Below are 230,686 nucleotides of genomic sequence, written 5' to 3'. Positions count from 1 at the left end.
CGAGCTTGCGCCCGCCAAACAGAACAAGGCGCTTAAAGAACTGAGCAAGCGCGCTATCGACACCAACTTGCGCAGAGCCTCACGCATCGCCAAGGCGATCTCTCGACAACAGTCACTCCCCGCCTGGCTTGGCATGGCGCCGATCGATGAGCAGCAGTTACACATCGAACTGCTCGAGCAATACCGCAATAGCGTTACCGATGACAAAGACTACCTGCACGGCATACAGACGCTGTCGGACTACACCCATCATCGATTGAAGTCGTTGCTTGCCAGCCGTTTCCCCAAGGAATCACTCGCCCCCGACGAAATCGAAATCACCCCCAATCTGGCCTTGGTCGGTCCGGCCCGGACCCTGACTGAGTTCGCCCTGAATCACATCAATATTGCCCAGGGCACCGGGTTCACGGTCACCTCGACGACCACCAAAACGCTGCCAGAGGGTCTGAATCGAGACGCCGTCCAACAGCTATTGCAGGCGCTGAAGATTGACAGCGACTTTGCAAAGATGGTGTCCGATAAGTTGACCGGCACTGACAGTGACGTTCGCAAGCGGCGCTTTGCTGAGCAGTTACCCTGGCAGTTGCTACAACACGCCCATGCCTTGAAGTTGCAGCAGCGTCTTTCCACCCGTGCGTTCGACCTGATCAGCCAGGTGCTTGATATGCCCGATGCCACCGCTCGGGCGACCGTGGAAGGTGCGCACGCTGTCGTCCGTCCACTTGAGTTGATCAAGACAGCCGGATCCGCCGCCGTCAAAACCCTGGGCCTGTATCTGATCAGTCCCGGTGCCGGTAAACAGGGGCCGCACATTCTTTATGCGCCTTATTTCCCAGGTCCGGTTTTCAGCGAATTCGAGAACGAGGCCAGTGTTGTTGCCGCGATCAATAACCCGGGGGCGCTCCAGGATCTTGTTATTCGACGACTCCCCGACACACAACAGTCGAGCTTCAGTCATCTGCTCAAGAGCACGATCGGCCAAGTCAGCGAAATCACCCTCGCCTCGTCGCCCATTGACGGCAACCTGCTGGGGCGTTTGTACAGCGACAATGCCAGTCTTATGGAGCGGATGCTCGGCAGTCGATCCAAGGCGACTGCCCAGTCCGATTGGGAGGCCGTCAAACACCTGTTCAGCTCCGGCATCAAACTGGCTTCCGGGCTGTTGCCGGGCAAACTCGCCTACCTGCAATTTTTATGGCATAGCTTCAAGGACTTCGAAGCCTCCGCCGAAGCGTTGCAGGACCACCATTGGAAACGGGCCATGCAGGAATTCATTGCCGGCGCGGCGCAGATGGTCTCACTGGGGCGATTGTCGCTGGAGGGCGAACTCGTGACATCGCAGGCAACGACCACAACAGAGCCGGTCGCAACCCCCGTGACGCAACCGAAATGGTCTGAGTTAAAACCGACGGCGCCGTTACGCACATCATTGCAATCCTTTGAAGCACCGACCGTCAATTTGAAAGATCTGACCAGGAATGCAAACGATGGCACCTACCTCGATCCGGTCAGTCAACAGCGTTACGCGCCTGTCGCCGGCAAGGTATATCGCGTCGCCAGACCCGGTGCGGCATGGCAGATCCTCAACGCCGAACAGGATGGCCCTACGCTCGCCACCACATCGACACAGCAAATGGTCATCGACCCCGATGTGCATACCGTGCACTTCGGAAAAGCCCTGTCAAAAATGCGTAATGAGTACATCACCAGCCATGAAGCCAACCGGGTATTGAACATCGAAGCACGCGGCATGGAAAACATCCGCGCCAACCACCCGCAAAAGGCGCGCATGATTGTGCAGGCCATCGATATGGCGCGCTATTACGCCTTCAACAGCCTGCACAATCTGGCGCAGCAAAGAAAGCTTACCCCCGGGACGCGACTGGATGGCTTGTTCAGGCGTTTTTTTGATGTCAGCAGCGTCGACGCAGCCCTGCTCGACAAAATCAAGCAGTCCATCCTGCCCATCTGCACGGCGCTGGTGGACCCGGATGAAGACTTGATGAACACCGAGCGATTTGTGGTCGGATCGAACAAGTACCAGCAAGCCAACATCATCGCCTTCGTCGTTGCGGGCGATTTAAAGAAGAATGTGCATTTCACCGAGAGGTTCTTTGATCAGCAGCTCGAGTGTTACGAGCCTTGTCTGACAGAACCCTTTGATATCGAAGGCCACAGCCAGGCAGCCACGCTGATCCATGAGTTTTCTCACCTTTTCTCAAAAACCGTGGATATAGCGTCCCTGGAGGCCAGGCGCCCCTTCAGTGACCTGGTCTCACCCATCACCGGTTACGGTCGGGCAATGAAGCAAAGTCAGGTGGATTTTCAGCGCGAAGCTTTGTCCCTGCAGACGCCAAGGGAAGAACTGTTCGCGCGCTGGGACAACGAATTGCAGTCATGGCTGAGCCTGGATTTGATTCCGGGGTCGACGCACGTTGGCAAAGAAATCCTCAAGGTCACCGGCACCAAGACCATGGAAGCCGCCCGCAATGCGTTTCTCAACCCGCAGAACGCTGAAAAACGCATTGACGTCATTTTGCGCAATGCCGACTCGATTGCTTTTCTGATCTGCGAGATGGGCCGGCAACTGGACCCGGTGCCGGTGGCATCCACTTCATCGGCCTGAGTTTCCACGAAACATGCGCAGATCCGTTGATCTGCGCATGAACGTTTTTTCACGCCGGCAATGAATACATCTCGGCAATGCGCTGTTTACGGTCTGTTCCGATAAAAATAAATACACGTTGATGGGTAATTGCCATGACCGATGTTCTCTCTGCGTTCCGCCAAAGGTTAGAATGCGGGAAATCAGGATGAGTCAATGACCGATAATTCTCTCTCGCAAGCCGAATATGATGCTATCACCGACGCCGCCGCGCAGTGGTGCATGCGTCTGCACGCCGAAGACTGCACCGCGCAGGAGCGTCTGGCGTTCGAGCAGTGGCGGGATGCGCACCCGCTTCATGCGTTCGAGTACGAGGCCATGCTGGAAATCTGGGATGTCGCCGGCGATCTGCCTCGACCGGAGAGCGTGGTCGTGCCGATGGTGGCGGTTAAAGCGCAGACACCGTGGCGCGCTTTCGGCATGGCCGCCGCTGTTTGTGCACTGGCACTGCCGCTGGCGGCCTACAGCGGCTGGAATCTGGGATGGCTGCCCAACTCGTACCAACACTTCGAAGCGACCAACAACGTACGCCAGGTCATTCTCAATGACGGCAGCACAGTCGAACTGAACCTGGGCAGCGAGCTGGTCTACAGCAATTACAAGGATCATCGCCAGGTCACCCTGAAAAAAGGCGAGGCGTTTTTCAGCGTCAGCCACGACAGCAGGCACCCTTTCGTCGTCAAGGCGGCCGAAGGCAAGATCCGCGTCACCGGGACCAAATTCAACGTCTGGATGTATGAAGATCAGGTGAAAGTGAACCTGATCGAAGGCTCGGTGCTGGTCAGCAGCGATGATGGTTTGCCGGGGGACGGCTTGCGACTCGGCCCGTCGATGCAGGCGAGCTATCGTCATGGCGACTACATTCCACAGATCAGTCAGACCTACGAAAACGACAATTCGCTGGCCTGGCTCAACGGCAAACTGGTACTCGATGACCTGGCGCTGAACGATGCGCTGCCATTGATCAACCGCTACCTGGAAACCCCGTTGATGGTTGCCGACCAGAGCACTGGGGCGATCCGCATCGGTGGCATTTACAACATCAAGGAACTCAACACCCTGGTAGCGACCCTGCCCAAGGTGCTGCCGGTCTACCTGACTCGCAACAAAGAGGGCAACCCGGTCCTCAACTCGATCCCACAACAACCACCGAAAAGCTAAAAGGCCGCGACCCTTGCGGGGCGCGGCCTTCTTTTATTGCTGCAGCAAAGCCTGCTTTGGTTATTGGGCAGCCACCTTCCCGGCTTTTTCATCCGGCTCACGAATTGTCCGGGCCTGATACTGCGGGTCAGCCTTGATCTGTTGCTCGGTGAACGGCAGCACACTCAGTTGCTTCCTGGAAAATGCCTCGGTCTGGTCCCGGGAATATTTCGACGCTGGGTCACTGGACAGCGAAAACGCCAGCAATCCCCTGGCCTGCGGTCCCTTCTCATCGAACGTCACCACTTGCAGATAGCTGGTGCCACTGACGACTTCACGCTTGCCATCGCTTCGGGGCACACTCTGGATCGCGTTATAGACACCCAGTGAACCCGGTCCACCGTGAATCGGGGTTTGCTGGCCACCGCTGCTGACGACCTGAATATCGCCCCAGCGACTGTCCTGCTTCAGACCGGTCGCGTTGACCTGTTCGACCGAGGCCAACATCGCCTGGCGCAGCGCTTGCGCCACTTGTGGACGATCGATCGCCAGCCCGCGTGGTGTGTGTTGCGGATCCTTGGCATCGAACGCTACCCGCCAGACATCCGGTGCCTGCTCAAGAGGCTCCATGACATTCTGAAAATGCACAAAGCCCAGGCCGCTGTCGAGATTCGCCTTGCGATCCCAAGCCTTGAAACTGGCGCACAGCGGCGCCAGCGTTTTCGCATCGGCCCCCAGGTCGGTGGCGCAGAATTGCAGGAGGTCGGGCATGACTTGCGCCGCCTGATAGACCTGATCATCCATTACCATGTGCTGCAGATCCGCCGCGTCGAGAGTGCCCGCCTTGGTCAGCGTGCTCAGTCGGTCCAGGGCGAATCGCGAACGCAGGCCCAATGGTTGGCTGTCCTGGCTGATCAGCGGCGAGAATCCGGTCAAGGGTTGCGCGGGGTTGGCCATCCATGCCGAATCATTGGAATGCTGAACAAAGTCCTTGCGCAACAGTTGCGGCAGTTTACCCGCCGCATAAATGCCCTTTTGCGCGGCCTGCGGGTCGATGTCCCAGGCGCAAGCGCTGTTGGCCCCATCGAGAACGATCATTTGCAGGCCGATGCGCGGATCGCTGCACTGCGCCAGCTTCTCGGTGCTGACGTTCGGCACCACCGACAGGTTCATGTACAGCGTTTGCCCCTTGTCGTCCGCCGCCAGCGTGTTGACCCAGGGGATGCCCTGGATCTTGTGGACACTGTCCTGAAACGCTTCAAGACTGTCGGCGCGGTTCATCGCGTACCACTGCGCCAACACCCGATCGTTTTCCAGGTTGGCGTCACGCAGACTGTAGGCAAACTGGTTGTCCCAGTCCAGTTTGCCGGGCCACTGCACGATCGGACCGAACTGCGAGCTGTACACCTCATGGGAAATGGCCTTGACCGTACCATCGGACTGTTTCACGTCGACCATAAGCGTTTGCTTGTGCATCGGCAGCGACTTGCCGTCGACGATATAGCGCGTCGAATCCTTTGGATCGAGTTGCAGGCGATACAAGGTGAAATGCCTGGATGAGTCCACGGTGTGGGTCCAGGCCAAGTGCTGGTTGAAGCCGATATTGATCAACGGCAGCCCAGGCAATGCGGCGCCCATCACGTCCAGTTTGCCGGGAATGGTCAGGTGCATCTGATAAAAACGCATGCCGCCGACCCACGGAAAATGAGGGTTGGCCAACAACATGCCGCGGCCATTAAAGGAGCGATCGCTGCCCACCGCCACCGCATTACTGCCGCGATCGAGGGCGAAACGCTGGATGCGCGAAGCGGCCAGTTGATAGGACGCTTGATGACCGGCATTACCGGCATTACCGGCATTACCGGCAACGGCGGCCGGAGGCGTCGCACCCGCCAGCGCTTCGGCAAACTGCCCGACACCGCCTTCGACCAACAAACGGCGGGTCAACTTGACCAGATCCGTGGTGGCGATATCACGCACCCAGTCGCCCTGACATTGCCCCGGCAGTCCCTGCTCCCGACGCTCCGTCAGGGAACGGTTGTAGCCGGCCACATAACCTTCCATCAGTTCGCGCACGTCCGGGGTTTGAGCCTGCCAGAATCCATCGACGGCCTCTGGGGTGTTCAACCAATTGTAAAACAGGTCGCTGACCAGGTTTTCACGTTCTTCCACCGTGAACTGGTCCGGGCCGAAATAACGCGACCGTTGACCGTTCACCGTGGCGATCTCATTGGCCAACAAACACAGGTTATCCTGAGCATAGGCATAGCCGATGCCGTAACCGAGCCCGCGCTCGTCCTGCGCACGAATGTGCGGGACGCCGAAACTGGTCCGGCGGATCTCGGCACTCGCCTGCTCGGGCTGACTGCGCGCATTCGCCGCAAGACTCAGCCCGACACACAAACCCGCCAGGCTCAACCTGGTTAACTGGCTGGAAATAATCACACTCGCTCCTGATCGAAAAACGATGGTCACCGTTCTGCGTACTGACACGCAGGCCGCGCATCCTTTTAAGGACGAAGCAAAATACAAATATTTAGGCGATTGAACCGCCATTTACAGGCGTCTGACAGACCGGTGACGTAATGACGACGAAATTTCTACATCTAAGTCTTCATGATTCGGGTCGCTCATACGTCTTGTTATGTAAGAGCGCCCATTTTTCCTGATCAGGCTCTGAAAAGGAGTTTTGCAATGTACAACTCGCATCTGCCAACGGACGGTAGCAACGCGCCAAAGGGATCTTCCATTGGGGTCGGTGTTTTCGACCAGCGTACCGAGCGCCATGGCAACGAGCGGATTCGCTTCCTGCTCAAAAGCTTTGGCTTGCGAACCAGTCTGATTCGCCTGAAAGTCATCGACGCCCTTCTGACAGCTGCCGAAAGCGAGCGCAGCCTCGGCGTGCGCGGCGTGCACAGTCATCTGCTGGAGCTGGATATTCCCTTGTCCTTTCTGAGCGTGCGCGAAGTGTTGAAACGTCTGTGCAGCGAAGGCGTGATTGTCCTCAACCCGGACAAAAGCTACAGCCTCGACCCTCGGGCCGCTGCCGCGCTGCACAACGATTGATCAAGCCTGGCCCGGGGCCTCGCGGCTCAGGGCTTGACCTTGCGGCGCATCACGCCATTGATGACCACCACGACCACCGCCACGCCAATGGCGATGTACTGGAACAGTTTTTCGCTGATGACGCCGGTGTTCTGCAAATACGACAGGCCAAACATGATCGCCAGCACCACCAGGGAGATCAGAATCGAATATTTCAAACGTTGCGACTGGGTCATTTGCAGTTCCTGAATCTGAATAAATGTATCCACTTTGTATCCGAATGCATGCCAAGCCCTTACCGTTTTCCGGGGATGGGGCGCTGCAAACGGGGTCTCATGTTACAGCCGCTGAAGCGTTTTGGCTTCACTGCGGCGTTAACCATGAGGAGTTACAAATGTTGCGTCGAATCACACTGCTGATTCCCCTGCTGGCCCTGTTGTCCCTGAGCGGCTGCATCGTATTCCCCCACGGCGGCGGACACCATGGCCATCACTACGATGATCGTGGCGGCCCCGGTGACTACCCGCATCGTTAGCCCCACCGCGATCCCCCTGTGGGAGCCGGCTCCTACAGTCCTGTGTAAGACCTCTGTGTCGCGAAGCCTGGTCTTTGTAGGAGCCGGCTTGCTGGCGATAGCGCACTTGAGAACGCCATCGGCGGCAAGCCACGCGCGTGCATCTTTTGTATAACCTGGTAACAATCTCCCCTCTCATCGCCAGGGAAACCGGTCAGAATGCGTTTTTCGCACTCAATCCGAGACCCTTGCCAACATGCGAACCCCTCTGCGTCTGGCTGCCTTGAGCGCCCTGTTCATTTCCTCCCTGGCCCAGGCCGCCGATTTGATCCCGATCGAAGTTCATCGTGACGCCAATTGCGGCTGCTGCAAAAAGTGGATCACCCACCTGGAAGCCAACGGCTTCAAGGTCGAGGACCATGTCGAAGCCAATATGAGTGAGTTCAAGCAACAACATGGCGTCCCTCCGCGCCTGGCGTCCTGCCACACCGGTTTGATCAACGGCAAATTCGTCGAAGGTCATGTACCGGCCGATCAGGTCCTGGCCCTGAGCAAACGCGACGATCTGCTGGGCGTCGCCGCTCCCGGCATGCCCATGGGTTCGCCCGGCATGGAGATGGACGGCATGAGCGATGCCTACCAAGTGATCGGCCTGAAAAAGGACGGTACGGAGATGGTCGTGGCGGATTACCCGGCCCATTGATTTTCGGCGCCTACATCGGTTTGTTCCTGGCGGCCTTCGGCGCCGCTACCCTGCTGCCATTGCAGTCCGAAGCGCTGCTGGTGGGCTTGCTGCTCAGCGGCAAGTATTGGCTGTGGGCATTGCTGGCGGTGGCGACACTGGGCAATGTCCTTGGCTCGCTGGTGAACTGGTGGCTGGGCCGCGCCATTGAGCACTACCGTGACCGGCGCTGGTTCCCGGTCAGCCCTGCGCATCTGGAAAAAGCCCGTCATCATTATCAGCGCTATGGTCACTGGTCACTGCTGTTCAGCTGGGTTCCGATCATCGGCGACCCGCTGACCCTGGTCGCCGGCGTGATGCGTGAGCCCCTGGGGCGTTTCCTGCTGATCGTGACCCTGGCCAAGGGTGCCCGTTATGGCGTTGTGGCGCTGGCCACCTTGGGCTGGATGGGTTGAACCAACCGGGACGGCGATTGCCTTGTTAATGTCGCCCTAATCATCCCGATCCAGCATCGACGGATTTACAAAGGAGTTACCCATGCCCCTGACCCGCTCACTCTGGCTTCCCGGCCTGCTGCTCACCGCATCACTGCCGGCCCTTGCAGCTGAAAGCCCGGCCTACGGCCCCGAGTTGCAAGGCTTTGAATACCCTTACACAGTCAAGCACTTCGCCTTCGAGTCCCAGGGCAAATCCCTGCAAATGGGCTATATGGACGTCGCCGCCCATGGCAAGGCCAATGGCCGCAGCGTGGTGCTGATGCACGGCAAGAATTTTTGCGGGGCAACCTGGGAAACGTCGATCAAGGCATTGAGCGACGCCGGTTACCGGGTCATCGCGCCGGACCAGATCGGTTTCTGTACGTCCAGCAAGCCTGACCACTATCAGTACACATTCCAGCAACTGGCGAGCAACACCCAGCAATTGCTCAAGGCCCTCGGCATTCAAAAAGCCTCCCTGCTCGGCCACTCTACCGGCGGCATGCTCGCCACCCGTTACGCGCTGCAATATCCCGATCAGGTTGAACAACTGGCCCTGGTCAACCCCATCGGCCTGGAAGACTGGAAAGCCATCGGCGTGCCCTACCGCAGCGTCGATCAGTGGTACGAGCGTGAACTGAAGGTCAACGCCAAGGGCATTCATGACTACCAACGCAGCACTTACTACGACGGCCGCTGGAAGCCGGAGTTTGACCGCTGGGTGGACATGTACGCCGGCCTGGCCAAAGGCCCGGGCAAGACGCAGGTCGCATGGAACTCGGCACTGATCTACGACATGATCTTCACCCAGCCGGTGTATTACGAATTCAAGAACCTGAAAGTGCCGACCCTGTTGTTGATCGGTACGGCAGACAGCACGGCGATCAACAAAGACCTCGCCTCTCCCGAGGTGAAGGCGAAGATCGGCCGATATGACGTACTCGGCAAGCAGGTGGCCAAGCTCATTCCCCAGTCGACACTGGTGGAATTCCCGGGCCTGGGCCACGCCCCGCAGATGGAAGAACCGGCGAAATTCCACAAGGCCTTGCTCGACTGGCTGAACAAAACCAACCCCGTGCGTTAAAGAGGTAAGGCTGATGGCGGTGCAGATTGCAGTGATCGACGATTGGCAGGACGTAGCGCGCAACGTGGTTGACTGGTCGGAACTGGAAGACGTCGGCCAGGTGAGTTTCATCCACGACTACCCTGCCGATCACGACACCCTGGCCCAGCGCCTGGAAGCGTTCGAAGTGATTTGCGTGATGCGTGAACGTACGCGATTCGACGAAGACCTGCTGCGACGCCTGCCCCGACTGAAGCTGCTGGTGACCGGCGGCATGCGCAACGCCGCCCTCGACTTCAAGGCTGCGGCGGCGCTGGGCATCCAGGTGTGCGGCACCGACAGCTACAAGCATGCTGCGCCGGAATTGACCTGGGCATTGATCATGGCCGCCACCCGCAACCTCGTGACCGAAGCCAATGCCCTGCGCGCCGGCCAATGGCAACAGGGTCTGGGGGGCGATTTGCATGGCAAGACCCTGGCGATCCTCGGCCTGGGCAGCATCGGCCAGCGAGTGGCGCAGTTCGGCCAGGTGTTCGGCATGCGCGTGATCGCCTGGAGTGAAAACCTCACCGCAGAGCGGGCGACGCAGGTTGGCGTGAGTTACGTCAGCAAGCAGGAACTGTTCGAACAGGCCGACGTGCTGTCGGTACATCTGGTGCTCAGCGACCGCTCCCGAGGCCTGGTGGATGCCAGGGCTTTAAGCTGGATGAAACCCACTGCACTGCTGGTCAACACCGCACGCGGACCGATTGTCGATGAAGCGGCGCTGATCAAGGCCTTGCAGAAACGGCAACTGGCGGGGGCGGCGCTGGATGTGTTCGATGTCGAGCCGTTGCCGCCCCATCATCCGTTCCGCACCCTGGAGAACGTGCTGGCGACGCCGCATGTCGGGTACGTCAGCCAGCAGAATTACCAGCTGTTCTTTTCCCAGATGATCGAAGACATCAAAGCCTGGACCGCCGGCCAGCCAATCCGGTTGCTCAATTGATACCGGGTCATCGTTCATCGCGAGCAAGCTTGCTCCTGCAGGAATCGTTGCGATTCAAGAAACCTGTGGGAGCGAGCCTGCTCGCGATGAGACGCTGACAGCCACCACGCCAGCCAAACCAGCGCACCACAATAGTGCACCACTGCTGTTCACCCACGCACATCGTTGTGACAGTCCTGCTTCATTTCTTACCAATTTCTCAAAAAAACATGCCCTTCGTCGGTGCGATTGCCCTCCAATCCGGCACGTCCGTACCTCTTCGAACCGATTGTCGAACAATTTTGCCATCTGGCCTTTCCCGCTCTAAGTTCTGGCCTAGACTCATTTTCGCAGGGCAAAACCGGTCGGTCACAAAGTGGAAAAAAAGTCGAAACTTTTGCCACCGGTGCTCGGTCGACTGAACAGTAGGTGCGTTGCGACTGGTGCAATCCTTGCAATGGCTAATCCACCCATTCTGCTTCAGCGCATTGGGCAGCGCTTGCTCACTGTTGCGCAGCGTTTTAGTGCCCGGCCACAGGAATTGGCCACCCAACCGTTTGCCAGACGTGAGAATTAGATCAACAACACGGGAGATTCATATGATCAGTGCGGCTTTAGATGTACAGGGAGAACGTGCTCATCAGCATGTCGGCGAATCAAGCACCGTGAGTGGTCCCGCCGCCCAATCGATCAGTGTTTCCGGTAGCAAGACTCTGGCCCCCGTGGCCAGCCAGAATCCGAACAAGAAAAAAGTATTGTTCGTCACTTCTGAAATTGCCGATCTGGTGAAAACCGGTGGCCTGGGCGACGTTTCTGCCGCGCTGCCCCGGGCCATGGCGCACTTGCACGATGTGCGGGTGCTGATCCCCGGTTACCCGCAGGTGCTGCACAGCGAAAACCCGATTCACATCATCGGCGAGCTCGGTGGGCATGCCGCATTGCCGCCGTGCAAGATCGGGCGCATGGACATGCCCGACGGTCTGGTCATTTACGTGTTGATCTGCCCTGAGCTCTACGAGCGTGAAGGGTCGCCCTACGGCGCCAACAATGGCCGCGACTGGCCGGACAACCACATTCGTTTCGCCCGCCTGGGCCTGGCAGCGGCCGACATCGCCGCCAACCTCGCACAAATTCACTGGTGCCCGGACCTGGTGCACGCCCACGACTGGCCCGCAGGCCTTGCGCCCGCTTACATGCACTGGCGCGGGCAACGCACCCCGACGCTGTTCACCATCCATAACCTCGCGTACCAAGGTGTGACCAGCCTGGGCTCCTGCCCGGAACTGGGTATTCCCCATCACGCGCTGCAACAGGAAGGCATGGAGTTCTACGGCAAGATGTCGTTCCTCAAGGCCGGCATGGCCTACTCGAGCCACATCACCACCGTCAGCGCGACTTACGCCCAGGAAATCACCACACCGGATTTCGGCTGCGGTCTCGACGGCTTTCTTGCCGCCAAGACCCAGCAAGGATTGCTCAGTGGCATCCCCAATGGCATCGACGAAAGCTGGGACGCGGCCACTGACGCGCATCTGCTATGCCCCTTCAGCATCGGCGACTGGGATGGCAAGGCCGCCAACGCCGCCCATGTGCGCGAGCTGTTTGGCCTCGAAGACTCCGAGGGCCCGCTGTTCGCCGTGGTCTCGCGTCTGGTTTACCAGAAAGGCCTGGACCTCACCGAAGCGGTGTCCGAATACATCGTCAAATCCGGTGGCCAGATCGCGATCATCGGTCGTGGCGAGCCGGAAGAAGAACAAGCGATGCGCGAGCTGGCCCTGCGGTTCCCGGGGCAGATCGGCGTGCGCATCGGCTTTAACGAAACCGATGCCCGACGCATGTTCGCCGGCAGCGATTTCCTGTTGATGCCCTCGCGTTATGAACCCTGCGGCTTGAGCCAGATGTACGCCCAGCGCTTCGGTTCCCTGCCGGTGGCGCGCAATACCGGGGGCCTGGCCGACACCATTGAAAACGGCGTGACCGGTTTCCTGTTCGATGAATCCACGGTGGAAAGTTATCAGGAAGCCCTGAGCCGTGCGTTCAAAGTCTTCGCCTTCCCGGGCTTGTTGCATGCCATGCGCTGCCGGGCGATGGCTGCGCCATTCAATTGGTGCAAAGCCGTCGAACCCTATGCCGAACTCTATGAACAACTGGTTGCCAAGGCCTTGGGGAAATCGCACAAACAATAAGAGGTTTTGAAAATGCCGTTACGGACCCTTGAGACCTGGCCCCACGGCGCAATCAAGCTGGACGCAGAACAGACGCGATTTGCGTTGTGGGCGCCAGATGCGTTTTACGTCAGTGTCGAGTTGGAAAATGGACAGTCCTTGCCGTTGCTGCCTCAGGCCGACGGCTGGTTCGTGATCAACACTCGCTGCCCTGCAGGGACACGTTATCGGTTTAACATCGATGGCGAAATGGAGGTGCCCGACCCGGCCTCCCGTGCCCAGGCCGGCGACATCGACCAACACAGCCTGGTGGTCGACCCGCTTGCCTATCAGTGGCAACACAGCACCTGGCTGGGGCGACCGTGGTGCGAAGCGGTGATCTACGAGTTGCACGTTGGCGTCCTCGGTGGCTTTCAAGCGGTCGAGCAGCAACTGGCTCGTCTGGTCGAGCTGGGCGTGACCGCGATCGAGCTGATGCCCATCGCGCAGTTTCCCGGTGAACGCAATTGGGGTTATGACGGCGTGCTGCCGTATGCGCCCCAGGCTTCATACGGCACACCTGAACAACTCAAGCACCTGATCGACACGGCCCACGGCCTTGGCCTGGCGGTGATTCTCGACGTGGTCTACAACCATTTCGGGCCGGACGGCAACTACCTGCATCGCTACGCCAAAAGCTTCTTCCGCGAAGACAAGCACACGCCGTGGGGCGCGGCCATTGATTTTCGTCGGCGCGAGGTGCGGGACTTTTTCATCGAAAACGCCTTGATGTGGCTGCTGGAGTACCGCTTCGACGGTCTGCGCCTGGACGCCGTGCATGCCATCGAGGACCCGGATTTCCTCCAGGAACTGGCGCAACGGGTGCGTCAGCAGACCGATCCGTTACGGCATGTCTGGCTGATGGTGGAAAACGAACACAATCAGGCCAGTTTGCTCGAGCAAGGGTACGACGCGCAGTGGAACGATGACGGCCACAACGCGCTGCACGTTTTGCTGACCGGCGAAACCGACGCCTACTACGCTGACTATGGGCAAAACCCCACCGAGCAATTGGCCCGCTGTTTGAGCCAGGGCTTTGTGTTTCAGGGCCATATCAACCGCCATGGCGAGGCTCGCGGAGAACCCAGCGGGCATCTGCCGCCCAGCGCCTTTGTGCTGTTTTTGCAGAACCATGACCAAATCGGCAACCGCGCCTTCGGCGAGCGCCTGCATCAATTGGCCCACCCTGACGCTTTGAAGGCGGCAACGGTGTTGTTGCTGCTGTCGCCAATGATCCCGCTGATGTTCATGGGTGACGAGTTCGCGGCCGAGCAGCCGTTTCTGTTTTTCACCAGCCATCACGGTGAGCTGGCAAGGCTGGTGCGTGAAGGACGACGTAACGAGTTTGCCGCGTTCAGCGCCTTTACTGATCCGCATAAGCGCGAGCAAATTCCCGACCCGAATGCGCCGCCGACGTTCGAAGCGTCCCGGCCGACGCTGTCAGCCAGCGAGCCATCGCAGATCCACGAGCTCTATCGCCACCTGTTGCAGCTGCGCCACCAGCACATCATTCCGCGCTTACCCGGTGCCCATGCGCTGGACGCCAGCGTACTGGCTCCCGGCGCGGTGAGCGCGAGCTGGCGTTTGGGCGATGGCAGCCATCTGCGCATCGACCTGAACCTGGGCCACAAACCGCTGCAGCACAAGCCGCCCACCGACGCGAACTGGCTGTTCGAACATCCTTCAGGGTCAGCCCGGCGACTGCAACAAGGCACCCTGCCCCCGTATTGCGCGCTTGTCAGCCTCACCGCCGCAACCCCTTTGCTACCCCTTGATGGAGAGCGCCAATGAGTGATGCGCAACTTGAAATCCTTGCAAGCCGCGCCGGCCTGGCAGTCGACTGGATCGACGCCAATGGCCGCCCGCAAAAAGTCGCACCCTCAGTATTGCGCAACGTCCTCACCGGCCTGGGCCACCCGGCCGGCAGTGCCCAGGAAATCGACGCCAGCCTGCAAGAACTGCAACGGGTACAGGATACCCGGCACCTGCCACCCCTGATGACCGTGGACGTCGGTACCGGGCTCGACCTGGCCCGCTACTTCGAGCCGCAGACACCCTGCGAGATCCACCTTGAAGACGGCTCACGACTGAATCTGAAACTCGATGCCGAGGCAATTCTGCCGGGCCTGATCCCGGTGGGGTATCAGCATGTCAGCATCGACGGCCAAACCTTTACCCTGGCCGTGGCCCCGGAACGCTGCTACAGCGTCGGCGATGCGGTCGACAGCCCGATCCCCCGCACCTGGGGCCTGAGCGTTCAACTGTATGCCTTGCGGCGTGCCGGCGACGGCGGATTCGGTGATACCCAGGCGCTGGAAGATCTCGCGCGGGTAGCCGGCGAGCGCGGTGCCGAAGCACTGGCGATCAGCCCGCTGCACGCGATGTTCAGCAACGATACTCAGCGTTACAGCCCTTATTCGCCGTCCAGTCGTTTGTTTCTCAATAGCCTGTACTGCGCGCCGGGTGCCATTCTCGGTGAGCGGGCCATGCGCGCCGCCATTGATGCCACCGGCCTTGGTGACCCACTCAAGCACCTTGAAGAACTGCCACTGATCGACTGGCCCACCGCCGCCGAGGCCAAACACAGACTATTGCAGGCGCTGTACGAGGGCTTCGTGCAAGGCGAACACCCATTGCACGCCGATTTCAGCAGTTTTCGCCACGCCGGTGGCGAAGCCCTGGAAAACCACTGCCGCTTCGAAGCCATCCAGGAAGCGCGGGCCGCCAAGGGTGAAAGCCTCGATTGGCGTGAGTGGCCGGAACAATGGCGCAACCCGCGCAGCGCCGCGCTGGCTGAATTCGCCGAAGAGAATGCCGGGCGCATTGGTTTCTTCGCTTTCTGCCAGTGGTTGATCACCCGCTGCCTGGAGCGCGCGCAAGCCGCCGCCCGCAGCAGTGGCATGGGCATTGGCCTGATCGCCGATCTGGCGGTGGGTGCCGATGGCGGTGGCAGCCAGGCCTGGAGCCGCCAGGATGAATTGCTTGCTGCGCTGACAGTCGGCGCGCCACCGGACATTCTCAATCGCACCGGTCAAGGTTGGGGAATCTCGGCGTTTTCACCGGAAGGTCTGGTGCGCCACGGCTTCCGTGCCTTCATCGAGATGCTCCGGGCCAATTTCGCCCATGCCGGTGGCCTGCGGATCGACCACATCATGGGCCTGCAACGTTTATGGGTGATCCCCAACGGCGCATCACCCGCCGACGGCGCCTACCTTTATTACCCGGTCGACGATTTGCTGCGCTTGCTGACGCTGGAATCCCATCGGCACCAGGCCATCGTCCTCGGCGAAGACCTTGGCACCGTGCCGGATGGCCTGCGGGAAAAACTCATCGCCCGCTCGATACTGGGCATGCGGGTGTTGCTGTTCGAGCAGGACAACACCCACTTCAAGTCGATTCTCGAATGGCCGGACAACGCCTTGGCGACCACCAGTACCCACGACCTGCCGACCCTCAATGGCTGGTGGCACGGTCGCGACATCGACTGGAATGCCCGCCTTGGCATGGTCGATGCCAACGGCGAAATCGAGTGGCGCCAACATCGCGAACGCGAGCGCGAAGGCCTGCGCCGGACCTTGAGCCAGGATCCGCAGAACTTTCGCGAAGAGTCCCACGAGACCGATCAGGTGCTCGACGCCAGCGTGCGTTTCCTCGGCCACACCCGCGCGCCGCTGGTCTTGTTGCCGCTTGAGGATGCACTGGGAATCGAACAGCAGGCCAACCTGCCCGGCACCATCGATGCCCACCCGAACTGGTCGCGACGCCTGCCCGGTTACAGCGAAGCGCTGCTCGATAACGAAGACGCCGCCCGGCGTCTGGAACTGCTCGCCTGCGCGCGACTCCAGGCGGCCGAGCGTGACCAATGAATGCAGTGACAATGCGGCCTTTACGGGCAACCCTGCGGCTGCAATTCCATAAAGGCTTCACCCTGGACGATGCGGTGCCACTGGTGCCGTACTTCGCCCGCCTCGGGATCAGCCATGTCTACGCCTCGCCCCTGCTGAGTGCCCGCGCCGGCTCGATGCACGGCTATGACGTGGTAGACCCGACCACGGTCAATCCGGAGTTGGGCGGCGAACCGGCACTGCGGCGTCTGGTCAGCGCGTTGCGCGGGCAAAACATGGGGCTGATTCTCGACATCGTTTCCAACCACATGGCGGTTGGCGGCAACGATAATCCCTGGTGGCTGGACTTGCTGGAATGGGGACGGCTGAGCCCGTACGGCGAGTTCTTCGATATCCAGTGGCACTCGCCCGATCCGTTGATGGAAGGTCAGTTGCTGTTGCCATTTCTTGGCAGCGACTACGGCGTCGCCCTGCAGGACGGCACCTTGAAGCTGCGCTTCGATGAGCGCGGTGCGTTTTATGTCGAGCATTACGATCATCACTTCCCCATTTGCCCCAGCCATTACGGTGAACTGCTCAAGGCCGAAGACGAGCCGCTCAAATTACTGGCCAATCGTTTCAGCACCCTGAGCTATCAAACTGACGCCCACAGCCTGGCGATTGCGTTGAAAGACGAGTTGCGCGAACTGGCCAGCCATCCCGCGATTCTGCAAGGCATCGAGCACAATCTGAAAGCCTACGACTCGCAGACCTGCGAAGGTTTCCAGCGACTGCACGACCTGCTGGAACGCCAAAGCTATCGCCTCGCGAGTTGGCGCACCGCCGCCGATGACATCAATTGGCGGCGCTTTTTCGATGTCAACGAACTGGGTGGATTGCGGGTCGAGCGTCCAGCGGTATTCGAGGCGACCCACGCGAAAATTTTCCAGCTGGTGGCTGAGGGGCTGGTCGACGGCTTGCGCATCGACCATATCGACGGTCTGGCGGGCCCGCGGGGCTACTGCCGCAAACTGCGGCGGCGGGTCGACAGCCTGGCGCCGGGCCGGCACTTGCCGATCTACGTCGAAAAAATCCTTGGCGAAGGCGAAACCCTGCACCGCGACTGGTCGGTGGATGGCACCACCGGCTACGAATTCATGAACCAGTTGTCACTGCTGCAACACGACCCCGACGGCGAGACCACCCTGGGGGAAGTCTGGCAGCGCTACAGCGAACGCCCGGCCGATTTCCGCCAGGAAACGCTACTGGCGCGCCAGCAGATCCTCAACGGCTCGCTCGCCGGGGATTTCGAAAGCGTGGCCCAGGCTTTGTTGCAAGTGGCCCGGGACGACCTGATGACCCGCGATTTGACGCTCGGGGCGATCCGGCGAGCGTTGCAGGAATTGATCGTGCATTTCTCGGTGTACCGCACTTACATCAGTGCACTTGGACGCTCGGCCCAGGACGAGGTGTTTTTCCAGCAGGCCATGGACGGCGCCCGCCAGACACTGGGCGAGGCCGACTGGCCGGTGCTCGACTGCCTGGCCAATTGGCTCGGTGGCGAGGCGTGGCGCAAGCGCCCTGCCGGACGCCTGCGCAAGCGCCTCAAGCATGCCTGCGTGCGCTTTCAACAGCTGACGTCTCCCGCCGCCGCGAAAGCCGTGGAAGACACCGCGTTCTATCGCTCGGCGGTGTTGCTGTCGCGAAATGACGTGGGCTTCAGCACCGAACAATTCAGTGCGCCGGTATCTGATTTCCATGAGGCGAACCGCAAGCGCCTGGAATTGTTTCCCGACAACCTGCTCGCCACCGCGACCCACGATCACAAGCGCGGCGAAGATACCCGCGCGCGCCTGGCCGTCCTGAGTGAGCGCAGTAAGTGGTACGTCGAACAGATCGGTCTTTGGCACGCCCTCGCCCGCCCGCTGCGCGACGATGACCAGATGCCATCTGCCGGTGATGAGTTGTTTCTCTATCAAGCGCTCCTTGGCAGTTGGCCGCTGGACTTGCACCCCGACGACCCACAGGCGCTTGAAGCCTACGCCCGACGCATCAGTCAATGGCAACGCAAAGCCCTGCGCGAAGCCAAGTTGCAGAGCAGCTGGAGCGCGCCCAACGATGTCTACGAACAAGCCACCGAACGCTTCACCCAGCGCCTGCTGCTGAGTCCCGAAGGTGACCTGTTGCGCACCGCCCTCGCCAAGGTAGCCCGGACGATTGCCGTACCCGGCGCCCTGAATGGCTTGGCGCAAACTTTGCTGCGCATGACCGTGCCGGGTGTGCCGGATCTTTATCAGGGCAACGAGTTCTGGGACTTCTCGCTGGTCGATCCGGACAACCGCCGCCCGGTGGATTACGCCAGTCGCCAACAGGCCTTGCAGCAGCCGTTCAATCTGCCTGATCTGTTGGCGAACTGGCGCGACGGGCGCATCAAGCAAGCCTTGATTGCGCGGACTTTAAACCTGCGTGCCGAGCACGCCGAGCTGTTTCGACACGGCACTTACCAGGCGCTCGACATCATCGGCAGCCAGGCCCATCGGGTGCTTGGGTTTGTTCGCGAATGGGAGGGTAAACGCGCCATCGTCATCGTGCCGATCCGTTGCGCGCCGCTGCTGGAAAACAGTGCCGTGCCACACGTGGACGCGCCGCAGTGGGGCGATACCCGGATCAATTTGCCCTCCACCACTGCAGACGAAAATCTGAAGGGACTTTTTTCCAGCGCCACAGTCACAAAACACAAGGAGCTGTTAATCAGCGACGCGCTGGGGGATTTCCCGGTCAATCTCATTATCCAAACTATCGACACTTGAGTTCAGTTCAGGAGCATTGCGATGAGTACCGACGATAAACGCATCCGCGAGTTTGCCTATCAGATCTGGGAGTCGGAAGGAAAACCCGAAGGCCAGGAATCTCGCCACTGGGAGATGGCGCGCAAGCTGGCCGAGGCCGAAGCCCTGGCGCCGAAAAAACCGCCGAAGGCGCCGGCCAGCAAACCTGCCGTCAGCAAAACCGCCAATGGCAAGGCAGGCGAGGTCAAGGTGGCAGCGGCGAAGGCGAAAGCCAAACCGGCCGCGGCGTCTTCCGTCGTTCCTCCCGGTGAAAAAGCCGCCGCGAAAAAGCCCCGCGCGGCACGAAAACCGCCAGCGGTCTGATTTTCAGCTGTAGTCCTGAATGAGTAAGTGGCGGGTCAGCTCGCCACTGCGGGCGCGCTCATCCCCGCAAAACACCTGTGGGAACGAGCCTGCTCGCTGCCACACGTTCCGTATCCGTTTTTGTCCATTGCAGGAGCATCTATGACCCGTCCAAAAAAAGACACGCCAGCCCCCCATGCCGAGCCCTCGCGAATCCGTGAAGGTCTGCCCTTTCCGCTGGGTGCGACCTGGGATGGTCTAGGGGTCAACTTTGCCTTGTTCTCTGCCAACGCCACCAAGGTCGAACTGTGCATTTTCGATGATGCGGGCGAAGTGGAACTGGAACGCATTGAACTGCCGGAATACACCGACGAGATCTACCACGGCTACCTGCCTGACGCGCATCCGGGGCTGATTTATGGCTACCGCGTCTACGGTCCGTATGACCCGGCCAACGGACATCGCTTCAACCACAACAAGCTGCTGATCGACCCTTATGCCAAGCAATTGGTCGGCCAGTTGAAATGGTCCGAAGCGTTGTTCGGCTACACCATCGGTCATCCCGACGCCGACCTCAGTTTCGATGAACGTGACAGCGCGCCTTACGTGCCCAAGTGCAAAGTCATCGACCCTGCGCACACCTGGGGCCATGACCATCGCGTTAGCGTGCCGTGGGACAAGACCATCATCTATGAGACCCACGTGCGCGGCATCAGCATGCGCCACCCTTCCGTACCGGAAAACGTACGCGGTACCTTCGCCGGCCTGATGGTCGACGACGTGCTGGAACACATTCGTAAACTCGGCGTGTCGACCGTGGAGTTGCTGCCGATCCACGCCTTCGTCAACGACCAGCATCTGCTGCACAAAGGCATGACCAATTACTGGGGCTACAACAGCATCGCCTTCTTTGCCCCCGACCCGCGTTACCTGGCCAGCGGCAAGATCGCCGAATTCAAAGAGATGGTCGCGCACCTGCACGAAGCCAATCTGGAAGTGATCCTCGACGTGGTCTACAACCACACCGCCGAGGGCAACGAGCAAGGCCCGACCCTGTCCATGCGCGGCATCGACAACGCCTCGTATTACCGCTTGATGCCCGATGACAAACGCTTCTACATCAACGATTCCGGCACCGGCAACACCCTTGACCTGAGCCACCCGTGCGTGCTGCAAATGGTCACCGACTCCCTGCGCTACTGGGCCTCGGAAATGCACGTCGACGGTTTCCGCTTCGACCTGGCGACCATTCTCGGGCGCTACCACGACGGTTTCGACGAGCGCCACAGCTTCCTCGTGGCCTGCCGGCAGGACCCGGTATTGCGCCAGGTCAAGATGATTGCCGAGCCATGGGACTGCGGGCCTGGCGGTTATCAGGTCGGCAACTTCCCGCCGGGCTGGGTCGAGTGGAACGACAAGTTTCGCGACACCGTGCGCGCATTCTGGAAAGGCGACGATGGGCAACTGGCTGACTTTGCCAGCCGCATGACCGCTTCCGGCGAGATGTTCAATCAGCGTGGCCGGCGGCCGTATTCCTCGGTGAACTTCATCACCGCCCACGACGGTTTCACCCTCAACGATCTGGTGTCGTACAACGACAAACACAACGAAGCCAACGACGAAAACAATCAGGACGGCAGCAATAACAACCTGTCCTGGAACCACGGCGTCGAAGGCCCGACCGACGACCCGGAAATCAACGAATTGCGGCATCGGCAAATGCGTAACTTCTTTGCCACGCTGCTGTTGGCCCAGGGCACGCCGATGCTGGTGGCCGGCGACGAGTTCGCCCGTACCCAGGATGGCAACAACAATGCCTATTGTCAGGACAGCGAAATCGGCTGGGTCAACTGGGACCTCAGCGAAGACGGCAAGGCGCTGCTCAAGTTCGTCAAACGCCTGATCAAATTGCGCCTGGCCTACCCGATCCTGCGTCGTGGACGCTTTCTGGTCGGCAATTACAACGAAGACATCGGCGTCAAGGACGTTACCTGGCTGGCGCCGGACGGCAGCGAAATGACCACCGAGCACTGGCACGATGCGCATAATCGTTGCATGGGCATGCTGCTGGATGGCCGTGCACAGGAAACCGGCATTCGCCGCAAGGGCGCCGACGCGACCCTGCTGCTGGTGGTCAATGCCCATCACGACATCGTCAACTTCCTGTTGCCGGAAGTGCCTGATGGCGGGTTCTGGACCTGCATGATCGACACCAACCAGCCATCGATCCGCGGCCAGGAGCGTTTCGAGTTCGGTCACGAGTATTCGGTCACCGGCCGCTCGCTGCTGCTGTTCGAGTTGCAACGTGAGGAAGAGGAGTAAAAACATTCGCGGTGTACCGGCCAGCTAAAAACTTGCCGTTGGGAACCTCGGACGCGACGAATAACGTTCCATGAGCAATACTCGATGCGCGGCATTCCAGGGTTGGGAATGCCGCGCATCGTTATCAACCTGCCCTCACGGGTCTTGTCAGCATCGGGCACGACTGAAGGCGTAACGACACAAGGACGTAGCCTCATGAAACCTGTTTCCCTCAGCGAAAGCAGCCTGCCAGCGCAGATCTGGAACAGTGCCCTGCAACTGGACAACATCCCGGTCATCAGCACGCAATCCCTGGTCCCGCCCGGTGCCCGCGCCGTGGTGATCGCCCCGCATCCCGGCGATGAAGTGGTGACCTGCGGCGGATTGTTGCAACTGCTGAGCACGATGGGCCATCCCCTGCAATTGATTTCGATCACCGACGGCAGCGCCAGTCATCCGGGCTCGCAGCAGTGGTCAGAAAAGCGCCTGAGTGTGTTTCGTTCCCAGGAGAGCGTCGAAGCCCTGCGTCGGCTTGGGTTGCCGATGCACAGCCTGAAATGGATTCGCGGCGGCTTCACCGACAACGTCCTGGCTGAGCACGAACTGGAGCTGACCCGATTCATCGCCCGTTACCTGCGCCCCGGCGACGTGGTATTCAGTACCTGGGCTGCGGACGGTCTCAGCGACCATGATGCCGTGGGCCGTGCCAGCGCCAACGCAGCCACCATCGCCGGGGCGACATTCAACGAAGTGCCGGTCTGGGCGTGGCACTGGCCAGCGCGGGATCGCGAACTGATCCCCTGGCATCGCGCGCGCAAGCTGCGCCTGGACACCTGGACAGTCGCCCGTAAAAGCCATGCCACCCATGCATACGCCAGTCAGCTGGACGGCGAACCCGCCATCGGCATCGCCCCGCTGTTGCCCCGAGTACTGCTGGAGCGAATGCGTTTGCCCTATGAAATCGTGTTTGTCTGAATTGAGCGAATCCTGAATGCTGGATCCTGCTCGCTCCGGCAATTGAACGGAGCCGATCACGCGATCGCCCAAACTGAACTGCCTGGCGGCGCATCAGTCGCATACATAAGCCATCCGCATTCAGAGGAGTGAACGTGACCACCCATTCCAAGTCACAGACGGCCGAGTCGGTGCCACTGGCCAATCCCCCGGCCATTCATCGCTTGCGTGTGCTGACGGTCAATACCCACAAGGGCTTCACCGCCCTGAACCGGCGTTTCATCCTCCCGGAGTTGCGAGAAGCGGTGCGCAGTACGTCGGCGGACCTGGTGTTTCTGCAGGAGGTCGTCGGCGAGCATGATGGCCATTCGTCCCGCTACAACAACTGGCCGCAGACCTCGCAATACGAGTTTCTGGCGGACAGCATGTGGAGCGATTTCGCCTACGGACGCAACGCGGTCTACCCCGACGGCCACCACGGCAACGCCCTGCTGTCGAAGTACCCGATTCGCGAATACCGCAACCTCGACGTGTCCATTACCGGCCCGGAGCGTCGCGGCTTGCTGCACTGCGTGCTCGATGTGCCGGGGCACGCCGAAGTCCACGCCATCTGCGTGCATCTCAGTCTTCTGGAAAGCCATCGTCAGTTGCAGCTGCAGTTGCTTTGCCAATTGCTCGAATCCCTGCCTGACGACGCACCCGTGATCATCGCCGGCGATTTCAACGACTGGCAACTGCAAGGCAACGCCGCCCTCGCCCGCCGCGACTATCTGCACGAAGCCTTCGAACGCCACCACGGTCGCCCTGCCAAAACCTACCCGGCGCGCTTTCCATTGCTGCGGCTGGATCGTATCTATCTGCGCAATGCCAGCAGCCACGATCCAAAAATACTCGGCAGCAAGCCCTGGACCCACCTGTCGGATCACTTGCCGCTGGCAGTAGAAGTCCATCTATAGGCACGCGAACCTGCGTCCTCGCTCGGTCAAATGTTCAGGCGACCTGTCATTTGTGTCAGTAGCGGTGTCCGAAAACTGCTGTTACGGTCGTGATGTCCGTACCGATTCTGTTACGAACAGGAAAAACACCGTAGCCACCGTTGCCGAAGTTTCCCGAAAAAGGGAAATCACTTTGCTGATGCTGTCTCGCAACCTGCGCTGCCGAAGGTGCTGATGCCCTGTCACTGTTGACAACAGGCCAGTCAGCCACTGATCAACGTGCGAGGGACTTGCATGACATTTGCTACCGAGCGGCCCAAATACCGTTACAGCGCTTGCGCGTTCTCCTTTCTGCTTGTCATCGGTTGGCCTCATACCGCCCAGGCGGCGTGTACCTTCACCCCTACCGCCGGCAACGATACCCACCTGTGTGACAGTGGCACCGGCGGCCCCCTGAGCGATCTGGCCGGCGATAACACCCTGAACCTACCGGCCAACGGCACTGGCACGATCAATGGCAACGTGACGTTCGGCGCCGGCATCGACACCATCAACATGGATTCCGGGCAGATCGTCGGCATCGTCAATCTGGGCGACGGCGCGGATGTCTTCAACATCAGCGCCGGGCAAGTCACCGAAGCCGTCAACCAAGGCAATGGCATCGACAATTTCACCATGACCGGCGGCACGATCCAGTCCCTGGCCCAGGGTGACAACCGCGATTTCTTCCTGATGACCGGCGGTACGATTGTCGGCGCCTTCGAGGACGGTGATACCGCCAGGATGACCGCAGGCACCATCGGCCGGGTCGACATGAAGCTCGACAACAACCTGTTCGATATGTCTGGCGGGGAGATCATCGGCAACTTGGTCACCGGGTTCGGCACCGACACCATCATCGTTTCCGGCGGCAGGGTTGGCGGCAACGTCAGCGTCAGCGGCGGCAACGACAGCATTACCGTGACCGGCGGGGAGATCGTTGGCGAAATCCGCGCCAGTGCCGGCAATGACACATTTCTATGGGACGGTGGCGGCATCATCCGCTCGGCGATCCTGATGGGCGATGACAACGACAGCGCTATTGTGCGCAACCTGAGTGAGTCCACACTCGCCCTGACCCCGAGCATCGACGGTGGCCCTGGCACCGATCAGTTAACCTTTGATCACACCGCATCCGCCGGCGCCGCCCGTTACATCAACTGGGAAACTGTCAGCCTGAGCAATGGCTCCCGGTTCGACGTCGACGGTAACGTCGTGCTCGGCGACAGCATCACCGGCAGCGGCGAGTTCAACGTCGACGGCAGCAGCGTCATAACGTCCACCCAAGGCAGCATCACGCCGTTCACCGCTGGCCAGCATGCCACCTTGAACAACGCCGGGACCATCGACCTCGGCAGCGGCAATACCCGCACCAGCGACACCCTGACCGTGCAAGGCAATTACGCAGGCAATGGCGGCCAGTTGTGGGTGCAAAGTGTACTGGGCGGCGACAACTCGCCCAGCGACAAACTGGTGGTCAACGACGGCACCTTGACCGGCTCCACTGCCATCACCGTCAGCAACCTCGGTGGCGCAGGTGCGCAAACCCTGCAAAACGGTATCCAAGTGGTCCAGGCCCAAGGCACTGCGGTGAGCAGCAATGACGCCTTCACCCTGAAGGCGCCAGTGTCGGCCGGTGCTTTCGATTACGTCCTGTACAAGGGTGGCGTAACGCCTGGCAGCGAGAACAGTTGGTACTTGAGTTCATCCGTGGCGGCAGCGCCATTGGTCGAAGTGCCCAACCCTGATCCAGCCTTGCCGCCGATTCTGGTGCCGCTGGTGGCGGCGCCAGTGGCAGCGGCCGGCAGCCCCGCGTTGCCGACACCCGCACCCGGCGCCGCACCCATTCCCCTTTATCGTCCGGAAGTGCCGACGTGGTCGGCATTGCCACCCGCAGCGGCACAGCTGGCCTTGAATGCACTCGGCACCTTCCACGATCGTCAGGGCGACCAACGCCTGCTGACCGAGACCGGTGCTTTTGGGGCGGGTTGGGGTCGGGTCTATGGCAAGAACTTCGAGCAGACCTGGGCAGGCACCGTCACGCCGAAACTCGACGGCTCGCTGAACGGTTTCCAGGTCGGCAATGACCTGTTCGGTTCGCAATTGTCTGGCGGGCAAACCCAGCGTACGGGTTTCTTCGTCGGCCACAGCCGCTTGAAGGGTGATGTCGACGGATTCAACCAGGGCTTCGAAGACAAACGCGCTGGCAAGGTCGAACTCGAAGGCGACAGCCTCGGTGCCTATTGGACGTTGACCGATCCGGGCAATGCCTACATCGACGCCGTCGCGATGTACACCTGGCTCAACGGTGACAGCCATTCCGAACGCGGCCTGAAAATCGACAACGACGGGCACGCCGTGACCCTGTCTGTGGAGGCCGGTTATCCGTTCGCGGTGGCGAACGATTGGTTGGTCGAACCCCAGGCGCAAATCATCCATCAACGGATCGAACTCGACAGCCAGCACGACGGCATCTCCGATGTGGAGTTCGATTCCGATCCCGCCTGGATCGGCCGAGTCGGTGCTCGCCTCAAAGGTCGCTATGACGTCAGCGGACTGCCACTGGAACCCTATCTGCGGGCGAATCTGTGGCACACCTTTTCGGGCACCGATACGGTCACTTTTGCCGGTACCACCGATATCGACACCGAACAGCAGTCATCCTGGCTCGATGTGGGCATCGGCGCGAACCTGTCCCTCGCGCCCAGCGTCAGCGCGTATGCCAATGTCGATTACAGCAGCAATATCGACAGCAATCAGCAACGGGGTGTCGTCGCTAATCTGGGTGTCAGGGTGCGCTGGTAAACACCGAGCAAAGGCTCTAGTACGTGACTTTTTTGACGATTTTTCCATTTAACAAGTACTTAGAGAGGCGCCGTAAATCAGTCACTTACAATCCGTAAAATACCACTACCACTTATCGGCCATTTTCTTGACGCAGTGGTGGGGGTCCACTTGACTTCACGTTACTACCCCCGGAAACACAATCAGGGGCAAGCCCCCAAGACACCCGCGTATACGGGCGGCCCCCGGCTTGCCCCCTTTCATTCGGTCGCCCCTCATTCGGGGTAGGAGAGACGCCAAGGCGAGTACGGTATGCGATAGCAAGGTAGGGCCCCATGAAAACTTCACTCACCCAACAAGAGATAAAAATCACTTTTTGCACTGTCTCGAGCTCGCTCTTGCTGTGCTCCTCCATGGAAGTACAGGCCCAACCGGCCGAGGACGAATCGACGCCCTGGTATCGCCAGGACATCCCGGTCCTCACCTTGCCCGCGCCCACCAGCAAATATCCCGGCCGCAACAGCCCGGTCGCCGACAGGCGAAGTAGCCAATTGACCACCGAAGATGTCACCCCCACCGCCTGGGACCAGTTCTACGGACAAGCTTCCCGCCAGGCGCAAACTGATGCGCTGGCGCAAGGGTTTACGATCCCCGGATCGGGCGAAATGAAAAGCCCGGCCATCCTCACCCTGCAGAGCGGCAGCGGCCATACCCAGCGGGTCGGCCTGATCGGTGGTGTCAGCCAGTACCAAGGCAACGCCAATGGCTTGCTGACCAACCGCGCACTGGCCGACACGCATAGCGAGACCCTCAACCTGCAAGGCCAAAGCCTCGGCGCTTACTACAGCCTGACCGGACCACAAGGCTGGCACGTCGACTTGTCGGCCAGTGGTGGCCGAGTCAATGGCTTCAGCCGCAACGAAAAAGGGGCACGCCAAGCCGCCGAAGGCAGCGCGGTGACCTTGTCGGTCGAAGGCGGTTTTCCAATTGGCATCAGTAAAAACTGGGTAGTGGAACCACAAGCGCAGTTGATCAATCAGCGAATCACCCTGGACACCCCGTATGCGGGCTCGGGCAATGCGTCTTCCAGCGATTTGACGTCCTGGAGCGGCCGGGTCGGTGCCAAATTGAAAGGTAGCTACGACATCAACGGCCTGCCCGTCGAGCCCTATGTGCGGACCAACTTGTGGCACACCGTATACACCGGCAATACCGTGACCCTCGATGAGGTCGACAAGATCAGCAGCAGTCGCAAATCATCGACGGTTGAACTGGGCCTGGGCCTGGTGGCACGGGTGACCCCGGCAGTGAGCCTGTATGTCAGCGCCGACTACAGCAGTGATGTGGATGACAATGATTTGAACGGGATCATTGGCAGTCTCGGTGTGCGGATGCGGTGGTGAGGACCAGACCTCAAGAGCGGTATTGACTGGGCTGACGCCATCGCGGGCAAGCCCGCTCCCACAGGTACAACGGTGATCCCTGTGGGAGCGGGCTTGCCCGCGATAGAAGCGACGCGGTCCAGGATCAGCCCTGCGGACTCAACATCAACACCGCCAACGGCGGCAGATTCAGCACCAGCGACAACGCCTGTCCATGGCTCGGCACTTCCTCGGTTGAGGTACCACCGCTGTTGCCATAGTTGGAGCCGGCGTAGGTCGCCGAGTCACTGTTGAGCAACTCGGCCCAGCGCCCGGCAAACGGTACGCCAATGCGGTAAGCCTCACGGGGCACCGGGGTGAAGTTGGCCACCACCAACACCGGTTTGCCGTCCTTGCTCCAGCGCAACCAGGCGTAGACGCTGTTGATCGCGTCATCGCCGATCAACCACTGGAAGCCTTGCGGCACATCGTCCTGCTCATGCAGCGCCGGTACTTCGCGGTACAGGCGATTGAGGTCGCCGACCAGTTTCTGCACGCCTTTGTGTTCGGAATACTGCAGCAAGTACCAGTCCAGTTGCTGGTCGTGGTTCCACTCGCGCCACTGGCCGAATTCGCAGCCCATGAACAGCAGTTTCTTGCCCGGGTGCGCCCACATGAAACTCAGGTAGGCCCGCAGGTTGGCGAATTTCTGCCAGCGATCGCCCGGCATCTTGTCGATCAGCGAATGCTTGCCATGCACCACTTCGTCATGGGAAATCGGCAGGATGAAACGCTCGGACCAGGCGTACACAAGGCCGAAACTCAGTTCGTTATGGTGATGGGCGCGGTACACCGGATCTTGCTGGATGTAATGCAGCGAATCGTGCATCCAGCCCATGTTCCATTTGTAGGCGAAGCCCAGCCCGCCCTGTTGTGTGCTCTGGCTGACACCCGGCCACGCCGTGGACTCTTCGGCAATCACCAGCGCCCCCGGGGTTTCCAGCGCCACGACGTCGTTGAGATGGCGCAGGAAGTCGATGGACTCGAGGTTTTCCCGACCGCCATGACGGTTCGGCACCCACTCGCCGGCCTTGCGCGAATAATCGCGGTAGAGCATCGACGCCACCGCATCGACCCGCAGGCCATCGACATGAAAATGCTTGAGCCAGTGCAGCGCCGACGCCAGCATGTAGCCGTGGACTTCGGTACGCCCGAGGTTGTAGATCAGCGTGTCCCAATCCTGGTGAAAGCCTTCCTGCGGGTTGCCGTACTCGTACAGCGCGGTGCCGTCGAACTGCGCCAGGCCGTGGGTGTCGGTGGGAAAATGTGCCGGCACCCAATCGAGGATCACACCGATTTCCGCCTGGTGGCAGGCGTTGACGAACGCTGCAAACTCATCGCCCGAGCCGTAGCGGGCACTGGTGGCGAATTGCGACAGCAACTGGTAACCCCACGAACCACCGAACGGGTGCTCCATGATCGGCATCAGTTCGATGTGGGTGAAGCCGAGTTCTTTGACATACGGGATCAACCGCTCGGCCAGCTCGGGCCAGGTGTACTGGCGGGCCACTTCGCCCAGATCGTCCAGTTCGCATTGCCAGGAACCGGCGTGCAACTCGTAGATCGACAACGGCGCACTTGGGCGGTGACGCTCGCCACGGGACTGCATCCAGTCCTGGTCCTGCCAGTCGACTTTCAATGGCGAGGCGACTTTCGAAGCCGTGTCCGGCGGCAGGCTGGTGGCCAGCGCCATCGGGTCGGCCTTGAGCGGCAGAATCCCGTCCTTGCCGAGGATTTCGTATTTGTAGGCCTCCCCCGCTTGCAGGCGCGGAATAAACAGCTCCCAGACCCCGGTGGGATGACGCAGGCGCATCGGATGGCGGCGACCATCCCAGACGTTGAAATCACCGACCACAGACACTCGCCTGGCATTTGGTGCCCAGACCGCGAAGCGCACGCCCTCAACCCCGTCCACGGTTTTCAACTGCGCACCCAGGGCACTGCTCAAGTCACGGTGATTGCCCTCGGCGAACAGGTACAAATCCATCTCACCGAGCAACGCGCCAAAGCTGTAAGGGTCTTCGGCGGTTTGCTCGCCGCCGGCCCAGCGCGTACGCAGCAGGTAGGGTTGCGCCCGATCGAAGTGGCCGACGAACAACCCGGGGGTCTGTGTCGCCTCAAGCGGACCAAGCTCCTCCCCGGATTCTTTGGCCACCACATGCACGCTTAAAGCGTCCGGCAAATAGGCCCGAATGAACTGCCCGCCGGCGCCATCGCCATGGGGGCCGAGAATTGAAAAGGGGTCGTGGTGCTCGGCGCGCACCAGCGCATCAATGTCCCGCGCCTTGGGCAACAGTGCTTCTTTGTGATAATGACCCTGTTCCTTGTTCGAGAAACTCATGACTACTCTCCACCAAGATCGGAAAAGGGTTTAAGCCCACTCAATAATCCATATAAACCGTGCAATGGCACGGGCAGCCAGCCGGGGCGGTTTTCCGCCTCATAAGCCACTTCGTACGCTGCCTTCTCCAGTCCGAACAACGCCAGCGCAGCGTCCTCGCCTTCTGGATCTTGCCACGCATGACCAAGCGTAGCTGCCGCCAGCCGATAAGCGTCGACAAATGCCTGCCTGGCTTCACTCAAATAGCGATCCGCTACTCGCTCGCGAGCCGCCTGGGCCTGAGCCGTGTTGTCGACGTTGTGCACGTTGATCGTCATGGCCGCGGCGTAATCGAAGGAACGCAGGACGCCGCTGACATCCTTGTACGGGCTGTGCTTGCCCCGTCGTTCGTGCAACGGTCGTGCGGGTTCGCCTTCGAAATCGATCAGGTACGCATCGCCCTTGATCACCAGCACCTGGCCGAGGTGCAAGTCGCCATGCACGCGAATTCGCAGGCCACCGGCCGTCTTTTTGGCCAACGCCTGCACATGGGCGAGGATGGCTTTTTTGTTGTCCAGTAATCGGCTGACCAGTGTTTTGTCTGCGGGGTTCAGTTCGTTTTGATGTTGCTTGAGCAACTTCAGGGCGTGCTCGATTTGCGCCGCGACGTCCTTGGCCGAGGCCAACGCTTCCTTCGCCGTGGTGACGTGCGGTTCGAAGTCCGGGTTGGCGCTCGGTGCCGCCAGCACCTGATGCATTTCCCCCAGTCGCTGACCGAGCATGCCGGCGAAGTCTTTGAGCTCGCCGAGGGCGTTGTAATGCTGCTCCTGCTCGGACATGGCATCTGCCAACTCGTCGCGCAAGGCCCGTTCGAGGTTGTTCTGCGTCCATTCCCAGGCGTCGCCCTGATTGCTCAAGTAGCCTTGGGCGATCATCAGCAGGTTGTCTTCGCCTGCGGCGTCGCGGCGCACCACTGCACCCAATAACGGCGAAATGTTGCTGAAACCGGCAGCCGTCAGGTACGCGCTCATTTCCAGTTCCGGGTGCACGCCCGACGCCACTTTGCGGATCAGCTTCAATACCAGGCTGTTGCCGACCACCACCGAGCTGTTGGATTGCTCCGCCGACAGATAACGCACCTCCGACTCGGCCGTCAGGCCCAGCTTGGCCAGCTCAGCGGTAGGTTCGAAACGAATTTCGCCACCGTCCGAGGGCAATACGGTGTTGTTATCCATGCCTTGCAAAACGGCGCGGATGAAGTTTTCCAGGCTGAACGCATCGGTGATCAGACCGACCTGAGGCCCACGGCGTACCCGGGACAGCGCCAGTTGCTGGGGCAATGCCGCACCGAACTGGTCTTCAGCGATGAAGCCGAACGGCAATTGATAGCGACTGGTCTGGCCGCCGCTGGTGACTTCGATCTCACTCAACAACACCGGATGCTGGGCATCGCCAAACCGCACACCATAGGCCAGCTCGACCTGATCGATAGCCGCGTCCTTGCCGGCGAACCAGCGACGGTTCTGCAGCCAGGTCGGCAAAATGTTCTGTTCCAACGTGTTGCGTGACGGCGCTTCGAGCAGTTCCTCCATGCGTTTTTTCAGCACCAGCGTGGTGAAGTCCGGCAGGCTTTGCGCCGGTTCCACGTGCCAGCTCGGCATCTGGTTCTCGGCGGCGAGGCCGAACCAATAGAAGCCGTAAGGCGCCAGGGTCAGCAGGAAATTCAACTGGCCGATCGGCGGGAAGGCATTCCCGCCCAGCATCTCCACCGGCACCATGCCGACGTACGCCGACAGGTCCAGCTCTACCGCCTGGGCACTTCGGGAAACGTTGGCCACGCACAAAATGATCTCGTGCTTGCCGTCAGGCCCTGTGTATTCGCGGGTGTAGGCCAGTACCCGGCGGTTGGTGGGCGAAAGCATTTTCAGCGTGCCACGGCCAAACGCCTTGGATTGCTTGCGCACGGCGAGCATGCGCCGGGTCCAGTTCAACAACGAATGCGGGTCGCCGGCCTGGGTTTCGACGTTGACCGACAGATAGCCGTATTGCGGGTCCATGATCGGCGGCAATACCAGGCTGGCCGGATCGGCGCGGGAGAACCCGCCGTTACGGTCGATCGACCATTGCATCGGCGTGCGCACGCCATCACGGTCGCCAAGGTAGATGTTGTCGCCCATGCCGATTTCATCGCCGTAATACAGGGTCGGCGTGCCGGGCATCGACAGCAGTAGACTGTTGAGCAGCTCAACGCGGCGGCGGTCGCGCTCCATCAACGGCGCCAGTCGACGGCGAATCCCCAGGTTGATCCGCGCCCGACGGTCGGCGGCGTAGTAATTCCACAGGTAATCGCGCTCCTTGTCGGTGACCATTTCCAGCGTCAGCTCATCGTGGTTGCGCAGGAAAATCGCCCATTGGCAGTTCGCCGGAATTTCCGGGGTCTGGCGCAGAATATCGGTGATCGGAAAACGGTCTTCCTGGGCCAGCGCCATGTACATGCGCGGCATCAGCGGGAAGTGAAACGCCATGTGGCATTCGTCGCCGTTGAGGCCTTTCTTGTCGGTGTCGCCGAAATACAGCTGAGTGTCTTCCGGCCATTGGTTGGCCTCGGCCAGCAGCATGCGGTCCGGGTAATTGGCATCGATCTCGGCGCGAATCTGCTTCAGGACGTCGTGGGTTTCGGGCAGGTTTTCGTTGTTGGTGCCGTCTCGCTCGATCAGGTAGGGGATCGCATCCAGGCGCAAACCGTCGATGCCCATGTCCAGCCAGTAACGCATCACCGACAGCACCGCTTTCATCACTTGCGGGTTATCGAAGTTCAGGTCCGGCTGGTGCGAGTAGAAACGGTGCCAGAAGTACTGGCCGGCCACCGGGTCCCAGGTCCAGTTGGATTTTTCGGTGTCGAGAAAGATGATGCGCGTGCCGTCGTACTTTTGATCATCGTCGGACCACACGTAGAAATCCCGCGCCGCCGAGCCTTTCTTGGCCTTGCGCGCGCGCTGGAACCAGGCGTGCTGGTCGGAAGTGTGGTTGATGACCAGTTCGGTAATCACCCGCAGGCCACGCTTGTGCGCCTCGGCGATGAAGCGCTTGGCATCGGCCATGGTCCCGTAGTCACTGTGGACGCCACGGTATTCGGCAATGTCGTAGCCATCGTCGCGGCGTGGCGAGGGGTAGAATGGCAAGAGCCAGATGGTATTGACGCCGAGTTCGGCGATGTAGTCGAGTTTGGCGATCAGGCCGGGAAAGTCGCCGATTCCGTCGTTGTTGGAGTCGAAATATGATTTGACGTGAACTTGGTAGATCACCGCGTCCTTGTACCAGAGCGGGTCTTTGATGAAGGTGGCTGCCTTGGGTTTCTTCGCCATTTGAAACTCCTGTTGAATTCAAAGTAAGCCCCGTTGGAATGGGTGCTTTTGTGGCGAGGGAGCTTGCTCCCGCTCGGCTGCGTAGCAGTCGCAAAAAACAGTTAATCGCATGAGCCTGAAAAAAATGGGGCCGCTTCGCGACCCAGCGGGAGCAAGCTCCCTCGCCACAGGGTTGGTGGTGAACTCAAGAAGCGGTAATCCGCCAGATCCCGAACGGCTGATACGCCGGGTCAATGCGCATGAATTGATATTTGCCGTACCAGGTCCAGCGATGGCCGTTCATCAAATCTTCGCCCTGGGTGCTGGCGTCGTCGGACAAGCCCATTTCCCATAGCGGCAATTCGAAGTTCGCCTCCTGGACGTTGTGCGGATCCAGGTTGACCGCCACCAGAATGAAATTGCTGCCATCGGCGCTGCGCTTGCCGAAATACAGAATGTTGTCGTTCCAGGCGTTGTAGACCTTCAATCCCAGATGCGTCTGCAGCGCCGGGTTCTGCCGGCGGATGCGGTTGAGCTGGGCGATTTCGGCAATGATGTTGCCCGGTGCACTGAAGTCCCGTGGACGGATCTCGTACTTCTCGGAGTCGAGGTATTCCTCCTTGCCCGGCACTGCTGCCGACTCACACAGCTCAAAACCGGAATACATGCCCCACAGGCCTGAGCCCATGGTTGCCAGTACCGCGCGAATGAGAAAACCGGGACGCCCGGACTCGTGCAGGAATGCCGGGTTGATGTCCGGCGTATTGACGAAGAAATTCGGCCGGTAGCATTCGCGCCACGGCGATTCATTGAGCTCGGTGAAGTACGTTGCCAGTTCGGTCTTGCTGTTGCGCCAGGTGAAATAGGTATAGCTCTGGGAATAACCCACCTTGCCCAGCCGCGCCATCATCGCCGGCGTGGTAAAGGCTTCGGCCAGAAAGATCACCTCGGGGTACAAGGCCCGCACATCGGCAATCAGCCATTGCCAGAAAGGCAGCGGCTTGGTGTGCGGGTTGTCCACGCGAAAAATCTTCACCCCCTCCTCGACCCAGCCGACGACGATGTCGCGCAACTCCACCCAGAGACTGGGGATCGCTTCAACGGCATAGAAATCGACGTTGACGATGTCCTGGTATTTCTTCGGCGGGTTCTCCGCGTATTTGATCGTGCCGTCGGGGCGCCAGTTGAACCAGCCCGGATGCTGTTTGAGCCACGGGTGGTCCTGGGAACACTGGATGGCGAAGTCGAGGGCGATTTCCAGCCCATACTCCGCCGCTGCGGCTACCAGTCGACGGAAGTCTTCGCGGGTGCCCAGCTGCGAGTGAATCGCTTCGTGCCCGCCCTCCTCGCTGCCAATGGCATAGGGGCTGCCCGGATCGTCCGGTCCTGCGGTCAGTGAATTGTTCGGCCCTTTGCGAAAGCTGCGACCGATCGGATGGATCGGCGGAAAGTACAGCACGTCAAAGCCCATGTCCTGAATCATCGGCAGGCGTGAGTGCACGTCATTGAAGGTGCCGTGGCGCTTCGGATCGTCGGTGATCGAGCGCGGGAACAGCTCATACCAACTGGCGAACCGGGCGAGTTCGCGCTCAACGTCGATGGGAAACTCGGCACTATGGCTCAAGTAGGCACGGTGGTCGGCCTGAGCCATCAACTCGGCGCTACGCTGGTGCAGGAACAACGCGACCTGCTCGGTTTCGAGCAGGCCCGACAACTCATGGTGCAACGCCGCCAACTGTTCGCTCAGTTGGCCTTCGCTACGTTCGGCGGCTTGCTGAACGTGCAGACGCCCTTCCTGCAACTCCAGGCTGACCGGCACGGCGGCGACGTGTTTTTTCTCGAGTTCATAGCGGAAACTGGCGAACTGATCGATCCAGGCTTCGATGCAAAACACATAGCGGCCCTGATCCGGTACCTGAAAGCGGCCCTGCCAGCCGTTGTTGCCCACATCGGTCATGACTTCGCTGCGCCAGGTTTCATCACCTTCAGCCCGCCAGCGCACGCGCACTGCCAGCTTGTCGTGACCGTCGGCAAACACTTTGCTGGTGACCACGACGTCCTGCCCCACCACGGCCTTGACCGCAAACTGGCCACCGTCGAGGGTCGGCATGGTGTTTTCAATGGCAATGCGCGGCAGCAACAGCGCTTGCGACAGTGGCATGTGCGGGTTGTAGCTCAGTTCAGTCGGTTTTTCAGCCGTCATCGAGCATCTCTCCTTACGCCCCATGGACGCTCTTGTGTCTGGATGTCTTCCCGTCGGGCCAGCCGCCCGGCAATGAACTCACTTAGGTTCCGAGCGACTGCCACCGCGAAAAGTTCATAGGCAATTGGCCGGAATCAATTCCCTCGCCCAGTGGTCAATCAACTTAAGCACGACTCACGCCATGTGCCACTGGAGGCAGGACGATGAACAATCCATTCCCCGCTGAGACGCCCGATCCGAACATCGACAACCCGGTGATCCCGCCGAGCGATCCGCAACCGGTGCCCGAACAAGAACCACCCGGGACCAACCCGCCGCCAAGGGAAGAACCGCCAACGACCATGCCACCGGTGATTGTTACGCCTGAATGAAGACAGTTGATCGTGGCTCTGAAGAGCCGCTTCAGGGCGGCTCCTACGGTTGCTGGTCTTTTTCGAAGAGCTTCACCACGCGGGGCATCACACCCAATACCAGTAACGCCAGCAAGGTGCTGAGCACCGCTGTCGCCTCGCGCCCCAACCCCGACGTTAGGCCAATCGCGGCGGTCATCCACAAACCCGCTGCGGTGGTCAGGCCTTTGACGTGGCCTTCATCGCCCTCTTCGTTTTTCAGAATGGTGCCGGCACAGAGAAAGCCGATCCCGGCGATCACGCCCTGGATGACGCGACTCATGGCGTCCGCCTGCGAGCCGGACATTTGTGGCACCAGCACGAACAGCGCCGCGCCAATCGCCACCAGCATATGGGTGCGAACGCCCGCCGCCTTGCCCTTGTGCTCACGCTCGAAACCAAGTATCCCGCCGAGTACCGCCGCCGTCAGCAGACGCACGGTCACGCGGGTCAGCTGCGAAGCGTCGCCGATGCCGGCGAACTCCGATTGCAGGGTCACCCATACTTCATGCCACCAGGCGTTCATTGGCGCTGTCCTTGTGAAGGTCCATGAAAGATGGACCGCAGCGACCATTAATCGGTTGCACCGAACGATGGCAGTTTCCGGGGCCCTAACCTTTCAGGCACCCGCTGAAAAAGGATCACGCCATGACCGTGCGCATCGAAAACGAAACCTGCTTTTTCACCACCGAACATGGCGAGGAAATTCGCCTGTGTCCGGACGTCACGATTGTCACTGACGGGGCCAAAGCCATGTCGGCGGTGGACCTCAACGGCCAGCGCATTTACATCACCGAAGCTGAAGCCGACGCATTGACCGTGGCAGGGGCCATTGATGGGCGCCGACACTTGAAGGCCACCGACAGTGATTCGGTGATTTGACTGATTTAGATCAACCACCCGCAAGTGCCTGAGACCGGCGTTTACGGGCCGCTGCGACAGATGCTTCAACTTGTCGCAGCAAGGCTCGCAGCCGCCATCTGATCTGCTTTTTATTGCAATACCTGAGTCTGTTATGCAAACAGATCGACGCTCATAGTGCTCACGCCTGATGGAGGCTGATGAGCGAAAGACCATGAGCGAAAGAATCCCCGTCCGAACCGTAGACAGCGCACCCACCGTCCAGACCTATGAGCCTTCGCGTGCGAAGACGAAGGCCGCGTCCAGCGACAACCTGATCCATACCCGCAGCTTCACCGGCCTGTTCCGCACCCTGCGCATGAGCGGCGCGGGTTTTCTGTTCCTGTTGTTTTTCGGCACCGTGTGGCTGAACTGGGACGGCCGGCAAGCGGTGCTCTGGGATCTTTCCGAAAGTAAATTCCACATCTTCGGCGCAACGTTCTGGCCGCAGGATTTCATCCTGCTCTCGGCGCTGCTGATCATCGCCGCGTTCGGCCTGTTTGCGATCACCGTGTTCGCCGGCCGGGTCTGGTGCGGTTACACCTGCCCGCAAAGCTCCTGGACGTGGATCTTCATGTGGTGCGAGAAAATCACCGAGGGCGAGCGCAACCAGCGCATCAAACTGCAAGCAGCGCCTTGGGACCTGAACAAATTGATGCGCCGCTCGGCCAAGCACACGTTATGGCTGGCCATCAGTCTGCTCACCGGTTTGACCTTCGTCGGCTATTTCACGCCGATCCGGCCGCTGGCCGAAGAATTGCTGACCTTGCAAATGAGCGGTGTCAGCCTGTTCTGGGTGTTGTTCTTTACCGGCGCGACTTACATCAACGCCGGCTGGCTGCGCGAAGCGGTGTGCATGCACATGTGCCCGTATGCGCGGTTCCAGAGTGTGATGTTCGACAAAGACACCCTGACCATTTCCTACGACGTCGCCCGTGGCGAGAACCGTGGCCCGCGTAAACGTGAAGTCAAACCGGCCGAGGCCGGCCTGGGTGATTGCATCGACTGCCAGCTTTGCGTGCAGGTCTGCCCGACCGGCATCGACATCCGCGACGGTTTGCAGATGGAATGCATTGGTTGCGCGGCGTGCATTGATGCCTGTGACTCGATCATGGACAAAATGGGCTATGAGCGAGGTTTGATCAGCTACACCTCCGAGCGCCAGTTGCAGGGTGGCAAGACGCACCTGCTGCGACCGCGACTGATCGGTTACACCGCCGTGCTGCTGGTGATGATCGCTGCGCTGGTGGTGGCGCTCATCGAGCGGCCGATGGTGTCGCTGGACGTCAGCAAGGACCGCGGCCTGTTCCGCGAGAACAGTCAGGGGCAGATCGAAAACATCTACAGTCTGAAAATCATCAACAAGACTCAACAGCGTCAGGACTATCACCTGAGCCTCGTCGGCGCAGACGGCTTTCAGTTGCAAGGCAAGACCGACCTGAGCCTGGCCCCCGGCGAGATTGTCGACGTGCCGGTGTCGGTGGCGATGACTACTGAACGGCCGAGCAGCAGCTCGCAGAGCATCAGCTTCAAGGTGGTCGACAGTGATGACCCCGGCATCTACAGCGTGGCAAAAAGCCGGTTTGTTGCCCCGATGAACCGTTGAGCCTTTAAGATGCAGTCCTTTGTGGCGAGGGAGCTTGCTCCCGCTGGGGGGCGAAGCGCCCCTGAAAAATTGGCGACTGCTGCGCAGCCGGGCGGGAGCAAGCTCCCTCGCCACAGTTAATCGATTCGATTGCGGGCTAACGATGAAACGCTACGAAAAATTCGCCGACGACATCGCTGAACTGATCCGCTCCGGCGTCCTGGGTCCCGGCCAGCGCGTTCCCTCGGTGCGCTACGCCAGCCAGACGTACGGCGTCAGCCCGTCCACGGTGTTTCAGGCCTATTACCTGCTTGAACGTCGTGGCCTGATTCGCGCCCGGCCGCGTTCCGGCTATTTCGTCAATGCCCATGCGCCGCGCCCGTTTTCCGAGCCGGTGATCAGCAGCCAGGTCAACGAGTCCACCGAAGTCGACGTCAGCGAACTGGTGTTCTCGGTCCTCGACTCGATTAAAGACCCCAACACCGTGCCCTTCGGCTCAGCGTTCCCCAGCCCGACCCTGTTTCCGCTGCAACGTCTGTCGCGTTCGCTGGCCAGTGCCAGCCGCGATATGGACCCGCGCATGGTGGTCACCGACATGTCACCGGGCAATCCACAGCTTCGGCGGCAGATAGCCCTGCGTTACATGGTCGGCGGACTGATGTTGCCCATGGAAGAATTGCTGATCACCAACGGAGCCCTCGAAGCGCTGAACCTGTGCCTGCAAGCGGTGACTCAACCCGGCGACCTGGTGGCCATCGAAGCCCCGGCGTTCTACGCCTGCCTGCAAATCCTGGAACGGCTGAAGCTCAAAGCCGTGGAAATCCCGGTGCATCCGCGCGACGGCATCGACCTCGGGGTGTTGGCGCAAACCCTGGAACGCCACCCGATCAAGGCCTGCTGGTGCATGACCAGCTTCCAGAACCCCATGGGCGCGACCATGCCCGAAGCGAAGAAACAGCAATTGGTGGAACTGCTGCGCAGCCATCAAGTGCCGCTGATCGAGGACGATGTCTACGCCGAGTTGTATTACGGGCAGCAGGCGCCGAAACCGGCCAAAGCGTTTGATACCGAAGGGCTGGTGATGCACTGCGGTTCCTTCGCCAAAAGCCTCGCCCCCGGTTACCGGATCGGTTGGGTCGCGGCCGGACGGTACGCGCAAAAGATCGAACGGCTGAAACTCATGACGTCGCTATGTGCATCGATGCCGGCCCAGGCCGCTATCGCCGACTATCTGCAACACGGTGGCTACGACCGGCATCTGCGCAAACTGCGTCATTCGCTGGAAGATCAGCAGAGCGCCATGCTCTCGGCCATCGCCCGCTATTTTCCGGCGCAGACCCGCGTCAGCCAACCGGCCGGTGGTTACTTTTTGTGGTTGGAACTGCCAGCGCAGATGGATTCATTGAAGTTGTTCCAGATGGCGTTGGCGCAGGGGATCAGCATCGCGCCGGGGCCGATTTTTTCACCGGCCCGGCGCTTCAGGAATTGCATTCGTTTGAATTACGGCAGCCCTTGGACCGAGGACTCGGAAAAGGCAATGGAAACGTTGGGGCGCATCGTCCGGTCGTTCTGAAAGGCTGCGTACTTTTAATGCCCGGCGCTAGCGCCCGCCACCGAGGTCAACAAAAGTCCCCGTCGCATACGACGCCTTGTCCGACAGCAACCAGACAATGGCCTCGGCCACTTCATCCGGCCGCCCGCCACGAGCCATGGGAATCGCCGATTCCAGCTTGCTGACGCGGTCCGGATCGCCGCTCAGGGCATGAAAATCGGTGTAGATGAAGCCGGGCCGCACCGCGTTGACGCGAATCCCTTCACCGGCCACTTCCTTCGACAGGCCGATGGTGAAGGTGTCGAGCGCGCCCTTGGATGCCGCGTAGTCGACGTATTCATTGGGCGAGCCCAGGCGGGCCGCGACCGAGGATACATTGACGATGCTGCCGCCCTGCCCGCCGTGTTTGGGGGACATGCGCAGGATGGCGTGCTTGGCGCACAGCACCGGGGCCAGGACGTTGGTCTTGAGGATTTTCAGGATGCGGAATTCGGACATTTCGTCGACCCGGGACTTTTGCCCCACGGTGCCGGCGTTGTTCACCAGCGCCGTGACCCGGCCGAGTTCGGCGTCCACTCGATTGAACAACGCAATCACTTCGTCTTCGATGCTGACATCGGCGCGAACGGCAATGGCTTGGGCGCCGAGGGCTCGAACCTGCTCCAGCACGCTTTGCGCGGCTTGCTCATCGGCCAGGTAGTTGATGCAGATCCGATAACCTTGTTCGGCGGCCAACAGGGCGGTGGCGGCACCGATACCGCGACTGCCACCAGTGATGACGATGACTTTATCCATGCAAGCTTTCCCCAATTCAAGCGTAAGCGTCGAGGGGAAGAATAACTGTCCTTGGCGGTTTTTGCATGGACCTGTGCCACCGGTCAGGCGGTTTCCAGTTGTTCGGCGCGGTGGATTTCCAGCATGAAGCGTTCTGCCGGTAACGGATGGCCGAGCAGATAGCCTTGCAGCGAATCACAACCGAGCTGGGTCAGGAAGTCCTGCTGCACACCGGTTTCCACACCTTCGGCGACGATGCGCAAGCCCAACGCCTGACCGAGGGCGACAATCGCCGAGACGATCGCCGCGTCATCGCTGTCGCGCTCCAGATCACGCACAAACCCGCGGTCGATCTTCAGCTCGTTGGCCGGCAGTCGCTTGAGGTACATCAGGCTCGAATAGCCGGTACCAAAGTCGTCGATGGACAGGTCGACGCCCATGTCCGACAGCTCCTGCAATACCGTCATGCTCGCGTCGGCATCGCTCATGGCGGTGGTTTCGGTGATTTCCAGGGTCAGGCTGTTGGCCGGTAAATGGTGCGTGGCCAACGCCTTGGCAACGCTTTGCACCAGCCCGGCATGGCAGAACTGCAACGCGGAAAGGTTCACCGCGATACGCCAGTCGGTGTAACCCAGCACGTACCATTCGCGCATCTGGCGGCAGGCTTCGTTGAGCACCCATTCGCCAATAGGAATGATCAGCCCGGTTTTCTCCGCGAGCTCGATGAACTTGTCCGGCAGCAACATGCCCTGGGTCGGGTGCTCCCAGCGCAACAGCGCTTCGGCACCGACGGGACGGCCGTTGTTGGCATCGAACTTGGGTTGGTAATGCAGACTGAATTGTTGATGTTCCACGGCATTACGCAGGTCTTGCAACAGTTGCAGCTGCTTGCGCGCGTTGCTGTTCATCGATGCGTCGAAAAAGCTGTAACCGTTTTTGCCCGCGCCCTTGGCGTGGTACATCGCCGCGTCGGCATTCATCAGCAATTCATGGGCGCTCTGGCCATTGCCCGGATACAGGGCGATGCCCACGCTGGCGGAGATCTGCAAGTCATGTTCAGCGACGCGGAAAGCCCGGGCGATCAGGCTGACCTGCCGTGCCGCCAGCCCCATCGCGTCATTGGGTTCACTCAGTTGCACCAGCAATACAAACTCATCGCCACCGATCCGCGCCAGCGTGTCCTGGTTGCGCAAGTCTTCGCGCAAGCGCAGGCTGACTTCACGCAACAACTGGTCACCCATATGGTGGCCGAACGCATCGTTGACCGGTTTGAAGCCGTCCAGATCGATGAACATCAGGGCAAAACACCCCCCCTCGCCGTCCACCCGCGACATGGCCTGATCGATACGGTCGGCCAGCAGCACCCGGTTCGGCAGACCGGTCAGGGTGTCGTGCAAAGCCAGTTGGGTCAGCTCACGATTGGCCTCGGTCAAGGACTTCGCCAGGCCGGCGGTGCGGGCTTCCAGGCGTGCATCGAGGATCGAGGTCAGCAAGGCGATGCTCAGCACCGCCAGGGTGGTGATCAGTACGAGGTTGTCCAGACCATTGCCGTTCAGGCCACTGGTGGCCGCGCCACAGAAGCTGCCATCGGCAAATTGCGCCGCCGCCATGCCGGTGTAATGCATGCCGACGATGGCGATCCCCATGATCACCGACGCCCCGCCACGAATCAGCCGCACGTAAGGCGTGTGCTGACGCAAGTTGAAGGCGATCCACAACGCCGCACCGGACGCACCGACCGCGATGAACAGCGAGGTACTGAACAGCGTCGGGTCGTAGTCGATTCCCGGCTGCATGCGCATGGCGGCCATGCCGGTGTAGTGCATGGCACTGATCCCGGCTCCCATGACCAACGCACCGAAGCCCAGTTGCCACAGCGGTAATTGCGGCTGACTGACCAGCCACAGGGCGAAGCCGCTGGAAAGAATGCCGATCAGCAGCGAGAGCAAGGTAATGGCGATGTCGTAGCCCAGATCGATGGGCAACTTGAAGGCGAGCATGCCGATGAAGTGCATCGACCAGATGCCCACGCCCATGGCAAACGCGCCACCCGCAGTCCATAGATGCACGGCACGCCCCCTGGCCGTGGCAATACGGCCGGTCAGGTCGAGGGCGGTGTAAGAGGCGAGGATCGCCACACACAACGAGATGATGACCAGCGTGGGGGAATAGCTACCGATGAGCATGGAGAATTCTCAGAATCACCGCCGTATCGCTTCCATTCTCGGGGGCGCAAAACTGGCGATTGTACTGATTCCAAATGAGAACGCACTCACAAAATGAGCAAAACGCCATCAAGGCGATGAAACGCTTGTTTGATTTATCGAAGACGCTCTAAAACGGTGGGTTCGGCCCCCTTACGGATCCTGCAACTGACCGTCCCAACCACCGCCCAGCGCGGCAATCAACTGCACGCTGGCGATCAAGCGGCTCTGCATCAAATCCAGGGTGCTGCGCTCATTGCTCAATGCCGCCGCTTGAACCACCACGACGTCGAGATACGCGATGACACCGGCCTTGTACTGATTCTGGGTCAAGCGCAGCGACTCGCGCGCGGCATCGAGCGCCTGTTGCCGCACCACGGCCTCGTCCTGCAATACCTTGAGCTGCACCAGGTAGTTTTCCACCTCGCGAAAGCCATCGAGCACGGTCTGGCGGTACTTGGCCACGGTCTCGTCGTAGGCCGCTTCACTGCGGTCCACTTCGGCCGAGCGTTGCCCGCCATCGAACAAGGTCATGGCCAGTTGCGGCCCCACCGACCAGAATCGGTTCGGTACGCTGAACAGGTCTTTGGATGTGCTACTGCTGTACCCGCCGTTCAAGCTCAGGGTCAGGTCCGGGTAGTACGCGGCCTTGGCCACGCCGATGTTGGCATTGGCGGCGATTACCGAGCGCTCCGCCGAAGCAATGTCCGGTCGCCGTTCCAGCAATTGCGAAGGCAGGCTCAACGGCACCTCGGGCAATACCGGAATGTTCCTGGTCTCTGCCAGGCTGAACTCCGCCGGCGGCAAGCCGATCAGCACGGCAATGGCGTTTTCGAACTGGGCGCGCTGCCAGATCAGGTCGACCATGTCCGCTTCGGTACCCTTGAGCTGCGTCTGCGCCTGGGCCACCGCGTCCTTGCCGGACACACCGGCACGGTATTGGTTTTCGGTCATTTTCAGGGAACGTCGATACGCCTCGACCGTCGCCTCCAACAGCCGCTTTTGCTCATCGATCACCCGCAATTGCAGGTAGTTCTGCACCAATTCCGACTGCTGGCTCAAGCGCATCGCCGCCAGATCGGCAAAACTGGCCTGGGCATTCGCGGTGTCGGCTTCAAGACCCCGGCGCAGTTTGCCCCAGACGTCCGCTTCCCAACTGACTCCGGCCTGAGCCGTGTAGGTGTCACGAATACCGCTGGACGAACTGGTCAGGCTGGAACTGCTGCTGCCTGTGCCCTGGCTGGAGCGGTTTTTGCCCAGGGTCAGGTCCACCGTGGGGAAAAACACGCCCCGGGCACTGCGCACCAGCGCCTGGGCCTGACGGTACTGGGCTTCGGACTGGGCGACGGTCTGGTTGGCACTGTTGAGCTTCTCGATCAGGCCATTGAGTTGCTGATCGCCGTACAGCTCCCACCACGCACCGCGGGCCAGGGAGTCGCTTGGACTGGCCTGACGCCAACCCGCCGCTTCCTTGTACTGCGCAGGTTCCGCCGTTTGCGGGCGCTGGTAATCCGGGCCGATGGCGCAGGCGCTGAGCAGAGCTGCGCACAGCGACAGGCTCAACAACCGCGAGCCTCGGGCAGTGATCAGCGGTGTAGCCAGGTTGAACAGCGAACGGTCAGTCATAGCGGAGTTTCCAAAGCAGCATCGGTACGCACCCCGCGCCAGCGGTTGAAGCGATGGCGCAGTTTGTCGAGATAGAGGTAAACCACCGGGGTGGTGTAAAGGGTCAGCACCTGGCTGAAGATCAGCCCGCCAATGATGGTCAGGCCCAGCGGCTGGCGCATTTCTGCCCCTTCGGCGCGACTCAACAGCAACGGCAACGCGCCAAGGATCGCCGCCAGGGTCGTCATCAGGATCGGCCGCAAACGTTGCAAACAGGCGTTGCGAATCGACTCCAGTGGCGCCATGCCCTGATGACGCTCCAGTTGCAGTGCGAGGTCGATCATCAGAATCGCGTTTTTCTTCACCACGCCGATCAGCAGGAACAGCCCCAACAGCGAAATCAGGCTGAACTCGCCCCCCAGCGCGTAGATCGACAACAACGCGCCGACCCCCGCCGATGGCAACGTGGACAGAATCGTCAGCGGGTGGATATAGCTTTCATACAGCACGCCCAGTACCAGATACACCGCCATCAGCGCACCCAGGATCATCCACGGCTGGCTCTTCTGGGTGGCGGCAAAGGCATCGGCGGTACCGGCCATTTTCGCGATGACGTCTTCCGGCAGGCCCACCGAGGCAATGGCCCGCTCGATGGCGGCACTGCCCTGCTCCACGGTCACGCCTTCGGCCATGTCGAAGGAGATGCTTTCCGAGGCGAACTGGCCCTCGTGGCTGACCCGATCGTCTTCCAGGCTGTTTTCGTAATGGGCGATGGTCGATAGCGGGATCCGTGCGCCATCGGCGGTAATCACTTGAACCTGCTTGAGGGTGATCGGGTCCTGGGCGTATTTCGGATTGACCTCCATCACCACCTGATACTGGTTGAGGCTGTCGTAGATGGTCGAAATCTGCCGCTGGCTGTAGGCGTTGTTCAGCACCGCGGTGACCATGTCCATGTCCACACCCAGGCGCTTGGCCTGGTCGCGGTCAACGATCAACGTCACTTGCTGCGCACCCCGGCCTTCGCGGGCGTCAATTGCAGTCAGTTCCGGCAACGCCTTGAGCGCGGTGACGACTTTCGGATACCACTCGCGCAGTGAGCCGAGGTCGCCACTTTGCAGAATGTAGGAAAACTGTGACGTCGTTTGCTCGCGGCCGCCGCCGAACTGCAGGTCCTGGTCAGCCATCAGCATCAGTTGCGCACCGGCGACCTTGGGCATTTCCTTGCGCAGGCGTTCAATGACCTTTTGCGCGGAAATACCGCGGTCCTTGATCGGTTTGAGGCGCACCAGCATGAAGGCGTTGTTGGTGCCGTTGGTGCCGCCGATGAAGCCGGCCACGCTTTCAACCGCTTCGTCCTTGAGCACAGCGCGGCGGAAAATTTCCATTTTCGGCTGCATCACGGTGAACGAAAGTCCATCGTCACCGCGCACGAAACCGATCAGCTGGCCGGTATCCTGCTGCGGAAGAAACGTTTTGGGAACAACAACATACAGCGCAATATTCACACCGATTGTCACCAACAGGCTGAGCAACGTCAGGCGCTTGTGGCGCAGTACCCAATCAAGACTCGTCGCGTATTTACCGACCATCCACTCGTTGGTCCGCTGGCTCCAGCGTTGCAGGCGGTTTTCCTGGCCCGGCGTATGCGGCTTCAACCAGCGCGCGCAGAGCATCGGGGTCAAGGTCAGGGAAACGATCAGCGACACCACGATGGACGCTGCCAACGTGATGGAAAACTCGCGGAACAGGCTTTCGATGATCCCGCCCATGAACAGGATCGACAGGAACACCGCCACCAGCGACACGTTCATCGACAGCAAGGTAAAGCCGACTTCCTGCGCGCCCAGATACGCCGCTTTCATGGGGCGCATGCCCGCGTCGATGTGCCGGGAGATGTTCTCCAGCACCACGATGGCATCGTCCACCACCAACCCGGTGGCCAGAATCAGCGCCATCAGCGACAGGTTGTTCAGGGAAAACCCGTACAGGTACATCACCGCAAAAGTGCCGACCAGCGACACCGGCACCGCCAGTGTCGGAATCAGCGAGGCGCGGAAGTTACCGAGGAACAGGAACACCACCATAATCACCAGGGCCACGGCGATCAGCAGGGTCATTTCCGCTTCGTGCAAGGTGGCCTTGATCACCGGCGAACGGTCCATGGCCAGGTTCAGTTTGACGCTGGCCGGCAGCACCGCTTGCAGCGCCGGCAATTGGGCCTTGATCTCGTTGACCGTCTCGATGATGTTGGCACCGGCCTGACGGTTGATCACCAGCAGCACCGCCGCGTCATTGTTGAAGAACCCGCTGTTGTAACGGTCCTCGACACCGTCGCTGACCTTGGCCACATCCTTCAGGCGCAGGGCCGCGCCGTCCGCGTAGTGGATGATCAGCGATTCGTAATCCTTGGCTTTCTCCAGCTGGTCGTTGGCCTGCACCTGCCAGAGGCGCTGGCCATCTTCCACCGAGCCCTTGGGCCGGCGCACGTTGGCATTGGCGATGGTTTTGCGCACGTCGTCCAGGGCCACGCCGTACTGGTTCAGCGCCTGGGGTTCGAGTTCGATCCGCACTGCCGGCAGAGAGCTGCCGCCGATCTGCACTTCGCCGACACCCTGCACCTGGGACAGGCTCTGGGACAGGATGGTCGAAGCCAGGTCATACAACTGGCCCTTTTCAAGAACGTCCGAGGTCAGCGACAGCACCATGATCGGTGCCTGGGACGGGTTGACCTTCTTGTACGTCGGCATGCTGCGCATACCGCTGGGCAACAGGTTACGCGAAGCGTTGATCGCCGCTTGCACCTCCCGCGCCGCGCCATTGATGTCGCGGTCCAGGTCGAACTGCAGGATCACCCGCGTCGAGCCCTGGCTGGAGCGACTGCTCATGGTGTTGACCCCGGCGATGGCGCCGAAGGAGCGCTCCAGCGGCGTGGCCACGGTCGACGCCATCACCTCCGGACTGGCACCGGGCAGGCTGGCCTGCACCACAATCACCGGGAAGTCCATTTGCGGCAACGGCGACACCGGCAGCAAGCCAAAGCTCACACCGCCCAGCAGCATGATCGCCAGGCTGAGCAACATGGTTGCGACCGGGCGTTTGATGAAAGGACCGGAGAGGTTCATGGCTGCTCTACCGCTTCCACCGGCTCAGGCTTGCGGCCCCAGCGCCGACCGAGACGGTCGAAATACAGGTAGATCACCGGGGTGGTGAACAGCGTCAGCACCTGGCTCAGCAACAGTCCGCCCACCATGACCAGGCCCAGCGGCTGGCGCAGTTCCGCGCCGGAACCGGTGGCCAGCATCAACGGCACGGCACCGAACAGCGCCGCCAGTGTGGTCATCAGGATCGGCCGGAAACGCAGCAGCGCCGCCTGATAAATCGCCGTTTGCGGGTCCATGCCCTGATTGCGCTCGGCATCGAGGGCGAAGTCGATCATCATGATCGCGTTCTTCTTGACGATACCAATCAGCAGAATGATGCCGATGATCGCGATCATCCCCAGGTCATTGCCGCTCAGGATCAGCGCCAGCAAGGCGCCGACCGCCGCCGAGGGCAAGGTCGAGAGAATGGTGATCGGGTGGATGTAGCTCTCATAGAGCACGCCCAACACGATGTACATGGTCACCACCGCCGCCAGGATCAGCAGCAGAGTGCTCGACAGCGAAGCCTGGAACGCCTCGGCCGCGCCCTGGAACTGGGTCTGCACACCAATCGGCATGCCGATGTCCTTTTGCACCTGCTCGATGATCTCCACCGCATGCCCCAGCGCCACGCCGGGCGCGAGGTTGAACGACATCATCACCGCGGGGAACTGACCGATGTGGGTAATCGCCAGTTGCGCCTGGCGCTCCTCGATACGCGCCAGGCTGGACAAGCGCACCTGCCCGCCATCGGTGGTCTTGACGTGGATCTGGTCCAGCGCCTGCGGGCCGATTTTCTCGCCGGATTGCGATTGCAGCACCACGCGATACTGGCTGGCCTGGGTGTAGATCGTGGAAATCTGCCGCTGACCAAAAGCGTCATACAGCGCGTCGGTGATGTTCGACACCGACACCCCGAGCCGCGACGCCGCATCACGGTCGATCACCAGATAGACCTGCAATCCCTTGTCCTGCAAATCGCTGGCGACGTCGGTCAGTTCTGGCTGTTGTGCCAGAGCCTCGACCAGACGCCCGCTCCACAGGCTGAGCAATTCGGAGTCCGGAGACGACATGCTGAACTGGTACTGCGTGCGGCTGACCCGGTCCTCGATGGTCAGGTCTTGTACCGGCTGCATGAACAGACGGATACCGACCAGCTTGTCGAGTTCAGGCTGCAACCGCGCGATCACCTCGGTCGCGCTCAGGTCTCGGTCGCCATGGGCCTTGAGGTTGATCAGCAAGCGGCCGCTGTTGAGTGTCGAGTTGTCACCATCGACACCAATGTAGGACGACAGGCTCTCGACCGCCGGATCGGCGAGGATGACCTTGGCCAGTTCTTGCTGACGCTCACTCATTGCCGCAAAGGAAATGGACTGCGGCGCCTCGGAAATGCCCTGGATCACTCCGGTGTCCTGCACCGAGAAAAAGCCCTTGGGCACCACCATGTACAAGAACACCGTCAATGCCAATGTGCCGATCGCCACCATCAGCGTCAGCGGCTGGTGCTTGAGCACCCACTGCAACTGGCGTCCGTACGCTGCGATCATCCAGTCGATCACGGCGCCGCTGGCCCGGTAGAAACGGCCCTGCTCCTCTTCCTTGGGCTCGCGCTTGAGCAGTCGCGCGCACATCATCGGCGTCAGGGTCAGGGACACCACCAGCGAAATCAGGATCGCCACCGCCAGGGTAATGGCAAATTCACGGAACAGGCGCCCTACCACATCGGCCATGAACAACAGCGGAATCAGTACGGCGATCAGCGACAGGGTCAGGGAAATCAGGGTGAAACCGATCTGCTTGGCACCCTTGAGCGCCGCATTCAGCGGGCTGTCGCCCTCTTCGATAAACCGGGAAATGTTCTCCAGCATGACGATTGCGTCGTCCACCACAAAACCGGTGGCGATGGTCAGGGCCATCAGGGTCAGGTTATTGACCGAGAACCCCGCCAGATACATCACGCCGAAGGTGCCGATCAGCGACAGCGGCACGGCCACCGACGGAATGATCGTCGCGCTGGCCCGACGCAGGAACAGGAACGTGACCATGACCACCAGCGCAATGGCGATCAGCAGCTCGTGTTGCACGTCCTTGACCGAGGCGCGAATGGTCTGGGTGCGGTCTGTGAGTACCACCACATCGAGGCCGGCCGGAAGGTTGTCGGTGATGCTCGGCAGCAAGGCCTTGATCCGGTCGACCACTTCGATGACGTTGGCACCGGGCTGACGCTGGATGTTCAACAGCACGGCCTGGTTTTCGTTGGCCCACGCGGCCAGGCGCTCGTTTTCGGCGCCGTCGACGATTTCTGCCACATCCTTGAGGCGCAGCGGCGCGCCGTTGGCGTAGGCCAGGATCAGGTTGGCGTAATCCTTGGGCGAGGTCAGCTGATCGTTGGCATCGAGCATCGACACCCGGGTCGGGCCGTCGAAGTTACCTTTGGGCTGGTTAACGTTGGAAGCCGCAATCAACGTACGCACGTCCGACAGGTTCAGACCGTTGGCCGCCAGTGCCTCGGGATTGACCTTGATCCGCACGGCCTGACGCTGGCCACCGGCAATGCTGACCATGCCGACGCCGCTGATCTGGGCAATCTTTTGTGCCATGCGGGTGTCGACCAGGTCATTGAGCTTGGGCAGCAGCATGGTCTTTGAAGTGATGGCCAGGGTCAGTACCGGCGTGTCGGCCGGGTTGACCTTGTTGTACACCGGCGGTGCCGGCAGGTCCGTGGGCAGCAGATTGGTGGCCGCATTGATTGCCGCCTGCACCTGCTGCTCGGCCACGTCCATGTTGATATCGAGGCTGAAGCGCAGGGTCAGCACCGACGCCCCGCCGGAACTGGTGGAAGCCATTTGCGTCAGCCCGGGCATTTGCCCGAATTGTCGTTCAAGCGGTGCGGTCACGGCGCTGGTCATGACATCCGGGCTGGCGCCGGGATACAGCGTCATGACGCGAATGGTCGGGTAATCGACCTGAGGCAAGGCCGACACGGGTAGCAACCGATAAGCGATCACGCCAGCCAGGATAATGGCCAGCATGCTCAAGGTCGTCGCTACCGGACGAAGGATGAACAGCCGCGAGAGATTCATGCGCCGCCCTTTTTCGCCTTGTCGGCGGGTGCCGGTTCAGGGGTGGCCGCGGATTTGCCCTGTAGATGGCCAGCCGGGTTGGTCGGCACTTGCTGGGGATCGTTGACCACTTCCACGTCGCTGCCATCTTTCAAACGGTCAGTGCCTTCCAGCACGACACGATCACCGGCGGCCAGGCCTTCGGTGACCACGGTGTTTTCACCGTCGCTGGCACCGATTTTCAGTTGGCGGATCTTGACCTTCTTGTCGCCGTCCAGGGCGTAGACGAACGTGCCGTTGGTGCCGAACTGAATCGCGGCGGACGGTGCGAGTACTACGCCTTTGAGTGTGTCGGCCAGCAGGCGCACATTGACGAACTGGTTGGGAAACAGTGCCTGGTCGCGGTTGTCGTAACGGGCCTTGAACTTCAGGGTGCCGGTGGTGACATCAATCTGGTTGTCCAGGCTCTGCAGCACGCCCGTGGCCTGCAGTTTGGTATCGCTGCGGTCCCAGGCTTCTGCCGGCAGCCTGGCCCCGCTGCGATAGCGTGCCAGCACGACGTCCAGGCTGTTTTCCGGCAAGGTGAAGGCCACGCTGATCGGTTGCGTCTGGGTAATGATCGCCAGCGCGGTGGTGTCGTTGGCGGCCACCAGGTTACCGACGTCGAGTTGGCGCAGGCCGACACGTCCGGCAATAGGCGCGCGGATGCGGGTGAATTCGAGATTGAGCTTGGCGTCGTTGACCTCCGCCTGATTGGTCTTGACCGTGCCCTGGTACTGACCGACCAGTGCTTCGGCGGTGTCCAGGGTCTGCTTTGCGATGCTGTCTTCGCGGTACAGGCCGCGATAGCGCTCGACGTCGGCCTGGGCGTTCTTCAGTTGCGCCTGATTCTGCAGCAACGTGCCTTGGGCCTGGAGCAAGGCGTTCTGGTACGGACGCGGATCGATCTCTGCCAGCAGATCGCCCGCCTTGACCATCTGCCCTTCCTCGAAATGGATCTTGACCAGTTCACCGCCCACGCGGCTGCGCACATTGATGGTATTGAGCGCGGTGACCGTGCCCAGCGCCTTGTAATACAGCGGGAAGTCTCCGGTGACCGCCGGCGCCACACGCACCGGAACCGGCCCGGAAGCGCCACCGAAACCCGGACGCATACCGCCCGACCGGCCCGTCTGCCCGGCCACGGCTTTGTGCCCCGCACCCTCTTTGGGCGCAGCACTGCCGGGCCAGAATTTCCAGCACAGGCCAGCGATGACCAGCAGGACTAGCAGGCCGAACAGCCAGCGACGAGGACTACGGGAAGCGGAGGATTGCATTGAGTGATCAACCATTGGGCGCGTGGGCTTGTTTTACATGAGGCTGAAAGATAAGCACTGGCGGGTCTTAAGCAAAGCGCCTTTACCGGCAATTTACCTTCGGCTTACGTAACAGGAGATTTATCCAAGACACTGAAACACAAATGAAAACGGCCTGGACAGGGCCAGGCCGTTAACAATTGTAATGATGCTATTTATTTCAGAACAGCAAGGGCCGCTTCGTAATTCGGCTCTTCAGCGATTTCCTTGACCAGCTCGCTGTGCAGCACGTTGTCGTTCTCGTCCAGTACCACCACGGCACGGGCAGTCAGGCCTTTCAGTGGGCCATCAGCAATGGCTACGCCGTAGTTCTCGATGAACTCGGCACCGCGCAGGGTCGACAGGTTCTGGACGTTTTCCAGGCCTTCGGCGCCGCAGAAACGCGCCTGGGCGAACGGCAGGTCAGCGGAAATGCACAACACCACGGTGTTGCTGATGTCGTTGGCCTGGGCGTTGAACTTGCGCACGGAGGTGGCGCAGGTCGGGGTGTCAACGCTTGGGAAGATGTTCAGCACTTTGCGCTTGCCGGCAAAGTCTTTCAGGGTGACGTCGGACAGATTGCCGGCAACCAGGGAAAAGGCTGGCGCCTTGGAACCGGCTTGAGGCAGTTGGCCGTTGACTTGAACCGGATTGCCTTTAAGAGTGACTTGAGCCATGAACGGAGTCCTTCTGAACGTTGTGGTGGAGAATTTTGACGAGGCCGAAGTTAACCACGAAATTGTCCGTCGACCTACCCCGGAAACAAATCTTGCGAACACCGCCAACCCCTGTAGGAGCGAGCCTGCTCGCGATAGCGACTAATCGGTCACCGCGTTGGAAAATGTACTACAGCTTTCGCGAGCAGGTTCGCCTACAGCGACTCCATCTGACCTACGATTCTGTTGAGCATTAAAAATCGTAGCCGTGCTGTCGATTCAGGCTGGCGTCATTCGACTAGAGCCGAATCCCACAATCCAGCGGAGATAAACCATGCGTTTCATGATCATTATAAAAGCCAGCCCGGACTCCGAAGCCGGCATCATGCCCAGCACCGAACTGCTGACCGCCATGGGCAATTACAACGAAGAACTGGCCAAGGCCGGCATCCTGCTCGCCGGGGAAGGCTTGCAGCCAAGCAGCAAAGGCGCCCGTGTGCGCTTCGCCGGCGATAAACGCACCGTCACCGACGGCCCCTTCGCCGAAACCAAGGAACTGATCGCCGGTTTCTGGCTGTGGCAAGTGAAGTCCAAAGAAGAAGCCATCGAATGGGTCAAGCGTTGCCCCAACCCGATGCCGGGCACCGAGGCCGAGATTGAAATCCGACAGGTGTTCGAAATGGAAGACTTCGGTGAAGAGCTGACACCGGAGTTGCGCGAGCAGGAAGAGCGGGCGTTTGGCAAGGGAAGAAGCCTTGACTGACCACTCAAAGACAACTGTGGCGAGGGAGCTTGCTGCTGCTTGATTGCGCAGCAGTTGTCAATCAAGTCATTGCAGTGTCCCTGATACAGGCCAGTGGCAGGTATCAGGGCCGCTTCGCAGCCCAGCGGGAGCAAGCTCCCTCGCCACAAAAAACATCGCCACCCGGCTACCCCTCGGAACGCCAGACCGATCGGTATATGCAGGGTTCGTAGAGCACCACCCTGCTGGGAATTCAGCAATCAATCATGCTGGAAGAGCTGGCTGTCAATCGGGTGCTGGACAGTCGCCTTTACCCAAGCCTCATCAAGCACTTGGAGCTCAAGCTTCAAACCGGATACTCATGGCGACTTCTGAACATGACGTATAGCGGCTCAATACCGGAGTCTGCCGGGAACACGACGATGTAATCGTCGAACGATGGGCCTTCAGCTTCCGGCGTAATCGACTCAAGTGTCGGCACTGGTGACGAATAAACAAAACCCAGCCGACGAGGTTCGACTACCGCTGGAGAAATACTCGCATCCTGTAGACCCGGAGCCGTCCAATGAATAGTGAGAGGCCCGGCGTCATCGACCGTTAAAACAAACGAATGCGGGAGCAGTCCACGCCGCGCAGCCCTGACCCGGACCCTGTCTGCCAAAGGGCTCTTTGGCGTCGAGGTGAGGTAGACCTGCGACAGCGTCTGGACTTCACGCAACCCTTTGAACATTGTGCCGGGTTTGGCCGGAACCACTGCGCTATACAACCTGAAAGGCACTTCGATCTCAGCCCTGGTTGCCGCGAGGGTGTGCCAATCCCGTCCTTCGAGCGGAACAAGTTCGATCAATGGAACGCTTACGCCATAAACCTGGGTGTCTGCACGACTGGAAAACTCGAATTGCAGCACAGCAGCACGTTCACGTCGGCCTGATGATTCGCCGGAATTATTTCTCCAGGTGAATTCCGCAACAGCCGAGCGAATGGCGTTTTTCAGGTCAACTTGTTGCGATGCAAACAACGGCGCCGCCCCATTCTCCAGCAAGACATCACAGCGTCTGGCAAGAAAGTCCGTTGACGCTGTGACGATGTGTGCGGCTTGAGCCGGACCTGCGCCCTCCAGCGTGCGTGCACGGATCAATTGCTCCTGCAGACTCTTCAGCAGTACTTCGGCTTCATCATGCAACACACGATGGCGCTGGTTGATGGCTACGAGACTTGCAGTGTAACGGTCCGAGGTTTCGTTTATCTGGTGAGCAATACTTTGCCATTGCGCTTGCTCCGACCGCGCAAAAGACAGGTTACTTTGCGCACTGGCTCTGGCGAACTCTATTCGCATCTTATGAAACTCAAACCTGTTCACGGCCATTAATGCTGCATGTTGAGCCTGTTCCAAAACGCTGATGCTGGATTCCTGCGCAGGGATTGGTTGAAGGACGATCTGCGATTGCTGAATAGCCTGCGCATAAATGTCAAATGCCGCTTGAATCGCTTGCTCCGATGCGGACACATCTGCGGCTATTGCCTGCACCTGCGCAAGGTTTCGGGCAACGGGACTCGTCGGTACCGAAGGGCGCCGCGCGGGTGGAACCGCTTCGGGTTTGAACGCTGCGACACCCTGTTTCTGATGCCAGGTCTGCACGTGATGGACAACCAGATAAGCGTCATTCCATTCAAACCGGTCGTCCGGATAGAAGAGCAAGTCAGCGCCTTTTGGATGCCCGGCTATCCGGTCGAAATGATTGATCAGCCGGTCATGCTCTTGCTTGGGTAGATCAACGGCCCATATTTTGTCGACCAGTGTCTGAAATTCCGATGCGGTGTATTCCTTGAGTGATGCTTTAAGTTCCATCCTTGGTAATTCCTTGCTTTTCTTAAGCGAGTTGCCGAAGACGATGGCACCTGCTCGATTACAAGCAAACACCATCGGTTATTGGAAAGAGTTAGTTATTCTGGCTTGAAGCCGGGCTTGTTATTGGCGGCGCGCCATTCTTTGACTTCCTTCAGGATACCTTCCGGACTGTCCTCCTGGCCCTCCTTTGGATAGAAGATGACGTCTGAACGGCCTGGGTGTTCAGTGATCAATTCAAAGTGCGCAAGCAGTCGATCAAGATATACCTCTAGATCTCTACCACTTAATCCTTCTGGATAATCATCAAACCTCCTCAGAAAGTCTAGAAACTCGGCCTCGGTATAATCCTCTAACTTCGCTTTAAAAATCATGACTTCTTCTCTCCTTATGTAGCTGTATGTGACGACTGGGCGTCATGATTGAAATATTGTCAATTCCATACACATCGCCCCCTGCCGCAACCTCAACATCGTGGTGAAGCTCAAATGCTTTACGCCCGCCAACTTGGTCTAAAACCCAAGAGTACGGAGACATGCCCTCGCGCATTCTGCGCAGGTTGCTTCCAGAGAATTGCTGTCGCAAACTTTTATCCGCCGCCACCGCCTTCCAAAACGCCTCCCTGAATCGATGGAAATTGGCAAATTCCTTCCCTCTTAATTGATCTGCAATGTGCGAAGGAATCGGCGCCCCGCCCACTCGCGCAGCCTCACCTAACCATACCCCTGAAACCACCTGCCCAATCCCGGTCGCAACACCCGGATCATCCCGTCGATCACGAAACAGTGCATCCGGCGAAGGCAGTTCCATATCCCCCGGATACCCGGGAATACTCGCACCAATCTGCCCTTCATCAATAGCCGGAAACGTCTCGTTTGGTGGTAGGACGGGGATGGCCGGGCTGCCGGGATAAATCAACGGATCGGTCGGTGTGATCGGCGATGTCGTCGAACCAACCTGTTCACTACCCGGCGGCACCAAGGGCGTCCATGTGCTGGCAGGCGGAATCGGCCACGGTACAACCGCGGGTACGACCCCGATCCAACCCTCGGCACTGTTCGGCACCTTGATACTGATTTGGTCGAGGTCGAAGGGGTCGGACCAGAATTGCGACCGTTCCTGATATCGCAGTTCGAACTCCCGGCTTTCACCGACCCACGTGCTTTTCGGCGCATAGGGAGCGAAACCTCGTTCGATGCGTTTTTTGTTCAGCTCATCGAACGACGATACAAGCTGGCGATGCTCTCCAAGCGTTTGCCAAAGTGCTTCGTCGAAGGCTCCGAACGAATTGAACTCCCGCCCCCGGAACTGCTCCCCGATTTGCGCCGGGACGGCAGCACCCACAGGCTGAGCTGCAGTGCTCCACCAGTCTTGCGTGGCCTGCTGACCGGAGCCGGTGACGACTCCCGCCCCCATGGGTGGAACGCCGAAAGACAGATAGATCGGCTCCAGACCAGGCACGCAGACGATGCAGTCCTGAATGCGCCAATCCACACCGTCCGGTATCTCTTGAATCTGTGGTTGGGTAACGGCCAAGGGAGTCTGGCTGAAGACCTGCGCTTGAGGCGCAGTGCCTGGCATGAACTCCACATATCTGGCTGGGGAGCCGGGAATTTCAGCGATGTATGCACCGGTTAACGGGTCCAGCGATGCATTTACCACGGGTACCCAGGAATCAATATCGCCTCCGGTCCTGGCGGCAATGATTGCAGTGCCCTCGTCTATGGCTAATGGCTTGAGCCGATACTCCGCTTGCGCCGAACCGCCTGCGTCGGCGATTATTTGCAACTCCACACTGTCATGAAGCTCGAGCGCGTGCGCCGGAACGGCAACAGCATGGGACAAGCGACTTCGCTGCTCGGGGGTTAACTCTCCGTTACCCAGTTCGGAGGGATAGGCCATTCCTGCGACGAATATCGCCAATTGACCCACAGTGAGCGTACCCGCTACTTCGGCCAACAAAACCACCGATCGGGATACAGCGATTGCCAGTGCATCCCCCGCGCCGGCAACCCACGTCCTGCCGGCGACGGCAAGCGCTGACATACCGGTCATCGACTGCCTGACCGGAAAACGACAGGTATTGGCCTGCTTCACTCGCTCTATGCGCGTATCTGCATCGGCCTGCCGCTTGAAACGAACACGCGCATCGCGTTGCTCAGCGTACTGGCGCTGCCTTTCCCATTCAGCAAGCCTTACAACCCACTCGGCGTGTTCACTGGTCAGCGCACTGTATTTATCGTTTAGAACATTGATCTGTGCCGACAACAGTCTGGCTTCGTGGGCTGCGCTATAAGCGCTTTCCCAAATCTGGTGACCGCTTGCAAGCGCATCGCCGAACTGTTCCAGACGAGCCATGTAATCGGTTGCTGTTCGCAAGAGCGGATCATGTCCATCGAACGAGTGTGCAATCCTGTTTTTTTCATTGAGTTGTGCAGTCTTTCGGGCTCTCAGCCCGTCAATTTCGCTTTTGGTTTTATTGATGGAATAAAGCTGCCAGGGCTCACCCGAAACACCAACGTCTGGTGGTTTACGTACCGCCGAAACTTCATGTTCAAGTGACTGCGTGAGCTGTTCGGACCTGACGGCGAAGGTTCGGTCGCACTCAGTCTTAAAGGCACCTTGACGCTGTGCCAACCCGGCGAGCAATTGCTGCCGCGTCTGGATACGGGCCATTTCCAAATCTTGCCGAGCTTTTGCCGCGGCTTGCGCCTTGTCCCTTTCCTCTTTTTCCTTACGCTCCCGATTGGCCTGTTTCCTGAGGGCTATGGTCTTTGCACTAGGGCCACCGAAATTGCCCGAAGCACCGACGCGATTACCTCCGCCACCACCATGTCCTCCACCCGAACCACCGCCAGAAGCTGGTGGCCCGGACTTGATCACTACGTCGCCTGTTGATCCATCATTTAACGTGCTTGGTGCCATACAGTCTCTCCTTGTCTGTAGGGCACAGCATGTCGATTGGATGAAGCTCAGGTGCGGTACATATTTATAGACGTGAGATTTTTAGCGCACAAAACAACGAGGTTTTGCACACAAACCCAAGTAATTAATCGCTTCGGCTGGATAAACGGAGGTTAACTGCTAGCGTCAACCAGACGTGTCCTACAGCCTTGATAGCAAAGAGATTACGTCGTAACGGCCAGCAAGTGCCGAGTTAAGCAATGAGCCACCAGGGAACCGGGGAATCATGTCGAACACATTGGGGAAGCGCGCCTTTCTACTGATGACGTTGCTTGTGCCTTGGAGTTTCGCGAGCGCGGATGACGCCGAGACGGCCAACAAAAGCAACAACCCATTGAACATTGCACCGGGGATGAGTCTGCAGGACTACTGCACCCTGAAATTCTACGATTCCAATATCCATACCGATGACCTGTTGGTGTGCGGCACGCTGCCGATTGCGCCGAACGATTTCATTGGTGTCCCACAGTTGATCGGGCCCACCTTCGAAAAATAAGGGCTTTTCCATGCACATTGCCATTCGCACTACCGGTTTGTGTTTGATGACAATATTCGGCAGTAGCCCCCTTGTGCTGGCAGCAGAAGGGGGCGTTGGCCGGCCAATCACCGGGCAACAAGTGTTTTCCAATGCCGGGATCGTGCCGCCGGAACCGGGCTGGGTGATGTCCCTGACCAGCATCTGGTATGACGGTGATCTAAAGGGCAACTCACAGATACCGATAGGCGGCGCCATCAGTAGCGATCTGGACATGAAAGTCTCCTACACCATGGCCAACTTCACCCATGTCTGGGACACCGGCAAAGGTCGCTGGAACTACGCCTCGGCCATCGGCGTGCCGGTGCAACACACCGATGTCAGCGCGAGCATCACGGGTCCCCGTGGCCGCACCCTGGGCACCGAGGACAAGGCCACACAGTTCGCCGACATGCTGGTGACGCCGATTGCCGCCGGGTATCACTTCGACGAGGTCAACCACATCTCGTTCTCGCTGCCGATCTACGTGCCCAGTGGCGCCTACAACGTCGACCGTCTGGCCAACGCCGGGCAGAACACTTACACCTTTATGCCCACCGTCGCCTTCACTCATCTCGACGGCAAAGGCGGTGAGTTCACCCTTGACACCGGGCTGGAGTTCTACACGGAGAACGATGAGACGGATTACCAGAACGGCGACATCTTCACCCTCGATTTGCTATGGACCCGCGGTTTCGGAAATGGCTGGGCGGCCGGCATGGCGGCAGGTTACATCCAGCAGATCAATGATGACTCCGGGGCGGGCGCAACCAGCGGCTTTCGCGGGCGTTCAGTCGGTGCCGGCCCGGCGATCGGCTGGACCGGCAAGTTCGCCGATGCCCAGGCCAACTTCAGTCTGCGCTGGGTGCCGGAGTTCGACACCAAGAACCGGCCTGAAGGCAACGGCGTCGCCGCCAACATGACCCTGGCGTTTTTCTAGGAGCAACCATGACCTCAAGGACAAGAACGCCACCGTCGAAATCGATACCTGTGCTCGCTGCCACAGGGGGGCCGGTGTTTAGCTGCGATCGCGGGGTATCAGGCTCTGCAGTTGTTGCGCAAGGAAATTGGCATCGAACGCGAAAGTGTCCGGGTCTTTCAGGCCATTGGTCTTGCGCCACTGCCAACAGGTGGCGGGCGGCAGGCACACCAGCGACACGCTGCCAACCCGCGCTGCGGTAAAGCCCATCACCGCCACGGAAATCTGCCCGCCAACGCCCATCACATCCGGCACAAATTCCACCGGTTTGCCGGCAATGACAATGGACAGCTTTTCAGTCTTGAACGGCGATGTCTCGACCGGCAAGCTCGGCCCTGACACGACATACGGTTCGCGGCTAACCTCCAACAAATGCGGTGTCTGCACCGGCTCCAGCCACTGCTGGATCTGGTCGAAAAGTTCACCGATGCGCTTCGCCCATTCGGCCGATTGCGATTCGAACAACTGCTTCTTGTGCGCTTCGCTTTCTGCGTAGTGACGAAGCATCTCGCCCAGTTGCTGTACGTCGTCCATTGCGCTGTTCCTATGATTGAAGCCGTGTTGCGGACCTTGAGCATGGCAGATGCGCGTTGCCGACGTACGACTAAAAGCGTGAACGGTGCAGGCATTCGTCCCGGGGCGAGTGTGTCAACCGGTCTTGGGGCGCCGCAGACGCGCCATGCTCAAGGTATCGACCCAGGCACCGTCGCGCACCGCGTAGTCGCGCAGCAGCCCTTCGGTTTCGAAACCGAACTTGCGATACAGCCCGATGGCGGCTTCGTTGTCGGCAAATACCGAAAGCTCGACCCGGTGCAGGTTCATCCAGTTGTCGGCGATATCCAAGGCTGCCGACAGCAGTTTCGAACCGACGCCCTTCCCCTGCCAGGCGCGCGCGACGCCCATGCCAAAGCTGCCTGCATGGCTACGACGAATACGTGAGAACTGTTCCAGGGTAATACTGCCGATCACGGCGCCTTGATGCAGCGCCACCAGTTGCATCACCCGCTCGTTGTCCAACACCAGTCGTTTGCGCCAGATATCACTGGAAGGAAACGGCAACTGCAGCGTTTGACGGGCAACCACGGGCTCGCGGTAAAGCGCAGTAATGCCTTCGATATGAGACTCGTTGAGGCGTTCGAGGGTAATGACAGGTTCGGTGGTGGGCATGGGTGAATCATCCTTGAGGCAGACATGGCCACTCACTCTATAACGCAAACCTCGAGAATGGCGAGCACCCCTGTAGGAGCGAGCTTGCTCGCGAAGCGATGTAACAGTCGACGACGATGTTGACTGACCAGGCGCTATCGCGAGCAGGCTCGCTCCTACCTGTGGAACGGGTCAGTCCTGGAACCAATCCCGTCGTTCTTCGAAAGTGCTGAGGATCAATTCGACCAGCCTCTGTACCTGCGCCTCGTCCTGGGACTGGTCATTCACCGCCAGCCATACCTGGCGTTGCATCGGCTGGTTGAACAACCCCGGTAACGCGATCAGGCCACGGTCATAACGGCTCATGTAGCCGGGCAGCAGGCCGATGCAGGCGCTGCAGCGGATCATCTCCAGCATCAGTTCATAGGAATGCAACCGCACCACCCCCGCCAGACGCTGTTCCACCAGCGCATTCCACGGACGCAAGCTGTCCACCTGCCGTTCATGCTGCCATTGCACCAGCAGGAAATCGGCGAGGTCATCGAGCTTTTCCGGGCGGGCCGTCACCCGCGAATAGCGTTTGGCGATGTGCGGCTGGTAGTCCAGGCACGCCAGGCGGTGCGGTTGTGTGGTGGCAAACGTTGGGCCTGGCGTCGGTGACTCGGTGCCGAGCCACAGCACCACGTCAGCGCTCATCGCTTGTAATGAGAGATCGCTGTCCAGCGAGATGATCTCCAGGCGCACGCTGGCGTTGCGTCGCAACAGCGAAACCAGATCACGCCCGAGGATGTCATGCAGGAGGGTTTGCGCGACGGCCAGCCGAATCAGCGGTTGTTCGATCACCGGCAAGCTGCGCTCGTGCGCCAGGGCAAGCAACTGGACGTGCAGTTGATGGCCTTCGCGACTGAGTGTCAGTGAGCTGTCCTTGAACTTGAACAACGTCCGCTGCAGTTGTTCTTCCAGTTGGGCCAGATGCTTGCGCAGGATCGTCGGCCGGACATTGAGGCTGCGGGCAGCCTGCATGAAACAACCGCAGCGGGCGCTGACCAGAAAATACTGCGCGACCTCGGTGTCGATCCCGGCTGCAAGGGCCAGCCAGGAATCTGATTTGTCATCCGGGGAGCGGTAATCGGCGAAGCGCTGAGACCCTGTTGATTCGGTGAATGACATCGATGACTCCCTGTCGTTTTTTGTTGGTGTACGGCGCTGCCTCGCGAGCAGGCTCGCGCCTACAGTTGTTCGGGTTTTGCCTCCAGGATTTTGTTGAGTTCGGCGCCGTCGATACTCAGCGTTGCCGTGTTGAGCATGCCTTCCAGATAGGCCTTGGCAATTTGCTCCTGGCGTTGGGCGCGCAGGGCCTGGGTCAACCGCTCACGCAGTTCGTCCAGGGTCGCCACCCGCGACGGTTGCTGCTCGGTCAACTTGATCACATGGAAGCCCATCGCACTTTGCACCGGCTCGGACACTGCACCGACCTTGAGCCGGGACACCACGCCGCGCACTTCCGGTACCAGTTGTGCCAACGGTTGCAGGCCCGTGTCACCACCGCGTTCGGCACTGTCACGATCCTGCGAGAACTGGCCCGCCAGTGCAGCGAACTCCGCCGGGGTTGCCTGGGCCTTGCGGCTCAATTCCTGGGCTTGCTTGCGCACGCTATCAAGGCTCTGTGGATCGCTCACCCCAAGGAAAATCTGACTGACCCGGAACAGCGCCGGTGTCATCCACTGCGCCTTGCCCGCGTCATAGGCTTGCTGCAACTCAGCGGCGCTGGGGTAATCCGCCGGCACCTGGCTGACCGATTGCAGGTAGTTGCGAAAGACGATTTGCTCGGTGGCAGCGCGGGTTTGTTGTTCAACTTCCGGACGCTGACGCCAGCCCTGGGCATCGGCCTGTTCGAGGACGGCTTTCTCGGCCAGGCGCGAGCGAATCCAGCTCTCCAGCGTCGCGCGATTGCCGCGCAACTGGTCCCGGGATTCGGCGGGCAAGGACGCCAACAACGCCTTGAGTTCGTCGCTGTCCACCTGTTGATTGCCCAACCGCGCCACCGCCGGCTCCGTCGATGCAACCGCCAATGACTTGACCGGCTGCGGTGCTGCGACCGGGTCGTTGCCCGTTCGCACACCTAACGCAACGGCCACCACCAATACCGCCAGCGCCCCCGCGCTGGCCACTACCGTACGTTTTTTCACTGGGCAGCCACCTCGTGTTCCGCGGTTTCGCCAGGTTCAGCCTGGGCCTGCATCTGCGCGGCGTTCTGGCTGTAGTCGCGCAGGTAAATGATGAATTCCTGCAGCAGGCGATCCCACAGTTCCAGATTGCCGCGCAGGTAATCGGCACTGACACCGGCGGCCACCACCACGTCCATCTCCATCACCAGGAACTCGCCCTGCACCGACAACCGGGCAAAGCGGCGCGAGGCATTCCACAGTTCTGCCAGGCCGGCCGGCAATTCGCCCTGGACGCGCAAGGCACAACTGAAGGTGAAATCGACATAGCTGCCCTGCTCGCCGGCCGGGTTACCGAAACGCACGGCGTAACCGATTCCCTGGCTGGCGCTGAGCAGTTGCACGATGCCGTTCTGATCGGTCTGGTTGACGCGATAGCCGGCGGCTTGCAGCACTTCGGTGAGCGATTGTGGCGATACGTGAGCGATCAATTGAGTCATGTGAGTTCTTCCGTGTTGTCAGTGAGTGATCGCAGCCTGGGGCGCGTCGAATTGGGTCTTGTAGAGTTCGTCGCCAAAGCCTTGGGCCAGTTCTTCGAACTTGACCCGGGCCGTGCCGGCAAACGGTTGGCGTATCTTCATCACTTCGGCGACGTCGATTTTTTCGTAGGCCGTGAGGATGTCCTTGGCCACGCCATACATCTGTTGATTCTTGACCGAACATTGCTGCACTTGTGTGTCACGTTCCGCCAATTGCATTTCCAGCCTGGCCCGTTCGGCTTCTTTGCCCCGGGCCATGACCAACAGTTCGTCGTAAGCCTTCTTGAACTTGCCGATCTGCTCGTTGCTCGCCGCCATCTGCGCCTGGGCCTGACTTTGCAAGGTGTCCTGCTGGCTCGCCAGTTGCTCCGCCGCACCTTTGTATTTGGCCAACTCGGCCGTCAATTGCTTGATCTGCGCCTGAGCCGCCTTGGTTTCGGCTTGCGCTGCAACCTGTGCAGCACTGGCCTGGGCCTGCTGGCTTTGCAAGGCCTGCAACTGTTGGGTGGTGCTGCGCAGTTGCGTGCGCAAGCGTTCCTCCATGCCTTCGGCGCTCGCCCCTTGGGCCACCAGCGCGCCCAGGGCAAACAACAGGATTTTCGTGTTCATGAAGCTCTCCCTGCGCCTTAGAAGCGCGTGTTGATCTCAAGCTGCAAGACGTCTATATCGAACGGCGCGCCGTACACCGCTTCGGAACTCAACCAGCGACCGGTGGCATAGACGTTCTTGGCCAGACCGTAGTTGCCGCCCAGGAAATAGCCCTTGGCGTTGGTGCCGCCCAAGTGGAACGAGGAATCGTTGAAACCGTCCGGCAAGGCATCCGGCTGGATGTACTTGTAGCCGGCGAACAGGTTCCAGTCGCCCTGCTTGCGCATGTCCAGCGCGTTGCCGAGGGTGAACTGCATCATCCACGCATTGGCCCCGCTTTCGATGTCGCCATCGCTGTCGATGTTGTTGACGATCTGCCCGGCAGCACGCTTGCGCATCTCGCCCTCGTCGTAGCCCAGGTTATGAACATAATTGGCCTGGCTGCGCAGTTTGAAGTCTTCCGGCAGGTCACTGTCCCAGACGAAGTTCAGGTCCAGCAGGTTGAACTCCGAAGCCAGGCCCACGTATTGCGGTTGCGGCGTGGTCGCCGGGTTGAGCGGGTTCGGCGTGATGTCACGCAGCAGGAACACGGTGTTGCCCTTTTGCATGAACGCCGAACGGCTGCCGTCGCTGTCGCAGCCCGGTGCACCGGCCCAGGGTTCGCAAGGGCTGGAACGCTGGCCTTCGATGTCGTCGAAGCGGTAGTAGGCCAACGCACCTTTGAGGCGGTTGCTGGCGTTGATCGCCCAGTTGGCGCCGATCTGCGCGCCGAACAGCCACTTGTTGTCGCTCTCTTCCTTGTCGAAGCCGTTGCTGGAGCTGGTGTCGTTGGTGTACTCGATCGGGAATGCACCGACGGTGCCGAACATGCCCCAGTCGCGGTTGAGCTTGTGGTCGAACATCGCCGCGATACCGTCGAAGTTCAGCTCGTTGGAATACAGCATGTCGGTGGAGAAGAACGGGTTGCTGAAGCGGCCACCGGTGAGGGTCAATTCGTCGGTGGCTTTCCAGGTCAGGTAACCCTGATCGAGCCAGATGTCTTTCTTGCCGAAACCGCCACCGAGGGTCTGGGTGGTCGACACCGGGCTGTTGTCGGAACCGGTGCCGATGCGGATACCCGCCGTCCAGTCCGGCGCAATCACCGCTTTCATGCCCAGGCGCGCCCGCAGGCGCAGCATGTTTTCACGGTCTTCGCGGGTGTTGAGCAACGGTGGCAGGCCGGTGCTGCTGTTGGGGTTCACGTCGTATGGGCCGTTGTTGTTGAGCTTGGCGAAGTCGACGATTTCGTTGCTATTGGTGCCCGAGTAGTAGCGCGATTCGTCACGCAGACGGATATCGCCATCGAAGCTGACACGCGACACCCAGTCCGGAAAGGTGTTGGGCTGCGCCCAGTTTTCCTGCTTGGCGGTGGCCATGACCTCGGCCTTGACCTGATCGCGGATCTGGTCGCGCACGGCGGCCGGCACATACTGCACCCGAACATCGCCCGGTGCGGCGGTCGGCCCGCTGGCGGCAACGGCGGTGGGTGCAGCGGTGGCGGCTTTGCGGGCCTGATCCGCTTCGCTCTGGGCTTGGGCGATCAGTTTGTCAGCCTTGTCCTGCTTCAACACGCCTTGCTCTACCAGCAAGCGGATCAGATTGATCGTGGCGTTCTCCGAGGGCGCAGGCGCGGCTGCGGCCTGACCGACCAGGGTCGCAATGACCATGCCGACCGCCAGGGACAATCGATTCACGTTGGAAATCATTGGCACACAACTCCTTTTGGCAAAGCTTTTGATAATGGGGTTAACCCGGACGCCGCCCTTGCAGGGCCACGCGCATGGGCACAGTGAAAGAGGCCGGTGGCCGCTGGCTCATGCGCGGCGCACCGCGCAGTGCAGCGAGTATTTGCGCGTCGACTTCGGGGTTGCCGCTGGACTGGGCCAGCTCGACCCGAGTGATGTCGCCCGAAGTGCTCATCCACACGTCGACTTGCGCCTTGTAGGCCTGGTTGCGCAGGTCCGGGTTATCGCGCAACAAGCGCTGAAAACTGACGGCCATGAACTGGTTGTACGTGCCGTTGCCCAGACGTCCGCCGCCGGAACCGGCCATGCCATTGCCCTTGCCCGCACTGATTCCGAAGCTGTCGGTACCGGACTGGGCCTCGCCGTCCATCTCCATCGGCTTGGCCAGATCGTCCACCGGTGACGGCGGTGCTTCCTCGATCGGTTTCACGTCCTCCGGCTCCGGCGTCGGCTCGGGCTCGACCATTTTTTCTTCCACGGGAGGTTCCGGTTCCGGTGGTTTTTCCGGTGGTGGAGGTGGCGGTGGCGGTAACGGAATGATGGTCGGCACCTTCGGCGCTTCGCGACGAATGCCGCTCATGTCGTTGGCCCATTGCCACAGGAACCACGCGGCCACGCCGGCAATCAGCAACCCGGCGCCCCACTTCACAAAGCGCACGGGTGACTTCTTGACAGGTGACGGGCTGATGGGAAGTTGAGCAGTCATGGTCAGCCCTGTGTCGGTTTGCCGGTCACCAGACCGACCTGTGACAGTTCTAGACGGCGCAGCAGGTCCAGCACCTCGATGACTTTCTGGTATTGCACCGTGGCGTCACCGCGCACGATCACCGGGAAGTCCGGGCTCTGGGCCTTCTCGATACGCAAGCGGTCTTCCAGCTCGGCCAGGGTCACCGGGTAGGCATCGAGGAACACCTGGCCGCCGTCGTTGACCGAAATCGCCTTGGTCTTGGCTTCGGACAGCGACACGGAAGCGCTGGCCTTGGGCAGGTTGATCTGGATGCCCGAAACCTGTGCGGTGGCGGTGAGGATGAACATCACCAGCACCACCATCAGCACGTCCACCAGGGGCGTGATGTTGATGCTGTCCACCGCTGCGTCATCGTCATCGTCGTGGGAGGCATTTACGGAAGCCATGTCAGTGCTCCTCAGGCCGGTGCTTGGGCGTTGGTGTGGGCGTTGGCGTGATTGCCACGGCGGTGGGCGGCTTCGCTGAACTGGCTTTCGCCATGCATTTCCGCCAGGCGAGTGATGAACTCGTCGACGAATACGCGCATGTCGGCGCTGACTTCCTTGTTGCGGGTGATCAGGCGGTTGTAGCCAAACAGCGCCGGGATCGCGACGAACAGGCCCATGGCGGTAGCGAGCAAGGCCGCAGCCATACCCGGAGCGATGGCGTTGATGTTCACGTCGCCGGCCATGGCCGTACCGAGGAACACCACCATGATCCCCAGCACCGTACCGAGCAGGCCGATGTACGGCCCGCCGGCGATGGCGTTGGACAAGGTCGAGAGTTTCGAGCTGAGTGCCTGGTTTTCCCGGGTGCGCACGCCGTCCATGGAGCAGCGGATCGCTTCAATGGTGGCTGCCGACACCGACGAGGTATCGGCGCCCTGCTCGCGACGGGTGCGGATTTCCTTGACCGCCACCAGGTACAGGCGCCACAGCGACGAGTGCTGCAGGCGCAGGGCGAGGTCCTGGTCGTCGGCGAACATTTCCAGGCGGGTACCGACCTTGGCGAACTGCTCGCGGAACGCTTCGTTGGCCGCCGAGACACGGCTGACCATGCGGTTCTTGCGAACCATGATGAACCACGACTGGACCATCATCAGCACCAGCACCGCGATGATCACCCAGGCGTCCAGCGGCACGGCGTTGAGCAGGAAACCGAGGCTGCCGAAACCGTAACCCGATTGCTCTTCGTCAACACCATAGGCCAGCAGTTTCGACTCGGCGCCCTGGGACGTGGCATCGGCCAGCAACTGCGCGGCAGGTCGGGCGACTTTCGACAGACGCAGCTCGTCGATCGCGCCGGCAAACGGCAGGTAAGCGCTGGCGGACACGTCGGCACCAATGGCCATGACCGAATTGAATGCCGGCATCGCCACTGCCAGGCTCGCGGATTCACGGCCATTGAGGTAGAGCGAGACCTTGCTGCCTTCAGCGGTCAGCGCCAGGTGCTGCCATTGACCGGGGTTCAGGGCCTGGGTCGACACGGCGCGCTGACCGTCGATTTCAACGAATGGCATACCCTGATTCAAACCGACCAGCAGACTGTGTTCGCCTTCACGACGGGCCAGAACCAGTTGCTCGCCATTGGCCTGATCCAGCTTCAACCAGGCGCTGAAGGTGAACGCGCTGCCGGCGTTGTGCTGCAACGATGGATTGGCCGGCAACAGCAGCGGCTGACCACTGAACTGCAAGGCACGACCGATCACACCGTCGATGCTCGTACCGGTGGCGCTCTGCGCGGTGTTGCCGTAGGCGGTGGTGTCCTTGGCCGGCGTCCCGGTGGCACCGTCGAAATGGTAGAGCGCGGTGTAGTTCGGATCGAAGGTCAACTGACCGTTACCGGTGGCCGCTGCCTTCTGGTTGCCGTAGTACATCCAGATGTCCTGGCGCTGACCGCCCTCCACTTTCGGTACATCAATCCACACCAGCGCCATGCCCATCAGCGCATCGAAACTTTCGACCTGGTGGTTGAGCACGGTCTTGTCATCGGCGGCGACGAAGCGCAGGTCGGAGCCGTCTTCCTTGACCCCGTCGAAGGTGAAGTTGCCGGTGTGCAGGCGCACCAGCAACGCGGTACGCCCCAACGCCTCGTTGATCGCCGCGCCCTGGGGCGTGGTGTCGACCGAGACCTGTTTGCGGTAGTGCCAATCGTCTTGCCACCACGCCTGGGCGGTGGCCGGGAGCACGAAGCTCAGGCACATCAGGAAAGCGAAAAAAATGCGCTGCATGAAAATGTCTCCGTAGGTTCAGAATGTCGCTTGCAGGTTGAAATGCAGGCGCGATTCCTGTTTCGAGGTATTCGGCCCTTCGAGCAGCGGATAGCCCCAGTCGAGGCTGCCGGACAACCATTTGCTCAAGCTCGCGCGGGTGCCCAGGCCAACACTGGCGAGGGCGTAATCGGCGTCCTGGTCGGGAAGTTCGTCGCGCAGGTACAACTGGGCGCCTTCGGCGAAGGCATAGAAACGCCACTCCTGCACGTAAGTGCCGAGGTACTTGGCGAGGGATGGCGTGCGCAGTTCCTGGCTCAGCAGGTAGCCGTCGTCACCGGTGCGTTCGGCCGCCAGGTAGCCGCGTACCGACGTGGCGCCACCGGCGGAAAATTGCTCGTTGGACACCAGCGGCCCGGAAGCGAGTTGGAACGACGCCTTGCTCGCGGTCTGCCAGTCATTGCCGAAGGTGTAGGTGTATTGGGTATCGCCCTTGAGCACCGCAAAACTGGGGCTGGCGCGATAGCGTTTGTAGTCGAAGTCTTCGTCGGAACTGCCGTAGCCGAGAAAGCTGCGAGTGCCCGCCACCAGGCTCAGGCCGAGGCCTAACTGCGAGCTTTCGGTGTAGCGAAAGCCGTTGTAGGCGAAGGTGAACGGCGCGTACTTGAGCGGCACCTTGTCGCTGTCACCGGCGAAATCCAGTTGCTCGTCGAAGTCCTTGAAGTCGATGCCGGCCGACAGCGAGTTGGACCAGTTGCCACTGGACGGCAGCGTGTAGATCGCCGACACGCCGTAGGAATGCCCCTTGCCCAACACGTTGCTGCCGCCGATGGTCGCAACGTTGCTGTCGGACTGGTAACCGGCAAACTGCACGCTCCAGCGCTCGCTGAGCGGCGCGGTGTAGGAACCGGACCAGACCTTGGCGTTGGAGGTGTCCTCGGGCGCGGTAAAGAACGTCAGCGACACGCTGTGGCCCAACTGCCACAAGTTGTTGTAGCCGAGGCTGGCGACACTGCGCAGCTTTTCGGTGTCGGCGCTGTAGTCGTTGTTCAGGCCCAGACTGGCTTGCCACGGGTCCTGGTCTTCAACCTGCAAGTCGACGTCCATGGTCCCTGGGCGTTGACCTTCGCGCACCAGCGGCATGACCTGGCGACCGGGGTTCTTGTTCAGTTCTGCCAGTTCAGTCTGCACCTGGGCGAAGTCCGGCACCTGGCCTTCTTTCAGCGCCGGTACGTCGTCGCGAATTTCCACCGGAGAATAGTGCTTGGCGCCGACGACACGAACCCGGCCAACCTTGGTTTCGCTGACTTGCAGATAAACGATGCCGTCCTCGACCTTCTGCTCCGGCAACTCCACGAACACCGATTGATAGCCGTTGGCCTGATACGCCTTCTGCAACGCATCGCGGGCACCTTCGATATCGGCCAGGTATTTTTGCGGACCGAGAAACGGATACACCGCCTCTTCGATCGTACGGGCATCGAGCACGGTGTTGCCGCGCACGAAGTATTCGTTGACGTCGACCGGCCTGGGTTCCGTCGGCTCGACGCTCTGCTGCGCCCATGCCGGCTGTACGCCCGCCGTCACCAGCAGCCAGCCCCACAGCGCCAGCCGTGACTTGAAAAAATCGTTCACACCACCCCCTGAATTCGAAGTACCGGTAACCGTCTGCGCTGCGGCAGGCTGGCTGACTGCCTGGCTCCCGGCGTCCCGCCATCGGCTGGAAAAGTGGCCTTTCGGCCGCCTCAAGCACGTCACATAGGCATGACCTGAATGGCGTTGTGCTACCGAACTTTTGTCATCAAAGCTTCATTTCAAAGATGGGTGGATGGCGTTGAAATGAGATGATTGAGACAGCAAAGAACCCTGTAGGAGCAAGCTTGCTCCTACAGGGTCTTGTGTGAATTTGACGCACAAAAAAAAGGCGACCCGAAGGTCGCCTCTGATCCTGCTTGAAGGCGCGTTACAACGTCAGATTGCCGCGTTCTTCTTCCGTCAATTGCCCCCGCGCCCGCTCATCCAATGCGCCGGCACCCAGCACCTGCACCGGGCTATCGGGGTTGTACCCAGGCGTCGGCGCACGGCTTGCACCGTCGCTGCTCGGTGTCAGCGGTTCGTTGCCCAGGCTCAGTACTTGTACCGTCACGATCGACGGCAGGTTTTTGCGTGCCGCGGCCTGTTGCTGGCGTGACATGTCCTCGGCCGCTTGCGTGGCGGATGTAGCCGCGGAGCTGGCCGACGTGATCGCCCCAGTGTTCACCGACGCCGTCACCGGAATGCCCGACGACTTGCCCTGCACCTGGATGTTCGCCGCGTTGACCACCCGCAGGGCGATGATGTTGATGTTGCCCGACACCCGGATCCCCGCCTCGCCCGCATCGATCGTACCCAGCGGTGCGATCAGGTCGATGTCGCCCGGGGGCACTTCGGCAATCGGGTTGAGCGTGGCGATACCGGCACCGGTGCTCGGCACGGTCGGCGACAGCGTCACGTTGCCCCAGGTGTCGTAGATACGTTTGGGCGGCGTGAACACCACGGTGGTTTTTGAACCCCGGCCGGCGTTGATGTCGCCTTCGGCCGACCAGCCGAGAATGCTGCCGCCGAACGTGGTCATGACCCGGCTCTGCCCAAGCAGTATGCTGCCCTGGGAATACAGCTGAATGTTGCCCTCGCCCTGGGTGACGATCCCCGCCGTGGACGGCGGCGCCGCACCTTCGACACCGAACACCTGGCCACCGCCGGGAGTGAGCATCTGAATGTCACCGCCGAACAGCGTCTTCACGCCTGCGCCGCCGTACAACGTGATGTCGCCGTCGTAGCGAATGGTATTGCCCGCCACATCGGTCGTCGGGAACAACGCCGCAATCGCGTTGCGACCGCGCAGGTAACTGCCCTGGCGCGGACCGTTTGCATCGGCGTATTCCAGGCCACCGGCACGCAACTCGGCGAAGTACACCTGACGAGCGAACACGGCTTGCTCGGTGCCCGGCAGTGCGGCGTAGAACGCCCGTGCCTGTTCTGCATTGCCGTTAAAGCCGTAGCCCAGAGTCAGCCAGGACAGCAGTTCTTCATCGTAGGTCTTGACCACCTTACCCGGTTGATCGCTGAGCGGCGTACCGCCGGCAGCCTGGTTTTTCGGGTCCAGATAGCGGGCGATGAAGCGGCCGTAATCCGGACCATCGGCCCCTGCGCCCGCCTGCAATACAAGGCTGGCACCCGGACGGTTATCACCCGCCATTACTGGCCCGATACTGGTGATGCTGGCGCGATCTTCCATCAGGATATTGCGCCCGGCATTGATTTCCAGCGTGCCGGGGCCGGCAATGTCGAAACTGCTGTAAAGAATGTCGCGACCGGCGGACACGCGCGAGACATCGTTCGCGTTGTTGTGGATGAACAGGTTGCCCGTGGCGGTGACGGTGTCACTGCTGTTGCCCATACCATCGCGGTTCACGGCCTGTGGCTGTCCGACGGTTGTACCCGACGCGACGATATCGCGTCCGGCCAACATCCAGACCGGCCCGGCCGCTTCGTACCAGGTGCGTTTGGAGTTGCTGAAACTCAAGGTTTCGCCACTGCGAACGCCAACCAGATCGCCGGTTAGCGCGTAGAACCGCGCAGGGGCCTGAACCCCACTCAAGCCTGAATAGCTCTCGGCACCGAAGGCGAACAATGGATAACGGCTGTTGAGTCCGGGCGAGACGCTATCAGCGCCGCTATTAGACATCAGCGTTATCACTCGCTGACCATCCTTGGCATAACCATTGAACGCAGGCGTAAATGGCGTAGCGATGGACAGCGGGCTGGCACCCGATTGATTGATTGCGTAGCCACCGGCATAGATGGAATCCCCTGCCAGCAATTCAAGCTGCCCGGAGTGTGAGGGTGCCAACAACAAGGAGTACGAAATGCCCGGATAGTTACTCCCCCCACCATAGAAACCAGCAGACGGACCGGCATAGATTGAACCTTGCCCGGCGACTGCTCGCAGGATCGAGGGCATAACGAATCGATTATCGGTGGGTGAAGTATTGCTACCGCTAGGGATCGTTGAATTGTTGATCGCTTCAGCCATCAATGTACTTGGCGTGAGATTGCCTCCCGCCGAGAAAAGATCGATGGCGGTGTGATCGGTCCACAACGAGAAGCCTGTCAAACCACCGCCCGCATGCACCACCCCATCAGGCGTAGTGAACGATGTGGAGTTCTGCAGTACTACCCGACCAGGGTCCGCCGCGCCTCCCAACACCAAATCACCTCGGGTATTGAGCTGCATGCCCGAGTCCCCCGGAATCAACACCAGGCCGCCGGTTGCGCTGCTGGTGGTGGCCGTAAACGGATCGTAGCCGCGAGCCTCGCGCTGGTCCTGGTTGCCTGAGAATGAGCCGTACTGCAATCGGATTCCACCCACCGCCGATGCGCTCAATTGTGCAGCTCCCCGCAGGTTAATCAGCGCGCCCTGCAGATCATGAATGGGGGTGCCGACACCGGTCGCTCCCGCCCTGGCTTGCAGTGACGGGTTGAGCGTGCCGCCGATGCGGATATCCATGTCACCGCCACCGGTCAGTTGCAGGCTGCCGTCGCTACCTACGCGCCCGGTGCTGCCTACCGCCACAATAAGTCCCTGGCTTCGAGGGTTTTGATTCGTACCGAAGACGTCTCCCAATGGCCTGAGCATGCCGCTATCAGCGCCTGCCCTGAGGCTGATGTTGCCACCACCCAGCGTGCCAAAACCGGTGAACCCCACCAGATAAGGTTCGGGTTCCACATCTGATGCAAGAGGCAGGCGAGTTGCATAGCTACCGAAATTGATCCACCAGGCTGTCGGCACGTCATTGCCAGCAGTGCCCTGACGCCATAACCAGTTACCTACGGCAACGCTCGGGTTTTGCTCGCGCACTCCACCGAGAGAGAGTGCCTTACGTCCGACAGCATCACCGGACACAGAACCGCCCGCATTGATTGTCAGGTTCCCGCCCATCTGCGGAAACCAGGCCTGATAGAGGCTGTCGCTGCCGCCATTGACCCATTTTTCATAGTCACTGCCGGCACTGCCCAGCACCGAGCCATCGTCTGACATTCGCCCGCGAGGCTGGTTGTAACGTGGGTCGATATTGCTGGACTGAGTACCGGCGGTGTACACACCGAAGGGTGAATCCATGCTCAGGTTACCGGCGGCCATCAGGTCCAGATCGCCGGTGCCGGTTCGCAGTACGCTGAACATCTGAGTGTGGGCGTTGACAGCGGTGCCTGGTTTGCTTTCAAGGCAAAGCGACGGATCAATATCAACGCACCAAAACATATCATCGGCGTTAACGGGTGAGTAATCGGGAAACCCCATGTAATTGCCAGGCGCCCAGGTCCATCGAGCCATCGGTGCACACGCTGTAGCGTCAATCTCGCAAATAATCAGGTACTCATCAGGCACAGGCTCGTACGGCGCGAATCCATAAACGTTATCCACGCCCCATACCAGCTTCGCGGCTGTCTCGATCACTTTAAGACCGTAGTGAGTATCGGCCAGGCGCAAGTTGCCCTCAGTGGTAACGGGCTTAACCGCTCGGTTGTCAGCCGCGCCCAGATCCGCACCCGCTACCACCCGTGTCGACCACGACGCACTGCCCGACGGCAACATGCTCGCCACCGCCCAGTTGCGCCCTTGCTGGGTGCCGCTCAGTGGGCGCAAATCGATATACGCAGTGCCATCCGCCAGTTTCACATCCGTCATGGACGGAATCAGCGAACCACGCAAAAGTGCCAGCGAACCGCTGAGCTTCACGCCCGCCGTTGCGTTGTCGAAAAACGTACCCGGCAGCGGCACGCCTTTAGGCCACAGCAGGCCTTGCAACGCGGTGGCCTTGTTCAGCCGCGTACCCGCGCCAAGAAGACTGCCCGCCGGCAAGGTGACGTCGGCCCCCAGCAATGTACCGGCGGCGTACAACAGATTACCCGCCGCGTCATGCACCGCCCCCGCCAATACCGTACCGGCGCTGAACGTGTACGTCTCGGCCAGCACGCCCTGAGTGGGTAACAGCGTGCCACTGGCCAGTGTCGCGGCCTGGATCGGCAAGTCGTAGTTCAACGTGGCACCGATCGGGTATTGGGTACCGTCAGCAAGGGTCACACCCGCGCCCGGCACAATCAGGTCGCCGCCGAACGGCTGCACACCCGGCACCAGTTTCCAGCCGGTGTCATCGACGGTTTCCGGTGGTGGTGCAAAACCGTCGTTGATGCTGCCGTAGATATCCAGGTTGCCACCGGCGCGAATCACCAGGCTGCCGGCCTCGCCGGAACCGTAGACCGAGGTTTTCTGGGTGTGCGGGTTGAGACTGGCGTAACGGTAGCCGGACAAGTCCAGATCGCCTTGCACCACCAGATCGCCGTCAGTGGTCTTGCTGGCTATTTCCACGCCGGGACGCAGGTGGAAGGCATCGGCGTAGGCGGCGTTATTCAGGCCGGCCAGTTTGCGTTGCAGCAAATCCGTATTGGCCAGGGCTGCGTTGATGAACGCGGTGCTGTCGACGTGAATGCCGTCCAGATAAGCCTGGTCGATGACCTGGTACGGACGACCGCTGGCGGCCGGGTCGGTGCCGTCGGCGGCATCAATGTAGCGGCGCGTGGCGTTGAGCCCAATGGAGCGCGCACCTTGAATGTTCAGCGCACCGCTGGCATCGATAGCGATATCGCCAGCACCCACACGCGGTGCGTTGAGTTCCAGTGTGCCCCGCGCGCGACCGTCATGCTGCCCCGGCAAATTACCGATGGCGACGTCGGTGCCGTGACGCAAGTCGATCCGCGCACCGGAGGCCAGCGTCAACAGGCCATCGCCGGCGTTCAGCTCGACCATGGCCCGGTTCGGTGCGTCGATGATCTTTCCGTAGCTATCGACCCGCAACATCTGGCCATGGGCATCGAGCACCGCGCTGCCGGCCACGGTCAGGCCATTTTTGCCCGACAGGCGAATGCTGCCGACGCGCTCGCCACTGGCGTCGATCAGGCCCACGACGGTAAGGCTGCCGTTGTCCACCGAGACATTGACCTCGCCAGCCTTGAGCCCGTCGCCAATCACCAGATTGCCTTGCTTGAGCTGGAAGCTGCGGCTACCAAACACTTGCCCGGCATTGAGCCGCTGGTTGAGCGCGGCGAATTCGCCGTTGAGGTCACCGCTGCTGCCCAGCTGCTGCGCGCGAATATCCACACCGCCCGCCTTGTAGGGCACCCAGGTGCCGCCCGCATCGTAATAGCCGCTGCTGTTGCCGAGGATTTCTCCCTGCAGATCGACCACGCCCGCACCGGTGGCCAATGCCACGGCACTCAGGTTACCGGCCTGGTTGTTGACTGCCGACAGGTCGATGCGCGAACCGGCGGCCTGGCGGATATTGCCGTTGCTGCTGTACAGGGCCACGTCGCCGCCCCAGCTGTATTTCTTCACATCGTTGAACGGCAGCGTGCGTCCTGCCACGTCCAGTTCAGCGTTACGGGTCAGCGTCACATCGCCCTCGGACTTGACCACCAATTTGCCGCTGGCCAACACGATGCGGCCGTCCAGCAACACGTTGCGTGCTTCGAGATTCAGCTCCGCGCCCAAGGCATCGGCGACGGCAGTGCGGTCGCCGGTTTGCGACGTCAGGGTCAGGCTGTTGCCCGCCTTGAGCAGGTTGACCGAGCCGGCTTCACCGGTGAGCAGCGGCGTGCGCAGGTTGAGGTTGCCGCCGCTGTAGGCATAATCCTTGACCGGGTCGTAAGCGCCCTGTTGTTCGTAAACGGCCAGGCTGCCCTTGTGATTGGCGGTGATGCGTTCGCTGGCATTGAGGTTGACGTTGGCAAAACCCAGCGCCAGGCGATTGTTCTGGTCCAGGCCATTGGGCTGCGGATTCGGGCCATAGCCGAACTCGATGCGTTGCGCCTCGATATTCAGCGTGCCATGGCCGGTGCCTGCGCCGCCGTTGACCACGGTGCCGGGGGCCTGGGTCGCGCCGTTCCAGATCAGGTTGGCGGTGCGAATGGTCGCCACATCACTGGCATCGCCCAGGCCGTAAATGGCCGGTGTCACCAGTATCAGGTTTTCCAGGCGGCTCTTGCCCGTTTGTGGGTCCAGGGTGTCGAGAGTCACGCCGCCAATGAAGTTGAATGAATCGCGGGTGGTCAGGCTCAGGGTTTCCAGAGCCGGCGCACCGAATTGCGTGTCGCCGCGCAGCAGTCGATCGAGGACGTTCTGGTTCAGGGTCAGGCCGGCCGGCAAGCGACCGCTCGCCGCCGCAAGCGCTTCGGCGCTGCCGGCGTTCACCGCGCCGACGGCCAACGCCAGGTGACGCGTACCGAAACGCACCGCTTCGCCCAACTCAAATTGATTGTCGGTGGCTGCGGTGATGCTGCCGTTGGAATAGAGCAACGAAGGATTGATGCAACCCTGCGCCGGGCAGGTGCCGATCCGGATACTGCCGGCGCCCCCTCCGTTAGTGCCCGCGTCCGGCGCCAGCACATTGGTCCAACCGTTGGACACCATCAACAAGCTGGCTTGCCCTGGCTGATAGATGAAGCCCGCCGTGGAGTCATAGGGCACGTTCCCACGCCCCAGCGTATTGATGCCCGCCCCCGCTTCAAGGGTAATGCCGCCAGTGAGGCCCGTCGTCCACAGGACGACTTCAGGCGCCGAGAGCATCGCCCCCTCGCGCAGGTCAATGCTCCTGGTATCACCTCTGAATTGAATGAAATTACCCGCAGTGTCGTATTGCACAAACGGCGTTGCACCGATGGCCAAACGCCCGGCATCAAGATTGTTAAGGGCGTCGGCATACAACGAAACACCGTCGAAACCCTGAGTGCTGACGGCACCCGTGCCAAGAATTTCAAAAGCCCATGATCCCCTTACCGCTGCGGTGCCGAGCACACCACCCTCGGCGGCAGCGAACAATGCCTTGCCGTTGAAATCAAGGGCTGTGTCACGATCACTTGATTTGAACAAAAACGTCAGTGATTTGCCGTCCAGGGTCGTCTGCCCGCGCGGCACCCCGCGACGTGCAGCGTCGCTGTTAACGAATTGGTTGTAGCTGGTTTCGTTGTATTGGGAATAGCGGCGCAGCACATCCGCCGACGTCAGGATGACCTGGCTGGAAAGACTGTCACGCAGCCCGGTGTTGGCAATCGACATTTGCCCGGAACTTGCCCAGGAACCATTGCGCATTTTCAGCGCGCCGTTGATTGCTCCCGGCGCTGCCTGACCGTTGACTTCGACCCGGAAGGCGCCGGGCAGCAAGGCAAAGGTCGATGGCAGCAAGGTATAAGTGCCCGCCGCCAGGCCTGGAACACCGGCACCGATGCTGATCTGCTGGCCAATGCGTGGATCACTGGCGCCCGCCTCGCCAAGCATCGGTGCATAGGCGTTCTGATTGCCTGGCACGATGGCATACACCGGGTTACTGCTCAGGCCCGGCAGGCTGAACGTGCCATCAGCCGCGTTGCGAACCAGTGGGTTGAAACGCGCATCGGTAGAACCGCCACGCCCGGAGACAAACCCGGCACCGCGCAAATCCCCGCCCCCGGAAAGGTCGATCAACGAGCCTGTTTGCGCATCGACGTACTGGGCACTCAGGACCACCCCGGTATTTTCGTTGGCAATCCCTTGCAGCACCACGGACTGGCCGTTGTAGCGGTAGTCGGTGCCATCGGTTGTGCCGCCATACGGCATGACCAGTCCGGCGCCGCTGACCGAGGTCACGCTGCCCGGCAACAAGTGAATGGCCCGGGTATCGCCAAAGGCATCGTTACCCAACGTGATCAAACCCAAGGGTGCGCGAATGACGCCGCCTTGCTCGATATTCCCCCCGTACAGTTTCAGCCTGCCGAACACCGAATAAGGCGGCACGGCCGGTGCCGCACCATTGCCACTGATGCTCAGCGTACGGTCGGGATCGATCCTGCTCTCGCTCTGATACCCGGCGCGTATATCGGACCAGACCCGAGTGCCCGGATAGATCTGCGCCGCGCGCAAGTGCAAATCACCGGCCGTCCACACCCTGGAACCCGTCTGTAAATCCGGCTTTGCGAGCATACGTATGTCGCCACTGCTGTCGAGGGTGACCAGGTCAAAACTGCGGCGACTGACCGCCATGGTCGCCCCGTTGAGCAACTTGATCAGCCCGTCACTACCGAACGAGAAGGCGTTGCCCAGATCAAGAAGATTCGCGCTGGCGTTGAACTGCGCGGCCGATACCCGGTTGGTGGGGGTGTTCAGCACTCGAGGGCGGGTTAACGCGCTGGGAGGGGTGTAATACTCACCCAACCCCGACAGGCGCACGTAAGGCGCAGCCAGATTAATGCGCGCGGTATCTTTGGAGCTTTCGGCGAGGGACAGTGATCCGGCGTACAGGCTCAGGCTCTGGTTCATGTGCAGATCGACATCACCGTCGAACGTCAGCAGGCCGTTGCTCAGCAGGCTCAGGCTATCGAAGCCGCCGGTCATCAATTGATCGGCGCTCAGTCGGGTGTAGCCATAACGCAACGGTGCAGCGGCCTCTCCAGGCCGCAAATCGGCGGGTAGCCGCACGTCGTCCGGCCCTTGGCCAATGATCAGCTCCCTGGCTACCCGAACAGCGTTGTTTCCCTGAGTATCGCGATACAACGGCGAATCGAGGGCGATCTCCAGACGTCCCCCGGCTGCACCGGCCCCACCAGCAGCGGCACGCAGGGTGCCGTCGATGAACAACCCGTTGTAGGAACTCAAGGCAATGCGCCCGCCGTCCGTGGCGACCCGGGTCGGACCAGTGCCGGCAATATCCAGCACGGCCTCGGCACCGGACGCCTCCAGACGAGCGCCCGGCCGCACGATCACATAGGCATCCGCCGACGTCGCGGTGGCCTTTTTAGCGTCGATCTCGCCGCCAATGATGATGCTGCCGCCCTTGCCCACCTGACCGTAGACCCGGCCGAGCGCATCGACCGCCGTAGTTGCGCGCCCCGCCACATCCAGCACTGCATGGTCACCGATCCAGATCGAACGATTATGAGCTGTCGGATCCGCCTCCTGCTGCGAGCTCTCTACATCAATCGAACCGAACTGCTGCTGACGAATGTCGAGGGTGCCGCCCCAAGCGTTGAGTTCACCGTCAACGGTGAGCTGCCCGGCACTGCGCAAGTTGATGCGCTGGCCGGGATCGACGCTGATGCGCGCGCCTTGGCCGATGGTCAACAAACTGTTCAGCGGGTCTATCTGATTGATCTGGCTGCCGCCCGCTTGCAGTGACAGACTCGCGCCGCCGCGTTGGGTCAGCACGCCTTTGGCCGGGTTCTCCTGGAACAGGCTTGGTGTCCACAGCTCCAATGCCGTCAGCGGATCGGCGCCACCGGTTTGGTTCGCTGCCGAATCGGAAAAACGGTAGACCGGCATGGACACGTCGACCACCGCATCGTCTGCCACTTGCAGGGTCGTAAGGCCGATGATGTTGTAAGCCGAGAACCCCTTGTTGAACGTATCCGCCGCCAGTCGCAAGGTGTGATCGGCAAGAGGGCCGTCAGGCTCGCCGATCAACACTTTGTTGGCCTGAATCTTCAGCGTGCCACCGCCCGTGACGCCATAACCGCGCACGTCACCGTTCATGACCAATTGCGATTGGCCTGGCAGGGTATCCGCACTGGATTCAAGGGAGACGTCGCCGCCCTTGCCGCCCCGGGTCTTGCCATTGCTCAACACCGCACCGCCGGACGAAACGTCGATGACGCTGCCACTGGCCACGGTGATATCGCCGGTGCTGCGGATCGACACCAGGCCACCATTCAGATAGGCCAGGTTGTTGGCATCGGTCGGATCGATACGCGCGTTCACCCACAGACCACGGGTGTCCAGGTGCACACCTTCGGCCACGGTCGTATGCGTGGGTTTGCTCGTTTGCGCCAATTGGTTACCCAGCTGCAGGCTGCCAGCGCGGGCGGTCAGGTCTGCATTGACCTGCACATCCTGCCCGTACAGGGTGATGTCACCGCCGGTGTCCACGGTCACGGCTTCATTGACTTCAACCTTGTCCTTGGCCGCGACTTTCAACGCGCCCAGACGGAAACCATTGACCATGTCGGTATCAAGGAACAGCTTGCCTTTGCGGTCGTCGGACACCGCGCCGGTCAACCCCAGGTCGCTGCCATCGGCGGGACGCTCACCACCGATCTGCACCTGATCGAGCATGGCGAGATGCTGATACACCAGGCCATTGGTGGTGGCCGACCAACTTGGATCATAAGTACCGACGATCAACTGCGCCCGCCGCGCCCTGGCCGTCTGCGCCTGGTCATAACCGTCGAGCCCGGCACGAGGCGCCTGGATCTGACGTTCACCCTGGAACACGTCGCCCACCAACTGGCCATCAAGTACGGCGTTGTTGGTGGCGATCACCAGTTGCCCGGCGTCGCGTCCTACCGAGTAACCCGTCTCGAAGCGTTGTCTCGGCGCGATCAGCGGGTTGAAGAAATAACGGGTCTGGCCCCAGCGCTCGCTATGGTCCTCATAACCTTTGTAAAGGCCGGTGTAGAGAATGTCGCCCGGTGCCCGCGAGACTTCGTACAAACGGCCATCGGCGCCACGCAACCAGCTCTGGCGAATGAAACCGCTTTGCACATCGAGGGTGCCGCCGGACAGATTGATCACCGAGCCCTTCTCGGTCACCACATCATTGCCGGTGAAACTGACCGTGCCACCCTGGGCCATCCACTCGCCGATGCTGTGCCCCTGAGTGCCAAGATAGCCGCCGACTTCCAGCAGACCACCGGCCGTGTACCAACGGTCAGTGGCATAGCCGTTGGTGCCGGCCGGCACGAAAATCAGCTCGCGCACATCGACCCACACGTCATTGCTGTTGAGTGCGCCACTTTCGCGGTTGATCGAGGAATCGCGCTGCTCGTTGCCCTGCACGTTGATCTTGATGTTGTTGGCTTCCATCGCCACTTTGACGCCCAGCGCCCCGGACACATCGATCAGCGCACCGTTGCGCACAAGGCTGCGTTGGCCCGCCGCCACCGCGACCTGACCGCCCGTGGCAAGGGTGATCGAACCGTCCTGAAACTCCACGGTACCGCCGCTGCCGATGTCGATGCGCGACTGATCGCTGCGGATACGGTTGTTGAGCGTCACCCCGGTCAATGCGGCATCGTGCTGACTGTCGAGAGCGGTCAGATCACTGCTGTCGAGCATGATCGCGTTGACGCTGCCCTGGCCCAGAGTCACGCTGCCGCTGGTGTCGGTCGCCGGGTTGAGCAGATGAATGGTGCCACGGGTATTGACCGAGGTACTCGCCAGCAACACGCCGTTTTGCACGACTTCATGACCGGTCATGGTGATGTCGCCGGTCGAGGCCTGGATCAGCCCGGTGTTGCTGACCTTGCCCGAACCACCGGCCTTGAAGCCAGGAATGACCTCACTGCCAAACGTGGTGGAAAAACCATTGCCTTCAGTGCCCGAGCCTTTGCGAATGTAGAAGCGGTCACCGGCGCCGAGCACGGTCTGGCCCTTGGCGGTGTTGATGGTGCCGGCGTTTTCCACCTCATTGCCGAGCAGCAGCACGTAGCCACCGGAATCGGTGGACAGCGTCGGCTTGTGAGTCTCAATCCGCGCGCCACGCTCCACCAGCACTTTGCCGGCGGCATCGGTAAAGGTCGGCTGGCTGCCGGTGCTGTCGAAATACAGGCCACGGTCGCGGAACTGGGCGTCGCTGATATTCGTCGCAGCCGCCACCAGGTTGCGCACGTTGACCTGGCTGGTGCCACTGAACACGATGCCATTGCGGTTGACCAGCATCACCGTGCCGTCACCCTTGATCTGGCCCTGGATCTGGCTCGCCCGCGCGCTCGGGTCGTTGACCCGGTTGAGCGCCGCCCAGTTCGACTGCTGGGCGAATTCCACCGTGGTATCGCGGCCGACGTTGAAGGTTTCCCAGTTGAGAATGGCCTTGTCGGCGGTCTGCTCGATCCTCACCGTGGTCTTGCCATCGGCCTGTGTCTGTTGCGGCCCCTTGGCATTCTGCCAACCCTGGGTCAGGCCGGTATCGACCTTCAAGCCGCCCTCGCCCAGTCCGTCCGGCACGAACTTCACCGTGGCGAACGCCGCTGCCCGTCCGGCGGCCTGCGCGGCCTGTTGCGCAGCAATGGCGGCCACGGTGTTGTTGAGCGTCTGCACCGAACGCTCCAGCTGTTGCCGGGCACGTTGCTGTTGCGCCAGCGGCGGTGTCATGCCCGGCAAGCCACCCGCCGGACGTGCTGCCGCGGCCTGTTGCGCCGCGCCCTTGGCGGCAAACCAGCTGGAACTGAACGCGGTCGCCGCCTCGGCACTGCCGGCCACCAGGCACAGCGCAATCGCCTGCGCCAGCGGCTTGAGCAACCACAGCGCCGGGTCCACCGAACGCGCAGCGTCACGGCGGGCAGGCAAGGAATGGGTATTGCGACGGGCTTGGCGAACGAGCATCACTACTAGGTCCTTTTCAATTGGCGCAAGAGGCCGCAGGCCGAGTAGAACCTGCTGTTACGACATAGGCGGTTATCGAAGGGCCAGACCGAACGGATGTCACACAAACTTCATGATTGGGGAGTAGCCCCCAAAAAAATGGCAGCCTCAAAGGGCTGCCATTTCGATGTCACCGCGTCACCGTTCATCGCTAGCCTGCTCGCGGTAGCGTCAGAACATTCAAGCCTCAACCAACGCCAGGCATTAACTAAGCACCACCACCCCACCGGGCAACTCCGTGCACTTGAGCCCGTACGCATCACGAATCAACAACGCCACGCCCGCCAGTTGATCGAGGCTGAACCGCGCCTGCACCTTGCGCTTGCCCAGTTCGCTGTTGAGCAACAGCAACATGCCGGGACGGTAGCGGTTGATCTCGTCGATCACCGACGCCAACGTGGCGTCGGTGAACACCAGTATTTGCTGGCGCCAGGCAATCACCGCCGTGGTGTCGACCGATTGCGGCGTGCCGATCTGCCGGGTGTCGTAGGTCACCTGCTGACCCGTTTCCAAACGAACGCTGCGCCCCAGGGTTTGCAGTTGCAGCGCCCCATCCAGGCACGTGACGCACACGCTCTGATTGATATTGCGCACGTTGAATCGCGCACGACTGGCGCTCAGCCAACCGCCCCCGGCCTGCACCTTGAGGGGTGTATCAGCCTGCGTCAGGACCTCAACTTCACCGCTGAGCAATTCGAGGCCCTGGCTGCCATCGGCGCCCTGCCGATGGTTGAGGCGCGTCTGGGTATTGAGCTCCAGGCTCACGCCGTCTGCCAGATCCAACCGGCGCTGCTCGCCGACTGCAGTGATGTAGTCCGCGCCCAATCCGGAGAATCCACCCGGCACGGTTCCACGAATAAGGAAGAACGCTGCCGAAGCCGCGATGGCGCCACCGAGGAACGCCCGCCGCCCGAAATGACCTGGCGCTTGCATTTGCTCGGCCGCCGGACGCAACTGGTGCCACAGCACCTTGGCCTGCTCGAATGCCTGGGCATGCTCAGGGCTTTGCGCGCACCATTCACGCAAGGCGTTGGCATCGGCAACAGTCGCCCGGCCGGAGGTCAACAGGACCAACCAGCCCTGGGCTTCGCGGGTGAGCCGATCCTGAGGCTGGACCTCAGGTGGCGAAGTTCGAAAGATGTTCAAAGCGCGGGGGTACTCACGGATTATTCGGGACTCTACTTTCAAGACGGTTTTCCCGCCCCGGGACCGAACCTCTGAATCACTTTTCTTTCCAAACGTCCGGCACAATGGCCCAAAGCGGCTTTGATTTCCTTCTCGACCATCCGTGTCGAAATGCCGAAACGCTGGGAAATCTCCAGGTGTGGCGCCTCTTCCAGGCGTGCGGCAATAAAGATTTTGCGTCGCCGGGCGGGCAACTCGTACAGGGCGCTGAGCAGCAGCTGGATCTCTTTCTGCCCGCCGACCACCCGTGCCGGATCGAGCGCCTCATCGGACACCTGCAACAGCTCTTCCACCTCACTGCCCGTCAACAAGCGGGCGTCCGACTGGCGACGGTCGGCGGCGATGTTGAGCGCCATGCGATACAAATAGGCATTGGGCTGGGCGATGTCCGGCACTTCCTCCATGCGGTCGACCCGCAGGTAAGTTTCGTGCAGCACATCGTTGGCCAGATCCTCAGACCCCAGACGTCGACGCAGGCGCACCTTGAAGTCGTCATAGGAAGTCAGGAACAACCCGACCATTGATTTTTTTCCGGTGTCTTTCATCCCCCGGAAACTCCTTTCCCTTGTGAGCATTCCATGCGTTTTCCTGATGATTCCGGTAACAGAAGCAGCGTGACCGGCTGGCTCAGAGAGCTGGGCGCCGGGCGTTCGATATCCAGGTTACGCAAACTTTCCACCAGCGCGGCGTCGCGCTGGATATCCCCCGTCGAGCTGACCAGACGGCTGTGCTGAACCACACCATCACGGCCGATCCACAGTTGCAGCAACGCACGAAAACTGCCCGGCCGGATCAATGACGAGCGGCACAGGCTGCGTTCAATCGCACTTTGAATCGATGCCGCATAACTGCTGGCGGGCAGCGGCGAACCCTTTTCCACATGAGCCGCCACGGCCGGCACCGGCGCAACCGTTGCCTTTTGCAAGGTGAAGGCGTCAGCCCGGGCGTACCGGGCCATCAATCCGCTGCCACTGAGCATCTGGCTCAGGGCATCCGTGGCGCTCAAGCGGCCCTTGACCGCAAGTGAACGTCGACCGCGGGTCAGCTGCCGGTCCACCAATACAGCCAGGCCGGTCGAACGACTGAACTGCTCAAGTGCGCCGGCCAGTTCCTGGGCTGGAATATCCAGCTCCCGGGGTGTTGCGGCATCCAGCGGCCCGGCCGTCGCGACCGATGCGATCAAGCCGATCAGCAACGCCAGGCACACCTGGCGAACCTGCATCAACGCAATCTGGCGCGCGCCCCTGACTCTGCCTCGTTGCACGGCTGCCCTGCCCCTGAAAACCGTCATCCTGATCACTGTTTATGAATCTGGTGTGACGGCCCGTGCAAAAAAACCATCATGAGATAGCAAATCGCTATGTAATAGACTCAAGCGCATCCACGGCCCGTTCGGGCTGGACAGGAGGTCTTGAATGAACACGTTATCGAGCATCGCATCAGGCATTTTGCTGATGAGCGCACTGACACTGGCGCAGGCCGAAGAGCCATTGGGGTGTGTGGACGTATCGGTGGGAGGCTACAAGGCGCCGGACTACAACTGCCTGAGCCAGCAAATGGGCAACAACCCGGAAGGCGCCGCCGCTGCACAAAAAAATCTGGAAGCCATGAACGTGCCGATCAACAAGCGCCCGCCCAACCAGGTCGGCCTGGCGACTCCGGCAGCCACCAGCACACGCATGGGCAATACCTTCGGCACGTCGGTGAAACCGCAGCGCCCGCCTGCGCCGTGAAAACATCGCGGGCAAGCCAGCGTCCGCAAGGGCGTGTGGGGTTCAATCGCTGGGCGTCTGGCGAAAACTCACAGCCAGGCGATTCCAGCTGTTGATGGTCGTGACCGCCATGGTCAGGTCCACCAGCTCACCCTCACTGAACTGCGCCCGCGCCTGTTCATAGACGTCATCCGGCACATGGTTTTGCGAAAGCAGCGTCACCGCCTCGGTCCAGGCCATGGCCGCGCGCTCGCGCGGGTTGAAGAAGTTGCTGTCGCGCCACACCACAATCGAATACAGGCGCCGGTCGGTCTCGCCCAGACGCCGGGCATCCACTGAGTGCATGTCGGTGCAAAACGCACAGCCATTGAGCTGTGAGGCGCGGATCTTGATCAGGTGCAACAACGCCGCTTCAATGCTCAGGCTGCTGGTCAACGCCTCCAGCGCGATCATCGCTTTCATCGCTTTGGGTGACGCGCTGTAGTAATCCAGGCGGGGGTTCATGGCAGGCCTCGTGTCACGGTGATGAACCCTCAAGGTAGTCGCTGATGCAAGCGCGTTACAGGTCCAATTCTGCGAAAAAACCGTGCACCACCCGCTGCCAGACCAATTAGCGGTATTTGCACCACGCAACTTCTGCATCCGCAACGATGAGGGTAATCTGGCGCCTCGCACACGCGCCTCAATGGCTCCGGAGCCTCGCCGGTATGGAACTACATGTTGTCATCAATGGCCGCAAGGACCTGGCGGGCCAGTTGTACAAGCAACTGCGCAGCGCCATCGAATCGGGCCGCCTGGCAGCCGGGACACAGCTTCCACCCAGCCGCCTGCTGGCCGAGCAACTGGGCATTTCCCGCAAGACCATTTCCGATACCTACGCGCAACTGACCTACGAAAACTTCCTCACCGGCGTGATCGGCAAAGGCACCTACGTCAATGCGCGGACCTCCAAAGTCGAGCGCAAGCAAAGCCATACCGAGCTCGCGGGTTTCGAGGTGATCGAGTCCTGGCGCACGCTGCCGGTGTTTCTGCGCCACCCGACGCTGGAAGGCTCGCTGCGTTACGACTTTATCGGCGGCGCCACCAGCAAGGGCCAGTTTCCCCAGGATGACTGGCGGCGCTGCACGTCCCACGCCTTGCGGCAGATGGCAGGTTCCAAGGGCTTCTACAGCCTGCCCGAAGGCCTGCCGGCGTTGCGCAATGCCATCGCACGACACATCGCGTTCTCCCGTGGGGTCAATTGCCAGGACGACGACGTGGTGGTGTGCAATGGCGCGCAGCAGGCGCTGGACCTGATTTCCCGGGTGCTGACCCACCCCGGCAGCATCGTCGCCATGGAAGACCCCGGTTATCCGCCCGCGCGCCTGCTGTTCGGCACCCACGGCGCCACTGTGGTGGGCGTGCCGGTGGATGCCGAAGGTATTGAGGTGGACAAGATTCCCCTCGGCACCCGGTTGATTTACGTCACCCCCTCGCACCAGTTTCCGCTGGGCATGCCCATGAGCCAGGCGCGTCGGGTTGCGCTGCTGGCCAAGGCCCATGAGTTGGGGGCGATCATCATCGAGGACGACTACGACAGCGAATTCCGCTATGAGGGCCGTCCCACGGACTCGCTGCAAAGCATGGATGAGCGCGGGATCGTCGCCTACGTCGGGACGTTCTCGAAAACCTTGTTGCCGGAGCTGCGCCTGGGATACGCGATCCTGCCGCCAGCCATCCACGAAGCCGTGGTGCGCGCCAAGCAACTGACCGACCTGCACACCTCCACCCTGCCCCAATGGGCACTGGCGAAATTCATTGCTGAGGGCTGTTTGCTAAAGCATATCCGCCGTTGCCACGCGATCTATGCCGGCAGACGTGAGCGGATCCTTTCGCGCATGGCCGGTGACCTGTCACCGTGGCTTGAAGCGGTCCCGAGCACGGCGGGTTTTCACATGGCGGTCATGTGCAAAGTGCCCATTGATATCGCCCTGGTCATCGAACTGGCGAAAAAAGTCGAAGTGGGGCTGTATTCCATCGAGGGCTTTTTCTACCAGCGAACGCCTCAGGCCGGCTTTCTCATGGGCTTTGGCGCCATCGAAACCCTGGACATCGACACGGCGCTGGATCGGCTGAGGGACATCTTGCAGCAAGTCGCCTGATGGATTGGTCTGCGGCTTTATCAGGCGATTGGCTATTGGATGTCCGGGGGTGCAGGCCTATTCTGCATAGGCGTTATCCCTCAATGAGCAGGATTCGTCCGGCCTGATTCAGGAGTGTGAGCCAATGTCCGACAAAGTGATCAATACCGTTAAGGTGCAGGCCGTCGCCGGCCGCTCGGAAGAACTGGGTAAGCAACTGCAAAAGATTGTCGACACCCTGCGCGAACTACCGGGCTGTGACTCCTATATGGTCGACCGCTGCCCTGAGGACAGTAACCGCTGGACCGTCAGTGCCCACTGGCAATCGGAATCGGCCATGCAGTCGCATTTCAACAGCCCGCAGGTGCAAGGCTTCATCGACCTGATCGATTGCCAGCTGGCTAACGCCGTCGACTTCAACAGCTTTCCGATTCGTTAGTAGAAAAATCAAAAGATCGCAGCCTTCGGCAGCTCCTGCATCGGAATACGTTCCCTGCAGGAGCTGCCGAAGGCTGCGATCTTTTAGTTGAAACGCTGGAAATTGGTCCCCTGACCTTCCCCGATATTGGCTGTTTGATTGCCCAGCGCGGCGGACTAGATTGGTGCCTGGCCCCTAATCCAATGCAGGTGATGAACCATGAATGTTTTACGCTTCTGTGCCGCTCCTCTCGTTGCCCTGACCCTGACCGTTTCCGCCTCGGCATTCGCCCATGAAGCCGGTGCCCCCTCGGAAAAAATCACAGTGCTGCAAGACCACATGCTGAAAAACGTACCGGGTAAAAAAGCACTGATGATTGAAGTCGATTACCAGCCTGGCCAATCGTCCATCGCCCACAAACACGAAGGTACCGCCATGGCCTACGTACTTTCGGGGTCGATTACCTCCCAGGTGAAGGGCGAAAAAGCAGTGACTTACAAGGCTGGGGAATACTGGTACGAAGCGGCCGGCTCCGAGCACCTGGTCTCGAAAAACGCCAGCGCGACCGAGCCTGCCAAGTTGTTGGTGTTCATGGTGTTGTCGCCGGATGAACAAGTGCTGATCCCCTTGAAAAACTGATCGCTGAGCGAATAGCCATAAATAATCTCTGCCAAATGTGCCATCCGGGTGTTTTTATTTCCGTGAGCAATTAACCGGACTTATTTAAACCAAACAAAACTATGGACCGTGTGATATCGGCTATTTGCTTCGGCTGTTCCCGGTTTAGTCTGGAGCAACTGCCGATCACTTCCGGCAACTTCATCTTCCTTACTGATGTTGTTTCACTGGAGTAACACAATGAAACTTGCACTTGTCAGTACGTTAACCCTAACAACTGTTTTTTTGTCCGGCTGCTCGGTTCCCACCGCCCCCTCGGCGGGGCCTTCGCTGGAGGGTGTGTTCAGCGAACCGGTCGGGCGCAGCAACGCAACCCGTATTCCCAACGACAGCAACGTTGCCCTGGGCATGGTGTATAGCCACAACACCCAGGCCAACCGCGCCTATCTGCAGGATTACCAGGCCAATGCCGGCACCGGTTTCGGCCAGAGCCTGCTGGTGCAGGAGATCCACGACGCCTACGTCGCCACCTCCAAACCCGACCTCGCGGTGGATTGGGTCAAAGCGTCGCTACAACGGCAGTTCGGTTCAGTCACGGTGTATCCGGACATGCAAAGCCTCCAGTCAGCCAGACCGGACGTGGTCGCCATCGTCGACAGTCGCAGCCAGTTGATCACATCGCGAAGCTCGGACATCGAGGCGAATGTCAGCGCGGATTTCTACGACAGGAACTTGAATTACATCGGCACTGCGCGAGGGCATGACGCCAAGGCACTCAGCCCGGTCTGGGCGGACTATAAACGCAGTGAAGACATCGTTGCGGATATACATGAGCAACAGAATATTCAAGTACGGGCGCTGCAGAAGTTTGACCAGTCGCTCAGTAATTTACTAACCAACCCGACAAGCAATATATCAATGCTAGACAATCCCCAAAACAAGAAACCTTATTGACGGTAATCACCTCGCGGGCGGGCTCGGTTATTACTGGAACGAAAGCTGCCCGCGTTCACATCCGACCGACTGTCGGTCTTTCATAGAAAAAGACATGACATAGGGCCATGTAGCAATTTGAAATCTTTAAACTCTTCCATAGAACGAGAACAACGGTATTTTATGTTCGGAATGAATATGGCATAAACCCTCATTAAAACAACGGAAGTTTTCATGGACAGAAATCAAGACAGATCCTTCATTGCGGAGTTGACTTGCAATCACAGTAAAATGAGCTTTTTTGAAAAACAGCTTAATTCACGTTTTTTTGAAGTCTCCGAGTTACCTAAAAACATCATCACCACTGATGATGTCAAAGATCCTTTTGGCAATGGCATGCTACCAGTAGGTTATGGCGAAAATACCGTGGCGCCAAAAATTATCGTGCACTTCAGATGTTACGACGACTATTACAATTTACAAATCCTGAGCGAACCCTACTATCAAAAATACTTCAGCAAGAACAGCGACGGCATCTTGGGCGCCTTTGCTGCGGCCGGAGGAAACACAACATCGTTCAACTTGCTGGACGCCAATCACAACATCATCACACTGGATGATTTAAGCTCCAATACAGCGACGGTCTATTTAAAAGCACGCAACTCAGGGATCATCAAAAAAAATATATGGCGCGCACCAGTTCATAAGTACTACTTTAACGATTCCACTGGAGACATTGCGGTATTCGAGCTGGATATTTTTGAAAGGAGCGCACGCTCACCGCAACACTCAACTCCTTACTCTTGAGTTAGCCTTAGCGGTTAACTCATCCTTAATCTCTTAAATAAAAAAGCCCCGCATCTCTCAATGCGGGGCTTTTTCATTCAACGCTGACTTAAGCCAGTTCAAGCTCGGCATTGGCCGTGGCAGGTGCCACCACCGCTTGCCCGCTCAACGCCAGGTCCAGCAGTTCACGGTTGGCCACCGCGTACATGGCGTAGTCAGTACCGCTGGCAGCACGGATTTCCACCAGCATGGCACGCCAGCGCTCAATCATGCTTTCGCTCTGCGCCATCCACAGCGACAGGCGTGCTTCCACGTCCTGAGTGCCGTCGCCCTGTTGCAGGACCGAAATAGTGATCGCACGTTGCTGCCAGTCCACATCGTCACGGAACGCTTCACGGGCCAGGGCCTGCCAGTTGTTTTCAACCGGCAGCGCGCTGATCTGTTGCATGTACCAGGTGATGTCCAGCGCACTGCCCACGGCGAAGTAAGCCTTGGCCACTTCAGCCGGATCCTGGCCAGTCACGTCGGACGCCTCGATGATCGGCAGCAGGGTGTACAGGTGCGAGGTGCCAGCCACCATACGCGCCAGCAACTCCGGCACACCGGCTTCGACGTAGGCCTGATAGCGGGTCTGCCAGGTTTCGCGGATTTCGCCACTGAGCAGCTCGTCGAGCTTCAGCCCCAGCTCCTTCAGGTGCGGACCGAAGTGCGCGACGTCGCGGGCAGCGTTCTGCTCGTTGCGACGGGCACGCAGGAACCAGCGCGTAGCGCGACGGCCCAGACGCATCAGCTCGTCCATCAGCTCCAGTTGCACATCAGCGGCGACCTGGTAATCCAGGGCTTCGATCTGACGGAACCAGTGCGGGAGATGGAAAATGTCGCGCACGATCACATAGGCGCCCGCCACGTTCGCCGGGCTCATGCCGGTCGACTCTTTGAGTCGCTGAACGAAGGTGATGCCCATGTGGTTCACCAGATCGTTGGCGATCTGCGTGCTGACGATTTCACGCTTCAGACGGTGACGGCGCATGGCTGCGGAGAACTTGCTCACCAGGGTCGGCGGGAAAGCGGTTTCCATGTCGCGGGTCAGGTAGTCGTCGTCCGGCACCAGGGAGCCCAGCAGCTGCTCCTTGAGGTCGATCTTGCTGTAGGAGATCAGCACCGACAACTCGGCACGGGTCAGGCCATGGCCTTCGGCAATGCGTTCGTTGAGGGCTTCTTCCGACGGCAGGAACTCGATGGCGCGATCCAGCTTGCCACGGCCTTCCAGATCGTTCATCAGACGCTTGTATTCGGCAATCCGCGGCAAGGCGCGACGGGCCGCCAGGGACAGCGCCTGAGTCTGCTTGTAGTTGTTGCCCAGCACCAGACCACCGACTTCGTCGGTCATGCTCGCCAGCAACTGGTTGCGTTGCTTGTCGGTCATGTCGCCAGCCTGAACCACTTCGTTCAGCAGGATCTTGATGTTCACTTCGTGGTCGGAGCAGTCCACACCACCGGCGTTATCGATGAAGTCGGTGTTGGAACCGCCGCCATTGATACCGAATTCCACACGACCCAATTGGGTCATGCCGAGGTTACCGCCCTCGCCCACGACTTTGCAGCGCAGTTCGTTGCCGTTCACGCGCAGTGCATCGTTGGCCTTGTCGCCGACATCGGCGTGGCTTTCGCTGCTGGCCTTGACGTAAGTCCCGATACCGCCGTTCCACAACAGATCCACCGGTGCCTTGAGCAAGGCGTTCAGCAGTTCGGTCGGGGTCAGCTTGTCAGCCTTGATGTCGAAGCGTTCCTGCATCTGCGGGGAGATCGCGATGCTCTTCGCGCTGCGCGAGAAGATACCGCCACCTTCAGACATGATGCTGGTGTCGTAATCCGACCAGGCCGAACGCGGCAGGTCGAACAGACGCTGGCGCTCGACGAAGCTGGTCGCCGGGTTCGGGTTCGGGTCGATGAAGATGTGCAGGTGGTTGAACGCGGCAACCAGTTGCAGCTTGTCGGACATCAGCAAGCCGTTACCGAACACGTCACCGGCCATGTCGCCGACGCCCACGACAGTGATGCTGTCTTCCTGGACATTGATCCCGCGTTCGCGGAAGTGGCGCTGTACGCCAACCCACGCGCCCTTGGCGGTGATGCCCATTTTCTTGTGGTCGTAACCGGCCGAACCACCGGACGCGAACGCGTCACCCAGCCAGAAGCCATAGTCGATGGCGATACCGTTGGCGATGTCGGAGAAGGTTGCAGTGCCTTTGTCCGCCGCGACCACCAGGTACGGGTCATCGTCGTCATGACGCACGACGTTGGCCGGTGGTACCAGCGCGCCGTCTTTCAGGTTGTCGGTGATGTCCAGCAGACCCGAAATGAAGATGCGGTAGCACGCAACGCCTTCGGCCGCGATCTCGTCTCGGCTGCCGCCCAGTGGCAGGCGACGCGGCAGGAAGCCGCCCTTCGCGCCCACTGGCACGATGACCGAGTTCTTCACTTGTTGGGCTTTTACCAGGCCGAGGACTTCGGTACGGAAGTCTTCTTCACGGTCGGACCAGCGCAGACCACCACGGGCAACGTTACCAAAGCGCAGGTGCACGCCTTCAACGCGTGGCGAGTAGACGAAGATTTCGAACTTCGGCACCGGCTTCGGCAGTTCAGGGATCAAGTGCGGGTTGAACTTGAAGCTGAAGTACGACTTGTTCTGGCCGTTGGCATCGGTCTGGTAGAAGTTGGTCCGCAGGGTCGCCTTGATCAGGTCAAGGTAGCGACGCAGGATGCGGTCTTCGTTCAACACCTGAACGTCGTCCAGCGCCGTCAGGATCGCGTGCTCCAGACGTTGTTGCTTGTCGTCCAGATCATCGCCGGTCAGCTTGCGCGCCAGATAGAAACGGGTCTTGAACAACCGGGTCAGTTCGCGAGCGATGTCGGTGTGGTTGTTCAACGTGCTGGCGATGTAGCCCAGGTCGAAGCCCAGACGAATCTGCTTCAGGTAGCGGGCGTAGGCACGCAGCAGCGCCACGTCACGCCAAGGCAGGCCAGCGGTCAGCACCAGACGGTTGAACGCATCGTTCTCGGCATCGCCACGGACGATGTGGACGAACGCGTCCTGCAGAGTGTCGTTGAGTTGCTGGATGTCCAGGTCCAGGCCTTCGGCCGCGGTGAACGCGAAGTCATGAATCCAGAACTCGCGGCCATTGGTGTGACGCAGGCGGTACGGGAATTCGCCCAGCACGCGCAGGCCGAGGTTTTCCAGGATCGGCAACACGTCGGACAGTGCCAGCGGAGTATCGGCGTGGTACAGCTTGCAATGCAGCTCACGCTGGCCGGACACCTGGCCCAGCGGCTGATAGAAGCTCATGACCAGCGGATTTTTCTCGCTGAGGTTCAGCAGGTGCTGCATGTCGACCACAGCCGAGTGGGCTGCGAAACGCTCGCGGTAACCCGCCGGGAAGCCTTTCGGGAAGTCGGCCAGCACGTTGGTGCCATGGGCTTCGCCGAAGGTCTCGACGGTCAGCGCGGAGTAATCGTCCTGCCAGCTGCGGCAGGCCTGGATCACTTCGTTTTCCAGCTGTTGCGGGTCGATGTCGATGCGGTTTTTCGGGTCTACGCGCAGGATCAGTTGAACGCGGGCCAGCACGGACTCGGAGAAGAAGGTCCAGAACTCGCAGTCCGAGGCTTTCAGGCGATCCATCAGCACTTGCTGGATCTTCTGGCGCACTTCGGTGGAGTAGATGTCACGCGGCACGTAGGCCAGGCAGTAGCAGAAACGGCCGTACGGGTCTTTGCGCAGGAACACGCGAATCTTGTTGCGTTCCTGAATCTGCACGATCGACATCACGGTGCTGAACAGCTCGTCCACCGGTGTCTGAAACAGATCGTCGCGTGGCAGCACTTCAACCACCTGCGCCAACTCTTTGCCCAGGTGAGCCTTGGACTGGAAGCCGGAGCGGCGTTCGATTTCCGCGACCTTGCGGCGGATGTACGGGATGACCCGCACACTTTCGCCATACACCGAGGAGGTGTACAGGCCCATGAAACGGCATTCCTTGATGACGTTGCCGTCGGCGTCGATTTCACGGATCGACACGTAGTCCGGGTAAGCCGGACGGTGTACACGGCTTGGGTGTGCGGCCTTGGCGAACGACAGCAGGGTCGGTTCGCGCAGGTAATTCACGGCATAGTCTTCGATGCGCAGGTCATCGTAGGTCAGGCCGGCGCGCAGCAATTTGGTCAGGCCGAGGAAGGAGTCCTGATCGTACACAATGTGGCCGCCATCGGCTTCATCGCGAACAACAAATTCTTCGTAGCCCAGGAAGGTGAAGTGGTTGCCCACCAGCCATTCCAGGAAGCTTTTGATTTCAGCTTTTTCGTCGCCATCGACAACGAACTTGCTGCTGTCCAGGTTGTTCAGGATTTCCTGGACCTTGGCTTTCATTGGCTCAAAATCGGCCACCGCAACGCGCACTTCACCGAGCACTTGCTCCAGTTCTTTGCTCAGCACGTTCAATTCAGCGGTGTTGGCGCAACGGTCGATTTCCAGGTACATCAACGACTCTTGCAGCACGTCGTCGCCCTGGGTGCCTTTTGGCAGGATTTCCAGCAACTCGCCCTTGCTGCCGCGACGCACGCTCAGCACGGTGGTCTGCAGGGTGTGGATGCTGTAGCCGCGACGGTTCAGCTCGGTACGCACCGAGTCCACCAGAAATGGCAGGTCGTGGTGCAGCACTTCGACCGCGGTGTGGGTCGACTGCCAGCCATGACGCTCGTAATCGGGGTTGTAGACGCGCACTTGCGGTTGCGCGTGATCGAAGCGCTCAAGCAGGCGCCACGCAGAAAGGGTACAGCCAGCGAGGTCGGACAAACGACGCTGGGTCAGTTCGTCAAGGGAAATGATGCCGAAGAATTGTTCAGCGAACAGCGCCACTTGTGGCAGTGCCTGTTCACTGATGTGCTGCGCCAGTGCCGCTTGCAGTTGGTGCTGGAAGTCGGCTTTGCTGGCTGCGGTGAAGAACGCCATCTGTGGTACTCCGCTTGGGCTTGTTATTGATGGAAGCGTCGCGTGCAAAACCCCTCTCGGGGCGGTCCGTCACCCGGTTCCTGATTCTCGGGCAGAGGAAACAGGGTGACAGGTGGGTGAAGCTGGACGGGACACTCGGGTCACATTCACCTTCCGTGAATGGGCATCTGCAAAAACGACTGGCTGCGTGCAGCGCAATGTCTTTACGGGTGCTCATCCGTTGCGCAGCTTAACGAGTGCGGCAAGGCCCGTGCTTGCGGTGCTGCGACATATTCGGTCAACGGCACGCAGCTTCAGGCATGCGCATCGAACAACACTAGCATTCGCACAGGAAAATGACGGTTTTCCGTCCGGTTTTACGGGACATGCGTACCAGAAATGACCAGCAACACTTCGCTCGTTCACGACACATCCTCTGACACTCGGACGAGCATAAATGTGCGTGGGCTGGCAGAATCGCCGTTTGTTCGCCTTTACAACGCTCGCCGAGCCAGGAAATCCCCATGCAAATGACCACCGCCCTCTTGATCGTCAACCCGTGCGACGACGAGGAAGACAACATGGCCATGCTCTGCTGCCACAGCGACAAGGGCGAAATGTTCCTGATGAGCCGTTATCCGGACGAGGACGAGCTGGAAATCACCCTGGACGGCGAGCCTTCGACGCTCGATGGCGTGAAGGTTACGTTGAGCCCTGCCCTGCTGAAGATTGAAATTGCGGCGGCGGATGCCGATGCGTTGAATGGAGATGATGTGCTGGAGATCACCTTCAACCCGGATATGGTGGATATGGATGAAGTTACAGAGACCCTGAAGAACATCCTTGACGGCACCGGGACCTTCATCAGCCAGATTTGAGGGCACCTGAACCGGCCCCATCGCTGGCAAGCCAGCGCCTACAGTGACTGTTGCACAGATTGCACACACACCGCCTCTCTGTAGGAGCTGGCTTGCCAGCGATGAGGCCCTGCCAGCCATCCCAAGACTTGCGCCCCGCAAAAATTCAACAATCCCCAACCATTTCCCGCACTTTGCGCAAAATGCCGTTAGTCGCCGCCCCCCGCGATGGATTAAAGTAACGCCCCCAGCCCTGGCGTATTCATCACGACCTCGGCGACCCATTTCCAGGAACAGTCATCGATGGAACATCGTGAAGCGCTGCTCGCGCTGCGAACCTTTCTTTCAACGCAGATTCTCGGCCAGGAAAAACTCATCGAGCGCTTGCTCATCGCCTTGCTTGCCGACGGCCACATGCTGGTCGAAGGCGCGCCGGGCCTGGCCAAGACCAAGGCCATCAAAGAGTTGGCCGAAGGCATCGAGGCTCAGTTCCATCGCATCCAGTTCACCCCCGACCTGCTGCCTGCCGACATCACCGGTACGGAAATCTATCGCCCGGAAACCGGCAGTTTCGTCTTCCAGCAAGGCCCGATCTTCCACAACCTGGTGCTGGCGGACGAAATCAACCGCGCGCCGGCCAAAGTTCAGTCGGCGTTGCTCGAAGCCATGGCCGAGCGTCAGGTCAGTGTCGGGCGCAGTACTTACGAGCTGTCGCCGCTATTCCTGGTGATGGCCACGCAAAACCCCATCGAGCAGGAAGGCACCTACCCGCTGCCCGAGGCGCAACTCGACCGCTTCCTGATGCACGTGAAAATCGGCTTTCCGGACGCCGCCGTCGAACGCCGCATCCTGCAACAGGCTCGTGGCGAAGCGCTCAATGGTGAAACCAAGCCCGAACGCCGGGTCAGCCAACAGGCAATTTTCGCCGCTCGCAAGGAAATCCTCGGTTTGTACATGGCCGATGCCGTGGAGGAATACCTGGTGCAACTGGTCATGGCCACCCGCACCCCGGCCAAGTTCGATCCGGAGATGGCCGAGTGGATTGCCTATGGCGCCAGCCCTCGCGGCTCGATCGCCCTCGACCGCTGTGCCCGCGCCCACGCCTGGCTCGCCGGTCGCGACTTCGTCAGCCCGGAAGACATTCAGGCGGTGCTGTTCGACGTGTTGCGTCACCGCATCATTCTCTCCTTTGAAGCCGAAGCCGCTGGCATCGATCAGGACCGGGTGGTCCAGCGGATTCTCGACGTCGTAGCTGTCGCTTGAGTCCGATGAACGCCCTCCTGCCGCCCGAACCGGGCATCCGCATCACGCTCGCCGAGATGATCGAGATGCGCCATCGCGTGCGCGAAGTGCAGCTGTTTTCCACGCCAAGCCAACGCAGCCCGCTGATCGGCCTGCACCACTCCAAACTGCGCGGGCGCGGGGTGGATTTCGATCAGGTGCGGGTCTATCAGGCCGGCGACGATGTGCGCACGATCGACTGGCGCGTCACCGCGCGGACCCAGGAGCCGCACACCAAACTGTTCCATGAAGAACGTGAGCGGCCGATTTTCATCATGGTCGAGCAAAGCCGCCGGCTGTTTTTCGGCTCGGGGCTGATGTTCAAATCGGTGCTCGCCGCACAGGCCGCAGCGCTGATCGGCTGGGCCGCACTGGGCCACAATGACCGGGTCGGCGGGCTGGTGTTCGGCGACAACGAGCACTACGAAATCAAACCCCGACGCAGCAAACAAAGCCTGCTGCAACTGCTCAATCGCCTGGTACGGGTCAATCAGTCGTTGCACACCGAAAGCGAGCCGGATCGCGACGCCTTTGGCATCGCCTTGCGCCGCGCCCGCGAGGTATTGCGCCCCGGTAGCCTGGCGATCGTGATTTGCGATGAGCGCGCCCTGTCGGAAAGCGCCGAACAACAGCTGAGCCTGTTGTCGCGGCATTGCGATCTGTTGCTCCTGCCTCTGTCCGACCCGCTGGACCACGCCCTGCCCGCTGCCGGGCTGCTGCGCTTCGCCGAACGCGGTGCACAACTGGAACTCGACACGCTGAACTTCGACCTGCGCCAGACTTACCGCGCCCAGGCCGAGGCCCGCATTGCCCGCTGGGAGTTGCTCGCGCAAAAGCTGCGGGTATTGCTGATGCCCTTGAGTACCCAAAGCGAAATGGTGGAACAACTGCGCGAATACTTGAACCCGCAGCAGCCAGGTAAAGGCCGATGAACGGTCTCGATCAACTGCAACCGCTGATTTCCCCACCCCCGATCGGATTCTGGCCTCCCGCGCCGGGCTGGTGGTTACTGCTGTTGTTGCTGCCGATCATTGGCTTCGGCATCTGGAAGCTGCGGCGTTTCATTCCCAACAAGCGCCCGGTCGTGCGCGCCGAACAACCGTTGGACCCGGTGCGCGTCGCCGCCTTGGCCGAACTGGCGCTGATGCCCAAGCCGTACGACGGCGCGCCGGCCGGCGCCTGGTTGCAGCAACTCAATGGCCTGCTCAAGCGCCTGTGTCGCAATCACTATCCCTACAGCCAGAGCCATACCCTCAACGGTCGCAAATGGCTGGCATTCCTCGACAACCGCTGCCCGGCAGCCGGCCTGACCCGCTGGATGGTGCTGGTTGAAGGCGCCTACAAGCCCGAATGCAAGCTTGACGACAAGGCCATCGCGGGCCTGACCCAGGCGGTCGAGACCTGGATTCGCAAACATGTTTGAGTTCGCCTGGCCGTGGATCTTTGCCCTGCTGCCCTTGCCGTGGCTGATGCGCATCGTGCTGCCGGTCGCCGACAGCGGCGAACCGGCGCTCAAAGTCAGCTTCCTCGGCGACCTCGAAGGCCTGGCCGGGCGCCGGGCCCGGGCCAATCTGCCGGCCTGGCGCCAACAGGCACCGTTTCTGCTGTTGTGGCTGATGCTGCTGACCGCCGCCGCCCGCCCGCAATGGCTGGGGGACCCGCTGCCGATTGCCGCCAGTGGCCGGGACCTGTTGGTGGCAGTCGACGTCTCCGGCTCCATGGACTACCCCGACATGCAATGGCAGGACGAGGACGTCAGCCGCCTGACGCTGGTCCAGCATTTGCTCGGCGACTTCCTCGAAAGCCGCGAAGGCGACCGGGTTGGCCTGATCCTGTTCGGCAGCCAGGCTTACCTGCAAGCGCCGCTGACCTTCGACCGGCACACCGTACGCGTCTGGCTGGACGAAGCGCGCATCGGCATTGCCGGCAAAAACACCGCCATCGGCGACGCCATCGGCCTGGCCCTCAAACGCCTGCGCCAGCGCCCGGCGCAAAGCCGCGTGCTTATCCTGGTCACGGACGGCGCCAACAACGGCGGCGAGATCGACCCGCTGACGGCGGCGCGCCTGGCGGCCAAGGAAGGGGTGAAAATCTACCCGATCGGCATCGGCGCAGACCCGGAGCAAAGCGGCACCCTGGGTTTTCTCGGCATCAACCCGAGCCTGGACCTTGACGAACCGTCCCTGATGGCAATCGCTGAAGCCACCGGTGGCCGGTATTTCCGGGCACGTGATGGCAAGGAACTGCAAGCCGTCAAGGACACCCTCGATCAACTGGAACCCGTGACCCAGCAACCGACCCAGGCTCGCCCGGCCCAGGCGTTGTATCACTGGCCACTGGCGATCGCGCTGTTGCTGAGCATGTTGCTGGTGGCACGCGAACTGTGGCCGGACAACCCGCTGCAGCGCCTGTTTACCAAGGATCTGTTTTTGCAAACGCAATTGCCTGACTGGCGCGAGCGGCTCAGACGCCTGCGTCTGCGGAGGCGCCGATGAGCGCGCTCTGGCCGTACTGGTTCCGACCTTGGTGGTTGCTGTTGCTGCCGCTGCTCGGCTGGCTGCTCTGGCAACTCTGGCACCGGCAGAAACGCGCCGGGCGCTGGCAGATGATCCTGCCGCCGGCCTTTCACGCCGCGTTGCTCAGCGGCGGCAATGGCCGCAACAGCAAACTGCCATGGATCGCGCTGGGCGTGGCATGGCTGCTGACCATTTTCGCCCTGGTCGGCCCCAGCTGGTCGCGGGTCGAACAACTCAGTCAGAAACCGGCCGATCCGCTGGTGGTCATCCTTGAGCTGACCCCGGAAATGCTCGCGACCGACGTTCAGCCCAACCGCCTGGAACAAGCCCGGCGCAAGCTCTTCGACCTGCTGCAATACCGTAGCGACGCGCAGACCGCCATCGTGGTCTATGCCGGCAGTGCGCATACGCTGGTGCCGCTGTCGGACGACCTGTCGACCAGCCGCAACTTGCTCGATGCGCTCAAGCCGTCGCTGATGCCGGAGCCCGGCCATCGCGCCGATCTGGCGGTGAACAAGGCTTTGGCATTGCTGGATCAGGCTGGGCTGGGTGACGGCCGGATCCTGCTGATCGGCTCATCCCTCTCGGAGGCCGAACGCCAAGGCATTCAGCGCGCAATGAGCGGCAAATCAACGCAATGGCTGATGATCGGCATCGGCACCGCCGAAGGCGCGCCGATCACTCAGGAGGACGGCAGCTTTCTCAAGGACGAACAAGGCGCCATTCTGGTACCGCATCTGGATGAGCCCGGACTGAAAGCCTTTGCCAGTGATCTGGACGGGCGCTATCGCCATGCGCGTTTGAGCGACTCGGATCTACGGGCCCTGGGCTTGCTCGACGGCCCCCGCAACTTGCGTAACGACGGCCAGACCCTGCGCCTGGACACCTGGGCCGATCAGGGTTACTGGCTGCTGTTGCCGCTGTTGCTGCTGGCGGCTTGCGCCGGTCGGCGCGGCTGGTTGTTGTGCCTGCCGCTGTTGCTGGCCCTGCCGCAACCCGGTTATGCCTTCGAGTTCCAGGACCTGTGGCTGCGCCCCGACCAACAGGGCCTGCACCTGCTCAAGCAAAAACGCCCGGCCGAGGCTGCCCGGCACTTTGAAGATCATCAGTGGCAAGGCGTGGCCCTCTATGAGGCCGGTGATTACACTGGGGCTGCCCAACGCTTCGCCGAAGGTGACGACGCCCACGCCCACTACAATCGTGGCAACGCCCTGGCTAAAAGCGGTGAACTGGAGGCGGCGCTGGATGCTTACGAACAGGCCCTTGAGCGCCAGCCGGATTTGCGTCCGGCACTGACCAACAAGGCCCTGGTAGAAAGTCTGCTCAAGCAGAAGGCGGACCCGCCCGCAGCCGAGCCCGACAAGGCACCCGACGAAACGCCCCAGGCCAGCGAACAGGAAACACCGCCCGGCGCCCCGGCCCAACCGTCGAGCAACGGCGAACCGAAAACCGCTGACCCACAGGCCAGCGCCGAAACGGAACAACCGTTGACCACGCCGCCGCGCCCTGGCGCCAACGAAGTGCCGGGCAGTGAACTGGGTGACGAACAGCACACCACACCGCCCATGCGCCCGGCCAGCGACAGCATCGAGGGCGAGCAGCAACAGGCGCTGGAGCAATGGCTGCGGCAGATCCCGGATGACCCGGGAGAATTGCTCAGGCGCAAATTCTGGTACGAACAGCAACAACATCAGGATCAGGGAAAAACTCGATGACCCGCTTCACCGCTTTCATGATCGCCTTGCTGCTCTGCACTTCGCAGGTCCAGGCAGCCGAGCTGGTCGCCAGTGTCGATCGCGCGCGCCTGAACTCCGGCGAGACGGTCGAGCTGACCCTCGAATCCAACGACGTCACTCAGTTCGGCAAACCCGATCTGACGCCGCTGGAGCCGCTGTTCGAGGTCCGCGGCACGCGCCAGGTCAACCAATTGAACACCCTCAATGGTGACAACCGCGCGACCACCCGCTGGATCGTTACCCTGCTGCCGTTGCAGAACGGCAGTGTGGAAATCCCGTCATTGACGTTGGGGGACGCGCAGAGCCAGCCGATTACCGTGCAAGTGGTCGAGAGCGAAGCCCAGAACAACCCGAACAAACAGGCCCCGGTGTTCATCGACGCCATTCTCGATCAAACCAGCGTCTACGTGCAGGCCCAGGCGATCCTGACCTTGCGCATCTACCATTCGGTGTCGCTGTACGACGACAGCAGCTTGCCACCGCTGCAGATTCCCGATGCGCGCATCGAACAGCTGGGCGAATCGCGTACCTACGAAAAAGACATCAACGGCGTGCGCCACGGCGTGATTGAAATGCGCTACGCGATCTATCCGCAGCACAGCGGTGAACTGATCATTCCGGGGCAAATCTTCAACGCCGCCCTGGTGGATGCGCAACCCACCCAGGATTCGACGGCGACATCCCTCAGATCCGGCAAACTGATGCGCGTCAGCTCCAGTGAGATCCTGCTGACGGTCAAGGCCAAACCCATCACCTACCCCGCCGACCTGCCGTGGTTGCCGGCGCGTAGCCTGACCCTGAGCGAGAGCTGGAACCCGGAACCGGAACACGTTCAGGTCGGCGACTCGCTGACCCGCAGCCTGACGGTGAAAGCCGAAGGCCTGGCGAGCTCGCAACTGCCGCCCCTGCCGGGCACCGACGTCAACGGTCTACGCCGTTACCCGGATCAACCGGTGCTGGGTAACCAGAACAGCGAGCGCGGTCTGGTCGGCAGTCGCGAAGACCGCGAAGCGCTGGTTCCCTCGCGAAGCGGTTCGATCGAATTACCTTCGGTTGAAGTGGTGTGGTGGAACACCTTTGAAGATCACCTGGAACACAGCAGCCTGCCGGCCCGTACCCTGCAAGTGGCGGCCAATCCAAGCCTGATGGTCGACACGCCGGCCGGCACCGCAGAGGCCAATGCCAGCGTCGACAGCGAAATCCTCTGGCGCTGGAAACTCAGCACTCTGATTCTGGCCTGCACCACTCTGCTCGGCTTCGGCCTGTGGTGGCGAGCCCGCTGGCAACCGGCAATCCTGCGCGCCGCGCAAACCGGCCCGAGCCCGCGCACCGTGCTCGACGACCTCAAGCGCGCCTGCCAGGCCAACGACCCCCACGCCACGCGCCAGGCCCTCGACGCCTGGGCCCGGCAACAACCGGAAACCCTGGCCGACATGGCCGCCCGCTTCGTCCCGCTGTCGGATGCCCTGGACGGCCTGAACGGCGCACTCTACAGCGAAACCGGCCAGCACTGGCAAGGTGAAGAGCTGTGGAGGGTAATTCGCACCCTTCCGATCGCCGAACGAGTCCAGGACCCGGTCGGTGACAGTGGGTTGCCGCCGCTTTATCCCAAATGACGCGGTGCGTTGCCGAGATGGAACTCGGTATCCAGGTGGATCGCCTGTAAAAAAGCACTGTCGTGGGAGACCACGATCAACGCCCCGGTGTATTGGTCGAGCATCTGTTCGAGGGCGATTTTACTGGGCAAATCCAGATGATTGTCCGGCTCGTCCAGCAACAGCAGTTGCGGCGGCCGCAGCGCATACAACTCGGCGGCCAGGGCAATTTTCAGGCGCTCTCCCCCACTCAACTGGCAGGTTTTGAGCATTGCTCGATCCGCATCGATCCCCATCTGCGCCAACCGCGTCCGTGCCTCGGCTTCGGGCAACTGCGGGTTACTTTCGTAAAGCCATTGCACCGCCGTGCGTTGCGGATACTGCAGCCCGGCATGTTGATCCAGCCAGCCGACATGACAACTGCGCACCACGCCCCCCGCACGCGCTGGAAGCTGCCCGGCGATGACCTGCAACAGGGTCGACTTGCCGCTCCCGTTGGCGCCCAGAATAGCCATGCGCATAGGGCCCGTCAGCGTCAGGTTGATTGGCTGCGCATGGCCGAAAGGCAGAACGACATTGATCAACTGCACGATCAGCTTGCCACTGGGCACCGAACACTCCGGTGACAGCATCACACGCTGGATGTCCGGCGCACAGCGCGCCCGAGCCTCGGCGATACGTTGCTGTTGTTGTTCGCGGGCCAACTGCTGATTGAGGCGCAGCTTGCCCTGACTGTTTTCGCTGCGTTCTTTTTGCGCATTGGTAATCAGTTTGGTCTGGTTGCCGTCACGCGCCTGGCGGTCGCCGCGGGCATTACGCCGTCGCTGACGCTCCATCTGCACGACCATCTCGCGTTGCTCGCGTCTGGCCTGTGCCCGCTCGCCTTGCAGGGCCGACTGGAACGCCTGCTGTTCCTGCTCGCGCGCTGCCGAATAATAACTGTAGTTGCCGCCATACACCGCCAGCCCGAGGGGCGACAGCTCGACAATTTCGTCGACGTGGTCCAGCAGACCGCGATCGTGGCTGATCAGGATCAAGCCATTGGGCCAGCGCTCGATCTGCTGCGCGAGCTTGTGTTGCTGATCGATATCCAGATGGTTGCTCGGCTCATCCAGAATCAACCAGTCGGCCCTCGATAACCACGCCCCCATCAGCGCCACCCGTTGCCGTTCGCCACCACTGAGGGTGTCGGTGCGCGCGTCGGCATTCAAATGACCCAGACCGATCTGCAGCAGCTCCGCCTCAAGACGTGCGGCGCAATCCCATTGATCGACCGCCAGGGCATGGTCGTCTTCGTCGACACTGCCCTGGGCAATGCGTGCCAGCGCCGCCAGGATATGATCGACGCCGGCCAGCGCGGCGACGGTGGGATAGCGCTCGGGATCAAGCAATTGCGCCACCCCGTAAACCCGCCCTTCGCGGCGGACGATGCCATCGGTGGGCCATTGCTCGCCCATGAGAAGCCGGCCGAGCAAGGACTTGCCACACCCATTGGCACCCACGATGCCAGTGGCCCTGGTGCTGAAAGTGTGGTTCAAGTGTTCGAACAACACGCGCCCGTCGGGCAGGTTGAACGACACCTGATCAAGTTGCAGTAACCGTTGAGTCATGGCGTTTCCTTGAATAATCGGCCGAGGGCCAATTTACGTCGACTACGTGCCCCCTTGCCCCTTTGCCAAGCCTGAAATATCGCAGCCCCGACAGTTCCTACACGGAATATGCGCATTACCTGTAGGAACTATCGTAGACAGCGTTTTTGCTTTCTACATTCCACGCCTTTTCCCAGTAAACTCTCTCCCCTTTAGCCGCCGTCATCTTTCCTCGCGGCCATCACCTTTTTTTGAGCGGAGTCGCCCTTGCGTCTGTTTCACACCTCCGACTGGCACCTGGGGCAAAACCTGCACGGCCAGGATCGCGATTTTGAGCACGGTTGTTTTCTCGACTGGCTGCTGCGTCAGCTCAAGCTGGATCAGCCGGATGTGCTGCTGATCGCCGGCGATATCTTCGACACGGTCAACCCGCCGGTCAAAGCCCAGGAACGCCTCTACGATTTCATCGTCAGCGCACACGAGCAGCAGCCGTTGCTGACCATTGTGATGATCGCCGGCAACCACGACTCCGGCTCGCGTATCGAACTGCCCGCGCCGTTGATGCGCCGCTTGCGCACCCATGCGCTGGGCCGGGTGCTGTGGCTGGATGACGGGCAACTCGATGCCGAACGCCTGCTGATACCGCTACCGAACGCAAAAGGTAAAACCGTCGCCTGGTGCCTGGCGTTGCCATTCCTGCGCCCCGCCGAAGTCACGGGGGCGCATTTGGGTGACAACTACCTGCGCGGCATTGGTCAGGTTCATGAGTGGCTGATCGAGGCAGCGAATGCCAAGCGCAAGAAGGGCCAGGCGCTGATCGCCATCAGCCACGCGCACATGGCCGGTGGTTCGGTGTCGGAAGACTCCGAGCGCAGCCTGATCATCGGCAACGCTGAAGCCCTGCCCGCCAGTCTGTTCGGACCGAGCATCAGCTACGTCGCCCTCGGCCACCTGCACAAACCGCAGAAGGTCAACGGTGAAGAACGCATCCGCTACAGCGGCTCGCCGATTCCGTTGTCGTTTTCCGAGATTGGCTACCAGCACCAGATTCTCGACATCACACTCGATGGCGAAACCCTGGTCAGCGTGGAACCCAGGCTGATCCCGCGCGCAGTCAATCTGCAACGCATCGGCCCGGCCCCGCTGGCGGAAATCCTCATGCAACTGGCCGATCTGCCGAACATCGATCTGCTGGCGGATTACCAGCGCCAACCCTGGCTGGAAGTGCGGGTTCGCCTGGACGAGCCCCAGCCAGATCTGCGCAATCAAATCGAAACGACCCTGCAAGGCAAGGCTGTGCGCCTGGTGCGAATCGCCGCGGAGTACGCAGGCAACGGCCACCGCGATGGCACCGATGAAGGTGGCACCTTGATCGAGCTCGATCAGCTCACGCCCCAGGAGCTGTTCCGTCGCGCCTGGCAGGACAACTACGGCAGCGAGGTCGACGAGCAAACCCTCAAGGACTTTGCCGCGCTGCTGCAAGACGTACAGCTGGAGGGCGAGCAGCCATGAAGATCCTCGCAATCCGCCTGAAAAACCTGGCCTCGCTGGCCGGCCCGTTTGAGATCGATTTCACCGCCGAACCGTTGGCCAGTGCCGGCCTGTTCGCCATTACCGGGCCTACCGGTGCCGGTAAAAGCACCTTGCTTGACGCTTTGTGCCTGGCCCTGTTCGGCGCTGTACCGCGCCTGAACAACACCGGCCGTGACGCCAAGGTGCCGGACGCCGACGGCGAAATCGGCACCGGCGACCCGCGCACCCTGCTACGCCGTGGCACTGGCGAGGGCTATGCAGAAGTGGATTTCGTCGGGGTCGATGGTCGGCGCTACCGCGCGCGCTGGGAAGCCAACCGCGCCCGGGAAAAGGCCGCTGGCAAACTGCAAGCCAGCCGCCAGAGCCTGCGTGATATCGATCAGGATCAACTGCTGGCCAGCCAGAAAGGCGAATACAAGACTCAGCTCGAAGCCGCGCTGGGCCTGAACTTCGAACAGTTCACCCGCGCCGTGCTGCTGGCGCAGAGCGAGTTCAGCGCCTTCCTCAAGGCCGATGACAACGACCGCAGCGAACTGTTGGAAAAACTCACCGACACCGCGCTCTACACCCGTCTCGGCCGCCGCGCTTTCGACAAGACCAAAGAGGCCCGCGAAGCCCACAAGCTGTTGCAGGATCAGGCCAGCGGTGTGACGCCATTGGCGCCTGAAGCACGGGCCGAACTGGATGAACGTTTCAATGCCGCGCAACAACAGCTGAAGCTGCAACAGGCGCAACTCAAGCAACTGGAGTTGCAGGACACCTGGCTGAAGCAGCTGCGCCAGGTGCAGGACGATCAGTTGGCCGCCAGCGAGCAACTGCAATCGGCCCAGGCTCACTGGGACAGCCTCGACGGCGAGCGCCTGAAACTCAACCGCCTGGAACAACTGGCTCCGCAGCGTCACCAGTTCGCGCGCAAGACTGAGCTCAGCGCTCAGCTCACACCGCTGGAGGCGCAGATTGCGCAGTACACCCGGCAACAGGATGAACTGACCGAACGCCAGACTCAGCTCGAACAAAGCCTGAGCGCGGCCCAGGCGGCACTGGCCGAAGCACAAGGCCAACACACCCGCAGCGCCCCGTTGCTGCGCCAGGCGTTCGACGAGCACAGCACCCTCGCGCGCCTGGTCAAAGACGTGAGTCACAGTGCCGAGCAGCTGCGACAGGCCGAAGCGGCCTGCACGCAGGGCACCAGCACGATCCAGGGTTTGCTTGACCTGCAACAACGGGTCGCGGAACGCTTGCAACGCATTTCCACTGAACTTGAGCAAAGCAGCTCACTGGCCCCGCTGAGCGATGCCTGGCATGCCTACCGCGATCGCTTGCAGCAACTGATGCTGGTGGGCAATCGCCTGAACAAGGGCCAGACAGAACTGGCCTCGCTTGAACAGCGTGCGGCGCAGGCCGGCGAAGAATTGGCCGGGCAAAAGCAACACCTGGAATTGCTTTACAAAGAGGCCGGTGCCGAGCCCGAAGCGGTGGCTGAACAAATCCAGATTCTCGGCAGCCTGTTGCAAGACAATCGCAAGCAACTGCGCGGGTTTGAAGAGCTGACAAGGCTCTGGGCCAGCCAGCAGGAACTGGACAAACTTGGCGCCGATCTCCAGCAGCGTCAACTCGATGCGCAGCAAACCCGCGAGCGCCTGACCCAGGATGGCGTCCAGGCCAAGAGCGAACTGGTGGTCGCCGAGCAAACCCTCAACGTCACCCGCGAACTGCTGGAACGCCAACGCCTGGCGCGCAGTGCCAGTGTCGAAGAGTTGCGCGCGCAATTGCAGGATGACCAGCCGTGCCCGGTGTGCGGCAGCAACGAACACCCGTATCACCAGCCTGAAGCGCTGCTGCAGAGCCTTGGCCGACACGACGAAGGCGAACAGGCCAACGCGCAGAAAGCCGTCGACCTGCTCAAGGAAAAGCTCACCGAGCTGCGTGCAGAAGTCGGCGGCGTGATCGCCCGGCAAAAAGAGTTGTTGCAACAACAGGAAGCGCTCTCGACTCAGCAACAGAGCCTGGCGCCGAGCCTTGAAGCGCATCCGCTGGCGACCCTCTTGTTCGCCCAGGATGCTGGCAAACGCGATGCCTGGCTGGCCCAGCAAAACAGCCAGCTGAACCAGAGCATCAGTCAGGACGAGCAACGGCAAACCGCCCTGCTGACCCTGCAACAGGATGCCGCACGTCTGCAACAACAACTGCGCAGCAGTGAGACGACGAGCCAGCAGGCGACGCAGCACTTGATCAATCAGCAAAAGGAACTGGCCAATGATCGCCAGCGGCTGGATGAAGAGCTGGCAGCTTTCAGCACCCTGCTCCCAGCCGCCACGCTTGAGGCTTTACGCCGTGATCCCGCGGCGACCTTCATGCAGCTCGATCAGCAGATCGCCCAGCGCCTGGAACAACTCGAACAGCAGCGCGACGAACTCGGCGAACAGCAGCAACGCCAGCAAACCCTGGAAAAAGAACAGGATCGCCAGCAATCGCGCACCCAACACCTGCAGGCAATGCAGCAACAACTCAGCGCACTCACTGCGCAGCAACAGGCATGTGAGCAAACACTGAGCGGCTTGCTCGGCACACACACCAGTGCCGAGCAATGGCAGCAACAGCTTGATCAAGCCGTTGAACAGGCACGCAACGCCGAAGCTTCGGCCAATCAGCAACTTCAGGAGGTGCGCACGCAGCGAGTGCAACTGGCAGCCGAACTCAAGGCGCAGCAGGAGCGCCAGCTGGCCCTGAACACCGAAGACCTTGAGCTGAGCGGCAAGATCAATGACTGGCGCGCCCTGCATCCGGAGTTGGATGACGGCGGGCTGGAATCGCTGCTGAGTATCGAAGACCAGCAGGTCAACGAACTGCGCCAGCGCTTGCTAAACAGCGAAAAAGCCATCGAGCAGGCCAAGGTGTTGCTGCAGGAGCGCGATAAACGCCTCGTCGATCATCAGGCGCAACACAACGGCAACCTCGACGCGGAACAACTCGCCTCGGCGCTGACAGAACTGCAGGCGCAGTTCACCGCCAGCGAGCACCGCTGCGCCGAACTGCGCGCCGAACAAGCCGAAGATCAGCGCCGGCAGAATGCCAATCAGGCACTGGCCCAACAAATCGCCGATGCCTATGCCGAGTTCCAGCGCTGGGCGCGTCTGAATGCGTTGATCGGTTCCGCCACCGGCGACACCTTCCGCAAGATCGCCCAGGCCTACAACCTCGATTTGCTGGTGCACCACGCCAACGTGCAACTGCGCCAACTGGTGCGACGCTATCGCCTCAAGCGCGGCGGCAGCATGCTCGGGTTGCTGGTGATGGACACCGAGATGGGTGACGAACTGCGCTCGGTGCATTCGCTGTCCGGTGGCGAGACTTTCCTGGTCTCGCTGGCGTTGGCTCTCGGCCTGGCATCGATGGCCTCAAGCACGCTGAAAATCGAGTCGCTGTTCATCGACGAAGGCTTCGGCAGTCTTGACCCGGAGTCGCTGCAACTGGCCATGGATGCGCTCGACGGCTTGCAGGCGCAGGGGCGCAAAGTCGCGGTGATTTCCCATGTGCAGGAAATGCATGAGCGGATTCCGGTACAGATTCAGGTTCGCCGCCAGGGCAATGGTTTGAGCACCCTGGAGGTGAAATGAACACGCTGTATTCCTTCCGCCGCTGCCCATACGCCATGCGCGCTCGCATGGCCCTGGGTTATTCGGGCGTGGCCGTGGACATCATCGAAGTCAGTCTGAAAGCCAAGCCCGCCGAGATGCTCGCGCTGTCGGGCAAAGGCACGGTGCCAGTGCTGAGTGCCAATGGCCGGGTGATCGACGAAAGCCTCGACATCATGCGCTGGGCGCTGGCACAGAACGATCCGCAGGACTGGCTGCTCAAGGATGACCCGCAAGGCCAGGCGCAAATCGCCGAGCTGATCGAAGAGAACGATCAGACCTTCAAGGTGCATCTGAACCGCTACAAATACGCCGAACGTTACCCCGAGCACCCGATGGAAACCTATCGCGCCGAGGGCTCGGAGTTTCTGCACAAGCTTGATCAGTTGCTGGAGCGCCGCGACTACTTGCTCGCGCAGCACCCAAGCCTGGCCGATGTGGCGCTGTTGCCGTTCATACGGCAATTCGCCCATGTCGATCGCGATTGGTTCGCGCAGACACCGTATCGCCATCTACAGGCCTGGTTGCAGCGGTTTCTGGAGTCCGAACTGTTTACCGCCATCATGAAAAAATGACAGCACTGCAATTGTGGCCAGGGCGCTTGCTCCCTCGCCACAATTGATTTCGCGGGTACTCAGGCCAACACTTCGCACATCCCGATGACCGAGCAATCCACCTGGAACGGCCCGAAAAAACTGCTTTCAGGGTCAACCGGCGGATTACCGGCCAGCATGCCCACGGCCATGCCCTTGGCGATGTCGATGTTGCGCGCGATGTTGTGGTTAGCCTCGATGGCCCGTGCCACCCCGCCTATCGAGCCTTGCCCGATCCCCAGCAGGGAAAATCCATTGGTGATGAACGCCAGGAAGGCGATGATCAAGAGTTTGCATCTGTTCATGCTCCGCCGACTCCTGCGAGGTCAGCCTGATCGACCATCGCCTGCTGGGCGCGGTGTTCAAACTGGATACCAGGATGGGCGACCTGAATCGGTGCTTCGAAGGTTTGTTGCGACTGCGGCGAAAGACTGACAATCAGCACCATGACCAGGTAAAGACCGATGGCCACATAGGCGCCGCGTTTGGCAGAAGTGATGATTGCATGGGCCATGATGAACTCCGTGGACATGTTTCAGAGTCCACAGAATCAATCAAATCAGCCCGAAGAACCAACGAGTCTCATCTATAGCGAATATCAACTTCGTTGATCATTGAAGGAGACTATTTCAGTCTTCAATAAAACTGATCATGCGCTCGCGGGCAGCGTCAGGCTCGCCAGAAACAGGCTCTGCCGCGGACAAAATAGGGGTGGAATAGAGGAAAAGCAAAACCACGGCCAGACGCATCGCCATATTGTCGATCCTTTTCTTGAGAAGGAGTCAATAAATTCGCGTCAAATTTAAACCGCTGGCCAGATGATATCAAGCAATACCTTGATGGCTATTTGATGCTGTCGTAAATGCGTTATGCAGGAGCGACATCACTTCGGCGCTTTTCGAGTCGTCAGCCCTCGATCGGCAAGTGACTTCGCTCCTGCATAAAGGCTGCAGAAAGGAAATTTCAGTGTTGGGCTTTGTGATCCAGCGCGGCGTAGAACTTGGCGCTTTGTTGCAGGTATTTCTGTGTGTAGCTCTGGGTGTGGGATTTTTTGTCGCTGACTTCAACGTTGGCACTGGCAGGCAGAACAACGCTGGCAGAGATGGCGGACGCGGCGATTACGGAGAAGAGATTGAAGTTCATGCTGTATTCCTCGGAGTCAGTTGGCTTGCTTGCCCGGTGGGGCCGTGAAGCAAACTTAACCCCCGAGGAATGAGGCCTTGAAATGCTTTGTAGCATTACCACATATCAGCCTCATTGATAGAACGGCGCAGGCCCCGCAAACCGGGGCCTGCGGCCTATTGCCGCAGCAAAAATTTGAGATCGCTCGGGGCGTCTATCGGCAGCTTTTGCACGGCTTTGCCCAACAGACCGGTGTTGGCATCGCGCTCGACGACGACAATCTGGTTGCTTTTCTGGTTGGCGATCAACACGAACTTGCCACTTGGATCGAGGCTGAACTCACGGGGATGGTCACCCTCCACCGCTCGGCGTTGCAGCTCCTTGAGATGGCCGGTCGCCGGGTCGATGGCGAACACCAGCAACTGATTGGCGGTGCCGCGGTTGCTGACGTAGAGGAACTTGCCATCAGCTGAGGAGTGCAAAGCAGCAGCGGCCTTGTCGGAGACCGGTTGACCGGCAGCCAGGTCGACCATCTGCGTTTGCTCAAGCTTGCCATCGCGGTAGTCGAATACGGCGACTTGCGCGCTCATTTCCAGGGTCAGCCAGGCGTGTTTGCCGTCGGTGCTGAACAGCAGATGCCGTGGCCCGCTTCCGGGCGGCAACTGGACGAAAGCTGGCGTGGCCGGGGTCAACGGCAGCTCCGGGTTGGCCTTGGGGTCGAAACGGTAGACAAAAACCTTGTCGGCACCCAAGTCATTGGAGAACACGAACTTGCCGTCGGGCGATGGCACCGTCGAATGCACGTGCGCCGACATCTGCCGCTCGGGATTGACCCGGCTGGCCGTATGGCTGCTCATCTGCACCACGGGCTTGAGCGCGCCATCAGCACCGATCGGCATCAGCGCAAGCGTGCCGCCCGGGTCTTCGGCCACCGAGTAATTGCTGACGAACAAATGGCTGGCATCGCCGCTAAGGCTTGAATGCGTCGGCTCGTTGCCCAGGCTCTGCACCTGATTGATCAGACTCAGCGCATGGCTCTTGGGGTCGATCGAATAGCTGCTGACACGCCCTACCGGATCGGCCTGGCCCGGGCCATTTTCGTTGACCACGAACAGGTGTCGCTGATCTTTTGAAAGGGTCAGCCAGGACGGGTTTTCGCTTTTGATCACTTGCAGCGGCCTGGCGTTGATCTGCCCGGTGGCGCTGTCGAAACTCAGCCGATAGATGCCTTCGCTTTGCCCGGCGGTGTACGAACCGACAAGCAGTTGATAGTCGTCGGCACAAGCAACCTGAACGCCCATCGCGCCGATACTGCCGGCGATCAGCAGCGGCCAGAGCTTATTCATCCGCAGGCTCATCGTCATCGTTATCGCCGCTGATGACGTCACCGAGGCACACCAGCCGGTGTTCGCCGTTGTGGTCGTTGATCAGCCAGCTCTGCAATGTGACGTCGAAGGTCGCGGCCTGGATTTGCGCCGGGGTGAATTCCCAGTGCAGGGCATTGCGCCCATCCATGCATTCGATGTGCAAATTGTCGTCTTCATCGAGGGAGAATTCGAAGGCATGCAGCCCGTCGATTTCCACCATCCCGCAGTGTTCGAGGGCATTGAGCAAGGTGTCGGTTACAGCAGTCATGGCAGTCAATCTTTAAATGGGAAAGACGCAATGATAGCTCAATGTTTCCCACTCCCCCGCAGGAGCTGCCGAAGACGGCTACTGCGGGGGGATGTGTCAGAGGGCGTCGCGTGATGGCTTGCCGTCAACCAGTCGCTGAATACGCAGTGGGTTGGCGTTCTGCAGCGCTTGCGGCAGCAGGTTGTCCGGGTAGTTCTGGAAGCAGACCGGGCGCAGGAAACGGTCGATCGCCAAGGTGCCCACCGACGTGCCACGGGCATCCGAGGTCGCCGGGTACGGCCCGCCATGGACCATCGAATCACAGACTTCCACACCGGTCGGATAGCCATTGAGCAGGATTCGGCCGACTTTCTGTTCCAGCAACGCCGTCAGCTCGCTGAACTGCTGGAAATCCGCCTGCTCGCCAATGATGGTCGCCGTGAGCTGACCGTGCAGACCGTTCAACGCCGCGCTCAATTGCGCTTGATCCGCCACTTCGACGACCACGGTGGTCGGCCCGAACACTTCCTCCTGCAGCACTTCGTCGCCGTTGATCAACAGGCTGACATCAGCCTTGAACAACTGCGGCTGCGCCTGGCGTCCTTGTTGCGCCCTGCCCGCCAGATGTTCGATGCCCGGATGATCAAGGAGCTTTTGCAGGCCTTTGCCGTAGCTGCTCAGCGTCCCGGCATTGAGCATGGTTTGCGCCGGTTGATCCGCCATCATGTCGGTCAGCTGCTTGAGAAATGCGCTGAACTGCGGGGAACCAATGCCGATCACCAGGCCCGGATTGGTGCAGAACTGACCGCAACCTTGCACCACCGAAGCCGACAGACCGCGAGTAATGGCTTCAGTGCGAACCTGCAACGCCTCGGGCAGGATGATCACCGGGTTGATGCTCGACATTTCCGCGAACACCGGAATCGGTTGCGCACGTGCGGCAGCCATGTCACACAAGGCCCGACCGCCCTTGAGCGACCCGGTGAAGCCCACCGCCTGAATCGCCGGATGCTTGACCAGCGCTTCACCGACCCCGCCGCCATAGATCATGTTGAACACACCGGCCGGCATCTCGGTTTTTTCTGCGGCACGGATGATCGCATCAGCCACCAGTTCGGCGGTTGCCATGTGACCACTGTGGGCCTTGAACACCACCGGGCAACCGGCGGCCAGGGCCGATGCGGTGTCGCCGCCGGCTGTCGAGAACGCCAGGGGAAAGTTGCTGGCACCGAACACGGCCACCGGGCCCAGGCCGATGCGGTATTGGCGCAGGTCGGGACGCGGCAGCGGTTGGCGGTCCGGCAGTGCGTTGTCGATACGCGCGCCGTAGAAATCACCTCGACGCAGCACGCTGGCGAACAGACGCATCTGGCCGCTGGTGCGACCCCGTTCGCCAATGATCCGTGCGGCGGGCAGCGCGGTTTCGCGGCAAACCAACGACACGAACTCATCACCCAGCGCATCCAGTTCAACGGCTATCGCATCCAGAAACTGCGCGCGGCGTTCAGCGCTCAGGCTACGGTAAGCCGCAAACGCCGCAGCGGCGGCCTTGGCAGCGGCGTCGACTTCTTGCGGCGTGGCCTGGATGAAATCATGGGGCAATGCATCGCCGGTTTCGGCGTCGACGCTCTGTAGCTTGACGCTGCCCAACGCGCTGCGCTGACCGCCGATGTAGTTATGACCAAGAATCAGGGACATGTATTTTTCCTCAAAGTGTGCCAACGGTGCCGGGTGCAAACGCTGCGGCAACCGGTGCGATGCCATTGATCAACGGCGCGCCGAATTCGGCCTGGCTGATCTCGAACACATCCCCCGGTTGCGTGCGCACGCCATCGGCAAACGACAGCGTTGCAGTGCCGAAGAAGTGAATGTGCACATCCCCCGGGCGCAGGAACTGGCTGTATTTGAAATGGTGGAACTCAAGGTTCGCCAGGCTGTGGCACATGTTGGCCTCGCCGCTGAGAAACTCGTTCTGCCACAGCACTTCGCCGTCGCGCAAGATGCGGCTGGTACCGGCCAGATGCTGGGGCAATTCACCGACTCGCAACTCCGGGCCATAGCTGCAACTGCGCAGTTTCGAGTGCGCCAGATACAGGTAATTCTTGCGCTCCATGACGTGATCGGAAAATTCGTTGCCCACGGCAAAACCGACGCGATACGGTCTGCCGTCATGGCCGATGACATACAGGCCGCTGAGTTCCGGCTCTTCACCCGCGTCTTCAGCAAACGGCGGCAACGGGAACGGCTGGCCGGGACGCACGACGATACTGCCGTCGCCCTTGTAGAACCACTCCGGCTGTACACCCGCCTGACCTGCTGCGGGTTTGCCGCCCTCCACGCCCCACTTGAAAATGCGCATGGTGTCGGTCATCGCCGATTCGTCACCGGCCTGCTGGTGCATCTTGTCTCGCGCCGAAGCGCTGCCGAGGTGAGTCAAGCCAGTGCCGCTGACCAGCATGTGCGCCGGGTCCGGGTGATCCAGCGGCGGCAGGATGCGCAGTTGTGCCAGCAGTTGCGCGTAATCGTGGCTGATGCCCAGGCCCAGGGCCTGGACTTGCTGCTCAAGACCAACGCCCGCCTCGATCGCCGCCAGGGCCAGGTCGCGAACGGTGCGGGCGCCTTGCACTTCGCGCACCAGGCCATCCTCGACCACGCCAACGCGGCGCTCGCCGTTACTCAATTCGAATTGAACCAAACGCATGGATTTTCTCCTGTAAACGCAATACTTCAAAACAACGCAGCCCCCTGTAGGAGTGAGCCTGCTCGCGATGAGGTCGTCACATCCGACATTGATGTCGACTGATGCACCGCTATCGCGAGCAGGCTCGCTCCTACAGTTGATCGGGGCTGATCCCAAGATCAGGTACGGGTCGCCCCGCGTGCACTGGCCGCAAATTCATCAGTCGGCAACACGTGTTTGCGCTCCAGCAAGCGGTAAACCACGCCGGTCAGCACCAGACCAAACACCATCACGCAGGACAGGAAGTACAGCCCGGAAGCCAGGTTGCCGGTGTATTCCTTCAGCGCACCGATCACGAACGGACCGATGTAGCCGCCGAGGTTGCCCACCGAGTTGATCAGCGCAATCCCCGCCGCCGCGCTGGCGCCGGCAAAGAACCGGCCCGGCAGGGTCCAGAACACCGCCGTGCAGGAAAACAGCGCGAACGCCACCAGGCACAGTGCCGCCAGTTGCAGCACCGGCACCGTCAGCCAGGCACTCAGGAACAGGCCGATAGCGCCCAGTACATAAAGCACAGCCAGATGGCCGTAGCGATCATTCAAACGGTCGGAGCTGCGCGGGATGATCAGCAGGCCAACGATCCCGAAAATGTACGGCACCGAGGACACGAACCCGGTCACCAGGTCGCTGCCACCGAACTGCTTGATCAGCGTCGGCAACCACAAACCGAGGCCATAAATGCTCAGGGTTACCGGCAGGTAGAACAACGCCAGCAACAACACACGCTTGTCCTTGAGGGCATGCAAAGGATTGCCGTGACGGGTCTGGCCGTAAGCCTGGAGGTCCTTTTGCAGTTCGCCGGTGAGCCAGTCTTTTTCCGCCTGGTCCATCCACTTAACTTGCTGCGGGCCGTCAGGCAGCCAGCGCAATACGGGCCAGGTCAGCAGGATCGCCGGGGTGCCGATGACGATGAACAGCCACTGCCAGCCGTGCAGCCCGAGCACACCGTCCATGCCCAGCAAGCCGCCGGACACCGGGCCGGTGATCATCATGGCAATGGGTTGGGACAAGATGAACAGCCCGAGGATTTTGCCGCGATGGCGAACCGGGAACCATTGGGTGATGTAGTACAGGACACCGGGGAAGAACCCGGCTTCGGCGGCACCGAGCAAAAAGCGCATGACGTAGAAGCTGTTTGGTCCCTGGACGAAGGCCATGCCGATCGTGATCGCGCCCCAGGTAACCATGATCCGCGCAAACCAGCGCCGCGCGCCGAAGCGGTCGAGCATCAGGTTGCTGGGGATTTCCAGCAGGAAGTAACCAATGAAGAACAGCCCGGCACCGAGACCGTAGGCCGCATCCCCCAGGCCGATGTCGGCGCCCATGTGCAATTTGGCGAAGCCCACGGCGGAGCGATCCACGTAGGCGATCAGGTACAGCAGGATCAGGAAGGGGATCAGTTTCAGCGTGATGCGACGAATAAGCCGCAGTTCCTGGCTCATGAGATCGGTCTCCGATTGTTGTTTTTATAGAACCTCGGGAGACGCCTCCGGCAATAAAGTGCCAGGGCAATCCCTCCGCTGAAAACGACTATATAGTAATACTATTTAAGCAACAACACTTCCAAACTGGCGAATTTGCGCTTATGTTAAGCCTCAGCTGGAACAATATAGTCATACAATAAGAGAATCGATCATGTCTGATAAGAAACCCACCCTGCGCTCCGCCCAATGGTTTGGCACTGCCGACAAAAACGGCTTCATGTACCGCAGCTGGATGAAGAATCAGGGCATCGCCGACCACCAGTTCCACGGCAAGCCGATCATCGGCATCTGCAATACCTGGTCGGAACTGACCCCGTGCAACGCGCATTTCCGCCAGATTGCGGAACACGTCAAACGCGGCGTGATCGAGGCCGGGGGCTTCCCGGTGGAGTTCCCGGTGTTCTCCAACGGCGAATCCAACCTGCGCCCGACCGCCATGCTCACCCGCAACCTGGCGAGCATGGACGTTGAAGAAGCGATTCGCGGCAACCCGATTGACGGCGTGGTGCTGCTGACCGGTTGCGACAAAACCACCCCTGCCTTGCTGATGGGCGCCGCCAGTTGCGACGTGCCGGCCATCGTCGTGACCGGCGGGCCGATGCTCAACGGCAAGCACAAGGGCAAGGACATCGGTTCGGGCACCGTGGTCTGGCAGCTCAGCGAACAGGTCAAGGCCGGCACCATCACCATCGACGACTTCCTCGCAGCCGAGGGCGGCATGTCTCGCTCGGCCGGTACCTGCAACACCATGGGCACCGCCTCGACCATGGCCTGCATGGCTGAAGCCCTCGGCACTTCCCTGCCCCACAACGCGGCGATTCCAGCCGTGGATGCGCGCCGCTATGTGTTGGCGCACATGTCCGGCATGCGTGCGGTGGAGATGGTTCGCGAAGACCTGAAACTGTCGAAGATCCTGACCAAGGAAGCCTTCGAAAACGCCATTCGCGTCAACGCCGCGATCGGCGGTTCGACCAACGCGGTGATCCACTTGAAAGCCATCGCCGGGCGCATCGGCGTGGAACTGGATCTGGACGACTGGACTCGCATCGGTCGCGGCATGCCGACCATCGTCGACCTGCAACCGTCCGGGCGTTTCCTGATGGAAGAGTTCTACTACGCCGGCGGTTTGCCTGCGGTCCTGCGCCGTCTCGGCGAGGCGAATCTGATTCCCAACCCGAATGCCTTGACCGTCAACGGCAAATCAATCGGCGAAAACACCAAGGACGCGCCGATCTACGGCGAAGACCAAGTGATCCGCACCCTGGACAACCCGATCCGCGCCGACGGCGGCATCTGCGTGTTGCGCGGCAACCTGGCACCGCTCGGCGCGGTGCTCAAGCCGTCCGCCGCCACGCCTGAATTGATGCAGCATCGCGGCCGCGCCGTGGTGTTCGAGAACTTCGACATGTACAAGGCGCGGATCAATGACCCGGAACTGGACGTGGATGCGAACTCGATTCTGGTGATGAAAAACTGCGGGCCGAAGGGTTATCCGGGCATGGCCGAAGTCGGCAACATGGGCCTGCCGGCCAAATTGCTGGCTCAAGGCGTGACCGACATGGTGCGTATTTCCGATGCGCGCATGAGTGGCACCGCGTATGGCACGGTTGTGCTGCACGTCGCCCCTGAAGCCGCTGCAGGCGGACCTTTGGCGACGGTAAAAGAAGGCGACTGGATCGAGCTCGACTGCGCCAGTGGCCGGCTGCACCTGGATATTCCGGATGCCGAACTGGCCGCGCGCATGGCCGACCTGCAACCGCCGCAGCAGTTGCTGGTGGGCGGTTATCGCCAGCTGTACATCGACCATGTATTGCAGGCGGACCAGGGTTGCGACTTCGACTTCCTGGTCGGCTGCCGCGGGGCGGAAGTGCCGCGTCACTCTCACTGATTGCACATAACCCTGTGGGAGCGAGCCTGCTCGCGAAAGCGTAATGTCGTGCTGAATGACAAGACGCCTTCGCGAGCAGGCTCGCTCCCACATTTGCTCCATCGCGCCTCAAGAATGCGCCGCGCCTGCTATCATGCGCGGCATCTCCCTCGCCCAGGACAGCGCCACTCCCCATGGATTACCGCAAACCCTCCGACCGCAAAAGCATGCACTCGCGCATCGTCCAGGAATTGGGCATGCAGATCGTCTCCGGACGTTTCCTGCCGGACGACAAACTGCCCGCCGAAGCCCTGTTGTGTGAGGAATATGCGGTCAGTCGGCCGGTACTGCGCGAAGCCACGCGAGTGCTGGTTGCCAAGGGGCTTGTGTACTCCCGTCCGCGGGTGGGCACGGTGGTCAAACCGCGCAGGGAATGGCACATGCTCGACCCGGACGTGTTGCACTGGCTGATGCAAAGCAGCCCGCAGAATGAGTTTTTCAATCTGTTGACCAGCGTGCGCAGCATCATCGAACCGGCCGCCGCTGCCCTCGCCGCGCAATTCGCTACCGACGACGACATCGCCTCCATCGGCGAAGCCTACCAACGAATGGAAGCTGCACCGACACCCGAAGCCTTGCTGCAACCAGACCTGGATTTCCACAGTCGCATCGCCGACGCTACCCACAACGACTTGCTGGCCAATCTGTGCAACATGCTGTCGGTGGCCATCGCCGAGGCCTTGAAGCATTCCAACCAGCGGCCGAACCTGCATGAACTGGCGTTGCCACGGCACAGGGCGATTCTCACCGCCATCGAAAACCGCGATGCCCTGGGTGCGCGGCACGCGACGCTGGTGCAGCTCGATGATGCGCGCAGTGCGTTGAATGTGGTGCTAGGCGCCGATCCTGAATAAAAAGTGACACGTTCAGGAACAGGCTCGCTCCCACAGTGGATTTGTGGTGTACATCAATCCTGACTACGCCAAAGATCCCCGTGGGAGCGAGCCTGCGCGCGAAGGGGCCATAAAGCTGCACCAGAAATTTTAGGGTTCCAACCCAATGCCCCGCAAAATCACACTCGTCACCGTCTGTATCGCACGCTCGAACTGCATGTCCGACAGCGGCTGATGATCATTGAGAATGTTCACCTGGTGATCGAAGTCGGCGTAGTGCTGGGTCGAGGCCCAGATCATGTACAGCAGGCTTGAAGGCTCCACCGGGAGGATGCGTTTATCGTCCACCCACTGGCGGATTTTCGCTTCTTTCATCTTGGCCCAGTCATACAGGCTCACGTCCAGCGCTTCGCCCAAGGTCGGCGCGCCGTGGATGATTTCGTTGGCCCAGACTTTCGAACCGTAGGGTCGGCTGCGAGAGTGGTTCATCTTCGCGCGGATGTAACTGCTGAGCACCACGCGGGGGTCGTCGAACATCTCGAAGCACAGCGCGTCCTGCTTCCAGACTTCCAGCAGGTCGAACAACACCGCGCTATAAAGCTCGGTCTTGGTGCTGAAGTAGTAATGCAGGTTGGAGCGCGGCAGTTGCACTTCGGCGGCGATATCGGCCATGGCGGTGCTGCCGAAACCTTTTTCGGCGAAGACCTTTTCGGCCCCCAGCAGGATTTTTTCGACGTTACTGCGACGAATCTCGATCTTGTGATTGCCCATGAGGGCTCCCTGACAACAGCGTTAAACAAGACTAGCACCCGCTCTAGCTCGGGGCGACAGGGGAAAACCAAACATTTACACCCCTCGTCGCCTTCGCGAGTCATCGTATAACTTCCGATTGACAACACTGAAACGACCCGTAAATAATCGCCGCCAATGTTGTACGACGACGTATGACAAACAATAAAAACAAAAAGCCAGGGAGCGTCACAGTGAGCAAACACGCCCGCAATTCGTCCATCCGCAGTTCACGCCCAACCTTCGCCCGTCGCCACGCCCTCAGCCTGATCGGTTGCAGCGGCCTGGCCCTCGCCCTGCCCATGACCAGCCAGGCCGAAGGCTTTACCGATGACGCCAAAGCCACGCTGAACCTGCGCAACGCCTACTTCAATCGCAACTACATCAACCCTGCCTACCCCCAGGGCAAGGGTGAAGAGTGGACGCAGAGCTTCATCCTCGATGCGAAATCCGGTTTCACCCAAGGCCCGGTCGGTTTCGGTATAGACGTGCTGGGCTTGTATTCGCAAAAACTCGACGGCGGTAAAGGCACCGGTGGTACGCAACTGCTTCCCGTCCACAGTGACGGCCGCCCTGCTGACAACTTCGGGCGCCTGGGTGTCGCGCTCAAAGGCAAGATTTCGAAAACCGAATTGAAAGTCGGCGAGTGGATGCCAGTGCTGCCGATCCTGCGCTCCGACGACGGTCGTTCGCTGCCGCAAACCTTCCAGGGCGGCCAGGTGACGTCCACCGAGATCAGCGGCCTGACCCTTTACGGTGGCCAGTTCCGCCAGAACAGTCCGCGCAACGATGCGAGCATGGAAGACATGTTCATGAACGGTAAATCAGCAGCTTTCAGCTCTGACCGTTTCAACTTCGGCGGCGGTGAATATGCGTTCAACGAAAAGCGCACCCAGGTCGGTGTGTGGTACGCCGAACTCAGCGACATCTACCAACAGCAGTATTTCAACCTGAGCCACAGCCAGCCCATCGGCGACTGGACCCTCGGCGCCAACCTCGGCTACTTCATCGGCAAGGAAGACGGCAGCGCCCTGGCCGGCGATCTCGACAACAAAACCGCGTTCGCTCTGCTCTCGGCCAAATACGGCGGCAACACGTTCTACGTCGGCTTGCAGAAGCTCAGCGGCGACGATGTGTGGATGCGCGTCAACGGCACCAGCGGCGGCACCCTGGCCAACGACAGCTACAACTCGAGCTACGACAACGCCAAGGAAAAATCCTGGCAGGTGCGCCACGACTACAACTTCGTCGCCCTGGGCGTTCCGGGCCTGACCCTGATGAACCGCTACATCAGCGGTGACAACGTGCACACCGGCACCATTACCGACGGCAAGGAATGGGGCCGCGAGTCGGAACTGGCCTACACGGTGCAGAGCGGGCCGCTGAAGAACCTCAACGTCAAATGGCGCAACGCGAGCATCCGCAGGAACTTCAGCACCAACGAGTTTGATGAGAACCGGTTGTTCATCAGCTACCCGATTTCGTTGTTGTAAGGCAGGGATTCACACAAACCCTGTGGGTGCGGGCTTGCTCGCTCCCACAGGGTCCGCGTCAGCCTGGGGAGCTATGTCCGAGCCGCGGAAGACGCCCCTCCGTCAACTTCCACCAAAGTCGCGTTGACAAGATACGGAAAGCCTAACGATACTCCGACATAGTCGTACGACAACCTACAACGAACCAATAACAACAACCGCTTGTCCAGGGATTCCCATGACGACCACTGCAACCGCCCAAACGCCCTTCAATCGCCTGCTGCTGACCGGCGCCGCCGGTGGCCTGGGCAAAGTCTTGCGCGAAAGCCTGCGCCCGTATGCCAACGTCATTCGCCTGTCGGACATCGCCGACATTGCCCCGGCCATCGATGACCGTGAAGAAGTCGTGCTGTGTGATCTCGCCGACAAGCAGGCCGTGCATCAACTGGTCGAAGGCGTGGACGCCATCCTGCACTTCGGCGGCGTTTCAACCGAGCACTCGTTCGAACAGATCCTCGGCGCCAACATCTGCGGCGTGTTCCACATCTACGAAGCGGCACGCCGGCATGGCGTCAAGCGCGTGATCTTCGCCAGCTCCAACCACGTCATCGGCTTCTACATGCAAGACGAAGTCATCGACGCCCACTCCCCTCGTCGCCCCGACAGCTACTACGGCTTGTCCAAGTCCTACGGCGAAGACATGGCCACGTTCTACTACGATCGCTATGGCATCGAAACCGTCAGCGTGCGCATCGGCTCGTCGTTCCCGGAGCCGCAAAACCGCCGGATGATGAGCACCTGGTTGAGCTTCGGCGACCTGACCCAATTGCTCGAACGCGCGCTGTACACCCCGAATGTCGGCCACACCGTGGTCTACGGCATGTCCGACAACAAGGACATCTGGTGGGACAACCGTTACGCCGCCAACCTGGGTTATGTACCGCAGGATACTTCCGAAGTGTTCCGCGAAAAAGTCGAAGCCCAGCCAATGCCGGCCGCTGATGATCCGGCGCGGGTGTATCAGGGCGGTGCTTTTTGTGCCGCCGGCCCGTTCGGTGACTGAAGCCCAAACCCTTACCACTTGATCCCACAACAAAAACCAAGGGGATGAGTTGCCATGCAAGCCGAATTGATTGTCGATGCCCGTAACGCGGTCGGTGAAAGCCCGGTGTGGGTCCACGAGGAAAATGCCCTGTACTGGGTCGATATTCCCAACGGCGGCCTGCAACGCTGGAGCGCCGATACCGGGCATGTTCATGCCTGGAAGGCCCCGCAAATGCTCGCATGCATCACACGCCACAGTCATGGCGGCTGGGTTGCGGGCATGGAAAGCGGATTTTTTCATTTGCAAACCCACAATGACGGCAGCCTCGACTGTGAACTGCTGGCCCAGGTCGAACACAGCCGCAAAGACATGCGCCTCAACGATGGCCGCTGCGACCGCCAGGGTCGGTTCTGGGCCGGTAGCATGGTGCTGAACATGGGCGCCAATGCGGCTGAAGGTCGGCTCTATCGATACAGCGCCGGACAGTTCGGCACGATCGAGGCGCAACTCGACGGTTTCATCGTGCCCAATGGCCTGGGTTTCAGCCCGGACGGCAAGACGATGTACCTGTCGGACTCACACCCCAATGTGCAGCTGATCTGGGCCTTCGACTACGACATTGCCAGCGGCACGCCGTCGAATCGCCGGGTGTTCGTCGACATGAACCACTTTTGCGGCCGTCCCGACGGCGCGGCGGTGGATGCCGATGGCTGCTACTGGATCTGCGGTAATGATGCCGGTCTGGTGCACCGTTTCACCCCCGACGGACGCCTGGACCGCTCGCTGTCCGTCCCCGTAAAAAAGCCCAGCATGTGTGCGTTCGGCGGCAGCCAGATGGACACTTTGTACGTGACGTCGATTCGCCCCGGCGATGAACACGACCCGCAGTCTCTGGCCGGCGGTGTGTTCGCCTTGAATCCCGGCGTCAAGGGGTTGCCCGAACCTGCGTTCAACGATTTGCTTTAACCGCCTCAGCTACACCGCTGCGCCTTGAACAAAAAAACAATAAAACTGGAGACACAATGATGGACTTCAAACGTACCTTGCTCGCCGCTGCACTCCCGCTCGCCTTCTCCTTCAGCAGCGCCGCCCATGCGCTGGAAATCAAATTCGCCGACATCCATCCCGCCGGTTACCCCACCGTCGTGGCTGAAGAGCAACTGGGTAAAACCCTGGTGGCCGACAGCGACGGCAAACTGACCTTCAAGATGTTCGCCGGCGGTGTACTCGGCTCGGAAAAAGAAGTAATCGAACAGGCTCAGGTCGGCGCTATCCAGATGGCCCGGGTCAGCCTTGGCATCGTCGGTCCGGTGGTACCGGACGTGAACGTGTTCAACATGCCATTCGTGTTCCGTGACCAGGCGCACATGCGCAAGGTCATCGACGGTGAAGTCGGCGACGAGATCCTCGACAAAATCACCAACTCCGAATTCAACCTGGTCGCCCTGGCCTGGATGGACGGCGGCACGCGCAACATCTACACCAAGAAACCGGTACGCACCCTGGAAGACCTCAAGGGCATGAAAATCCGTGTGCAAGGCAACCCGATGTTCATCGATACCATTAACGCCATGGGCGGTAACGGCATCGCGATGGACACCGGCGAAATCTTCAGTGCCTTGCAGACCGGCGTGATCGACGGCGCGGAAAACAACCCGCCGACCCTGCTGGAACACAACCACTACCAGAACGCCAAGTACTACAGCCTGACCGGCCACTTGATCCTGCCTGAGCCGATCGTGATGTCGAAAATCACCTGGGAAAAACTCACGCCCGATCAGCAAACCCTGGTGAAAAAAGCCGCCAAGGCCGCGCAGGCCCAGGAACGTACCCTGTGGGACGCAAAATCGGCCAGCAGCGAAGAGAAACTCAAGGCGGCTGGCGTCGAGTTCATCACCGTCGACAAAAAACCTTTCTATGAAGCAACCGCCTCGATCCGCGAGAAATACGGCGCGCCTTATGCCGACCTGATCAAACGCATCGAAGCCGTTCAGTAACACTCCCTGCATTCAAGAAAGGCCCGGCGCCACTGACAGGGGTATCGGTCAGTGCGCGCCCGGTTACGGTGGAACCCGATGAAGAATCTGCTGTTACGTTTCAATGACAAGCTCTACATGACCTGTATCTGGGTCGCCGGGCTCTCCGTTCTGGCCATTGCGCTGATCATCCCCTGGGGCGTGTTTGCCCGTTATGTACTCGGCACCGGCTCCAGCTGGCCCGAGCCCACCGCCATTCTGTTGATGATGGTCTTCACCTTCATCGGCGCGGCGGCCAGTTATCGCTCCGGCTCGCACATGGCCGTGGCGATGCTCACCGATCGCATGTCGCCAAATGTGCGCAAGGTCATGAGTGTGTTTGCACAATTGCTGATGGCGACCATCAGCCTGTTCATGGCGATCTGGGGCACCAAACTGTGCCTGTCGACGTGGAACCAGTTCATGAGCGCCCTGCCGACCTTGCGCGTAGGCATCACCTACATGCCGATTCCGGTGGGTGGCGTGCTGACGCTGATATTTGTTCTGGAAAAACTCTTGCTCGGTGACCAGAGCAATCGTCGGGTTGTGCGTTTCGACATTGTTGAAGAAAACGAAGGGGCTGCCTGAATGGACGCTTTTATTCTGTTGGGCAGCTTTATCGCATTGATCCTGATCGGCATGCCGGTCGCCTATGCGCTGGGGCTTTCTGCGCTGATCGGCGCGTTCTGGATCGACATTCCGTTCCAGGCGGTGATGATTCAAGTGGCTGGGGGCGTGAACAAGTTCTCCCTGCTGGCGATTCCGTTTTTCGTGCTGGCCGGCGCAATCATGGCCGAGGGCGGCATGTCCCGCCGGCTGGTGGCGTTTGCCGGTGTGCTGGTGGGTTTCGTGCGCGGCGGCTTGTCGCTGGTCAACATCATGGCCTCGACCTTCTTCGGTGCGATCTCCGGTTCATCGGTGGCGGATACCGCTTCGGTCGGTTCGGTGCTGATTCCTGAAATGGAGCGTCGCGGTTATCCCCGTGAATTCGCCACGGCGGTGACCGTCAGCGGCTCGGTACAAGCCCTGCTGACCCCGCCAAGCCACAACTCGGTGCTCTACTCACTGGCCGCTGGCGGCACGGTGTCGATCGCCTCGCTGTTCATGGCCGGCGTGGTGCCGGGCTTGCTGATGAGCGCGTGCCTGATGGTGCTGTGCCTGATCTTCGCCAAGAAACGTGACTACCCCAAAGGTGAAGTCATTCCGATGCGCGAAGCGCTGAAGATCTGCGGCGAAGCGCTGTGGGGCCTGATGGCGATGGTCATCATTCTCGGTGGCATCCTGTCCGGTATTTTCACTGCCACTGAGTCTGCGGCGATTGCGGTGTTGTGGTCGTTCTTCGTGACCATGTTCATCTACCGCGACTACAAGTGGAACGAACTGCCGAAACTGATGCACCGCACGGTGCGCACGATTTCGATTGTGATGATCCTCATCGGCTTCGCTGCAAGCTTCGGCTACATCATGACGCTGATGCAGATTCCGGCGAAGATCACCACGATGTTCCTGACCCTGTCGGACAACCGTTACGTGATCCTGATGTGCATCAACGTCATGCTGCTGTTGCTGGGCACCGTGATGGACATGGCACCGCTGATCCTGATCCTGACACCGATCCTGATGCCGGTGATTCTCGGTATTGGCGTGGACCCGGTGCAGTTCGGCATGATCATGCTGGTGAACCTGGGGATCGGATTGATCACACCGCCGGTGGGCGCGGTACTCTTTGTGGGGTCGGCCGTGGGTAAAGTCAGTATCGAATCGACCGTGAAGGCGCTGCTGCCGTTCTACGGCGTGCTGTTCCTGGTGTTGCTGGGCGTGACTTACGTTCCAGCCTTGTCGCTGTGGTTGCCGCATTTGGTGTTGTAAAGAAGACCGGCAAACGCCCTGTGGCGAGGGAGCTTGCTCCCGCTGGGGCGCGTAGCGGCCCCTGTAATCCTTCAGGTACACCGTGCCGTCAGGATTCACGACTGCTGCGCAGTCGAGCGGGAGCAAGCTCCCTCGCCACAAAAGCCCCCATTGAGCCAATCAAATGACATTGCTCGAACTCGAAGACGCCTTCACCCGCCTCACCCTCGCCCCCGAACTCGGCGGCAGCATCGTCAACTGGGTGGTGCGCAGCACTGGTCAGCCGTTGTTGCGTCACGCCGACACCCACGCCCTCAACACCGGTTTGCCGGGCAAGCTCGGTTGCTTCCCGTTGGTGCCGTGGTCCAACCGGATTGCCCAAGGCGGCTTCGACTGCCCCGATGGCTGGCTGGCCCTGACACCGAACAGCGTCACCGATCCCCTACCCATTCATGGCAGCGCCTGGCAGCAACCCTGGCAAGTGGTGTCGACGACCCCGGATGAAGTGATCCTGCAACTCGACAGCCCCTGCCCCTTTGCCTATTGCGCCCGTCAACGTTTCCATCTGAGCGAAGGCAAGCTGAGCATCGAACTGAGCGTTACGCATCAGGCCGAACAGCCGGCCTGGCATGGCCTGGGGTTGCATCCGTATCTGCCGCGGACAGCGAATACACAACTCAAGGCACCGGCCCGGCACGTGTGGCTGTGCAACGAGACAAAGTTGCCGACAGAACTCAGCGCGTTACCCGTCGAATGGGACTTTCAGCAGCTCAAGCCATTGCCCGAAACCCTGGTCGACAACGGCTTCTGCGAATGGGACGGTCACTGCCTGATCCGCCAGCCCGACCTTGGCTATGAACTCGACTGCCAGGCAACCGGCAGCGATTACTACCTGCTTTACTGCCCGGTTGGCCTGGAGTTTTTCTGCATCGAACCGGTGAGCCACCCGGTCAACGCGCATCACCTGCCCGGCCGTCCGGGTTTGCGTTTGCTGGAACAAGGGCAGACCGCGCAATTGGCTTTCAGCCTGCAATATCGCGCGCTCTGACAGCACTAGCCCAGTAACTGACTCAATACCGCGCGCAACTTGCCGGGCTTCACCGGTTTGTTCAGCAATGGCGCGTTGAGTCGCTGCAACGCGCGACGACAATGGTCGGTGCGGTCGGCCGTGATGATCACCGCCGGAATGTTCTGCTGGAAATGCTCGCGCAAATGCCGCACCACATCACAGCCGACCACCCCGTGGTCGAGGTGATAGTCCGCCAGAATCAGTTCCGGCGCCTGCCCGCACAACGCCGCCAGCGCCGCCGCCTCATCGGTGGCGGTCACCACATCGCAACCCCACTGCCCGAGCAGCGCGCTCATGCTGTCGAGAATGCTCACTTCGTTGTCCAGCACCAGCAAGCGCCGCCCCGGCAGCGGGTTGCCCGTTCCCGGTTGCGGCACCGCCTGGCTCACCGGTAACGGAACCTCGTCGGACAGCGGCACCTCGATGCTGAACATCGAACCGCGCCCCGGCAGCGAATACACATCAATTTTGTAGCCAAGGATCTTGGCAATACGCTCGACAATCGCCAGCCCCAGGCCAACGCCCTTTCGGTCGGCAGCGCGGCCGACGTCCAGTTGGTTGAATTCGAGGAAGATTGAATCGATCCGGTCGGCAGCGATGCCGCGACCGGTGTCCCAGACTTCGACGCGTAGCATCTGGCCCCGGCGGCGCGCCCCGAGGAGGATGCTGCCTTCGTCGGTATAGCGGCAGGCATTGCTGAGAAAATTGCGCAAGATCCGGGTCATCAGGCGCAAATCGGTGCTGATGGCGTAATCGGCACGGTGCACGCGCAGATTCAAACCGGCCGCCTGCGCGACCGACTGGAACTCGGACACCAGCGGCGCGAACAATTCGTCAAGGCGATACGCAGCGACGTCCGGTTTGACCGCCGCTTGATCGAGCCGGGAAATGTCCAGCAGATCGGTCAGCAAATCTTCGGCCCCTTCCAGGGCTTGGTGAGTGCGTTCAACCAGCACTTGTTCGGCGTCCGGCAACTTGCGTTCGCGCAAGGTCGAAATCAGCAACCGCGCAGCGTTGAGCGGTTGCAACAGGTCATGACTGGCGGCGGCGAGGTATTTGTCCTTGCTGTGATTGGCGGCCTCGGCGGCATCGCGGGCGTCACGCAAAGCCTTGGCGATCTGTTTACGCTGGGTGATCTGCTGCTGCAGATTGCGGTTGGCTTCGAGCAGTTCATCAGTGCGCGCAGTGACGCGCTGTTCCAATTCGTCATTGAGTTGCTGCAACCGTTGCTCGGCCAGCTTGCGCTCGGTGATATCAGCGACGAAGCCTTCCACCAGCCCTTCTTGACCCGGCTTGAGCAGTAAGTTCATCAGCACATCGAGGTGGCTGCCGTCCTTGCGCCGCAAACGGGTTTCGTAGCCATGCAGACTGCTCTGGTGCCTGAGAGTCTCGCCAATGTTTTCCAGCTCCTGCGCGCCGTCAACAAACAGCGTACTGGCCAGGTCGCTCAGGGAGAACAGCACCTCCTGAGGGTTCTGGTAGCCGAGCATGCGCGCCAATGCCGGGTTGGCGGCGCGCATGCCGTCTTGCAGGCTGGCCTGGAAGATCCCGTGGACGGCGTTTTCGAACAGCCACTTGTAACGGTTACGCTCGGCTTCCAGATCATCCAGGCGCGCGGCCAGTTCCGGGTAATGACTCTTACGGGCTGAATGGCTACCCAGCCCCAGCAACCCGGCCAATGCCCGTTGCTGCTCGTCAGAGGGCTTCGCCATAGACGACCTCGACATCACGCTGGCTGGATTCGCGCGGGTTGGTCAGGATGCAGGGATCGTGCATCGCATGCTGCGACAGGAACGGAATGTCCGAAGTCCTGACGCCATGCAAACCAAGGGTTTCGTGAAAGCCGATAGCGTGTTTGAGGGCGATCAGGTGTTCGACCAGGCGCCCGCAGATCTGCCGGTGATTCAGGCCACGGCAGTCGATGCCGAAGGTTTCGGCGATCACCTTGAAACGGTCCGGCGCCGAATTGTAATTGAAGGCCACCACGTGCTCGACCAGTACCGCGTTGCACAAGCCATGGGGCAGATCGAGAAAACCGCCGAGGCTGTGGGACATGGCATGCACCGCCCCCAGAATCGCATTGGAGAACGCCAGCCCCGCCTGCATGCTGCCCAGCATGATCTTCTCGCGCAGGGCGATGTCGGCCGGGTTGGCGATCATTTGCACCAGGTTGCCATTGATCAGGCGCATGGCCTCCAGCGCATGGGGATCGGTCAGCGGCCCGTGGCCGGTGGACACGAAGGCTTCGATCGCATGCACCAGGGCATCGATCCCGGTACAGGCCGACAGGAACGGGTCCATGCTCAGGGTGGTTTCCGGGTCGATCAGTGAAACATCCGGCACCACGGCCTTGCTGACGATGGAAAACTTCATGCGTTCCTGCTGATTGGAAATGATCACGAATTGCGAGACGTCGGCCGAGGTGCCGGCGGTGGTTGGAATCAGGATCAGCGGCGGGCTGGGCACGCGGATGGTGTCCACGCCCTCGAATTCGAGAATGCTGCGGCCATGGGCAACGACGATACCGATGCCTTTGCCGCAGTCCATCGGGCTACCGCCGCCAACGGCGACGATCACGTCGCAGTGATTCTCCCGGTACAACTCGGCACCGAGCATCACTTCCTCCACCCGCGGGTTCGGTGAAACATCGGAGTACAGGCAGTATTCAATGCCCAGTGCTTGCAGGCTGGCTTCGACATCGGCGACCCAACCGGCGGCAATGACACCGGGATCACTGACCACCAGAACCTTGCGCGCACCAAAGGTCTTGGCGTAATTGCCGACACTGTGCCGGCTACCGGCACCGAAGATGATTTCAGGCGAAACGAATTTACGCAGCTGGTTGAGACTCTGGCTCATTGGAAAGCCTGTTTTTATTGTTTTGGAAGATAGAAACAACACTAAACCATCCAGCTGTGAATGCAATCAGACCAATGGGTAGCACGTTCAAATTCACCGCAACCCACTGTAGGAGCGAGCTTGCTCGCTCCTACAGGGATCTATGGCGCCTGACTAACCGCGGTAGATCAGCTGAGAAGCTTTCGCGTTCCGCAGCGTCAGGTGTTCGATCTCCAATCCCGGCGCCTCGGCTTCCTCGCGGGCCTTGAGAATCACGCCATGGTGCGCAGACTTGCTGCACACCGGGTCGGCATTGCTCGCATCGCCGGTCAACATGAAGGCCTGGCAACGGCAACCGCCCAGGTCCTTGTGTTTTTCATCGCAGGAGCGGCACGGCTCCTTCATCCAGTCATCGCCGCGAAAACGATTGAAGCCGAACGAGTCGTTCCAGATGTGCGAGAGGCTGTGCTCACGCACATTGGGAAACGCCACCGGCAACTGTCGCGCGCTGTGGCAAGGCAATACCGTGCCGTCGGGAGTGATGTCGAGAAACAGATTGGCCCAGCCGTTCATGCAAGTCTTGGGACGTTCTTCGTAGTAGTCCGGGGTGACGAAGATCAGCTTGCACGGATGGCCCTGGGCTTCGAGGCGTTCGCGGTACGAGTGGGTGATGCGCTCGGCGCGCTGCAATTGCTCGCGGGTGGGCAACAGGCCGACGCGGTTGAGCTCCGCCCAACCGTAAAACTGGCAAGTGGCCAATTCGACGAAATCCGCTTCCAGCTCCAGACATAGCTCAATGATCTGCGCGATCCGATCGATGTTGTGCCGATGGGTGACGAAGTTCAGCACCATCGGATAGCCCTGGGCTTTCACCGCACGGGCCATGGCAAGTTTTTGTGCAAAGGCTTTGCGTGAACCGGCTAGCATGTTGTTCACCGCCTCGTCGGCGGCCTGGAAGCTAATCTGGATATGATCCAGCCCGGCCACCTTGAAGTCGCGCACCTTCTGCTCGGTCAGGCCGATGCCGGAGGTGATCAGGTTGGTGTAGTAGCCCATGTCCCGGGCGGCCTTGATCAGTTCGGCGAGGTCCTGGCGCACCAATGGCTCTCCACCGGAAAAACCCAACTGCGCCGCGCCCAGGTCCCGCGCTTCGCGGAACACGCGAATCCATTCTTGCGTACTCAGTTCCTCGCCGTGCCGGGCGAAGTCCAAAGGATTGGAGCAATAGGGACATTGCAGCGGGCAGCGATAAGTCAGCTCGGCCAGCAGCCACAACGGCGGCCCCGGCAGCGTCTCACTCGATCCAGAATTGCGCATGGGCCACCTCCAGAAACGCCAGCACGTCCTCGTCGATTCCCGGTACGCCGGGGAAATTCTCGCTCAACCGTTCAATGATCGCCGCCACGCTGCGCTGACCATCCACCAGGTCGAGGATTTGCCCGGCACTGGCGTTGAGCTTGATCATGCCTTCGGGGTACAGCAACACATGACAGTCCTGACGGGGCTCCCATTGCAGACGAAATCCGCGGCGCAAGGCCGGTGATTGCTGGCGATTGATCAGGCTCACAGGGCGATCCCCCGGTGCCAGACCTTATCGCGGGTGACCGTGTGATAGGGCGGGCGTTCCAGTTCATAAGCCATGCTCATGGCATCGAGCATGCTCCACAGCACGTCCAGCTTGAACTGCAGGATTTCCAGCATGCGTTGTTGGCTCTCGGCGGTCACGTAGTGCGCCAGCGTGATGCGCAACCCGTGCGAGACATCGCGCCTGGCCTGGCTCAGGCGCGTCCGGAAATAGTCGTAGCCGGTGACGTCGATCCATGGGTAGTGGGTGGGCCAGGCGTCGAGCCGCGACTGATGAATCTGCGGCGCGAACAACTCGGTCAGCGAGCTGCTGGCCGCTTCCTGCCAACAGGCGCGACGGGCGAAATTGACGTAGGCGTCCACGGCAAATCGCACGCCGGGCAGCACGAGTTCCTGGGACAAGATCTGCTCACGCTTCAGCCCCACCGCTTCGCCCAGGCGCAGCCAGGCTTCGATACCGCCCTCGCTGCCGGGGACGCCGTCGTGGTCGAGAATCCGTTGTAGCCATTCGCGGCGTACGTCGCGGTCCGGGCAGTTGGCGAGGATCGCAGCGTCTTTGAGGGGGATGTTGAGCTGATAGTAGAAGCGATTGGCGACCCAGCCCTGGATCTGCTCACGACTGGCGCGGCCAGCGTACATGGCTTGGTGGAAGGGATGGTGGATGTGGTAGTAGGCGCCCTTGGCGCGCAGGGCGGCTTCGAATTCTGTGGGGGACATGGGAATGCCAGTCATTTTGTTCTCCGGGAATTTCTTGCGGTGCCTGTACTGGCCTCTTCGCGAGCAAGCTGGCTCCCACATTTGCAATGCGGTCTCCTGTGGGAGCGAGCTTGCTCGCGATAGGGCCAGCCGCTACAGCTCAATACTCATGCCGTCATAAGCCACTTCAATTCCCCGCCGTTCCAGCAACGCCCGCTCGGCCGAGTCTTCATCGAGGATCGGATTGGTATTGTTGATGTGGATCAGCACCTTGCGCTGCTGGGGAAAGCCCTCCAGCACTTCAAGCATTCCGTCGGGGCCACTTTGTGCCAAATGCCCCATATCGCTGCCCAGGCTCTGGCCGACTTCGCAGATACGCATTTCGTCGTCGCGCCACAGGGTGCCGTCCAGCAACAGGCAATCGGCACGCTGCATCCAGCCCAGCACTTGCTCATCGATTTGGTCAAGGCCCGGCGCGTAGAACAGTGAGCCGCCGTTGCGCAGGTCTTCGATGAACAGGCCAATGGTGTCGCCCGGCTGCGGGTTGCCGCGATTGGGCGAATACGGTGGCGCGTTGCTCACCAAGGGAATTGCGCGAAATTGCAAATGCCCGCAGGACGGGATGCCGAACGGCTGGAGATCTAGGCCGACCGGTTTCCAGTGCAATCCACCGTTCCAGTGCTCGAGCATGTTGAACAACGGGAAACCGGTGCTCAGGTCCTGATGCACGCGCTCGGTGCACCACACGTCGTGCGGGCAACCTTCACGCAGGCTGAGCAAACCGGTGCAATGGTCGATCTGGCTGTCGAGCAGCACGATGCCGGCGATGGCGCTATCGCGCAGGCGTCGTGCCGGTTGCAGTGGCGCAAAACTCTCGAGTTGCGCACGAATGTCCGGTGAAGCGTTGCACAGCACCCACTGCACACCGTCGTCACTCAGGGCAATCGACGATTGCGTACGGCGCTGCGCCCGCAGGCTGCCGTTGCGCACACCGGCGCACTGGCGGCAATTGCAGTTCCACTGCGGGAAACCGCCGCCAGCGGCGGAACCGAGAACGCGGATGTGCATGGCGCATGCTCCAGAAGGCAGGCCCGGCCAACGCAGCGGCTGGCCGGGTGATCAATCAACGGTTGGCGAAATACATCGTCACTTCGAAGCCAATGCGCAGATCGGTAAACGCGGGTTTAGTCCACATGGATCATTCCTCTTCTTGTGCCGGGTGATTCCGGTAGAGCCATTAATGCACGGAGCGATGAGTGCCCGAATGCTACTTTCGAAGGAGTGGGCGGGGGGAATTGGTAGGGGGTGTGTTGCCCAAACTCTGTACACACCAAAAACCAATGTAGGAGCGAGCTTGCTCGCGATGACGGCGCAACAGTCAACATAGATGTTGGATGTGCTGACCTCATCGCGAGCAAGCTCGCTCCCGCAGGTTTTTTCAGTGTTCTTAAGGAATCAGAAGAACCCCAGCGGATTGATGTCGTAGCTCACCAGCAGGTTTTTGGTTTGTTGGTAATGATCGAGCATCATCTTGTGATTCTCCCGACCGACACCGGACTTCTTGTAGCCACCAAACGCCGCGTGCGCCGGGTACAGGTGGTAGCAGTTGGTCCACACGCGCCCGGCCTTGATCGCCCGACCCATGCGGTAGGCGCGGTTGATGTCGCGGGTCCACAGCCCGGCGCCAAGGCCAAACTCGCTGTCGTTGGCAATCGCCAAGGCTTCGGCTTCGTCCTTGAAGGTAGTGACGCCCACCACCGGACCGAAGATTTCTTCCTGAAACACGCGCATCTTGTTGTGGCCCTTGAGCAACGTCGGCTGGATGTAATAACCGCTCGACAGATCACCCTCCAGACGTTCGGCCGCGCCCCCGGTGAGCAGCTCGGCACCCTCCTCCTGCGCAATGGTCAGGTACGAAAGAATCTTGTCGTATTGCTGCTCGGACGCCTGCGCACCGACCATGGTCTCGGTGTCCAGCGGGTTGCCGCGCTTGATCTTGACGATCTTCTTCATCACCTCGGCCATGAACGGCTCGTAGATCGATTCCTGCACCAGTGCCCTGGATGGGCAGGTGCAGACTTCGCCCTGGTTGAAGAACGCCAGCACCAGCCCTTCGGCGGCTTTTTCGATGAACGCCGGTTCCGCGTTCATGATGTCTTCGAAGAAAATATTCGGCGATTTTCCGCCCAGCTCCACGGTGCTCGGAATGATGTTCTCGGCGGCGCAATGCATGATGTGCGCGCCGACGGGGGTCGAGCCGGTGAAGGCGATCTTGGCGATGCGTTTGCTGGTGGCCAGGGCCTCGCCGGCCTCGCGGCCGAAACCCTGGACGATATTCAGCACGCCTGCCGGCAGCAAGTCTGCGATGAGTTCGGCGAAAACCATGATCGACAGCGGCGTTTGCTCCGCCGGCTTGAGCACGATGCAGTTACCGGCGGCTAGCGCCGGGGCGAGTTTCCAGGCGGCCATCAGCAGCGGGAAGTTCCACGGAATGATCTGCCCGACCACACCCAGCGGTTCGTGGAAGTGATAGGCCGTGGTCAGCTCGTTGATCTCGGCCGCCCCGCCCTCCTGGGCGCGAATGCAGCCAGCGAAATAACGGAAGTGGTCGGCGGCCAGCGGCACGTCGGCGTTCAGGGTTTCGCGCACGGCCTTGCCGTTGTCCCAGGTTTCGGTAACGGCCAGTACTTCAAGATTCTGCTCGATGCGATCAGCGATCTTCAGCAGCACCAGGGAACGGTCCTGAGGCGAAGTCTTGCCCCACGCATCAGCGGCGGCATGTGCCGCGTCGAGCGCCTTGTCGATGTCGGCGGCGCTGGAGCGCGGGAATTCGGCGATCACCTCACCGGTGACTGGCGAGGTGTTGGTGAAGTACTCGCCATTGATCGGGGCAACGAATTCGCCACCGATGAAGTTGCCGTAGCGCGACTTGAAGGTAATGACGGCGCCTGGGGTTCCGGGTTGTGCGTAGATCATGGTGGGCCTCTGTCTGGGTCGATGCCTGTCGTACTGACAGGCGATACGCCGATACTAGAGAGCCCCGCGTGCCAGACGAATGCATCGTTGGCAGGAGGGGCTCTCGTTATTTGGTCGTAGATTTCACACAAATCCAAATGTGGGAGCGGGCTTGCTCCGGGCGGCGTTCCGACGAAAGCGGTGTGACAGTCGACATCAATAGCGAATGTGCCGGCCTCATCGCGAGCAAGCTCGCTCCCACGGGTTATGTGGTGGTCTGGCGTTAATGCTTGGCCACCAGATCCTTGGGCAGCTTGAAGGTCCAGAGCATGCCGCCCTGGTTGAAGTCCTTCACGCGCTTGGCCACTTCGCCGCCCCACAGCGGCACTGCGCCGCCCCAGCCGGAGAGCACCGAGACGTACTGTTCGCCGTCCATTTCCCAGGTCACGGGTGAGCCGAGCACGCCGGAGCCCGTCTGGAACTCCCAGACCTTTTCGCCGGTCTTGGCGTTGAACGCCTGCAGGAAGCCTTCAGGCGTGCCGGTAAACACCAGGTTGCCTTTGGTGGTCAGCACCCCGCCCCACAGCGGCGCGAAGTTTTTGTGACGCCAGACTTCCTTGCCGGTTTTCGGGTCAATGGCCCGCAGCACACCGATGTAGTCTTCGTTCAACGGTTTGATGGTGAAGCCGGCGCCAAGGAACGCCGCGCCTTTCTTGTAGGCGATGCCTTCGTTCCAGATGTCCATGCCCCATTCATTGGACGGCACATAGAACAGCCCGGTGTCTTTGTTGTAAGCCATCGGCATCCAGTTTTTTGCGCCGAGGAATGCTGGCGCGACAAACACCGAACTGCCCTTGGCTTCGGAGCCCGGTGCACCGGGACGGCCGGCATCGTTGTAGATTGGCCGGCCATTCTTATCCAGGCCGCTGGCCCAGGTGATCTTGTCCACGAACGGGAAGCCACGGATGAATTTGCCGTTGGTGCGGTCCAGCACGTAGAAGAAACCGTTACGGTCGGCAGTGGCCGCTGCCTTGATTTCCTTGCCGCCTTCGTTGTAGTTGAACGACACCAGCTCGTTCACGCCGTCGTAGTCCCAACCGTCGTGCGGTGTGCTCTGGAAGTGCCACTTGATGGTGCCGTCATCCGGGTTGAGTGCCAGGCGCGAGGACGAATAAAGGTTATCGCCAGGACGCAGGTGTGAGTTCCATGGCGCCGGGTTGCCGGTACCGAACAGCAGCAGGTTGGTTTCCGGATCGTAATAACCACCCAGCCAAGGCGCCGCACCGCCGGTTTTCCAGAGATCGCCCGGCCAGGTCTTTCCCGCCTCGCCGCCGGAGATGCCGTTCTCCACTGCCTTGCCGTCCTTGTAGACGTAGCCCATGTGGCCTTCGACCGTTGGACGGGACCACAGCAGGTCACCGTTTTTCGGGTCGTAGGCCTCGATTTTTCCAACCACGCCGAACTCACCACCGGCCACACCGGTAATCAGCTTGCCGTTGATCACCAATGGCGCGGCGCTGATCGAATAACCTTCCTTGTGGTCGGCGACTTTCTTGCTCCACACCACCTTGCCGGTGTCCTTGTTCAACGCCACGAGTTTGGCGTCGAGGGTGCCGAAAATCACCAGGTCGCCGTACAGCGCAACGCCACGGTTGATCACATCGCAGCAAGGGCGGATGTCATCGGGCAAGCGCGCATCGTACTGCCAGAGTTTCTTGCCAGTGCGCGCATCCACGGCGAACACCCGCGAGTAGGAACCGGTCAGGTACATCACGCCGTCCTTGACCATCGGCTGCGCCTGCTGGCCGCGCTGTTTTTCACCGCCGAAGGAAAACGCCCAGGCCGGTCGCAGCTCCTTGACGTTGTCGACGTTGAGAGTATCCAGCGGGCTGTAGCGCTGCCCCTGAACGCCCAGGCCGTTGGTCACGATCTGTTCCGGGTTCTTGGGATCCTGGAGAATGTCCTGGTCGGAAACCCCGGCCATTGCCTGGCCGGACAACAGCATGGCACTGAGCAAGAAGCTCAAGACGAAGGGCTGACGACGTGCGGGTTGGGTCATGACGGCTTCCTCTGCAGTTTTTGTTATGCCCGGGAAATTTTCCCGGTCTGGTACAGATTCTTGAGCGCCGCCGCCCTGGCAACAATTGGCCGCAATGTGGAGATTGCTAGTTCCTTGGTAGCAGGTCGGATGAGATGGACACGAGATTTTGTGAACGGCACCGGCCCCCTGTAGGAGCAGCCGGTCGACGCTCGAATGCTCGCGAAAAACGTCAGACCATCGCGTTCATCCAGGCAGCTTGCGTAATCGTTAACGACCATCGCGAGCAGGCTCGCTCCTACAGGGGATCCGGGTTGACTATTTGCTGGCAGAATCCACCCGCGTCATCCGCTCGCGCTCGTAGCGCGGGTAAAGATGGCTGACGCTGCGGATCAGTTCGTAGCGGCTCAGGTTGATCCCGGCGAAACGTTCAGGGATGGGGCTGCGGATCATCTCGGCCATGTCGCTGCCATTGGCGGCGCCGTCGTGCATCAGTTGATCGAGCCAGGACAGGTAATGACGCATTTGCTCGAACGGTTGTGGATCGCTCGACACCGGCCCATGACCCGGCACGACCAACGTCCAGGGCAAGCCTTGCAAGGTCGCGATGTCCGCCAGCCATACTGCCAGCCCCGGGCTGTTGGGCGTGGTCAGCGCCCGCTGATAAAACACCAGGTCCCCGGCAAACAGCACGCCGGTTTGCTGGTCGAGAATAGCCAGATCCGCGCCCGTATGCCCACCCAGGCTCAGCAAGCGCAGATCATGATTCCCAAAACTTTTCACGCCGGGTGTCAGCGTCTGCGTCGGTAGCACTACTTCGGTGCCGCGCATCCAGTCGCCGACCATCCGGTACATATTCTCGGCCATGGCGTTGCCTTGCTCGCGCAACAGTTCAGTGGTGCCGACCAAAGCGCTGATCGGCACATCACTGAAGGCCTGATTGCCCAGCACATGGTCCGGATGGTGATGAGTCAGCAAGACCTCGATCACCGGCTTGTCGGTGGTGGCGGCAATCGCCTTGCGCAGCGCTTCGCCATAACGCTTTGACGGCCCGCTGTCGATCACCACCACGCCGCGTTCGGTGACGATGAATGCAGTGTTGACGATGTTGCCGCCATTGGCCTTGGCAAAATTATCGGTGCTGCCTTCCAGCAGCCAGGTGTCCTGGGCGATCTGCCGGGGCTTGAGCGCGTACTCAAGATCGGCCAGGGCCGAGAGACAGACGCTCAGCAGCATCAAGAGGATCCAGCGCATGCCACGCTCCTTGGGGTCAGGGAATCGACGCATCGAACTCATTGCCGCTGTTGTCCCGCAGCAGCAGACGCGTCTGCCCTGCCCCTTCGATGTCGAAGGCCAGGTTGGGGTTTTCACTGACCGCCGGAAACAGCTCGAGCCGGGCCAGCACTTGCTCGTCGTGGTCGCGCAACTCGGCATGGTTGATGAAAAATTCCGGTATGCCGCTGACCATGCCGTTGTCCATGGGATGCGCCACCTGCAACCGCAAGCGGCTGAACTCACCCCGGGGATATCGCCCGCCCAGCACTTCGCCGATGTGCTCTTCCCAGCCCGGTTGCGTACGCACCACACTTGGCGCGGTGCAACCGCCACCGGCGGCGTCAATCAGGGTCGAACCGACATGCCACACGCCGTCTCGCGTCAGCACGGCCGCACGCAAGGGCGTGGCCTGTTCGACTCGAATGCGCAACGACAGCCAGGGCAAAACCGAATTCAGCGGCTGGAAGTCGACGATTTTCGGCAACGGGTTAAGTTCGGCCCAGGCGAGGATTTTCACCACCTCGCCCTTGAACGCCCGAGCGTCGACTTCCAGCGGCACCTGCCGGGCATCTTCGGCAAATGGCGGCGCCAGCAACTTGACCCGCTCGTCGAAAACGAACGGGGCATCGCCCAGGAACTGCTGCTGATAGAACGTCCACATCACCGATGGCACCGGGTCTTTGCCAGGATCGATAGCGTCAGCCTGTGCCGAAAGGCTTAGCCAGCAGGCCAACAGACAACTCCCTCGCCATTTCATCGCCTGCTCCTATTGATACATCTCGGGCACGTCGTAGCGCAGGCCGTAACGGCCGTAGATGGTTTTCACCGCACCTTCGCGGATCAGGCCTTCGAGCGCCTCTTCCACGGCATACGCCAGCTGACGATTGCTTTCGTGTACCGCCATGCCGATTTCCCACAGCTGTTTGCCCATGTTCGGGTAGGCGTTCTCGGCCAGCGCCACTTGCGGGTCGGCCGCTACATGCACTTGCCAGTCGATCTCGCCACGCATGGCCATCACCGCGTCGATCTCACCGGCCTTCATTGCGGCAAACGCCTGAGGCACGTCCGGATAGTGGTGGGTCTTGCCGGCAAGCATGCCGTTGAACACCGAAGTCAGGTAGAACGACGGCACGCTGTCCACTTCGACGCCAATCGGGTGCTGTTCGAACACCGCAACGCTGGCAACCTTGTCCAGCCGCCGACGGTCATAGGCCACCTGCCATTGTTCGTTCTGGTACGGACCGAACATCACCACGTGGCCGTTCACCAGCTCACCGAACTCGTTGCGTTTTTGCGCGTAGTCACGGTCGTACGGCACGCGCATCATCAGGTCGGCCAGTTGCTGGTTGTGCAAGGCGCTGGCGCGCCAGATGTAATCGCGCAGGTCGTCGTCGAGCTTTTCCCCGGCCGGCGCCCAGATCAGCGTCAAGCGTACGCCGAGCGCCTTGGCCAAGGCTTCGGCGAGTTCGACGTCAACACCGCGAGGCTGTCCGGCACGTTCAAAACTGTAGGGGGCGAAGTCTTTGTAGACCGCCACTTTCAGCTCGCCAGCGGCAATGATTTCGTCGTAATTGCGAACCTGCGCCTGCGCCACCTGGCAGCACAGCCACACAGCACTGATCAACACCGCGAGCAGACGCATGGGTCACTCCTCGACGTGCACGGTGTCCAGATAAGTACGCACGGCCCACAGGGCTTCCTGACTCAGGTAGTCGGCCATTTTCGGCATGTACACCCGACCGTCACGCACGGCGCCATGGCGCACACGCTCGACGAACCATTCATCGCCGGCTTCGCCCACGTCCAGCATGCGCAAGTCCGGGGCGATGCCACCTGACTTGGCTTCCAGGCCGTGACAGGCCGCGCAGTTCTGGTTGTAGGCCGACGCACCGATTTCCACGGCTTTGTCGTGTTCCGGAGCGGTGCGATAGGGGTTGGTCGCGGCCCAGCCGTCGGCGTCGAGTGGCACACCGGCGTCCTTGATCGGGGTCAGCCCCTGGGTAGCGACGGCTTGCGGCACCACATTGCCGTGAGCCCAAACGGAGCCCGCACAGATAAGACCGGTCAGCAGCCCGGTAACGAGCAAGGCGTTGCGTTTTGTTGTCATTGTCATGCCCTCAGGATTGCACGCAAAACCTCTTTGCAGAGGCTATGGCAGCCATCTTAGAAAGCCCGGCGCGCAGGCCCCATGCTGCTTTGGTGGCCGCCATCTAATCCCTTGGTAGTAAGGCCTTGGACGAACGCCCAAATCAGGTAGCCCATGGGAAGTATTCCCGGCAACGGCGGGACTTTTTCCGTATCCGCCACCCTATGGGGCGCTCCACCCTGTGCAGGCCAAAACCTCCACTGGGAACTGCAACCATGACAATAAGATCGCTACCCGCCCACTCCCCCTTGGCCGTTGCCATACAGGCTTTTGTGCTGGTCGGCAGCCTGTCCCTGAGCGCGACCGGATTTGCCGGGACCGCACCGGCCTCCGCCAAAAACGTGAGCTGGGAAGACATCGCCAACGATCACCTGACCACCAGGGACGTGCTGCAATACGGCATGGGCACCAACGCCCAGCGCTGGAGCCCGCTGGCGCAAGTCAACGACAAGAACGTGTTCAAACTGACGCCGGCCTGGTCCTACTCCTTTGGCGACGAGAAACAGCGCGGCCAGGAATCCCAGGCCATCGTCAGCGACGGCGTGGTGTACGTCACCGGTTCGTACTCAAGGGTATTCGCCCTGGATGCGAAGACTGGTAAACGCCTATGGACCTATAACCATCGCCTGCCAGACAACATTCGCCCGTGCTGTGACGTGGTCAACCGTGGCGCGGCAATCTTCGGCGACAAGATCTACTTCGGCACCCTCGATGCACGCCTGATCGCCCTGGACAAGAACACCGGCAAAGTGGTGTGGAACAAGAAGTTTGGAGATCACGCCGCCGGCTACACCATGACGGGTGCACCCGTGTTGATCAAGGACAAGACCAGCGGCAAGGTGCTGCTGATCCATGGCAGCTCCGGGGATGAATTCGGTGTGGTCGGCCAGCTCTACGCCCGCGATCCGGACACCGGTGAAGAGGTGTGGATGCGGCCGTTTGTCGAAGGCCACATGGGCCGTCTGAATGGCAAGGAGAGTACGCCGACCGGCGACGTCAAGGCGCCGTCGTGGCCCAACGATCCGACCACCGAAACCGGCAAGGTCGAGGCCTGGAGCCATGGTGGCGGTGCGCCCTGGCAGAGCGCCAGTTTCGATGCTGAAACCAACACCATCATTGTCGGCGCCGGCAACCCCGGTCCATGGAACACCTGGGCGCGCACCGCCAAGGATGGCAACCCGCATGACTACGACAGCCTTTACACCTCAGGTCAGGTCGGTGTCGACCCGAGCACCGGCGAAGTGAAATGGTTCTACCAGCACACGCCGAACGACGCCTGGGATTTCTCCGGCAACAACGAACTGGTGCTGTTCGATTACAAGGACAAAGACGGCAAAACGGTCAAGGCCACCGGCCATGCCGACCGTAACGGCTTCTTCTATGTGGTCGATCGCAACAACGGCAAATTGCAGAACGCCTTTCCTTTCGTCGATAACATCACATGGGCCAGCCACATCGACCTCAAGACCGGACGCCCGGTCGAGAACGAGGGCCAGCGGCCAGCCAAACCGTTGCCGGGAGAAACCAAGGGTAAACCGGTAGAAGTCTCGCCACCGTTCCTCGGAGGCAAGAACTGGAATCCCATGGCGTACAGCCAGGACACCGGCCTGTTCTACATCCCGGGCAACCAGTGGAAAGAGGAATACTGGACCGAAGAGGTCAACTACAAGAAAGGCTCGGCGTATCTGGGCATGGGATTTCGCATCAAGCGCATGTATGACGATCACGTCGGCACCCTGCGGGCAATGAACCCGACCACCGGCAAAGTGGTCTGGGAACACAAGGAACACTTGCCGCTTTGGGCCGGCGTGCTCGCGACCAAGGGCAACCTGGTGTTCACCGGCACGGGTGACGGATTCTTCAAGGCCTTCGACGCGAAAACCGGCAAGGAACTGTGGAAGTTCCAGACCGGCAGCGGCATCGTCTCGCCACCGATCACCTGGGAACAGGACGGCGAGCAGTACATCGGCGTGACCGTCGGCTACGGCGGCGCGGTGCCGCTGTGGGGCGGCGACATGGCCGAGCTGACCAAACCGGTGGCTCAGGGCGGATCGTTCTGGGTGTTCAAGATTCCGAGCTGGGATAACAAGACAGCCCAGAAGTAAAACCGCCACCACCCCTTGCAGGAGCGAGCCTGCTCGCGATGGACCCGAGACCGGCGCTGGGCACCAGACAACCCGCGCGAACGTTGACGACCATCGCGAGCAGGCTCGCACAAGGGAAGCCAAAGGACCCTGCCATGAAGTCTCTACCGCTACTGCTTCTATTGAGCGTTGCCACCGCTTACGCCGCCGCCGACGACGACACCCCGCTTATCATCAACGGCTGCACCATCGCCGAACACAGCCAGTGTCCCAATGCCAACCTCAAGGGAGCCAAGCTGAGCAACCAGGACCTGCGCAACATGAACCTCAGCGGCGCCGACCTGCGCGATGCTGACTTGCGTCATGCGCGTCTCGATCTCGCCAATCTGGAAAAGGCCCGCCTGCAAGGTGCCAACCTGACCCGCGCCAGCCTGCAACAAAGCAACCTGCGCCTGGCCGATTTCAGTAGCGCCACGCTGGTGGCGGTCCAGGGCTGGGGCATGTTCGCCCAGGGCGCGCAATTCGAGAACGCCGATCTCAGCGCCGCCTACCTGCAATTCGCCCGCCTCTCCGGCGCCCGGCTGCACCACAGCAACCTGCGCGCCGCCGACCTGGAAATGACCTGGCTGAGCAAGGCCGACCTCAAGGACGCCAACCTCAGCGACGCCAATCTGCAAGAAGCCAAGCTGGGCGAAAGCAACCTCGCAGGAGCCAACCTCAGCGGCTCGCGCCAGCACTACGCGAACTTTCAGGATGCGAACATGGAAGGCTGCACGGGATGCCCGACAACGTGGGACAAATGAACTGAATTCACCACTTCCAATTGCAGGAGCGAGCTTGCTCGCTCCTGCAGAAAGCCATGTGTCGCCGTGATGATGATTCAACCTGCCTTGCGCACCACGCCCATATCAATGCCCAAGTGCACCAGTTCGGCATGGGAGCTGACCTGCAGTTTGCTCTTGAGCAACGTCAGGTGGTTGGAAACGGTTTTGCTGCTGATATTCAACTGCTCGGCAATCTGGCGCGCCGGGGTGCCTTTGGCGAGCATGACGAAAATCTCCAGTTCGCGCGGAGTCATGCTGTGCAAGCGTGGGTCGCTGGCATCCTGCCGACAGGCCAATTGAGTGGCCAGCGGTTGATCGATGTAGGCATGCCCGGCGAGCACGCGTCGCACCGCTTCGATCAACACCTGCGGCGCCGAGCTTTTGGTCAGATAGCCTGTCGCCCCGGCATCCAGCGCCTGACGCACCAACGGCAGTTCATCGTGCATGCTGAAAAACAAGATCCGCAGTTGCGGCAAGCGTTGCCGCAAGCGCCGGGTGGTTTCCAGGCCGCTGATGCCCGGCAGGCCAAAATCCATGATCACCAGATGCGGCACGCGTTCCTGGACCCGAATCAACGCCTCTTCGCCGCTCGCGGCTTCCCGCACCTCCATTGCCGGTAACAGCGCACGCAACAGGCTGGAGTAGCCTTGGCGGACTACCGCGTGATCATCGACCAACAGAATATTCATCAAGCCTCCAAAGGCATGCTCAAGGCCAGCGCCCAACCGGCGCCGGGGTGGCTGTAGATACGCAGATCGCCGCCCAGGCTACGGGCACGTTCACGCATCGAATGCAGGCCAACGCCAGGACGCTGGGGTGACAGCGCGCCGCGACCGTTATCGCGCACCAGTAAACGCAAATGAGCGCCGTGGTGTTGCAGGCGAACCCGTACCTGACTGGCGTCGGCATGCCGGGCGATGTTGGTCAGAGCCTCCTGCAGAAAGCGGTACAGGTGAGTCTTGTCTGGTGCCGATAGCGCCGGCAGTTGCGCGCTGATCCGCAGCTGACACGCAATGCCTTGCCTGGCCTGCCATTGCTCCACCAATAAGGCGACGGCTTCGGCCAACGGCAAATGTTGCAGGACCACCGGATAGAGGTTGTGCACCAATGCCCGGAAGCCTCGCTGCAAATGTTCGCAGTTGTGCTCCAGTTGGCGCACCGTGCGCTCGACGGTCTCGGGCTGGTCGGCAACCAGGCGCAACAGACAAGCCTGGGCACGAATGCCGGCCAGGTATTGGCCGAGATCGTCGTGCAGGGTCTGGGCCAACTGTGTCCGTTCCTGCTCCTGCACGGCCAGCAGCGTCTGGGTCAGCCGGGTGTTGTCGGCACCGGCCTGTTCCAGCGTGGCCGTCATGCGGTTGAAATGCACCGCCAGTTGCCGCGCCTCCGGCAATCCTTGCGTGGGCAAGCGCACCTTGAGCTGGCCAGCGCACACCTGCTGCAAGGCCCGCAGTAGTTCGTCGAGCAAGCCCACGCCGCGCCGCACCGCCCAACGGATGGTCAACAGGCTGAGCATCAGCGCCATCGCGCACAGGCTCAGCAGTTGTTGCAGGGAATCCCAGACTTCGTCGATTTCATCACGCGGGTCCACGGCGATTTGCACGCGTCGACCATCCGTCAGCGCCAGCACCTTTGCGTCATGACGGACATCGACGAACAGCATGCGGCCGAGCCAGGCATCCAGCCCTGCCCGCTCCGGCACCGGCGCCCGTTCACCCTCTGTCAGCCAGCGCACACGCACGTGGCGCAGGCTTGCGGTCAGGCGTGGTTGCAGGCTGGCGGGATCGCGTGCGGCCGTTTCGCTCAGGTATTCCACCACTGCTTCAGCCGATTGCAGTTCACGCGTCACATCCTCCAGCGCCTGGTGCATCAGCAACACCGTGCACGCCAGGGTGACCAGGGCAAAAAAGCCGCAGACCCACAGGTTGATTCGCCACAGCGCCGACATGCCTAGCGCACCAGTGACGCGGGCATGACTTGTAACGGCAACGGTCGCGGGCCGTGGAGCCGGTCGACGCCGATCAGGGTCAGGATCAGCAAAAACGGCAGGAGCAGCGCTTTGACGACACGCATGGGCAATTCCTTCCAGAGTCATGGCCGTTGCTGTCCATGCTAAAACCGCTCCACTGGGGTCGAGCTACTACCTTGGTACTGGCCCGCTGGTACTTTCTGCATATTTTCACTGCACCACAGGCTTCCTATGCTGGCGCTAACGTCATGGAGAGCCTTATGCGCCAGCTTGCCCCCTACGCCCTGATCTATCTGCTGGCGATTGCCTGCGCCGCTGGACTGGCCACCCAGAGCCAGGCCGCCGACGCGCCGTTGCAAGTGCGGATCGGCTATCTGGGTTATCGTCCCGACCCCGGCCCGCTACTGTCGAACGTCATCCCCGAGCCCACGGATGCCGGGCTGCGCGGCGCTGAACTGGCGATCACCGACAGCAACAGCACCGGGCGGTTTCTCAACCACGGCTACAGCCTGGAGAGCGCCAGCGTCGACAGCCCCGAGGCCTTGCTCGAAGCAGCGAAGGTTCAACATCAACAGGGCTTGCGCCTGTTTGTGGTGAATGCCCCTGCGGGCAGCCTGCGCCAATTGAGTGCGGCAATGCCCGACAGCTTGCTGTTCAACGCTGGCAGCCCCGATGACAGCCTGCGCACTACCGATTGTCTGCCGAATGTGCTGCACACCTTGCCGAGCCGGGCGATGCTCGCCGATGCCCTCGCGCAATTTCTGGTGGTGCGTAAATGGCAACGGGCGCTGTTGATCGTCGGCCCGACCGCGGACGATCAAGCCTATGCCTCCGCCCTGCGCCGCGCCGCCAAGCGCTTTGGCTTGCAACTGGTTGCGGAAAAACCCTGGAGCTTCGACAACGACCAACGCCGCAGCGCCCAGGCCGACATGCCTCTGTTCACCCAGACCGCCGAGTACGACGTGGTACTGGTGGCCGATGAACGCGGCGACTTTGGCGAATACGTGCCCTACCAGACCTGGTACCCGCGCCCGGTCGCCGGCACTCAGGGCCTGACCCCGGTGGGCTGGCACAAAACCGTGGAAACCTACGGTGCCGCACAGCTGCAAAAACGCTTCGAAGCCCTGAGCGGACGCTGGATGAATGACCGGGATTTCGCGGCTTGGATGGCCGTGCGCAGTATCGCCAGTGCCGTCAGCAAACTGCGCCAGGCCGAGCCGATGGCGATCCGAACGCTTGAAATCAGCGATCAGTTGCCGCTCGACGGTTTCAAGGGTCGCAAGCTCAGCTATCGGCCGTGGAACGGTCAGTTGCGCCAGACAATTCCCATCGTCCAGCCCCGGGCGCTGGTCAGCACTTCACCCCAGGATGGCTTTCTACACCCCTTCAACGAGATGGACAGCCTGGGCTACGACAAGCCCGAGGTCACGTGCCGCTTTCCCTGATCCGATAATCACAACAACAAGGAATCTGCCATGCGCCGCACCCTGCTTTCATGCGCCCTGCTCCTCGTCGCCGGCCATGCCGTAGCCAGCACTGCCTGGGTGTCCAACGAAAAGGACAACAACCTGAGCCTGATCGACATGCAAACCCTGCAAGTCACCGACACCCTGCCCGTCGGCCAGCGCCCCCGGGGGTTGCTGCTGTCCCATGACAACAAGTTGCTGTACATCTGCGCCAGCGACTCGGACCGCGTACAGGTGATGGAGGTAGCCACGCGTAAGATCATCAAGGAGTTGCCCTCGGGCAAAGACCCTGAGCAATTTGCCCTGCACCCTAACAATCGCTGGTTGTACGTCTCCAACGAAGACGATGCGCTAGTGACGGTGATCGATACCGAGACCTCCAAGGTGCTCGGCCAGATCGAAGTCGGTGTCGAACCCGAAGGCATGGCCGTCAGCCCTGACGGCAAGTGGGCGGTCAACACCAGTGAAACCACCAACATGCTGCACTGGATCGACACCAGCACCCAGACCCTGGCCGACAGCACCCTGGTGGACCAGCGCCCGCGCTTCGTCGAGTTCTCCCCCGATGGCGCGAAACTCTGGGCTTCGGCAGAAATCGGCGGCACCGTGACCATTCTCGATGTGGCCACCCGCAACGTGCTCACTACCCTGAACTTCAAGATCAAAGGGGTGCATCCGGACAAGGTCCAGCCGGTCGGCATCAAGCTCAGCGCCGATGGCAAATACGGCTTTGTCGCCCTGGGCCCGGCTAATCATGTAGCGGTCATCGATGCCAAGACCTTCGAGATTCTTGACTATCTGCTGGTGGGTCGACGGGTCTGGCAGATGGCATTTACCCCGGATCAGAAACAGTTACTGGCCACCAACGGCGTCAGCGGCGATGTCTCGGTGATCGATGTCGACAGCCTCAAGGTCAGTAAATCGGTGAAGGTCGGGCGTTACCCCTGGGGCGTGGTGGTGACACCATGAACGCCCTGGCCGTCAGTGAGCTGAGCTTTGCCTACGGCGCCCGCGAGGCGCTGCGCAAAGTGAGTTTCAGCCTGGAGCCCGGGCGTTTCGCCGCGTTATTGGGACCCAACGGCGCGGGCAAGTCGACCCTGATTGCCCTGCTGACCCGTCTCTATGATGTGCAGCACGGCGAGATCTGCATCGGTGGCTGCTCATTGCGCAATGCACCACGCCCGGCGCTCTGCCAATTGGGCGTGGTGTTCCAGCAAAGCACGCTGGACCTGGATCTCAGCGTCGAGCAAAACCTGCGTTATCACGCGGCACTGCATGGATTGTCCCGACGCCAGACCGACCTTCGGGTCGACGCCGAACTGGCCCGCCAGGCCCTGTCCGAACGCCGCCGCGAACGGGTACGCGATCTCAATGGCGGCCATCGTCGCCGGGTGGAAATTGCCCGCGCCCTGCTGCATGAACCGCGCCTGTTGCTGCTCGATGAAGCCAGTGTCGGCCTCGACCCGGCGAGTCGCCTGGCGCTCAGCCAGCACATCCGCAACCTGTGTCGCGAGGAGCGTATCAGCGTGCTCTGGACTACCCACCTGCTCGACGAAGTGCAGCCCAGCGATGACCTGCTGATCCTGCATCAAGGTCGGCTGGTGGCGAGTGGGCAGGCCCACGCCCTGAGCCAGGAACACGGCGGCGACCTCGGTTCGGCCTTCACTCGGCTGACGAATTCAGGAGCCCTGCAATGACAGCTTATTGGCAATGTTTTAGCGGTATTGTGCTGCGCGAGTGGCTGCGTTTTGTGCTGCAACGCACGCGTTTTCTCAGCGCTCTGGTGCGCCCGCTGCTGTGGCTGTTGGTGTTCGCCGCTGGCTTTCGCGCAGCGCTGGGGATCGCAATCATCGAGCCCTACGACACCTATATTCCCTATGAGGTCTACATCATCCCAGGCCTGACCTGCATGATCCTGCTGTTCAACGGCATGCAAGGCTCACTGTCGATGGTCTATGACCGTGAGATGGGCAGCATGCGCGTGCTGCTGACCAGCCCTCTGCCGCGCACCTTCCTGCTGTGCAGCAAGCTGCTGGCCACGGCATTGATTTCGCTGTTGCAGGTGTATGCGTTCCTGGCGATTGCCTGGGTCTACGGCGTTCGGCCACCGGCCATGGGCCTATTGATCGCGTTGCCGGCCCTGCTGTTGGTGGCGTTGCTGCTCAGCGCATTGGGTTTGTTGCTATCGAACGCAATCCGTCAGCTGGAGAACTTTGCCGGGGTGATGAATTTCGTGATCTTCCCGATGTTTTTCCTGTCGTCGGCGCTGTATCCGCTGTGGAAGATGCGCGAGGCCAGCGAGTGGTTGTACTGGTTGTGTGCGTTGAACCCATTCACTCATGCGGTGGAGCTGGTGCGTTTCGCGCTGTATGAACGCTTCAATCCGCTGGCATTGGCGGTATGCACGGGGCTGACACTGTTGTTCGCGCTGCTCGCCGTACTGACCTTCAATCCGCAGCATGCGGCCCTGCGCAAATCCAGCTGACAACACAATCCCCCTGTAGGAGCGAGCCTGCTCGCGAAGGTGGCACATTTAATAAATCAGTTGACTGACACAACGCTTTCGCGAGCAGGCTCGCTCCTACAGAGGGATTTTGATTGAACAGGGAAAAATTACGACTTTAGTACTGGTTTCCCTGTCTATCGTCGCATTCCCAACGCCCCCCGACTGGCATGTAATAGGTCCATAACTATAAGGACTGACCCCATGCCGCGTGCTCCACGCTGTTTGCTGCGCCCTTGTTTTGCCGCCCTGGCGCTGAGCCTCGTCCTGGGCGTTGCGCAGGCCGACACCCCGCTCTTCTCCGCCGATGGCTATCGCATCGAGCTATACCGCAGCCCGACGCCGAACCAATTGACAGGCGCGACCATCGTCGACACACAGGCCCTGCAACGGCTGCTCGAACAGACCCCGCGTCCGCTGCTGATCGACGTCTACCGCCGACAATGGCTGCAAGGCCAGTTCATCGAAGACCAGCGTCACGAAAACCTGCCCGGCAGTTATTGGCTGGCCAATACCGGGGATGGCGACCTGACGCCGCAATGGCAGGACTACTTTGCCGGCAATCTGAAAAAGCTGACTGCCGGCGACTCGACGCAACCGCTGGTCTTCTACTGCCGCTCCGACTGCTGGTTGAGCTGGAATGCGGTCAAACGCGCCGCCACCATGGGCTATAAGACACTGTATTGGTATCGCGATGGCCTGGACGCCTGGCAAGCGGCCAACCTGCCGGTAACGCCAGCCCGACCCGAACCCTTTCCCTGAGCTTTACGCGTGCGTGTTGTTGCCACACCATAATCAAAAAAATGAGGTGAAAGGCTATGTACAAAATCTTGATTGCCGACGATCACCCACTGTTTCGCGAAGCCATACACAACGTCATCAGCGACGGCTTTGCCGGAACCGAGGTGATGGAAACCGCCGACCTGGACAGCGCCCTGGCCCTGACCCAGGAACACGACGACCTGGACCTGATCCTGCTCGACCTGAACATGCCCGGCATGCACGGCCTCAATGGCCTGATCAACCTGCGCAACGAAGCGCCAACCATTCCGGTGGTGATTGTCTCCGCCGAGCAAGACAAACAGATCGTACTGCAAGCCATCACCTATGGCGCGGTGGGTTTCATCACCAAGTCTTCGCCCCGCACCCAGATGACCGACGCTATCCAGCAGATTCTCAATGGCAACGTCTATCTACCCCCGGATATTATCCGCACCGCCAAAAGCAATACGCACCGGCGGATGAACGACACCCCGAGTTTCCCGCCCGAACTGCTCCAGGCCCTTACCCGCAAGCAACTGCAAGTGCTGGAACGGATGACCAAGGGCGAATCGAACAAGCAGATTGCCTACACCCTGGAAATCGCCGAAACCACGGTCAAGGCCCACGTCTCGGCGATCCTGCGCAAACTCAACGTGCACAATCGGGTGCAGGCGATCCTGAGTGCCGGGGATATTGATTTCGGCTCTTATTTGCGGCGTTGAGTCAGTAAGACCGTGGCGCGCCCTTCGCGAGCAAGCCCGCTCCCACAAGGACAGCGATGTACCTGTGGGAGCTTGCTCGCGATGACGTCGGTTCAAGCACCACCCACCTCAAGGCCTGCCGAGTAGATGACTCATCGCCGTCTTCAGCTTCATCGGCCGCACCGGTTTGTGCATCAGGGTGTGGCCCAGTTCGCGGATCTGCTGTTTGAGTTCATTGCTGTAGTTGGCGGTGATCATCATCGCCGGAATCGGTGATGCGCGCCGGGCATTGATCCGGGCCACCGCATCGACACCGTTCTGATCGTTGTCCAGGTGATAGTCGGCGATCAGCAAGTCGGCTTCGGCGTGGTCGTTGTCCACTTGCCGCGCCAGGTCGGCCTCCGACAGTGCTGTCACCACCCGACACCCCCATCCCTCCAGCAACGTACGCATGCCGGCGCAGATAGTTGCATCGTTATCCAACACCCATATCCGTGCACCGCGCAAACGCTCAAGCATCGGCTCGCTCATTTGCAACGTCGGCGGCGGTGTCGGCGCCGTGGCGCTCAACGGGACCTCAACCGAAAACATCGAGCCCCGGCCGGGCCATGAGCGCACTTGAATGCGGTGGCCGAGAATGCCGGCAATCTTTTCGACAATCGCCAGGCCCAGGCCCAGACCACGATCCTGATCAGGGCGCTGCACATCGCCGCGCTTGAACTCCTGGAAGATTTCCTCCAGGCGATGCTCGGCGATGCCCATGCCGCTGTCCCAGACTTCAATCGTCAGGCACTGCTTATGGCGCCGGCAGCCGAGAACCACGCGACCATTGCTGGTATAGCGAATTGCATTGCTCAACAGGTTGCGCAGAATCCGCGCCAGCAGCTGAATGTCGCTGCGTACCAGCGCCGAGCAAGCAATGAAGTGCAGTTGCAGGCCTTCACTGCGCGCCACTTGGGTGTATTCAGTGGCCAGGTTGTCCAGCAGTTCACTGAGGGCGAACGGCGCGATATCGGCCTTGATCACCCCCGCGTCGAGCTTGGAAATGTCCACCAGGGTGCCGAGCAGGTTTTCCACGTCGTCCAGTGAATTGCTCACGTTGCGCACCAGAATCTCACTGGGCATCGGTTCGCGCCGCTCCAGCAAGGCACTGGTGAACAAGCGCGCCGCATTCAACGGTTGCAGCAGGTCGTGGCTGACGGCGGCGAGGAACTTGGTCTTCGACAGGTTGGCTTGCTCGGCTTCCTGCTTGGCTTCGCGCAATCGTGACTCGACCAGGCGCCGCTCATCGATCTCGCGCAGCAGTTGGTCGTTGAGAGTCGTCAGTTCCGCCGTGCGTTCGCGCACCCGCAGCTCAAGGTTCTGATACGCCTGATGCAGTGCCTCGGCAGTGCGGCGGCGTTCGGTGATGTCGCGGATCAGTACGAAAATCCCCACCACTTCACCGCTGGCCAGACGGTTTGGCACATAGGAGCGCAGCATGTAGCGCTCCTGGTTGTTGACGTTGGTTTCAGCGAACTCGAAGGTCACGCTCTCGCCCGCCAGCGCCCTGGCCACGTAAGACTCCAGGCGCTGGTAATGCTGTTCGCTGTGCACCTCGCGCAGACTCTGGCCGAGCATCACGCCACGGGGCCAGCAGTACCACTCTTCGTAGACCTTGTTGGTGAACTCATACACCAGATCGGCATTGAGGTAGGCAATCAGTGCCGGTACGTGGTCGGTGATCAGGCGAATCCAGCGCTCGCTTTCACTCAGTGCCTCGGCGTGCTGGTAGCGCTCGGTAATGTCGGTGAAGGTATTGACGAAACCGCCGGTGGGTAACGGATGGGTGCGAATTTCCAGGACCCGGCCATCGTACAAGCGCTGCTCGCATTCGCGTATCGGCCGACCGTTGCTACCGCGGCTGGCCGGGGTCAGCAGGGTCAGCTCGCTGTCGCCGATCACTTCGGCAAACGGCCGATGGGCCGCCACCGGTGCCAGCCCGCTCAACTCCAGGAAACGCCGGTTCCACAATTCCAGAATGCCTTCGGCGCTGACCATCGCCACCCCTTGGGACAGGTTGTCTACCGCGCGTTGCAACAGATGCGACTTCTGCGCCACCGCCTGCTCGCGGCGTACGGTTTCGCTGAGTTTGACGTCGGTAATGTCGGTGAACAGCATCACCCGCCCGCCTTCCTGGGTCGGACGCTCACTGACTTGCAGCCAGCGCCCGTTCTGCAGGCGATACAACAAGTTTTCATCGGCATGCCCGCGAGGTTCTTCGGTGAACAGGCCATTGCTCATCATCAGGCGCCTGACCTCGGCCAGGCGCATTCCCGCGTTGATTCGCACGCGGCTGTTGCTCCAGAACGCCTTGAAACGACTGTTGAACAAGACGATGCGCTGCTCGGCGTCGAACAACACAAAGGCATCGGAAATGCTTTCGATGGCGTCGATCAGGTGTTGATGCGCGGTTTCTGCACGCAGGCGGGCTTCGCTGAGCAAATGATTGCCGGCCTTCAGTTCAGCCATGGCCTGGTTCAGCGCATCGGTGCGTTCGCGCACTTGCTCGGCCAACACAACCGAATGCTGGAATGCTGCATACGGGTCGTTGCCTCGGGTCACCCCGGACTCGACTCGCTCGATCAACGCGCCATTGATGCGCTGCAGCTTGTGATTTTCATGGCGCAGGCTGGCCAGTTCGGCCTGTAGCTCAGCGATGTCCGGGGGCACGGCCACGGGCAATGGCAACGCCGGTGAAGGTCTGGTTGATGTGCATGCCATTGAACTGTTCTCCGTAGGTGTTGAAACCCATCACCCGTTGCTCACGCAAAAACCCGCCGATCTGCTCGAGGCTGCCATCGTCTTCGAGCTCCAGACGCCGCAGGAAACAGTCGCAACCGATGGTCAACAGCAAATCGCCCAGGCGCTCCTGCAATCCCTCGAACAACCTTTGCAGGTTGGGTAGCATCGGGCCAGGCGTCATGGCGGTGAGGACGATGCCGTTTTCCACGGCGCAGTAAAAACTCAGGCTCAGGTCTGGATGCACCTGCTGGATGGCCCGCACGTAATACTGATGATTGATTCGCACCGCCAACGGGTGCGCGGCAAACACCCGGTGATCGAGCTCAGCCACCGGCACGCCGATGTGCCGGGCGTACTCGGCGGCGGCGGGCTCGGCATTCAGTTCGAAGACCCGGCGCAAGGCGCTGTCGGCGCCGGTAACCACCAGTTTCTCGGCGCGGGGCAACACGTGGTGGGTGGTGAACACTTCGAAATCCAGCCAGGTGTTGACCAGCACCACCACGGCCGCGCCGCTGTGGAACTGGCCATCGAAGTACACATGGGTGTGAGTCAGGTAATTGTCGTCACCGGCCGAGCCGCCGAAATGTGGAATGTCGCCCAGTGCCGCGCTCAACGCCGCCAGCACCATTTCTTCGCGGCTGGACAGGCCATCGAGCAAGGTCAGGGCAAAGCTGTTGCCCTTGATCGGCGCCAGGGTGTTGCTACGACAGCCACTGACCAGGCGTTCGACCATTTGCTGGGCGTCGATCAGGCTGAAGTGTTCCATTTGATCGATCAACTCCACCGCGATGGAAAAGTGCCGATGATCGAAGCCCACCGCCGTTACGCAATTGCGCCCGTAGCCCAACGCAGTGATTTCTCCGGCACTGGTGCAACCGGCCAGGCGAATGCCGCCGAAGCTTTGCTGCAAGGCCTTGCCCAGCGCCTGCAAGTCGTATTCGGCGGAACAGAAAAACAGCACGAACCCCAAGTGTGGATGCAGCAACTGCCGCGCCAGTTCCTGCGCCACCTGCGAGGCATCGGTGGCCTGGGACATTGCACTGACGATACCTTCGCTCTGCTGCATCATCGTCTCCGGCAAGTGCGTGTATAGGAGGCACGAGTGTACGAAGCCTGCGAGGAGCGACGAATGCTACTTGGGTAGCGGGTAGCCGCTTCGAAGGGATAAGAGAGCTAAAGCTCCCACACTAGATTTTGGCTATCCGCAGGCGTTGCATACACCCGTAAACCCTGCGGGAGCGCGCTTGCTCGCGATGGGGCCATCACAGCCAACATCCATGTCGCCTGACACTCAGCCATCGCGAGCAAGCTCTTTCCGACAACGGGTTTTATTCCCGGTCAGCTACCAGGTCAGCACCGCGCCCACGGCGAAGGTGTCGGTGTCTTCGTTCTGGTCGCTGGTGTCGTGGCCGTTGATTTCGAACTGGTTGTACTCGGCGACCAGCTTGAGGTTGTCGTTCACGTCATGAAACAGCGCGATGCCGCGGGTTTCGTAGTCGGCGCCGCTGCCGACCGCGCCGTTGCCATCGTCCTTTGTCTTGCCATAGGACAAGGCCAGGCGGTTTTTGCCCAGTTTGTAGGAGCCCTGCAACAGGTAGCCATCGCTGTCGACGTTGCGCAGGGTGGGCTCGCCGGCATTGTTGGTGAAAAACGGGTTGATGCCTTTGGCCTGGAAGCCGGACCCGGTCAAGGACAAGCCGCCCATCTTCGCCTGCACACCATAACCGACACCTTTGGAAGTGACGGTGTCGACCGTGGAATCGGTGTTGTCCGAGGACTGATAGCTGCCGTTGACCCAGCTGTAGATCTTCGCCCCCGCCAGGTCGAACTGATAGGTGACCTCACTCTCGGTCCGCGGGTTTTCCTGGTAGGCCTTGCCCGTCGGGCTGCTGTCGTTGGTGTCTACCGGGTCCATGATGCCGACCGCCACGCGCAAACCGTCGATGACCGGGGTGCGATAGGTGATCTGCGATGTCGGGAACGGGTACGGGTAGCCGGTGCCGATGTTGCCGAACGACACCCCGCCGCCGTCCACCAACCCCAGCGTATCGCTGACCTGACCGTATCCGGCGAGCATTTCGTCAAGCAGGATGTTCGAACGGGCGAACAGTCCGAAGTCCTTGCCGATCAGCACTTCGCCCCACTCCGGGTTGGCCACGGTGCCGTAGAACTGCCGCACATCGATGGCGGTTTCGGTGCCATTGGTTTCGCTGTCGTTGATGGTGACCCAGAACGAGGCCCGGGCGCCGAGCTTGAGATCGTCAACCTGCTTGCCCATGTTGAATCCCAGGTAGTTGGGCAAGAAACCCATTTTCACCCGCGACTGCCGACGATCGTACTGTTCGCCAGCGCGATCCACATCGCTGTTGACGTAAAAGGCGTTGATGTAGCCATCTGTGGAGAACGTGGTCTGGTCCTTGTCGTACAGCTTGATTTCGGCCTCGGCGATCGGAACGAGGCCGAGTGAGGACAAGCTGGCAATGAATGCCGGCAGAAAACGATGCGTGAAGTTCTTATTGTTGTGCATGGCGCGCTCCGAAACGGGGGACGAAGTGTCGGAGGCGATTATCGAAAGCGGACAGGCGGCGCCATACACTGCCTTGGAGGCGTTTTTGAGGTGCTTTGGATTGGCCGGCGGTGCGTGACCACAACGGCTTAAGACGGGTTGTCGGCCAGGCTTGCCACTTAGGGCTTAGGCCTGCCGACTCATACCGGCCAGGCGTTGGCCTGAAACAGCATGTAGGCGGCTATCACCAGACAAAGGCTGGCGAACCCCACTTGCAAGGCCCGCGCCGGCACCCGGGCGCAAAGCCTGCGGCCGATGACCATGCCGACTATGCTCGAAACGATGAACGTAATGCCCACCCCGTCGATGCGCACCCCGGCATGGAACGCGCCGATCACACCGATTAACGAAATCAGGCTGATCACCATCAGCGACGTGGCCACGATCCCGCGCATCTGCACATCGGTCAGTTGCTTGAAGGCAGGCACAATCAGGAAGCCGCCCCCCACGCCCAGCAAGCCTGATACCACACCCGTCACCGCGCCGAGCGAGGCCAGCGTCGCAGTACATTTGGCCGTCCAGGAAAAACGCCCGGTCTGCTGATCGAGCATGCAGTTCTTCTGACCCCAGCTGGCGTGCCCGTGATCGCTCGGCCCCTGCTCCTTGCGCTCGCGACGCAACATCCGCCCGGCTACCATGACCATCAGCAGACTGAACAGGATCATCAGGATTTTTTCCGGCAACTGGTGGGCAAAATAGATACCGACCGGAGAAAACACCGCGCCGAGCGCCGCAATCAACAGCGCCGCGCGATAACGCACCAGGCCATGACGCAAACCGTCGATGGCCCCCACCAGTGCCGCGCTGCCCACCGCAAACAATGCGACGGGCGCCGCCGTGGTCATGTTCCAGCCAAGGCCAAGCACCAGCGCCGGCACGGCAAGAATGCCGCCGCCCGCACCGGTCAAACCCAACACCAAGCCCATGACCACACCAAAAAAACTCGCCAGCCACATAAAACGCTCGTAATCCATGACAAAGGCCGGGAACGCCCGGTATCGATACAGTGACAGGATAGAGCCCGCCCGGGTTTTCGTTAACAGAAATGACGCAGGGGCTGGTCAGCGCAGGGAGAATGAAACTAACCTCATGGCTTGTTCACCAAGAAACAACTCCCATGCCTGCCCTGATTGAAGCCTTTTACGACGACGCCTCATCCACCTACAGCTACGTGATCTACGAAGCCGATGGCGGGCAATGCGCGATCGTCGACCCGGTGCTCGACTACGACCCCGCCGCCGGGCGAACCACCACCGTGCAGGCCGACCGCATCATCGCCTTCGTGCGTGAACATCGCTTGCAAGTGCAGTGGTTGCTGGAAACCCACGCCCACGCCGATCACCTGTCCGCCGCGCCGTATCTGCGCCGGGAGCTGGGCGGTCAGATCGCCATCGGTCAATCGATCTGCAAGGTGCAAAGCGTGTTCAAGGCGCTGTTCAATCTCGAACCGCAATTCTGCATCGACGGTTCGCAGTTCGATCACCTGTTCGCCCCGGACGAGTCATTTTCCATTGGCAACCTCAAGGCCAAGGCCCTGCATGTGCCCGGCCATACCCCGGCGGACATGGCGTACCTGATCGGCAACGATGTGATTCTGGTGGGCGACACCATGTTCATGCCGGACGTGGGCACCGCGCGCTGCGATTTTCCCGGGGGCAACGCCAACCAGATGTTCGCCTCGATCCAAAAACTGCTGGCATTCCCCGCCAGTGTGCGCCTTTACGTCTGCCACGATTATCCGCCCGAGGGCCGTGAACCGCATTGCATGACCACGGTAGGGGAGCAACGTAAAAGCAACATCCACGTGCGCGACGGTATCGACGAAATCGCTTTCGTTCAGATGCGTACCCAACGCGATGCCGGGCTGGGCATGCCGACGCTGCTGCTACCGGCGATTCAGGTAAACGTGCGAGCGGGCAACCTGCCACCGGCCGAAAACAATGGCGTGACCTACCTGAAAATCCCCCTGAATCAACTCTGACCCTGCTCGGGCTTGCCCGCGAAGGGGCCGGTATAGCCCCCCAAAAAACAGGAAATGCTGAAAGCGGCCTTCGGCCTATCGCTGGCAAGTCAGCTCCCACAGGTTTGCGGCGCCTAGCTGCCGAGGGTCAACCCATTCGCTGGCAACGGCAAAGCCGTCTTATAGCGCACCTGTTTAAGCGCAAAACTTGAGCGAATGTTCGCCACCCCCGGCACTTTGGTCAGAAAGTCCATCATGAAGCGCTCCAGCGACTGGATGGACGGCACCAGTACCCGGATCAGGTAATCCGGGTCGCCGGCCATCAGGTAGCACTCCATCACCTCGGGGCGGTCGGAAATTGCCTCTTCGAAATGCTGCAGCGCCTCCTCTACCTGCTTCTCCAGGCTGACGTGAATGAACACGTTTACATGCAGCCCCAGCAAATCGGCATCCAGCAACGTGACCTGCTCGCGAATCAGGCCCAGTTCTTCCATCGCCTTGACCCGGTTGAAACACGGCGTCGGCGACAGGTTGACCGAGCGTGCGAGGTCGGCATTGGTGATCCGCGCGTTCTCCTGAAGGCTGTTGAGAATGCCGATATCGGTACGGTCCAGTTTGCGCATGAGACAAAACCACCTGTTTTTTATGTTTATGCAGTTTTTTTATCTGCAAATGATCTTGAGCGCAATGAAACAGAGAGAAATATTCTTCTTGGCCGGGCCTATGATTGTTGTAGGACAAGATTTCTTCTACCGAACGAAATCTGTCAGCTCACTACAAGAAATTCACAAGATCGAGCGTAGAAGCCATGACCCAAGCGTACGAACCGCTACGCCTGCACGTCCCTGAACCCTCGGGCCGTCCCGGCTGTAAAACCGACTTCTCCTACCTGCACCTGACCGATGCGGGCACGGTGCGCAAACCCCCAATCGACGTTGAACCCGCCGACACCGCCGACCTGGCCAAGGGCCTGATTCGCGTGCTCGACGACCAAGGCAACGCCTTGGGTCCATGGGCTGCGGACGTACCGACGGAGACTCTGCGCAAGGGCATGCGCGCCATGCTCAAGACGCGCATCTACGACAACCGCATGGTGGTCGCCCAGCGTCAGAAGAAAATGTCCTTCTACATGCAAAGCCTCGGCGAAGAAGCCATCGGCAGTGCCCAGGCCCTGGCGTTGAACATCGACGACATGTGCTTCCCGACCTACCGCCAGCAAAGCATCCTGATGGCCCGCGAAGTGCCGCTGGTGGATCTGATCTGCCAACTGTTGTCCAACGAGCGCGATCCGCTCAAGGGGCGTCAGTTGCCAATCATGTACTCGGTAAAAGAATCCGGTTTCTTCACCATCTCCGGCAACCTCGCGACTCAATTTGTCCAGGCCGTGGGCTGGGGCATGGCCTCGGCGATCAAGGGCGACACCAAGATCGCTTCGGCATGGATCGGCGACGGCGCCACCGCTGAATCGGACTTCCACACCGCCCTGACCTTCGCCCACGTGTACCGCGCGCCGGTGATCCTCAACGTGGTGAACAACCAGTGGGCGATCTCCACCTTCCAGGCCATCGCCGGTGGTGAAGCCACCACCTTTGCCGGTCGTGGCGTCGGTTGCGGCATCGCCTCGCTGCGGGTCGATGGCAACGATTTCTACGCGGTGTACGCCGCCTCCGCCTGGGCTGCCGAACGTGCCCGGCGCAACCTCGGCCCGACCATGATCGAATGGGTCACCTACCGCGCCGGCCCGCACTCGACCTCCGATGATCCGTCCAAATACCGACCTGCCGATGACTGGAGCCACTTCCCGCTCGGTGATCCGATTGCGCGTCTCAAGCAGCATCTGATCAAGATTGGCCAGTGGTCCGAAGAGGAACATGCCGCCGTCAGCGCCGAACTGGAAGCCGAAGTGATCGCCGCGCAAAAAGAAGCCGAACAGTACGGCACCCTTGCCGGCGGGCAGATTCCAAGCGCCGCGACCATGTTCGAAGACGTCTACAAAGAGATGCCGGAGCACTTGAAGCGCCAGCGTCAAGAGTTGGGGATCTGACATGAACGATCACAACAACAATATCGAGCTGGAAACCGCCATGACCACGACCACCATGACCATGATCCAGGCCCTGCGCTCGGCCATGGATGTGATGCTTGAACGTGACGATAACGTCGTGGTGTTCGGCCAGGACGTGGGTTACTTCGGCGGCGTGTTCCGCTGCACCGAAGGCCTGCAGAACAAGTACGGCACCTCGCGGGTGTTCGACGCGCCGATCTCGGAAAGCGGGATCGTCGGCGTCGCCGTCGGCATGGGCGCCTATGGCCTGCGCCCGGTCGCCGAGATCCAGTTCGCCGACTACGTGTACCCGGCCTCCGACCAGATCATTTCCGAGGCCGCCCGCCTGCGTTATCGCTCGGCCGGTGAATTCACCGCCCCCATGACCCTGCGCATGCCTTGCGGCGGCGGCATCTATGGCGGTCAGACCCACAGCCAGAGCATCGAGGCGATGTTCACCCAGGTGTGCGGTCTGCGCACGGTCATGCCGTCCAACCCGTACGACGCCAAGGGCCTGCTGATCGCCTCCATCGAGAACGATGACCCGGTGATCTTCCTCGAGCCGAAACGCTTGTACAACGGCCCGTTCGACGGCCACCACGACCGCCCGGTGACCCCGTGGTCGAAGCACCCGGCCGCGCAAGTGCCGGACGGTTACTACACCGTGCCGCTGGACGTCGCCGCCATCACCCGTCCAGGCAAGGACGTGACCATTCTGACCTACGGCACCACCGTGTATGTGTCGCAAGTCGCCGCTGAAGAAACCGGCATTGACGCCGAAGTCATCGACCTGCGCAGCCTGTGGCCGCTGGACCTGGAAACCATCGTCAAGTCGGTGAAGAAAACCGGCCGCTGCGTGGTGGTCCATGAAGCGACCCGCACCTGCGGTTTCGGCGCCGAACTGGTGTCGCTGGTGCAAGAGCATTGCTTCCACCACCTGGAAGCGCCAATCGAACGCGTCACCGGTTGGGACACCCCCTACCCGCACGCGCAAGAGTGGGCGTATTTCCCTGGCCCGTCCCGAGTGGGCGCGGCTTTGAAACGGGTCATGGAGGTCTGAATGGGCACGCACGTTATCAAGATGCCGGACATTGGCGAAGGCATTGCAGAAGTTGAATTGTCGGTCTGGCACGTCAAGGTCGGCGACATGGTTGTCGAGGATCAGGTGCTGGCCGATGTCATGACCGACAAAGCGATGGTGGATATTCCATCGCCAGTGCATGGCAAGGTCATCGCCCTCGGCGGTCAACCTGGCGAAGTCATGGCGGTTGGCAGTGTGCTGATCAGCATTGAAGTCGAAGGCGCGGGCAACGTGAAGGAGTCGGCACAACCGACTCCGGCTAAAGAAGCGCCGGTTGCCGCGCCGAAAGTCGAAGCCGTGGTGGTTGAAAGCAAACCGGTCGCTGCCGCTGCGCCAAAAGCCGCCGTTTGCCACGGCCCGATGGTCGCTCGCGAAGCCGATGAGCGTCCGCTGGCCTCCCCGGCCGTGCGCAAGCATGCGCTGGACTTGGGCATCCAGTTACGCCTGGTACGTGGCAGCGGCCCGGCCGGTCGCGTGCTGCATGAAGATCTCGACGCCTACCTCGCGCAGGGTCAGTCGAATGCATCGACGGTCAGCAGCGCTTACACCCAGCGTACCGATGAAGAACAAATCCCGGTGATCGGCATGCGCCGCAAGATCGCCCAACGCATGCAGGACGCCACCCAGCGTGCCGCCCACTTCAGTTACGTCGAAGAAATCGACGTCACCGCCGTGGAAGAGCTGCGCGCGCACCTCAATGAAAAACACGGTGCCGCTCGCGGCAAGCTGACCTTGCTGCCGTTCCTGGTCCGCGCCCTGGTCGTCGCCCTGCGTGACTTCCCGCAAATCAACGCCCGTTACGACGACGAAGCCCAGGTCATCACCCGCCTTGGCGCGGTGCATGTGGGCGTCGCCACCCAGGCCGACATCGGTTTGATGGTGCCTGTAGTGCGTCACGCCGAAGCTCGCAGCCTGTGGGACAGTGCTCAGGAAATCTCCCGTTTGGCCACTGCTGCCCGTAACGGCAAGGCCAGCCGCGATGAACTGTCCGGCTCGACCATCACCCTGACCAGCCTTGGCGCGTTGGGCGGCATTGTCAGCACCCCGGTGCTGAACCTGCCGGAAGTGGCGATTGTCGGCGTGAACAAGATCGTTGAACGACCAATGGTGATCAAAGGCCAGATCGTGATCCGCAAGATGATGAACCTCTCCAGCTCCTTCGATCACCGCGTGGTCGACGGCATGGACGCGGCGCTCTTCATCCAGGCCATCCGTGGCCTGCTCGAACAACCCGCCACCTTGTTTGTGGACTGATTTTTGTTGGAGAGCAGCATGCAAACTCTGAACACTACATTACTGATCATCGGCGGCGGCCCCGGCGGTTATGTGACGGCAATTCGTGCCGGCCAACTGGGCATCCCGACCATTCTGGTGGAAGGCCAATCCCTGGGCGGCACTTGCCTGAACATTGGCTGCATTCCGTCCAAGGCACTGATTCACGTCGCTGAGCAGTTTCACCAGACGCAGCACCACAGCCAGCATTCGGCACTGGGCATCAACGTCTCGGCACCGACGCTGGACATCCGCAAGAGCGTCGAGTGGAAGGACGGCATCGTCGATCGCCTGACCACCGGTGTCGCGGCGTTGCTGAAAAAGAACAAGGTCCAGGTCATTCAAGGCTGGGCGAAGGTGGTTGACGGCAAGACTGTCGATGTCGGCGACACGCGCATTCAATGTGAACACCTGGTACTGGCCAGCGGTTCGAAAAGCGTGAACCTGCCGATGCTGCCCATTGGCGGGCCGATCGTTTCTTCCACCGAAGCCCTGGCGCCGACATCGGTGCCCAAGCGCTTGATTGTGGTGGGCGGCGGTTACATCGGTCTGGAGCTGGGCATTGCCTATCGCAAGCTCGGTGCGGACGTTAGCGTGGTTGAGGCTCAGGATCGGATCCTGCCGGCCTACGACGCCGAACTGACCCAACCAGTGCACGACGAACTGAAAAAACTCGGTGTGATGCTTTACTTGAAACACAGCGTGCAAGGCTTTGATTCTACAAATAATACTTTGCAAGTCCTGGCGCCAGGCGGCGACACTCTGAACCTGGAAACCGATCAGGTCCTGGTGGCCGTGGGCCGCAAACCCAACACTCAGGGATGGAACCTCGAAGCGCTGAATCTGGACATGAACGGCTCGTCGATCAAAATCGACAACCGCTGCCAGACCAGCATGCGCAACGTGTACGCCATCGGCGATTTGAGTGGCGAACCGATGCTCGCGCACCGGGCCATGGCCCAGGGTGAAATGGTTGCCGAGCTGATCAGCGGCAAGTCGCGCGAGTTCAACCCCACCGCCATCGCCGCCGTGTGCTTCACCGACCCGGAACTGGTGGTGGTCGGCAAGACCCCGGACGAGGCCAAGGCTGATGGCCTTGACTGCATCGTTTCCAGCTTCCCGTTCGCCGCCAATGGCCGGGCGATGACGCTGGAGTCGAAAAGCGGCTTCGTGCGCGTGGTCGCCCGTCGGGACAATCATGTGATTGTCGGCTGGCAGGCGGTGGGCGTCGGCGTGTCAGAGTTGTCCACGGCGTTCGCGCAAAGCCTGGAAATGGGCGCGCGACTGGAGGATATCGGCGGCACCATCCACGCGCATCCGACGCTCGGCGAGGCTGTGCAGGAAGCGGCATTGCGGGCATTGGGCCACGCCCTACACCTGTAACCGCGATCAATTGTGGCGAGGGAGCTTGCTCCCGCTGGGCTGCGAAGCGGCCCCAAACACTGCCGCCACCGTGCATTTGCTGCACCGCGGTGTCTGGTTTTACCAGTGCTGCGCACTGGAGCGGGAGCAAGCTCCCTCGCCACAGGATTTCGAACAATGAAGAATCGGCGGTAAATAGCCGATAGTCCGGGCTGCGAAACCGGCCCGGAATGAAGTATTGTTGTCCCCATCCAAAAAACGTCAGAAGCCTTGAACCGTTTCGACGGTTGTTCAGTGATAGAGGGTGTCATGGGTAACGAAAGCATCAATTGGGACAAGCTGGGTTTTGACTACATCAAGACCGACAAGCGCTATCTGTCGTATTTTCGCAATGGCGAGTGGGACAAAGGCACCCTGACCGAAGATAACGTGCTGCACATCAGCGAAGGCTCGACCGCTCTTCATTATGGCCAGCAATGCTTCGAAGGCATGAAGGCCTATCGTTGCAAGGACGGCTCGATCAACCTGTTCCGCCCGGACCAGAACGCCCTGCGCATGCAACGCAGCTGTGCGCGCCTGCTGATGCCGCTGGTAGACACCGAGCAGTTCATCGAAGCCTGTAAAGAAGTGGTTCGCGCCAACGAGCGCTTCATCCCGCCTTACGGCACCGGCGGCGCGCTGTACCTGCGTCCGTTCGTGATCGGCGTGGGTGACAACATCGGCGTGCGTACTGCTCCCGAGTTCATCTTCTCGATCTTCTGCATTCCGGTCGGCGCCTACTTCAAGGGCGGCCTGACCCCGCACAACTTCCAGATCTCCAGCTATGACCGCGCGGCGCCGCAAGGCACCGGGGCTGCCAAGGTCGGTGGCAACTACGCCGCCAGCCTGATGCCGGGCTCCAAGGCCAAGAAAGCCAACTTCGCTGACGCCATCTACCTCGATCCGTTGACTCACACCAAGATCGAGGAAGTCGGTTCGGCCAACTTCTTCGGGATCACCCACGACAACAAGTTCGTGACCCCGAACTCGCCGTCGGTACTGCCGGGCATCACCCGTCTGTCGCTGATCGAGCTGGCCAAGACCCGTCTGGGCCTGGAAGTGGTTGAAGGCGATGTGCTGATCGACAAGCTCTCGGACTTCAAAGAGGCCGGCGCTTGCGGCACCGCTGCTGTGATCACGCCAATCGGCGGCATCAGCTACAACGACCACCTGCACGTGTTCCACAGCGAAACCGAAGTCGGCCCGATCACCCAGAAGCTCTACAAAGAGCTGACCGGTGTGCAAACCGGCGACATCGAAGCGCCTGCGGGCTGGATCGTCAAGGTTTGACCTGACCCCATCCGCCACAAAAAATCGCCGCCTTCGGTATTTGAAGGTGGCGATTTTTTTTGCCTGCGGTCACACACAAAACCTGTAGATGCAAGCTCGCGCCTACAAGGATTTCAAGGGCCCCATCTGGTTATATCGACTACCAAGCAGTCAAAACGACACCACCCCAGCCAAGTCAAAATAACTACAACTCGCCGCAACCCCGCGTGTTTCAAGGCCCTCAAAATTGGCCTGATTTTTGGTACGTGATCTTTGAACGTTCACTGACCAAAAAAAGGAACTCGTTTATGAATAATGCTTTTCAGGACCGTCTGGCCGTCGTCACCGGCGCCAGTTCCGGAATCGGCCTGGCTGTCACCGAGCGGTTGCTGGGCCAAGGCGCCCGAGTGCTGGCCATGTCGCGCCAGATCGGTGGCCTGGCGCAATTGGTGGAACGCTTCCCGACACAGCTGTCGTGGGTAGCCGGGGATGTGACACAACCCACTGATCTGGCGCGGCTCGCACAGCAGGCAGCAACCTTGGGCCCGGTGAGTTACCTGGTGCCGAACGCGGGGATTGCGGAACTCGCCGATGGCCTTGACCTGACGGCGTTCGACCGGCAATGGGCGGTCAACGGAGCGGGTGCGCTGAACACCCTGGCCTGCCTGCGCGAGCACTTGGCGACGGCGGCTTCGGTGGTGTTCATCGGCACCTTCCTGGCGCAAGTGACCTTCCCTGGCCTCGCCGCCTACATCGCCTCCAAAGCCGCGCTGATCCACCACGCCCGCACCCTGGCAGTCGAGTTGGCGCCCCATGGCATCCGCATCAACACCGTGTCCCCTGGCCCGACCGCGACGCCGATCTGGTCAACGCTGGGCTTGCAAACTGAAGAGCTGAACAATGTCGCCAACACGGTCAATCAGCGGCTGTCAGGGGGTCAATTCCTGGAGGCTGGCGCCGTTGCCGACGTCATTCTGTTTCAGCTCGGCAACGGCGCCCGCAACGTCATCGGTCAGGACTGGGTCGTCGATAGCGGCTATACGATTCGTTAAAAACTCTATACATATCAATATGTAGAAACATTAATTTGAGGTTTATTCGAGATTGATTTCGAATTCTCCTCTGACAACAATGCCTTCAACCCGAACCGCGCGCTGATCTCCTTGCGACCCAAGGCGGTCAGCGCCAATGCCCGGCTGTCGAGATCCTGGGTCAGCCATTTGCGCTTGATCGTCACTTGCAACAGCGCGGCGCCCAGAGCCCCGCCCAAATGCGCCCGGCGCATGCTCCAGTCCAGGCACGGGCAGGCAAATCGACGGCGTACCAAGGCAAGATCCTTGACCTCAATACCCAGACTTTCAAACAACGCCTCGCCGCTGTCGCTCAGTTGGTAAACCTGCTCATTCATCTCCAGCAACCATCCCGCTTCGATCATCCGGTCATGCAGTTGCACGGCCAGCGTGCCGGCCATGTGGTCGTAGCAAGTGCGGGCGAATTGCAAGCGATCCGGCGTGCGCGACTGGAAGCCCGGCGCCGTGTTCTGGCCAATCACCATCAACGCCTCCAGCGCCTGGGCTACTCGCCTGTCCGCCAGGCTGTAATAGCGATGACGACCCTGCACATGCAGGCGAATGAGCGCCAATTCCTTGAGTCTGGCCAAGTGCGCACTGGCAGTTGATGCACTGACTTCGGCCACCGCCGCCAATTCAGTACTGGTGCGGGCGTGGCCATCCATCAGCGAACAGAGGATTTTCGTTCGCGCCGGCTCCGCGATGGCAGCGGCCACCTGGGACACCCCGATGTCATGTTGCTCTACGTTCATATTTCGCTCCCGGACGAATCATCGCCTGTTCGAACTGCAGATAGTAGCAACACTTCCGACAACAACAGGCTGCGACCATGGACCCGATCACCGCTGCGACTCACGCCGATCCTTATTCTTACTACGCACAATTGCGGGCCGAGGGTGGGCTGTTTTTTCATCAGGGCCTGAAACTGTGGGTCGCCAGCAGCGCCTCCGCGGTGGCCGCAGTGCTGGCGCATCCTGATTGCCATGTTCGACCGGACGCCGAACCGGTGCCCAAGGCGATTGCCAACGGGATGGCCGGCAAGGTGTTTGGCCAATTGATGCGCATGAATGAAGGCGAACGGCAGTGCTGCCCCCGTTCAGCCATCCAGCCGGGGCTGCAGTGGATCGACCCGCAGCAGGCCGAGGCGCTGGTGGCAGCGCGCTTGATCACGCCGGGCGCCGACGGAATACAGGCCGCCATGTTCCGTGGCCCGGTCTGCGTGGTGGCGGCGCTGCTGGGTTACGCACCGGCTCAGGGCCGCATCATCGCCGAGCTCACTGCAGACTTTGTCGCCTGCCTGTCACCGCTCAGCACCCCGGCTCAACTGGCCACGGCCCATACCGCCGCCGAGCAACTGAGCGGTTACTTTGTTGAGTTGCTGGATGAACAGGCCGATCAGAGCCCCCTGCTCGCCGGCATCCGCCAGCGCTTCGCCTCGAGCTCTGCATCAAATGAAACGCTGATTGCCAACCTGATCGGTCTGCTGTCCCAGACATACGACGCCACCGCCGGATTGATCGGCAATGCAGTGCTCGCCCTGATTGCAAACCCGTCGCTACGGCACGATGCGCTGTGTATCGACGATTTGATCGCTGAGGTCCAACGCTTCGACCCGTCAGTACAAAACACCCGACGCTTCGTCGCAGCGCCTTGCGAAATCCAAGGTGTGCACCTCAATCGCGGCGATGTGATCCTGGTACTGCTGGCCTCGGCCAATCGCGACCCGCAGCTCAATGAAAATCCCGACGCCTTCCTGCTGCATCGCCCGGACCGACGCAGCTGTACGTTCGGGGCTGGTCGCCATCAATGTCCGGGGCAAATGCTGGCCATGGGCATTGCCGGGGCCACGTTGAGGCAGATATTGGCAGTGAATCCTGTACTGGATCGACTGGACTGGGATTACCGCCCATCCCTGAACGGACGGGTTCCCGCGTTCAAGGACTTGCCGGTGGCCTGATATTCACGGCTGATTGCCAAGCACTTCACACTCGCCGGCAACCGGCACGGAACCGAACGCGCGCAGGCCTGATCACATCGGTATCGACATCTATCAAGCCATGGATGCACTGATGACCAACTCACAAGCACTGCGCAGTTTCATCCCGCCTTACATTCTCAACCGCATCATTGCCCACGGTTCAGAGCCGCAGCGCACGGCGGCGATGACCACCCTGCATCACGTACAGAGCCTGTTGCCCAATCCCGTTCCACCTTCGCGCCCACCGGAGCGGGCGATTCTGCCGCCGCCCGGAAAACCGGGAGTGGCCCAGCGCAGCGTGCACGATGCGCAGAACAAGATGCTCCTGCCAGGAATGCCGGTGCGCCTGGAAGGTCAACCGGCCACGGGTGATGCGGCAGTCGATGAAGCCTACGATGCGCTGGGCGCCACCTATGATTTTTTCTGGAAAGTGCTGGGCCGCGATTCGATCGATAACAAAGGCTTGCCGCTGGTCGGCAGTGTGCATTACGGCCAGGGCTACGAAAACGCTTTCTGGAATGGCGCGCAAATGGTGTTCGGCGACGGCGATGGGGAGATATTCCAGCGCTTCACCCGCTCGCTGGATGTGGTCGCCCATGAATTGGCCCATGCCGTGACCGAAAGCGCGGCCGGATTGATCTATGCCAACCAGTCCGGGGCGTTGAACGAGTCACTGTCTGATGTGTTCGGCATCCTCACCAAGCAATTCGTCCTCGGCCACACTGTCGAACAGGCGGACTGGCTGATCGGGGCGGACTTGCTCACCGCCAGGATCAACGGCAGGGGCCTGCGCTCGATGTCCCATCCCGGCACGGCCTATGACGACCCGCTGCTGGGCAAGGACCCGCAACCGGATCACATGCGCAAATTCGTCATCACCCAAGAGGACAATGGCGGCGTGCACATCAATTCCGGCATTCCCAATCGCGCGTTTTATCTGGCGGCACGAGCACTTGGCGGGTTCGCCTGGAAGAAAGCCGGAGTAATCTGGTACGACGCCCTGTGTGACAAACGCCTGAGTCCGGACGCCAGTTTCGATGCCTTCGCCCGGTTGACCATCGAACATGCCGGCAAGCGCTTCGGCGCGCGAGAAGTCGAAGCCGTGCGCCAGGGCTGGGCTCAAACGGGTGTTGAAATCACGGAGAACGTATGAAAACCCTGCCTGCATTAGGCGACGACGCCCGGGTTCGACTGTCCCGCCAAGGCGGCTTTGCGCCGATTCACGCCTTGAGCCGACCGCGAGAGATCGAGTTTGCGCAATGCGATATCAACCAGCGCTCCCGCATCTGCTCGGTGCTGGAGGGCTTACTGCCCCTGGACAGCGTGGTTTCCGGGCGTAGTGACCAGCGCTTCTATCAAATTGAAGTGAGCTATCGCTCGGGTGAGCAGGAAGACCAGATGGTGCTCAAGGTACCGGAGGACCGGGCGCCGGGAGAGTTGGTGCATCTGTGGGATACGGGGGAGCTGATGTAAATCTCCCCCGCCGCTGTCAATCATCCCGCGTCAGCACTTCCAGCAACTCGATCTCGAAAATCAGGTTCGAGTTGGACGTGATCTTGCCCATCGTGCGTTCGCCATAAGCCAGGTGCGCCGGTACCAGCAACTTGCGCTTGCCACCGACCTGCATGCCCATCAAGCCCTGGTCCCAACCCTTGATAACCCGCCCTGTGCCAATCACGCACTGGAACGCTTTGCCTCGGCTGTAGGAAGAATCGAATTCAGTACCATCTTCCAGCCAGCCACGGTATTGGGTGGTAATCAATGCGCCTTTCACGGCGGCTTTACCCTCACCCAACTGAAGATCGATTACTTGAAGCTCATCATTCATTAAATTCACTCGTCTGCTCATCTGCCCAACGGCCTGATGGGCGCCGTTTTCCCAGATTTGCCCGCGGATGGCAACCATTGCCGCCTCCGGACTCGGCGACATAACGGCACCAACCTTGGTGTCGAGCACTCACTCCCACATTAATCTGCGTCGCACGCGAATTACGTATTGAGGCGATCAGTCTTTGTGCTGGCCGAAAGATAACCCGTTAAAAGTATGAGTGCAGCAGTGGCAGTAAGGCGTCATGTGCTCGGCTTTCAATTCAGGATTGACGATTTGCAGACGCTTACGCTCATCAACATACAAACCACTGAAGTAACTCGACTCTCCCAAGCACACAAACTGCTCCCGCCTGTCTTCATGCAGCGCAACCATCCAGAATATAGGCTCTGGACGGTCGAGACGGGATACTGCTTCGCTGTAGATTTCATCCCATTGCCCTCCAACTCGGGATAGCAGGAAACGAAACAACGGTGTGTAATCCAGACCATGGCGGCTTTTCCCACGCATCGAACCACGTGATGACGGATTGTTGAGTTCAGCCTTGGTATGGCGTTGCTGCCGGTATTCACCAAAGTGACCGTTCAGGCGAACACCCCAGGTACGGGTGTTGATCTTGCGATAGAGGGGTTTCTTTTCCAACGAATGCTCCTGATATGCAGTCATTTGAACAGCGCGCTCGTTTTACATGAGCCATGTTGTCAATGAACATTACACCATCGTCGCCATTTGTTTCAGGCGCTCAACGATGAGGCGGCGAGCTGAATGAGATCGCCATTACGGGCAGGCCCACATTGATCTGCGTCGCGCGCAAATTCTGTACTTGGCATATATCCCTGTGGGAGCGAGCCTGCTGGCGATGGCGGTGTGCCCGCCAACACCGATGCTGGATGTGCCGGCCTCTTCGCGAGCAGGCTCACTCCCACATTGATCCGCTTCACGCATCAATGCATTCCAACAATGCAATTAACATATCGATCGCCCTGCTCCACCATTCGCCTCAATAAGAACCGTGCGCCGCGTCCAGGTAGCGCACGTCATAAAAGCGGTGGAGTATTTATCGATGACAGCCACAATCCCGCGCGGACGCTCTCGCGCCAGCGCCATTTTCCGGGTCACCTCGGGTAACTTTCTCGAACAGTTCGACTTCTTCCTTTTCGGCTTCTACGCCACACAGATCGCGGCCGTGTTTTTCCCGGCCAGCAGCGAGTTCGCCTCGCTGATGATGACCTTTGCGGTGTTTGGCGCAGGGTTCCTGATGCGACCGCTGGGTGCGGTGGTGCTGGGTGCGTACATCGACGATGTGGGCCGGCGCAAAGGGCTGATCGTCACCCTGTCGATCATGGCCAGCGGCACAATCCTGATTGTGCTGGTCCCCGGATACGAAACCATCGGCCTGTTCGCCCCCGCGCTCGTGCTGATTGGCCGGTTGCTGCAAGGGTTCTCCGCCGGTGCGGAAATGGGTGGCGTCTCGGTGTATCTCTCGGAGATCGCCACGCCCGGCAACAAAGGCTTTTTCACCAGTTGGCAATCGGCCAGTCAGCAAGTGGCGATCATCGTTGCTGCGGCGTTGGGCTATGGCCTGAACCAATGGCTGGCGCCGTCGGAGATTGCCGACTGGGGCTGGCGGATTCCGTTTTTCGTCGGCTGCATGATCGTGCCGTTCATTTTCTTCCTGCGCCGTAACCTGGAAGAAACCGAAGAGTTCGCCGCCCGCAAACACCGCCCGAGCATGGGCGATGTGTTTCGCACGCTCGCGCAGAACTGGGTGATTGTGTTTGCCGGAATGATGATGGTCGCCCTGACCACCACGGCGTTTTACCTGATCACGGTGTACGCGCCGACGTTCGGCAAAACCGTGTTGCACCTGAGCACGTCCGATGCCTTGCTGGTGACTTTACTGGTGGGCGTCTCGAACTTCTTCTGGCTGCCGATTGGCGGTGCGTTGTCCGACCGCATCGGCCGGCGTCCGCTGTTGATTGCCATGGCCTTGCTCGCGCTGGCCACCACCTATCCGGCGCTGTCGTATCTGGTGCAGGCGCCTGGCTTCATCAACATGCTGTTGGTGCTGCTGTGGCTGTCGTTCATTTACGGCCTGTACAACGGCGCAATGATCCCGGCGCTGACGGAGATCATGCCGGTCGAAGTGCGGGTTGCGGGTTTCTCTCTGGCTTACAGCCTGGCGACCGCCGTGTTTGGCGGCTTTACCCCGGCGATGTCGACCTTCCTGATCCAGTACACCGGCGACAAAGCGGCGCCCGGCTACTGGATGAGTTTCGCCGCGCTCTGTGCGCTCTGCGCGACGCTGTATCTCTATCGCCGTGCCAGCGGACGCCTGCAACCCGCCCTTTCGTAAACCTGCCTTGTTAGAGAAAACATCATGAAAAAGCTATTCAACGTTGCAGCCCTGAGCTTGCTGGTCAGCCTGGCCCTGAGCACGGCGGCGCAGGCCGAAGAGATACGCGTGATGACCTCCGGAGGCTTCACCGCGGCCTACAAGATTCTCGGACCGAAGTTCGCCGCCGCCACCGGCAACACCCTCGACACCGCCCTCGGCCCGTCGATGGGCAAGGCCCCCGAAGCGATCCCCAATCGCCTGGCCCGCGGTGAACAAGCCGACGTGGTGATCATGGTCGGCTACGCGCTGGACGATCTGATCAAGCAAGGCAAAGTCGACCCATCGTCCCGGGTTGAACTGGCGGATTCGCGGATTGGCCTGGTGGTGCGCGAAGGTGCACCCAAGCCCGACATCAGCACCGTCGACAACCTGAAAAAAACCTTGCTGGACGCCAAGTCCGTGGCCTATTCCGACAGTGCCAGCGGCGTGTACATCGAGCAGCAATTGTTCAAGCGCCTGGGCATCGAAGCCCCCCTCAAGGCCAAGTCGACCATGGTGCCGAAAATCCCCGTGGGCTCGGTGGTTGCCACCGGCGACTATCAGTTGGGCTTCCAGCAGGTCAGCGAACTGCTGCCGGTGCCAGGGGTAAGTTTTGTCGCGAAGATTCCGGAATCGGTGCAGTCGGTCACCCGCTTCGCCGCGGGTATTCCGGTCGGCGCGCAACATCCGGCGCAAGCCAAGGCGTTGCTGGAGTACATGGCATCAGCCCAGGCGCAAGCGGATGTGAAAGCCACTGGCCTGGATTCCATCAGCCGCTGACCACCGGCGGCTGAACTTTCATTTCCACCACCAAACGTTCCAGTTCCAGAGCTGCCGGGGTCAGGGTGCGACCCCGGCGCTTGATCAAACCGACGCTGCGCATCACCTGCGGATCGGTCAGCGGCACCCGCGTCAGAATCGGGTGATCTTCGCCCGGCATCGCCATCAAAGGCACCGCAGCGACCCCCAAGCCCGCTTCCACCAGACCAATCATCGTCGTCACATGCCGTGTTTCGCAGATGCTCGGCCGCTGTGGCACCACGCCGGTCAACGCCTGATCCAGCAAAAAACGGTTGCCCGAGGTCTTGTCCAGCGAGATGTAGTCCTGCTGATAAAACTCGTCCCAGGTCACGCTGGTACGGCCCGCCAAGGGATGATCGCGCCGACAGGCGACGACGTAGCCCTCCTGCACCAGCGGCTCGAAATCCACCTCGGCCTCCAGTGTGCCCATGAAGCTCAGGCCGAAATCCGCTTCACCATTGACCACCGCACTCAATACCTCATGGGCACTGGAGTCGAGCACCTTGACTTTGATCCGCGGAAATTGCCGGTGATAGTGCGCGACGACGCGGGGCATGAAGTAGTACGCCGCCGACGGCACGCAAGCGACGGTGACATGGCCCAGCCGCGTCGAAGCGACTTCGCTGATGCCCAGCAATGCCACGTCGAGATCGTCCAGCAGGCGCTCGACGCTGGGCATGAAGCCACGCCCGGCCTGGGTCAGGCTGACCTTGCGGGTGGTGCGCTCGAACAACCTGACCCCGAGGGCATCCTCGAGTTTTTCAATACGTCGGCTCAGGGCCGGTTGGGAGATGCGTACCGTATCGGCTGCCTTGCGAAAGCTGCCTTGCTCCACCACGGCGCGAAAGGCTTGCAGATCGTTAAGGTCGAAATTGATGGCCATTGGGGATCTCGGCGCCTGGATCAGATTGATCCGCTTATTCTATAAATGTAACCAATTAATGCAAAATGTAACACCTGAGTTCAAACGCTATGCTGACGCCACCGGGTCGAGCCTTTATCCTTGTCGCCCCCCGCCGTACCGAGTTGATGGAGTTTTAGCCATGCCCCATGAAGGCAGTCTGTTGCAAGCCGCAGTCGTATTTCTGCTCGCGGCCGTGCTCACCGTCCCCCTCGCCAAGCGCCTGCAACTGGGCGCGGTGCTGGGTTACCTGTTTGCCGGGGTGATCATCGGCCCGTCCGTGCTGGGGTTTGTGACCAATCCGGAAAGCGTCGCCCACATTTCGGAACTGGGCGTGGTGCTGCTGCTGTTCATCATTGGCCTGGAGTTGTCGCCCCGACGGTTGTGGGTGATGCGCAAGTCGGTGTTCGGCGTCGGCCTGGCACAGGTGCTGCTGACCGGCACCCTGCTGGGCGTACTGGCGCTGTTTGTGTTCGGGCAACCGTTGAACAGCGCCATCGTGCTGGGCCTGGGATTGGCACTGTCTTCCACCGCGTTCGGCTTGCAGAGCCTGGCCGAACGCAAGGAGCTGACCAGCCCCCATGGACGCCTGGCCTTTGCGATTCTGCTGTTTCAGGACATCGCCGCGATCCCGTTGATTGCCATGGTGCCGTTGCTGGCTGGCAGCGATCAAAACGCCACGGCCGTCGACGACGTGAATCAGGGTCTGCGCGTACTGGTCAGCATTGCCATTGTGGTGATCGGCGGTCGCTACCTGCTGCGCCCGGTGTTCCGCGTGGTCGCCAAAAGCGGCTTGCCGGAAGTGTCCACTGCCACTGCATTGCTGGTGGTGATGGGAACCGCCTGGCTGATGGATCTGGCGGGCATTTCCATGGCCCTCGGCGCGTTTCTTGCCGGCCTGCTGCTGGCAGACTCCGAATACCGCCACGAACTGGAATCGCAGATCGAACCGTTCAAAGGCCTGTTGCTGGGGCTGTTCTTCATGAGTGTCGGCATGGGCGCAAACCTCGGCCTGCTGTTGCGCGAGCCCATCGTGGTGCTGGGGCTGACGGTGCTGCTGATCGCCGTCAAGTTGCCGCTGCTGTATATCGTGGGACAACTGGCCGGCGGCTTGAACAAGGTCAGTGCGATACGCCTCGGCATCGTGCTGGCCGCAGGCGGCGAGTTTGCCTTCGTGGTGTTCAAGATCGGTCGTGATAATGGCCTGTTCGACCTGCGGCTGTACGACTTGCTGGTGCTGGCGATCACCCTGTCCATGGCACTCACCCCCTTGTTGTTGCTGGTCTGTGCACGCCTGGCCCGGCCCAAGGTGCAACCGGTGGAAGTGCCAGAGAAATTCCGTGAGATCGACGCCGATGAACCCCGCGTGGTGATTGCCGGCATGGGCCGGATGGGTCAGATCGTGGCACGCATCCTGCGGGCGCAGAACATCAAGTTCGTCGCCCTCGACACTTCGGTGGAAACCATTGAACTGTCGCGCAGCTTCGGCGGCGTGCCGGTGTTCTACGGTGATCCGATGCGCCCGGAAATCCTCAGTGCGGCCAAGGTCGGTGAAGCCGAATTCTTTGTCATCGCCACCGACGACCCGGACGCCAACATCAAGACCGCCGAACTGGTGCACAAGCTTTATCCGCACATCAAGATCATCGCCCGGGCGCGTAACCGTCAACACGTGCATCGGCTGGTGGATGTGGGGGCTCACGCGGTACGTGAAACCTTTTACTCCAGCCTCGAAATGAGCCGGCAGACGCTGATCGGCCTGGGCTTGACCCCGGCTCAGGCTGACGCGCGAATCCAGCGTTTCAAACATCACGACGAGCAGGTCCTCGAAGCCCAGCATTCGATTTACGACGATGCGGTGAAGGTCAAGCAGACAGCGCAGGAAGCGCGGGCGGAACTGGCGCGGTTGTTTGAGTCGGATCAGCTCGAGGAGCAAGCCAGGAAAAATTGAAGTTGTTGTACTGCCGTCATCGCGGGCAAGCCCGCTCCCACAGTGGTTGGGACTACATCTGTTTTGTGTACACCCGAAATCCTGTGGGAGCGGGCTTGCCCGCGATGAACGATGACGCGGTCTACTGGATAAATAACGACGAACAAGGGACTTACAATGGCTGCCGAGCAATCCTCCCCCGCGCTCAAGGAAATTTTCAACGCAGAACGCCTCCAGCACATCGCCACCGAGATGACGGCGGTCTATCCGGCGTTCGACGCGAAGGGTTTCCTGAAACTGGCCAGGACCGGTCTGGCGGAGCTGTCGGTGATGCAACGCATGGCCCGCGTCAGCGAATGCCTGCATGCGGTGCTGCCACTGGGTTATGAGGCATCGCTGGAGGTACTGCGCGCCCTCGCGCCGCGCCTCAACAGTGGTTTTGTCAGCATGTGCCTGCCGCAGTACGTGGCAACCTACGGCGCCGATCGCTTCGACGTATCGATGGACGCGCTCAAGTACTTCACCACGTTCGGCTCCTCGGAATTCGCCATCCGCCATTTCCTGCGCAGGGATCTCGAACGCTCGCTGGAGCTGATGCATGCCTGGTCACTGGACGACAACGAGCATGTCCGGCGCCTGGCCAGTGAAGGTTGCCGTCCGCGCTTGCCGTGGTCGTTTCGCCTGGAGCAGATCCAGGCCGACCCGCGTCTGGCGGCGAAGATCCTCGACAACCTCAAGGCGGACACCAGCCTTTATGTGCGCAAGTCCGTGGCCAACCACCTCAACGACATCACCAAGGACCATCCCGACTGGGTGCTGGACCTGATCGAAAGCTGGTCACTGGACAACAAACACACCGCGTGGATCGCCAAACATGCGCTGCGCAGCCTGATCAAACAGGGCAACCAGCGGGCGTTGGCCCTCATCGGCGCGGGTGGCAAGCCAGAAGTCGAGATCGTCGATGTGCGCGTCCATCCACCCGTGATTGGCCTGGGAGAGAAAATCACCCTGTCCTTTGCCGTCACATCCACGGTCGCGGACAGCCAGCGACTGGTGATCGACTACGCCATCGACTACGTGAAAGCCAACGGCAGCACCTCGGCCAAAGTGTTCAAGCTCAAGGCCCTGACGTTGCCCGGTAATGGCACGGAACGTCTGAGCCGTGGCCAGCACATCAAGGAGCTGACCACACGCCGCCATTACGCCGGTCGCCACGCCGTACACATCATGGTTAACGGTGAACGTCTGGCGAGTACAGCGTTTGAAATTCTTCCTTGAATCTTCTGGTGCTCGCGATGGCGTCCTATCAGGCGAGATATGGCTCAGGGCCAAGCAACAAGCCCTGCTCGCGCTCACACAACTGCACCACGTAATCCCACATAACCCGCAGCCGCACTGATTTGTGCAGCTCCCGCCGGGTACTTATCCAGTAACTGCGCAAAATGCTTTCATCGGGAAACAGCGGCACCAATCCGGGATCGTCGCTGGCCATGTAGCACGGCAAAACAGCAATCCCCAGGCCCGCTCGCGCGGCCTGTTGCTGGGCGATCACGCTGGTGCTGTGAAAGACCACCTGCGGATTGCGGCAGAAGCTGTTGAGGAACATCAACTCCTGGCTGAACAGCAAATCGTCGACGTAGCCAATCCAGGCGTGGCGCCCCAGGTCCTCGCGACTGCCCAGCGGTGGCGCGCGGTCGAGGTAGTCCTGGCTGGCATAGAGGGCCAGCCGATAGTCCGTGAGTTTGCGCGTGACCAGCATGTCAGCCGAAGGGCGTTCGAGGTGGATGCTGATTTCCGCCTCGCGGTTGAGGATGCTGACAAAGCGCGGCACCGCCACCAGTTCCACTTCCAGCCCCGGATAGCGCTCGAACAAGCCGTTCATGCGGCTGGAAAGGAACATGATGCCCAGCCCTTCGGTGACCCCGACGCGGATCTTGCCCAGCGGCGCCGTGGACTGAGTGATTTCTTCCTGGGCCAGCAGCGCGACATTTTCCATCGCTTCCGCATGTTTGAGCAGCGCTTCGCCGGACGGAGTCAATTCATAACCCTGGGCATGCTGCACGAACAGCGCGGTGCCGAGGCTCTTTTCGATGGCCTCGATGTGCCGCGCCACGGTGGCGTGGGTGGTGTTCAAACGACGGGCCGCAGTGAGCAAACGCCCGCTGCGCTGCAACTCCAGAAAAAACCGCAGGTCATTCCAGTCGAACATTGTCCATCCTTAGGTCGTCGTTGTTTAAAAACGCACAGCAGCTGCGCAAAAACTAACATTCTTTTGACGAAAGCTAACAACTAGGATGACCGACAACAAGAACAACAAGACGAGGCCAGGGATGCAGTCTTCCCTTGATGAATACGATTACGTCGTGGTCGGGGCCGGGCCTGCCGGTTGTTTGCTGGCCAATCGATTGTCGGCCAATCCGCAACACCGGGTACTGCTGCTCGAAGCCGGTGGCCGCGACAACTATGCATGGATTCATATTCCTGTCGGCTACCTGTTCTGCATTGGCAACCCACGCACCGACTGGTGCTTCAAGACCGAAGCACAAGCGGGCCTGCAAGGCCGCAGCCTGAGCTACCCGCGCGGCAAAGTGCTGGGTGGCTGCTCGTCCATCAACGGCATGATCTACATGCGCGGCCAGGCCGGGGACTACGATGGCTGGGCGGCCGACGGTAACCCCGGCTGGCGCTGGCAGGACGTGTTGCCGCTGTTCAAGAAAAGTGAAAACCACTTCGCCGGCGATTCCGAATTTCACGGTGCCAGTGGCGACTGGCGGGTCGAACGCCAGCGGCTGTCATGGCCGATCCTCGATGCGTTCCGCAGCGCCGCCGAGCAAAGCGGCATCGCCAGCATCGATGACTTCAACCAGGGCGACAACGAAGGTTGCGGTTACTTCCAGGTCAATCAGAAGGCCGGCATACGCTGGAACGCGGCGAAGGCTTTTCTCAAACCCGTGCGCAATCGTTCCAATCTGACCGTGTTGACCGGCGTTGAAGTCGACCGTGTCCTGCTGGAAAACGGCCGCGCGTCAGCAGTCGGCGCCCGCTGGCAACATCAGGCGAAGACTTTCAAGGCGCGCAAGGAGATCGTCCTGTGCGCCGGCTCCGTGGGTTCGCCAAGCATTCTGCAACGTTCCGGCATCGGCCCTCGCCCGCTGCTGCAACGCCTGGGCATCGGCGTCGTTCATCAACTGTCTGGTGTGGGCGGCAACCTGCAGGATCACCTGCAACTGCGGCTGATCTACCAACTGGAAAACGCCCGCACCCTCAATCAGATCGCCGGCAGCCTGTGGGGCAAGATGGGCATGGGCCTGCGTTACCTGTACGACCGCAGCGGCCCGCTGTCGATGGCGCCAAGCCAACTCGGCGCATTTGCCCGCTCCGGGCCGGAACAGACCTCGGCCAATCTTGAATACCACGTGCAGCCGTTGTCGCTTGAGCGTTTTGGCGAACCGCTGCATGCATTTCCAGCGTTCACCGCGTCGGTCTGCGATTTGCGCCCGCAAAGCCGTGGCCGCGTGGAAATTCGCTCTGCTAACCCGCAGGAAGCACCGCTGATTCAGCCCAATTACCTGAGCCACCCGGAGGACTTGCGGGTCGCCGCCGATGCGATTCGCCTGACCCGACGCATCGTCGCCGCCCCGGCCCTGAAGGCGTTCAAACCGGTCGAGTACCTGCCCGGCGACAGCCTGCAAAGCGAAGAACAACTGCACGAAGCCGCCGCACGAATCGGCACCACGATTTTCCATCCGGTGGGCACTTGCCGAATGGGCAACGACGCCGATGCGGTGGTCGACGCCGAACTGCGCGTGCACGGCATTCCCGGCCTACGTATCGCCGACGCCTCGATCATGCCGCGGATCACCTCGGGCAACACCTGTTCGCCTACGCTGATGATCGCCGAAAAGGCGGCGCAGCTGATCCTCAACCCGGTAGTAAACACCAACCCTGTGGGAGCGGGCTTGCCCGCGATGACGGTGTGACATTCAACGTTCATGCTGGATGATCCACCGCAATCGCGGGCAAGCCCGCTCCCACAAGGACATCACAAGTTTCACGGACATCGAGCATCACCCCTGCAAGGAATACGCAACATCAGTGGAACAACAAAAACAATCACTGTGAGGGATACCGATATGTCAGAACATGTTCAACCCCTGGAAGCCGTGCGCAGCGCGGGCACCAGCCAGGAAACCCAGAAAGTCATTTTCGCCTCGTCACTTGGTACGGTGTTCGAGTGGTATGACTTTTTCCTGTATGGCGCCCTCGCGGCGGTGATCAGCAAGCAGTTTTTTGCCGGGGTCAACGACACCACGGCGTTCATTTTTGCCCTGATGGCCTTCGCCGCCGGTTTCATCGTCAGGCCATTCGGCGCCCTGGTGTTCGGTCGATTGGGGGACATGATCGGCCGCAAATACACCTTCCTCGCCACCATCGTCCTCATGGGCCTGGCCACCTTCTGCGTCGGTCTGCTGCCGACCTACGCCAGCATCGGCATCGCCGCGCCGATCATCCTCGTGGTGCTGCGCATGCTTCAGGGCCTGGCCCTGGGCGGTGAATACGGCGGCGCCGCGACCTATGTGGCGGAGCACGCGCCCATCGGCAAACGCGGTTTCCACACCAGCTGGATTCAATCCACCGCCACCCTCGGCCTGTTGCTGTCGCTGCTGGTGGTACTCGGTTGCCGCTACTTCACTGGCGATCAATTCGAAGTCTGGGGCTGGCGTATTCCGTTCCTCTTTTCGATCGTTCTGCTGGGCATCTCGACCTGGATTCGCCTGAGCCTGCATGAATCCCCCGCCTTCGTGAAAATGAAAGAGGAAGGCAAGCTCTGCAAATCGCCGATCCGCGATTCGTTCGGCAAATGGGAAAACCTCAAGGTCGTGCTGATCGCTCTGTTCAGCATCAATGCCGGGCAAGCCGTGACCTTCTACGCGGCGCAATTCTACGTGCTGTTCTTCCTCACCCAGTTCCTGAAGATGGACCCGGCCGTGGCCAACGGCTTGCTGATCGTCAGCGTGACCATTGGCGCACCGTTCTTCGTCTTCTTCGGCTGGCTGTCGGACAAGGTCGGGCGTAAACCGATACTGATGCTCGGCCTGTTGCTGGCCACCGTGCTGTACTTCCCGATCTTCAAGACCCTGGCCCACTACGCCAACCCGGCCATCGACCTGGCCAGCCGCCAGGCGCCGATCACCGTACTGGCCGACCCGGCCACGTGCACCTTCCAGTTCGATCCGGTGGGCAAGGCGAAATTTGATAGCCCGTGCGACAAGGTCAAGACCTTCCTGGTCAAGCAAGGCCTGCCTTACCAAAGCGCCGTGGCCCCGGCCGGCAGCGGCGTGCAGGTCAGCGTCGGCGACGTGAAGATCGACGGTTTCGACGAAGCCGCATTGCGTGGCGCGGTGACCCTCGCCGGTTACCCGCAACAGGCTGATATGCAGCAGATCAACAAACCGATGATCGTCGCCCTGATCGTGGCGCTGATCATCATTTCCGCCATGTGCTACGGCCCACTGGCGGCGCTGATGGTCGAACTGTTCCCGACCCGCATCCGCTACACCTCGATGTCGCTGCCCTACCACATCGGCAACGGCTGGTTCGGCGGGTTCCTGCCCACCGTGTCGTTTGCATTGGTGGTCTACACCGGGGACATCTTCTACGGACTTTGGTATCCGGTGCTGATCACCGGCGTGAGCCTGGTGGTGGGAATGATCTGCCTGCGTGAGACGCGCAACGTCGATCTGAACAAGAACTGACCCCCACCCACTGCAGGAGCCGGCTTGCTGGCGATAACGGTCATCAGGCGACACTTGCGTCGACTGTTCCCCCGCATCGCCAGCAAGCCGGCTCCTGCTGGTTTAGGCTAACCTGACCCAACGAATCGTCACCCCTGAGATCAAGGCACTGGCATGATCATTTCTTCTGCATCCGACTATCGCGAGGCAGCACGTCGCAAACTCCCACGCTTTTTGTTCGACTACATCGATGGCGGCGCTTACGCGGAACATACGCTGAGGGCCAACAGCGCCGACCTGACCGGCATCAGCCTGCGCCAGCGCATCCTGAAAAACGTCGAAACCCTGAGCCTCGAAACCACCCTTTTCGATCAGCCCCTTTCAATGCCGGTCATCCTCGCGCCAGTGGGGCTGACGGGCATGTTCGCCCGCCGCGGTGAAGTGCAGGCCGTGAAGGCCGCGCAGAACAAGGGCATTCCCCTGTGCCTGTCGACCGTCTCGGTGTGTTCGATCGAGGAAGTCGTGGCGCAAAGCGAGCAATCCATCTGGTTTCAGCTGTATGTGCTCAAAGACCGCGGTTTCATGCGAAATGCCCTGGAACGAGCGAAGGCTGCCGGGGTGAAGAACCTGGTGTTCACCGTCGACATGCCCACTCCCGGCGCCCGCTACCGCGACGCGCACTCGGGCATGTCAGGCCCGTTTGCGTCATCGCGGCGCATGCTGCAGGCGATGACCCGTCCCGACTGGGCCTTCAACGTCGGCCTCATGGGCCGCCCCCATGATCTGGGGAACATCTCCAAGTACCTCGGCAAAGCCGTGACGCTTGAAGACTACATGGGCTGGCTGGCGAACAACTTCGACCCGTCGATCAGCTGGAGCGACCTGGAATGGATTCGTGATTTCTGGAAAGGCCCGATGATCATCAAAGGCATCCTCGACCCCCAGGATGCGAAAGACGCGGTGAGTTTCGGCGCCGATGGCATCGTCGTGTCGAACCACGGCGGCCGGCAGCTGGACGGCGTGCTCTCGACCACCAAGGCATTGCCGCCGATCAAGCAAGCCATCGGCGATGACCTGACGGTGCTGGTCGACTCGGGTATCCGCTCGGGGCTGGACGTTGTGCGCATGCTCGCGCTGGGCGCCCAAGGCGTGTTGCTGGGGCGTTCGATGGCTTACGCACTGGCGGCCGATGGTCAACGCGGGGTGGAAAACATGCTGGATATTTTCGCCAGGGAAATGCGCGTGGCGATGACGTTGACCGGGGTGACGTCGATAGCCCAGATCGACGAAAGCACGCTGGTACAGGCAATCAGAAGTGCCGACTGACGATAATCGTTCCTGCGGTATGCGCAACGACTCGTCAGCCGGAACGACCCTCACTCGTCGAGTTCAACGACCTCGAATTTCACCTGGTCGGGATAAAACGCCATGTAATTCTGAATCTGCGCCACCGACACCTTGGGATGTTCATAACTCCACACCGCGTTCGCACCTTCATGCCCTGGAATTTGCAAACTGAAGTAGCTGGCATCCCCCTTGTATGGGCAATAACTGGTGTGATCGGTGCGGGCGTAATACTTCTCGTCGATGTCCTCGCGGGGCACGTAGTACACCGGCGGATAATTGGCCTCAAGCAACACCAGCGCGCGGGAGGACGCCGCGACCTGGATCCCGTGAAACTTCACCAGCAGGCAACCGGGCTGCTCGGCGATGGTGATGACAGGGCTGGGACCTGAGCTCTTCATGGAAATCTTCCTCATGACGGTGATGGAATGGTGGGAGCCCCACCTGCTTGCTCCCGCAGGGCTGCGAAGCGGCCCCCCGATAATCGTGTGTGTGATCAGTCAGGTATAAACCATCTTTCGCAATCACGACTGCTTCACAGCCGAATGGGTGTCAGAAACACCAAGCTGTACATCCATACAGATAATGATTGCTCCGGCGCGCCTCACCCGCCATTCTGTGCACCTCCCCGGACACTGATCGACGATGGTGGTTATGCGGCTGTACCTCTGTGAAAAACCTTCCCAGGCCAAAGACATCGCGGCCGTGCTCGGCGCCAGACGCCGTGGCGACGGCTGCTGGCTGGGCACGGACGTCACGGTCACCTGGTGCATCGGCCATCTGCTGGAAACCGCACCGCCGGATGCCTATGACGCGCGCTACAAGCGCTGGGTGCTGGCCGACCTGCCGATCATTCCGGACAAATGGAAGATGACCGTCAAACCGCGCACGGCGAGCCAGTACAAGGCGGTCAAACGCCTGCTCGGCGAAGCCTCGGAACTGATCATCGCCACCGACGCCGACCGTGAGGGCGAGATGATCGCCCGGGAACTGGTGGAACATTGTCGGTATCGCGGCCCGATCCGCCGCTTGTGGCTGTCGGCGCTGGACGACGCCTCGATCCGCAAGGCCCTCGCGGCGCTCAAGCCTGGCGCCGAAACCTTCAGCCTCTACCATTCCGCGCTGGGACGCAGCCGGGCCGACTGGTTGATCGGGATGAACATGAGCCGGCTGTTCACCCTGCTTGGCCGCCAGTCCGGGTATCAGGGCGTGTTGCCGGTGGGCCGGGTGCAAACCCCGACCCTGCGCCTGGTAGTGGATCGCGATCGCAGCATTGCCGACTTCGTCCCGGTGGCCTACTGGGCCATCGATGTGCAATTGCTGCATGACGGCACTGCCTTTACCGCGCAATGGCGCGCGGCGTCCGAGGTTTGCGACGATCAGGATCGCTGCTTGAATCAGGCCCTGGCCCGGCAGGCAGCCGCCGCCATGATGGGCGCAGCAAGTGCCAGGGTCATCAAGCTGCGCACCGAGCGCATGCGTGAAGTCGCGCCACTGCCGTTCGATCTGGGCACGTTGCAGGAAGTCTGCTCGAAGAAGCTCGGGCTCGGCGCCCAGGAAACCCTCGACATCGCCCAGGCGCTCTATGAAACCCACAAGGTGATCACCTACCCGCGCAGTGACTGCGGCTATTTGCCCGTCAGCCAGCACAGCGAGGCTCCGGCCATTCTCGCCGCGCTCGGGCAAACCGATCCGGCACTGGATGCCTTGCGCGATCATCTGGAGCCCCATCGGCGTTCACGGGCCTGGAACGATGCCAAGGTCAGCGCGCACCACGGCATCATCCCCACCGCGGCGGCGAAAAACCGCGAACGCCTGACCGGCAAGCACCGCGCGGTCTATACGCTGATCCGGGCACGCTATCTCGCGCAGTTTCTACCCAACCACGAATACGACCGTACCCAGGCCGATTTCGACTGCGCCGGTGAAGCCTTGCGCGCAGTTGGCAAACAGATCGTCGAACCCGGCTGGAAGCGCGCCTTGCCCGAGGCCCTCGCCGCTGCCAAGGGTCGAGAAGCCCCGGCGCCACAAACCTTGCCCAACCTGCGCGAAGGCATCGATTGCGCCGTGGCCAACGTGCAGCTCAAGGACCTCTGGACCCAGCCACCCAAACCGTTCACCGAGGGCGACCTGATCAAGGCGATGAAAAACGTCGCCAAACTGGTGGAAGATCCGTTGCTCAAGCAAAAACTCAAGGACACCACCGGCATCGGCACCGAGGCGACCCGCGCGTCGATCATCCAGGGCTTGCTCGACCGTGGTTATCTGATCAAGAACGGTAAGGCACTTTCTGCCACGCCAGCCGCTTTCAGTTTGATCGATGCGGTCCCGCGCGCCATTGCCGATCCGGGCACCACGGCCATCTGGGAGCAGGCGCTGGACATGGTGCAGAGCGGTGAAATGAGCCTCGAAGAGTTCGTCACCAAACAGGCGGCGTGGATGAGCAAGCAGGTCAGCCGATGTGCCGGCATGAGCCTGACCATCAGTGGCCCGGCGAGCCCTGCCGGACGCGCTGCTACGCCATGGAAAAGCAAACGCAAATCCACCAAGCGCAAAGCGGCGGCAGGCAGCAAACGCCCGGCAAAACCGGCGAGCAAGGCTTGAACCGTTGCCTATCGATAACGCAACACTTGCAGGAGCCCTCGCCATGCCCTCGACAGCGCTGCACGCCGCCCATCGCGACGAACTCGAAACCATTGAAAACCTGATGCAGTTCTACACCTACGACTTCAGCGAATGGTTACCGCTGACCCTGGGCGAATCCGGCTTTTTCCCGCTCCGGCCCCTGCCGGACTATTGGGACAAACCCGCGACCCGGCCGTTTTTGATCCGGGTCGACGGCGAACTGGCCGGTTTCGTGACCGTGGATGGCGACACTCACCTGCCCGGCGCCCAATTCAACATCGGCTATTTGTTCGTCAGTCGACGCTTTCGTGGCCAGGGTGTCGCGAAGTTTGTCGTTTCCACCCTCTTGAGCCGGTTTCCCGGTCAATGGCAAATTTTCCACATCGAGGCGAACCCGCCTGCGCGGCAGTTCTGGGCCGCCGTGATGCCCGATATCAGCGCAGGTCGATTCACTCGGCATTCCCTCATGGCAGAAGGTTACCCCTGCACCTTTTACCGCTTCGAGGCTCCCTCGCCGTCAACCTGACCGGCGCTTTTTCTAATTCCCCACAGCTTTGTCCGACAATATGTAGTGCTTGAAAATAATCACTACAAAACCGTTGACGAGCACGATTTGCCCTAGCATGATGCAGACGTCTCCCCGATCGGGAGTACACGCAACACGCTTGAGCAAGCTCGTCTGACCGCCGAGCTGTTTTTTCCGGATACACGCTGCCCACAAGGCAGATTGAAGAAGCTGACCTGGCCTGAACGTCCAGTACAAGGACGAGAAGCGCTGGCGATCCATCCTCATGAAGCTTGTGGCCGACCCTGAAAACGTCGGCAGGGGCCAAAGGTAATCGCTGCTTCTCTTCGTTGTGACGCTATTGCGTAGCAGTTATTCAACACGACTACATGCAACAGACGCGGGACCTCGTCGCTTATGACGGACGACTGCTGACGTCCTGGTTTCGGTGCCAGGGATCAACTAACCGATGGGCTACTTGTATTAGCGAATCAACTTTGAAAGATCACCAAATGGTCAAGGGGGCTTTAATCATGAATCTGAACAATCAACCTACTATCGAAGAACTGGCTCGTATGTTCGCTGCGCAAAAAGACAGCCACGACAGCCATATCCTGTGGATCAGCAAATCGGGTCAGGTTCACATTGACTGCCTGTCGCCACATGCCCATGAAGCGGAGTTTGACCAGAACAACCAGAACCTGCTCGCCCGACTGAAGATGTACCGTCGCGGCCAGGGCTATGTCGGCAAGAAAGCCGCGGCCGACAAGGACTTCATCGGCAATGTTCTGCAAACGCTGAAACAGGCTTGGGACTCGATGCAGAACAAGAACGAAGTTCGGGTGATTGATCGGTTCTACTAATTGAAATGAGTCATTGCTGACTTATCAATAAAAAGGGCCTGCTCCTGATAAGAGCAGGCCCTTTTTTTGTCCAGCAGGATCACTCAGCGTTTGACGCCCAGATCGACCTGGGTCATGCGGCTGCGAATGGTGAACACGCCATCGCCAGAAAGAATCGCACTGCGCGCAAACAGGCGCCCGCTCTCCCAGTTCGACAAACCCAGTTCCGGCTTATTGAGCGCGTACTGGCCATCGACCCAACGGGTGATGCCGTTGCCAACGAAAGGCGCGTTGACGGCGTTATAAAAACGCGCCTGCGTCGCCGCGTCTTCGCTGATCAGCGATACGGTGAACTGCGGGCTGTAGCGATTGAACAAGGCGATGGCGCTGTCCAGGTCGTCGACGATTTTCAGGCTGACTTCCGGGGTTTCTTCCCATTCCCACTCGCGGCCCAGTTGAGCCTCGGGCAGCGGTTCGGCCAGTGCTTCGGTCTGGTAGCCTTCGGCGCGATAGACCTCGACGGTTGCATTCAGCCAATCCGCCGGAAGGAATGCTTCGCTGCCTTCTACGATGTGCAACTTGCAGCCTTGGCCCCGGGCCTTGCCAGCTTGCTGCAAGGCATCGAGAAACACCGGCACCAGTTCGGCGGCGCGGTCGCGTTGGATCAGGCACACATTCAGGGTGTTGCAGACTTTGCGGTCGAGGGAATTGCGCACCACGCTGGCGAAGCGGGTGGTATCGGCGGCGGTATCAGCAACGAGCCACGCGCCACCGGTGCCGTGCAGGCTGACAGCGGTGCCGGCCTGTTGCGCGATACTGCCCAACTGGCTGACCGCACGTCCCGAACCCCGGGCCACGGCCAGCGACAGACGCCGGTCGGCGAACATCGCCCAACCGGCTGCGTGATTGACGCTTTCCACCAGCGACACCGCGCCGCTCGGCAACCCGGCATCGGCGAGCGCCGGATTCAGCGCATGGGCAACAATGGCCTGGGCAGTGCCCAACGCATCGCTGCCAATACGCAGTACCGCCGTATTACCGGTGCGCAACACACCAGCGGCATCGGCGAAGACATTCGGCCGGCCTTCGAAAACAAACGCGACGATGCCCAGCGGCGAGACCACTTGCTCGACCTTCCAGCCATCGTGCTCGACGCAGCTGATCACCTTGCCGCGCGTGGCCGAGGCATCACGCCAGGCGCGCAGGCCGGCAATCATGTCGCGGCGCATGCGTTCATCGGCCAGCAAACGCGTGGTCGAACGACCACGGGCCTTGGCCCGCTCGATGTCTGCCTGGTTGGCGGCTTCGATCAAGGCCCAGCATTGCGCAGTTTCGAGGCGTTGGGCGAACAGATCGAAGAAGGTGCTGATCGCCTGATCCGACACCGCTGACATCGCGGCAAACGCGGCTTCAGCACGCTCGATGGCCACGGCAGCGGCCTGCTGGTCAGCCACCGGGATCAGCAACAACTCGCCGCTGACCTGTTCCACCAGCAGGTGGTCTCCGGGCTGGAAGCGTGCCGCCAATTCGGGGCTGACCACAGTGACACGGTTACCAGCGAAAGGGATCGGCGTGCCAGCGACTAGACGTTCGAGCGCAAGAGACATGAAGCGGATTCACCAAGTAATGGGCGGGCAGAAAATGTATAGCAAAAGTCCCCAAGCGTCATCCGCTCCCAAGGCATGCCTCTGCGCAACAGCAGTGCCCCCTGTGTGAGCGAACTTGATCGCGATGAGGCCCGGTCAGTCGAAATCAATGTTGACTGTCAGACCGCTAGCGCGAGCAAGCTCGCTCCGACGGGGGTATGCGGTGCTTTGAAATTGCTACGTATCAAAGTGTGTACAGCCCCGCCCCTGACACAACAGGCCTTCAATTCCCAACTTGCAAGACACATCGCAGATACACCCGCCTGATGAAATTCACTTGTCGCTAACGGGCACACGTCGCCCATCCTCAAAGACTTGAAAGAGACTACCGTCCATGAGCACTTCGATTTCGTCGGCCGTCAAAGGCCTGCACCTGAACCTGGATCGCGCCGGTAACTGGATCGCGCCTTTGACGCTGCGAGTGTTTCTGGCCTGGGAGTTCTTCGAGTCGGGCCTGGAGAAATTCAATGGCGAAAACTGGTTCGCCGACATTCAGGATCGCTTCCTGTTTCCGTTCAACCACCTGCCGGCGACGCTGAACTGGGAACTGTCGATGTGGGTGGAATTGATCTGCGCCCTCGCCCTGTTGGTGGGGCTGGCCACACGGTTTTCAGCGATCAGCCTGATTGTGGTCACCATCGTCGCAACTGCCGCCGTGCACTGGCCCGCGGACTGGTCGAGCCTGAGCGAACTGGCACAGGGTTACTCGATCACCAACAAAGGCTACGGCAACTTCAAATTGCCGCTGATCTACCTCGCCGCGCTGGTGCCGTTGCTGCTCTCGGGGCCGGGCAAGTTCAGTCTCGATGCGTTGCTGGCGCGGTTCTTCTGGCGTCGCAGTCATAGCTGATACCCACTGGCCAGACAAAAGGGGACTTGCACGAAGTCCCCTTTTTTACTTCAGCGATTGGTCACCTGCTCGGGCTCCGTTGCGCGCCACGAGAACCGATACACCGTCGATGTCGCATCCAAACCGCACTGCCCATTATCCGCAGCCACCCCGACAATCGCCCACCGCGCCCGGGAGTTCTCCCCCAACTCGTGCGACGCCTCGGGCTTGAAGCAGCGGCTCAGCACGTTATCCGGCACCAATGCGTAGTCATCGGGATGCTCACGCAACCATTGCGCCGCCCGCTCAACCGTGGAATCAAGCATGCCGAAATGCACGATCGGCTGGCGGGCGAACAGCCATTGCCCTTCGCTCCAGTTGACCAGCACCAGGTCGGCGCCATGGGTCAGGGTGTTGGCCTGCGCCATGATCGTTTCATTAGGGTTGGTACCGTCCCTGATCGGTTCAACAAAGCCCCGAGCGAACCACAGAGCAAACCAGGTCGCGACCAGCGCCGGGAATACTTTTCGAAAGCGAGGGCGCTGACGGAACCAGCGTTGCAGCAGCCACGGCACCAGTGGCGCGGCCACCAGCACCAGGCCCGGGAGTGCGGGGTAGATGTACAACTTGCGCTTGCCACTGCTGATGCAGAAAAACAGCACGACCAAAGCCACCCAGCCCAGCAGCACCAAAGCCCGACCGTCACGCTTTTGCAACTGACGCCGCCAGGCGGGCACCAGCCACGGCAACACCAGCACCAGCGGCAGCCAATACTGTGGAATGACGTTGGTGAAGAAATACCAGAACGGTTCGCGGTGGTGCCAGGCGGCGGCATAGCGCCCTGCGGTCTGGCGCAGGAGGATTTCTCGCGCATAAGCGATTTCATCAGCGCTGCCATTGAACGCGATGGATAAGGCCAGGGGCAGCAGCCAGATGGCAATGGCCGCCAGCATGATCACCCATCCGAGCAGCCACTTGCGCGCTTCGCCCGGCATCGCCACCACGCCTGGCCAGCCTGTGCGAACCGCATAGGCATACGGGATCAACATCAGCGCCGGAAGAAATCCGACGCCTTTGGTGATCACGCCGATCCCCATCGCCGCGCATCCCACATAGAACCAGCGCCAGGCCGGCCCTAGCAGTAAATGTCGCGCCAGCCCGTACAGGCCAAGGGTCGTGAACAGAATCAGGAAGCTGTCGATCTGCCCGGTGCGTAAAATGCTGTAGGTCTGGTAAGTCGCCAGGTACAGCAACGCGGCGATGCGTCCGATGCGCTGGGTCCACAAGCGACGGCCAAGGTCGTAAACCATTGCCGTTACCGTCACCGCCGAAAACAGCCCCGGAATATACAGCGCGAGATTGGGTTTGCCGGTCAGCCAGACGAAGAACGCCACCGTCCACATGAAAATCGGCGGTTTGTCGCCGTAGATTTCCCCAGCCCGGTGCGGGATCAGCCATGAGCCGTTGTCCAGCATCTCCAGCGCCACGCCGAGGAAGCGCTCCTCATCGACGTTCTGCGCCTGACGCAGCCCCAGGCCCGCACCGATCAATAACAAGGCAAAGAGCATCAGGCCCAGGCACTCGACCCGGGGCGACAGGGTTCTGTGCATGACTTATTCCTTGAGGTCTTTGCTTTTTTTGATCAATTGCAAATTGCGCAGATAAACGATCGAGCCGAACGCCTGACCGGCGATGAACACCGGGTCCTGGCGATAGATCGCATACGCGAACAACAATGTGCTGCCGACGATGCTCAGGTACCAGAAACCGGTCGGGATCACGCTGCGTTTCTTGTACTCGCTGTACAGCCACTGCAAGACAAAACGACCGGTAAACGCAATCTGGCCGGCGAAGCCGACCATCAACCACAGGGCTTCACGGGTCAGCATCATCCTTCGATCTCCTGCGCATGGGTGTTCAGGCGGGTCCGGCGGATCAGCCACCACACCCCGACAAGGTCGAGAATGCCCACCAGGGCACGGTCGAGGTTGCCGTACTTGGACACCCCGGTCGTCCGTGGCCGGTGGTTGACCGGGTGAACGATCATTCGGCCGTTGTGCCGCTGGATCAGGGCCGGAATGTAGCGATGCATGTGGTCGAAATACGGCAGGCGCAGAAACGCCGTGCGCTCAACCAGCTTCAAACCGCAACCGGTGTCCGGCGTGGCGTCCTTGAGCAAACGGCTGCGCAAGCCGTTGGCGAAGCGCGACGCCCAGCGTTTGCTGGCGGTGTCGCGACGATTGACCCGGTGCCCGGCCACCAACTGCACGTCGCCCCTGCCCGGCTCGCCGCGCACCAGCGCCAGCATGCCGGGGATGTCCGCCGGGTCGTTTTGCCCGTCCCCGTCGAGGGTCGCCAGCCACTGGCCGCGCGCTTCGCGGGCCGCGTGGTAAAGCGAAGTGCTCTGCCCCAGCGAGCGCTCATGGTGCAGGATGCGCAAGGCCTTCAAGCCGTTGTGCTTGATCTGCCGCAGTTCGTGCAGGGTGGCATCGGTACTGCCATCGTCGACGACGATGATTTCGTAGGCCTCGTCAGCCAGCGCCACGCGGATTTCCTCAAGCAATGGCTTGAGGTTGTTCGCTTCGTTTTTTGCCGGAATCAGCACGGATACAAAAATGTCCTGGCTCATGGAGTCCCCTCGCCTCTTGGTTTAACCGTTATCAGCGGCGAACGATTCATCTCTGATAAAACTGCCGATACCACATCACAAATTCGGCGACGCCCGTGGCCACCGACACCTGCGGCTGGAAGTCGATCCACGCCGTCATTGCCGAAACGTCGGCCCAGGTCTTGACCACATCACCGGCCTGCATCGGCAGGTAATTGCGCTCGGCCGGGCGATCCAGCGCCATTTCCAGACACTCGACGAAATCCAGCAGCGCCACCGGCTGGCCGCGCCCGATGTTGAACAATTGATTGCGGCCCTGGCCCGGTTCGGCGGGCACTGGCGGTCGCGTGCGCAAACGACAGAGGCTTTCGACGATGTCGTCGATGTAGGTGAAGTCGCGGGCCATGTCGCCGTGGTTGTAGACGTCGATAGGCTGCCCCTTGAGCATCGCGTCGGTGAACTTGAACAGGGCCATGTCGGGCCGGCCCCAGGGGCCGTACACCGTAAAGAAGCGCAGGCCGCTGGCCTTCAGGCCGTATAAATGGCAGTAGCTGTGCGCCAGTAATTCATTGGCGCGCTTGCTCGCGGCATACAGCGACACGGGATGCTCGACAGGGTCCTCGACGCTGAACGGCAATTTGCTGTTGCTGCCGTAGACTGAGCTGCTCGACGCGTAGATCAGGTGCGCCGGGCGATGGTGCCGACAGGCTTCCAGCACATTGAGGAAACCCACCAGGTTCGATTGCGCGTAGACATCGGGGTTGTCCAGTGAATAACGCACGCCGGCCTGAGCCGCCAGATGCACCACTTCGCTGAAGCCATGATCGCGAAACAGCGCCATCAACGCAGGCTTGTCGACGATATCCAGTTTGAGGAAGCGAAAGCCCGGCAACGATGCGAGTTCGTTGAGTCGGGCCTGTTTGAGCGTCACGTCGTAGTAGTCGTTGAGGTTGTCGATCCCGACCACCTCATGACCCTCCAGGCACAAGCGCCTGGCCGTGTGAAAGCCGATGAATCCGGCGGCGCCGGTGACGAGAACCGTCACGAGGCACCGATCGGTGCGGTGTTACTGTTCGATAACCACGCCTGTTTCATGTTCTGTTCCACTCATGACGTTTCTAACGCGTTGTTTTGTCATGAAGCTTGTAGAACAGAAATGTTTCAGTTTCGGTGGTCTAGATAAATGGCGAACGGTGTTCCCCTTGAAAGCGACTACTTCGCATCCCCGCCTTGGGGCTTGTAGAACTTGAACAAACCGATGTTCGCCGTGTTGGTGTACTCCTTGGCCCAATTCGGTTTCACCGTACGGTCGTGGAAGTAAAGTGCGCCCTTGGTGCGATCCGGCAATTGCTTGTTCAGCGCCTTGCGCGCGATTTCCTTGGCCATCGCGTAAGGCACTTCCTCCTGAACCGAGTCGGCGCGCCCGTCGCACCACCAGGAAAACTGGCAGTTCCTGGTTTCCGAGCCTTGCTTGACCACACCGCAAACCGTATCGGGAAAACCCTCATGACCGAGGCGGTTCATGACCACGTTGGCCACCGCTTCCATGTCGGCTGCGTCCTTGCCTTTGGCCTCCCAGTAGATCGACCGGGCGAGACAGGTAATGGCGTCGTCCAGCGGCGCCTTGCCCGCCGGGTCCACGGCCTGCACTTCGGGTTGGGTGATGGCTTCAGACTTGGGGACCGGTGCCGGACTGCTGTTGTCGGCAGCCTTCTGCTCCAGTACCTCGGCCTTGTCTTCGGCGACTTTTTGAGTTTGCTGTTGATCGGCGGCGAATGCCGGACCGGCGAGCACTATCAGGGCAAGGCAGTTTGCTATCCGGTTATGGCGCATGGTTGGACAATACTCTGTTGGCAGTTCGCTTGAGTGTAGTAGTGAAATGATTGCACTTGCGCCACAACTTTCGGGAAAATCCGTTGCCTGTGACAAGGTAACTTCGCGCATCATGGGCGCAGTCAGCTCAAGGAGATATCCATGCGTTTCCTACCATCCGCTATGCGTTTTGCCGGTTTGTCAGCGGGCCTGCTGTTGGCCGCCAGCGCCGTGGCGAGCGAAGAGTCGCAGTTGATCGAATCGATCAACGTCTATCGCAGCCAGTTGCAACGCTGCGTCGGTCAGGTCTCATCGGAATTGCCACCGCTGGCGGCCGACCCACGTTTGGCGCTGTCGGCCACCAGTATCGGCAATTTGCAGCAGGCGATGGTGACGGCGGGCTACCCGATGAAGAACGTGCAGGCGATCAGCCTTTCCGGGCCGCGCGATGCGTCATCGGCGATGAAAGCGATTCAGGAAAGTTTTTGCCAGATCGTGCTCGACCCGCAATTTGTCGATGTCGGCGTGAGCCGTCAGGACCGTGAGTGGCGCATTGTCGTGGCGCGTCCACTGTTGAGTGCACGCTTGGGTGACTGGCAGGCCGAAGGCCAGAAGTTACTCACCGAACTCAATGCCGCACGCACCCAGCCGCGCCAGTGCGGCACGCAAGCGTTCAACGCGACCACGCCACTGGCCTGGAACGCTACGCTCGGCGCCGCCGCCGAAGCCCACTCCCGCTCGATGGCCAACAACAATTTCTTCGATCACAAGGATCGCGACGGCCGTACCCCGGGCGACCGCGCAGAGCTGGCTGGCTACAACTTCCAGCAAATCGGCGAAAACATCGCCGCCGGACAAGACAGCGTGCGCAAAGTCGTCGACGGCTGGCTGGCCAGCCCTGGCCACTGCGCCAACCTGATGAACCCGCAGTTCAACGAATTGGGCGCGGCGTATGCCAATGATCCGAAGAGTGATGCAGGGATTTACTGGACGGCGATGTTTGGCGCGCAGTAGATCCCATCATAGATCCGCTCGATCAAGCGGTTACTGATACTGATTGGACGTCCCTGCCCGATGCTCTTAGTCTGCGCACAAGCCGTTAATCGCGGAGTACGCCACACCAGACGCCACGCGGGGATGTCATGTCGGAACGAATTTTGATCGATGGGTTCTCCCGCCGCGTGGACTATCTGCGGATGTCGGTCACTGACCGTTGCGATTTCCGTTGCGTGTATTGCATGGCCGAGGACATGCAGTTTCTGCCGCGCCAACGGGTGCTGACACTGGAAGAGATCTATCAGGTCGCCGAAAGCTTCGTCGCGCTGGGTACCCGCAAGATTCGCCTGACCGGTGGCGAACCGCTGATTCGCAAGGGCGTGGTGCAACTGTGCGAAAAGATCGCCGCCCTGCCCGGCCTGCGTGAATTGTGCATGACCACCAACGGCTCGCAGTTGGCCAAACTGGCCCGGCCGCTGTTCGACGCCGGGGTCAAACGCCTCAACATCAGCCTTGACTGCCTGGACCCGCAACGCTTTCGCGAACTGACCCGCACCGGTGATCTGGCTCAAGTGATCAAGGGCATCGACGCCGCCATCCATGCAGGCTTTCGCCACACCAAACTCAATTGTGTGGTGATGAAGGGCCGCAACGATCACGAGATCAACGATCTGGTGAGTTTTGCCATCGAGCGCAATCTCGACATTTCCTTCATTGAAGAAATGCCGCTGGGCACCATCAGTGAACACAGCCGCGCCGAATCGTTTTTCTCAAGCAGCCAGGTCCGCGATCGGATCGCCGAACGCTACACGTTGATTGAATCCGCCGAGTCGACCCAAGGCCCGTCGCGCTACTGGCGGCTGGCCGAGGCACCGCAGATTCGCCTGGGGTTCATTTCGCCCCACAGCCACAACTTCTGCGGCACCTGCAACCGGGTGCGGCTGACGGTGGAGGGTCGCTTGCTGCTGTGCTTGGGCAATGAGCATTCTGTGGATTTGAAGGCCGTGTTGCGTAGCCATCCAGGGCAGCCCGAACGCCTGGAGAAAGCCATCATCGAAGCGATGAAACTCAAGCCCTATCGACACAGTTTCGAGGTGAACGACGAGGTTCAGGTCGTTCGCTTCATGAACATGACCGGCGGCTGAAACCGACGATCGTGAGACCCAAACCATTGATCTGCTTATCCAGCAAGCGGTTCAGATGAAACATCGACTTTCCAAATCGCTCAAGCATCGCTAGTGTCATCGCCTCCACGCGCATCGACACAAGGAGCTCAGGCTTGAGCGTCTCACCCGAACCGGAACAGTCCCTGCCTCAAGCCATCAGCCTGCGCGAAGCCTTGCGCTTCTGGATCAAGCTCGGCTTCATCAGTTTCGGCGGGCCGGCGGGACAGATTTCGATCATGCATCAGGAGCTGGTCGAGCGCCGACGCTGGATCTCCGAGCGACGCTTTTTGCACGCGCTCAACTACTGCATGTTGCTGCCCGGGCCCGAGGCCCAGCAACTGGCGACCTACATCGGCTGGCTGATGCACCGCACCTGGGGTGGCGTGATCGCAGGTGTGCTATTTGTGCTGCCTTCGCTGTTCATCCTGATCGGCTTGTCCTGGGTGTACATCGCCTTCGGTGAAGTGCCGGTGGTGGCTGGCCTGTTTTACGGGATCAAGCCGGCGGTGACGGCGATCGTGCTGCAAGCCGCCCACAGGATCGGCTCCAGGGCGTTAAAGAACGGCTGGCTGTGGGGCATCGCTGCCGCATCCTTCGTGGCGATCTTTGCGCTGAACGTGCCGTTTCCGCTGATCGTGCTCGGTGCCGCGGTGATCGGCTACTTCGGCGGGCGCCTGGCACCGGAAAAATTCCGCGCCGGCGGCCACAACGCTGCGCAAAAAACCTTCGGCCCGGCACTCATCGACGATGACACTCCGCCCCCTGAGCATGCGCGTTTCAGTGGCTGGAAGGTAATGCGCCTGGCCGTGATCGGTGTGATCCTGTGGACATTGCCCATGGCCACACTGACCGCGTTGTTCGGCTGGGACGGCACGCTCACACAAATGGGCTGGTTCTTCACCAAAGCGGCGCTGCTGACGTTTGGTGGCGCTTACGCGGTGTTGCCGTACGTCTATCAGGGCGCAGTCAGTCATTACGGATGGCTGACGCCGACGCAGATGATCGACGGCCTGGCGCTGGGTGAAACCACGCCCGGGCCGCTGATCATGGTGGTGGCGTTCGTCGGCTTTATCGGGGGCTACGTGCTGCAAGTCTTCGGCCCGGACCAGGCCTTTGTCGCCGGTGCCGTCGCGGCAACGCTGGTGACCTGGTTCACCTTCCTGCCTTCGTTCCTGTTCATCCTCGTCGGCGGGCCGCTGGTGGAATCGACGCACAACGAACTGAAATTCACCGCTCCGTTGACGGCGATCACCGCTGCGGTGGTTGGGGTGATTCTCAACCTGGCATGCTTTTTTGGTTACCACGTGCTTTGGCCCAAAGGCTTCGACAATCCCCTGGACTGGCCCTCGTTGCTGATCGCCATTGCAGCGGCCATTGCCTTGTTCCGCTTCAAGCGGGGCGTGATCGAGGTGTTGCTCGGCTGCGGGTTGATCGGTCTTGGCGTGCACCTGCTGCGTTGAATGAAACATTTACAGGCGTCGCATTCCCCCCTAGTATCCAGACACGCCCGGCTGGCAGGTCCACCTGCCGCCGACGAACTCCAATGCCGGAAACATCCGTTATGAACCGCATTGTCAACCTGCCCATGGCCTTGAGCCGTTCCAAACTCCGTCACTCCGCACGTCCGCCGGATAGCACCCTGCTCGCCTGATCGCGCCCCAAACGCGTAGAGCCCTCTCCTTCGCTAATCCTTTGCCTGCATGCCCCGGATCTTTGTATCCGTCGTCGTGCCGAGGCCCGAATCCGTGCGTCCGCAGGACGCCAACGTGAGTGACGAACAATGAAATTCGCAGCCCTTGAAGACGCCCAGACCTTTCTGGCGAACAACCCTGATATCGACATGATCGAACTGTTCATTCTCGATGCCAACGGCGTGCCGCGCGGCAAACTGTTGCACCGCGAAGAACTGCTGGCGGTGTATGAAAGTGGTCGTCCGCTGCCCAGCACCATCCTCGGCCTGACCTTGCAAGGCGACGACGTCGAGAACTCCGGGCTGGTCTGGGATGTGGGCGACATCGATTGCCGTGCCTACCCCCTCGAAGGCAGTCTGGTGCGGTTGCCGTGGCGGCAGATTCCGACGGCCGCGGTGCAAGTCAGCATGCACCCGCAACAAGGCATGCCGGCGAGCATCGCCGACCCGCGCCACCTGCTGATCAACGTGATCGAGCGTTTGAAGGCCGAGGGTTACTACCCGGTCATGGCGTGCGAGCTGGAGTTCTACTTGCTCGATGCCAAGCGCGATCATCTCGGTCGCCCGCAACCGGCGCTGGATGCTGACGGCGGACGACCGCGACACACTCAGGTATACGGCCTGCGCGAGCTGGAACAGATCGAACCGTTCCTCGCCGACCTCTATTCGGCGTGCAAACTCCACGGCATTCCAGCGCGCACGGCGATTTCCGAATACGCGCCGGGCCAGGTGGAAATCACCCTGGAACACGGCGATGCCTTGCAGGCGATGGACCAGGCAGTACGCTACAAACGTCTGGTCAAAGCCATTGCCCACCAGCACGGCATGCAGGCCACTTTCATGGCCAAACCCTTCGATCATCTGGCGGGCACCGGCATGCACATGCACGTCAGCATTGCCGACGCCGAGGGCCACAACCTGTTTGCCTCCGAGGACCCGGCGGGCACACCGCTGCTGCGCACGGCCATTGGCGGCATGCTCGCTTCCTTGCTCGATTCGCTGTTGCTGTTCTGCCCTAACGCCAACTCCTACCGGCGTTTCCAGGCCAACAGCTACGCGCCGCTGGCGCCGACCTGGGGTGTCGACAACCGCACCGTGAGCCTGCGCGTACCGGGTGGCCCGGCCAACAGTCGGCACATTGAACACCGCATCTGCGGCGCCGACGCCAACCCGTACCTGGCGGCAGCGGCGATCCTCGCCGGCATTCATCGCGGCATCAGCGAAAACCTTGATCCGGGCGAACCGGTAGAAGGCAACGGCTACGCACAGGCCACGCAAGTGCTGCCCACCGACTGGCTGACGTCGCTGACGGCACTGGAAAACTCGTCGTGGGCGCGGGATGCGTTGGGGCAGGAATTTCTTGGGGTGTATCTGGCAGTCAAACGTGCCGAGTATCGGCAGTTCATGGCGCAAGTGGGTGAGCAGGATTGGCGTTGGTACTTGACTGAGGCGTAACCCGTCGGTCCCCCAATCCCTGTGGGAGCAAGCCTGCTCGCTCCCACAGGTAAATCTCTTACCTGGACAAAACCATGACTCAACAACGCTGCAATTCCTACTACACCGCCACCCTCAACCAGGACACCGATTACCCGACCCTGCAAGGCCAGCACCGGGTCGACGTGGTGATCATCGGCGGCGGTTTTACCGGCGTCGCCACGGCAGTCGAGCTCGCGGAAAAAGGCCTGAAAGTCGCCATCGTCGAAAGCCATAAAATCGGCTGGGGCGCCACCGGGCGCAACGGTGGCCAGGTCACCGGGAGCCTGTCGGGCGATGAAGCAATGCGCAAACAAATGCGCCGCACCCTCGGCGAGGAAGTCGACGACTTCATCTGGCACCTGCGCTGGCGCGGTCACCAGATCATCCAGCAACGCGTCGAAAAATACGGCATCGCCTGCGATCTCAAACACGGCCATCTGCACGCCGCATACAAGCCCGGCCACATGGAGGGCCTGCGCAAGGATTACGACGAAGCCGTAAGGCGTGGCATGGCGGATGAAGTCAGCCTGCTCGACCGCAGCCAGGTACGCGACCTGCTGCAAAGCGACCTCTACCACGGTGCAATCAAGAACACCCGCAACATGCATTTGCACCCGCTCAACCTGTGCATCGGCGAAGCGCGGGCGGCGCACAGCCTGGGCGCACTGATCTTCGAGAACAGCGAAGTGCTGGAAATCATCCATGGCGCTACGCCCGGGGTGCGCACCGCCCACGGTCGCATCGATGCCAATCAAGTGCTGCTGGCCGGTGACGTCTACCACAAACTGGAACCGGGCAAGCTCAAGGGCAAGATTTTCCCGGCCATGGGTGGCATCGTCACCACCGCACCACTGGGGGATCTGGCCAAACAAATCAACCCCGAAGACCTCGCCGTGTACGACTGCCGCTTCGTCCTCGACTACTACCGCCTGACGGCCGACGGTCGCTTGCTGTTCGGCGGTGGCGCCAATTACAGCGGCAAGGATTCACGGGACATCGCCGCCGAATTGCGCCCGTGCATCGAGCAGACTTTCCCGGCACTCAAAGGCGTGGCCATCGATTACCAGTGGAGCTGCGCGATGGGCATTGTGATCAACCGCATTCCGCAACTGGGCAAGCTCTCGGACAACGTCTGGTATTGCCAGGGCTACTCCGGCCACGGCATCGCCACCACCCACATCATGGGTGAAATCATGGGCCGCGCGATCACCGGGCAGCTCGAACACTTCGACACCTTCGCCGCGTGCCAGCACATCCGCGTGCCGATGGGCGACTTGCTGGGCAACCCGATGCTGGCGGCGGGCATGTGGTACTACCAGATGCTCGAGCGATTGCGCTGAGTCGCCTGCCTTACCGGGGCACTTTCAACAGGGATGTTGTCTGTGCCACCTCCCGACTGTGACGGCCGTGATGGAAATATCCAATGGCCACCACGTGCAATCTGCCCAAACCACGCACCCCACACAAACCCTCTCGCCAGGTATCAATTGTTTCGATCTTTCAAATCATGAAGCCGAATTTTTTATTGGGGGATGACCTGTTCAAAATGGCGGCCATCTCCCCCATTCCGGATGAACACTTCATGAATCTGAATTTTGCATTTGCCTGCATGATCGTGGTTTCGTTTACCATCGCGCTGGTACACACCTGACCCCTAACGGACCCGCCCTCCATCCAGAGTCGATTCATGCTTTTTTCCCTTGTATCGAATGGCACCTTGCTCACGCCTCAACGGCCAAAGACGAGGGTGCCCTGGTGGAGCTTCACCAAAACCGTGCTGGCGGCGGCGGCCCTGTCACTGGTGCGAGACGGGCTGATTGCCCTCGATGACCCCCTTCCGGAGGGGCCGTTCACACTGCGGCAACTGCTGCGGCACGAGGCCGGGCTGGCGGATTACTCCGAACTCGCCGACTACCACGCCGCCGTGGCTCGCAATGACACGCCTTGGCCCGCCGATGAAATGCTGCAGCGCCTGGATGCCAGTCGATTGCGATACGCACCGGGTGAAGGCTGGCGCTACTCGAACGTCGGCTATCTGTGGGTTGCACGCATCATTGAGCGCATCACCGACCTTTCCCTTGAACAGGCGCTAACGCAACGTGTGTTCGCGCCCCTCGACCTGTCCAATACGCATCTGGCAAAGACCCGGGATGATTTGAACGGGGTGAGCATGGGAACCGCCGCCACTTACGACCCCGGCTGGGTCTATCACGGCTTGCTGGTCGGCCCGCTGGATCAGGCAGCGCTGTGTCTGGACCGAGTATTGAGTGGCGACTTTCTACCTGCGCCGCTGTTGCAGGACATGCAAACAGCGCGCGTGCTCGGCGGACCGATTGCCGGACGCCCATGGACCGCTCCTGGCTACGCGCTCGGCCTGATGCACGGCCCTGTGGCGAGCGGCTTGATCCTGAGCGGACACACCGGCGCCGGCCCCGGCAGCAACGTCGCGGTTTATCGCGGCGTTCATGCCGGTAAATCCGCCAGTTGCGCAGTGTTTCATGAGGGCAGCGACGAAGGCCTGGTTGAAGCAGAAGCGGTCAACCATCTGGCGGCAAGCCTGGGAGTTCTTTAGCCGCATCAATTGCTGGCGACATGCCCCGCAGTATCGGCATTCACCAGCGCCTTCAGCGACGCATCGAATTGCTTCAGCGCATTGACTTGCAACTCGGTCTGCTGGCCAATCTGCGCGGCAATTTGCGGCGCGGCTTTGCCATGCACCCACACCGAAGGCATTTGCCGGGCACGCGAGCCTTCAGCCTGGCCAATGTACTGCAAGTTCGCATCGTAGAACCTGGCCATGAACCGCGCCTCAACCTGGCTGTTGCGCTTGGAGACCAGGCGGCTGTAAGTGTCGAGCATCACTACCACATCGGGATGGGCCTGCACCGCCGCATCGAGGCTGTCGTAGACCGTCACCGAAGCGAATTCTTTCTGCAGCGACCCCATCAGCCAATTAATCGCCCGCTGCGGATCGGAGCTGTCAACGAACGCCTGGCTGATCCGCGAATCCAGCTGCGGATTCTTCGCACCGTTCACCGCCACGGCATGGTAGCGCTCCAGATATTCCTGGGTGTTGAGGGTGTTTTCGCTATAGAGCACCGCCACGGTTTTCGCTTTCTGCAAACTGGCAGCGCTATCGGCTATGGGCAGAAAGTGGCAGGACGGATCGGCCGCAACGGCCGGGGCAGCAACAGCAACGCTGCCGCTGAACACGGCAACAAAAGCCAGCAAGGTCGAGATTCTCATCGCGCTGATTCCTTCAAAGGCGAGATTGGTATGACCCTATCCTCCTCTGATGACAGAAAAACAGAACTTGCATTCTTTAATGATGGATATCGACCAAATGAATGGTAGCCATAACGCGTACGCGCCCTGCACTTGCGGATATATCCGCTACCTTTAAGCCACTTACGAAGCATCCAGCCTGGAGAACGAAACTTTGAGTCTGTTCGAGCATTATCAGCACCTGATGGCCGACGAGGCCTTCATTCTGGCTGGCAAGCCGCTGCCTGAAGGCCTGCTTTTATCCAGCGAAGGCAGCCTGCAAACCTTCTATGCCCCTTTCGACCACATCAATGAACAGGCCCGCATTGTCATTTGCGGCATCACCCCAGGCCTGCAACAAGCGATGAATGCGCTCAACGAGGCCCGCCGCCAATTACGCAACGGCGCATCGGTGGCCCTGGCCAAGCAGGCCGCCAAGGAAACCTCCAGCTTCTCGGGGCCGATGCGACCGAACCTGATTGCCATGCTGGATCACATCGGTGTGCAGACCTACCTGGGCATCGATAGCTGCGAACGACTGTTCGAATCCCATCGACACTGGGTGCACTACACCTCGGCGCTGCGTTATCCGGTATTCCTGAACGGCGAGAACTACAGCGGTAACCCTGGATTGCTGAGCCGCGCCAGCCTGCGCAATCAGATAGAAAATCACCTGAGTGAAGAAATCCGCGCACTGCCCGCCAACTGCGTGTACGTGCCACTGGGCCCCAAGGTCGGCGAAGTGTTCGAATACCTGTTGACCCTTGGCCTGCTGCGCCCGGAACAGGTATTGAGCGGCTTGCCCCACCCCTCCGGCGCCAACGCCGAGCGCATCAGCTATTTCCTGGGGCGCAAGGACAAGGCGGCACTGTCCGTAAAAACCAACGCGGGCTCACTGGATGCGGCTCGAGAGCAATTGACGAAAAAGATTGGGCAATTGCGCGCGCCGGCGCGCTGATAATCTTTGCGCTCAATCGCCTGCCCGCATTGCTTCCAGGCGGATCAGTGTGGCCTCCTCCGGCATGTATTCAGTTGAAGTCAGTGCGTCGATCCACACCCACTCGCCGGTAGAAGGTCTGACCATTACATTGCTGATGTTCGGATCCGGCAAATCGCCACGTTCTAGCGCAAATCGCCGGGCGAGTTCAAGGGTGTGAAACAGAGAATGGAATTCCGGAAATTCAGCACTGGCCGCTTCAATCTGTTGAGGCAGATCGGCGCTGTCATACTCCAGCAAGTCGAAAGCCTGTTCCAATCGCAGTGTCCGTTCATCCGTATCGGGCAGTTCCTCGAGCCGCTCTACTTCGGCTAGCCAATAGTAGAATCCGATCTTGCGATCCTCATCCGAAGGCGCAACAGGACCGTAATCCTTCAACACCTTAACTACATTCGGGTTACCGGCTGCAGACTCCTTGACTAAAAACACATGCCCACCGCCATCCCGGGTGAGCCGAAACAGACGCGAATCATCTTCAAACAACACGCTCAAGGAGCCATGGTTGAAATATCGCGTACCCGCCAATGGTACCTGGGTCAGCAGATAGTCGAAAAAAGGCCCTCGGAACAGCAACTTTTCGGTCATGGGTGCATTCCCTGCGTAAGAATTGATATTTAACGCTAGATCAAACACACAAAAATCGCGACGACTAACGCAACACCCCAATCGCCCGCCGATACTTTTCAATCCGCTCCAGATCCTCCCAGCTCGGCTGGGCGATGCGCGACAGGTCGCTGTTTTCTTCCAGGTCCGCCAGTTTGACCACACGGCCGATCGGGTTCTGTGCCGCGCGGGTGATGAAGTCTTCGTAAGCCTCACCCGGTACTTTCGTCACCGACTCGATAGCCGCCAGCACCGTCTCGCTGAAGCCTTCCTCGGCTAACGCCTCAAGGCTGATGTCACAGTCCTCGACCACGTCGTGCAGCACCGCGACGATTTGCTCTTCCAGCGTGCTGACTTTAAGCATCACCCGCAACGGATGCAGGATGTAGGGCGCACCGCCCTTGTCGAGTTGCCCCTCGTGAGCGCCGGCAGCGATGGCGATGGCACGTTCCAGTGATTGAGTCATCTCGTTCTCCTTGATGCGAAGCCGTGCTTGATACTCGGATTTTTTGATCTGTAAAAGCTGTAGGAAATCTCGCTTTGTGGCGAGGGAGCTTGCTCCCGCTGGGCGGCGAAGCAGCCCTGGTCCCTACTCGCTCATTTCCTAAGCTTCGTTGTAGTGGCCGGTTTTACGACGGCTGCGCCGCCGAGCGGGAGCAAGCTCCCTCGCCACAATTACCCGGTTCGGTCCTACATCTGGGTGGTGGCCTGGTTGAAGGCAACAAAATCACCGTTTATGGTGAGCCTCGTCGCTGACCGCAGTTGGCGATAGGGTTTCGCAGCCCTTAAGATTGGCACTTTATTCCGTCCGACACGGCCGGCTTCCGGCTGAGTGTTTTCTTTATGGCGGTTGTGCACGGGAGACCTACGGGTCTGCCGGGACATGGTGTTAATCCTCCGGTCTGCGAACCCGTGCATAGCTGCCACCCATTTTGTTTCGCAGCAAAAAGGTGGCGATTCTACTTTTAATAGGATTATCACCATGACTACTGAGAATTCTCCTCGCCGCTACATCCCCCTGAAACAATTCGCCACGGACTACCCCGTCCTCCTGATCGATAACCAAGCCCCCATCCGCGAACTGCACAAGTGCGTCAGCGAACGCCTCAACGCCGTCCTCCAGTACATCAACCTGATGGCCTGCACCAGCCTCCCCGACTACGCCGAAAACGACATCAACACCGTCACCAACATTTCGCGGATTCTGCTTCAGGACGTGCGCGATGTGTTTGCGGTGATCGAGCAGCGCGGGTTTGAAGTGCCTAAAGGGCAGTAACGAAACTCCAGACAGAAAAAACCCGCATCACTGCGGGTTTTCTGTGTGCATGAAACTGATCGCTTCAATGTCTCAACGAGGATTTTTCGCCCCCGACGGACCTGCATGACTCAGCCCTTTGACGCTGTGATCACCTGGCGTCGTTGTCGAAATCGCTCTGGCCTTGGAAATTCCACGGGTGTCTTTGGAATTGGCGATGCCTGAGGTAGCGGTGCCATGACCGTTGTCATCATTGCGCTCACTGCCGTAATGGTTGCCGCTTACCCCATGATTGCGCGTCGCTTTGCCGGCGTGATCGCTGGCCAACCCCTTCCCGTGGCCATTGCTGGTAGAGTTTCCGGCATGATCAGACCCGCTGCGACCGCCGCTGTTTCCACCACCATTACCGCCACCGTGGCCACCACCATTTCCACCGCCGTGCCCACCACCTCCGCCGCCGCCACCGCCTCCGCCACCTCCGCCACCCTCTTTCGCAACGGCTGAGTTGATGAGGGAAAGGTCAGCAGGCAGTAAAGGGGCTGCTGCCAGCATAAATGCGCAGGACAGGACAGCTACGAGACTCTTGTTTTTTAAAAGCATGATTGCTTCCGTAGGGGGTTGATATCGCATGGTTTAGGACGCGATAACCCCCGTTCAGTTCAACGCACCGCGACGGACGGACTGACCGCCACTCAACGCAGGCGCGCCCTCAATCAAACGCACCATCAAGAATTTCGTAGATGAGCCCGGTCGCCAGCGCGACAAGGATCAAATCCGTACCGACTTGCTGCCACTCATACCCGTCGTAGTGCGGCAACTTGCCGACCAGCCGGCCATCGAGTTTCTTGGCGATGCCCGGCGGAAGCGGCTTGCCGCGGGCGAGGTTTTTCTGGATGCCGGGAGGTAATGCCGGCCCGGGACTCCAGTAATTACGGTAGCTGTCAACAATCCCGATGACGTTGGTACGACTAATGCTCGGGCCATGACTCCAGTCGCCGCCCCCTGAATTCTTGCCTTTGTTGCCATGCCCACCCTGGTTGCCATGATCCTGGGCGTTTTGCGGGTTGCCCTTGCCGTTCCCCTGGCCTTTTCCATTACCGGGATCCGCCAGTGCAGTCACCGGACCGCAAACCAACACCACACTTGTCAAAGCTGCAATCAACGATCGAGACCTGATCATGAGTCGTTCCTTCGTGACGGGAGTAGTCCCTGAAATTTAGACGATGTTTAGAGCGTTGGTTCAATCCGCCCCCGTATGCCGCCTCATCTCTGTCTTGGAACTTTCTTCGAACGGGTGTCGGTATGATGGCGTGGAGCCGTAAGTTAATCCGAATCAACCTACTTTGAATCAGAAATTCGCCGGCGTATTCGCGCTGATGATTTCCGCCTCATCCTGCCCGATATTGCGAAACCGGTGCGGCAGCGTGGTCGGGAAGTAATAACCATCCCCGGCGTTCAACACGCTGATCTGGCCGTCGACGGTGAGCTCGACCGTACCCCGTGTCACCAACCCGCACTCCTCGCCTTCGGCATGCACGATCGGCTCTTCACCGGAACTGGCGCCCGGTGCGTATTGCTCGCGCAGCAAACGCATTTGCCGGCTCGGTACGGAGGCGCCGATCAGTAGCAGTCGAAGGCCGTGGCGGCCCAGATCGGGTTGTTCGCTGGCGCGGAAAACGTATTGGTGTTCGCGGGGTGGCTGGTCGAAGGTGAAGAAGTCGGCCAGGGACATGGGGATGCCTTCGAGCAGCTTTTTCAGGGAGCTGACGGAAGGGCTGACGCGATTCTGTTCGATCAGGGAAATGGTGGCATTGGTGACGCCGCTACGCCGGGCCAGCTCGCGCTGGGACAGTTTGTAGCTTTCGCGTACTAATTTGAGTCGTGAGCCCGTATCCATGACAGCCTTATGTAAGAACGACTTAAGGGTAATGGGGGTGAAAAACAGGCGCAGATCCTGCCATTCCCCCTGTCCCTGAACCGTGAAAGGCGGCTATTAAATCACGTTTGTTGGTGTTGCTCAGCAGGTTCGATAAACGGTGGTCGAAAATGGCCTGTGCCTTGATGCAGTACAAACTGTGGGAGCGAGCCTGCTCGCGATTGCGGTGTGTCAGGCGACTTCGATGTTGGCTGAACTGGCGCTATCGCGAGCAGGCTCGCTCCCACAGGTTAAAAAGCCGGCGACAACTTTTGGGGTGGTCGCCGGCGAGGTAAAGCTTAGATGCCGAAACGGTCGCGCAGCGAGTAATACACGGCGCCCATGGCGGTGAGCGGCGCCGAAAAGGTGCGCCCGCCAATCATTGGCATGTGCGGCAGCGAGGCAAACGCATCGAAACGCTCCGCGTCGCCGCGGATCATTTCCGAAATCAGTTTGCCGGCCAGGTGCGAACAGGTGACGCCGTGGCCGCTGTAGCCCTGCATGTAATACGCATTTTTCTCGATGCGACCGAATTGCGGCATGCGCGACATGGTCAGCAGAAAGTTACCGGTCCAGCGGTAGTCGATCTTCACATCCTTCAGTTGCGGGAAGGTCTTGAGGATTTTTGGCTTGATCAGTTGCTCGATGTCGTCCGGTTCACGGGCGCCATAGACCACACCGCCGCCGTACAGCAAGCGGTTGTCGGCCGTCAGGCGGTAGTAGTCGAGCAGGTAGTTGCAGTCTTCGACGCAGTAGTTGTTTTTGATCAGGCTACGCGCTTGTTGCTCCGACAACGGCTCGGTGACGACGATCTGCGAACCACACGGCATGCTCTTGCTGGTCACGCGGTTGTCGAGGCCCTGGGGTAGATAGGCGTTGCCGGCAATCAGCAGGTACTTGGCTTTGACCAGGCCTTTGGCGGTGCGCACGGTGATCGGTTCGCCGTAGGTGATTTCTACCGCCGCCGACTGTTCGTAGATCTTGCCGCCCAGGCCGATGATTGCCGAAGCCTCGCCAAGGGCCAGGTTCAGCGGATGAATGTGGCCGCCCTGCATGTCCAGCAGGCCACCGACGTAGGCATCGGAACCGACTTCACGCTTGATGTCCGCTTCGCCGAGCAGGGTCAGGTTGTTGTTACCGTAGCGTTCCCAGCTCTTCTTCTGCTCGGCCAGGCCTTTGAGCTGCTTCTTGTTCATCGCCGCGAAAATGCCGCCGGGACGGTAGTCGCACTGGATGTCGTAGTGCTGTATGCGCTGACGGATGATGTCGGCGCCTTCAAAAATCATGCTGCCGAGGACTTCGGCGGTCTTGTCGCCGTAACGATCCTCGATCACGTCGACGTCGCGGCTGTAGGAGTTGACCAGTTGCCCACCGTTGCGACCGCTGGCGCCGAAGCCGACTTTTGCCGCTTCGAGCACGGTGACGCTGTAGCCTGCTTCGGCGAGGAACAGCGCCGAAGACAGGCCGGTGTAACCGGCGCCGATCACGCAGACGTCACAGTCCACCGCCCCTTCCAGCACCGGGAAATCGCCGGTGAAGTTGCGGGTGGCGGCGTAGTAGCTGTTTACATGTGTTGTTTTCATACGATTCTCCGATGATCGCCGACAACGTGCAGGCGACCGCCGCTTAAAAGTGTTAGAGCTTGATCCAGGTCGCTTTGAGCTCGGTGTACTTGTCGAACGCGTGCAGCGATTTGTCCCGGCCGTTACCCGACTGCTTGAACCCGCCGAACGGCGCGGTCATGTCGCCGCCGTCGTACTGGTTGACCCAGACGCTGCCGGCGCGCAGGCCACGGGCGAAGGTGTGGGCCTTGCTCAGGTTGGCGGTCCACACACCGGCGGCCAGGCCATAGATGCTGTCGTTGGCAATCGCCAGGGCTTCTTGCACCGTATCGAAGGTGATCACCGACAGTACCGGGCCGAAGATTTCTTCCTGGGCGATGGTCATGGCGTTGGTCACACCGTCGAAAATCGCCGGTTCCACGTAGAGGCCACCGGTGTCTTCAAGGGTGCGGCGACCACCGGCGATCAATTGAGCGCCCTGCTCTTTGCCAATGTTGATGTAGCGCAGGACGTTGTCCAGTTGACGCTGATCGACCACTGCGCCAACGGTGGTGGCGGGATCGAGCGAGTGCCCCGGTTTCCACGCTTGCAGCGCCTCAACCAACAGTGCGATGAACTGATCGCGGATCGAACGCTCCACCAGCAAGCGCGAGCCGGCGGTGCAGACTTCGCCCTGGTTGAAGGCAATGGCGCCGGCCGCTGCCTGTGCTGCGGCACGCAAATCCGGGGCGTCGGCGAACACCACGTTGGCGCTCTTGCCACCGGCTTCGGCCCAGACGCGCTTCATGTTGCTTTGCCCGGCGTAGATCATCAGTTGCTTGGCAATCGCCGTGGAGCCGGTGAAGGCCAGCACGTCGACGTCCATGTGCAACGCCAGCGCCTTGCCGACGGTATGGCCGAAGCCCGGCAGCACGTTGAACACGCCTTTGGGGATGCCCGCGTCCAGCGCCAGTTGTGCGATGCGAATCGCGGTCAGCGGCGACTTTTCCGAAGGCTTGAGGATGAACGAGTTGCCCATTGCCAGGGCCGGGGCGAATTTCCAGCTGGCCATGATCAACGGGAAATTCCACGGCACGATGGCCGCGACAACGCCCGCGGCTTCGCGAGTCACCAGGCCCAGTTGATCGTGTGGCGTGGCAGCGACTTCGTCGTAGATTTTGTCGATGGCTTCGGCAGTCCAGCGGATCGCGTTGGCGGCTGCCGGAATGTCGATGCTCATGGAGTCGCTGATCGGCTTGCCCATGTCGAGGGTTTCGAGCAGCGCCAGTTCTTCCTGATTGGCCAGGATCAGGTCGGCGAAACGAATCAGGATGCGCTTGCGCTCGGCCGGGGCCAGGTTGGCCCAGACGCCGGATTCGAAAGCACGGCGTGCAACTTCGACGGCAAGGTGGGCGTCGGCTTCGTCGGTGCTGGCGACGTTCACCAGGAAGCGGCCGTCTACCGGGCTCAGGCATTCGAACGTTGCGCCGCTGGCAGCCGCGCAGTATTGGCCGTCAATGAATGCGCGACCTTCGAGGGTGAGGGACTGGAAGCGTTGCTCCCAGTCGCTGCGAGTAATTGTCATGGTTGTGACTCGACGCAGGGAAATTGAGTGATCGTCGGACGGACGCCCGCACAATCAAAAAATGAAATGCGATCCCTGTAGGAGCTGGCTTGCCAGCGATGGCGGTGGTCCAGACGCCATCGATGTTGACTGTCATGACGCCATCGCTGGCAAGCCAGCCCCTACAGGGTTGGCGGCGTACACAGTTCTTGTGTTCGCCGCCAACGCCGTCAAACGGTGTGCAGGTACCAGTTGTACTCAAGGTCCGAGATGGAGTTCTCGAACTCGGCCAGCTCGCTTTCCTTGCACGCCACGAACACGTCGATGTACATCGGGTCGATGTATTTGGCCATGACCTCGCTGTCGTCCAGCTCGCGCAGGGCATCGCGCAGGTTGTTCGGCAGGCTCTGCTCGTTTTGCTCGTAGCTGTTGCCTTCCACCGGTGCGCCCGGTTCGATCTGGTTGGTCAGGCCGTGGTGCACGCCCGCCAATACCGAAGCCATCAGCAGGTACGGGTTGGCATCGGCGCCCGCCACACGGTGTTCGATGCGCACGGCGTCCTTTGAGCCGGTTGGCACACGGACCGCCACGGTGCGGTTGTCGATGCCCCAGCTCGGCGAGTTCGGTACGTAGAACTGCGCGCCGAAACGGCGGTACGAGTTGACGTTCGGGCAGAGGAACGCCATCTGCGCCGGCAGGGTCTCGAGCACACCGCCGATCGCGTGTCGCAGCGCGGCGTTCTGCTCGGGATCCTCGCTGGCAAAGATGTTGTTGCCTTCTTTATCCAGAATCGAAATGTGCACGTGCAAACCGTTGCCCGCCTGGCCCGGATACGGCTTGGCCATGAAGGTGGTGTCCATTTCGTGGTCATAGGCGATGTTCTTCACCAGACGCTTGAGCAGGACGGCGTAGTCGCACGCCTTGATAGGGTCGGCCACGTGGTGCAGGTTGACTTCGAATTGCGCCGGGGCGCTTTCCTTGACGATGGCGTCGGCCGGGATGCCCTGCTCTTTCGCGCCTTCGAGGATGTCTTGCAGGCAATCGACGTATTCGTCGAGGTCGTCGATCAGGTACACCTGGGTCGAGATCGGACGTTTGCCGGACACCGGCGAACGTGGCGATTGCGGACGACCGTTCACGTTGTCCTGGTCGATCAGGTAGAACTCCAGTTCAAACGCGGCGCAGATGGTCAGGCCCATTTCGTCGAACTTGCGCACGACATTGGCCAGCACTTCACGCGGGTCGGCGAAGAACGGCTCGCCTTCGATTTCATGCATGGTCATCAGCAATTGCGCGGTTGGGCGCTTCTGCCAAGGCTCGATGCTCAGGGTGCCGGGGATCGGGTAGCAGATCCGGTCGGCATCGCCGATGTCCAGACCCAGGCCGGTGCTTTCCACCGTGGAACCATTGATGTCCAGAGCAAACAGGGAAGCCGGCAGGTTGATGCCTTTCTCGTAAACCTTATGAAGACTGGTGCGTTCGATGCGCTTACCGCGCACCACACCGTTCATATCCGCAATCAGAAGGTCGACGTACAAAACCTCAGGATATTTCTTAAGGAATGCGTTTGCTTCGTTGAGTTGAACGGTACGCAGAGGGACCGACATGATGCACCTATTTTTTTACTGTTAATTATTATGTTCACCGCCCTTTCACGCAGCCAGTCAATCCGAAAGGCAAAGTGAAGTCAATAGCGAACACCTGGCCTTTTAGCGTTTATTTTCGGGCCTCTCAGAGGCACGAGAGTGCCAGATCAAACCCAGAACACGCGTAAATCCACAGTTTCAGAGGTGCGGCGTTTAGAATTTTTTACATGGGAGTTGTTAATTAAAATCAACAAGGCTAAGCTCCGGAAAAGCTCGTTCAAGTGTCAAACTTCGAGGTGATAAAAATGGCATTCAAGCCATTGATCGGCGTTACTGCGTGCGTCAAACAGATTGGCCTGCACCCCTACCACGTCAGCGGCGACAAGTACTTGCGCGCTGTCAGCGTTGCGGCGCTGGGGTTGCCCGTCGTTATTCCTTCCCTGGCTGAACTGACCGAAATCGAGGATCTGCTGCCGCAGCTCGACGGTCTGTTGCTGACCGGCTCGCCATCGAATGTGGAACCCTTCCACTATCAAGGCGCCGCCAGTGCCCCCGGCACGGATCATGATCCGGCGCGGGACGCCACTACCCTGCCTCTGATCCGCGCCGCGATAGCCGCCGGCGTTCCGGTGCTCGGCATCTGCCGCGGTTTCCAGGAGATGAATGTGGCGTTCGGTGGCAGCCTGCATCAGAAGGTTCATGAACTCCCTGGTTTCCTCGACCATCGCGAAGCCGATCACCCGGACCTGGCCGTGCAATACGCACCGGCACATGACGTCAACGTGCAGCCGGGTGGAGTGTTCGAAGCGCTGGATCTGCCGTCGGTGTTCCAGGTCAATTCGATTCACAGCCAAGGCATCGATCGACTCGCCCCCGGCCTGCGCGCCGAGGCCGTCGCTCCCGATGGCTTGATCGAAGCGGTCTCGGTGGAGAACAGCAAGGCCTTCGCCCTCGGCGTGCAATGGCACCCGGAATGGCAGGTACTGGACAACCCTGCTTATTTGAAAATTTTCCAGGCGTTTGGCGAGGCGTGCCGGCAACGGGCGACGCTGCGCAACAAACGCTGACACAACCCAGGATTTCATCACTGTTTACTGCCCCCACGGGGTCGGCGGTTGCGCGTGTGTGCATCCGTCATCCGTGAAAACAACAAACCGTAATAACAACAAGTACGACCCAGGCAGCCAGGACGGCGGCGCCGAACAAGCCGGATCGGTGCGGGTAATGCCAGTCAGGTAAACGCATTTCCCCTGTGGGAGCGAGCCTGCTCGCGAAAGCGATGTATCAGCAATCAATGATGTCGACTGACACACCGTCTTCGCGAGCAGGCTCGCTCCCACAGGTTCTGCGCCATAGCTGACAGGTATCCCGCACAGCTCTGCAATCAACTATTAAGTCAGGCCGCGTTGGCCCGACGACTGAAACCTGTTGGGAGTTTCACATGGCAAACGCCTCCAGCATCTACAGGAAGGCTCTTGAAGGTCACCAGGCACCGAAAAAGGTGTTGGTGAAAGTCGACCGCGTCACCAAGAAGTTCGACGAAACCACCGCTGTGGACGATGTGTCCCTGGAGATCCATCAGGGCGAAATCTTTGCCCTGCTCGGTGGTTCCGGTTCCGGTAAATCGACGCTGCTGCGCATGCTCGCCGGCTTCGAACGCCCGACTGAAGGCCGGATCCTGCTCGACGGCGTCGACATCACCGACATGCCGCCGTACGAACGGCCGATCAACATGATGTTCCAGTCCTATGCGCTGTTCCCGCACATGACGGTGGCGCAGAACATCGCCTTCGGCCTCAAGCAGGACCGTTTGCCCGCGGCTGAAATCGATGCCCGCGTAGAAGAAATGCTGCGCCTGGTGCACATGACCCAATACGCCAAGCGAAAGCCGCACCAGTTGTCCGGCGGTCAGCGTCAGCGTGTGGCACTGGCCCGCTCCCTGGCCAAGCGTCCGAAGCTGTTGTTGCTCGACGAACCGATGGGTGCGCTGGATAAAAAGCTGCGTTCGCAGATGCAACTGGAGCTGGTGGAGATCATCGAGCGTGTCGGCGTGACGTGCGTGATGGTGACCCACGACCAGGAAGAGGCCATGACCATGGCCCAGCGCATTGCGATCATGCACCTGGGCTGGATTGCCCAGATCGGCAGTCCTGTCGACATTTATGAAGCGCCGGTCAGCCGCATGGTCTGCGAATTCATCGGCAACGTGAACGCCTTCGACGGCACCGTGGTGGAAGACCTGGAAGGCCACGCAATCATTCACAGCCCGGATCTGGAGCAGAAAATCTACGTCGGTCATGGCGTCAGCACCTCGGTGCAGGACAAGTCGATCACCTACGCCATTCGCCCGGAAAAACTGCTGGTCAGCACCACCAGGCCCGACGCCCGCTACAACTGGTCCAGCGGCAAGGTGCATGACATCGCCTACCTCGGCGGCCATTCGGTGTTCTATGTCGAGCTGCCTGGTGGCAAAGTCGTGCAGTCGTTCATGGCCAACGCCGAACGCCGTGGCGCGCGTCCGACCTGGGACGATCAGGTCTACGTGTGGTGGGAAGACGACAGCGGCGTGGTATTGCGCGCATGAGAACCTTCAATCAGCAATTCCTGCGCCTGGTGCCCAGTGGGCGAAAACTGGTCATCGGCATCCCGTTCGTATGGCTGTGCCTGTTCTTCATGTTGCCGTTCTTCCTGGTGATGAAGATCAGTTTTTCGGAAGCCGCGCTGGCGATTCCGCCCTACTCGGAGATCTACACCTACGCCGAGCAGAAATTCGAGTTGATGCTCAACATCGGCAACTACACCTTGCTCGGCGAAGACGAGCTGTACCTTTGGGCTTACCTCGGTTCGTTGAAGGTCGCGCTGTTCAGCACCCTGGCGTGCCTGGTGATCGGTTTCCCGATGGCTTACGCGATCACCAAGGCGAGCAAGGAAGCGCAAAACGTCCTGCTGTTGTTGATCATGATGCCGACCTGGACCGCGATCCTGATCCGCGTCTATGCGTGGATGGGCATCCTCAGCAACAACGGCTTGCTCAATGGTTTCCTGATGTGGACCGGCCTGACTTCACACCCGATCGAGATCCTCAACACCAACACCGCCGTGTATATCGGCGTGGTGTATGCGTATCTGCCGTTCATGATCCTGCCGCTGTACGCCAACCTGGTGAAGCACGATCAGAGCTTGCTGGAAGCGGCGTCGGATCTCGGTTCGAGCACCTTCAACAGCTTCTGGAAAATCACCGTGCCGCTGGCCAGGAACGGCATCATCGCCGGCTGCATGCTGGTGTTCATCCCGGTGGTCGGCGAGTTCGTGATTCCGGAACTGCTGGGCGGCCCGGAGACCCTGATGATTGGTCGCGTGCTGTGGCAAGAGTTCTTCAATAACCGCGACTGGCCGGTGGCGTCCGCCCTGGCGGTGGTGATGCTGTTGATCCTGATTGTGCCGATTCTGCTGTTCAACCGCAGCCAGGCCAAAGAGATGGAGGCACGGGGATGAAACGCTTCGGATTTTCAAAGTTCATGCTGATTTTCGGCCTGTCGTTCATCTACCTGCCGATGCTGATTCTGGTGATCTACTCGTTCAACGCCTCGAAACTGGTGACGGTGTGGGGTGGCTGGTCATTCAAGTGGTACGCCGGCCTGCTCGACAACTCGCAACTGATGGGCTCGGTGGTGCGCTCGCTGGAGATCGCCTGCTACACGGCGATTGCGGCGGTGGCGCTGGGTACATTGGCGGCGTTCGTTCTGACCCGCGTCACCCGTTTCAAGGGCCGCACGTTATTCGGTGGCCTGGTGACCGCGCCGCTGGTGATGCCTGAGGTGATCACCGGTCTGTCGCTGTTGCTGCTGTTCGTGGCCATGGCACAGTTGATCGGCTGGCCGATGGAACGCGGCATTGTCACCATCTGGATCGCCCACACCACGTTTTGTGCCGCTTACGTGGCGGTGGTAGTCTCCGCCCGCCTTCGCGAGCTGGACCTGTCCATCGAAGAAGCGGCAATGGACCTCGGTGCCAAGCCTTTCAAGGTGTTTTTCCTGATCACCATCCCGATGATCGCGCCGTCACTGGCGGCCGGCGGCATGATGTCGTTCGCCTTGTCGCTGGATGACCTGGTGCTGGCGAGCTTCGTCTCCGGCCCGGGTTCCACGACCCTGCCGATGGAAGTGTTCTCGGCAGTGCGCCTGGGTGTGAAACCCGAGATCAACGCCGTGGCCAGTCTGATTCTGTTGGCCGTATCGATCGTGACCTTCATGGTCTGGTACTTCAGCCGCCGTGCCGAAGCCAGCCGTAAACGCGCGATCCAGGAAGCGATGGACCAGACTGCCAGCGAATCGTGGCAGGCACCGGAGAAGAAAATGCTGGAAGCGACGGCATAAGTTGCTGGGACTTGCTCCTTGTGGCGAGGGAGCTTGCTCCCGCTTGAGTGCGCAGCACTCACAAAATGTTGGGGCCGCTGCGCAGCCCAGCGGGAGCAAGCTCCCTCGCCACAGGTTCGCTGTGATTTTGCATTGTGTTTTGAATAAAAAGAATGGAGTTGTACCGATGAAAATGTTTGGCAGGACTCTGCTGACACTGTCCTTATTGGGCGCAATCGCCTCGGGCGCCCAGGCCAATGACAAGGTTCTGCGCGTCTACAACTGGTCCGATTACATTGCCCCGGACACCGTCAAGAAGTTCGAAGACGAGACCGGCATCCGCGTGACCTACGATGTCTTCGACAGCAACGAAACCCTTGAAGCGCGCCTGTTGGCGGGCAAGTCCGGCTACGACATCGTCGTGCCGTCCAACAGTTTCCTGGCCAAGCAAATCAAGGCCGGCGTCTATCAGGAACTGGACAAGTCGAAGCTGCCGAACTGGAAAAACCTCAATCAGGTGCTGCTGAAAAACGCCTCCGCCAGCGACCCGAATAACGCCCATGCGTTCCCGTACATGTGGGGATCGATCGGCATCGGTTTCAACCCGGCCAAGGTCAAGGAAGTGCTCGGGGCCAACGCACCAACCAACTCCTGGGACTTGTTGTTCAAACCGGAAAACGCGGAAAAACTCAAAGCCTGCGGCATCAGTTTCCTCGATTCGCCAACCGAAATGATCCCGGCCGCCCTGCACTACCTGGGCTACCCGGTGAACGATCAGGACAAGGCGCACATCGCCGAAGCTCAAGCGCTGTTCATGAAGATTCGTCCGTCGGTGTCGTACTTCCATTCGTCGAAGTACATCTCCGACCTGGCCAACGGCAATATCTGCGTGGCAGTCGGTTACTCCGGCGACGTGCTGCAAGCCAAGGCCCGCGCCGAGGAAGCCGGCGACAACGTGAAGATCGACTACAGCATCCCGAAAGAAGGTGCCGGCAGTTTCTACGACATGGTCGCCATCCCGCGTGATGCGGCGAACGTCGAGGAGGCCTATCAGTTCATGAACTTCCTGATGCGCCCGGACATCATCGCCGAGATCACCAACAACATCGGCTACAGCAATGCCAACGCGGCGGCGACGCCATGGGTGGATGAAGCGATTCGCAACGAACCGGGCTCGTACCCGTCCGAAGCAGTGATGGCAACGTTGTATGCCATTCCTGACCAGCCGATTGCCGTGCAGCGGATCATGACCCGGGGCTGGACCAAGGTGAAACTCGGAAAATAATCGCTCAAGCGCAAGGTGCTATCGCCAGCAAGCCGGCTCCTACAATGATCCCTGATCGAACACATCTCCTGTAAGAGCCGGCTTGCCGGCGATGAGGCCATATCATTCAACACACAAATCAGATCAACCCTTTCTATCCATGCAGCGCCTTACCACCGCTGCATCACTCACCTGGCTCCTCGGTTAAGGTGAAGTTTGGCGCCCTCGGGCGCCTTTTTTTGTTGGGCATCACTCAGTGTCCAAGCGCCCTCGTTACAGGTGCTTTTCTGGCGTCGCTGCGCAGGCACGTTATAGTTCAAGCAAGCGAATCAATCGGAGGCTGCCATGCGCCAGATCCTCAGCAAAGAACCATGGTGGGCCGCGCCGCCCCAGCCCGGGCAGGACGAGTTCGAGCTGGAATGGGGCTGGCTGGTGCATTACAGCGAAGGCGAACCGCGTTTCGAGTTCATCCGTGAGCGGCCGACGGACGATGAAATCCGCGGGCGCAAGAGTTGCAGGATCACCCCGGCGGCAGAGTGACCCCGCGATGTCGGTTCACGCCTTCACGATCATTTCAAAACCGCCAAAAATCATCCGTTGACCATCGAACGGCATTGGATTGACGTCGGGTTGCACCCTTGGATCAGTCATCAGCTTCGCCATTCCGGCGTCACGGGTAGGCTTGTCCGGCCAGACAATCCAGGAAAACACCACGGTTTCATCCTCCTTGAGTTTCACCGCCATGGGCAGTGAGGTCACCTTGCCGTCGGGGACGTCGTCCCCCCAGCATTCGGCGAGGCTGAGCGCGCCGTTCTCGATGAATATGGCGGCGGCCATCTCGGCGTGTTTCCTGAATTTCTCGCGGTTGGCGGTGGGTACGGCAGCGACAAAACCATCGACATAAGACATGAGTGTTCTCCTTGTTTCATGGGTTGATCTGCTGGTTAGTCGATTGGGTCGGGCTCCAATCGACATGCCCTTCGCTGCCCCCGACCGACGGTTGTGCACGCGGCGCCAGGCTTCCCTCAATCTGCCCCGCCATGTACAGCGTCCCGGCCATTACGCCGGTGGTCGGGTTCTGCACCAGCTTGGTCCAGGCCTTGTCGAAAGTGTTGCCCAGGCTGCTGCGAATCAACGCCTCGCTGTCCGGGCGGTCGTTGGCCTGGATCAACGCGCGTATCCCGGCGACCCCGACGGTGATCAAGCCGCCGGCGAGTCTTCCCGCCGCCGCCGCCACGGCACTCGCCGCCCCGCGCGGGGCCATTTCAGCTTCCATCCGCTGACTGGCGCGCCTGGCAACCGGCGCCATGGCGGTGTCGGTCGAGTCGACACCCTTGTCGCCCCCGGCCTTGTGGACCTTGTCGATCAACGCGGCGAAGGCCGGCAGCGCGTTCAGCGGCTCGGCGCGCATCACCTGATACAGCGAAGCATTCCGGGCCGATGGTGGGCCAAGGGCAATCGCCGGGACTTTCTGGACACGGCCATTGAGTTGGGCCATCGGCACGCCATGGCGCTTGGAGATTTTCTGCAATTCTTCCTTGAGGATGTCGACGTAGAACGCCGCCGCGAGGCTGAGTATCGCGTCCGGATCAATCTCCACCGCCACCGGGGCCAGGACCTTTTCCTGGTATCGCTCCAGCAAATAAGCGGCCAGGCGTTTTTCCGAGGTGTCCTGCTCGCCCTTGGCGCTGACGGTGTACCAACTGACCTTCATCGACAGCCACTCTTGGGTCCAATAGCTGCTGAACCAGGGGATGAAGTTCTCTTCGGTCAACTGATAGACCCGCGTGCGCCAGTAATCCATGGCACCGCGGGCGTAGATTTTGGTTTGTTCGGTGGCGGACTGCGAGGCGCTGACGATCTCCTGATCGACTTGCTGCCAGGTGCTCGGCGAAACCATGACCTGCGGCACTTCCACCGGCTCACGCGGAGTCGTGACGCATCCCGCCAATATCAGCAGCACGAGAACGATCAGCGAACGCCGGTTCAAGATCGCGATTCCCTAAAGTCTGCGCCAAACCAAATGCCCGACGCTCAACAGGCCCTGGTTTGAGTATAGGTGGCGGTCTCTGTCCGCTCGGTAAAGTTGTCGTTCTCGCGGCCGTCATCGCGAGCAGGCTTGCTCCTCCAGTGGATCAGCGTCGTGCACACTTCGCAGCCAGCCTAATCCCTCTGTAGGCGCCGGCTTGCTGGCGATGGGGCCGGTGAAATCACCACTAAACCCGACCATCACTCCCATCGATATTCACCATCGCCACGAATGCCTTCCGCCTCGCGGCCGTCAGCGTAGGATCACTTTCAACCCAACACGAAACCCTGTAGCGGAGGGTCGAATCATGCTGATCCATCTCCTGACCTGTCTGGCCCTGACGGCCTTCACGTTGAGCGTATTTGCCTGGTTCCTTCTCTCCGAGGAGCGCACGTCATGATCAACCAAGTCACCCTGGCCGTGAGCTTCCCGGTGTTCGGCAACAACTATTATTCGCAGCAATACGAGTCCCGTAAGGTGTTGGCCCTGGTGTTCGACGATAAATTCGAAGCCCTGCTGATTCCCGCAGCCGGCCACCACTTCAACAACGAAGTGGTCGGGCTCAACGATCAGTTCCGCTTTCTCAACGATGTGCTGGCCGAGCATCTGCTTGAAATCGAGATGGCCCGGCACGCTCCAGGCTCTGCTCGCTCCTTTACGTTCTAGAGCGCCTCGCTTGCTGCTTGCCCACACACCTCCCGCAAGCAGCCGCGCAACCAGCGATGAACCGGATCGGCATCCAGCCGCGGGTGCCAAAGCATTGCCACGGTAAACTCCTCTACGGACAACGGCAGTTCGAAGCTGCGCATGCCGGTGCGCAGGTTAGCGGTATGACGTTCGGGCACGCTGGCAATCAGGTCACTGCCGCGGGCCAATGCCAACGCCATGGAGAAACCGCCGACGATCGTCGCGATCCGCCGTTTCAACCCAAGCGGTTCCAGGGCCTCATCAATCTGTCCTGTTTGCAATCCCCGTCGTGACACGCTGATGTGGCTTCCCGCCGCGTAGCGCGCAAGCGTGATCGCGTCATCGCCCAGCGGATGTCCGAGCCGCACTGCACCAATGAAACGATCGCGAAACAAGCCTTGGGGGCGCAGCTCCGGGCTGGCGGCCTTCCCGACTACACCGGTTTCCAGATCGACCGTACCGTCGCGCAGTGACGTACTGTCCTTGTCGGGTTTATGCACGAAACGCAGGCACACGCCTGGTGCCTGTGCGGCGACGAGTGCGATCAGCGCAGCGCCGAAGTTTTCGACGAAGCCTTCGCTGGTGCGCAAAGTGAAGGTGCGTTCCAGGTGCATGAGGTCGGGTTGCTCGGCCGGGCGCAGCACCGCTTCTACCTCCTGCACCAGCTGACTGACCCGCTCGCGCAGTTCCAGTGCTCGCGGCGTCGGCACGAGGCCGCGCCCGGCACGGACCAGCAGCGGATCGCCCGTGGTTTCGCGCAGACGTGCCAGCGCCCGGCTCATCGCCGACGGACTGAGGCACAAACGCTTGGCGGCCCGCGCCACGCTGCCCTCGTTCAGCAATACATCCAGGGTGATCAACAAGTTGAAATCGGGAGCGGACATGGATCGCACCGTGCTTGGGTTAAGTGGCGCCTTATGCACGTATTAAGTGCAATCAGTGCGTCTTCCGCCATGTTAGGCCCGAGCGTAGATTTGCGGTAGCTCCAATCGGGAGTGGCCACAAAAGAGAGAGAGCATGCAATCCACTACAGCCATCACACCTACGCTGTCAGTCAAATGGGCACTGGTCAGCCTGTCACTGTCGATGCTGCTGTCATCGCTCGGCACCAGCATCGCCAACGTGGGGTTGCCGACGTTGGCCACGGTGTTCGACGCGTCGTTTCAACAGGTGCAGTGGATCGTCCTCGCCTACCTGCTGGCCATTACCACCTTGATCGTCAGCGTCGGTCGCCTTGGTGATCTCATCGGACGACGTCGCTTGCTCTTATCGGGGATCGGTTTGTTCACGCTCGCCTCAGCCCTGTGCGGTCTGGCGCCGACCCTTGAAATGCTGTTCGGCGCCCGAGCGCTGCAAGGCCTCGGCGCGGCGATCATGATGGCGCTGACCCTGGCGTTCGTCGGCGAGACAGTGAGTAAAGAAAAAACCGGCAGCGCCATGGGCCTGCTCGGGACCCTGTCGGCCATCGGTACGGCGATGGGGCCGTCCCTCGGTGGTGTACTGATTGCCGCGTTCGGCTGGCAGGCGATTTTCCTGATCACCGTGCCCTTGGGCCTGCTGACCCTGCTGCTCGCCCACCGCTACCTGCCCGTTGACCGGCAGACAGCAAAACGCGCCGTTTTCGATCCGCTGGGCACTTTGGTTCTGGCCCTGACGCTCGGCGCCTACGCACTGGCCATGACCCTCGGACGCGGCCATTTCGGTTCACTGAACATCGCCCTGCTGTTGGCGGCCTGCGTCGGCGTTGGTGTGTTTGTGTGGGTTGAAGAGCGCGTGGCTGCGCCGTTGATTCGCCTGGCAATGTTCCGCGACCCACAGCTCAGTGGCAGCCTGGTCATGAGCTTGTTGGTGACTACGGTATTGATGACGACACTGGTGATCGGGCCGTTCTATTTGTCCCAGGCGCTTGGGTTGAACGCCATCGGGGTCGGGCTGGTGATGTCGGTCGGGCCATTGGTTGCCGCGTTGACCAGCGTACCTGCCGGACGCCTTGCCGACCGATTCGGTGCCCGGCGCATGACCTTTGCCGGACTGATCGCTATCGCGCTTGGCTGTTTCCTGTTGTCGGTGCTGCCGAGCAGTTACGGCATTGGCGGTTATATCGCACCGATGGTGGTGATCACGTTGGGCTATGCCGTGTTCCAGACCGCCAACAACACGGCAGTCATGGCCAATGTCCAGGCGGAGCAACGCGGCGTGGTGTCGGGCCTGCTCAATCTGTCGCGCAATCTGGGGTTGATCACCGGAGCCTCGGTATTGGGTGCGGTGTTCGCCATGGCTACGGCAACGGTCGACCTGAGTAGCGCACAACCTAACGTGATTGCCAGCGGCTTGCGCCTGACGTTTACCGTCGCTCTGGGGCTGATGGGCATTGCCTGTCTGGTGGCCGTGGGTGGCCGGGCGCTGACCACGGGGCGTGATCAGCGCTAAGCATTTCGGAGCGCTTACTGTTCGATTTTCAACAACGGCGTGTCCTTCTTGACGATGTAGGTCGCCAGTTCCGAAGCTTTGTCCTTGCCGACGTTCTTCGCGACATGGGCAGTGCCGGCCGGGATGTACAGGGAGTCACCCGCCTTGAGCGTGACGTTCGGCTGGCCTTCGAGTTGGTACTCGAATGTCCCTGAAACGACGTAAGCGACTTCGGCACCGGGATGCGAGTGTTTCGGCGACGTGACACCCGGATCGAAATCGACGAGCACCTGAATCACTTCACGCCCTTCTACATCGAGGTCGTGACGCACCAGATCGGTACGCTTGATGCCGCTCTGCCAGCTTTTGCCAGGCACCTGGCCGGCGTCGGCGGGCTTGGTGTCCTGAGCTTGGGACAGCCCCGCGAAAGCGGTGAGTGCCGCGGCGACGATGGCGACGCCGAACAGGCTGGCGGCGTTGGTTTTGTTATTTCGGGACATCGCAATTCTCCAATGAGCGCAGGGTAAAAAAGTGCGCGGGATGCCGTTGTCAGGCAGCCCCATTACGCGGTCCCCGTGTATCTCGCGCGTGTCACGCAGGGCTGTTTTTGTATGCGCACGTAGCTGCCGGCCAAACAGATACGTTGGGATACAGGGCCTGCGCGCGACGCCTGAAAACAATTTCCCGGGGACGCAATCAGCCGGAGCGTTGCGCAAATTTAATGAACCCTGCCGCCGCACGCGCCCCTAACTGAATGACCATCAGGAGGTGACACATGCATTTTGAACCAACGTGGATCGTACTCGCGGTAGTACTGCTACTCATTGAATTGTGGGCTATCAATCGGCTGCGCAAGAGCGACGGCAAGGCAAGCACACGAGGGGTATGGATGGTGGTGATCGTGTTTGTGCCGCTGTTGGGGCTTATCGCCTGGGCCTTGGCCGGGCCAAAGCAAATTGCACATAACCCGCGGTCGGCGCAGGCCGGGCAATAACGCAATGTGCGCTAACGCATTACCGGGGTCATGCGTTAGCAGCCTGGCAAAAGACATCCAGGCGCAGGGTGAACAGTTGTGGATTTGTATCGGTCTGTATTGGGCGCCTGGGAGACTACACAGCGATACACAACGGCGTTGGGCAGGACATAAACGGTGTACATGAAAGTGAAAAAGTGCGCGGGTCGCAGTTCAACCCTAGCAGGAACCCCTTCATGATCAATCAAATCGATACCGTGCTGTACACCGGCAAAACCGTTACCACCGGCGGCCGCCAAGGCGAGTCGCGCAGTGACGACGGGCGCCTGGACATCAAGCTGTCGCCACCGGGCTCTTCCGGTAGCGGCACCAACCCTGAGCAATTGCTGGGCGCCGGCTGGTCGGCGTGTTTCATCGGCGCGCTGGGCAAGGCGGCGCTGGCATTGAAAGTGAGCTTGCCGGCTGACGTCAGCGTCGCGACCGAAATCGATCTGGGCAAGACCAATAACGCCTTCTTCCTCCAGGCACGCTTGAATGTCAGCTTGCCGGGTGTGGAGCCGGCGCTGGCCCGCTCCCTCGTGGATGCCGCCCACCAGACCTGCCCGTATTCCAAGGCAACCCGCGGCAACATCGACGTGACGATCAATCTGGTTTGATGGCACAGGACCGGAACGTAAAAGACAGATAAACAAATGCCCCGTCAGACGGGGCATTTGATCTTGGCGAGCTGCCTTGTCACAGCTGCACAAGCAGGCTTCGAGAGCCAAGTAGGTGGTCAGTGCTGGTCTCTGGCTTACGAGGTTTATCAGGACTCCCACAGAACAACAATATGCACTGTCCTGCTTCACACGGCATAAGGGCTGGATCTCAGCGCGGAGATCTTTCTAACCGTGTACCCTTCGGAGCGCGCCCCACGCGTCCTCGCTATCCGCTTGCGCATCAGTCTGCGTTTTCACCTACACCTTCAGAGTAGCAAAACGCTCGCAGCGTGGGCCGCTGTTTTTAGACCGATTTCCTTTTTCAGGCCGTGTGGCAGGACACAAAAATGCTATACCTGCCGAGTCTCACAGCGACCGCTGGCTGTTGCCGATGCCCTTGGCGATATCGACGCCCCAATCCATTGCCGCCTCCATGTCGAGCATGTGCGGTTTGGGATCGTGGTTTTCGTCGATAGCGCTGCCGTCCGGACGGTAAACCCCAATGAACATGCCCAGAGAACCGTCCTTCAATATCTCGGCCTTGACCTTGATGCTGCATCCGTTCGATAGCGTTTCCTTGTGTTCCATATGGCGCTCGGTCATTGCGTTTTTCCTCCCGCGTCAGGATTTTCGACCTTACAGGCAATGCTAGCTCAGCCCCTGAATTGCGCTGATTCACAGTTCTGAGCACTGAGCCTGACAGCGGCGAAATGCCACCTATACTGGATGCCACCGCCCCTTCGGGGTCTGCACATCGAACAATAAAAAGCAGAGGTGGAACATGGTTTGGCAGCAAATCTACGATCCATTCAATAACCCGGTACTGTCCACCCTCATGGCCGCCGTGCCGGTGGTGGTGATGCTGGCAGCCCTCGCGTTCTTTCATGTCAAGGCGCACCTGGCGGCACTGCTCGCCCTGGCCTCCGCGCTGGTCATCGCCATTTTCGCATTCGGCATGCCCGCCAACATGGCCGGGTCTGCTGCGCTGTATGGCGCCGCCAACGGTCTGCTGCCGATTGGCTGGATCGTGCTCAACATCATTTTCCTGCACCGTCTGACCACCGAGAACGGCTCGTTCAAAGTGCTGCAGGATTCCCTGGCGCGGATCACCGACGACCGGCGCCTGCAATTGCTGCTGATTGCCTTCTGCTTCGGCGCGTTCTTCGAGGGTGCGGCCGGCTTCGGTACGCCAGTGGCGGTGACCGGAGCAATCCTGATCGGCCTGGGCTTTTCGCCGTTGGCGGCTTCCGGCCTGGCGCTGATCGCCAACACCGCACCGGTGGCTTTCGGCGCGCTGGGCACGCCGATCATCACCCTGGCCAAAGTCACCGGGCTGGATGAAATGGAGCTGTCGATGATGGTCGGGCGGCAACTGCCGTTCTTCTCGGTGATCGTTCCGTTCTGGTTGATCTGGGCCTTTGCCGGGTGGCGCAAGATGCTGGAAATCTGGCCGGCGATCCTGGTCGCCGGGGTCAGTTTTGCCATCCCTCAATTCCTCGTGTCCAACTATCACGGGCCGATGCTGGTGGACGTGATCGCCGCCCTGATTTCCATGGCCTGCCTGACCGGTTTCCTGAAAGTCTGGAAACCGGCCACGGTGCACACCTCCGCCGCCCTGACCGGCCGAGTCGACAACTCGAAAATCGATGCGGAATATGAATCCAAAACTGAACCGAGCGCGGCTTTTTCCAGCGACACGAAAAAAGCCGTGATGCGGGCGTGGATGCCGTGGCTCATCCTCACCGTGTTCGTGTTCGCCTGGGGCACTCAGAGCTTCAAAAACCTGTTCGACACCCGTCCGGCGATCGATCCGGTGACCCACTCGGCCAAGCTCGACCCTCAAGGCAAGCCCATGCGCGAAGCCAACCCGGTGTTCGCCCCGGTCCTGACCTTCACCACCATCCACCAGCAAATCGAGAAAGTGCCACCGGTGGTGCCGACGCCTAAAGTCGAAGAGGCGGTCTACAAATTCACCTGGTTCACCTCCACCGGCAGCGGCATCTTGCTGGCCGCGATTGTCGGTGGTTTGCTGATGGGGTATTCCATACCGCAACTGATCAGCCAGTACCTGCGAACGCTGTGGGTGGTGCGCTACTCGTTGATCACCATCACCGCGATGCTCGCCCTGGGCTTCCTCACGCGCTACTCCGGGCTGGATGCCACCATGGGCCTGGCCTTTGCGGCGACGGGGATTTTCTATCCGATGTTCGGCACCTTGCTCGGCTGGCTCGGCGTGGCGCTGACCGGTTCGGACACCGCGTCCAACGTGCTGTTCGGCGGTTTGCAGCGGGTCACCGCCGAGCAGTTGGGCCTGAGCCCGGTGTTGATGGCGGCGGCCAACAGTTCCGGCGGGGTGATGGGCAAGATGGTCGATGCGCAGTCAATCGTGGTCGCCTCCACGGCTACGCGCTGGTACGGCCACGAAGGGGAAATCCTGCGTTACGTGTTCTTCCACTCGATCATCCTGGCGATCCTGGTCGGCGGGCTGGTGACGTTGCAAGCGTATGTGGCGCCGTTCAGCCATATGGTGGTGGGCGGACATTGAATCGGCAGCCCGAAGGTATCTGCGCTCAAGCTTAAAACCCTGCCCGGGAGGTGCGCCTTCCGGGCTTTTTTCTTCACAAAGGCACACGCCTCCACCGGGATTGCCGCGCCACCTTGATTATCTGCGGTTCCGGGTAAAACTTATTGAATGAAAAGCGGCCTGGCGCGGACAAACAGGCAGGGACCAGCCCACGCGCCACGCCGATGATGATCAGCATTTTCCGCAACCAGACCTCACATCCCATAACTAAAAAACGAGTGTCGAGCGCCGATGAACATTCTTTACGATGAACGCGTCGACGGCGCCCTGCCCGACATCGACAAAAACGCGCTGCTGCAGGCCCTGCGAACGCAGATGCCTGAGCTGGAAATCCTGCACCAGCAGGAAGAACTCAAGCCCTACGAGTGCGACGGGCTTTCCGCCTATCGCACCACGCCGATGCTGGTGGTGCTGCCGCGCGACATTGCGCAGGTTCAGGGGGTGTTGCGCCTGTGTCACGAGCGCCGGGTGGCGGTAGTTGCCCGGGGGGCCGGGACCGGTTTGTCCGGTGGAGCCTTGCCGCTGGAAAAAGGCGTGTTGCTGGTCATGGCGCGCTTCAATCAGATCCTGCATATCGACCCCGCCGCGCGCACCGCACGGGTTCAGCCGGGGGTGCGCAACCTGGCGATTTCCCA

The 230,686-nt window shown here is 60.5% G+C and carries 190 protein-coding genes and 2 pseudogenes (2 of these 192 cut by a window edge); 101 read left to right on the top strand and 91 right to left on the bottom strand.

The window, feature by feature from the left end; genetic code table 11:
* Positions 1-2,626: the 3' portion of a dermonecrotic toxin domain-containing protein gene (locus M5G20_RS03580; RefSeq protein ID WP_273917931.1), read on the top strand. Its footprint begins 2,201 nt before the window's first position; 2,626 of the gene's 4,827 nt are visible here — the last part of the coding sequence; its start codon lies beyond the left edge, outside the window; it ends in the stop codon at positions 2,624-2,626.
* A 195-nt stretch (positions 2,627-2,821) separates the two neighbouring features.
* Positions 2,822-3,826: a FecR family protein gene (locus M5G20_RS03575; protein ID WP_273917930.1), complete on the top strand. Its 1,005-nt coding sequence runs from the start codon at positions 2,822-2,824 to the stop codon at positions 3,824-3,826.
* 60 nt (positions 3,827-3,886) lie between these two features.
* Here the strand turns inward: M5G20_RS03575 and pvdQ are convergent, their stop codons facing one another.
* On the bottom strand, positions 3,887-6,250 hold the full coding sequence (pvdQ, locus tag M5G20_RS03570; protein WP_273917929.1) for a bifunctional acylase PvdQ: 2,364 nt from the start codon (positions 6,248-6,250) through the stop codon (positions 3,887-3,889).
* Between the two features lie 249 nt (positions 6,251-6,499).
* Between pvdQ and M5G20_RS03565 the strand changes: the two genes are divergently transcribed.
* Positions 6,500-6,871 (top strand): fe2+ zn2+ uptake regulation protein, encoded by a 372-nt coding sequence (locus M5G20_RS03565; protein WP_273917928.1) that lies wholly within the window; start codon positions 6,500-6,502, stop codon positions 6,869-6,871.
* 26 nt (positions 6,872-6,897) lie between these two features.
* Here the strand turns inward: M5G20_RS03565 and M5G20_RS03560 are convergent, their stop codons facing one another.
* The gene (locus M5G20_RS03560; protein ID WP_273917927.1) at positions 6,898-7,086 is read right to left on the bottom strand and encodes a hypothetical protein; all 189 of its coding nucleotides are present in this window, start codon (positions 7,084-7,086) and stop codon (positions 6,898-6,900) included.
* A 158-nt stretch (positions 7,087-7,244) separates the two neighbouring features.
* On the opposite strand from M5G20_RS03560, the gene M5G20_RS03555 reads away from it, so the two are divergent.
* The 15 genes from M5G20_RS03555 to M5G20_RS03485 all read left to right on the top strand — a co-directional run bounded on the left by M5G20_RS03555 (position 7,245) and on the right by M5G20_RS03485 (position 28,127).
* Positions 7,245-7,385 carry a hypothetical protein gene (locus M5G20_RS03555; protein WP_273917926.1) on the top strand — a complete coding sequence of 47 codons (141 nt, stop codon included), beginning with the start codon at positions 7,245-7,247 and terminating at the stop codon, positions 7,383-7,385.
* Positions 7,386-7,620: 235 nt separating this feature from the next.
* Entirely contained in the window at positions 7,621-8,067 is a 447-nt protein-coding gene (locus M5G20_RS03550; protein WP_273917925.1) for a DUF411 domain-containing protein, read from the top strand.
* Positions 8,067-8,501 carry a YqaA family protein gene (locus M5G20_RS03545; RefSeq protein ID WP_273918070.1) on the top strand — a complete coding sequence of 145 codons (435 nt, stop codon included), beginning with the start codon at positions 8,067-8,069 and terminating at the stop codon, positions 8,499-8,501. Before M5G20_RS03550 ends, M5G20_RS03545 begins: the two co-directional genes overlap by 1 nt.
* A gap of 82 nt (positions 8,502-8,583) precedes the next feature.
* Positions 8,584-9,606, top strand: a complete 1,023-nt coding sequence (locus M5G20_RS03540) for an alpha/beta fold hydrolase (protein ID WP_273917924.1) — start codon at positions 8,584-8,586, stop codon at positions 9,604-9,606.
* Positions 9,607-9,619: 13 nt separating this feature from the next.
* The gene (locus M5G20_RS03535) at positions 9,620-10,573 is read left to right on the top strand and encodes a D-2-hydroxyacid dehydrogenase family protein (RefSeq protein ID WP_273917923.1); all 954 of its coding nucleotides are present in this window, start codon (positions 9,620-9,622) and stop codon (positions 10,571-10,573) included.
* Between the two features lie 578 nt (positions 10,574-11,151).
* Entirely contained in the window at positions 11,152-12,738 is a 1,587-nt protein-coding gene (gene glgA, locus M5G20_RS03530; protein WP_273917922.1) for a glycogen synthase GlgA, read from the top strand.
* A 12-nt stretch (positions 12,739-12,750) separates the two neighbouring features.
* Positions 12,751-14,547 carry a malto-oligosyltrehalose trehalohydrolase gene (gene treZ / locus M5G20_RS03525; protein ID WP_273917921.1) on the top strand — a complete coding sequence of 599 codons (1,797 nt, stop codon included), beginning with the start codon at positions 12,751-12,753 and terminating at the stop codon, positions 14,545-14,547.
* On the top strand, positions 14,544-16,622 hold the full coding sequence (gene malQ / locus M5G20_RS03520; protein ID WP_273917920.1) for a 4-alpha-glucanotransferase: 2,079 nt from the start codon (positions 14,544-14,546) through the stop codon (positions 16,620-16,622). The genes treZ and malQ overlap by 4 nt, the downstream gene beginning before the upstream one ends.
* Positions 16,619-19,390 carry a malto-oligosyltrehalose synthase gene (locus M5G20_RS03515; protein WP_273917919.1) on the top strand — a complete coding sequence of 924 codons (2,772 nt, stop codon included), beginning with the start codon at positions 16,619-16,621 and terminating at the stop codon, positions 19,388-19,390. The genes malQ and M5G20_RS03515 overlap by 4 nt, the downstream gene beginning before the upstream one ends.
* Before the next feature lie 21 nt (positions 19,391-19,411).
* Positions 19,412-19,732 (top strand): DUF2934 domain-containing protein, encoded by a 321-nt coding sequence (locus M5G20_RS03510; RefSeq protein WP_212627396.1) that lies wholly within the window; start codon positions 19,412-19,414, stop codon positions 19,730-19,732.
* Positions 19,733-19,873: 141 nt separating this feature from the next.
* Positions 19,874-22,033, top strand: a complete 2,160-nt coding sequence (gene glgX, locus M5G20_RS03505) for a glycogen debranching protein GlgX (RefSeq protein ID WP_273917918.1) — start codon at positions 19,874-19,876, stop codon at positions 22,031-22,033.
* Positions 22,034-22,228: 195 nt separating this feature from the next.
* Positions 22,229-22,987, top strand: a complete 759-nt coding sequence (locus M5G20_RS03500) for a PIG-L deacetylase family protein (RefSeq protein ID WP_273917917.1) — start codon at positions 22,229-22,231, stop codon at positions 22,985-22,987.
* Positions 22,988-23,121: 134 nt separating this feature from the next.
* Positions 23,122-23,922 carry an endonuclease/exonuclease/phosphatase family protein gene (locus tag M5G20_RS03495; protein WP_150734291.1) on the top strand — a complete coding sequence of 267 codons (801 nt, stop codon included), beginning with the start codon at positions 23,122-23,124 and terminating at the stop codon, positions 23,920-23,922.
* Between the two features lie 273 nt (positions 23,923-24,195).
* Positions 24,196-26,745 (top strand): autotransporter family protein, encoded by a 2,550-nt coding sequence (locus M5G20_RS03490; protein ID WP_273917916.1) that lies wholly within the window; start codon positions 24,196-24,198, stop codon positions 26,743-26,745.
* Positions 26,746-27,059: 314 nt separating this feature from the next.
* The gene (locus M5G20_RS03485) at positions 27,060-28,127 is read left to right on the top strand and encodes an autotransporter outer membrane beta-barrel domain-containing protein (RefSeq protein WP_273917915.1); all 1,068 of its coding nucleotides are present in this window, start codon (positions 27,060-27,062) and stop codon (positions 28,125-28,127) included.
* Between the two features lie 124 nt (positions 28,128-28,251).
* Here M5G20_RS03485 and glgB read toward each other — a convergent pair whose 3' ends face one another.
* From glgB to M5G20_RS03470, 3 genes are all read right to left on the bottom strand, one after another.
* Positions 28,252-30,486: a 1,4-alpha-glucan branching protein GlgB gene (gene glgB, locus M5G20_RS03480; protein ID WP_273917914.1), complete on the bottom strand. Its 2,235-nt coding sequence runs from the start codon at positions 30,484-30,486 to the stop codon at positions 28,252-28,254.
* A gap of 2 nt (positions 30,487-30,488) precedes the next feature.
* Positions 30,489-33,830, bottom strand: a complete 3,342-nt coding sequence (gene treS, locus M5G20_RS03475; protein WP_273917913.1) for a maltose alpha-D-glucosyltransferase — start codon at positions 33,828-33,830, stop codon at positions 30,489-30,491.
* A 184-nt stretch (positions 33,831-34,014) separates the two neighbouring features.
* Positions 34,015-36,012 (bottom strand): alpha-1,4-glucan--maltose-1-phosphate maltosyltransferase, encoded by a 1,998-nt coding sequence (locus tag M5G20_RS03470; RefSeq protein WP_273917912.1) that lies wholly within the window; start codon positions 36,010-36,012, stop codon positions 34,015-34,017.
* 203 nt (positions 36,013-36,215) lie between these two features.
* Between M5G20_RS03470 and M5G20_RS03465 the strand changes: the two genes are divergently transcribed.
* Positions 36,216-36,383, top strand: coding sequence for a hypothetical protein (locus M5G20_RS03465; RefSeq protein ID WP_191635249.1), 168 nt, complete (start codon positions 36,216-36,218; stop codon positions 36,381-36,383).
* A 43-nt stretch (positions 36,384-36,426) separates the two neighbouring features.
* On the opposite strand, the gene M5G20_RS03460 is transcribed toward M5G20_RS03465, so the two are convergent.
* Entirely contained in the window at positions 36,427-36,927 is a 501-nt protein-coding gene (locus M5G20_RS03460; protein ID WP_273917911.1) for an MgtC/SapB family protein, read from the bottom strand.
* Positions 36,928-37,049: 122 nt separating this feature from the next.
* Here M5G20_RS03460 and M5G20_RS03455 point away from each other — a divergent pair, with 122 nt between their 5' ends.
* The 3 genes from M5G20_RS03455 to mapR all read left to right on the top strand — a co-directional run bounded on the left by M5G20_RS03455 (position 37,050) and on the right by mapR (position 40,459).
* Entirely contained in the window at positions 37,050-37,283 is a 234-nt protein-coding gene (locus M5G20_RS03455; protein WP_273917910.1) for a DUF3203 family protein, read from the top strand.
* A gap of 193 nt (positions 37,284-37,476) precedes the next feature.
* A complete protein-coding gene (gene ccoG, locus M5G20_RS03450) occupies positions 37,477-38,907 on the top strand; it encodes a cytochrome c oxidase accessory protein CcoG (protein ID WP_273917909.1) in 1,431 nt (476 codons plus the stop codon).
* 142 nt (positions 38,908-39,049) lie between these two features.
* Positions 39,050-40,459: a GntR family transcriptional regulator MpaR gene (mapR, locus tag M5G20_RS03445; protein WP_273917908.1), complete on the top strand. Its 1,410-nt coding sequence runs from the start codon at positions 39,050-39,052 to the stop codon at positions 40,457-40,459.
* 27 nt (positions 40,460-40,486) lie between these two features.
* Here mapR and M5G20_RS03440 read toward each other — a convergent pair whose 3' ends face one another.
* The 7 genes from M5G20_RS03440 to tpx form a co-directional block, all read right to left on the bottom strand.
* The gene (locus M5G20_RS03440) at positions 40,487-41,233 is read right to left on the bottom strand and encodes an SDR family oxidoreductase (protein WP_273917907.1); all 747 of its coding nucleotides are present in this window, start codon (positions 41,231-41,233) and stop codon (positions 40,487-40,489) included.
* An 83-nt stretch (positions 41,234-41,316) separates the two neighbouring features.
* Positions 41,317-43,398, bottom strand: a complete 2,082-nt coding sequence (locus tag M5G20_RS03435; RefSeq protein ID WP_273917906.1) for a putative bifunctional diguanylate cyclase/phosphodiesterase — start codon at positions 43,396-43,398, stop codon at positions 41,317-41,319.
* Between the two features lie 171 nt (positions 43,399-43,569).
* Positions 43,570-45,042, bottom strand: a complete 1,473-nt coding sequence (locus tag M5G20_RS03430) for an efflux transporter outer membrane subunit (RefSeq protein WP_273917905.1) — start codon at positions 45,040-45,042, stop codon at positions 43,570-43,572.
* Positions 45,039-48,146, bottom strand: coding sequence for an efflux RND transporter permease subunit (locus tag M5G20_RS03425; RefSeq protein WP_273917904.1), 3,108 nt, complete (start codon positions 48,144-48,146; stop codon positions 45,039-45,041). The genes M5G20_RS03430 and M5G20_RS03425 overlap by 4 nt, the downstream gene beginning before the upstream one ends.
* Positions 48,143-51,247: an MdtB/MuxB family multidrug efflux RND transporter permease subunit gene (locus M5G20_RS03420; RefSeq protein WP_273917903.1), complete on the bottom strand. Its 3,105-nt coding sequence runs from the start codon at positions 51,245-51,247 to the stop codon at positions 48,143-48,145. Before M5G20_RS03420 ends, M5G20_RS03425 begins: the two co-directional genes overlap by 4 nt.
* On the bottom strand, positions 51,244-52,557 hold the full coding sequence (locus M5G20_RS03415) for an MdtA/MuxA family multidrug efflux RND transporter periplasmic adaptor subunit (protein WP_273917902.1): 1,314 nt from the start codon (positions 52,555-52,557) through the stop codon (positions 51,244-51,246). The genes M5G20_RS03420 and M5G20_RS03415 overlap by 4 nt, the downstream gene beginning before the upstream one ends.
* Positions 52,558-52,736: 179 nt before the next feature.
* Positions 52,737-53,237 carry a thiol peroxidase gene (tpx, locus tag M5G20_RS03410; RefSeq protein WP_075945110.1) on the bottom strand — a complete coding sequence of 167 codons (501 nt, stop codon included), beginning with the start codon at positions 53,235-53,237 and terminating at the stop codon, positions 52,737-52,739.
* Positions 53,238-53,550: 313 nt separating this feature from the next.
* Here tpx and M5G20_RS03405 point away from each other — a divergent pair, with 313 nt between their 5' ends.
* The gene (locus M5G20_RS03405; protein WP_273917901.1) at positions 53,551-53,979 is read left to right on the top strand and encodes a YciI family protein; all 429 of its coding nucleotides are present in this window, start codon (positions 53,551-53,553) and stop codon (positions 53,977-53,979) included.
* Positions 53,980-54,191: 212 nt separating this feature from the next.
* Positions 54,192-54,263 (top strand): annotated as a pseudogene (locus M5G20_RS30195) (DUF6124 family protein); the annotation flags it as partial.
* Between the two features lie 41 nt (positions 54,264-54,304).
* Here the strand turns inward: M5G20_RS30195 and M5G20_RS03400 are convergent.
* From M5G20_RS03400 to M5G20_RS03390, 3 genes are all read right to left on the bottom strand, one after another.
* Positions 54,305-55,807 (bottom strand): S-type pyocin domain-containing protein, encoded by a 1,503-nt coding sequence (locus M5G20_RS03400; protein WP_273917900.1) that lies wholly within the window; start codon positions 55,805-55,807, stop codon positions 54,305-54,307.
* 95 nt (positions 55,808-55,902) lie between these two features.
* The gene (locus M5G20_RS03395; protein WP_150700588.1) at positions 55,903-56,178 is read right to left on the bottom strand and encodes a bacteriocin immunity protein; all 276 of its coding nucleotides are present in this window, start codon (positions 56,176-56,178) and stop codon (positions 55,903-55,905) included.
* Positions 56,168-58,729, bottom strand: coding sequence for an S-type pyocin domain-containing protein (locus tag M5G20_RS03390; RefSeq protein ID WP_273917899.1), 2,562 nt, complete (start codon positions 58,727-58,729; stop codon positions 56,168-56,170). The genes M5G20_RS03395 and M5G20_RS03390 overlap by 11 nt, the downstream gene beginning before the upstream one ends.
* A 265-nt stretch (positions 58,730-58,994) precedes the next feature.
* On the opposite strand from M5G20_RS03390, the pseudogene M5G20_RS03385 reads away from it, so the two are divergent.
* Together M5G20_RS03385 and M5G20_RS03380 are read left to right on the top strand one after the other, a co-directional pair.
* A pseudogene (locus tag M5G20_RS03385) lies at positions 58,995-59,252 on the top strand (hypothetical protein); the annotation flags it as partial.
* Between the two features lie 22 nt (positions 59,253-59,274).
* On the top strand, positions 59,275-60,222 hold the full coding sequence (locus M5G20_RS03380) for a SphA family protein (protein WP_273917898.1): 948 nt from the start codon (positions 59,275-59,277) through the stop codon (positions 60,220-60,222).
* A gap of 78 nt (positions 60,223-60,300) precedes the next feature.
* On the opposite strand, the gene M5G20_RS03375 is transcribed toward M5G20_RS03380, so the two are convergent.
* The 15 genes from M5G20_RS03375 to M5G20_RS03305 all read right to left on the bottom strand — a co-directional run bounded on the left by M5G20_RS03375 (position 60,301) and on the right by M5G20_RS03305 (position 86,308).
* On the bottom strand, positions 60,301-60,795 hold the full coding sequence (locus M5G20_RS03375) for a hypothetical protein (RefSeq protein WP_273917897.1): 495 nt from the start codon (positions 60,793-60,795) through the stop codon (positions 60,301-60,303).
* Between the two features lie 114 nt (positions 60,796-60,909).
* Positions 60,910-61,428, bottom strand: coding sequence for a GNAT family N-acetyltransferase (locus M5G20_RS03370; RefSeq protein ID WP_273917896.1), 519 nt, complete (start codon positions 61,426-61,428; stop codon positions 60,910-60,912).
* A 171-nt stretch (positions 61,429-61,599) separates the two neighbouring features.
* Positions 61,600-62,577: a LysR family transcriptional regulator gene (locus tag M5G20_RS03365; RefSeq protein WP_273917895.1), complete on the bottom strand. Its 978-nt coding sequence runs from the start codon at positions 62,575-62,577 to the stop codon at positions 61,600-61,602.
* A gap of 59 nt (positions 62,578-62,636) precedes the next feature.
* The gene (locus tag M5G20_RS03360) at positions 62,637-63,596 is read right to left on the bottom strand and encodes a peptidylprolyl isomerase (RefSeq protein ID WP_273917894.1); all 960 of its coding nucleotides are present in this window, start codon (positions 63,594-63,596) and stop codon (positions 62,637-62,639) included.
* Positions 63,593-64,072 carry a YbjN domain-containing protein gene (locus M5G20_RS03355; RefSeq protein WP_273917893.1) on the bottom strand — a complete coding sequence of 160 codons (480 nt, stop codon included), beginning with the start codon at positions 64,070-64,072 and terminating at the stop codon, positions 63,593-63,595. The genes M5G20_RS03360 and M5G20_RS03355 overlap by 4 nt, the downstream gene beginning before the upstream one ends.
* 18 nt (positions 64,073-64,090) lie before the next feature.
* A complete protein-coding gene (locus M5G20_RS03350; protein WP_273917892.1) occupies positions 64,091-64,720 on the bottom strand; it encodes a DNA repair protein in 630 nt (209 codons plus the stop codon).
* Positions 64,721-64,737: 17 nt separating this feature from the next.
* A complete protein-coding gene (locus M5G20_RS03345; protein ID WP_273917891.1) occupies positions 64,738-66,444 on the bottom strand; it encodes a putative porin in 1,707 nt (568 codons plus the stop codon).
* 40 nt (positions 66,445-66,484) lie between these two features.
* The gene (locus M5G20_RS03340) at positions 66,485-67,189 is read right to left on the bottom strand and encodes an energy transducer TonB family protein (RefSeq protein ID WP_075945126.1); all 705 of its coding nucleotides are present in this window, start codon (positions 67,187-67,189) and stop codon (positions 66,485-66,487) included.
* A gap of 2 nt (positions 67,190-67,191) precedes the next feature.
* Positions 67,192-67,617: an ExbD/TolR family protein gene (locus M5G20_RS03335; RefSeq protein WP_150734321.1), complete on the bottom strand. Its 426-nt coding sequence runs from the start codon at positions 67,615-67,617 to the stop codon at positions 67,192-67,194.
* 11 nt (positions 67,618-67,628) lie between these two features.
* A complete protein-coding gene (locus M5G20_RS03330) occupies positions 67,629-69,440 on the bottom strand; it encodes a DUF2341 domain-containing protein (RefSeq protein WP_273917890.1) in 1,812 nt (603 codons plus the stop codon).
* Between the two features lie 18 nt (positions 69,441-69,458).
* Positions 69,459-71,054, bottom strand: a complete 1,596-nt coding sequence (locus M5G20_RS03325) for a ShlB/FhaC/HecB family hemolysin secretion/activation protein (protein ID WP_273917889.1) — start codon at positions 71,052-71,054, stop codon at positions 69,459-69,461.
* A 328-nt stretch (positions 71,055-71,382) separates the two neighbouring features.
* Positions 71,383-83,862 carry a filamentous haemagglutinin family protein gene (locus M5G20_RS03320; RefSeq protein ID WP_273917888.1) on the bottom strand — a complete coding sequence of 4,160 codons (12,480 nt, stop codon included), beginning with the start codon at positions 83,860-83,862 and terminating at the stop codon, positions 71,383-71,385.
* A gap of 243 nt (positions 83,863-84,105) precedes the next feature.
* Entirely contained in the window at positions 84,106-85,047 is a 942-nt protein-coding gene (locus M5G20_RS03315; protein WP_273917887.1) for a FecR family protein, read from the bottom strand.
* A gap of 38 nt (positions 85,048-85,085) precedes the next feature.
* Positions 85,086-85,631, bottom strand: coding sequence for an RNA polymerase sigma factor (locus M5G20_RS03310; RefSeq protein ID WP_150734325.1), 546 nt, complete (start codon positions 85,629-85,631; stop codon positions 85,086-85,088).
* Positions 85,628-86,308 carry a secretin and TonB N-terminal domain-containing protein gene (locus tag M5G20_RS03305; RefSeq protein WP_443218285.1) on the bottom strand — a complete coding sequence of 227 codons (681 nt, stop codon included), beginning with the start codon at positions 86,306-86,308 and terminating at the stop codon, positions 85,628-85,630. Before M5G20_RS03305 ends, M5G20_RS03310 begins: the two co-directional genes overlap by 4 nt.
* 193 nt (positions 86,309-86,501) lie before the next feature.
* On the opposite strand from M5G20_RS03305, the gene M5G20_RS03300 reads away from it, so the two are divergent.
* Complete coding sequence (locus M5G20_RS03300) at positions 86,502-86,819, top strand: hypothetical protein (protein ID WP_273917886.1); 318 nt, start codon at positions 86,502-86,504, stop codon at positions 86,817-86,819.
* Positions 86,820-86,861: 42 nt separating this feature from the next.
* On the opposite strand, the gene M5G20_RS03295 is transcribed toward M5G20_RS03300, so the two are convergent.
* Positions 86,862-87,302 (bottom strand): carboxymuconolactone decarboxylase family protein, encoded by a 441-nt coding sequence (locus M5G20_RS03295; RefSeq protein ID WP_273917885.1) that lies wholly within the window; start codon positions 87,300-87,302, stop codon positions 86,862-86,864.
* Positions 87,303-87,505: 203 nt separating this feature from the next.
* Between M5G20_RS03295 and pdxR the strand changes: the two genes are divergently transcribed.
* From pdxR to M5G20_RS03270, 5 genes are all read left to right on the top strand, one after another.
* Positions 87,506-88,939 carry a MocR-like pyridoxine biosynthesis transcription factor PdxR gene (gene pdxR, locus M5G20_RS03290; protein WP_273917884.1) on the top strand — a complete coding sequence of 478 codons (1,434 nt, stop codon included), beginning with the start codon at positions 87,506-87,508 and terminating at the stop codon, positions 88,937-88,939.
* Positions 88,940-89,063: 124 nt separating this feature from the next.
* Positions 89,064-89,357 carry an antibiotic biosynthesis monooxygenase family protein gene (locus M5G20_RS03285; RefSeq protein WP_273917883.1) on the top strand — a complete coding sequence of 98 codons (294 nt, stop codon included), beginning with the start codon at positions 89,064-89,066 and terminating at the stop codon, positions 89,355-89,357.
* A 198-nt stretch (positions 89,358-89,555) separates the two neighbouring features.
* Positions 89,556-89,975 (top strand): cupin domain-containing protein, encoded by a 420-nt coding sequence (locus M5G20_RS03280; protein WP_273917882.1) that lies wholly within the window; start codon positions 89,556-89,558, stop codon positions 89,973-89,975.
* 219 nt (positions 89,976-90,194) lie between these two features.
* Entirely contained in the window at positions 90,195-90,908 is a 714-nt protein-coding gene (locus M5G20_RS03275) for an ATPase (protein ID WP_273917881.1), read from the top strand.
* Positions 90,909-91,121: 213 nt separating this feature from the next.
* The gene (locus M5G20_RS03270) at positions 91,122-91,694 is read left to right on the top strand and encodes a hypothetical protein (protein ID WP_273917880.1); all 573 of its coding nucleotides are present in this window, start codon (positions 91,122-91,124) and stop codon (positions 91,692-91,694) included.
* A gap of 88 nt (positions 91,695-91,782) precedes the next feature.
* Here M5G20_RS03270 and M5G20_RS03265 read toward each other — a convergent pair whose 3' ends face one another.
* Positions 91,783-96,678, bottom strand: a complete 4,896-nt coding sequence (locus M5G20_RS03265) for an NAD-glutamate dehydrogenase (RefSeq protein WP_273917879.1) — start codon at positions 96,676-96,678, stop codon at positions 91,783-91,785.
* Positions 96,679-97,181: 503 nt separating this feature from the next.
* Here M5G20_RS03265 and M5G20_RS03260 point away from each other — a divergent pair.
* From M5G20_RS03260 to M5G20_RS03230, 7 genes are all read left to right on the top strand, one after another.
* Positions 97,182-97,535 carry a hypothetical protein gene (locus tag M5G20_RS03260; protein WP_273917878.1) on the top strand — a complete coding sequence of 118 codons (354 nt, stop codon included), beginning with the start codon at positions 97,182-97,184 and terminating at the stop codon, positions 97,533-97,535.
* Between the two features lie 282 nt (positions 97,536-97,817).
* Positions 97,818-98,777: an AAA family ATPase gene (locus M5G20_RS03255; RefSeq protein WP_003218556.1), complete on the top strand. Its 960-nt coding sequence runs from the start codon at positions 97,818-97,820 to the stop codon at positions 98,775-98,777.
* A 5-nt stretch (positions 98,778-98,782) separates the two neighbouring features.
* A complete protein-coding gene (locus M5G20_RS03250; protein WP_273917877.1) occupies positions 98,783-99,727 on the top strand; it encodes a DUF58 domain-containing protein in 945 nt (314 codons plus the stop codon).
* Positions 99,724-100,218 (top strand): DUF4381 domain-containing protein, encoded by a 495-nt coding sequence (locus M5G20_RS03245; protein ID WP_273917876.1) that lies wholly within the window; start codon positions 99,724-99,726, stop codon positions 100,216-100,218. The genes M5G20_RS03250 and M5G20_RS03245 overlap by 4 nt, the downstream gene beginning before the upstream one ends.
* Positions 100,211-101,290 (top strand): vWA domain-containing protein, encoded by a 1,080-nt coding sequence (locus M5G20_RS03240; RefSeq protein ID WP_273917875.1) that lies wholly within the window; start codon positions 100,211-100,213, stop codon positions 101,288-101,290. Before M5G20_RS03245 ends, M5G20_RS03240 begins: the two co-directional genes overlap by 8 nt.
* Positions 101,287-103,026, top strand: coding sequence for a tetratricopeptide repeat protein (locus M5G20_RS03235; protein WP_273917874.1), 1,740 nt, complete (start codon positions 101,287-101,289; stop codon positions 103,024-103,026). The genes M5G20_RS03240 and M5G20_RS03235 overlap by 4 nt, the downstream gene beginning before the upstream one ends.
* Positions 103,023-104,663: a BatD family protein gene (locus M5G20_RS03230; RefSeq protein ID WP_273917873.1), complete on the top strand. Its 1,641-nt coding sequence runs from the start codon at positions 103,023-103,025 to the stop codon at positions 104,661-104,663. Before M5G20_RS03235 ends, M5G20_RS03230 begins: the two co-directional genes overlap by 4 nt.
* Here M5G20_RS03230 and M5G20_RS03225 read toward each other — a convergent pair.
* Positions 104,651-106,252: an ABC-F family ATP-binding cassette domain-containing protein gene (locus tag M5G20_RS03225; RefSeq protein ID WP_273917872.1), complete on the bottom strand. Its 1,602-nt coding sequence runs from the start codon at positions 106,250-106,252 to the stop codon at positions 104,651-104,653. The two genes, M5G20_RS03230 and M5G20_RS03225, sit on opposite strands and share 13 nt — an antisense overlap.
* 246 nt (positions 106,253-106,498) lie before the next feature.
* Here M5G20_RS03225 and M5G20_RS03220 point away from each other — a divergent pair, with 246 nt between their 5' ends.
* From M5G20_RS03220 to M5G20_RS03210, 3 genes are read left to right on the top strand one after another with little or no spacing between them, the layout of a single operon-like run.
* Positions 106,499-107,743 (top strand): exonuclease SbcCD subunit D C-terminal domain-containing protein, encoded by a 1,245-nt coding sequence (locus M5G20_RS03220; protein WP_273917871.1) that lies wholly within the window; start codon positions 106,499-106,501, stop codon positions 107,741-107,743.
* Positions 107,740-111,381, top strand: a complete 3,642-nt coding sequence (locus M5G20_RS03215) for an AAA family ATPase (RefSeq protein WP_273917870.1) — start codon at positions 107,740-107,742, stop codon at positions 111,379-111,381. The genes M5G20_RS03220 and M5G20_RS03215 overlap by 4 nt, the downstream gene beginning before the upstream one ends.
* The gene (locus M5G20_RS03210; protein ID WP_273917869.1) at positions 111,378-111,974 is read left to right on the top strand and encodes a glutathione S-transferase; all 597 of its coding nucleotides are present in this window, start codon (positions 111,378-111,380) and stop codon (positions 111,972-111,974) included. The genes M5G20_RS03215 and M5G20_RS03210 overlap by 4 nt, the downstream gene beginning before the upstream one ends.
* Positions 111,975-112,033: 59 nt before the next feature.
* On the opposite strand, the gene M5G20_RS03205 is transcribed toward M5G20_RS03210, so the two are convergent.
* The 9 genes from M5G20_RS03205 to M5G20_RS03165 all read right to left on the bottom strand — a co-directional run bounded on the left by M5G20_RS03205 (position 112,034) and on the right by M5G20_RS03165 (position 118,910).
* Positions 112,034-112,297 carry a hypothetical protein gene (locus M5G20_RS03205; RefSeq protein WP_273917868.1) on the bottom strand — a complete coding sequence of 88 codons (264 nt, stop codon included), beginning with the start codon at positions 112,295-112,297 and terminating at the stop codon, positions 112,034-112,036.
* Complete coding sequence (locus tag M5G20_RS03200; protein WP_212627345.1) at positions 112,294-112,506, bottom strand: hypothetical protein; 213 nt, start codon at positions 112,504-112,506, stop codon at positions 112,294-112,296. Before M5G20_RS03200 ends, M5G20_RS03205 begins: the two co-directional genes overlap by 4 nt.
* Before the next feature lie 115 nt (positions 112,507-112,621).
* Entirely contained in the window at positions 112,622-112,747 is a 126-nt protein-coding gene (locus M5G20_RS03195) for a hypothetical protein (protein ID WP_263597127.1), read from the bottom strand.
* Between the two features lie 208 nt (positions 112,748-112,955).
* On the bottom strand, positions 112,956-113,135 hold the full coding sequence (locus M5G20_RS03190; protein ID WP_273917867.1) for a hypothetical protein: 180 nt from the start codon (positions 113,133-113,135) through the stop codon (positions 112,956-112,958).
* A 155-nt stretch (positions 113,136-113,290) separates the two neighbouring features.
* Complete coding sequence (locus M5G20_RS03185; RefSeq protein ID WP_273917866.1) at positions 113,291-114,460, bottom strand: lactonase family protein; 1,170 nt, start codon at positions 114,458-114,460, stop codon at positions 113,291-113,293.
* On the bottom strand, positions 114,453-114,749 hold the full coding sequence (locus tag M5G20_RS03180) for a DUF5629 family protein (protein ID WP_273917865.1): 297 nt from the start codon (positions 114,747-114,749) through the stop codon (positions 114,453-114,455). Before M5G20_RS03180 ends, M5G20_RS03185 begins: the two co-directional genes overlap by 8 nt.
* 96 nt (positions 114,750-114,845) lie before the next feature.
* Positions 114,846-116,426 (bottom strand): aldehyde dehydrogenase (NADP(+)), encoded by a 1,581-nt coding sequence (locus tag M5G20_RS03175; RefSeq protein WP_273917864.1) that lies wholly within the window; start codon positions 116,424-116,426, stop codon positions 114,846-114,848.
* Positions 116,427-116,436: 10 nt separating this feature from the next.
* Positions 116,437-117,429: an AraD1 family protein gene (gene araD1, locus M5G20_RS03170; protein WP_273917863.1), complete on the bottom strand. Its 993-nt coding sequence runs from the start codon at positions 117,427-117,429 to the stop codon at positions 116,437-116,439.
* A gap of 158 nt (positions 117,430-117,587) precedes the next feature.
* A complete protein-coding gene (locus M5G20_RS03165; protein WP_273917861.1) occupies positions 117,588-118,910 on the bottom strand; it encodes an MFS transporter in 1,323 nt (440 codons plus the stop codon).
* Positions 118,911-119,103: 193 nt separating this feature from the next.
* Here M5G20_RS03165 and M5G20_RS03160 point away from each other — a divergent pair, with 193 nt between their 5' ends.
* Both M5G20_RS03160 and M5G20_RS03155 read left to right on the top strand, forming a co-directional pair.
* On the top strand, positions 119,104-120,840 hold the full coding sequence (locus M5G20_RS03160; RefSeq protein WP_150734348.1) for an IlvD/Edd family dehydratase: 1,737 nt from the start codon (positions 119,104-119,106) through the stop codon (positions 120,838-120,840).
* 173 nt (positions 120,841-121,013) lie between these two features.
* Positions 121,014-121,733 carry a FadR/GntR family transcriptional regulator gene (locus M5G20_RS03155; protein ID WP_273917856.1) on the top strand — a complete coding sequence of 240 codons (720 nt, stop codon included), beginning with the start codon at positions 121,014-121,016 and terminating at the stop codon, positions 121,731-121,733.
* A gap of 129 nt (positions 121,734-121,862) precedes the next feature.
* Here the strand turns inward: M5G20_RS03155 and M5G20_RS03150 are convergent, their stop codons facing one another.
* The gene (locus M5G20_RS03150; RefSeq protein WP_075944788.1) at positions 121,863-122,483 is read right to left on the bottom strand and encodes a TetR/AcrR family transcriptional regulator; all 621 of its coding nucleotides are present in this window, start codon (positions 122,481-122,483) and stop codon (positions 121,863-121,865) included.
* 212 nt (positions 122,484-122,695) lie between these two features.
* Here M5G20_RS03150 and M5G20_RS03145 point away from each other — a divergent pair, with 212 nt between their 5' ends.
* The 7 genes from M5G20_RS03145 (at position 122,696) to M5G20_RS03115 (ending at position 129,929) form a co-directional block, all read left to right on the top strand.
* Positions 122,696-123,994, top strand: coding sequence for an OprD family porin (locus M5G20_RS03145; RefSeq protein WP_443218278.1), 1,299 nt, complete (start codon positions 122,696-122,698; stop codon positions 123,992-123,994).
* Positions 123,995-124,211: 217 nt separating this feature from the next.
* A complete protein-coding gene (locus M5G20_RS03140) occupies positions 124,212-125,036 on the top strand; it encodes an NAD-dependent epimerase/dehydratase family protein (RefSeq protein ID WP_273917852.1) in 825 nt (274 codons plus the stop codon).
* Between the two features lie 54 nt (positions 125,037-125,090).
* Positions 125,091-125,984 (top strand): SMP-30/gluconolactonase/LRE family protein, encoded by an 894-nt coding sequence (locus tag M5G20_RS03135; protein WP_273917850.1) that lies wholly within the window; start codon positions 125,091-125,093, stop codon positions 125,982-125,984.
* A gap of 59 nt (positions 125,985-126,043) precedes the next feature.
* Positions 126,044-127,015, top strand: a complete 972-nt coding sequence (locus tag M5G20_RS03130; protein ID WP_273917849.1) for a TRAP transporter substrate-binding protein — start codon at positions 126,044-126,046, stop codon at positions 127,013-127,015.
* 78 nt (positions 127,016-127,093) lie between these two features.
* Entirely contained in the window at positions 127,094-127,621 is a 528-nt protein-coding gene (locus M5G20_RS03125; protein ID WP_273917848.1) for a TRAP transporter small permease, read from the top strand.
* A complete protein-coding gene (locus M5G20_RS03120; protein WP_273917847.1) occupies positions 127,622-128,902 on the top strand; it encodes a TRAP transporter large permease in 1,281 nt (426 codons plus the stop codon). It abuts the gene before it with no gap.
* 163 nt (positions 128,903-129,065) lie between these two features.
* Complete coding sequence (locus M5G20_RS03115; protein WP_273917846.1) at positions 129,066-129,929, top strand: aldose 1-epimerase; 864 nt, start codon at positions 129,066-129,068, stop codon at positions 129,927-129,929.
* A gap of 5 nt (positions 129,930-129,934) precedes the next feature.
* Here the strand turns inward: M5G20_RS03115 and M5G20_RS03110 are convergent, their stop codons facing one another.
* The 13 genes from M5G20_RS03110 to pedF form a co-directional block, all read right to left on the bottom strand.
* Entirely contained in the window at positions 129,935-131,662 is a 1,728-nt protein-coding gene (locus M5G20_RS03110; RefSeq protein ID WP_273917845.1) for a PAS domain-containing hybrid sensor histidine kinase/response regulator, read from the bottom strand.
* Positions 131,646-132,809: an alcohol dehydrogenase-like regulatory protein ErcA gene (gene ercA, locus M5G20_RS03105; protein ID WP_273917844.1), complete on the bottom strand. Its 1,164-nt coding sequence runs from the start codon at positions 132,807-132,809 to the stop codon at positions 131,646-131,648. Before ercA ends, M5G20_RS03110 begins: the two co-directional genes overlap by 17 nt.
* A gap of 153 nt (positions 132,810-132,962) precedes the next feature.
* The gene (pqqE, locus tag M5G20_RS03100) at positions 132,963-134,105 is read right to left on the bottom strand and encodes a pyrroloquinoline quinone biosynthesis protein PqqE (RefSeq protein WP_273917842.1); all 1,143 of its coding nucleotides are present in this window, start codon (positions 134,103-134,105) and stop codon (positions 132,963-132,965) included.
* Positions 134,083-134,355, bottom strand: coding sequence for a pyrroloquinoline quinone biosynthesis peptide chaperone PqqD (gene pqqD, locus M5G20_RS03095; RefSeq protein WP_273917841.1), 273 nt, complete (start codon positions 134,353-134,355; stop codon positions 134,083-134,085). Before pqqD ends, pqqE begins: the two co-directional genes overlap by 23 nt.
* Positions 134,352-135,104 (bottom strand): pyrroloquinoline-quinone synthase PqqC, encoded by a 753-nt coding sequence (gene pqqC, locus M5G20_RS03090; RefSeq protein ID WP_273917840.1) that lies wholly within the window; start codon positions 135,102-135,104, stop codon positions 134,352-134,354. The genes pqqD and pqqC overlap by 4 nt, the downstream gene beginning before the upstream one ends.
* Before the next feature lie 117 nt (positions 135,105-135,221).
* Positions 135,222-136,136 (bottom strand): pyrroloquinoline quinone biosynthesis protein PqqB, encoded by a 915-nt coding sequence (pqqB, locus tag M5G20_RS03085; RefSeq protein WP_273917839.1) that lies wholly within the window; start codon positions 136,134-136,136, stop codon positions 135,222-135,224.
* 55 nt (positions 136,137-136,191) lie between these two features.
* A complete protein-coding gene (gene pqqA / locus M5G20_RS03080) occupies positions 136,192-136,263 on the bottom strand; it encodes a pyrroloquinoline quinone precursor peptide PqqA (protein ID WP_003253598.1) in 72 nt (23 codons plus the stop codon).
* 260 nt (positions 136,264-136,523) lie between these two features.
* The gene (gene exaC / locus M5G20_RS03075; protein WP_273917838.1) at positions 136,524-138,044 is read right to left on the bottom strand and encodes an acetaldehyde dehydrogenase ExaC; all 1,521 of its coding nucleotides are present in this window, start codon (positions 138,042-138,044) and stop codon (positions 136,524-136,526) included.
* A 262-nt stretch (positions 138,045-138,306) separates the two neighbouring features.
* Positions 138,307-140,082: a PQQ-dependent methanol/ethanol family dehydrogenase gene (locus M5G20_RS03070; protein ID WP_273917837.1), complete on the bottom strand. Its 1,776-nt coding sequence runs from the start codon at positions 140,080-140,082 to the stop codon at positions 138,307-138,309.
* Between the two features lie 297 nt (positions 140,083-140,379).
* Positions 140,380-141,315 (bottom strand): quinoprotein relay system zinc metallohydrolase 1, encoded by a 936-nt coding sequence (locus tag M5G20_RS03065; protein ID WP_273917836.1) that lies wholly within the window; start codon positions 141,313-141,315, stop codon positions 140,380-140,382.
* A gap of 16 nt (positions 141,316-141,331) precedes the next feature.
* The gene (locus M5G20_RS03060; protein ID WP_273917835.1) at positions 141,332-142,093 is read right to left on the bottom strand and encodes a quinoprotein dehydrogenase-associated SoxYZ-like carrier; all 762 of its coding nucleotides are present in this window, start codon (positions 142,091-142,093) and stop codon (positions 141,332-141,334) included.
* Between the two features lie 9 nt (positions 142,094-142,102).
* Positions 142,103-142,978, bottom strand: a complete 876-nt coding sequence (locus tag M5G20_RS03055) for a substrate-binding periplasmic protein (RefSeq protein WP_273917834.1) — start codon at positions 142,976-142,978, stop codon at positions 142,103-142,105.
* 3 nt (positions 142,979-142,981) lie between these two features.
* A complete protein-coding gene (gene pedF, locus M5G20_RS03050) occupies positions 142,982-143,443 on the bottom strand; it encodes a cytochrome c-550 PedF (RefSeq protein WP_150700696.1) in 462 nt (153 codons plus the stop codon).
* Positions 143,444-143,697: 254 nt separating this feature from the next.
* On the opposite strand from pedF, the gene exaA reads away from it, so the two are divergent.
* Together exaA and M5G20_RS03040 are read left to right on the top strand one after the other, a co-directional pair.
* Positions 143,698-145,587: a quinoprotein ethanol dehydrogenase gene (gene exaA, locus M5G20_RS03045; RefSeq protein ID WP_273917833.1), complete on the top strand. Its 1,890-nt coding sequence runs from the start codon at positions 143,698-143,700 to the stop codon at positions 145,585-145,587.
* A gap of 134 nt (positions 145,588-145,721) precedes the next feature.
* Entirely contained in the window at positions 145,722-146,369 is a 648-nt protein-coding gene (locus tag M5G20_RS03040; RefSeq protein WP_273917832.1) for a pentapeptide repeat-containing protein, read from the top strand.
* Between the two features lie 77 nt (positions 146,370-146,446).
* On the opposite strand, the gene M5G20_RS03035 is transcribed toward M5G20_RS03040, so the two are convergent.
* The 3 genes from M5G20_RS03035 to M5G20_RS03025 are packed head-to-tail and all read right to left on the bottom strand — an operon-like array spanning position 146,447 to position 148,463.
* Positions 146,447-147,079 carry a response regulator gene (locus M5G20_RS03035; RefSeq protein WP_273917831.1) on the bottom strand — a complete coding sequence of 211 codons (633 nt, stop codon included), beginning with the start codon at positions 147,077-147,079 and terminating at the stop codon, positions 146,447-146,449.
* A complete protein-coding gene (locus M5G20_RS03030) occupies positions 147,079-148,338 on the bottom strand; it encodes a HAMP domain-containing sensor histidine kinase (protein WP_273917830.1) in 1,260 nt (419 codons plus the stop codon). The genes M5G20_RS03035 and M5G20_RS03030 overlap by 1 nt, the downstream gene beginning before the upstream one ends.
* 2 nt (positions 148,339-148,340) lie before the next feature.
* Positions 148,341-148,463 carry a hypothetical protein gene (locus M5G20_RS03025; RefSeq protein WP_273917829.1) on the bottom strand — a complete coding sequence of 41 codons (123 nt, stop codon included), beginning with the start codon at positions 148,461-148,463 and terminating at the stop codon, positions 148,341-148,343.
* Positions 148,464-148,619: 156 nt separating this feature from the next.
* On the opposite strand from M5G20_RS03025, the gene M5G20_RS03020 reads away from it, so the two are divergent.
* The 6 genes from M5G20_RS03020 to M5G20_RS02995 all read left to right on the top strand — a co-directional run bounded on the left by M5G20_RS03020 (position 148,620) and on the right by M5G20_RS02995 (position 153,812).
* A complete protein-coding gene (locus M5G20_RS03020) occupies positions 148,620-149,804 on the top strand; it encodes an ABC transporter substrate-binding protein (protein WP_273917828.1) in 1,185 nt (394 codons plus the stop codon).
* A gap of 30 nt (positions 149,805-149,834) precedes the next feature.
* Positions 149,835-150,794 carry a YVTN family beta-propeller repeat protein gene (locus M5G20_RS03015; RefSeq protein ID WP_273917826.1) on the top strand — a complete coding sequence of 320 codons (960 nt, stop codon included), beginning with the start codon at positions 149,835-149,837 and terminating at the stop codon, positions 150,792-150,794.
* Positions 150,791-151,522, top strand: coding sequence for an ABC transporter ATP-binding protein (locus tag M5G20_RS03010; RefSeq protein WP_273917825.1), 732 nt, complete (start codon positions 150,791-150,793; stop codon positions 151,520-151,522). Before M5G20_RS03015 ends, M5G20_RS03010 begins: the two co-directional genes overlap by 4 nt.
* The gene (locus tag M5G20_RS03005) at positions 151,519-152,310 is read left to right on the top strand and encodes an ABC transporter permease (protein WP_273917824.1); all 792 of its coding nucleotides are present in this window, start codon (positions 151,519-151,521) and stop codon (positions 152,308-152,310) included. Before M5G20_RS03010 ends, M5G20_RS03005 begins: the two co-directional genes overlap by 4 nt.
* A gap of 222 nt (positions 152,311-152,532) precedes the next feature.
* Positions 152,533-153,090, top strand: coding sequence for a PQQ-dependent catabolism-associated CXXCW motif protein (locus tag M5G20_RS03000; RefSeq protein ID WP_273917823.1), 558 nt, complete (start codon positions 152,533-152,535; stop codon positions 153,088-153,090).
* Between the two features lie 56 nt (positions 153,091-153,146).
* Positions 153,147-153,812, top strand: coding sequence for a response regulator transcription factor (locus M5G20_RS02995; RefSeq protein WP_150700706.1), 666 nt, complete (start codon positions 153,147-153,149; stop codon positions 153,810-153,812).
* Between the two features lie 108 nt (positions 153,813-153,920).
* On the opposite strand, the gene nahK is transcribed toward M5G20_RS02995, so the two are convergent.
* The 4 genes from nahK to M5G20_RS02975 all read right to left on the bottom strand — a co-directional run bounded on the left by nahK (position 153,921) and on the right by M5G20_RS02975 (position 160,097).
* Positions 153,921-156,554 (bottom strand): hybrid sensor histidine kinase/response regulator NahK/ErcS', encoded by a 2,634-nt coding sequence (gene nahK / locus M5G20_RS02990; protein ID WP_273917822.1) that lies wholly within the window; start codon positions 156,552-156,554, stop codon positions 153,921-153,923.
* Positions 156,484-157,641 (bottom strand): nitric oxide-sensing protein NosP, encoded by a 1,158-nt coding sequence (gene nosP, locus M5G20_RS02985; RefSeq protein ID WP_443218277.1) that lies wholly within the window; start codon positions 157,639-157,641, stop codon positions 156,484-156,486. The genes nahK and nosP overlap by 71 nt, the downstream gene beginning before the upstream one ends.
* A gap of 276 nt (positions 157,642-157,917) precedes the next feature.
* A complete protein-coding gene (locus M5G20_RS02980) occupies positions 157,918-159,102 on the bottom strand; it encodes a porin (RefSeq protein WP_273917820.1) in 1,185 nt (394 codons plus the stop codon).
* Positions 159,103-159,281: 179 nt separating this feature from the next.
* Positions 159,282-160,097 (bottom strand): sulfite exporter TauE/SafE family protein, encoded by an 816-nt coding sequence (locus M5G20_RS02975; RefSeq protein WP_273918067.1) that lies wholly within the window; start codon positions 160,095-160,097, stop codon positions 159,282-159,284.
* A 161-nt stretch (positions 160,098-160,258) separates the two neighbouring features.
* Between M5G20_RS02975 and M5G20_RS02970 the strand changes: the two genes are divergently transcribed.
* Positions 160,259-161,122 carry an MBL fold metallo-hydrolase gene (locus M5G20_RS02970; protein ID WP_273917819.1) on the top strand — a complete coding sequence of 288 codons (864 nt, stop codon included), beginning with the start codon at positions 160,259-160,261 and terminating at the stop codon, positions 161,120-161,122.
* A 113-nt stretch (positions 161,123-161,235) separates the two neighbouring features.
* Here the strand turns inward: M5G20_RS02970 and bkdR are convergent, their stop codons facing one another.
* A complete protein-coding gene (gene bkdR, locus M5G20_RS02965; protein WP_236480843.1) occupies positions 161,236-161,724 on the bottom strand; it encodes a Bkd operon transcriptional regulator BkdR in 489 nt (162 codons plus the stop codon).
* A gap of 185 nt (positions 161,725-161,909) precedes the next feature.
* Between bkdR and M5G20_RS02960 the strand changes: the two genes are divergently transcribed.
* The 6 genes from M5G20_RS02960 (at position 161,910) to M5G20_RS02935 (ending at position 169,220) form a co-directional block, all read left to right on the top strand.
* Positions 161,910-163,145: a 3-methyl-2-oxobutanoate dehydrogenase (2-methylpropanoyl-transferring) subunit alpha gene (locus tag M5G20_RS02960; RefSeq protein ID WP_273917817.1), complete on the top strand. Its 1,236-nt coding sequence runs from the start codon at positions 161,910-161,912 to the stop codon at positions 163,143-163,145.
* Between the two features lies 1 nt (position 163,146).
* Positions 163,147-164,205, top strand: a complete 1,059-nt coding sequence (locus tag M5G20_RS02955) for an alpha-ketoacid dehydrogenase subunit beta (RefSeq protein ID WP_053158507.1) — start codon at positions 163,147-163,149, stop codon at positions 164,203-164,205.
* Complete coding sequence (locus M5G20_RS02950) at positions 164,206-165,480, top strand: dihydrolipoamide acetyltransferase family protein (protein ID WP_273917815.1); 1,275 nt, start codon at positions 164,206-164,208, stop codon at positions 165,478-165,480.
* 18 nt (positions 165,481-165,498) lie between these two features.
* Positions 165,499-166,881 (top strand): dihydrolipoyl dehydrogenase, encoded by a 1,383-nt coding sequence (gene lpdA, locus M5G20_RS02945; RefSeq protein ID WP_273917814.1) that lies wholly within the window; start codon positions 165,499-165,501, stop codon positions 166,879-166,881.
* Between the two features lie 288 nt (positions 166,882-167,169).
* Positions 167,170-168,189, top strand: coding sequence for a branched-chain amino acid aminotransferase (locus tag M5G20_RS02940; RefSeq protein WP_273917813.1), 1,020 nt, complete (start codon positions 167,170-167,172; stop codon positions 168,187-168,189).
* 287 nt (positions 168,190-168,476) lie between these two features.
* On the top strand, positions 168,477-169,220 hold the full coding sequence (locus M5G20_RS02935) for an SDR family NAD(P)-dependent oxidoreductase (RefSeq protein WP_273917812.1): 744 nt from the start codon (positions 168,477-168,479) through the stop codon (positions 169,218-169,220).
* A 14-nt stretch (positions 169,221-169,234) separates the two neighbouring features.
* Here the strand turns inward: M5G20_RS02935 and M5G20_RS02930 are convergent, their stop codons facing one another.
* Positions 169,235-169,990 (bottom strand): ArsR/SmtB family transcription factor, encoded by a 756-nt coding sequence (locus M5G20_RS02930; RefSeq protein ID WP_273917811.1) that lies wholly within the window; start codon positions 169,988-169,990, stop codon positions 169,235-169,237.
* 77 nt (positions 169,991-170,067) lie between these two features.
* On the opposite strand from M5G20_RS02930, the gene M5G20_RS02925 reads away from it, so the two are divergent.
* The 3 genes from M5G20_RS02925 to M5G20_RS02915 all read left to right on the top strand — a co-directional run bounded on the left by M5G20_RS02925 (position 170,068) and on the right by M5G20_RS02915 (position 172,689).
* Positions 170,068-171,195 carry a cytochrome P450 gene (locus M5G20_RS02925; RefSeq protein ID WP_273917810.1) on the top strand — a complete coding sequence of 376 codons (1,128 nt, stop codon included), beginning with the start codon at positions 170,068-170,070 and terminating at the stop codon, positions 171,193-171,195.
* A gap of 112 nt (positions 171,196-171,307) precedes the next feature.
* On the top strand, positions 171,308-172,369 hold the full coding sequence (locus tag M5G20_RS02920) for a M4 family metallopeptidase (RefSeq protein WP_273917809.1): 1,062 nt from the start codon (positions 171,308-171,310) through the stop codon (positions 172,367-172,369).
* Entirely contained in the window at positions 172,366-172,689 is a 324-nt protein-coding gene (locus tag M5G20_RS02915; RefSeq protein ID WP_273917808.1) for a protealysin inhibitor emfourin, read from the top strand. Before M5G20_RS02920 ends, M5G20_RS02915 begins: the two co-directional genes overlap by 4 nt.
* Positions 172,690-172,705: 16 nt before the next feature.
* Here M5G20_RS02915 and M5G20_RS02910 read toward each other — a convergent pair whose 3' ends face one another.
* Positions 172,706-173,044, bottom strand: a complete 339-nt coding sequence (locus tag M5G20_RS02910; protein ID WP_273917807.1) for an FKBP-type peptidyl-prolyl cis-trans isomerase — start codon at positions 173,042-173,044, stop codon at positions 172,706-172,708.
* Between the two features lie 177 nt (positions 173,045-173,221).
* The gene (locus tag M5G20_RS02905; protein ID WP_150732707.1) at positions 173,222-173,686 is read right to left on the bottom strand and encodes a hypothetical protein; all 465 of its coding nucleotides are present in this window, start codon (positions 173,684-173,686) and stop codon (positions 173,222-173,224) included.
* A 421-nt stretch (positions 173,687-174,107) separates the two neighbouring features.
* On the opposite strand from M5G20_RS02905, the gene M5G20_RS02900 reads away from it, so the two are divergent.
* A complete protein-coding gene (locus M5G20_RS02900; RefSeq protein ID WP_273917806.1) occupies positions 174,108-175,400 on the top strand; it encodes an MFS transporter in 1,293 nt (430 codons plus the stop codon).
* 24 nt (positions 175,401-175,424) lie between these two features.
* Entirely contained in the window at positions 175,425-176,201 is a 777-nt protein-coding gene (locus M5G20_RS02895; protein ID WP_273917805.1) for a substrate-binding domain-containing protein, read from the top strand.
* On the opposite strand, the gene M5G20_RS02890 is transcribed toward M5G20_RS02895, so the two are convergent.
* On the bottom strand, positions 176,191-177,105 hold the full coding sequence (locus M5G20_RS02890) for a LysR family transcriptional regulator (protein WP_273917804.1): 915 nt from the start codon (positions 177,103-177,105) through the stop codon (positions 176,191-176,193). The two genes, M5G20_RS02895 and M5G20_RS02890, sit on opposite strands and share 11 nt — an antisense overlap.
* 160 nt (positions 177,106-177,265) lie before the next feature.
* Between M5G20_RS02890 and M5G20_RS02885 the strand changes: the two genes are divergently transcribed.
* Both M5G20_RS02885 and M5G20_RS02880 read left to right on the top strand, forming a co-directional pair.
* Complete coding sequence (locus tag M5G20_RS02885) at positions 177,266-179,074, top strand: monovalent cation:proton antiporter-2 (CPA2) family protein (RefSeq protein WP_273917802.1); 1,809 nt, start codon at positions 177,266-177,268, stop codon at positions 179,072-179,074.
* 156 nt (positions 179,075-179,230) lie between these two features.
* Positions 179,231-180,331, top strand: coding sequence for a DNA alkylation repair protein (locus M5G20_RS02880; RefSeq protein ID WP_273917801.1), 1,101 nt, complete (start codon positions 179,231-179,233; stop codon positions 180,329-180,331).
* A 28-nt stretch (positions 180,332-180,359) separates the two neighbouring features.
* On the opposite strand, the gene M5G20_RS02875 is transcribed toward M5G20_RS02880, so the two are convergent.
* The gene (locus M5G20_RS02875) at positions 180,360-181,262 is read right to left on the bottom strand and encodes a LysR family transcriptional regulator (protein ID WP_273917800.1); all 903 of its coding nucleotides are present in this window, start codon (positions 181,260-181,262) and stop codon (positions 180,360-180,362) included.
* A 121-nt stretch (positions 181,263-181,383) separates the two neighbouring features.
* Here M5G20_RS02875 and M5G20_RS02870 point away from each other — a divergent pair, with 121 nt between their 5' ends.
* The 3 genes from M5G20_RS02870 to lldD all read left to right on the top strand — a co-directional run bounded on the left by M5G20_RS02870 (position 181,384) and on the right by lldD (position 186,114).
* Positions 181,384-183,033, top strand: a complete 1,650-nt coding sequence (locus M5G20_RS02870; protein WP_273917799.1) for a GMC family oxidoreductase — start codon at positions 181,384-181,386, stop codon at positions 183,031-183,033.
* A gap of 153 nt (positions 183,034-183,186) precedes the next feature.
* Positions 183,187-184,809: an MFS transporter gene (locus tag M5G20_RS02865; protein WP_273917798.1), complete on the top strand. Its 1,623-nt coding sequence runs from the start codon at positions 183,187-183,189 to the stop codon at positions 184,807-184,809.
* A 153-nt stretch (positions 184,810-184,962) separates the two neighbouring features.
* Positions 184,963-186,114 (top strand): FMN-dependent L-lactate dehydrogenase LldD, encoded by a 1,152-nt coding sequence (lldD, locus tag M5G20_RS02860; protein WP_273917796.1) that lies wholly within the window; start codon positions 184,963-184,965, stop codon positions 186,112-186,114.
* 50 nt (positions 186,115-186,164) lie between these two features.
* Here the strand turns inward: lldD and M5G20_RS02855 are convergent, their stop codons facing one another.
* Entirely contained in the window at positions 186,165-186,533 is a 369-nt protein-coding gene (locus M5G20_RS02855) for a DUF427 domain-containing protein (RefSeq protein WP_273917795.1), read from the bottom strand.
* A gap of 253 nt (positions 186,534-186,786) precedes the next feature.
* Here M5G20_RS02855 and M5G20_RS02850 point away from each other — a divergent pair, with 253 nt between their 5' ends.
* The 3 genes from M5G20_RS02850 (at position 186,787) to M5G20_RS02840 (ending at position 190,125) form a co-directional block, all read left to right on the top strand.
* Complete coding sequence (locus tag M5G20_RS02850; RefSeq protein WP_273917794.1) at positions 186,787-188,736, top strand: DNA topoisomerase III; 1,950 nt, start codon at positions 186,787-186,789, stop codon at positions 188,734-188,736.
* A gap of 43 nt (positions 188,737-188,779) precedes the next feature.
* Positions 188,780-189,283, top strand: coding sequence for a GNAT family N-acetyltransferase (locus M5G20_RS02845; RefSeq protein ID WP_273917793.1), 504 nt, complete (start codon positions 188,780-188,782; stop codon positions 189,281-189,283).
* Positions 189,284-189,795: 512 nt separating this feature from the next.
* Positions 189,796-190,125, top strand: coding sequence for a hypothetical protein (locus M5G20_RS02840; RefSeq protein WP_150732693.1), 330 nt, complete (start codon positions 189,796-189,798; stop codon positions 190,123-190,125).
* 83 nt (positions 190,126-190,208) lie between these two features.
* On the opposite strand, the gene M5G20_RS02835 is transcribed toward M5G20_RS02840, so the two are convergent.
* Positions 190,209-191,711 carry an aldehyde dehydrogenase family protein gene (locus M5G20_RS02835; RefSeq protein ID WP_273917792.1) on the bottom strand — a complete coding sequence of 501 codons (1,503 nt, stop codon included), beginning with the start codon at positions 191,709-191,711 and terminating at the stop codon, positions 190,209-190,211.
* A 373-nt stretch (positions 191,712-192,084) separates the two neighbouring features.
* Between M5G20_RS02835 and M5G20_RS02830 the strand changes: the two genes are divergently transcribed.
* Complete coding sequence (locus tag M5G20_RS02830) at positions 192,085-192,600, top strand: HvfX family Cu-binding RiPP maturation protein (RefSeq protein WP_212624774.1); 516 nt, start codon at positions 192,085-192,087, stop codon at positions 192,598-192,600.
* Positions 192,601-192,650: 50 nt separating this feature from the next.
* Here M5G20_RS02830 and M5G20_RS02825 read toward each other — a convergent pair whose 3' ends face one another.
* The 5 genes from M5G20_RS02825 to M5G20_RS02805 form a co-directional block, all read right to left on the bottom strand.
* Entirely contained in the window at positions 192,651-194,189 is a 1,539-nt protein-coding gene (locus tag M5G20_RS02825; RefSeq protein WP_273917791.1) for an ArnT family glycosyltransferase, read from the bottom strand.
* A gap of 3 nt (positions 194,190-194,192) precedes the next feature.
* Complete coding sequence (locus tag M5G20_RS02820; protein WP_273917790.1) at positions 194,193-194,471, bottom strand: lipid-A-disaccharide synthase N-terminal domain-containing protein; 279 nt, start codon at positions 194,469-194,471, stop codon at positions 194,193-194,195.
* Positions 194,468-195,208, bottom strand: a complete 741-nt coding sequence (locus M5G20_RS02815; protein WP_273917789.1) for a glycosyltransferase family 2 protein — start codon at positions 195,206-195,208, stop codon at positions 194,468-194,470. The genes M5G20_RS02820 and M5G20_RS02815 overlap by 4 nt, the downstream gene beginning before the upstream one ends.
* 46 nt (positions 195,209-195,254) lie before the next feature.
* Entirely contained in the window at positions 195,255-196,232 is a 978-nt protein-coding gene (locus M5G20_RS02810) for an NAD-dependent epimerase/dehydratase family protein (RefSeq protein WP_273917788.1), read from the bottom strand.
* A 167-nt stretch (positions 196,233-196,399) separates the two neighbouring features.
* Positions 196,400-197,020 (bottom strand): cell wall hydrolase, encoded by a 621-nt coding sequence (locus M5G20_RS02805; protein WP_273917787.1) that lies wholly within the window; start codon positions 197,018-197,020, stop codon positions 196,400-196,402.
* Positions 197,021-197,161: 141 nt separating this feature from the next.
* Here M5G20_RS02805 and M5G20_RS02800 point away from each other — a divergent pair, with 141 nt between their 5' ends.
* The 7 genes from M5G20_RS02800 (at position 197,162) to M5G20_RS02770 (ending at position 204,899) form a co-directional block, all read left to right on the top strand.
* Complete coding sequence (locus tag M5G20_RS02800; RefSeq protein WP_273917786.1) at positions 197,162-198,013, top strand: CAP domain-containing protein; 852 nt, start codon at positions 197,162-197,164, stop codon at positions 198,011-198,013.
* A gap of 128 nt (positions 198,014-198,141) precedes the next feature.
* A complete protein-coding gene (moaA, locus tag M5G20_RS02795; protein ID WP_273917785.1) occupies positions 198,142-199,140 on the top strand; it encodes a GTP 3',8-cyclase MoaA in 999 nt (332 codons plus the stop codon).
* Positions 199,141-199,274: 134 nt separating this feature from the next.
* Positions 199,275-200,621 carry a chromate efflux transporter gene (gene chrA, locus M5G20_RS02790; protein ID WP_273917784.1) on the top strand — a complete coding sequence of 449 codons (1,347 nt, stop codon included), beginning with the start codon at positions 199,275-199,277 and terminating at the stop codon, positions 200,619-200,621.
* A gap of 320 nt (positions 200,622-200,941) precedes the next feature.
* The gene (locus M5G20_RS02785; RefSeq protein ID WP_273917783.1) at positions 200,942-202,306 is read left to right on the top strand and encodes a glutamine synthetase family protein; all 1,365 of its coding nucleotides are present in this window, start codon (positions 200,942-200,944) and stop codon (positions 202,304-202,306) included.
* 74 nt (positions 202,307-202,380) lie between these two features.
* Entirely contained in the window at positions 202,381-203,667 is a 1,287-nt protein-coding gene (locus M5G20_RS02780) for an NAD(P)/FAD-dependent oxidoreductase (RefSeq protein ID WP_273917782.1), read from the top strand.
* Positions 203,668-203,750: 83 nt separating this feature from the next.
* Positions 203,751-203,978 carry a hypothetical protein gene (locus M5G20_RS02775; protein WP_273917781.1) on the top strand — a complete coding sequence of 76 codons (228 nt, stop codon included), beginning with the start codon at positions 203,751-203,753 and terminating at the stop codon, positions 203,976-203,978.
* Between the two features lie 36 nt (positions 203,979-204,014).
* Complete coding sequence (locus M5G20_RS02770) at positions 204,015-204,899, top strand: serine hydrolase domain-containing protein (protein WP_273917780.1); 885 nt, start codon at positions 204,015-204,017, stop codon at positions 204,897-204,899.
* Positions 204,900-204,904: 5 nt separating this feature from the next.
* Here M5G20_RS02770 and M5G20_RS02765 read toward each other — a convergent pair whose 3' ends face one another.
* On the bottom strand, positions 204,905-205,573 hold the full coding sequence (locus M5G20_RS02765) for an ATPase (RefSeq protein WP_273917779.1): 669 nt from the start codon (positions 205,571-205,573) through the stop codon (positions 204,905-204,907).
* Between the two features lie 193 nt (positions 205,574-205,766).
* Here M5G20_RS02765 and M5G20_RS02760 point away from each other — a divergent pair, with 193 nt between their 5' ends.
* Positions 205,767-206,549 carry a hypothetical protein gene (locus tag M5G20_RS02760; protein ID WP_273917778.1) on the top strand — a complete coding sequence of 261 codons (783 nt, stop codon included), beginning with the start codon at positions 205,767-205,769 and terminating at the stop codon, positions 206,547-206,549.
* Between the two features lie 12 nt (positions 206,550-206,561).
* Here M5G20_RS02760 and M5G20_RS02755 read toward each other — a convergent pair whose 3' ends face one another.
* Complete coding sequence (locus M5G20_RS02755) at positions 206,562-207,173, bottom strand: hypothetical protein (RefSeq protein ID WP_273917777.1); 612 nt, start codon at positions 207,171-207,173, stop codon at positions 206,562-206,564.
* Positions 207,174-207,237: 64 nt separating this feature from the next.
* Positions 207,238-207,657 carry an HD domain-containing protein gene (locus tag M5G20_RS02750; protein ID WP_150732678.1) on the bottom strand — a complete coding sequence of 140 codons (420 nt, stop codon included), beginning with the start codon at positions 207,655-207,657 and terminating at the stop codon, positions 207,238-207,240.
* A 516-nt stretch (positions 207,658-208,173) separates the two neighbouring features.
* Between M5G20_RS02750 and M5G20_RS02745 the strand changes: the two genes are divergently transcribed.
* Positions 208,174-208,467 carry a fructose-bisphosphate aldolase gene (locus M5G20_RS02745; RefSeq protein WP_273917776.1) on the top strand — a complete coding sequence of 98 codons (294 nt, stop codon included), beginning with the start codon at positions 208,174-208,176 and terminating at the stop codon, positions 208,465-208,467.
* Positions 208,468-208,539: 72 nt separating this feature from the next.
* On the opposite strand, the gene M5G20_RS02740 is transcribed toward M5G20_RS02745, so the two are convergent.
* From M5G20_RS02740 to M5G20_RS02715, 6 genes are all read right to left on the bottom strand, one after another.
* Positions 208,540-209,046, bottom strand: coding sequence for a hypothetical protein (locus M5G20_RS02740; protein ID WP_273917775.1), 507 nt, complete (start codon positions 209,044-209,046; stop codon positions 208,540-208,542).
* Positions 209,047-209,155: 109 nt separating this feature from the next.
* Positions 209,156-209,626 carry an anti-virulence regulator CigR family protein gene (locus M5G20_RS02735; protein WP_273917774.1) on the bottom strand — a complete coding sequence of 157 codons (471 nt, stop codon included), beginning with the start codon at positions 209,624-209,626 and terminating at the stop codon, positions 209,156-209,158.
* Between the two features lie 168 nt (positions 209,627-209,794).
* On the bottom strand, positions 209,795-210,343 hold the full coding sequence (locus M5G20_RS02730) for a cupin domain-containing protein (RefSeq protein WP_212624790.1): 549 nt from the start codon (positions 210,341-210,343) through the stop codon (positions 209,795-209,797).
* Between the two features lie 317 nt (positions 210,344-210,660).
* Positions 210,661-211,944, bottom strand: a complete 1,284-nt coding sequence (locus tag M5G20_RS02725) for an NAD(P)/FAD-dependent oxidoreductase (protein WP_273917773.1) — start codon at positions 211,942-211,944, stop codon at positions 210,661-210,663.
* Between the two features lie 52 nt (positions 211,945-211,996).
* Positions 211,997-213,487, bottom strand: a complete 1,491-nt coding sequence (locus M5G20_RS02720; RefSeq protein ID WP_273917772.1) for an aldehyde dehydrogenase — start codon at positions 213,485-213,487, stop codon at positions 211,997-211,999.
* A 209-nt stretch (positions 213,488-213,696) separates the two neighbouring features.
* Positions 213,697-215,073 (bottom strand): glutamine synthetase family protein, encoded by a 1,377-nt coding sequence (locus M5G20_RS02715; RefSeq protein WP_273917771.1) that lies wholly within the window; start codon positions 215,071-215,073, stop codon positions 213,697-213,699.
* Positions 215,074-215,357: 284 nt separating this feature from the next.
* Here M5G20_RS02715 and M5G20_RS02710 point away from each other — a divergent pair, with 284 nt between their 5' ends.
* The 6 genes from M5G20_RS02710 (at position 215,358) to M5G20_RS02685 (ending at position 221,211) form a co-directional block, all read left to right on the top strand.
* The gene (locus tag M5G20_RS02710; protein ID WP_273917770.1) at positions 215,358-216,119 is read left to right on the top strand and encodes a gamma-glutamyl-gamma-aminobutyrate hydrolase family protein; all 762 of its coding nucleotides are present in this window, start codon (positions 215,358-215,360) and stop codon (positions 216,117-216,119) included.
* A gap of 374 nt (positions 216,120-216,493) precedes the next feature.
* Positions 216,494-217,636 (top strand): polyamine ABC transporter ATP-binding protein, encoded by a 1,143-nt coding sequence (potA, locus tag M5G20_RS02705; protein WP_273917769.1) that lies wholly within the window; start codon positions 216,494-216,496, stop codon positions 217,634-217,636.
* A 29-nt stretch (positions 217,637-217,665) separates the two neighbouring features.
* Positions 217,666-218,547: an ABC transporter permease subunit gene (locus tag M5G20_RS02700; RefSeq protein ID WP_443218284.1), complete on the top strand. Its 882-nt coding sequence runs from the start codon at positions 217,666-217,668 to the stop codon at positions 218,545-218,547.
* Positions 218,544-219,428, top strand: a complete 885-nt coding sequence (locus M5G20_RS02695; RefSeq protein ID WP_273917767.1) for an ABC transporter permease subunit — start codon at positions 218,544-218,546, stop codon at positions 219,426-219,428. The genes M5G20_RS02700 and M5G20_RS02695 overlap by 4 nt, the downstream gene beginning before the upstream one ends.
* Before the next feature lie 166 nt (positions 219,429-219,594).
* Positions 219,595-220,692: a polyamine ABC transporter substrate-binding protein gene (locus tag M5G20_RS02690; RefSeq protein WP_150732670.1), complete on the top strand. Its 1,098-nt coding sequence runs from the start codon at positions 219,595-219,597 to the stop codon at positions 220,690-220,692.
* A gap of 324 nt (positions 220,693-221,016) precedes the next feature.
* Positions 221,017-221,211, top strand: a complete 195-nt coding sequence (locus tag M5G20_RS02685) for a hypothetical protein (RefSeq protein ID WP_150732669.1) — start codon at positions 221,017-221,019, stop codon at positions 221,209-221,211.
* Positions 221,212-221,226: 15 nt separating this feature from the next.
* Here M5G20_RS02685 and M5G20_RS02680 read toward each other — a convergent pair whose 3' ends face one another.
* Both M5G20_RS02680 and M5G20_RS02675 read right to left on the bottom strand, forming a co-directional pair.
* Positions 221,227-221,580, bottom strand: a complete 354-nt coding sequence (locus tag M5G20_RS02680; RefSeq protein ID WP_273917766.1) for a DUF1428 domain-containing protein — start codon at positions 221,578-221,580, stop codon at positions 221,227-221,229.
* 16 nt (positions 221,581-221,596) lie between these two features.
* Complete coding sequence (locus M5G20_RS02675) at positions 221,597-222,661, bottom strand: hypothetical protein (RefSeq protein ID WP_273917765.1); 1,065 nt, start codon at positions 222,659-222,661, stop codon at positions 221,597-221,599.
* 435 nt (positions 222,662-223,096) lie between these two features.
* Here M5G20_RS02675 and M5G20_RS02670 point away from each other — a divergent pair, with 435 nt between their 5' ends.
* Positions 223,097-223,366 (top strand): hypothetical protein, encoded by a 270-nt coding sequence (locus M5G20_RS02670; RefSeq protein WP_150732666.1) that lies wholly within the window; start codon positions 223,097-223,099, stop codon positions 223,364-223,366.
* Here the strand turns inward: M5G20_RS02670 and M5G20_RS02665 are convergent.
* Positions 223,363-224,271 (bottom strand): LysR family transcriptional regulator, encoded by a 909-nt coding sequence (locus M5G20_RS02665; protein WP_273917764.1) that lies wholly within the window; start codon positions 224,269-224,271, stop codon positions 223,363-223,365. The genes M5G20_RS02670 and M5G20_RS02665 overlap by 4 nt on opposite strands.
* 133 nt (positions 224,272-224,404) lie before the next feature.
* On the opposite strand from M5G20_RS02665, the gene M5G20_RS02660 reads away from it, so the two are divergent.
* Positions 224,405-225,817: an MFS transporter gene (locus tag M5G20_RS02660; protein WP_273917763.1), complete on the top strand. Its 1,413-nt coding sequence runs from the start codon at positions 224,405-224,407 to the stop codon at positions 225,815-225,817.
* Positions 225,818-225,831: 14 nt separating this feature from the next.
* On the opposite strand, the gene M5G20_RS02655 is transcribed toward M5G20_RS02660, so the two are convergent.
* Positions 225,832-226,296: a cupin domain-containing protein gene (locus M5G20_RS02655; RefSeq protein WP_273917762.1), complete on the bottom strand. Its 465-nt coding sequence runs from the start codon at positions 226,294-226,296 to the stop codon at positions 225,832-225,834.
* A gap of 275 nt (positions 226,297-226,571) precedes the next feature.
* Here M5G20_RS02655 and M5G20_RS02650 point away from each other — a divergent pair, with 275 nt between their 5' ends.
* Together M5G20_RS02650 and M5G20_RS02645 are read left to right on the top strand one after the other, a co-directional pair.
* On the top strand, positions 226,572-226,790 hold the full coding sequence (locus M5G20_RS02650; protein WP_150732662.1) for a PLD nuclease N-terminal domain-containing protein: 219 nt from the start codon (positions 226,572-226,574) through the stop codon (positions 226,788-226,790).
* Positions 226,791-227,005: 215 nt separating this feature from the next.
* A complete protein-coding gene (locus M5G20_RS02645) occupies positions 227,006-227,425 on the top strand; it encodes an organic hydroperoxide resistance protein (RefSeq protein ID WP_273917761.1) in 420 nt (139 codons plus the stop codon).
* Between the two features lie 408 nt (positions 227,426-227,833).
* Here M5G20_RS02645 and M5G20_RS02640 read toward each other — a convergent pair whose 3' ends face one another.
* On the bottom strand, positions 227,834-228,070 hold the full coding sequence (locus tag M5G20_RS02640; RefSeq protein ID WP_273917760.1) for a hypothetical protein: 237 nt from the start codon (positions 228,068-228,070) through the stop codon (positions 227,834-227,836).
* Between the two features lie 178 nt (positions 228,071-228,248).
* Here M5G20_RS02640 and M5G20_RS02635 point away from each other — a divergent pair, with 178 nt between their 5' ends.
* Both M5G20_RS02635 and glcD read left to right on the top strand, forming a co-directional pair.
* Positions 228,249-230,012 (top strand): L-lactate permease, encoded by a 1,764-nt coding sequence (locus M5G20_RS02635; RefSeq protein ID WP_273917759.1) that lies wholly within the window; start codon positions 228,249-228,251, stop codon positions 230,010-230,012.
* A 270-nt stretch (positions 230,013-230,282) separates the two neighbouring features.
* A protein-coding gene (gene glcD / locus M5G20_RS02630; RefSeq protein WP_273917758.1) for a glycolate oxidase subunit GlcD crosses the window boundary here: on the top strand, positions 230,283-230,686 show its start. It continues 1,096 nt past the right edge of the window; the window shows 404 of its 1,500 coding nt (coding positions 1-404); its start codon is at positions 230,283-230,285; the stop codon falls past the right edge of the window.

It is taken from the genome of Pseudomonas sp. TNT2022 ID1044 (genome assembly GCF_028656895.1).
GTDB lineage: Bacteria > Pseudomonadota > Gammaproteobacteria > Pseudomonadales > Pseudomonadaceae > Aquipseudomonas > Aquipseudomonas reinekei.
This window is presented reverse-complemented; position numbering and strand designations above follow the sequence as displayed.

Coding starts and splice junctions, on each gene's coding strand:
- M5G20_RS03575 (WP_273917930.1), top strand. CDS start 2,822: ATGACCGATAATTCTCTCTCGCAAGCCGAATATGATGCTATCACCGAC.
- M5G20_RS03565 (WP_273917928.1), top strand. CDS start 6,500: ATGTACAACTCGCATCTGCCAACGGACGGTAGCAACGCGCCAAAGGGA.
- M5G20_RS03560 (WP_273917927.1), bottom strand. CDS start 7,086: ATGACCCAGTCGCAACGTTTGAAATATTCGATTCTGATCTCCCTGGTG.
- M5G20_RS03555 (WP_273917926.1), top strand. CDS start 7,245: ATGTTGCGTCGAATCACACTGCTGATTCCCCTGCTGGCCCTGTTGTCC.
- M5G20_RS03550 (WP_273917925.1), top strand. CDS start 7,621: ATGCGAACCCCTCTGCGTCTGGCTGCCTTGAGCGCCCTGTTCATTTCC.
- M5G20_RS03540 (WP_273917924.1), top strand. CDS start 8,584: ATGCCCCTGACCCGCTCACTCTGGCTTCCCGGCCTGCTGCTCACCGCA.
- M5G20_RS03535 (WP_273917923.1), top strand. CDS start 9,620: ATGGCGGTGCAGATTGCAGTGATCGACGATTGGCAGGACGTAGCGCGC.
- glgA (WP_273917922.1), top strand. CDS start 11,152: ATGATCAGTGCGGCTTTAGATGTACAGGGAGAACGTGCTCATCAGCAT.
- treZ (WP_273917921.1), top strand. CDS start 12,751: ATGCCGTTACGGACCCTTGAGACCTGGCCCCACGGCGCAATCAAGCTG.
- malQ (WP_273917920.1), top strand. CDS start 14,544: ATGAGTGATGCGCAACTTGAAATCCTTGCAAGCCGCGCCGGCCTGGCA.
- M5G20_RS03515 (WP_273917919.1), top strand. CDS start 16,619: ATGAATGCAGTGACAATGCGGCCTTTACGGGCAACCCTGCGGCTGCAA.
- M5G20_RS03510 (WP_212627396.1), top strand. CDS start 19,412: ATGAGTACCGACGATAAACGCATCCGCGAGTTTGCCTATCAGATCTGG.
- glgX (WP_273917918.1), top strand. CDS start 19,874: ATGACCCGTCCAAAAAAAGACACGCCAGCCCCCCATGCCGAGCCCTCG.
- M5G20_RS03500 (WP_273917917.1), top strand. CDS start 22,229: ATGAAACCTGTTTCCCTCAGCGAAAGCAGCCTGCCAGCGCAGATCTGG.
- M5G20_RS03490 (WP_273917916.1), top strand. CDS start 24,196: ATGACATTTGCTACCGAGCGGCCCAAATACCGTTACAGCGCTTGCGCG.
- M5G20_RS03485 (WP_273917915.1), top strand. CDS start 27,060: ATGAAAACTTCACTCACCCAACAAGAGATAAAAATCACTTTTTGCACT.
- glgB (WP_273917914.1), bottom strand. CDS start 30,486: ATGAGTTTCTCGAACAAGGAACAGGGTCATTATCACAAAGAAGCACTG.
- treS (WP_273917913.1), bottom strand. CDS start 33,830: ATGGCGAAGAAACCCAAGGCAGCCACCTTCATCAAAGACCCGCTCTGG.
- M5G20_RS03470 (WP_273917912.1), bottom strand. CDS start 36,012: ATGACGGCTGAAAAACCGACTGAACTGAGCTACAACCCGCACATGCCA.
- M5G20_RS03465 (WP_191635249.1), top strand. CDS start 36,216: ATGAACAATCCATTCCCCGCTGAGACGCCCGATCCGAACATCGACAAC.
- M5G20_RS03460 (WP_273917911.1), bottom strand. CDS start 36,927: ATGAACGCCTGGTGGCATGAAGTATGGGTGACCCTGCAATCGGAGTTC.
- M5G20_RS03455 (WP_273917910.1), top strand. CDS start 37,050: ATGACCGTGCGCATCGAAAACGAAACCTGCTTTTTCACCACCGAACAT.
- ccoG (WP_273917909.1), top strand. CDS start 37,477: ATGAGCGAAAGAATCCCCGTCCGAACCGTAGACAGCGCACCCACCGTC.
- mapR (WP_273917908.1), top strand. CDS start 39,050: ATGAAACGCTACGAAAAATTCGCCGACGACATCGCTGAACTGATCCGC.
- M5G20_RS03440 (WP_273917907.1), bottom strand. CDS start 41,233: ATGGATAAAGTCATCGTCATCACTGGTGGCAGTCGCGGTATCGGTGCC.
- M5G20_RS03435 (WP_273917906.1), bottom strand. CDS start 43,398: ATGCTCATCGGTAGCTATTCCCCCACGCTGGTCATCATCTCGTTGTGT.
- M5G20_RS03430 (WP_273917905.1), bottom strand. CDS start 45,042: ATGACTGACCGTTCGCTGTTCAACCTGGCTACACCGCTGATCACTGCC.
- M5G20_RS03425 (WP_273917904.1), bottom strand. CDS start 48,146: ATGAACCTCTCCGGTCCTTTCATCAAACGCCCGGTCGCAACCATGTTG.
- M5G20_RS03420 (WP_273917903.1), bottom strand. CDS start 51,247: ATGAATCTCTCGCGGCTGTTCATCCTTCGTCCGGTAGCGACGACCTTG.
- M5G20_RS03415 (WP_273917902.1), bottom strand. CDS start 52,557: ATGGTTGATCACTCAATGCAATCCTCCGCTTCCCGTAGTCCTCGTCGC.
- tpx (WP_075945110.1), bottom strand. CDS start 53,237: ATGGCTCAAGTCACTCTTAAAGGCAATCCGGTTCAAGTCAACGGCCAA.
- M5G20_RS03405 (WP_273917901.1), top strand. CDS start 53,551: ATGCGTTTCATGATCATTATAAAAGCCAGCCCGGACTCCGAAGCCGGC.
- M5G20_RS03400 (WP_273917900.1), bottom strand. CDS start 55,807: ATGGAACTTAAAGCATCACTCAAGGAATACACCGCATCGGAATTTCAG.
- M5G20_RS03395 (WP_150700588.1), bottom strand. CDS start 56,178: ATGATTTTTAAAGCGAAGTTAGAGGATTATACCGAGGCCGAGTTTCTA.
- M5G20_RS03390 (WP_273917899.1), bottom strand. CDS start 58,729: ATGGCACCAAGCACGTTAAATGATGGATCAACAGGCGACGTAGTGATC.
- M5G20_RS03380 (WP_273917898.1), top strand. CDS start 59,275: ATGCACATTGCCATTCGCACTACCGGTTTGTGTTTGATGACAATATTC.
- M5G20_RS03375 (WP_273917897.1), bottom strand. CDS start 60,795: ATGGACGACGTACAGCAACTGGGCGAGATGCTTCGTCACTACGCAGAA.
- M5G20_RS03370 (WP_273917896.1), bottom strand. CDS start 61,428: ATGCCCACCACCGAACCTGTCATTACCCTCGAACGCCTCAACGAGTCT.
- M5G20_RS03365 (WP_273917895.1), bottom strand. CDS start 62,577: ATGTCATTCACCGAATCAACAGGGTCTCAGCGCTTCGCCGATTACCGC.
- M5G20_RS03355 (WP_273917893.1), bottom strand. CDS start 64,072: ATGACTCAATTGATCGCTCACGTATCGCCACAATCGCTCACCGAAGTG.
- M5G20_RS03350 (WP_273917892.1), bottom strand. CDS start 64,720: ATGAACACGAAAATCCTGTTGTTTGCCCTGGGCGCGCTGGTGGCCCAA.
- M5G20_RS03345 (WP_273917891.1), bottom strand. CDS start 66,444: ATGATTTCCAACGTGAATCGATTGTCCCTGGCGGTCGGCATGGTCATT.
- M5G20_RS03340 (WP_075945126.1), bottom strand. CDS start 67,189: ATGACTGCTCAACTTCCCATCAGCCCGTCACCTGTCAAGAAGTCACCC.
- M5G20_RS03335 (WP_150734321.1), bottom strand. CDS start 67,617: ATGGCTTCCGTAAATGCCTCCCACGACGATGACGATGACGCAGCGGTG.
- M5G20_RS03330 (WP_273917890.1), bottom strand. CDS start 69,440: ATGCAGCGCATTTTTTTCGCTTTCCTGATGTGCCTGAGCTTCGTGCTC.
- M5G20_RS03320 (WP_273917888.1), bottom strand. CDS start 83,862: ATGCTCGTTCGCCAAGCCCGTCGCAATACCCATTCCTTGCCTGCCCGC.
- M5G20_RS03310 (WP_150734325.1), bottom strand. CDS start 85,631: ATGAAAGACACCGGAAAAAAATCAATGGTCGGGTTGTTCCTGACTTCC.
- M5G20_RS03305 (WP_443218285.1), bottom strand. CDS start 86,308: ATGCAGGTTCGCCAGGTGTGCCTGGCGTTGCTGATCGGCTTGATCGCA.
- M5G20_RS03300 (WP_273917886.1), top strand. CDS start 86,502: ATGAACACGTTATCGAGCATCGCATCAGGCATTTTGCTGATGAGCGCA.
- M5G20_RS03295 (WP_273917885.1), bottom strand. CDS start 87,302: ATGAACCCCCGCCTGGATTACTACAGCGCGTCACCCAAAGCGATGAAA.
- pdxR (WP_273917884.1), top strand. CDS start 87,506: ATGGAACTACATGTTGTCATCAATGGCCGCAAGGACCTGGCGGGCCAG.
- M5G20_RS03285 (WP_273917883.1), top strand. CDS start 89,064: ATGTCCGACAAAGTGATCAATACCGTTAAGGTGCAGGCCGTCGCCGGC.
- M5G20_RS03280 (WP_273917882.1), top strand. CDS start 89,556: ATGAATGTTTTACGCTTCTGTGCCGCTCCTCTCGTTGCCCTGACCCTG.
- M5G20_RS03275 (WP_273917881.1), top strand. CDS start 90,195: ATGAAACTTGCACTTGTCAGTACGTTAACCCTAACAACTGTTTTTTTG.
- M5G20_RS03270 (WP_273917880.1), top strand. CDS start 91,122: ATGGACAGAAATCAAGACAGATCCTTCATTGCGGAGTTGACTTGCAAT.
- M5G20_RS03265 (WP_273917879.1), bottom strand. CDS start 96,678: ATGGCGTTCTTCACCGCAGCCAGCAAAGCCGACTTCCAGCACCAACTG.
- M5G20_RS03260 (WP_273917878.1), top strand. CDS start 97,182: ATGCAAATGACCACCGCCCTCTTGATCGTCAACCCGTGCGACGACGAG.
- M5G20_RS03255 (WP_003218556.1), top strand. CDS start 97,818: ATGGAACATCGTGAAGCGCTGCTCGCGCTGCGAACCTTTCTTTCAACG.
- M5G20_RS03250 (WP_273917877.1), top strand. CDS start 98,783: ATGAACGCCCTCCTGCCGCCCGAACCGGGCATCCGCATCACGCTCGCC.
- M5G20_RS03245 (WP_273917876.1), top strand. CDS start 99,724: ATGAACGGTCTCGATCAACTGCAACCGCTGATTTCCCCACCCCCGATC.
- M5G20_RS03240 (WP_273917875.1), top strand. CDS start 100,211: ATGTTTGAGTTCGCCTGGCCGTGGATCTTTGCCCTGCTGCCCTTGCCG.
- M5G20_RS03235 (WP_273917874.1), top strand. CDS start 101,287: ATGAGCGCGCTCTGGCCGTACTGGTTCCGACCTTGGTGGTTGCTGTTG.
- M5G20_RS03230 (WP_273917873.1), top strand. CDS start 103,023: ATGACCCGCTTCACCGCTTTCATGATCGCCTTGCTGCTCTGCACTTCG.
- M5G20_RS03225 (WP_273917872.1), bottom strand. CDS start 106,252: ATGACTCAACGGTTACTGCAACTTGATCAGGTGTCGTTCAACCTGCCC.
- M5G20_RS03215 (WP_273917870.1), top strand. CDS start 107,740: ATGAAGATCCTCGCAATCCGCCTGAAAAACCTGGCCTCGCTGGCCGGC.
- M5G20_RS03210 (WP_273917869.1), top strand. CDS start 111,378: ATGAACACGCTGTATTCCTTCCGCCGCTGCCCATACGCCATGCGCGCT.
- M5G20_RS03205 (WP_273917868.1), bottom strand. CDS start 112,297: ATGAACAGATGCAAACTCTTGATCATCGCCTTCCTGGCGTTCATCACC.
- M5G20_RS03200 (WP_212627345.1), bottom strand. CDS start 112,506: ATGGCCCATGCAATCATCACTTCTGCCAAACGCGGCGCCTATGTGGCC.
- M5G20_RS03195 (WP_263597127.1), bottom strand. CDS start 112,747: ATGGCGATGCGTCTGGCCGTGGTTTTGCTTTTCCTCTATTCCACCCCT.
- M5G20_RS03190 (WP_273917867.1), bottom strand. CDS start 113,135: ATGAACTTCAATCTCTTCTCCGTAATCGCCGCGTCCGCCATCTCTGCC.
- M5G20_RS03185 (WP_273917866.1), bottom strand. CDS start 114,460: ATGAATAAGCTCTGGCCGCTGCTGATCGCCGGCAGTATCGGCGCGATG.
- M5G20_RS03180 (WP_273917865.1), bottom strand. CDS start 114,749: ATGACTGCTGTAACCGACACCTTGCTCAATGCCCTCGAACACTGCGGG.
- M5G20_RS03175 (WP_273917864.1), bottom strand. CDS start 116,426: ATGTCCCTGATTCTTGGTCATAACTACATCGGCGGTCAGCGCAGCGCG.
- araD1 (WP_273917863.1), bottom strand. CDS start 117,429: ATGCGTTTGGTTCAATTCGAATTGAGTAACGGCGAGCGCCGCGTTGGC.
- M5G20_RS03165 (WP_273917861.1), bottom strand. CDS start 118,910: ATGAGCCAGGAACTGCGGCTTATTCGTCGCATCACGCTGAAACTGATC.
- M5G20_RS03160 (WP_150734348.1), top strand. CDS start 119,104: ATGTCTGATAAGAAACCCACCCTGCGCTCCGCCCAATGGTTTGGCACT.
- M5G20_RS03155 (WP_273917856.1), top strand. CDS start 121,014: ATGGATTACCGCAAACCCTCCGACCGCAAAAGCATGCACTCGCGCATC.
- M5G20_RS03150 (WP_075944788.1), bottom strand. CDS start 122,483: ATGGGCAATCACAAGATCGAGATTCGTCGCAGTAACGTCGAAAAAATC.
- M5G20_RS03140 (WP_273917852.1), top strand. CDS start 124,212: ATGACGACCACTGCAACCGCCCAAACGCCCTTCAATCGCCTGCTGCTG.
- M5G20_RS03135 (WP_273917850.1), top strand. CDS start 125,091: ATGCAAGCCGAATTGATTGTCGATGCCCGTAACGCGGTCGGTGAAAGC.
- M5G20_RS03130 (WP_273917849.1), top strand. CDS start 126,044: ATGGACTTCAAACGTACCTTGCTCGCCGCTGCACTCCCGCTCGCCTTC.
- M5G20_RS03125 (WP_273917848.1), top strand. CDS start 127,094: ATGAAGAATCTGCTGTTACGTTTCAATGACAAGCTCTACATGACCTGT.
- M5G20_RS03120 (WP_273917847.1), top strand. CDS start 127,622: ATGGACGCTTTTATTCTGTTGGGCAGCTTTATCGCATTGATCCTGATC.
- M5G20_RS03115 (WP_273917846.1), top strand. CDS start 129,066: ATGACATTGCTCGAACTCGAAGACGCCTTCACCCGCCTCACCCTCGCC.
- M5G20_RS03110 (WP_273917845.1), bottom strand. CDS start 131,662: ATGGCGAAGCCCTCTGACGAGCAGCAACGGGCATTGGCCGGGTTGCTG.
- ercA (WP_273917844.1), bottom strand. CDS start 132,809: ATGAGCCAGAGTCTCAACCAGCTGCGTAAATTCGTTTCGCCTGAAATC.
- pqqE (WP_273917842.1), bottom strand. CDS start 134,105: ATGCGCAATTCTGGATCGAGTGAGACGCTGCCGGGGCCGCCGTTGTGG.
- pqqC (WP_273917840.1), bottom strand. CDS start 135,104: ATGACTGGCATTCCCATGTCCCCCACAGAATTCGAAGCCGCCCTGCGC.
- pqqB (WP_273917839.1), bottom strand. CDS start 136,136: ATGCACATCCGCGTTCTCGGTTCCGCCGCTGGCGGCGGTTTCCCGCAG.
- exaC (WP_273917838.1), bottom strand. CDS start 138,044: ATGATCTACGCACAACCCGGAACCCCAGGCGCCGTCATTACCTTCAAG.
- M5G20_RS03070 (WP_273917837.1), bottom strand. CDS start 140,082: ATGACCCAACCCGCACGTCGTCAGCCCTTCGTCTTGAGCTTCTTGCTC.
- M5G20_RS03065 (WP_273917836.1), bottom strand. CDS start 141,315: ATGCGCTGGATCCTCTTGATGCTGCTGAGCGTCTGTCTCTCGGCCCTG.
- M5G20_RS03060 (WP_273917835.1), bottom strand. CDS start 142,093: ATGAAATGGCGAGGGAGTTGTCTGTTGGCCTGCTGGCTAAGCCTTTCG.
- M5G20_RS03055 (WP_273917834.1), bottom strand. CDS start 142,978: ATGCGTCTGCTCGCGGTGTTGATCAGTGCTGTGTGGCTGTGCTGCCAG.
- pedF (WP_150700696.1), bottom strand. CDS start 143,443: ATGACAACAAAACGCAACGCCTTGCTCGTTACCGGGCTGCTGACCGGT.
- exaA (WP_273917833.1), top strand. CDS start 143,698: ATGACAATAAGATCGCTACCCGCCCACTCCCCCTTGGCCGTTGCCATA.
- M5G20_RS03040 (WP_273917832.1), top strand. CDS start 145,722: ATGAAGTCTCTACCGCTACTGCTTCTATTGAGCGTTGCCACCGCTTAC.
- M5G20_RS03035 (WP_273917831.1), bottom strand. CDS start 147,079: ATGAATATTCTGTTGGTCGATGATCACGCGGTAGTCCGCCAAGGCTAC.
- M5G20_RS03030 (WP_273917830.1), bottom strand. CDS start 148,338: ATGTCGGCGCTGTGGCGAATCAACCTGTGGGTCTGCGGCTTTTTTGCC.
- M5G20_RS03025 (WP_273917829.1), bottom strand. CDS start 148,463: ATGCGTGTCGTCAAAGCGCTGCTCCTGCCGTTTTTGCTGATCCTGACC.
- M5G20_RS03020 (WP_273917828.1), top strand. CDS start 148,620: ATGCGCCAGCTTGCCCCCTACGCCCTGATCTATCTGCTGGCGATTGCC.
- M5G20_RS03015 (WP_273917826.1), top strand. CDS start 149,835: ATGCGCCGCACCCTGCTTTCATGCGCCCTGCTCCTCGTCGCCGGCCAT.
- M5G20_RS03010 (WP_273917825.1), top strand. CDS start 150,791: ATGAACGCCCTGGCCGTCAGTGAGCTGAGCTTTGCCTACGGCGCCCGC.
- M5G20_RS03005 (WP_273917824.1), top strand. CDS start 151,519: ATGACAGCTTATTGGCAATGTTTTAGCGGTATTGTGCTGCGCGAGTGG.
- M5G20_RS03000 (WP_273917823.1), top strand. CDS start 152,533: ATGCCGCGTGCTCCACGCTGTTTGCTGCGCCCTTGTTTTGCCGCCCTG.
- M5G20_RS02995 (WP_150700706.1), top strand. CDS start 153,147: ATGTACAAAATCTTGATTGCCGACGATCACCCACTGTTTCGCGAAGCC.
- nahK (WP_273917822.1), bottom strand. CDS start 156,554: ATGGCATGCACATCAACCAGACCTTCACCGGCGTTGCCATTGCCCGTG.
- nosP (WP_443218277.1), bottom strand. CDS start 157,641: ATGCAGCAGAGCGAAGGTATCGTCAGTGCAATGTCCCAGGCCACCGAT.
- M5G20_RS02980 (WP_273917820.1), bottom strand. CDS start 159,102: ATGCACAACAATAAGAACTTCACGCATCGTTTTCTGCCGGCATTCATT.
- M5G20_RS02975 (WP_273918067.1), bottom strand. CDS start 160,097: ATGTGGCTGGCGAGTTTTTTTGGTGTGGTCATGGGCTTGGTGTTGGGT.
- M5G20_RS02970 (WP_273917819.1), top strand. CDS start 160,259: ATGCCTGCCCTGATTGAAGCCTTTTACGACGACGCCTCATCCACCTAC.
- bkdR (WP_236480843.1), bottom strand. CDS start 161,724: ATGCGCAAACTGGACCGTACCGATATCGGCATTCTCAACAGCCTTCAG.
- M5G20_RS02960 (WP_273917817.1), top strand. CDS start 161,910: ATGACCCAAGCGTACGAACCGCTACGCCTGCACGTCCCTGAACCCTCG.
- M5G20_RS02955 (WP_053158507.1), top strand. CDS start 163,147: ATGAACGATCACAACAACAATATCGAGCTGGAAACCGCCATGACCACG.
- M5G20_RS02950 (WP_273917815.1), top strand. CDS start 164,206: ATGGGCACGCACGTTATCAAGATGCCGGACATTGGCGAAGGCATTGCA.
- lpdA (WP_273917814.1), top strand. CDS start 165,499: ATGCAAACTCTGAACACTACATTACTGATCATCGGCGGCGGCCCCGGC.
- M5G20_RS02940 (WP_273917813.1), top strand. CDS start 167,170: ATGGGTAACGAAAGCATCAATTGGGACAAGCTGGGTTTTGACTACATC.
- M5G20_RS02935 (WP_273917812.1), top strand. CDS start 168,477: ATGAATAATGCTTTTCAGGACCGTCTGGCCGTCGTCACCGGCGCCAGT.
- M5G20_RS02930 (WP_273917811.1), bottom strand. CDS start 169,990: ATGAACGTAGAGCAACATGACATCGGGGTGTCCCAGGTGGCCGCTGCC.
- M5G20_RS02925 (WP_273917810.1), top strand. CDS start 170,068: ATGGACCCGATCACCGCTGCGACTCACGCCGATCCTTATTCTTACTAC.
- M5G20_RS02920 (WP_273917809.1), top strand. CDS start 171,308: ATGACCAACTCACAAGCACTGCGCAGTTTCATCCCGCCTTACATTCTC.
- M5G20_RS02915 (WP_273917808.1), top strand. CDS start 172,366: ATGAAAACCCTGCCTGCATTAGGCGACGACGCCCGGGTTCGACTGTCC.
- M5G20_RS02910 (WP_273917807.1), bottom strand. CDS start 173,044: ATGAATGATGAGCTTCAAGTAATCGATCTTCAGTTGGGTGAGGGTAAA.
- M5G20_RS02900 (WP_273917806.1), top strand. CDS start 174,108: ATGACAGCCACAATCCCGCGCGGACGCTCTCGCGCCAGCGCCATTTTC.
- M5G20_RS02895 (WP_273917805.1), top strand. CDS start 175,425: ATGAAAAAGCTATTCAACGTTGCAGCCCTGAGCTTGCTGGTCAGCCTG.
- M5G20_RS02890 (WP_273917804.1), bottom strand. CDS start 177,105: ATGGCCATCAATTTCGACCTTAACGATCTGCAAGCCTTTCGCGCCGTG.
- M5G20_RS02885 (WP_273917802.1), top strand. CDS start 177,266: ATGCCCCATGAAGGCAGTCTGTTGCAAGCCGCAGTCGTATTTCTGCTC.
- M5G20_RS02880 (WP_273917801.1), top strand. CDS start 179,231: ATGGCTGCCGAGCAATCCTCCCCCGCGCTCAAGGAAATTTTCAACGCA.
- M5G20_RS02875 (WP_273917800.1), bottom strand. CDS start 181,262: ATGTTCGACTGGAATGACCTGCGGTTTTTTCTGGAGTTGCAGCGCAGC.
- M5G20_RS02870 (WP_273917799.1), top strand. CDS start 181,384: ATGCAGTCTTCCCTTGATGAATACGATTACGTCGTGGTCGGGGCCGGG.
- M5G20_RS02865 (WP_273917798.1), top strand. CDS start 183,187: ATGTCAGAACATGTTCAACCCCTGGAAGCCGTGCGCAGCGCGGGCACC.
- lldD (WP_273917796.1), top strand. CDS start 184,963: ATGATCATTTCTTCTGCATCCGACTATCGCGAGGCAGCACGTCGCAAA.
- M5G20_RS02855 (WP_273917795.1), bottom strand. CDS start 186,533: ATGAAGAGCTCAGGTCCCAGCCCTGTCATCACCATCGCCGAGCAGCCC.
- M5G20_RS02850 (WP_273917794.1), top strand. CDS start 186,787: ATGCGGCTGTACCTCTGTGAAAAACCTTCCCAGGCCAAAGACATCGCG.
- M5G20_RS02845 (WP_273917793.1), top strand. CDS start 188,780: ATGCCCTCGACAGCGCTGCACGCCGCCCATCGCGACGAACTCGAAACC.
- M5G20_RS02840 (WP_150732693.1), top strand. CDS start 189,796: ATGAATCTGAACAATCAACCTACTATCGAAGAACTGGCTCGTATGTTC.
- M5G20_RS02835 (WP_273917792.1), bottom strand. CDS start 191,711: ATGTCTCTTGCGCTCGAACGTCTAGTCGCTGGCACGCCGATCCCTTTC.
- M5G20_RS02830 (WP_212624774.1), top strand. CDS start 192,085: ATGAGCACTTCGATTTCGTCGGCCGTCAAAGGCCTGCACCTGAACCTG.
- M5G20_RS02825 (WP_273917791.1), bottom strand. CDS start 194,189: ATGCACAGAACCCTGTCGCCCCGGGTCGAGTGCCTGGGCCTGATGCTC.
- M5G20_RS02820 (WP_273917790.1), bottom strand. CDS start 194,471: ATGATGCTGACCCGTGAAGCCCTGTGGTTGATGGTCGGCTTCGCCGGC.
- M5G20_RS02815 (WP_273917789.1), bottom strand. CDS start 195,208: ATGAGCCAGGACATTTTTGTATCCGTGCTGATTCCGGCAAAAAACGAA.
- M5G20_RS02805 (WP_273917787.1), bottom strand. CDS start 197,020: ATGCGCCATAACCGGATAGCAAACTGCCTTGCCCTGATAGTGCTCGCC.
- M5G20_RS02800 (WP_273917786.1), top strand. CDS start 197,162: ATGCGTTTCCTACCATCCGCTATGCGTTTTGCCGGTTTGTCAGCGGGC.
- moaA (WP_273917785.1), top strand. CDS start 198,142: ATGTCGGAACGAATTTTGATCGATGGGTTCTCCCGCCGCGTGGACTAT.
- M5G20_RS02785 (WP_273917783.1), top strand. CDS start 200,942: ATGAAATTCGCAGCCCTTGAAGACGCCCAGACCTTTCTGGCGAACAAC.
- M5G20_RS02780 (WP_273917782.1), top strand. CDS start 202,381: ATGACTCAACAACGCTGCAATTCCTACTACACCGCCACCCTCAACCAG.
- M5G20_RS02775 (WP_273917781.1), top strand. CDS start 203,751: ATGGCCACCACGTGCAATCTGCCCAAACCACGCACCCCACACAAACCC.
- M5G20_RS02770 (WP_273917780.1), top strand. CDS start 204,015: ATGCTTTTTTCCCTTGTATCGAATGGCACCTTGCTCACGCCTCAACGG.
- M5G20_RS02765 (WP_273917779.1), bottom strand. CDS start 205,573: ATGAGAATCTCGACCTTGCTGGCTTTTGTTGCCGTGTTCAGCGGCAGC.
- M5G20_RS02755 (WP_273917777.1), bottom strand. CDS start 207,173: ATGACCGAAAAGTTGCTGTTCCGAGGGCCTTTTTTCGACTATCTGCTG.
- M5G20_RS02750 (WP_150732678.1), bottom strand. CDS start 207,657: ATGACTCAATCACTGGAACGTGCCATCGCCATCGCTGCCGGCGCTCAC.
- M5G20_RS02745 (WP_273917776.1), top strand. CDS start 208,174: ATGACTACTGAGAATTCTCCTCGCCGCTACATCCCCCTGAAACAATTC.
- M5G20_RS02740 (WP_273917775.1), bottom strand. CDS start 209,046: ATGCTTTTAAAAAACAAGAGTCTCGTAGCTGTCCTGTCCTGCGCATTT.
- M5G20_RS02735 (WP_273917774.1), bottom strand. CDS start 209,626: ATGATCAGGTCTCGATCGTTGATTGCAGCTTTGACAAGTGTGGTGTTG.
- M5G20_RS02730 (WP_212624790.1), bottom strand. CDS start 210,343: ATGGATACGGGCTCACGACTCAAATTAGTACGCGAAAGCTACAAACTG.
- M5G20_RS02725 (WP_273917773.1), bottom strand. CDS start 211,944: ATGAAAACAACACATGTAAACAGCTACTACGCCGCCACCCGCAACTTC.
- M5G20_RS02720 (WP_273917772.1), bottom strand. CDS start 213,487: ATGACAATTACTCGCAGCGACTGGGAGCAACGCTTCCAGTCCCTCACC.
- M5G20_RS02715 (WP_273917771.1), bottom strand. CDS start 215,073: ATGTCGGTCCCTCTGCGTACCGTTCAACTCAACGAAGCAAACGCATTC.
- M5G20_RS02710 (WP_273917770.1), top strand. CDS start 215,358: ATGGCATTCAAGCCATTGATCGGCGTTACTGCGTGCGTCAAACAGATT.
- potA (WP_273917769.1), top strand. CDS start 216,494: ATGGCAAACGCCTCCAGCATCTACAGGAAGGCTCTTGAAGGTCACCAG.
- M5G20_RS02695 (WP_273917767.1), top strand. CDS start 218,544: ATGAAACGCTTCGGATTTTCAAAGTTCATGCTGATTTTCGGCCTGTCG.
- M5G20_RS02690 (WP_150732670.1), top strand. CDS start 219,595: ATGAAAATGTTTGGCAGGACTCTGCTGACACTGTCCTTATTGGGCGCA.
- M5G20_RS02685 (WP_150732669.1), top strand. CDS start 221,017: ATGCGCCAGATCCTCAGCAAAGAACCATGGTGGGCCGCGCCGCCCCAG.
- M5G20_RS02680 (WP_273917766.1), bottom strand. CDS start 221,580: ATGTCTTATGTCGATGGTTTTGTCGCTGCCGTACCCACCGCCAACCGC.
- M5G20_RS02670 (WP_150732666.1), top strand. CDS start 223,097: ATGATCAACCAAGTCACCCTGGCCGTGAGCTTCCCGGTGTTCGGCAAC.
- M5G20_RS02665 (WP_273917764.1), bottom strand. CDS start 224,271: ATGTCCGCTCCCGATTTCAACTTGTTGATCACCCTGGATGTATTGCTG.
- M5G20_RS02660 (WP_273917763.1), top strand. CDS start 224,405: ATGCAATCCACTACAGCCATCACACCTACGCTGTCAGTCAAATGGGCA.
- M5G20_RS02655 (WP_273917762.1), bottom strand. CDS start 226,296: ATGTCCCGAAATAACAAAACCAACGCCGCCAGCCTGTTCGGCGTCGCC.
- M5G20_RS02650 (WP_150732662.1), top strand. CDS start 226,572: ATGCATTTTGAACCAACGTGGATCGTACTCGCGGTAGTACTGCTACTC.
- M5G20_RS02645 (WP_273917761.1), top strand. CDS start 227,006: ATGATCAATCAAATCGATACCGTGCTGTACACCGGCAAAACCGTTACC.
- M5G20_RS02640 (WP_273917760.1), bottom strand. CDS start 228,070: ATGACCGAGCGCCATATGGAACACAAGGAAACGCTATCGAACGGATGC.
- M5G20_RS02635 (WP_273917759.1), top strand. CDS start 228,249: ATGGTTTGGCAGCAAATCTACGATCCATTCAATAACCCGGTACTGTCC.